We start from the raw sequence: 230,686 nt of genomic DNA on the forward strand, positions 1-230,686 counted from the left end.
GCTTGGGCTAACGCAACTTCGACCTCAATCATGTATTTGATTAAAGATGAATCACTAAAGATGTCAGTGACGTCTTCTTGATAAAACAAGCTGGCATATAACTGGCTCATGATTAGACTCTCTCAATAATTAAAGCAATGCCTTGGCCTACCCCAATACACATTGAACATAAGGCATAACGACCACCTGTTTGTTCAAGCTGGTTTAAGGCTGTAGTGACTAAGCGTGCACCTGATGCCCCAAGCGGATGACCCAAAGCAATTGCACCACCGTTTGGATTTACCTTGGCAGAATCATCTGGCAAGCCTAAATCACGGGTCACTGCCAAAGCCTGTGCAGCAAAGGCTTCATTCAGCTCAATTACATCCATCTGGTCTAAAGTCAGGTTGGCTTGTTTAAGTAATTTTTTAATTGCTGGTGCCGGAGCAAAACCCATAATGCGTGGCTCTACACCCACCGCTGTTGAGGCAATGATCTTGGCACGTGGTTTTAAGTTATAAGCTTGAACTGCCTCATCAGAAGCAATCAGTAGAGCTGCTGCACCATCGTTAATGCCTGAAGCATTCCCCGCAGTGACGGTGCCATCTGCTTTAACCACAGGCTTAAGTTTACTTAAACCTTCAAGTGTAGTTGATGCACGAGGATGTTCATCAGTATCAATCACAACAGCATCACCCTTACGCTGAGGGATTTCAACTGCCACGATTTCTTTAGAAAAAAAGCCTTTGGCTTGCGCGCTTGCGGTGCGTTGTTGGCTCACCAAGGCAAACTGATCCTGATCTGCACGATTGACGTTGAACTGTTCAGCGACGTTTTCGGCAGTCTGGGGCATGGTGTCTACACCATACAATTCTTTAAGTTTAGGGTTAATAAAACGCCAGCCCATAGTGGTGTCTTCAATCTTCTGGCTACGGCCAAAAGCACTGTCTGACTTACCCATCACATACGGTGCACGGCTCATGCTTTCTACACCACCTGCAATCACCAAGTTCGCTTCACCTGCTTTAATAGCACGGGCAGCAATGGCAATGGCATCGAGTGAAGAACCACACAAACGGTTAATGGTGGTTGCCGGCACCTGATAAGGTAACCCTGCAAGTAGTGCTGACATACGGCCGACGTTACGGTTATCTTCACCGGCTTGGTTGGCACAGCCATAGATCACATCATCGACCTGTTCCCAATCTACATTCCGGTTACGCTGCATGAGCGCTTTAATCGGCACAGCGCCAAGGTCATCAGCACGGACAGGTGCAAGGCCACCGGCATAACGGCCAAATGGGGTACGGATGGCATCGATGATATAAGCGTTTTTTAATGTCATTTCCCTACTTCCTTACCCTTGAGTCGCATCAATCAGAGTTGCACCCGTTAAAGCCTGTAACTCATCAAAGCTAAGACCTTCAACTTTCTCAATCACTTTTAAACCATCTTTAGTTACATCAATCACACAAAGATCCGTGTAAATACGGTCAACACATTTTTTACCCGTAACCGGATAGCTCAGCTCAGCCACAATCTTCGGCTCACCTTGCTTGGTCACATGGTCTGTAGTGATAAATACTTTTTTAGCACCCACAGCTAAATCCATCGCGCCACCCACAGCAGGAATCGCATCCGGTGCACCCGTGTGCCAGTTCGCCAAGTCACCATTGGCTGCAATCTGAAAGGCACCAAGTACGGCAATATCAAGGTGTCCACCACGCATCATGGCAAAGGAGTCGCCATGGTGGAAAAAGCTGCCGCCTTCAAGCATGGTCACAAACTCTTTACCCGCATTAATCAGTTCAGGATCTTCTTCACCTGCCGCTGGAGGTGGACCAAAGGCCAACAGGCCATTTTCAGAATGAAGAAAAATATCTTTGTCATTAGGTAAGTAGCTGGCAATCTTAGTTGGTAGGCCAATACCCAAGTTGACATAGGCGCCATCTGGAATATCTTGTGCCACACGCTTTGCAATCTGGTCACGGCTGAGTTTCTGGTAGCTCATGTTATTTCTCCTTATTGCTTACTGTGCTGGCGCTACTTGTACAACATGCTGTACAAAAATACCCGGGGTGATAATGTGCTCAGGGTCTAAACCACCGAGTTCAACCACTTCAGAAACCTGAGCAATGGTGACATCAGCAGCCATCGCCATGATTGGGCCAAAGTTACGTGCTGATTTACGGTAAACAAGATTGCCCCAACGGTCGCCCTTGTAAGCTTTAATCAAGGCAAAGTCAGCCTTGATCGGATACTCAAGTACGTAATCTTTACCATCAATCTGGCGGGTCTCTTTGCCTTCAGCTAAAAGTGTGCCAAAGCCAGTTGGGGTAAACACAGCACCTAGGCCCATACCGGCTGCCTGAATACGACACGCCAGATTACCTTGCGGTACGACTTCAAGCTCGACCTTTCCGGCACGATAAAGTTCATCAAACACATAAGAGTCTGATTGGCGTGGGAAAGAACAAATCACTTTTTTAACCGAACCGGCTTTAAGCAATTTCGCCAGACCATAATCGCCATTACCGGCATTGTTACTGACAATGGTTAAATCTTTAACACCGAGTTCAATAAGACCATCAATGAGTTCAGCGGGTTGTCCTGCGGTACCGAAACCACCAATCAGAATGGTTGCACCATCTTTAATCTGCGATAGAACCTCGCTTAGTGAGGACTTACTTTTGTCAATCATTAGACAACTCCATTGTGCTCATTGAAGAAGAGAGATAAGAGAGTTAGGCACACTGAGGCGAGAAGAATAGATAAATATTTCACTCAATCCCGAGTGTTTCCCTTAGATTTCCCTTTTAAACATTTTTGATAATTTTCGTATTTTGATCTAGTAAGCTAGATACAGTTTTGTTCGCTATAAATATATTTTGTTCGATGATCGAACATTATCTAAATAAATTATTCAACTAATCTTATAGACTTGGGATGTAAAAAAACATTAATTCTTATAAATAGATATGTAGAAAAATTTACTTAGATCCTTTAAACATCTAAGCAAGTTCAAATTGAAGTAATTAAGATTGAGACTGAAGAATTAAACGTGCAAGCTCTAAGTCATCGGGATAGGTAATTTTAATATTATCAGAGCGCCCCATCACAACCTGTACAGTTTCACCCATATACTCGAGTGCACTTGCCTCATCGGTAATAGTGACATTATTTTCTAAAGCATGTTCAATTGCTTTTTTGAGTTTACCGATTTTCGTAATTTGAGGGGTTTGCGCTTGCCATAATGAATCTCGGCTGACTGTTTTATTAATATGATTATTTACTTCAACCTGCTTTAACGTGTCACGAACGGGAATCGCTAAAATAGCACTATGATTTGACTCAACTGCTGTTTGAACAAGAGTATTTAAACAGTCAATTGTTACACAAGGTCGTGCAGCATCATGAACAAGTACCCAATCATTTTCATCGGCAAAAGTTAAAAGATGATTTAAAGCGTTTAATACCGAATGGACTCGTTCCGCCCCACCCGTACAAAAATGCGCCTTATCTATATTTTGAAATGCAAGAGTCTGGGCAAAGGTATCTTGGGAACCGATTGCTAAAATATAACCCTCTAATGGAAGTTGACTTATACGCCGAACAGTATGCTCTAAAACAGTTGTATTCTGAATATATTGATACTGTTTCAATTCGGTTTTAGAAAATCGACTTCCTGATCCTGCAGCTGGAATAACTGCCCATAATTTAGTCTGGGATATCTGGGGATGCAGGTGTCTCATTCGTTTCCAAATCAACTTTAGCGTTCGGGTCAATATAAATAGGCTTGTAATGGGTACTAATTGTACTCATTTGAACAAATGTCTCATGTGGTTTAACCAAACCAAGATCAAGGCGTGCATGTTCTTCAATTGCTTCTGTACCATTTTTCAGGTCAAAAACCTCTGCTGCCAAAATACGGTTTCGTTCTTTAAGCTCTTCATTAACTTCAGCTTGTTGCTGAATTTGTTGCATGAGAGCTTGATGAGGGAGATAACCACCCTCACCTAACCAAAATTGATATTGTAGTATGGCCACTAAAACAATAACCAGTAGCAATATCAGTTTGCTTGAAGTGGATCGAAATACTTCTAACATATCATTAAGAGTTTTAATTAAAAACTTTGATTAAGCTTTTGTATTGTATAACAATTTAAAAAGAGCATGCAAAATTCCTGCAAAATCAGTGCAAAACTATTAATGCGCATGTTACTTTAAATTGACCATTGTGACATGTTTCATTTTGTCAAAAATGAATGGAATTTGAAAGGGAAATCATATTTATAAGTACAACTGCTTATAAATCACTCTATGTATATAAAAGCTATTCTGCGTATCACGAAATTATGTTGAATAAATAGAAAAAAGTCCTCCGAAGAGGACTTATCAATAGAGATTTAAATGAACTCGTAATTAGAAGTTATAACGAACACTTACTGTTGCATTTCGTGGTGTGCCCCAATTCATTGAGTTAGCACCAATACCTTCATAATATTTTTCATCAAAAATATTATCGATATTAAATTGAAGTTTGATATTTTTATCCACTTGATAGCCAAGCATCGCACTTGCTAAAACATACGCATCTTGCTCAATACGAGAGCTTCCACTATCCGTATAGTATTTACTCTTATAATTTAAACCAAGCCCTGCACTCCATTGATCAAGTTTGTACTTAACAAATAGATTCGAGGTTGTTCGAGAGTTTGTCGTATTAACCTTTGTGCCCTGTGCATCTTTTGCTTCAAAATTAGCAATACCAAAGCTAATACCCCAATTGTCATTAATCTCGCCATCAGCTTCAAACTCAAAACCTTTACTTTCAACCCCATCTACAGCGCGATAGGCCTGCTCTGTAGTTTGTGTACCATTGCGAATAATGAACGTATCAGGTATCAATTCAGCAAAATTAGATTGTTCTATACGAAATACGGACAACGCTGTATTTAAACGCCCTCCAAACCATTCGCTTTTTAAACCGGCCTCATAACTCTTACCTGTAATCGGGTCAATATATTGATCATTTATATCTTTACGTTCTTGAGGTTTAAAAATTTCCGTGTAACTCGCATACACAGAATGATCTTGGGCAAAATCATAAATAGCGCCAACATATGGTGCTAATTCATTGTTAAATTCACGGTTACCTTTATCATTTTCAGACTTATATTTCCAGTTAGATAAACGTGCACCAGCAATAACTTTTAAAGGATCAAAAATTTGAAATTTACCAGCAATATATGCGGCAGTTTGTGTGGTTTCATTTAGCGCATTTTTACCGTTTAAAACAACAGGCTGAAGCAACTCTTGAGCCATATCATTATAGTTAAGTGGTCCACCTAAATACTTTTCAATATCTTGGTTGGTGTTAGACCCACCAAAAATATCTTTTGTCTTTTCATTCTTATTCCAAGATCCACCAATAATGATTTCTTGTGGACGATTAAAAAGCGTAAATGGAGCATTGATAAAAACATCAATATTGTTTTCTTCATTGGCAGCTTTTGCGCCATATACAGAAACATAATCAGGTTTATTCTCCTGATTATCATTTTGATTTTCTAATGGACTTGTATTGGTTGCTTTGTCTACTTTTCCAGCTGTATACAACAACATAGAAGCTGTATCTTCTTTACGGAAGGTATAAGCAATATTTAAATTAACGTCATTAAATAAATTCTGTTTTAAATTTGCAAATACTGCCGTTGTATTCACATCCCAATAGGTCCAAGGTGCACTTACTGTTAAGCTTCTGGAAAAATTGGTACGAGTCCCATCAGTATAAAAAGCAGGTGTACCGCCCCAACGAATACCATCACGATGTAACTCTTGATAAGTTGCCCCAAGCGATATGCTTGTTTTATCGCTCAAATCATAATCAACCGCTCCATAAAATACATTGCGTTCTTTCTCATAGAAATCCATAAATGATTTTTCATCAGAATGCTTTACAAACATGCGGCCACGCAATGATCCATCTGCATTAAGTGGCGTGGAAACATCTGCTGAGCTACTCCAAGAGTTCCACGAACCTAATGATGTACTGACATTGCCAGTAAGTTCTTTAGCATTAGCATGCTTACGAATCATATTGAGGGCCATTGCGGGATTTCCCGCACCTGTAGTTAAGCCACTGGCACCCTTAACGACTTCGACACGATCATAAATATCTAGATCAAGATCGCCTATACTTAAGTTGGTGGTACTTGGCATTCCATCCAGTAAGTAATAATCCACTTCAAAGCCCCGCGCATAAGCTTTTTGGCGCTCATCGGTACGTGAAGTTGAAACACCCGTAATATTGTTCATTAAATCTTGAAAAGAATCGATTTTTCGATCATCTAAATATTCACGAGTTAAAACTTTGACCGATTGAGGAGTTTCACGAAGTGATAAATTTAATTTTGTAGAAGTATTTGCGCTTTTAGCTGTATAACTGCCTGAACCTTCGGTAACAGCGGAATTTTCTTGTTCTGCTTGTACTTTTATCGTTTCTAAAGTGGCTGTACCATTTTTCTCATCTGCATAAACAAATGAAGGAACAGTTAAAGCCATAGCGAATGCTAAAGGATGAGCTCTAAATACTTTTCCAAAGGGCAAAGTGTACATAAGAAAATTCCATAATAACTAGTGTGCTGTGCGAGATTCCCTAGTCTTTTGCTGCTTTTTCTGTGTTACATAACAGCAAAAGTTCGGCACAAAAACTAACACGAATGATAATTATTATCAACAATATATTAATAATTATTCCTATTTGTTTAAAACAAATTATCAATAGTTCTAATTATTTATATCCCTTATACCCCACCAATCTTGCTTAATCACCCAAAATTTTAAAGTTATTACTCTATAAATTAATGAATAAAATGTTAAGAAAAGTATTACGACTAACTCAAAAATAACAAACTAAACAGTATTTTCTTTTATATTTTATTATTCTTCTCAAATCTCATAACAGAGAATAAAGGTATAAGTTGTAGTGTATAAAGTATTAGTATTTTCTTTATTAAGCATGGGCTTGAGCGCTTGTAACAACCACACAGAGGATAGTCCATCAAAATTAATTAATGTAGAGGAAATCCCAAAGCAATATAAACCAATTAATACTTATATATATGAATATAATGATATTATTTATAGACTAAACACTGAACAAGACCAAGCCACTACCCATTTAAAATTAAAAATTTTATTAAAAAAGATGCCAGCTAGTGATGACAACTTAAATATTTTAAAAACTAAACGAAAAATACTTGTACATTTAGGTTGTCTAAATGAGGCTTATATCGTTACAGAAAAAATACTAGCTAAAACAGAAAGTTCAAAGCTACAAGAGATGCAATGTATTTTCTTGAGTAAAATGAAAAAAGATGCTCATGAAATAAAAGCATGTTATGAAAAAACCGCTAATAGTTACTTAAATGAGATAAATTTAATCCCCAAAGCTGCTTTGAGATATCAATATGCTTTATGGGGACATTATGCAGCAATGTTCCATGCTGGACATATAGAATATAAAGATAAGCTCAAAGAAATTATCGATTATCACAACATAGAAGATCACAAAAAAACATATCAACAAATGTATGAAAACGTTATGAACTCTTCTATTTTTCAAAAACGTTTAGACGCAATCCCTTATACCTCTGATTGTCATTAACATTAATCTGTCTTCTTATTCTTATGAGCTACCATATTTATAGTCTGCACCGTTATTAAGCTTAATTTATTTAACAATAAGAAAATTCGCCTTGGAATATATTTTCTAATGCTTCCCCCCTCTCTTGTAAATATAATCTCGCACAACTTTACAGCCTCCTTCATAAATCTTTTTTAAACGCAAGATTCATACAAAATCACATATATTTCTAATTTTTAACTAATAACTACTTAAAAAGTATATTTTTTTATTTTTTACTTTGGTAAAAATTTTATAAGGATTTCTTCTAACTATTTTAATAAGGAGAAAAAAATGGATTTTTTTAATATTTTCATCGGCGATACGACTTGGAACTTTGTTTTAGAAATTTTAGTTCGATGTTTTGTGATGTTTATTATTATTATCAGTTTTTTAAGGTTATCGGGTAAGAGAGGAATTCGGCAGCTTTCACTTTTTGAACTAGCCATTATTTTATGTTTAGGTTCAGCCGCTGGTGACCCGATGTTCACTAAGGACTTACCTATTGCCCATGCTTTAGTGGCTTTTACGGCCATTCTTTCTCTTTACCGACTTGTAACCTGGGCCATGGTGAAGAATAAAAAAATTGAGGATTTACTGGAAGGGAAAGCTTTATGTGTAGTTAAAGAAGGACTTTTAGTCTATAAAGATTTCCAGAAACAAACATATTCACATGATGAATTTTTCTCGGAAATGCGTCAGCAAAATGTTGAACATCTTGGACAAGTGAGAACAGCTTTGTTGGAATCCGATGGCATTTTGAGCTTACTTTATTATGAGGATGAAGATGTCAGATGGGGCCTACCATTATTCCCTGATGCCTACTGCAAAGCCGATGTACTTAAACTTAATACTTTTTATTCATGTATGAAATGTGGTGAAACTAAAATTTTAAATAAAATTGATCAAGAATGTACACGCTGCAAACATCATAGTTGGGCTGAATCTTTGAAAACACGCCGATTAGGATAATAAAAAAGGTGCTATTCCCTATTTAAAACAGAAAAAAGCACCTTAAAATGTTAAAAAATTAATTTTAACTTTTTATTTAAAGATTAGTTTAAACCTTTAAACTCAGCTTTACCGCGGTAAGCAGCTTTAGTCAATTCTTCAATACGAAGTAATTGGTTGTACTTAGAAACACGGTCAGAACGGCAAAGTGAACCAGTCTTGATTTGACCAGCTGCTGTACCTACTGCTAAGTCAGCAATAGTAGAATCTTCTGTTTCACCAGAACGGTGAGAAATAACAGTCGAATAACCATTTGCTTTAGCAAGATAGATCGCATCTAAAGTTTCAGTTAAAGTACCGATCTGGTTGTATTTGATTAAGATTGAGTTACCAACTTTCTCATCAATACCACGTTGTAAAATCTTAGGATTAGTTACGAACAAGTCATCACCAACCAATTGGATTTTATCACCAAGGATTGAAGTCAAGTAGCTCCAGCCTTCCCAATCAGATTCATCCAAACCATCTTCGATCGAGATAATTGGATATTGATTTACAAGACCAGCTAAGTAGTCTGCAAACTGATGGCTTGTAAATGCACGATTACCTTCACCTTCTAAAACGTATTGACCGTTTTTGTAAAATTCTGAAGATGCGCAGTCTAATGCAAGCATCATGTCTGAACCAGCTTTATAACCAGTCAACTCAATTGCTTGTAAAATGATTTGAATTGCTTCTTCGTTAGAACGTAAGTTAGGAGCAAAACCACCTTCATCACCTACAGCAGTATTCAAACCTTGTTTCTTTAAAACTGATTTTAAAGAATGGAATACTTCAGCACCCGCACGTAAAGCTTCAGCAAATGAAGTAAAACCTACAGGCTCAATCATGAACTCTTGAATATCAACAGTGTTGTCCGCATGCTCACCACCATTTAAGATGTTCATCATCGGTACAGGCATTGTCAAAATTGTTTGACCACGAAGATCTGCAATGTATTGGAAAAGAGGAAGTTTCTTTTCTTCAGCAGCAGCACGCGCAGCAGCCAATGAAACAGCCAAAGTTGCGTTAGCACCTAATTTTTCTTTGTTTTCAGTACCATCAAGCGCAATCATTGTGTTATCAATGTCTTTTTGCTCAAAAACTGATTTACCCAACAAAGCATCACGAATTAACGTATTTACATTGTTAACTGCTGTACGAACGCCTTTACCTAAGTAACGTGATTTATCACCGTCACGAAGTTCTAAAGCTTCACGAGAACCAGTTGAAGCACCAGATGGTGCACATGCACGACCAACAACCCCAGATTCTAAAATTACGTCTGCTTCGATGGTTGGGTTACCACGAGAGTCCAAAATTTCACGTGCACGAATGTCAACGATTTGGCTCATGAACAATTCCTCTTTGAATGAATATGAGCTGCGGTTAAAGCAGCGTAAGGGTTATAAAACAACTCAATGGGTGTCTAACTTTTTGAATCCTTTAACTAAAGTATCCAATTCTTTTATTTGTGCCAAGAATGGTTCAAGTTGCGACATACGTAATGCACAAGGTCCATCGCATTTTGCATGTTCTGGGTCTGGGTGTCCTTCCAAGAACAATCCAGCCAAACCAGTTGCCATTCCAGCGCGTGCTAAAGTTGTAATTTGAGCACGACGACCACCTGCTGAGTCAGAACGACCACCAGGGGTTTGTAACGCATGTGTCACGTCAAAGAAAACTGGCACATTCATTTCTTTCATTGTGTCAAAGCCAAGCATATCTACAACAAGATTGTTATATCCAAATGCCGAACCACGTTCACAAAGAATAAGTTTGTCGTTTCCTGCTTCTAAACATTTATGCAGGATATGACGCATTTCATGAGGTGCTAAAAACTGGGCTTTCTTAATATTAATAATAGCCTGTGTTTTCGCCATCGCTTCAACAAGATCAGTTTGACGACTTAAAAATGCGGGTAACTGAATAATATCGGCTACTTCTGCAACAGGTGCAGCTTGATATGGCTCATGCACATCAGTAATGATAGGAACATTAAAATGTTTTTTAATATCACCTAACCATTCGATACCTTTTTCAAGTCCAGGACCACGGAATGAATGCAGACTAGAACGATTTGCTTTATCGAAACTCGCTTTAAATACATAAGGAATATCTAAGCGTTTGCAAATATCAACATACGTTTCTGCAATTTCAAAAGCTAAATCTTTTGATTCAAGTACGTTCATTCCGCCAAATAATACAAATGGCAAATGATTTGCCATTTGTATATCGCCTAAACGTACAACTTCTTGTGGTTTTAATTGTGACATTTAAACTTTCCCAGTTTATTTAAAATCGCATTATTTACTTTTTTGATGCTGTGTTTTTGCAGCGTCAATAAAACTAGCAAATAATGGATGTCCATCACGTGGTGAACTTGTAAATTCCGGGTGGAATTGTACAGCAATAAACCAAGGATGTTCAGGAATTTCTACAGTTTCAACTAAATGTTGTGCTGAAGAGTAACCTGAAATCTTCATACCAGCTTGTTCAATCGCCTCGATGAAACGGTTATTCATTTCGTAACGGTGACGATGACGCTCAGTGATTTCAGCTTTACCATAGACTTCGCGTGTTTTTGTACCTTCAACCAATTCAGATTTTTGTGCACCTAAACGCATTGTTCCACCTAAGTCAGACTCAAGGCTACGTTGTTGTAATTCACCGCGCTCATCTAACCATTCAGTAATTAAACCAATGAGTGGATATTTTGTAGAGCGGTTAAATTCTGTTGAAGAAGCTTCTGGCATACCTGCAACATGGCGAGCGTATTCAATAACAGCCAATTGCATGCCTAAACAAATACCCAAGAATGGGATTTTGTTTTCACGTGCGTATTGAATAGCTTTCATTTTGCCTTCAGTACCACGTTCGCCAAAACCGCCTGGAACTAAAATTGCGTCAGCTGTACTTAAAATAGATACGTCTTGGCTTTCAAGTTCTTCAGCGTTGACATAATCAATTTGTACTTTTACGCGATTTTTAATACCTGCATGTAATAACGCTTCATTTACAGACTTATAAGCATCTGGTAATTCAACATATTTACCAACCATAGCTACACGTAAAGTGTATTCTGGATTAAGTAATGCTTCGACTACATTGTCCCAATCTTCTAAATTTGCTTCTGGAAGATCATTAAATCCAAAACGCTCACAGATCAAGTCATCAACGTTTTGTTCATAGAATGTACGCGGAATTTGATAAATCGTTTTCGCATCTTTACATACCACTACAGCACGCGCTTCTACGTTAGTGAACAATGCAATTTTGCGTTTAGTATCAACATCCACATCATATTCAGTACGACAGATAAGAATATCTGGTTGAATACCAATCGAAAGCAACTCTTTTACAGAGTGTTGAGTTGGTTTTGTCTTAAGCTCTGCTGCAGATTTGATATATGGCAACAAAGTTAAATGCATAAGCATGGTTCTTTTATGGCCAAGCTCAACCATTAACTGACGAACTGACTCCATAAACGGTAATGATTCGATATCACCTACCGTACCGCCAATTTCTACGATAGCAACATCGTAGCCTTCACCTGCGCGAAGTACGCGTTCTTTAATGTTGTCAGTAATATGTGGAATAACTTGAACTGTGCCACCAAGATAGTCACCACGACGTTCTTTATTTAAAACGTCCTGATATACACGACCACTGGTAAAGTTATTAAGTTTGGTCATTTTCGCACGACGTAAGAAACGTTCGTAATAACCCAAGTCTAGATCAGTTTCGGCACCATCCTCTGTGACAAAAACTTCACCATGTTGGAAAGGGCTCATTGTCCCTGGATCGACATTAATGTAGGGATCCATTTTAACCATTGTGACTTTTAAGCCACGGGCTTCCAAAAGTGCAGCAACTGAAGCAGCAGAAATACCTTTACCTAGCGATGAAACTACACCACCAGTGACAAAAATAAAATGGGTCATTAAGTTTCTCGTACAATCAAGCCGAAATCGGCCTACAATGTTTGGCAATTTTACTGTACTCTGCCCCTATAAAGCAAAGTCAAACCGCATCAATTCAAAGATCATTAAACAACTGGCTATTCTATCAGCATTTTTAATAAAAATTTAGGTCAATCTCACATGATTTTTTCATTCTCTTTTGCTGTTATAATGCCAGCTCCTCAATTAAATGTTGTTTAGGACAATGGCAAATAAAAAACTTTTAATCTGTGCTGCAATTGCTGCTGGACTATTGTTAACCGCATGTGTCAAAAAAGAAACACCTAAAGAAGAAGAGCAAGAAAAGGTTGAAACTGCTGTTTCAGAACCTAAACCTGCTGAACCTGCAAAATTTGAGTCTTTAGAAAGTGTGCAAACTGAAGAAGCTCAAACTCAGGAACCACCGCAAGTTGAAGTTCACCGCGAAGAAACAGCAAATACGACAACTGAAATTCGCCGTGAAACTCGCCCTGCCCAACCTGATCAAGGTTCACAAACAACAGTTTCTGAGCAACCTAAAGTAGAGCCGAAACCAAAACCAGAACCTAAGCCTGAGCCAAAAACAGAGCCAAAACCTGAAAAGGTTCAGTCAAAACCAGCTAAGCCTGCTGAACCATCTCAAACTGAAGATGATGCTGTTGCCGCTGCAATTGCTGCTGCTACCCCAGCGCTTAAAAACTAAGTTCGTATTCGAATATGCCCAAATTGATCCATCGGTTTGGGCTTTTTTAATTATTATTCAAATTATCAATTCAATAATAAGTTTTAGTTTTTCTTTCTATTTATCTTTAAAGTTTCCCTAGATATCAATTAGGGACAATTTACTTTTTCTGCCTAAAAAAGCATTGACGATATATATAGAGCGATGTAGTTTTTTATCAAGTTCCTTTTTGGAACTCTAATTAAAAGAAGATTGGAGCTTAAAATGAATACTGTATCAAACCGTGTGCCGGCCTCATTTCCAGTCCGTCGTATGGACTATAATTTTGAAAATACACCTCGTTACTGGTGTAATAACGAACCAACTTTCACACATTATTTTACGGGCTTGTCTACGTTGTTTCCTGAAGGTGAATCATATTTCGTTCGCTCAGTTAGAGCTTTACGCGCACAAGCAAAGTCAAATGAACTTCTAGATCGGGAAATCAGTGCTTTTATTGGCCAAGAAGCTATGCATTCTAAAGAACATCATGCTTTTCATGTAAGTGCACAGCAATATGGATTAGATCCTCAGTCTTTAGAAAAAGTAACTGGCATCGTTTTAAAAACGATTGAAAAAGTTTTTAGTAAAAAATGGAATTTGCTTGTAACAGTGGGTCTAGAACACTACACAGCAGTACTTGTGGTTAGCATGATGGAATCTGTTAATGAGTTAATGACAGACTCAACTATTCGTAATTTGTGGCTATGGCACAGTATTGAAGAAACAGAACATAAAGCTGTTGCCTTTGATCTCTATCAACATTTATATGGAAACGGCTTAAGTGCTTACCTTCCGCGCATTACAGTCTTTACTTTAAGTCTATTTTTAATTACGGGCTTTTCAACAATTTATCAATTTATTTTAATGAAGCGTGATCGCCAACTCCTCAATTTCAAATCTTGGGGTAAGTTCTTTAGTTTTGCTAATAAACAATATAGAACATTAATCCCTAAATTTTTTGATTATTATCGCTTTGATTTTCATCCCAACCAAACAGATGAAAAAGACCTCGTTGCCAGCACAAAAATCAAAATTGGACTAAAAGATCCCAATTTGCTTTTATCTTAACCAAATAAAGTCATAAAGCCCATCTATTGAATGGGCTTTATTGAACTTATAAAAACGATCGATATATTTATTGTTTATGTTCGACCATAAAATAATTCGATATTAACTTGGCAGCCCATGAGGTACTTTTCCAACCTTCGTAAAAGCCACAATGACTTCCCTTTTTTGTGGTGATTACCGCAATATTACTCATTTGCTGAATCGTTTCTTTGTATGGTTCCAAATTTTTAATAGAACAGACAGGATCATCCTCAGCATTAAGAATCATTAATGGAATTTTGACATTCTCAAATACATAAATTGGATTAATGGCTTGGCAATAACTTTGATAGTCCTCAAAGCCAGCCATTTCAAAATATTCTTTTTCAAATTCTTCTAGACTTGTGGTCGCTAGAACTTTTTCAATAGAAGAAAGCTGGTTCCATGTATTTTGATAAGGATGAATAAAATATTTAAATAACTTTTTAGTCATCATTTTGCTATAAAACGGATGAACATTTTTAAAGCCAATCTCCGTGTTGTAGCCTGGACACATTGCAAAAGCAGCTTTAAAGGGTGTATCAGCGCCTTGCTCACCCAAATAACGAACCAACAACCCAGTTCCCGCAGAGGAACCTACGGCATATAAATCTGATTTTGGAAACAAGTTTTGAATGTGTGCAAGTTGCTCTTTAAGATCGCTCGTTGACCCAAAAAGAGAAATCTGTGGTACAGGCATAGGTAAGCCAGCATGCCCACGGCGTAAGCATAGAGCTATTCTCCATCCTGTATAGTGATGTATATCTTTCACTAGTTCACGCATACTTTCAGGTGTCCCTGTAATGGTATGCATAATGACAACTGTTGGAGTATCTGGAGGAAGATCATAGCCATACCACGCGATCGCAGTTATGCCACCATCTCTCATAGTGAGCTGATCAATACGATCATATTCAAGTTTGATAGTTTTTTTTCTAATAATATCAAAGTACAAAAGATGAACATGATTATTGCTCAACCACGGTGTGGGCCGATATTTTTGCTTGAGCTGGGGCAATTTCTCCAGAATATCTTTTATTTTCCCATTTGGGTCATAATAGATTTTTGGCTGTTCAGCACCTAATACCGAATCGAACAATTCTGAACCGAAAGCTTTAATTTTATTTAAAGTAGATATGCCCATTTCCAATCACTACCTCTGATTATGAGTTAAATGATTGCCGCACTAATGCTGCAACCTGCTGTCCCCAAATTGCATAAATTTCTTTACTTGGATGAAAGCCATCACTTGCCATAGGCAAATTCATCGCTTGAAAACTTTTAATATCATATTGAATGAACTTAAATTGGTTTTGTGATTCTAACCATTTATCTAGTACCTGATTCATTTGTTCCGCATATTTTCCAAACAACCAAGCCATTGGATTCGGTAACGCTGGAAAATGCTGCATTGGCGGAACACCAGAAACAATAATGAGCTTAGGCTTAAAACGTGCCTGTATATATTGAAATAATTGTTTTTGTTGTTTTATCCATGAACTTGCTGAGGTTAGTTTCGTGACATCATTAACACCAATCGACGTAACCACCACATCGTAATTTTGTTGCTCTAAATGCTGTACTGCTTGAAAAACCTGCTTAGTTGTATCACCTGTTTTTGCATGCAGTTTCCAGCGTATTGAATATTGATCCTGCAACTCAGAAATAATTGCACCAGATAAAGCATCTTTTTGGGTTTCCACCCCAACACCAGCTGCGGCAGAGTCTCCTAAAATAAGTAATGATAGAGGTCTTCCCTTACCAACGATGCCTTGTCTCTCACCACTGGCTTCTAGCAAGCGTAGTGTATTCTTACGAACCTTTGATCCCTGTACAAACAGTACAGGAAGCAATGCTAGAGTTGAAAGCTTTAACCACATTTTATTGACCTCTATCTTACTTAGGCTATTTACTAAAATTATTGAGGTTGAAACTTAGCAATTCTTATACCCATTTGTTCAGCCAATGCCGCTAAACCACTCATTGGACGGATCATTACTTCAAAATCAATAATTTTGCCTTGGTCATTAAAATGGATCATATCAATACCTTTTAATGACTTACCACTGACATTAGCACTGAACTCAAGCACTACATTTTCACCGTCTTCTGTGTAGAACTCACGATGATAAGTAAAGTCTTCGAACACCTGAATGACATTGGTAAGAATGAAGAAAACGACCTGCTTTCCTTCATAAGGTTTGTAAGCAACTGGTGAGCGAAAAACCACGTCATCTGCCAGCAAATCATTTAGATCGGATAAGTTACCAGCCTGAACCATTTCATGCCATTTTTCTAAAGACTGTTTTGTTGTTTCGAGTGTCATTGTTTTTTTATATCCTATAATTTAACCAAAGAAGTAACGGACATTTCTGTTTAAAAGAAATGCCCATAAAAATTTATAGTGTCGCTGCTAATTCAGCGCCTTGGCGTATTGCACGTTTTGCATCCAGTTCACCCGCCTCTTTAGCACCACCAATTAAATGAACATTTTTTCCATCTGTTTTTAATTGATCATACATTGCAGTAAATGACTCTTGGCCTGCGCAAATCACCACATGGTCAACCTCAAGTACATTTGGTTTCCCATCCACAGTAATATGTAAACCTTGATCGTCTACCTTGTCGTATTGCACACCTGCAAACATTTTGACCTGACGATTTTTTAGACCTGTGCGATGGATCCAGCCTGTTGTTTTACCTAAACCAGCGCCTACAGCAGCAGTTTTACGTTGCAGTAAATAAATTTCTCGTTCAGATGCCTCAACTTTTGGCTGTTTTAAACCACCTACATGCTCATATTGAGTATCGATTCCCCATTCTTCATAGAACTTTTCCGGATTTAAACTACCACTTTCCCCTTCGTGAGTAAGATATTCAGCTGTATCGAAACCAATACCACCCGCTCCAATAATGGCAACACGTTGTCCTACTGGCACACGCTCTTTTAGAACTTGTAAATAGCTCAGCACTTTAGGATGATCAATTCCCTCAAATTGTAATTGACGAGGTGTTACACCTGTTGCAACCACAATTTCATCAAAATTTGCTTGGCTTAATTCTTCATAAGTTGCTTGATGGTTTAACACAAGTTCAATATTTGGTCGCAATTCAATTTGACGGCTAAAGTAGCGTAAAGTTTCGTAGAATTCTTCTTTTCCAGGAACTGTTTTTGCGATATTAAATTGGCCACCAATTTGATGACTTGCTTCAAAAATTTTGACTTGATGCCCGCGATCAGCTGCATATACCGCAAAACTTAAGCCTGCTGGACCTGCGCCAATCACAGCGATATTCTTTTTCACCTGGGCTTCTTTAAAAATTAGCTCAGTTTCATAACACGCACGAGGGTTGACTAAACAAGTTGCAACTTTCATTGAGAAAATATGATCTAAACAAGCTTGGTTGCATCCAATACACGTATTAATTTCATCACTACGACCTTCACTTGCCTTCAAGACAAATTCAGCATCAGCTAACATTGGTCGTGCCATAGACACCATATCAGCATGACCCGATGCCAATACATGCTCAGCCATTTCAGGCGTATTGATTCGGTTAGAAGTAATTAAAGGAATAGAAACTTCACCTTTGAGCTTTTCAGTCACCCAAGTAAATGCAGCACGAGGGACTTTAGTTGCAATTGTTGGAATACGCGCCTCATGCCAACCAATACCAGTATTGATAATTGTTGCACCAGCTTTTTCAATTTCTTTTGCCAGCTGAACTACTTCATCAAAACTTGAGCCACCTTCAACTAAATCAAGCATAGATAAGCGATAAATGATGATAAAATTTTCACCAACTAAAGCACGTGTGCGCTTTACAATTTCAATTGGAAAGCGGATACGATTTTCGTAACTACCACCCCATTCATCATCACGATGATTCGTACGAGCTGCAATAAACTCATTAATTAAATAACCTTCGGAGCCCATGATTTCTACGCCATCATAGCCCGCATACTGAGCAAGTTTGGCGCAGTTAGCAAAGTCATCAATGGTTTGTTGTACTTCGGCAGAGCTTAAAGCTTTAGGCTTAATCGGGTTAATCGGTGCTTGAATTGCTGAAGGTGCAACGTTATTTGCCTGATAAGAATAACGACCCGTATGTAAAATCTGCATAGCAATTTTCCCTCCAGCTTCATGGACAGCTTGGGTAATCACTTTATGTTTTTCAGCCTCTTCAACTGTATCTAGTTTGGTCCCGTGGCTAAATACAACACCATCATCATTTGGAGAAACACCGCCAGTTACAATTAACCCCACATCACCTTTCGCACGCTCAGCATAAAACGCAGCCATGCGCTCATATCCTTGCGGTGCTTCTTCTAATCCAATGTGCATCGACCCCATAAGCACACGGTTTTTTAAAGTAGTAAAGCCTAAATCAAGTGGCTTTAATAAATGTGGATAAGCTGACATATTTTCTCCTATGGCTAGCAATAAGCTTGCTAATGCAACTTGTTGCATAAATTTATAATCAAATTTTGACTTTTATGCAACATGTTGCATAATCTCATGAGTCACACTTTACTTTTGCTTACAAACTGGATTGCCATGTCACTTCCTCATGTTTTATTGACCAGCTTGCTTGAACGTCCAAGTACAGGGTTTGAACTTGCCCGTCGCTTTGACCGCTCAATGGGCTTTTTCTGGAATGCCACTCACCAGCAAATTTATCGTGAACTCAACAACATGCTTAAAAAGGGCTGGGTTTCTACTTTAGAAAATGAAATGGATAATGGCCGAAAAAAAACATATCAGGTCGAACAACTAGGTCGTATAGAACTGGCTTCATGGATGACGCAACAAAGTGAACCTGCGCAGCTTCGTGATGATTTAATGGTTAGATTGCGTGCAGAAGCACAATTGAGCAATAATCAGATATTACCTGAACTGTTAAGGCATCTTGGTTTACATCAAGAGAAGCTCAAACTTTATCAAAGTATTTATGATAAAGATTTTAAAGACAGTGATGATCTAAATGACCGTGTGTTATACATCCACAAAATGATCTTAGAACTTGGAATTACGATGGAAAGTGAATGGATCAAATGGTTGGAACAAGTCATCCCTCAATTAAAACGCTTTGCCCAAGATAACTCATCTGGAGAATAGCCATGCCGTATTACACCATGCCCGATCGGGAAAATTTATTTGTACGCCGTGTTGGTCGTGGTGAGCCTGTTTTGGTTTTATCTGGCCTTGGCATGCAAAGTTGGCAGTGGCTCCCGTTTATTTATGCAAACCGCAAAGAATATGAATTTATTATTCCAGACTGGCGCGGATTCGGTGGTTCAAAGAATTGTGCAATTCCCGAACAAGATGCAATTTCTAGCCATTGGCAAGATGTTGCTCATTTAATAGAGCAATTAAAACTCGATAACTTTATCTTGATGGGTTATTCAATGGGCGCGACAACTGCCATGCATGGCATGAAACATGCGCAACTGGCACAGCAGTTAAAAGCCTATTTACATATTGATCAGACACCGAAAATATCAGTAGATTCGACTTGGGAATATGGTTTATTCGGTCCTCTTCATACCCAGTTTAACCAATTATTAAATGATATATATCAATTATTAGCAAAGCATAAAAATGCCAAATACCTTTATGAGCTATCACTTCCAGATCGACAAGAACTGGTCCGTCTATGGGTAGATTTTATTGAGTTACAAAGTAGCAATCCCTTTAGTCCGCTAGTTTTTAAAACAGCTTTAAAACAGCCTTTTCTACAAAAATATTTATTACCTATTCAACGTTTGGATTACTTGTTTTGGTATGTCGAAAACTATCTTTATCATAATGAAGATTATCGAGAAGCAATTCAGCAGTTAGCATGTCCTACCACTTTCTTTATTGGTCGCAATTCGACACTTTATCCAGAAACTGGGCAAACGCTGATTGCACATAGTGTTGAGCACGCAAAAGCTATATATTTTGAACGTTCAGGCCATACACCTTTATTAACCGAGCCTAAAAAGTTTGGACATGAAATCAATACATTCCTATCCGAACTCAAACATGCTTCTTAAAAAATAAAGGGATCTTATAGATCCCTTTTTAAAGCCCATAAATAATTAAGCGGAATGAGCTAATTCTTTTGCTTTTAATTGCTCCGAGACACTTAACAAAAGCTGCTCTGTTTTTTCCCATCCTAAACAACCATCAGTTACTGACTGACCATAAGTCATATCACAAGAAATCTTTTGGTTACCATCAATCAAATGACTTTCAATCATGACACCTCGAACTTGTGTTTTTAAACGTTCAGCAACGATTTGCTGTAAAACTTCTGGCTGACGCAACGGATCTTTCCCACTGTTACCATGACTACAATCAATTACCAGTGCAGGTAGATTTTGTTTGTACTTTTCGCGTATCGCCTGAATTGAAGCTAAATCGTAATTTGGCCCATGATTCGCACCACGCAAGATCAAGTGCGGCAATGGGTTTCCAGCACTCTGAATCACTGAAGGCAAGCCTTGTTGGTTCATACCTAAAAATTGATGTTCATTTTGCGCGGATTGAATCGCATCTAGTGCAATCTGAATAGAACCATCAGTACCATTCTTGAACCCAATACTATATGGCATATGACTTGAGATCTCACGGTGAATCTGAGATTCACTGGTACGAGCACCAATTGCACCCCAAGCCAATAAATCATCAAAATAGCCAGTTGCCATTGGGCTTAAAATTTCACTCGCAATTGGCAAACCCTTTTCAATAATTTGTAGGTACAGTTCACGAGACTTTTCTAAACCAAGTTGTAAATTTGATGAACCATCTAAATTTGGATCATACATGAAGCCCTTCCAGCCCACTGTTGTGCGTGGCTTTTCAATGTATGTGCGCATTACGATAAAAATTTGATCTTTAACTTTTTCTTGTAGTTTTTGCAGTTTTTCAGCGTATTCAAGTACTGCAACTGGATCATGAATTGAACAAGGCCCTGTAATTACCATTAGACGATGATCGTTGCCGTTAAGAATATTTTGAATAATTTGGCGGTGTTCGGCAATTTGACGTGCGAAAGTGTGTGCAAGCGGATATTTCGCTTTTAACTGGATAGGTAAACTAACTGGTGTTTCTTTTGTATTGGTTTGAGTCAGTAAAGTATTTAGGGCATTCATTGGTTTTTTCCTTGGGACTGCAATCTACTCAGTCCGATCATTTATTTGAGCGTTTTGGATCTATTCGTTGGTAAAGGTAAGCAAAAGTAAAACCAATAAAAGTTGCTAAAGTACGAATAAGTCATGTTGTTCATTTTAAGTTCCTCGATTCTAAAAAGATAAAGCATAAAAAAACCTGATCGGGGTTGCCGATCAGGTATTAACTGTGATGGGCAACTTTCTCATGCCCGAATACGCTCAGGCAACTATCTAAATTGCCAAAAGTAATAGTAAGCGTTAGTGTTCACAGATAGATTTAACATCTTTATCTCAAATATTAAAAAATGTTCCTTGAATCTAAAATACGCATTGTTGATGAGTTTGACAAGTCTTTTTTTTGAAAAAACTTCTTATTTTCTCGCTTAAGATTTGATTCAATTACCTATTAGCGAATCAACCCTTGAGGCTGCAAAATAATTAAGCTCGCTCCACAAAGTACAATTAGACCACCTAATAGATCCCATCTGGTTAACCCGACCTGATCAACAAAGCGTAGCCACATAAGCGCAGTAAAAATATAGATACCACCATATGCAGCATAAATACGCCCAGAAGCTGCTGGATGTAGGGTCAGCAGCCATACAAAGATAGCTAGACTTAAGGCGGTAGGTATCCACAACCAAGCTGACTTACCTTCTTTTAAAATCAGATAAGGAAAATAACAACCCAGAATTTCAGCAATTGCCGTGATAATAAATAACCCGAACACACTGAGTATTCGGGTTATAGCAAGACTATCAATTAACATAATTTACGCAGGTTCTGCCGTATGATGATCTTCAAACACTTCAAGTTTCAAGCCGACAGCTTTGCCATCTTCTTTTTTCACTGATACAGCCACATTACCACCATGATCTGCAAGCTCACCAAACAGAATCATTTCAGCGAGTGGTTTCTTCAAGTGTTCTTGAATGAGACGTTGCATTGGACGGGCACCCATCAAACGATCATAACCGTTTGTTGCCAACCAATCTCGTGCACTTTGATCAACATCAAGAACAACTTGTTTTTCATCTAATTGTGCTTGCAATTCTGTTAAGAATTTGTCGACTACAGACTCAATCACAGTAGTTGGTAATGCTTTGAATTGAATAACGCCATCTAGACGGTTACGGAATTCTGGTGAGAAAGCACGTTTCATCGCCTCTTGGTTATCAGAACTATGATCTTGTTCCGTGAAACCAATGCTCGCACGTGAAATACTTTCCGCGCCAATATTCGTAGTCAAAACAATAATCACATTTCTAAAGTCTGACTTGCGTCCATTATTATCCGTCAATGCACCATGATCCATGATTTGTAGCAAGAGATTAAACACATCTGGATGTGCTTTCTCTATTTCATCAAGCAACAAGACGCAATGCGGATTTTTATGAATCGCATCAGTGAGCAAACCACCTTGGTCATAACCCACATACCCTGGAGGTGCACCAATTAAACGTGAAACTGCATGACGTTCCATATATTCGGACATATCGAAACGTACAAGCTCTACACCTAACAATTTCGCCAGCTGCTTAGTGACCTCAGTTTTACCCACCCCAGTTGGGCCTGCAAAAACAAAACTACCCACTGGTTTATCTGGCGATTTCAATCCAGCACGAGATAACTTAATTGCGGAACCTAATGCAGTAATTGCTTCATCTTGACCAAACACTACACGTTTCAAATCACGCTCAAGATTTTCAAGTACTGACTTATCATCTTTAGACACAGTTTTTGGCGGAATACGAGCAATCTTAGAAACGATATCTTCGATATTCTCTACCGTAATCAAGCTATCATCACTTTCAGCTTTCAAACGACGTTGAGCACCTGCCTCATCAATGACATCAATTGCTTTATCTGGCAAGAAGCGATCATTAATAAATTTAGCAGAAAGTTCTACAGCTGATACCAAGGCCTTATCGTCATATTGTACATGGTGGAAATCTTCAAACTTAGTTTTTAATCCACGCAAAATATCAATCGTTTCCGAAATACTTGGCTCATTAACATCAATTTTTTGGAAACGACGTGATAACGCATGGTCTTTTTCAAAAACCTGACGATATTCTTGGAAAGTCGTTGAACCAATACAACGTAAAGTACCATTAGCTAAAGCTGGCTTAATGAGATTTGAAGCATCCATCGTGCTGCCCATACTTGAGCCTGCACCAATGATCATATGAATCTCATCAATGAATAAAATCGCATTTGGATTTTTCTTCAATGCATTAAGCAGTTGTTTTAAACGTTTTTCAAAGTCACCACGATATTTCGTTCCAGCAACCAATGCACCAATGTCCAGACTATAGATTTCAGCCTGACTTAAAGGTTTAGGTGCTTTACCATTCACAATTAACCATGCCAGACCTTCAGCAATCGAGGTTTTACCAACGCCCGGGTCGCCTACAAGTAATGGGTTATTTTTGCGACGGCGGCACAGAATTTGTGCTGTACGCTCAATTTCTTTTTCACGACCAATCAGTGGGTCAGTTTTGCCTTTTTGCGCTTCAACATTTAAGTTCAGCGTATAAAGCTCTAATGGCCCTGCATTGCCTGTGCTAGTTTCACCTTCAATATCTTCAACTTCTTCTTCAACTTGAACTTCGTCTTTACGTGTCCCATGAGACAAGTATTGAGTTAATGTCAAGCGATTGATTTGATGACATTTAAGTAAATACACAGCAAAAGAATCACGCTCTGAGTACATTGCAACCAAAACATCCGCACCTTCAACAGTACGATCGCCGCCACTTGATTGCACGTGGAAAATAGCACGTTGCAAAATGCGGTCAAAACTTTCTGTTGGATGTGGAGCTTGCTCGCTATTTTCGCCAAGCTTAGGAGTATGTTGTTCTACATATTCTTCTAATTCTTTACGCAAAGAAACTATATCAGCCCCACATGCTTTGAGTGCATTCACGGCTGAATCGTTGTCGAGTAGTGCTAATAATAAGTGTTCGACTGTAAGAAACTCATGTCTCTTTTGACGAGCCATGCTAACAGCCAAACGTAATGATACTTCTAATTGACGACTGAGCATGTAACCCCCTTATGCTTTAGGCTCAATCTGGCAAAGTAATGGATGACCTTGCGATCGAGCGTAATTATTAACAAGGTTTGCCTTAGTTTCCGCGATGTCTCTTGGATATACTCCGGCAATACCTTTACCTTCATAGTGTACTGTTAGCATTACTTGAGTTGCTTGGTCAAGATTCATTGCAAAGTATTGTTGTAAAATTTCAATTACAAAGTCCATTGGGGTGTAATCGTCATTCATTAATACGACTGCATATAATGGGGGACGCTTGAGTTCTGGAGGGGCTGTTTGTACAACAACCTCTCCGTCATGATCTTCGTTTTGCGAATCACTTAAGCGTGGATGGAAATGCCAATCGACATAGCCAGACTGCTGAAAAGAAGCCTTGATATCTTTTAAGTTTGTTTGACGCTTATTTGTTCGCATAGGATGTTACTATTGTGAATTTGCTTCAGCTTGAGGAATTTCTGCCACGAAAGCAGAAGATGTTTCGACAGGTTTACCACGCTGCCAACTAAAACGTTTAATAACTGGTGTTTCAGAGCCACCCGTTAAACGCACTTCAATAAATTGAGGCGTAAAACCTTTAGGCATTGTCCAGCGACCTGTTAAACGTTCAAAGTCAGTAAAGTTGAAGTTCTTCGCTTCAAGCGGTACGACTAAAACTTCAGTATCTTTGATCAATCTTATTTCAACCGATCCTAAAGCACGACGCTTACTTGGACTTACTTGTACTAAATCTAGCTGATATTCATAAGCATTTTCAGGTAAAGGCTTAATAGCTAAATTTTGAATCGTTAAGCTTAAACCACCGCGCTGTCTCAAAATCTCACGGTAGATATTACTCATACCTTCTTGCTGAGTCTTATCGGCGTTCGCTTGATTAAGTGCTTCAAACAGATCATTTGCATTGGTCACAGCCACATCACGCTCTTGTACTGCCGCGTTTAAGCTTTTGTTAACTGCATCTAAAGCTGTTTTTTGCTTTTGCACTACTTCAACCAATTGCTCCGCATCTGCATCGTAACCAACAACAGTTAAACCTTGACGGTGCCCAATTGTATAGCCGAGCGCAAAACAACCACTCATTAAAATGGCAGCACCAATAAACAAAGGTTTATTGGTGTTTAAAAAATTTTTCTTTTGCAACGAACTTTCTGCCGAAGTCGTCTGTCCAGAGTTTTGCATCGTCATCTCAGTGTTCAAGATCAGAGTCAAGACACACATTTAAATCGAAATTTAAATGTGTGTGAAGCAAAAAAGAGTTTTTTATGGTAATAAACCAATCCCTTGTAAGCCTTCATCTTCACTAAAGCCAAACATAAGGTTCATATTTTGTACAGCCTGACCAGATGCACCTTTTACAAGGTTATCTTGAGCTGCCAAAATAATCAGTTTATTTGGTTGTGGTTTATACAAAGCAATACGAAGCTCATTTGCACCGCGTACACTACGTGTTTCAGGTGAACTATTCGCAGGCATGACATCTACGAATTTTTCATTAGCGTAGAAGTTTTCATATAAAGCTTGTAAGTCTGTCTGCTTACCCGCTTCCGTTAAAGCTACATAAATTGTACTCAACATACCGCGAATCATCGGTACTAAATGCGGAACAAACAAGAGTCCTTCAAACCCACCTTTTTGTCCTGCAATATTTTCTAGTGCTTCTACAATTTCCGGATGATGGCGATGGCCTGCAACGCCATATGCTTTAAAGTTATCTGCATTTTCACTATAAATCATGCCTAAGCTTGCTTTACGGCCAGCACCAGAAACACCAGATTTCGCATCAATAATAATATTTTTAGTTTCAATCAGTGCTTGTGCTGATTTTAACAGTGGCGCTAAACCTAATTGAACAGTCGTCGGATAGCAACCAGGGTTACCAATAACTTGAGCTTGTTTAATTTTTTCACGGTTTAACTCAGTTAGACCATATACAGAATCTTTTAATACATCTGGGCAAACATGCTCCATACCATACCATTTTTCAAACTGTTCAAGATTTTGTAAGCGAAAGTCTGCTGCTAAATCAATAACTTTAGTTCCAGCTGCAATCAACTCTTTGGCATGCTGCATCGCAACGCCGTGTGGAGTTGCAAAAAATACAACATCACATTCTTTTAATGCATCAATGTTTAAATCTGAAAATTGAAGATCAGTATGTCCACGTAAATTAGGGAACATATCTGCAACTGGTTTGCCCGCTTCTGTACGTGAAGTAAGAACTCGAACCTGCGCTTTAGGATGTCGTAATAAAATACGTAATAGTTCAACGCCTGTATAACCCGTTCCACCAACAATTCCGACAGAAATCACGTGCATTACCTCAATTTTTGAATCTATACTTGGGCAGTAGTATGACAGGATGTCCAAGCTTACAAAACCATTTCATGCTTGGTAATTTTAATTTTTTTAATTTTAGCGACAATCAGATAGCACTTACTCGACTGTCATAACCACATAAATATCAGCAAATAAATACCAGATTAATTTTTGGAGAGCTAGGATGCTTCAACAATCAAAAGAAACAAAATTACGCACGTACCTTGGCTTGAGCACATTCATTTTAAGTGTAGCCCTTACTGGTTGCGGAGGTGGAGGTAGTAGTGGAGGCAATTCACCCACTACCCCAACGCCTGTTGACCCTACACCTGAAGCAACAACTGATGTGACCTTAAAAACCCCTGTAGAGATGCGTAATATCCAACTTAAGGTATATGACAACACCAACAACGCTGTTTTAGTGGATACTTCAATTGCAAGTTTAAATAGTTTTAATGTCAAAATTCCTACTGCAAAATTGAATCGTTTATATCGCGTAGAAATTACAACTCAAAGCTCATCTCAAGTGTTTGACCCAATTACTCCACAATACCAAAATTTGTCAGGTATTTATCATGCATTTATTATACCAAACAGTGTAAGTGGCAGAATCCAATTCATTAGCCCAAGTAGTGAAGCGGTTTACCAACGAGCTGTGATACGCTCAGGACAACTTCCTCAAGAAACGGTTGACCCAACCCGTATTGAGCAATTACATGTGGATTTAGCTTCTCAAGATGTCTACAAATCGTTAATGAATGCGTTTAAAGATGGGGACATTCCAAGTTTAAGTCCAGCTAATTCCCTTCTGAATTTAACTTTGTTGCGATACTCAACTACTAAACCTAGTACATATGTAGATAGTTATCTTAGCTTTGGTTACTTACAATATTGGTCAACGATTCATGGTGGAGCAAACACCTACCAAGAACTTGTTAAAAGTTTAGCAACTGATTTAAAAGATGGCTTTTTGGATGGGAAAAAACTTCATGGGGATCAAACATCCTTCACTCCTATTTTCACCTCAGCCCCTGATAATATTGATCCAGCAAAAAACACACTTTTAGATATCGCAGCTAATCAAAAGGTAACACGTGATTATTTTACCACCAATCTAAGAGCAGCCACCTTTAGACTAGCAGATTTGCAAGATCAATCCCATTTAGACCCAATAGGTTATGATCTACTGGACAAGAAACAATATTCGGGGATTATACCTGCTGGTAATACGTCTGAATTTTTCCGTATAGATGGTGCGGGAGATTACCGACGTGCTGTTGGCTTTAGTGGTATTACAGCGACCTGCAATGGCTCAGCTTATCCGTGTAAACAAGGTTTAACTAGTATCAATATTTCTGACCCAAAACTACCAGCTACAGACTATTTAGTGGGTCACTATGAAGACACCTCAACTGGATGTCAGCTTAATTTCCGTGCGAATGGTCAAATCGACATGAGTAAAGGCTCACAAATTTATCGGGTGGCTCTAAGTGCTGATAGTACCGATAATTTATTGCAAACAGATGCTGCCAGCTCAAGTTATTTACTCAATTCAAGTTCAGCCGAACCAAATAACTCGACGCAACAATACAACTTTATCCAATTATCTATTAAAGCAAATAAAATTATCAGCGCCAAAGCAGGTTTAGATAGTCGAAAAGCACCTGATAGCTTACAAACACCTCAACTAGAATGTAGTTTTAGTTAAGCTGAAACATACCACCATGCAGGCAATGGATTTAATTTAAGTTGTCTGCGGTGTTTTTGAAAATATGGATCGTATTTTTCAACTTCTGCCCAAAATGCAGGGCTATGATCAAAATGTTTAGTATGTGCCAACTCATGAATAACCACATAGCGAGCAATTTCATATGACATGAGTACTAGTCCTGCATGTAGCATAATATTATGCTGACTACTACAACTTCCCCACCGAGTTTTCGGGCGGCGAATTGTACACTCCCTATAAGCCAAATGAGTGTGCTCACTTAATTCTTTTAAAAGCTCTGGTAATTCTTGTTTAGCATAGGCAATAACTGCACTTTGTAATGCCAAATATGGCTGTGTATCTTTAATAAATAAAGAATTGTTTTCCCAGTCGAATTGAAAAACACGATGCTGCTTTTGCACAATCACTTGAAATGGCTGTTCTTTATTAAAGAAATAGATTTCGGAAGGAATATCAATGGATGCCGATTGGACATTTTGTTGTTTATTCCACGTCTCGGTTAACCATTGTTCAGATTGCGCTAAAAAATGCTGAATTTGCTTCTTACTACAAAATAAAGGAACCGTAAGACGGATTGAAGCAGGCTCGACACGTAAGCGCAATTTTCTTGCTCTTACGTGTCGAACGATTTTAATCTCTGGCATTTTTGCAGACATTACTGTGCTGTACGCTCTTCAATACCATTATTTGTTGCAACAATTGCAATCGTTGCTGGATTTAAGGCGAAGATACCATTAGTTACCACACCAGGAATATTATTAATTGTTTTTTCCAGCTCAATAGCATTTAAGATATTAAGATTGAAAACATCCAAAATCACATTACCGTTATCTGTAACTACACCTTCACGATAAACTGGGTCACCACCTAAGCTTACCAATTTACGAGCTACAGCCGAACGCGCCATTGGAATAACTTCTACAGGAAGTGGAAAATCACGTCCAAGTTGATCAACCCATTTTGAATCATCAACAATACACACAAATTTCTTAGCAATTGATGCAACGATTTTTTCACGTGTTAATGCAGCACCACCACCTTTAATCATATGCATATGGCGGTCAATCTCATCTGCACCATCCACATAGGCATCTAGGCTACCTACATGGTTCATATCAACCACTTCAATACCAAGTTTTTTAAGGCGATCAGCAGTTGCTTGAGAACTTGCCACAGCCGCTTCTAATTGTAATTCTGGGAGTAAATCTATTAGAAAGTTTACGGTACTTCCAGTCCCAACACCCAAAATGCCACCTTTGGGTAAGTGTTTTAAAGCAGCTTTCGCAGCAGCTTGTTTCTTTTCATCTTGGGTTGCATATAGGCTCATTACATCACTCAACTATTTTTTGACATTTATGCGCCAATAAACGGCGCAAATGCACAAGGGTTTGCTACAATAATTTCCTATTTTAAACTGTTATAGGGAAGATGAACATGCTGTCTCGTGTGGTACGACAAATTTTACAAGCAACGGTTTATGATGTTGCAATTGAAACACCTCTCGAAGCAGCTCCACGAATTAGTCAAAAATTAAACAATACAATTCGTTTTAAGCGTGAAGATTTACAACCCGTTTTTTCTTTTAAATTACGCGGTGCCTATAACCGTATTAGTCAATTACCTAAAGAACAACTTGAACGCGGAGTAATTTGTGCCTCTGCGGGTAACCATGCTCAAGGCGTCGCATTGTCGGGTCAAAGACTAGGAATTCCCGCTATTATTGTTATGCCAAGCACAACACCTGACATTAAAGTTCAGGCAGTTAAACGCTTAGGCGGCCAAGTCGTATTACATGGCGATAGCTTTGATATCGCAAATAAATATGCTCAACAACGTGCAGAAGTTGAAGGTCTTGTATTTATTCCGCCTTATGACGATGAACTTGTCATTGCAGGTCAAGGCACAATTGCCAATGAAATTTTACGTCAATGGCGTGATGTAGAATACGTGTTTGTTGCCGTAGGCGGTGGTGGTCTTATTTCAGGCGTAGCAGCTTACCTTGGAGAAGTTGCACCGCACGTAAAAGTTATTGGCGTTGAATATGAAGAGTCTGCTTGTTTAAAAGCAGCTTTAGAAGCAAATGAACGTGTAATTTTGCCACACGTGGGCTTATTTGCAGATGGTACAGCTGTTGCCCAAATTGGTGCTTTACCATTTGATATTATTCGTTTGCGCAAATCTGATAACTCAGGCCCGATTGTTGATCCTGATATTGTGACTGTGAATACAGATGAAATCTGTGCAGCAATTAAAGACACATTTGATGAAAACCGCAGCATTGTTGAACCTTCTGGAGCAATGGCTTTAGCGGGTATCAAAAAATATATTCACGAACATAAAATCAGTAATAAAAATATGGTGTCGATTGTTTGCGGCGCCAATATGAATTTTGACCGCCTACGTTATATTGCTGAACGTACTGAGTTAGGTGAGCAACGCGAAGCGATTTATGCGGTTACCCTATCTGAAGAAAAAGGTGCATTCTTAGGCTTCTGCCGTGCTTTACAAGGCCGCAATATTACTGAGTTTAACTACCGAGCAAACAATACAGAGGAAGCACAAGTATTCGTCGGTATTAGTTTGAAAGGTGGAGATGCAGAGCGCCATGAAATTTTGGAACAATTAAAACAGCAAAATTATGTAGTTGATGATCTCTCTGACGATGAGGTTGCCAAATTACATATTCGTTATTTAATTGGTGGTCACGCAAATCTAGATGATGAAAGATTGTTCCGTGTTGAATTCCCTGAACGTCCGGGTGCGCTCTTAACCTTCTTAACTCGTTTAGGTCCAACCCACAACATTACCCTCTTCCATTATCGTAACCATGGTGCAGCAGAAGGACGTGTTTTAGTTGGCTTACAAGCAACCGATGCGAAACAAAACCCTGATGGATTGATTGAAACGCTTGAGCAGATTAATTATCCGTATGCAGAAATTACTGATAACGTCGGCTATAAACGCTTCTTAAAATAATCTTTAATTTTGATGAAGAAGCCGACAAAGTTGTCGGCTTTTTTATACAATCTTTTTATATTTCTACCATCTTTACATTGCATCTCTTTATCTTAAAGAAAATATCCTTAAAAATAATGATCTAACTCGGAAAAAAGGACCAACATGGCACAGTTCGCAGTCATTGGCTTAGGTAGTTTTGGAGCAACGGTAGCTCAAGAACTCACAAAATTAAATCATGATGTTATTGGCATTGATACGGTAAAAAAGAATGTCGAAAATCTTGCTGACGTTTTAACTCATGCCGTCATTGCCGATGCGACTGACGAACACGTACTTGATGAATTAAACATTCAGAACTGTGATGCGGTCGTTGTTGCAATTGGTGAAGATATTGAAGCCAGTATTTTATGTGTGCTGAACTTAAAAAATCTCGGCATTGATAAAATTTGGGTAAAAGCAAAAACCAAAGCTCATCACACCATTTTGTCACACCTTAATATCAATAAGATTATTCATCCTGAAGAAGATATGGGGGTAAGAGTTGCTCAAGCTCTGAATTACCCAATGGTAAGTCGGTATATGTCTTTAGAAGATGACCATTACATTATAAAAATTGAAATCCCAGATAAGCTTAACGGCATCAATTTATATGGCATTATGCAGCAAGCGCCTCAGGTTAAAACATTGCTCGTGAAAAGACAGCAGCAAATTTTGTTTGAGACTGAAGAAAATTTCACTTTGCAAACACATGATATTCTTATTTTAGAAGGTCATTTATCGCAGTTAAAGAAACTTTCTAATTGCTTCTTATAAGAAAACGAAAACTAGAATATGTCTATATATCCCAAGCCTCATAAAACGTTAAATTTAAGCCCTCCTTCACTTTTAGCGCTAGGGTTTTTAGGCTTTATTGCCTTTGGCACTTTATTGCTTAAATTGCCATTTGCAAATACAGGCAATGTCAGTTGGATGGATGCGCTTTTTACAGCCACCTCAGCAGTTACCATTACTGGTCTATCTGTTTTAAATATTCATGAGTCTTTTACCCTCTTTGGGCAAACTATTATTTTATTACTGATCCAATCTGGCGGTTTGGGTTTTATGACTTTTGCGATATTGGCCGCATTAAGTTTGTCACCAAAAGTTGGTCTTAAACAGCAAATGATGGCTCAAGATAGTCTCGGGCAAACAAGCCTATCAAAAGTCACCTTTGTTGCTAAAGGAGTTGTCACTTACACCCTTATTTTTGAACTGATTGGTACAGTTATTCTTACTACCGCTTTTACACCAACCTATGGGTTTGCACACGGTTTATATTATGCAGCTTTTTACAGTATTTCCTCATTTAACAATGCTGGTTTTTCATTATTTTCTAACAGTTTAATGAACTTTCAGAGTAACTATATTATTTGTATAACCATTAGCATCCTTTACACTTTAGGTGGTCTTGGTTTTTTAGTGCTCATGGATATTAAGCAAAACAAAAGATGGAAAAAACTAACGCCAAATAGCAAGCTTATTCTTACCACTATTGCAATTATCAACCTCGTTGCCTTTATTTTAATATGGGCTTTAGAAGCTCAAAATCCCGCGACTTTAGGGATGTTAAACTCAGGTGAACAAGCATTAAACGCTTGGTTTCAGGCAACAGTTCCACGATCTTCAGGCTTTAATACCATTGATACAGGTGCAATGACCAACAGTAGCTCACTACTGATGATGTTACTGATGTTTATTGGTGGTGGTTCACTGAGTACAGCGGGTGGAATCAAGGTTGGAACCTTTGTCATTTTAGTGCTGAGTGTAATTTCATTTTTACGCCGTACAGATGAAATTAGAATATTTAACCACTCCGTATCTCACGAAACCACTTATAAAGCATTAGCGGTAACCGCTATTACGAGCATACTGATTTTCATGGGCTTCTTTATTCTTTTGCTTTTAGAGCCTAAAGCAGATTTTATGAATTTGCTTTTTGAGGTTGTTTCAGCAGCATGTACAGTGGGCCTCTCTCGTGGAATCACACCAGATTTACATAATGGCAGTTTATTCATTTTAAGCCTACTCATGTTTGCTGGACGACTTGGACCTTTAACACTCGCCTATTTAATTGCTACTCCTAAAAAGAGTCGACTCAAACACCCTCAAGCCAACATCCAAATTGGATAATAAAAAAGCCGCTTTAAAAGCGGCTTTTTTATAGAGTCTTAGTACCAATTCAAGAGCGACACACCCAAACCGGCATACGTCGCTCGATGGTTATAATCAATCAAGCTTTCACCATAACCATTAAACAACTGGAAATGTCCACGTAACTTACCACTGATTGGAAAAGCCCAATCAAATTGCACAGCGCCATGAGAGTCATCACCACCTTTCAATGAATGACGCAGCATTAAAGAGAAGTCATTCTGCTTCCACTTATAAAACGCTGTTAAATCACCACGACCAATGTAATCTTCCATATCCGGATTATTATCATCTTTACTATCTTCTTCAAGACGAATCCATGGACGAAGCATTAAAGCAAAGTTACCGCGCTCCAACCCAACATTAAAAATTACACGGTTCCAGCTACGAGATAATGGATCTGAACGACCATTTGACTGATGGTTTAAGGTAACTCCAAGCAAACGCCCATCTAAACCAAGCAACTCGTAGTTCGTTCTAAACATTAAACTTGCTTCTGGCTCATAGTTCGTTTCACGAAATGGGCGAGATTCTTCAGCATTGAACGTCTGCCAGCGTGAAGATTGTGTATACCCTACCCACAAATCGCCATTATTTCCAAAAATATTTTCCCAAGCTTTGGTTTTCAAAGAAATCTGAAATTTACTTTCTGTTGATTTCAGATTCTGAGCATCCGTTACAGTATTATTTGGATTTGGACTACTTGGGAATTCATTCTTATCACTGGTCCAAAATACAGGTAGTAAATAGACTGGCTGATAAGCACGAATATTCCAAACACCTAGTTTACTTTTTTCAGATAACTCCCAACGTTGATCTAATAAAGAAGTACTAGGTTCAAGTGTAGGCGCTTTACCAATCACTTTGATATTACTAACTGTATCTACTACCTTCTCTTTAAAGGTTTCTGGTTGAACAGCAGGCTGATCAATTTTTTTAACAGGTTCAGGTACTACCGCGGCTTGTACAACAGGTAGAGCTGCTGGTTTAAATACAGAGTCGTAACAAGCCAGACGATCGGCATTCGAAGCAAGAGCAACACATGCATCAACTGTGGCAGGGTTTGCTGGAGCTAAGGTATCAGCATATGTTATAGACGCACATAAACAGCTAAGCACGATTCCCATGCTTAGCTGTAAAGATGTGCGTTCAAATTGTTTGAACGCCATGTTCAATCTCCAATTTTTATTTTAATTAACTTGTTGAATGGTGAAACCTAATTGCTGCAATTCATAACGTTTAGCAAATGGCGCAACTACAGCTTTTACAGGAGTTTGCTCAACTAAATATTGACGAGCAACACGTTTTAAATCATCCAATGTTACATGCAACAATCTTTCACGCAAAGTACGGCGGAAAGCTGGTGTTCTCGCATGCAACAATGCATAACATGCTGTAATCGCTTCACCTGCTGGAGAGCCTGGTTTATCCATACTTGCCACTAAACCAAGAATTGCTTCTTCAAGCTGATGAGGTTGTTGCTCTGTATTTAATAACCATTGCACGCTTGCTTCAAAGTCTTTAAACGTCTCTGCTAAACGTGGGTCACGGTAGCTAAAGAAACGGAATGAACAAGCATTTCCATCATAACTAGCACCGCCGCCATAAGCACCACCTTTTTCACGGATAGCACTGTGCAAGAATCCGTTACGTAAATAAGCTGCCAATACCATTAATGGAGCCGCATCTGGATGTGATACTTCTACGGCTTGATATGCAGACGCACAGAATTGAACATTGGCCTGAATTAACCACGCTTCATGATTATTATCATTGGCTTGTTCTACGTGAGTTAACTCAGTTGTAGCTGTATCAACATTCAATTTATCCCAAACATTCTGGATTTCTTCAACCAAACGTTCAGATTGATGTTCTTCACAGACAAGTAAGAACTGTTTAGGTGCTTGCAACAACTTACTATGAATACGTTTTAATTCTGCAATTAACTCATTATAAGCAGCATCATCTTGGGTAATTTTAGTAACAAGCTCACCCAACCAGTTCAAAGCACCTAAACCTGTGTTTTGATAGTCGCGTTGAGCCAAGGCACTCATGTTACGAGAAGCAATCTGCATCGCATAGCTATGACCAGCACCTGACAAACGAGACTGCCAGCGTGTCTTACGTTGTTGTAACAACTCGATAATTCGCTCTTTTTCATCAAATCGAAGCTGTTCAAATGCTAATTTTAATAAATGAATTGCATCAAATTTCTGAGTCAAAGATTTAGTCGTTAACGTTAACCAAGCACTAATTTTATCTTTATCGTCAACTTTACTACGTAATGAAGCGCCCATTCCCAAACCACCACTTACAGCTGTTTGTAAGTTTTGTAGTTCAAGATAGTCATACTCACCAGCACCTACTTCACCCATCAAAATAGAAAGCAAATTGAAGTAAGGTGACTTCACAATATCTTCAGGGATCTGGATAAGTACTTGTTGATAGTAAATGCCGTTAGTACCCGCATGGTACAAGTTCAACGGCGTATCCATACGATTACAAATAATTTCGCGTAACTGACCTTGCACAATATGCAAGTCAGCAGGTACATCTTCCAAACCTACTTTTGGCAATAACTCAAGATTATCAGGCGTATCCTGACGTTCCTCTAAAGCCTTAGTCTTAGCAATGATTTCAGCCTTATCAGCATCTGTTAGCTTTTCACCAATAGCCGCTAAACGAGCTTTTTCCGCTTCCTGCTCTTTTACAGACTTGGTCGGGTCTGGAACTAAAGTCATTTGTACGCGATGAGGGTTGTCGAGCAAATGTGTTTGAATCAGATTTGATAACCACATTGGGTCTTTCAACTCTTCTTTAACCTGTGCAATTGCGCTGTCGACATCCCAAATTTGGATTGGGTCACTATGGTGAATCGCACCACTTAAACCATTTAAAATTAGACTTAAACCATATGGTGTACCATCACCATTAATTTCACGTTGATGCAACTCGATTTGATGCAAAATTGCATCGACTAAATTACTATCAATTGGTTTAGCAGCAACATCACGCAAAATATTTAAAACGCCCTCTCTAAAGCTTTGTGCATGTTCAGGATTTGAACCTTGAACGCCACAGTAGAAAGTCATTTCAAAATTACTATCGTCTACACCCATTAATGGGCCTGTTGATTGAGCATAACCACAAGTTTCTAAATAATGACGGAGTGGTGAAGCTGAATTTTCTAATAAAATTCCTTCAACCAAACGCATTCCCAAACGCAATTTCACATCATTTGCTTCTGGTAATAACCAAGATAAAACATGATAAGTTTTATCTTTTAAATCATCACTATCAACACCATAGTTTTCTGTTACTTCAATTGGTGCAGCTAAACGTTTTTCAGGCTTAGAATATAAAGTTGTTCCTGCCGAAAACTTATGTAGAGCTAGTTTTTCAAATTGCTCTTGTAGTTCATATGCTGTCTGATTACCAAAGGTCATGAATACAGCATTACTTGGATGGTAATGTACTTTATAAAAATCGACTAACTGCTCATACGTTAAATCAGGAATATCTTTCGGGTCACCGCCTGAGTTGTAATGGTAAGTCGTTTCAGGAAATAAATGATGGGCCAACTGATGATAAAGTTGGTCAGACGGCGCACTCATCGCACCTTTCATTTCATTAAAAACAACACCTTTATAAACTGGTTGACCATTTTCCAGTTCAATACGAATACCTTCTTGAGCAAAATCAAGTGGATTCAAATTGGCAGCAAATGCCGCATCAAGATAAACAGAAAGTAAGTTTTGGAAATCTTTTTTGTTTTGAGTAGCAAATGGATATGCAGTCCAATCTGCTGCTGTAAATGCGTTCATAAAAGTATTTAAAGAACGACGAATCATTAAAAAGAACGGATCACGTACCGGAAACTTTTCAGAGCCACACAAAGCCGTATGTTCTAAAATATGTGCCGTGCCTTTAGAGTCCATAGGCTGTGTTCTAAAAGCAACAAGAAATACATTTTCATCATAATCAGTTGCCAAGTGATAATGCACCGCACCTGTGACTTTATGCTTATATTCAGACACTAAAATATCTAATGCTTCTACATGGTGCTGACGTAGCAACTGAAACGCAGGGTGAACAGTTTGAGAAATGGTTTCAGTGACATCTACAGTCATGTGATCTCCTAACATATCGGATAAGTGAATAAGTCTCATTATAGCCTGAGTCAGCTTGAGATTGGCGAACAAAAGCCAAGTAAAATACTATGTTTTTGTTGAGTATTAGTTTTCATCGGCATAGCTTTGATATCAAGCACATAGCCATGAATGTTTTATCCTACCAGAACAAAAGCTTTTAATTCTATGTATATGATAGATATTGAATAAAAAAGCTTATCAATTTTATCTCAATGATCTATCTTCGTATCTAAAGATATTCACACAATAATATTTTTCCACTAATTTTTGATTTAACTGAATTTTATTCAACAAACTACAGCAAATCCAAGCAATGGTGTAAACTTAGCAACCTGATTTTTTATTTTGTGACAACACATATGGCAACTGTAGATCTTTTTGCAATTGGTAATGCATTAATCGACCAAGAATTTAAAGTGTCTGATGATTTTCTTAGTCAGCAAGGCTTGCAAAAAGGCACAATGCAGTTGTCCGATGGCGATACTCAGTCTGCTCTTTATGCAGAGTTAAAACAGCATCAAGATTACAAAGGTCAAGCAAGTGGTGGTTCTGCTGCGAATACTACTGTAGCCTTTAGTGCATTAGGTGGAAGTGCTTTTTATGGTTGCCGCGTTGGTAACGATGATTTGGGTTCAATTTATCTGCAAGGTTTAAATGAAGCTGGCATCCAAACCACTCCAAAATCAATCAGTGAAGGCGTGACAGGTACCTGCATGGTACTCATTAGTCCTGACTCTGAACGTACAATGCATACTTATTTAGGCATCACTGCTGAACTTTCTCAAGATCAAATCGACTTTGAACCGTTAAAAACAGCAAAATGGCTTTATATTGAAGGTTATCTTTCTACAAGTGAAACAGCGCGCAAAGCTGTAAAACAAGCCAGAGAAATTGCAAAAGCAAATGGCGTTAAGATTGCTTTATCTCTTTCAGATCCTGCCATGGTGCAATACGCTCGTGAAGGCTTAGAAGAGCTCATGGATGATGGCGTAGATTTACTATTTTGTAATGAACAAGAAGCCTTAATGTATACAAATACAACAACTGTAGAAGACGCTCTTGCTCAATTACGTTTTAAAAATCATACAGTAGTCATTACACAAAGTGCTAAAGGTGCTTTAGTTTCTAACTCTACTCAACATTTCCATGTTGCAGGTCGCCACGTAGAAGCCGTTGATACAAATGGTGCTGGCGATGCATTTGCAGGCGCATTCCTTTATGCCCTAAACCATCATCAAGATTTGAATGCTGCTGCACAGTTGGCTGTCTTAATTTCTAGTGAAGTTGTTTCTCAATTTGGCCCACGTTTAGCGATTAATGATTATGCTAAACTTCTTGAAAATTTTCAGAAGGAATGTGCTTGAAATGGAAAGGATCTGTATGACGGAAGAAGTTCCTGAGCGTGAAGCTAGAGCTTTTGACACTTTACAAGGAACGACTATTTTCATTACGCAACGTGATGGCGCATTCTATGCTTATCAAAACTTATGCCCTCACTTGCAAACAGAGCTTGAATATTTAGAAAATCAATTTCTTGATCAAGACCAAGAATATATTCAGTGTTCTACCCATGGTGCTTTATTCACTGTGGAAACAGGCGAATGTATCTCAGGACCATGTTTAGGTGATTTTCTAAATAAAGTTGAGATTAAAGTACATTCAGATGGCGGTATCTACATCGTAGACTGAAGCGATCAACATTAGAGTTTCTGCCATGGCTGATTTCTTTTTCAATTATTATCTTATGCCATTTCACTTAAGTGTAGTGGCTTTAATATTACTCAGCGTGGTAGAAACCATTGGTATGTATATTGGACTTCGTCCAAGTCAATTACTCAAAAAAATTGCGCCTGTTTGGCTTTCTAATTCACCACTACTTAACGTTAAATTTTCTAAAGCTTTAATTTTCGTTTTTTTACTTATCAATTTTAGTTTTGCAGGCTATTTTTTACAGCTCTCTTTCTTTGCAATCCAGCATTATTTTATTTCACCATTTTATTTAATCGTCCCAGCTCTTGTCATCGCAATCTTTTTTACTGTGTTCATGATTCACTGCCTTGACCAAGTAATTAAACCAAAGCTTACTCATACAAACTATAATCTTTTAGGACGATTAGCGACGGTTTCCAGTGGTAATGCTAGACCTGGGTTTTCTGCCCAAGCGCGAGTGCGTGATGAATTTGGCCAGCTCCACTACGTTCAAGTCGAACCAGAATACGGCGAACTCGAATTATACTCTCAGGTTATCCTTGTCAGAGTGCATAAAAGCCATTATGTAGCCAAGAAAATTTCTGTATCAAACGATCTTTTCGCCCCCGATTAAATTTTCACTAATATTCTATTTACTTGCTGCTTTTTGCAGGCTTTATTACGTCTATATTTTATTATTTTCTTTTTAATAAATTATTTATTATTCCAACTATTTTAGTTTGGAATATAATTTATAAATATAATATACAATCATTTTAGTCGGTATTAAATTAAAACAAACTATTTTAATCAACTTAATATTTTTATTTACAAGTGTTTTAGTAGGATTTAATAATCAATTCAAACCATTTTAGTATGGTATTTATTTTAAAATATTAAGTATTTGTTTTATAAAAGTTAATTATTTAAATATTCATTTAAAATATATTTAATGTTTATTTTTATTATATTTTGATTAATAATAAAATTAATATCAAATGAGGTTTAATTTATGAGCCTTAATTTTAAAAATCTTAATGGTCGTTTAGTTAAAGAAATCACTATTATTCTAATAATAAAAATAGTGCTTCTCTTAACGATCAAACATATTTGGTTTGATGCTCCCACCATCCCCAAAAATTTTGACAATCAGGTCGCCGAGCATATTGCTGGCGATAACATTTCCCACATTAAGGAGACACGTTGATGATTTCTGAAAGCGTGGTTGATCTTTCGCGGTTTCAATTTGCGATGACCGCAATGTATCACTTTCTTTTCGTCCCTTTAACTCTAGGTTTGGCATTTATCCTTGCCATCATGGAAACCACTTATGTCATTTCCGGTAAAGAAATTTACAAGGATATGACTAAATTTTGGGGAAAATTATTTGGTATTAACTTTGCTTTAGGGGTAACAACTGGCTTAACAATGGAGTTCCAATTTGGAACAAACTGGGCTTATTACTCACACTATGTAGGTGATATTTTTGGTGCTCCATTAGCAATTGAAGGCCTTATGGCATTCTTTCTTGAGTCTACATTTATTGGTTTATTCTTCTTCGGATGGGACCGTTTAAGTAAGGTTCAGCATCTAGGCGTAACATGGTTAGTCGCTCTCGGGTCCAATATGTCAGCGCTTTGGATTTTAGTGGCTAATGGATGGATGCAAAATCCAGTAGGTGCTGCATTTAACTTTGAAACAATGCGTATGGAATTAGTTGATTTCGGCGCGCTTATCTTTAACCCTGTAGCTCAGGTGAAATTCGTACATACCGTTTCTGCAGGTTATGTAACTGGTGCAATTTTTGTACTTGCCATTTCAAGCTATTACTTACTTAAAAAACGTGACCTTCCTTTCGCCCGTCGTTCATTTGCAATTGCTGCCATTTTCGGTCTTGCATCTACACTTTCAGTGATTTTGTTAGGTGATGAATCTGGCTATGAGCTAGGTGATGTGCAAAAAACTAAACTCGCTGCAATCGAAGCCGAATGGGATACTCATCCTGCTCCCGCTCCGTTTACTTTGTTTGGTGTACCAAACCATGAAGAGATGCGGACAGATTATGCAGTTAAAATTCCCTATGCATTAGGTTTAATTGCAACTCGCTCAACAACCAAAGAAGTTACTGGTCTTAAAGATCTCATGCAACAACACGAAGTTCGTATTCGCAACGGTATGCTTGCCTATGCTGAACTTGAAAAATTGCGTGCAGGTGATCGTTCACCAGAGTTATTAGCCTCTTTTGAAAAAAATCAAAAAGATTTAGGTTATGGCCTACTTCTTAAGAAATATGCACCCAATGTAGTTGATGCAAGCGAGCAAAATATTAAAGCTGCTGTAAAAGATACTGTGCCAAATGTTACAGCGCTATTTTTCTCTTTCCGCGCAATGGTGGCCTCTGGTTTCTTAATGCTATTACTCTTCATTTTAGCGACTTGGGCTGTAGCAAAAAGAAATGCTGAAAATAAACCTTGGCTCCTGAAATATGCATTGTTTGCTCTTCCGCTTCCTTGGATTGCTGCACAAACTGGTTGGTATGTAGCTGAAGGCGGTCGTCAACCATGGTCAATTGGTGAAATCTTACCAACCCATCTCTCTACTTCTAGTTTAAGTACTGGTGACGTATGGGGTTCGATTATTGCGCTAGCAGCGTTCTACACTGCTCTTTTGATTATTGAAATGTATTTAATGATTAAATTTGCGCGCTTAGGACCAAGCTCTCTACACACTGGCAAATATCATTTTGAAAAGCAAGAACCAAAAGCAGCTGTTAATGGGGAGGCCTTATCATGATTGAATATGAATTATTGAAAATCATTTGGTGGGTGTTAGTTGGTGTACTACTCATTGGCTTTGCTCTTACTGATGGCTTTGACATGGGGTCTATGGCTCTCATGCCTTTCGTTGGAAAAACCGATAGCGAACGCCGTGCTGCAATCAATACCATTGCCCCTCACTGGGATGGCAATCAGGTCTGGTTTATTACGGCAGGGGGTGCACTATTTGCTGCATGGCCAATGGTCTATTCCGTTGCCTTCTCTGGCATGTACTGGGCACTCTTGTTAGTTCTATTTGCACTCTTCCTACGACCAGTCGGTTTCGATTATCGTTCTAAACTTGAAAATACCAAATGGCGTAACTCTTGGGACTGGGGTTTATGCATTGGGGGCGCCGTTCCAGCGCTTGTGTTTGGTGTGGCCTTCGGTAATTTGTTCTTAGGTATACCTTTTACTTTAGACAGCACATTACGCTCTGAATATACTGGTAGCTTTTTTGCCCTTCTTAACCCCTTTGCTCTAGTTTGCGGTGTGGTAAGTCTGTCTATGCTTTGTGCACATGGCGGTGCATGGCTCATGCTACGTACTGATGAAGCTTTAAAACAGCGCTCTGCCAAAGCCACTCAAATTATGGCAATTATCTTTTTAATTTGTTTCCTTGTAATTGGAGCATGGCTGTATTTCGGGCAAGTTCGAGGTTATAGCTATGCTGTTGCTATAGACCCCAATACTGCGCTTAACCCTTTAGCTAAAGAAGTGGTTACTAATAGCAATCCGGGTTGGATGAACAATTACAGTACCTATCCAGTGACTAAAGTTGCCCCAGTTCTTGCCATATTAGGCGCCATCATTGCAATTTTTGCATCTTTAAAAGCAAAAGCGGGCTTAAGTTTTACTGGTACAAGTTTAATGATTGTAGGAGCAATTTTAACTGCTGGTTTTGCCCTATTCCCATTCCTACTTCCATCTAGTATCAATCCTAACTCTAGCTTGACGATGTGGGATGCTGTATCAAGTCACCTTACTTTAGGCGTTATGACAGTTGCTGCCTGCATTTTTGTTCCTCTTATTTTGATCTATACCAGTTGGTCTTATTACAAAATGTGGGGAGTCATCACTAACAAACATATCGAGTCAAACTCGCATAGCTTGTATTAAGGAGAAAACTATGTGGTATTTCGCATGGATCCTAGGCATTTTGATGGCATGTTTTGCGGGTGTACTCAGTGCACTTTATATCGAACATCATCAAAATTTAGATGAGGAATAAATGATGGCAAAAGCAATGACAGCATCAAATCATCGAAAAGCTCAAGCATTTGCAATGGCCCTTTCTTTTCTGTTGGCATTGCCTCTTGCTGCAATTTTGTTGGTTTATCCTTCACTCATGCTAGATGCTAACGGGCACTACAATCATAGCCAGCTTATGCTGGTGATGATTGGTATTTCTGGTGGCTTTATTTACGGAGTGGGTTTCGTACCTAACTTCTGGTTATGGAAATGGTTATTTAGCCCATGGGTGGCTTGGCCTCTCATGCTTTTAGGCTATTACATCTGGTTCCTAACCTAAATCAAAAAGACCTCATCTGAGGTCTTTTTTCATTTCGATTAAATTAATAGGTACTAATATTAAATTAATTTGATTGTTCAGCTAACCATGCCATAAATTTTTGACGCTCAGCTTTAGAAGCTTTCTGCCAAGTTTCAACTAAACGTTGATCATTCGTTTGAGCTACACCTGTTACTGTCATAGATGTTGGAGCTGGTACAGCCACCTGAGCAGAAGTAGGTTTAGCTGATGCATAAACCGCCTCAGGCTGCGATTTAGATGATTTAGTCGTAAAATCAGTGACTTTACCCAACAAGCCCGTTGCAAACCATGGTTTTGCCTCATTGTTTGCACCAGTTTGTTGTACAATTAATTCATTATTTGCGCTGTATAAAGCCACAGTTGGTTGCTCAGCATATTTCTTTGCTTGTTCAAATTGCTTTGGTGCATCTACCATCGAAAGCTTATAAGTTTGCCCATCTTTGAGTACTGGAGTTTGAATTGTGACTACACCAGATTTAACAATGTCATGCTCTCCGCTTAAATGCTCAAAGTATTCTTGGTAGCGCACACTTAAGCTTGTTTCACCAGCATCGACTTTATAATTATTTTTAGATGAACGAAATAACCCAGAGTTGACTTCCTGACCATTCACCGCAAGGATTACAATTTCCTCTGGCGCTGTAATTGTAACTGCAGAAAATACCGAACCGCTGAGTAATAAACCAATTGCAGCAACACCTAATCTTAAAGTCATCTGTCTCTTTCTCTGTGTTTGATAAGCTATTAAATCATGAGCAATATGCAATATGATTGTGACTATTTTATGACAATGCAGTTATCGACTAATTTCTTAATTTATTATTTTGAAATATACATTGGAATTTCATAAATTTTCGTTTTATGTATTCCTCCTATTCATTCTAAAAACATAAAAAAAGCACCTAAAATAGGTGCTTTTTTTTAATTTCAATTAAATTAATTGAAAGTTTTGAAACGATCAGCATCATTAATAAATGCTTTTTCACCTGCTGGCGCTTCAACCGAACCAAATACTAATTGAGCACGTAATTTCCAAGTTGCAGGAACATCAAATGCTTCAGCTGCGTCTGCATCAACAATTGGGTTATAGTGCTGTAAAGAGGCACCTAAACCAAGCTCTGAAAGCGCAGTCCAAGTTGCAAATTGAGCAATTGCACTTGAGTGTTCAGACCATACTGGGAAATTATCTGCATATAATTCAAATTGCTCTTGTAAGCTTTTAACAACAGCTTGGTCTTCATAAAATAAAACCGTGCCAACGCCAGCTACAAAGCTATCAATTTTTGCATTTGTACCAGCAAAAGCTTCTGCAGGAACAATTTTACGCAATGCTTCACGAACTAAATTCCAGAATTTAGCATGAGATTCACCGTATAGTGTCACTACACGTGAAGATTGTGAGTTAAAAGCTGAAGGACTATGTTTAACTGCTTCACGGATAGTTTCTTCAATTTTAGTGCGATCTAATGCAACGTTTTTACCAATTGCATAAATTGTACGACGGTTTTTAATTTTATCTAAGAAAGTAGACATTTTGTTATTTCCTACCTATTGATTTGACCAAGGGTCGTTGTTTGGGAATGAGTACAGTGTATTAAAGTCATTTTTCATAATCAGCACTAAAAATATGACAGTTCGTTTTATTTTCGCAACAATAATAAAAGATATACATATAAAAAAAAGCTTCACGATTTAGTGAAGCTTTTTAGGATTACCAATCAATTTACTTATCAGTTTCAAACAGTGCAGCAACAAAAGATTTAGCAGAGAATGGTCTTAAATCATCAATTTTTTCACCTACACCAATAAAACGAATTGGCACATGGGTACGGCTTGCAATATTAAAGAGTACACCACCTTTAGCTGTTCCATCCAACTTGGTAATGGTAATACCCGTTAAACCTACAGCTTGATCAAACTCTTGTACTTGGTTAATCGCATTTTGACCTGTTCCTGCATCTACTACCAACATAATCTCATGAGGTGCAGTTGCATCAATTTTTTGCATAACACGCTTAACTTTTTTGAGTTCTTCCATCAAGTTACTCTTATTATGTAAACGACCTGCCGTATCCGCAATTAATACGTCAATTCCTTTAGCACGAGCACTTTCAAAGGCATCAAAAATAACAGAAGCACTATCAGCTCCATGACCTTGCGCTACTACAGAGATATCGTTACGTTCGCCCCAGATCTGTAATTGCTCAGTTGCTGCGGCGCGGAATGTATCACCAGCAGCCAACATCACTTTTTTACCTTCACCTTGTAAACGTTTCGCCAACTTACCAATAGTTGTAGTTTTACCCACTCCATTTACCCCAACCATCAAAATCACATACGGTGATTTATTAGGGTCAATATGCAATGGTTTAACACGTGGAGCCAACAAAGCAACCAACTCTTCTTGTAACGCTTTATATAAAGAGTGAGAATAGATCAAATCACCACGAGCTGTACGCTCTGTTAAATTGGTAATGATGGTTTTAGTTGCTTCAACACCAATGTCTGCAACCAATAATTGCTCTTCGACTTCTTCAAGTAACTCATCGTCAATTTCCTTTCCGCCAATCAAGATATTGACCATACCATCAGCGAAATTACGACGAGTTTTGGTTAAGCCTTCTTTCATCCGGCCAAAAAAACCAGTTTTTGGTTGTTCAGCCGCCGTTTCTGTAGAAGCTACTTCGTCTTTGGCTACTTCAATATTTTCTTGTGATTTAACAGGAGATTCAACGATGGGAACATCGATAGCAGGTAAATTAGGTAATGTGACATCGTCATCACCGATCTCAGCATCTATCAAGAATTTATTTTGCATATTCGATTGTTGCTCCATGCGGATTCCTTGAAAAGCAGCGCGTTTAAAAAGATAAAGTTTAGCATAAATTCAAAATTTTGCCTGCCACAATAGTGCTCAAAAAGCTTTGGAAACCAAGAATTAGCCTGATTAACCTATTTACTGAGTATCTTCCTGAGCAAGTGCTGGATATTGTCTAATATGAGCACCTTCAAATTGATATGCATGCATTAACTTTAAATACTCTGCTCTATGAATTTCTGATTGAGCTATTAGCAGCTCAGCCATATCCTGAGTTTTAGGATAAGTAGCCTGATGAGAGAGTTGTATAATTCGTTGATATTGTTCCGGACTAATAGGCCGAAGTAATGCTAAATATGACAGCACAAAAATACAGCCAATGACAATAACCACAAATAGGTTAAAACATTGATCACTTTTTAACTCAGACTTTAATTTAAGAAAATTTTGTTTGAATATGAGCATGACCTACCTCGAATTAGTGTAGTGTAGGGTTCAATACTCATAAGCACAAGATCAAACATCCAGTAAGGCTAAGAATCGTACCTTACTGGATCATAATACTTAGCTTATTAGTGAACGAATGACAGAAAAGTATAAAATTGCCGCAATAATCACCAAAACTAAAAACATGGCAAAAATACTTAGCCCTTCTTCTGCATCTGCTGGATGCAACTCGTCTTCATCAGCAATTTTTCTTAGTTCGCCATCATACACTTGATAAAACCAGTTTTTTTGTGCTGGCTCCAAATGCCGAGCGAAGTCAAATACCCTTTTGCGCTGAGCAAGACAATAATCCCCTAAGTGGATCTCTTGATGAAAGATCGCTTCATCTAATAGTTTACGATGATAATGGGCTAGTTCTATGATTTGTTCCTCTCTAGGTGGAGTATCAAAAACAAAGCCATCGATAGTATTTGTCATATTTTATTCTCCTTGTCTTTTATTCTCATATTGATTTTACTCAAAATTATTTGTGAATAATGTTTAATCATGTATCCTAATAGTGAATAAAGTGGTTTGCACCAATAGTTGACAAATCCATTAATTTGTAATATTAGTTTAACAATACTAAGTTAAATTAATTTAAAGGCAGTGGCCTTTAGAAAAAGTAATCATAATTACAATAAGGAGTTTTATATGATTCAACGTATCTCTCATCATGATTTAGAACATGTGTACGCAACTGCAGTAAACACAATTCACTCTCAAATGAATTTTCAGGATGCAGTTGCACAGTTAGAAGAAGTTGCTCGCGCTGGGCACGGTAAAGCCGCACTGTTCTTAGCAGAATTGTATTATCAAGGTTTCCGTGTTGAACGTGACTCACTTAAAGCACAATACTGGCAAAAGTTAGCCACAATGCAAGCATAAAGAGACGTCACTTAGGTGGCGTTTTTTTATGCCTGTAAAAAACCAAAGTTATCAATTGATTTAAAAACTTTAGACACTATAAGTAAATGAACAGAATTTCATAGCCGGAATATTTGTTTACGATTTGATACCTGTTTAAACTGAAATGTCATCTGATTTTTTTATAATAAGCAAGACAAGTTAAGAACCATTAAATTTCACAATGAATAGTTTAAGTAATCTACAACCGGTTTCAAGAGACTTGATGATCAAGATTTATATTTTAAGAACCATGATGTATTGCGGGGTTCTTTGGGGTTTATTTCATCAAGGATGGGCAATTAAATCAGATCAGGAAGATTTTATTTTCCCTTTTTGGCTCAACGGCTTGCAGGCACATCGCTATGCAAAAGAGCATTGGCCACATTACAAACCTAGAAGAATTACCCCTAAAGACTTCCATGAGTCTTTGTTACCAACTTTAACTCGACTCAACGTTACTCCTGCTTTGTTTAATTCCTCTCATAGAAAATTAAAGTTATCTACTCAGCAAATGCAACATTTCTTTTTTAAACATCCAAATTGGCAAGGAGCGTAAACTTTTCTTTAGGTTCTTAATCTCTATTAGAATGCTTTTTGAACGCTTGAGTGTAAAACTTGTATTTGAATGACTATCCAGTCTTTGCATTTTTATAAAATCAAGCTAATTTAAAACAAAATGATAAAACACAGGACAGAAGAAATGACAATTGTTGCACAAGTAATCAAGAACAAAGTAGAGCAAGATATTTTTACAATTTCTCCAGAAGCCACTGTCCTTGAAGCAATTAAAATCATGGCAGACAAAGGGATTGGTGCGCTTGTCGTAGCCGAAGGCGAAAAAGTTGTCGGAATTTTATCTGAACGTGACTACACGCGAAAAGTAACGCTTATGGAACGTTCTTCATATAGCACTACCGTTGCTGAAATTATGACATCTAAAGTGATTACAGTAAGCCTAAACAATACGGTTGAAGAGTGCTTACAGCTCATGACAGACCGCCACTTACGTCACTTGCCTGTACTAGACAATGAAAAATTAGTTGGATTTATCTCTATTGGTGACTTAGTAAAAGCTGCAATGGAAGATCAGAAAAATCTTATTGAACAATTAAAACAGTACATTTCAGGTTAAGTATTTCACATAAAAAAATGGGCATTTATATGCCCATTTTTTATTGATATAAAACTTAAAGATAGTCATTAATTAAAGCGACTAAACGCTCTAGTAAGTCATCAGCCTGTTCTTGAGTCATGTTAATTGGGGGCAATAAACGAACGACAGAACCTGCTGTCACATTAATAATCAGCTTATGTTGATCACGAGCAATTACAACGAGCTCAGCACAGTCTTTAGGCAATTGAATACCAATCATCATACCAAAGCCACGTACTTGCACATTTTTATCTGCCAATTGCGCACGTAATTGATCAACAATATAACTACCAACGACCGCCGCATTTTCTACAGCATTCTCATTTTGGATTGTATCAATTACTGTATAAACCACACGAGAACCTAACACTGTGCCACCGTAAGTAGAACCGTGACTACCAGGTCCTAATAGGCCTACAGCTTTACCTTGTGTCATTACAGCACCTACTGGAAAGCCATTACCCAGCCCTTTCGCGGTGGTAAGAACGTCAGGCACAATGTTTGTATGTTGATAAGCAAAATACTTACCGGTACGGCCGTTACCTGTTTGGATTTCATCTAACATCATTAGCCAGTTATGTTGATTACATATAGTGCGGACTTCTTCAAGATAGCTAAAGCCTTGAGGCGCTGTATTAATACCACCCTCACCTTGAATTGGCTCAATCAAAATCGCAACAATATCTGGGTGCTGCAAAGCAGCTTCTTGAATTGCTTCTACATCACCAAATGGCACACGAATAAAATCATTGGTTAAAGGAGCAAAACCATCTTGTACTTTCTTATTACCAGTAGCTGAAAGTGTTGCTAAAGTACGACCATGAAATGATTGCTCTGCCACAATAATCTTTGGTGAACTTATACCTTGTTGAGTACCAAATTTACGAGCAATTTTAATCGCTCCTTCATTTGACTCAGCACCACTGTTTGAAAAGAAGATCTCTTCCATTCCTGAAACTTCAGCAAGCTTCTGAGCAGCAGCAGTTTGCCAAGGAATCTCAAATAAGTTACTCGTATGGACAAGTGTTGCAGCTTGTTCTGCAATCGCTTCTGCAATGACCGGATGCGCATGACCTAAACCACATACAGCAATACCAGTTAAAGCATCTAGATACTCTGTGCCATCTTCGGTATATAGATATGTCCCTCGGCCTCGTACAAAACTGATCGCTTGGCGACCATAAGTAGCCATTAAATGTGATGGTTGATCAGGTTGTATTGGAGCTAGGGTAATATCATTCATAACGAACTCTGTCTGTATGAGGTTTTAAGAAGGGTTTATATAAGCAAAAACTGGCTCTGATGAAAAGTCTCATCATTCATTTATCTAAAATTTCGTCCGCTTTTTGCTATCACTTCGGTTTATACAATAAAATATTGAATATTCAATGCAACTTTAAGTAATCAGGTGGTTTGCAAAGCGATGTAAACACCCCCTATAATGCTGCTAGATTAGTTGAGGATCTCTTTATGACTGAACAAGCACGTGATACTGAAGCGTTAATCCGCGATCAAATTGCGAAGCATCCCGTTTTACTTTACATGAAAGGCACTCCACAGTTTCCACAATGTGGTTTCTCTGCACGTGCTGTAGAGGCGCTCAGTCAAATTGGTCGTCCATTTGCATATGTAAATATTTTGGAAAACCCTGATATTCGTGCAACATTACCAAAAATTGCGAACTGGCCTACATTCCCGCAACTTTGGGTAAATGGCGAACTTATTGGTGGTAGCGATATCATGCTTGAAATGTTCCAAAATGGCGAATTAAAACCATTAGTTGAACAATACAGCGCAGCGCCAGAAGCGTAAATAATAAAAAAGCCAATCAATAGATTGGCTTTTTTATACTCTCAAATTTAACGATCACTTATCCCAACATAGCGAAATAAATTTTCTACACCTAAATCAGATTTCAAAATAATTAGATTTTCATAAGCAGTTGTCGTTAATGCTTCAAATACATTCATATCCGGATCTTCGTGCAACTCATCTACATTCTGGTTCATACCTTCTTCAAATCGATCAGCAACAAATTCGAACCCTAAATCCATAGCAATAAATAAAGTATGTTCACACGGCTGAATATATTGTTCTTGCGCCCAGTCAATTATCGCTTGTTTACAAAATGGACATTCAATATTCGCCGAGGCATCGTTAAGTTCGATCAGTTGATAAGACATGAAATTTGAGAATAGAGAAAAATTGTAGTGTAAAAGAAATTAATTCAAACTTCTATAAAAGGCTAGAATACTGATAAAAACAACACACATTAAAATCACAAAGTAATTACAATATAATTTCAAAATTCTATTTTTATATAAAGGGTTAGTTAATTACAAATAATTTAGTTTAAGAATTATCGTTGCAAAAATAATAATGTAAAATCGTTGGTGTTGCAGAAATAGGATATTTTAATGCTCACTGATCTTGATGATTTTTATTGTTTTGCTCTCGTTATTGAGCATGGTGGCTTTAGTGCTGCTGAACGTGTAACGGATATACCAAAATCAAAACTAAGTCGTCGCGTGTATAGTTTAGAAGAAAACTTAGGGGTTCGCCTCATTCAACGTAGTTCACGTCATTTTGCTGTTACAGATATTGGGATGGATATTTATAGACATGCTCAAGTCATGATGAATGCTGCACAAGCCGCACATGATCTGGTTGATCATCTAAGCATTCAACCTAGAGGTGTTGTTAAAGTTAGTGTTCCAGTTGATGTGGCTCAAAATCAACTTCCTAAAATTTTGCCTGCTTTCTTAAAAAAATATCCAGAAATTCGTTTGCAACTTATGGTTAGCAATCGTCGAGTAGATGTTATTAATGAAGGAATTGATATTGCGCTACGAGTTCGCTCAAAACTAGATGATGACCCGAGTTTAGTTCTTAGACAATTTGCTCTTATAGAACAGAGCCTATTTGCAAGTCAGGCCTATTTAAATGAGTTTGGTGATATAAAAATTCCTGAGCAGCTAAGCGAACATCGTATTTTAAGTCTTTCTGAAGAACACCTTGATCAGCAATTCCTTTTGCATGGGCCAGACAATCAGCAAAAGAAAATCAAAGTCAGCCCTACCATAATGGGTACAAACATACACATGTTGGCGCAGTTGGCGAGTCAAAACTGTGGCATCGCTTTGCTTCCAGAGAGTGCGGCAGAAGATTTTCTAAAATCTGGACAACTTGTGCAAATATTACCAGAATGGAAAGCTCCTCACGGTATATTACATGCCGTATATCCATCACGCCGAGGGTTACTACCTGCTGTACGAGTATTTATCGATTACTTGGTAGAACACCTATCTGAGCATTAAAACAAATGAAAATAAAAAAGTTCGATAATTATCGAACTTTTTTATTTTTAAATTGCAGGATAGTTTCCTACACCTTCAGGCCAAGGTGTTAATAACTCAAAGCCTGTATCAGTTACAGCAACCATATGCTCCCATTGAGCAGATAATGAAAGATCTTGGGTAATAACAGTCCATCCATCATTCAACTCTTTCACTTGCGGTCTGCCTGCATTAATCATCGGTTCAATGGTAAAGACCATTCCCTTCTTTAAAACTAAACCTTGGCCACGTTGCCCATAATGTAGAACATTGGGTTGTTCATGATAAACCTTACCAATCCCATGGCCACAATATTCTCGAACAATGCTATACCCTTCTCGATGAGCAACTGACTGAATAGCGTAACCGATATCACCTAATGTAGCTCCCGGTTTAACAGTATGAATACCAGCAACCATCGCCTCATAAGTTGTTTCAACAAGTTTTTTTGCTTGTGGATTTACATTACCCACAAAATACATGCGGCTCGTGTCACCAAAGTAGCCGTCTTTAATAATTGCGACATCAATATTGATAATATCGCCATCTTTTAAAATTTTATTCGGCGATGGAATTCCATGACAAACCACTTCATTTACTGAGGTACATATTGTTTTAGTAAAACCATGATATCCCACATTCGCAGGAATAACTTTTAGAGTATTTACAATATAGTCATTACACAGGTTATCTAAATATTCAGTAGATACACCCGGTTTAATATATGCCCCTATCATTTCTAAAACTTGTGCAGCCAAGCGTCCAGAAATTCTTAACTTTTCCAGATCTTGTTCAGTTTTTATTGTAACAGTAGAAGCTCTCATTCAGTTTTACCCTCGTAGACACTGCTTTTTACCAGGCCTACAAAAATGTAAGTTAATTTAGAATATTCTAGAATGGATATAGGATAGGCTGGAAGCATTAAATGCCCAAATATTCAACATTCATAATAGAAATTCATACTTTTATTTTTGCATAATTTCTTTAAAAAGTCAGAGACAAAAAATGATTTCCTAATTTCTTTCAATGGTTTTTCAAATACATACCTTAACCAGTTGATATTTTTAATATCTACTAAAGGTTTTTATGCTCTGAAAAAAATCTTTTTCACATAAAATACCGCTTGATCATGATCTCTTTTGCTCTAAAATTCCTTCTTTTTTATTAATTTTAATTTATGCAACATCTTCGTACTGGAGATATTATTGCCCTAGGTTTTATGACCTTTGCTCTTTTTATTGGGGCTGGCAATATTATCTTTCCTCCCATTGTCGCTCAACAAGCCGGTGATCATGTATGGCTAGCTGCTATAGGCTTTTTGATTACTGCAGTTGGTCTACCTGTAATTACCATTATGGCACTCTCTCGTATGCAGGGTTCCATTGAAATTATTAGCTCTCCTCTAGGTCGAGTTGCAAGTCTGATTTTAACTGTAGTTTGTTATTTATCAGTAGGTCCTTTATTTGCAACTCCACGTACAGCTACTGTTTCTTATGAAATTGGTTTTTCATCTTATTTTGGAACATCAAGTAGTAGCCTTTTAATCTATAGCGCAATTTATTTTTCATTTGTAACGCTAGTTTCACTTTATCCAAACAAGTTATTGGATACAGTTGGACATGTACTTGCTCCGCTAAAAATTATTGCACTAGCAATTTTGGGCATTGCAGCAGTCATGATTCCGTCTGGTTATGTTCCTGCTCCAATCAACCATTACGTTGCATCTCCAGTCTCGGAAGGTTTCGTAAATGGTTATCTCACCATGGATACTTTAGGCGCATTAGTATTTGGTATTGTAATTATTCAAGCGATTTACTCTCGTGGTGTTACCGATAAAAAGCTAGTGACTAAATATGCAATTATTGCCAGTCTTATTTCAGGTGCTGGTCTTACATTAGTTTATTTAAGCTTGTTTAAATTAGGTTTAGGTAGCCATGAAGTTGCACCAAATGCAGCAAATGGTGCAGTAATTTTACATGCATATGTTCAACATGCTTTCGGCAATATGGGTTCACTATTCTTAACTGGCCTCATTTTTCTAGCATGTATGGTGACAGCGATTGGCTTAACTTGTGCTTGCGGTGAGTATTTTGCTCAGTTAACTAAATTACCTTACAAACTTTTAGTATTCATTTTAGTTGGTTTCTCTTTCGTTATTTCTAACCTTGGATTAACCAAACTTATTGCTGTATCAGTACCTGTCTTAAGTGCAATCTACCCACCTGCAATTGTGGTAATTATGCTGAGCTTCTTTTGGAAATTCTGGCACAAGCCTTCTTTTATCGTTGGTTCAGTAACAAGTATTGCTTTTATCTTCGGGATTATTGACGGTCTTAAGGTTGCAGGTTTTGGCGATTATTTACCCGACTTTCTTCAACACTTACCTTTAAACGAACAAAACTTAGCTTGGTTGATCCCATCTTTAGTTGTTCTCATCATTACCGTAATGATCGATAAAGTTAAATTTAAAAACATTTAATCTAGTGTCTCTTTTGAAATCGAGTTTTACCCAAACATGATTTTATATATTGAATAAAATGCTGAGTTTACCCAACCAGCATTTTGTTTCCACACTAATTTGAATGACAAAACAATTATAGATATAATCAATTTTTACTGTAAAATTACACTAAAATAATTTTTAGCTTACTAGGAAAGAAGAGCAATAATGAAAAGTAAATATTATCTAACACAAGCAGATGCAGAGTTTTTAATGGAAGAAGCTCAAAAATATGCAATTGAACACAACTTTAAAGTTAGTATCGCTATTGTTGACGAAACAAGTTCTTTACTACTCATGAAACGTTTAGATGGCGCCTCACCTTTAAGTTCCCATTTATGTTTAGAAAAAGCAAAATGCTCTTCAATATCAGGTAGACCTTCAAAATTCTACGAAGAACTTCTGCAAAATGGTCGCTTAGGTTTTTTAAGTATGCCGAGTGCTCAAGGCATGCTAGAAGGTGGTAAACCAATTCTTTATGACGGCCAAATTTTAGGTGCAATTGGAGTTTCTGGTGTTCAATCTTTTGAGGATGCAGAAATTGCTCAACATGCCATTGACCTCTTTTTAAAAAAACAAAATAGTTAATCTGAACTTATTAGAAAAGAGAAATTATTGTACTTTTCACTTAAATATTTCTCTTTTCTAAAAAAGTAAGCATTTTATACAAAAATATTTAATATTTACTTTTTTAATACCTTAACCTTTTATAAACATAGAGTTTTTTATAAAACTGTTCAAAAAATTTTCTATTCACTATTGAATTGAATTAAAAATAGAAGTACAACATTAAACTTATTCTTGACTAAAACATTCAGTTTTAGCACAACCACAAGGAGGGATGGAGATGTTATCATTACATTTCAACAAACAAGTCTTCATTAACACTCTGAACAGCAAAGATTCAGTTGTTTATGGAGTAACGCCGCTTGCTCTTATGCTGACTTTACTGTTTCAAGGTATGATTAAGGGAAATCTGAAACCCGAATACTTTATGTATGCGATGGTCGTTTCTTTCATATTTTGTGTGTGGGCCTTTGTCGATCATAAGATGCGAAAATTAGCTAAAAGACGTCTTAGTCAACAAAATTTGAATTCTTAAAAAATGGATGAGTAATCATCCATTTTATACACCTATAAATAAAAAAATTGTTCCAATAACTAAAATAGCTGTAGCCAATAATTCAGTCATAATTAATCCCACCATCATTAAAGACATTATCCACGAAGGTAAATTAAATCTGCCCAACCGATGTGGCGTTTTGAATTGATTTGTCGTGTCCTGTAAACATCCATGTATGATATAAACCAATATTGAAAAGCTAAAAAAGAAAATATTAGCTAACACACACCACAAAGCAACATTTTCATTTAAAACAGTAAAATAGCTTAATACAGCAAGAATGAGACTAGCAGCCGCATATAGCAAGCTACTGCGATGAGCAATGTCAACATAATAGTGGGCACGATGTAACTCTGAACAGCGTATTTGCCAATACTTCCACACCCCTGTGAACATTCCTACCCATAAAAATATGCCACTAAACACAATTGCTAACTGTACAGCTTTCGGTAAATCCATCTTTTTTCCAATTATTCGTTTTATTAAAATTTAATGAGCTGTATAGCACAAATCTTGACTTTATAGTCACATTTTAATCAAGTATCATTTTGGAACTCATGTAAATTAAAGTCATTAATAAGCTAATCATTACGTAATATTATGGATAACACTTTTGAATCATTTTGGATGACCTGCGAAGATGGTTATCAACTTGCTGCACAATTTTATCCAACTCAATCAAAGAAATCGGTACATCCTGTTTTGATTTGTCCAGCAACAGGTATTACCAAAAACTTTTATCATTCTTTTGCTACATGGTTAAGCCAGCAAGGCTATGATGTATTAAGCTTTGATTTCCGTGGAATTGGAGATTCATTGCATGGACCTCTAAAGCAAAGTACAGCGAGTATTAATGATTGGGGAACCCTTGATATCCCTTGTGCAATTGATACTTTATTAGGAAAAACCCAAGCACAACAAGTTACTCTTCTTGGTCATAGTGCTGGTGGGCAATTGCTAGGAATTGTGCCTAACTTTCATAAAGTAGCAAAAGTTATTGCTGTTGCAGGTTCCACTGGCCATGTAAAGGGTCTCAAAGGTAAAACCAAGTTTTTAGCACCAGTAATGTTCAATGTCATCTTTCCCATTTCTAGTGCGTTTAAAGGTTATGGAGCAACTCAATTTATTGGAATGGGAGAAAACTTACCTAAAAAAGTCGCTCAACAGTGGCGTGAATTTTGTAGTCATCCCGGCTACGTTAAAAATGCTATTGGAAAAACTATTTTCCATGATTTTCATACTGAAATTATCTGCCCTATTACTTCTATTTGGGCAAGTGATGATGAAATTGCAACCGAGCGTAACGTTGAAGCTTTATTAAAGCTGTATCCGAATGCACCTACAAAAATGCTAGAGCTAAACCCTATCGAACTCGGCTATAAATCAATTGGGCACATGTTAATGTTTAAAAAATCACATCAAAAGTTATGGTCACTCTTGGAACAAGAAATTCGACACTAACCTTAATTAATCTGTTACTTTTTGCCTCTATGCCCGTAATCCGGTATAGAGGTTTTTTTAATATACGTATCCAACTTCATTATAAAATTCTTTTATTATCTTTATATCTATCATAAAAGATTAAAATATTATTTAGAGATTATCCTTTGTATTAAAAACAAGCATTTTTTACGTAAATACGTCGATATAGCTTTAAAGTTCTGCTATGGTAATTTATACGAAGCTGTTGTTTAAAAACGGTTAAATTAACCTATTTTTAATACAAACGGCTTCTTTTTTTCTGTTTTAGCTAAACCCAGAGATATTGTTCAAGGATAAATATGCTAGCACTAGAGCCTCGACATATTCATATGAATCAACATGCTGTTGATAAAACACATGCATTACAGTGTCTAGTAGATATATTGGTAAAAGATGGGTTAGTAACACCTGATTACATTACAGGGCTTATCAATCGTGAACAGCAAAGTGCAACCTATTTAGGTCAAGGAATTGCTATTCCGCACGGTACCCCTCAATCTCGTGAATGTATTTTAGAAACAGGTATCCGTTTAGCTCACTTCCCCGAAGGAATAATATGGGATGGTGAAAACAGAGTTTATTTAGCTGTTGTTATTGCAGCAAAATCAGATGAACACTTACAAGTCCTACAAATATTAACCAGAGCTTTAATGCATGATGTAAGTGAACAGGTAAAAAATGCGAACCAACCTGAGCAAATTATTGAAATATTACAAGCTCAGCCGTTATCTTTAAATTTACATGAAAATTTAATTCAAACTGAAATTGAATCTCAAGATATTGAAGATTTGTTTTGGTCAGCATCTCAAATTCTAAAAAAACACAATTTTGTAAAATGTGGTTTTCTAAGTTCACTTGACCCTAATCAAGTTATTCAACTACAAGATCAGATCTGGTCTATTTCAAGTAGTAAGTTTGTTCAACAACCAGCAATCAGTATCGTAAAGCCTCGCCATGCATTAGAGCTAGGTGAAAAAAAGTTAAATACACTCGTATGTATCGCTGCCAATGAGCAATTAGATAGCCAGAGATTTAACCGACTGATTGATATTCTGTTTAATCCAGAGCAAGTTGCACAACTAGATCAAACACAAACACCAAATGAAATTGCCAAAATCATTGGGGCAGATGTTATTCCAGATTGGCCTCATCGTTCTGTTGTACTCGCTAATGCACATGGATTACATGCTCGACCAGCTACTCATCTAGTGAACTTAACAAAAAGTTTTCAAGGTGATATTCAGGTCGCAGTAGATGAAGGAAATTTTGTTTCTGCTAAAAGTTTGACGCGCCTCTTGGCTTTAGGATGTAAACGTGGACAAACTCTACGTTTCATTGCCGAACCAGAAACAGATGCAGTCGAAGGTTTAGATAAAGTTATTCAAGCAGTGCAACAAGGTTTAGGTGAAGAAGTTGAACCTATACGAACTTCTGATATAAAAATAGAGCCATCAAATAAAATTGAAGCTCCATCAAAACTACTTAGTTCAAATACGGGCATTGCCGCTTCAAGTGGTTTAGCTTTTGGGCCTGTTCATGTCATTAAACCTAAGGTTTATCAATATGAACGTATGGGTTTGAGCGTCAAAGTAGAAAAAGAAAATCTTGATATTGCCCTTCACGCTGTTAAAAACAATATTCACCAAGTTATTGCAAAATCCGAAGTGGCTGAAATTAAGCAGATCTTCCAAGCACATTTAGAAATGCTTGATGACCCAGATCTTATTAATGGTGTTATTCAAAAGATTAACTTAAACCTTTCTGCTCCTGCTGCTTGGCATGAACATATTGAAGCAGCGGCCAAAGAACAAGCAGCTTTACCAGACCGATTACTAGCTGAGCGTGCTACAGACTTACGTGATATTGGTGATCGCGTTTTGGCTCAACTCTGCGGTGAGGTCATCATCGAAGAGCCTAAAGAACCTTATATACTGATCATGTATGACGTAGGACCAAGTGATGTAGCCCGCCTTAATAAAGATCGTGTAGCAGGTATTTTGACAGCTGTAGGTGGCGCAAGCGCTCATAGTGCTATTGTTGCTCGTGCTTTAGGTATACCTGCAATTGTTGGCGCTGGTGATCAAGTACTAGACATTGAACAAAAAAGCTCTCTTTTAATTAATGGAGATACTGGAGCTTTTATCTTAAATCCTAATGCTCAACAAATCCAACAAGCAAAACAAGAACGAGAGCTTCAGAAAAAAATTCGTGAAGAAGCTGAACGTCACAGCCAAGAACCTGCGATTACTGTAGATCAACATCAAATTGAAATTGCTGCCAATTTAGGAAAAGTTCAAGCAACAGCCCATGCGGTAGAATGTGGCGCTGAAGCAATTGGCCTACTCAGGACTGAGCTTGTTTTTATGGCGCATAGTAGCGCTCCGAGTGAAGCTACCCAAGAAGCAGATTATCGTATTGTTTTAGATGCTCTTGCAGGCCGACCACTCGTAGTACGTACGCTAGATGTAGGTGGTGACAAACCACTTCCTTACCTTCCAATTGCTGAAGAAGAAAATCCATTTTTAGGATTAAGAGGCATCCGTTTAACTCTGAGACAGCCAGAGTTGTTGCGCCAACAACTTATTGCTTTGCTTAAAGCAGCAGATGACCGTCCTTTACGAATCATGTTTCCAATGATTGGCCGTGTAGAGGAATGGCGTGCTGCCAAAGCGATCCTTGACGAAGTTAAAGCGATATATCCATGCGCCGACTTACAAGTTGGTATCATGATAGAAGTTCCTTCGGCTGCTTTACTTGCACCTATCCTTGCTCAAGAAGTGGACTTCTTTAGCATAGGAACAAATGACTTAACTCAATATACTTTAGCCATTGACCGTGGACACCCTATCCTCTCGGCTGAAGCAGACGGCCTACACCCAAGTATTTTGCAATTGATTGATCAAACTGTAAAAGCTGCTCACAAACATGGCAAATGGGTGGGCATATGCGGTGAACTCGCTGCTGATCCAAAAGCTGTACCGATCCTTATGGGTTTAGGTGTAGATGAGCTTAGTATGTCACCAAATAGTATTCCTTTGGTTAAAGCTCAAATTCGTACACTTAACTACAGCAAAGCTCAGGTGCTTGCTAAGCGTGCACTAGAATGTGATAGCGCCCCTGCTGTACGTCAGTTATCCGAACAAGAAATGTAAAGATTAGGAATAGTAATGGCTAAAGTTTTAACAATTACTTTAAATCCTGCAATTGATGTGACTATACAACTCAATGAGTTACAGATAGGTCAAGTGAATCGTCAAGAATCTGTAGAAATACATGCAGCAGGCAAAGGCTTAAATATTGCACAAGTTTTAAAAGATTTAGGGCATGAGGTTATTGTTTCTGGTTTTTTAGGAACAATGAACAAACAGATTTTTGATGAGCATTTTAAAAAAGCTCAATTCCAACCAGAGTTTATTTATATTGAAGGCGAAACTCGTCAAAATATAAAAATTGCTGAACATTCTGGGCGTATGACCGATTTAAATGGAAAAGGTTTCTTTGTTTCTGAACTAGATAAGAAGAACTTCTTTCAAAAAATCGAAATGATTTTGCCTCTGGTAGATGTGGTTGCTATTGCCGGGAGCCTTCCACAAGGTTTTAGTGTTGATGAATTACAGCAACTTATTAAGCTCATTCAAGCGCAAGGGAAAAAAGTTGCACTAGATACAAGCGGTAAAGCGTTAGTTGCTGCAATTGAATGCCAACCATGGATGATTAAACCAAATACAGATGAGTTAGTAGAAAGCTATCAGCTTCCTGCCTCGACTTATTCTGAACAAAAAAAGCTTTTTGAAAAATTAGCTAAAATTGAGCATGTCGTTATTTCGATGGGAGAAGACGGTGTAAACTGGCTACACGACACTCACCCACTTCATGCCAAAGCTCCTAAAGTGATCGTTAAAAGTACCGTTGGTGCAGGTGACTCTCTTTTAGCAGGCATGATTCATGGCTTAATAAATGGTTTTTCTGCCGAAGAAACATTAAAAACAGCCACAGCAATTGCGAGCCATGCTGTAACACAAATAGGCTTTCACATTCCCAATGCTGAAAAGCTAAACCAATTAAAAGCCCAAACTACAATCAATTCATTGAGTGAATCTGATGCTAACTGCTAAACATTTATTATTTGTCATTAATAGTCCGCAACAGCAAGTCAATGCTTTGATTTTAGCTCGTAAACTTGCACAAGTTGCATCCCAACAAGGTTATCAAAATAGCATTATTTCGCTTGATGAATTCGATCCGAATGAAAGCTTTGAACAAGTCATCGTGATTGGACAACGGCCGAAAGATCTTCATATTTTTGGTACACATCCATTATCTTTCATTAGCATTGAAGAGATAAAAAATGATGCTCACACAGCTTTCCAAACTGCCTTAGATCACTTTAAGCCAGCTCAAGATTGGTTAAGTGATAATAGCTTGACAGTAACTACTACTAAAAAGTTTGTAGCAATCACTGCGTGTCCTACGGGTGTTGCCCATACTTTTATGGCTGCCGAAGCTTTACAACAAGGTGCAGAAAAGCTTGGGTATGAGATTGAAGTAGAAACACAAGGTTCTGTTGGTGCAAAAAACATTTTATCAGCTCAAGCTATTGCTGAAGCAGACATTGTGATTCTTGCGACTGACATCGAAGTTAATACAGATCGTTTTGTAGGTAAGCGCGTTTATCGATGCAGTACAGGCTTTGCTCTAAAGCAAACAGATAAAGCCTTTGCAGAAGCTATCAGCAATGCACAAGTTTTAGAACAAGGTAAGCAACAAGCATCGACAGAAAACAAAGATAAAACCGAAAAAGTTGGCGTATATAAACATCTCTTAACTGGTGTTTCTTTTATGCTACCTATGGTGGTGGCTGGTGGTCTGTTAATTGCTCTCTCCTTATGCTTTGGTCTAAATGCTGCTGAACAAGCAGGTAGCTTACCCGCCATATTAAAACAAATTGGTGCTGCTGCATTTATGCTCATGGTCCCGATGTTATCGGGCTATATTGCCTATTCAATTGCTGATCGTCCTGGCCTCGCACCTGGTTTAATTGGCGGCTTACTTGCTTCTCAGTTACAAGCAGGTTTCTTAGGAGGTATTGTCTCAGGTTTTCTTGCTGGCTATATCGCGCTTTTTATTGCAAAAAAACTCAAACTTCCTACCAGTTTAGAAGCACTTAAACCTATATTAATTATTCCTTTATTAGGCACATTATTTGTTGGCCTTATTATGTTTTACGTGGTGGGTCAGCCAGTAGCACATATTTTTGAGCTAATGAAAGATTTCTTAAATAACATGGGTACAACAAATGCTGTGTTAATGGGAATTATATTAGCAAGCATGATGTGTATTGATTTGGGTGGTCCAATCAATAAAGCGGCCTATGCTTTTACTGTTGGGCTGCTCACAACAAACACGTATATGCCCATGGCAGCTACAATGGCTGGCGGCATGGTTCCTGCTATTGGTATGGCAATTGCAACTTTCATGGCTAAAAATAAATTTAGTACAGGAGAGCGAGATGCTGGAAAAGCTGCTTTCGTATTAGGTTTATGTTTTATTTCTGAAGGTGCTATTCCATTTGCAGCAAAAGACCCAATGCGTGTAATCCCGACGTGTATTTTAGGTGGAGCGGTGACTGGAGCACTTGTTGCCCTTTTCCATTGCGAATTGGTTACCCCTCACGGTGGTGTATTTGTACTTTTAATTCCGAATGCAATTAATCATGCTTGGTTATATCTTGCTGCAATTGCTGCGGGTAGTATCGTTACAGGAATAAGTTATGCCATTGTTAAGAAAAAGTTAGAAGAAAAGCCCATAGCTACTTCATAATAAAAAAGGGAGAATTTTATTCTCCCTTTTTTATAAATTATATATGCCTGATCTCATAAAAATTTAAATTAAAAACTACTTGATAGTTAATTGTCTAAGACTTAACGCATTTAATCTGAATAGCTCTAGCCATAATTTGTACTGGCATTTCCTCTACCAACACTAGAGTTAAAATTGGTTGCTTTTGCGATTTAAGAGAGATATTTCAAGTAAAATTTATAAAAAATATAATTTATAGACAAATTCCACTCTCTATCATAATTTAAGATTTAAAAGTAAATACTTAAATTATAAATAAAAATCAACAACTTATAATAAAATATAATTTTAATTTACTAAATAATAGATGTTTCATGTTAAATGTATGGTAAATTTTATCAATATAAAAATAAAGCAAGAAATTGATATATAAAAATATTTATTATTTAAATATCTTGATTTTTCATAATTATGACTTTAGAGACAAAAACTTTCTCGTTCAATGCCACGGTCAAATCATAATTTTTTTTCTACGATGCGGTTGCAAGCAATATCGTTCATTTAACGATCAAGCAAGCTTAGATGCGATCTTATATATCTATTCAAAGAGCTTTTGAGGCTGCTTTGTTAAGTAGTATTAATTTTCAATACTCTTTGATTATAGAGGAAGAATATTTTTAAGTTCATGCAAAGATATAGTAATGCTCTATAAAGATAAGGACTATTCAACGTCATTATCAAATGAAGCTATATAACTTTTGCTCATCAAGTAAAGTCCTGCTATAACTTGCTTGATGAAACTATATTTTTCAACTATTAAAGATAGTTCACCAGGAATGCGATCCACCAAGGTATGGGGAAAAGTCAATGACAAAGAAGTATGCGCGTTTTTTACCTACAACAGAATCTTTTACTCTTGAAGATTTTCCATATTATTGGATTACTCAAGTACATGCTCAATATGTACAAAACATTGATAATGCTTTAAAAAAATATGGTTTAGATAACTCACGTCGACGCATCATGTTGGCTTTAAGCAGCAAGCCCCATGCGAGTGTTTCTGAACTTTCAGATATGATTATTTCAAAAATGTCGACTACTACAAAAATCGTTTATCGATTAAAAGATGAAGGACTGGTTGAAACATATTCTTGTCAAACTGACGGACGAATTACCCGTGTAGTACTTACAGAAAAAGGTACTGAAATGATCAACAAGATCAATGATCTAACCAGCGTAGTACTTGAGCAGTCTTTTGAAGGTATTACTCCTTTACAACTCGAAAAAATGATGGAAAGCTTAAAATTACTTTTAAAGAACCTGTCTCGTTAAAACCAAATAGAAAACAATCATATAAATAATAATTAAGCTCTCCTTACGAGAGCTTAATTATTTTAATATTTTTCTATGTGACATTGAGATCTAAATCCTACATAAAATAATCAATTAACTTTCCATCTGTTGACTTGAGCTCGTAACTCCAGTAGAAATTCTCTTTCAATAACTGAATAGCAAACTCCGGAAAAATGGCTAAAAGAAAATACAAAAGTGACAAGTTTCAGGTACGTCGTATTAACCGTAAATGGTGGGTACTCGAAAAAGACCTTGAATCAAATTGCTATTTAAAACATGAGCAAGTGGCGACAAAAACATTAGCAAATAACTATGCTGATGATTATATCGAACAATACTATATGAATCTGTACATTCAAGAACAGTTGAAAAAACCGGAAACTGTGTAAAAAGCCATTTTGGCTTTTTTATTTTTAGTAGTTAGAATTTCTAAAAATTATGCATAAAAAAAACCTACATCTTGGGGAAAATGTAGGCTATAAAATGCACAAAAAGGAAATATATATCCTTTTTGACAAAAAGAATTTTACGATAATAAAAGCCTTTATTTTATGTTACTTTTGTAAACTTAATAGTGATTATTGTATTTATTTAAACTGTTTTTAAGATTTTTTTATTTATATAAACTGAATAAAATTTAATTTACTAGCTTTTTTATTTTTTCCCGTTTTCTTCTACTCATCGTTAAGCTTATTTTTATTAAACTAATTATATCAAGCCAGTTATAAGCTTCTGTTTTAATATGTTTTTTACAAAAATCATCATAAATATTTTTTTAAGACAAGATCATTAAAAACCAATAAATAACAAAAACATAAATTAAATATTAAGTATATAATAGTTTTAACAACCCAGCTTTAGTTCAAAAAAAGTACACTTAAAATTTAGTTATTACTATTTTGGACACTACAGAAAGATTACAATACCTACTAATAAATAGATTAATTAACTCTCAATCTTTCTAGGCATGTTATGACTTCAATGTCAAACACTACTCAAAAGCATTTTATTGTTGAGCAAATTCCATTACCAACTTGGGTGAGTGATGAAAATGGCTTGATATTATATTGCAATGTAGAGTGTACAGAATATTGGTTAGATACATTTTCTCCCTTGCCCGAGCAATGGTTAGATTTTATATATCCTACTGATTTAGATGAAGTCAAAAAGAGATGGCTCGAAGCAATTCGCCTTCAAAAAAGAATAGAATTAAAATGTCGACTTTTACAAATTGGAAATCAATATAGATGGTGCAAACTCTCTATTCAAGCCTCTAAGTATCGCGGCCCATCTCAGGTTAACGAATGGTATGTTAGCTTTTTAGATATTGACCATGATATCCAAGAACAACAAAACTTGCAGAAGAATATTGAAATACAAAATCAAATGTTAGACATCAGTGAGGATTGCATTAAAGTACTTAATGTAGATGGCACAGTTTCTCATATGAATAAATCAGGGTGCCTCGCCTTAGGTGTCCCTGTTGACGAAACAGAATTTGGAATGAAATGGCTCGAACTATTACCACCGCACATTCGTAAACGCGGTCGAGTCGCTTTGAAAAAAGCTCTTCAAGGAAAGGTTGCCCGATTTGCAGGGATGAGCTGTTTACCAGATCAAAACCCTGAATATTGGGATAATATGCTTACCCCGATTCATCGGGAAAATGGTGAAATCGGACAAATACTTTGTGTCTCCCGCAATGTTACTCAACAACATTTGGCAGAAAACCAACTCAGGAATATGAGCGAGAGAGATGAGCTGACTGGTTTATGTAATCGGCGCTCATTTAAATTTCAGCTTAAACGTACCCTCGCCTATTCAAAAGACACCCAAACAAGTGTGGGGTTACTTTTAATCGACCTTGACCACTTTAAACATATTAATGATACTTTAGGGCATAGCGCAGGCGATCATCTTTTAAAAGTTTTATCCAAACGCTTTATCCATTGTGTCGATGAGGAACGATGTTTTGTTGCACGATTAGGTGGAGATGAATTTGCGGTTATTATTAATAACCTCAAATCTGAAAATGATGTCCGAGAATTAGCAGCTATTTTACTTAAGCAGTTAAATCAACCGATTACCTATTTAGGTAATGTTCTAAATGGTGGCATGAGTATTGGTTGCGCAATTTACCCACAAGATGCCATAGACCAGTCAGGTTTACTCAGTTGTGCTGATATGGCATTACATGACTTAAAAGCACGTGGTCGTGGTGGAATTCGCATGTATGATCCATGCATGATGCAAATGACCGAAACAGTCGCTTCTCAGCTTAATTTAGCACGCCAGTTGATTCGCCATCATACAATTCAGCCCTACTATCAACCTAAAGTAGATTTAAGAACTCATCATGTAGTTGGTTTTGAAGCTTTATTAAGATGGCATACCACCTCAGCTCAAAGAGGCTACCCTGCACAAATTGCAGAAGCTTTTAAAGATTATAATTTAGCGAGTAAAATTGGTGAAACAATGCAGCATCAAGTTTTACGTGATATCGCAAAATGGATAAATCTTGGCATTACACCTCTTCCTGTTTCCTTAAATGCCGCACCTGTAGAGTTCTTAAGAGATAACTACGCTGAGCGGCTTTTGAAAAAGATTAATCAATTTCAAATACCGACACATTATATTGAAATTGAAGTCACCGAACACATGTTGGGTGATCGAGGTTCAGAGTATGTAATCCGAGCACTGAATAAATTAAAACAGCATGGGGTCCGTATTGCACTGGATGACTTTGGTACTGGTTTTTCATCGCTCACGCATATTCGCGATTACCCGATTGACAGTTTAAAAGTAGATTGTAGTTTTATACAAAAGATGCAGCATGACCCATCCATTTATGCAATTGTTCAAGCAATTGGGTTACTCGCTCCGAATTTATCACTTGGGCTTATCGCTGAGGGAATTGAGACGCCTGAACAAGAAGAACTACTTCGACAATTTGGTTATAGCATAGGTCAAGGATTCTTATTTGAATCTGCTATAGATGCCAATCAAGTTATTTCAATACTTAAACAAAAACAACCTTACTTAGAAAGTCATTACAATACTTTAAGCTAAATATAGCTAATAAGCTTTTTTGGTTCTACTTATACTAAAAATAAACAATAACTTTTAAAAAATTGTTCATAATATAGACACAAAGATAATAATTTGGTGTTTTGCCACCCCACATTGTCACAGGACAATAAGGAGCAATATATGAGTTATCACCATATCTTGGTTCCAGTCGATGGTTCTCCTACTTCACTTATTGCTGTCAATCATGCAGCGGCAGTTGCTAAGGCCTTTGGTAGTAAAGTGACTCTAGTATATGCGCTGACCATAGATCCTTTCATTTCTGTAGAATTTATTGATAGTACAGAATTAGCACAGGATTACTTTAATAAAGCTAGAGCATCTATTCAGACTATTTTAGACCAAGCGAAAGAACAATTTAGCCAGCATGGGATTTCTGTTGAAACAAAAATTGTTGAAGGTCACACAATTCACACAGAAATTATTAAAGCAGCTACCGAGCTACAAGCAGACTTATTAGTGATTGGTTCTCATGGTCGAAAAGGGTTTAAAAAGTTCTTCTTAGGAAGTGTGACTCAAGCTCTTCTAGGAGAAATTCATTTACCGGTACTCGTCGTAACTGAATAGTTTTTCTAAAGCAAAAAACCGATCTATAAAGATCGGTTTTTTAATGAGCAGTGTTACTGAGCCTTATATGTAAACTTAATGAGAGATCCTGGATTTTCTAATGTATTGGTTACAGAGCCATCATCTTTTTGAACATTTCCAGCTGTATCAGTTAACACATATAAAACATTCCCATCTGGGCTTGCAATTACATCACGATAACGGTTGTTGCTTTTAAACATTGGTACAGCATCATCATAAGTCGTACTGTAGGTTGGATCTAGCTTGATACGGAAAATAACACCACGTTTTAAAGAAGGAACCAATAATGTATTTTCCCAACCAGTAATTGCTTTTTTACCACCCTTATAGACATAAGCAGATGACGGCGCAACGGTTGGCCAACAAATATAAGTCATCTCTCCACAAGTTGGATCGTTATAGTTGTAGGTATCTTGAACGGTATATAAAGTTTTTAATGGTGGGACAAAGTTTTTACCATTCCATTCAGATTCTTTCGTTACAGGAACTCCTGCAGCTACTTTTACTCCGTTCTGAGCTAAATCCTTAATTGACTTATTGGCTGCTGCTGAATAATTAGCATAAGCATAGCCACTATCATCTTTATAACCTGCGACATTTGGCCAACCATAGTTACCACCTTTGACAATGAGGTTAATTTCATCGTCAGAGTTTGGACCTTGTTCAGACTGCAACAATTTACCATTTGGAGTAAATGCTAAGCCCTGCGGATTACGATGTCCGAGCGTATAAATATGGCTAACCACCCCATTAAAACTTGGATTATCCTTTGGAATACTTCCATCAAGATTTAAGCGTAGTACTTTACCCATATAGGTATGATAGTCTTTGCCATTCAGTTCTTGTTGAGTTGGCGTATGTTGTGCTTGATTTGGCAAGAACAAATAAGCAAGCTGGTTACGCCCTTGGTCACCAATCGTATAATAAATCTTTTGATCTGGGCCAATCACAAGACGACCTGACTGATGGTCTTTCGATGATGGTAATCCTGTTAATAAATCGATTGGCTTCTCGAGCGTATCTGTTGACTTATTATAGGTATAACGACGAATAATCGTTTGGTTCGGTAATTCTTTATCTATAGATTTCGGGTTTTTAAATGTGCCTGAAATATAGATATAAGGATTATTTTTAAAGTCAGGATGGAAAGCAAAGCCTAGTAAACCATTCTGCCCATCAGCATCATTGACAATCTCTGGTACCTGAAAAATTGTTTTTACACTACCAGACTCTGGATTAACTCTTAGAATCTTGCCTGTTGCTCGCTCAGTTAACCAAATTTGATTATCTGGTCCCCATAACAAAGCATGCGGCTTATTTAAATTAGATAGAATAACTTTCTTGTCAAAGTTATCTGTTTTTGCTTTAGCAAATTGAGAAGGAGTAAGAGGAACATCAGCTAATGCTGCATTGATAGTAACTAACTGAGCAGCGCCCAGTAAGGCAATTTTAGCTAATAAATGTTTATTCATATGTCCACCTTATAAATTGTCAAAATTTTCCGAGAATTTTTAAACCTTTAATCATTGGTTTGTATGAGTTCTCTATATGATTTGTATTATGATGAATAACTAATCTATTAAAATCTAAATTTCTGAAAGGCTCTGTTGCATAAAAGTAGCTATTAAAAATAAATAAACTCTCTTTAAGATGAGCAACTTAACTTTACGATTTTTCTATTCATTCACTGCTCTACTGATTTTATATCTAGCTTGTCTTTAAAGCGGCTTAAATTAAATAAACACTTATTAACGAAGTAATTGATTGTTAAAAATTAATACTCAAAGAGACAATTCTAATGAGAAAAATATACATGATAAAAAGATAAAAGTTAGAAGCTGTAATTAAAGAAGAGTTTTATAAGCAAGGCGGTCTTATGTGTGCGAACTTTAAACCTATTAAGAGAAAACATGCCGATCAATTAAATTTATTCGAGCCAACTTTTGAATATAAGATGGATATTTTCCCAAGTGATGATTGTCCACTCATTTTATCTCATCAAAATGAGCTTGAGTGGAGAAAAGCTAAATTTGGAATGCTTCCCCCTTATGCTAAAGAAGTCTCATTCAAATATGCAACCTATAATGCCAGAACAGAGACACTAGAACAAAAGCGCTCTTTTAAACATGCTTGGTTAAATGATCAGTTTGCACTTATTCCTGTTGAAGCCATCTATGAACCTAAATACATTAATGGAAAAGCTCATTGGTATGGAATTTTCCGTCAAGATGGACAACCTTTCACCCTTGCTGCCATCTATGAAGAAACACTTATAGATGAACAGAAAGTTAGATCAATGTCGCTATTAACAATTAATGCTGATCATCACCCTTTCATGAAACAATTTCACAAACCTACTGATGAAAAACGATCCATCATTGTAATACCTGAGGATCTTAGAAATGATTGGCTCAACTGCACGCATTCTGAAGCAAAAGACTTATTTTTAGACATGCCATCGAATGAATTTACTTCAATGCCGAAATCTGAAATGAAAAATTATGGTTAATTCGTTTTAGCAAGCGTAGGTTAGTCAACCTTAAAAACTTATGCTATTCTTCAGGCACTTTTAAATGTCTCAAATCTTTATACCTATGACACTTACGCCACCTTAAGTTTATTTACCCCTATCCCTTGTAAATAACTCATCACTGTTTAGTGATGTGGTGTAGTCGCTTGTGTTGGTATATCACATCACTAGCCTTTTAAATTTAGAACTTAGGCTATTTCTCATGTTATCGAATGTCCGAGAACAATGGTTCTCTAATGTCCGCGCAGATATTCTTTCTGGTCTTGTTGTGGGTCTTGCTTTAATTCCAGAAGCAATTGCATTTTCAATTATTGCGGGTGTAGATCCCAAAGTCGGTTTATATGCATCCTTTTGTATTGCCGTTATTATTTCTTTCGTAGGCGGTCGTCCCGCTATGATTTCGGCGGCTACAGGCGCAATGGCTTTGGTTATGACAACGCTCGTAAAGGACCATGGTCTTCAATACTTATTTGCAGCAACAGTATTAACTGGCGTCATACAGATTTTGGCCGGATATTTCAAACTCGCTAAACTCATGCGTTTTGTTTCTAAATCGGTGGTTATTGGATTCGTTAATGCCCTCGCTATTCTCATCTTTATGGCTCAATTACCAGAATTGGTAAATGTTACATGGCATGTCTACTTACTAGTAGCCATTGGTTTAGGAATTATTTATCTATTCCCCTATATTCCCAAAATTGGAAAATTCTTTCCTTCTCCCCTTATCTGTATTGTAGTAGTCACATTACTGGCTATTTTTTTAGGTTTTAATGTTCGAACGGTTGGTGATATGGGTTCACTACCAGACACTTTGCCGATATTTCTAATTCCCGATATTCCTTTTAATTTAGAAACACTCCTGATTATTCTTCCATATTCTTTAGCTCTTGCTGCCGTTGGTCTACTTGAGTCAATGATGACGGCAACAATCGTTGATGAAATGACAGATACATCTAGTGATAAGTTTCAAGAATGTAAAGGTCAAGGCATTGCTAATATCGCTTCAGGTTTTATGGGAGGTATGGCGGGTTGTGCCATGATTGGTCAATCAATGATTAATGTAAAATCGGGTGGTCGCACACGCTTATCCACTTTTTGTGCAGGTATATTCTTACTTATTCTCGTTGTATTTTTAAGTGACTGGTTAAAGGTTATTCCCATGGCCGCTCTGGTTGCCGTCATGATTATGGTATCAATTAGTACTTTTGAGTGGAGTTCACTGACTCAATTTAAAAATAATCCTAAAAGTAGTAATGTCGTTATGATCTCAACCGTTATTGTAGTAGTTGCTACCCATAACTTAGCGTTAGGTGTATTAACTGGGGTATTACTTTCAGCACTGTTCTTAGCAAATAAACTTGAAAATGATATTCGTATAGAAACTTCATTCGAAAATCAAGCTCGTTTATATGAATTAAGAGGCCAAATATTTTTCAGTTCATCTGAAAAATTTATGCAAAGTTTTAACTTTAAAGAAGCAGTTAAAGAAGTCATTATTGATCTCACTCATTCTCATATTTGGGATGTGACTTCAGTTGCCATGCTAGATTCAGTAGTAAAAAAATTTCAGAAGAACGGTATTAAGGTAACGGTTCGTGGTTTAAATGAAGCCAGCTCAATCATGATTGATAAATATGGCACCCATGCAAAAATTTAAGAAAGGTCCTTCGGGACCTTTTCCAATTTCAAGCCTTACTTCTTATTACGGAGATTTATATAGCAACCGATTTGGGCTACCAGAAGGATTTTTTACCACATTACTACTTGCTTGATTTACAAGATTGGTCGAGATTGTCTGAGGTGTTGCGTTAGGTGTACTTTGCAACATTTCAGCAACTACCCCAGCAACATGTGGCGTAGCCATTGAGGTTCCATTTAAAATTTTAGTTGCTGTATTGTTCCCAATCCAAGAAGAGTTAATCTGACTTCCAGGTGCAAAAATATCAACACAGCTTCCATAATTAGAATAGCTGGCTCGAGTATCTGTATTATCTGTAGCAGCAACAGTAATCGCCTTACTTACTCTGGCAGGAGAAGAACTACATGCATCTGTATTAGAATTTCCTGCAGCCACAACCATTACATAACCATTATTAAATAAGTTTTCTACCGCACTGTCTAAAGATGTGCTCGCTCCACCGCCTAATGACATATTCACGACAGCAGGCTTTTTACCATTTTTTAATATCCAATCTAAACCCGCAATCACGTTACTCGAAGCACCAGATCCATCACATCCTAAAATCCGAATAGGCACTAAGCTTACATTCTTGGCAACCCCATAGGTACTGCCTCCCACTGTTCCTGCAACATGAGTACCATGACCATTACAATCCGTTGTGCCATTTCCATCAGATATCGCGGTATAACCACTTAATACCCGTCCAGAGAACTGTTGATGTGTAGATAATATTCCTGTATCAACAATATAAGCCGTTGTCCCAGAGCCTGTCTGTAAGTAGGAGTAAGCAGAATTTAAAGGTAAGGCTTTTTGGTCAATACGATCTAACCCCCAATCTGGATTGCTTTGAGTAGTCGCATCAATTTTCATGATTGTGTCATTTTCCAGAGAAACGACATTTGGATTTTTTTTCATGGCTTCAACAAAAGCAGTACCAGCAGCCTCAGGCAGATAAACAGCAAACCCCTTAAGTACAGTGTCATAGGTCTGTAATACCTTCCCACCATGTTGTTTGGCAATATTTTTTGCAAAATCGTTAGAAGGACCAGCATCTTTATTGAGAATAACAATATATTGGTTTTTAATGATTCCTTTTGCTTGAGAAGAACCTAATACGGGATTGGTTGTAGCTGGTGCAGCATAAATTAAATGACTCACAGCTATTGTTAAAAGAAAACTCGAAACTTGGCAAAACTTCATAAAAAATCTCCATATCTTTTACTTCAGATATCATTGTTATGATTAATACAGTTTTTATATTGAGAAGTTAATTTTTTTAGAAAGGAATTTTTATTATATTCTCCATGTATTATGACCAAGTCATATTTTCATAAAACTTGGGCACATGCAATGCTCTTATCTTTTTTCAATCAAAAGTGAGAACTAATTCAAATAAATTAATAAAGCAAAAATTTTAGAATAGTTAATTATTTTACTATTTAGATTAGGTTGGATGTATAATGTAAAAATATATAATCATTAATAACAATATAAATGTAGAAATAATGAGATATGTTCCAGTTGTATTAAAGCTTTTTAAAAATTTCCAGATATCCATACATAAAATATAAAATAGTAACTTATAAAAATTATTGCAAATTTAAATACAGCCTTCAAACAAAAGAGATTTACATTTTTTTAAAATATAGCTGTTCAATATCAAATACGTAAAGATATATTGCATAAATACCGCTTACTTAAAGAGTATACATTCTTTAAAAGATTACAGTTAAAATAAATACCCAAATTATTATAATCTATAATTATTTAATTCTAGTTCTGGTAAATCAACCGTACATCCAGCTAAAGGATGTCTACAATTAACAGTATACTCAATAAAGCCATCTTTAATAAAGTAATTACAGTATTCATTTATAGTTATGATGGGATCAAATGTCGGTTTTTCCAAGTTACCATTAAAAAACCATTGGTTGCCGTTAGAGAAAGGATAATGTACAGGAATATAATGAAGATATCCGCAAGCAGGACACATATGTTTATACATGCCTCCTTCGAAATACTGTACTTTCATTAACACTCCTTTTAAAAATAAAAAAACCAACTCATAAGAGCCGACTAAATCTCTTTTTATATTTAATTTACCGATACTATATGACAAATTCATGAAGATTAGACAGCGCATATTTTACTTAAATTATTAAATAATAATTCAAGTTTAATGATAAAAATCTAATACAAATTTATTTATTATTTATGCCAGTTCTATCTTATTAATTTATATAAATTATTAAATAGAAATCAATTCATATCCATATACAAAACTTCCTCTACCTTATTGTTTTTAAAAGTCAATAAAAAAGTCCGCATCTTGGGAAGCTACGGACTTGAAACTCAACTAAACAACAGCTAAACATTTTGTCGTTTAGCGAGAAAGCACTATCTTTTTAATCTAATTAAATTCTTTATTCCGGTCAATAAGAACACACTCTTTGTATAAAAAATATAGCAAGCTGTGAACTAAATCACATTTAGATTCTGCCCCATAAGTTAATCATTTCATAAAATAATATCTTATATATTATTTTCAAATATCTAGCTTAGTATATATCTAAAATAATGCTCTAAAATCGTATAATGATTAATATGAGGTATAAGCTTAAAAGATACTAAATTCTGATCTTGCCCTTTTTTACTTTCAAAATAAGTTTGGCTTTGCCATTTCAACTCATCAAGTTCCAGCTCACCACATAAAATTGAATATGAAATAGTAACTCGATCACTGTAATGAATAGGGCTATATTTTAAGATATCTTCCCTTGAAAGATTGAGCGCATGATTTAAATGAGTGCTTTGTATAGGCTCTAAATCATAAATTCCACTTAACAACACCATCTCAGATATAAATGGATGACCTAAAGACAAAGCAGCTAGATGTGCCCCTGCCGAATGCCCCACCAGAACCACCTCATCTGTTCTCCAGTCTTGCTCTCGAATAAAATCGAAAGCTTGATTAACTTGAGAAGTAATATCTGAGATTTTACTTTGTGGTGCCAGATCATATTCTAAAAGCACACACTGTGCGCCCTTGCCTAGAACATCCGGTGCGATAAATGCAAAATCTGACTTATCACACCATTGCCAATAACCACCATGAATAAAAATAACAGTCTTCTTGGCTTGCTCTAAAGGAAATAAATCTAAAGTTGATCTTGGGTTCGGACCATATTGGATATCTGCCATATGGGTGAATTTTTGGTAGCTAAGCAAACTTGTCCGTTGAAATTCTGCCAATATTTCATGTTCATTCGCCACAGTTCTAGCATTGTCATATAGTCTCATAAATCTCTCACTTCAATGATTCTTCATGAGCATTTAAAGCATGTTTGGCTGATGAACGTTTTAAATAATAAAAAAACGTAAGCACAACAACTAATGGAACTCCGAATTGTAAAGTTGACTTGAATTCATTGGTAAACCATGTCGTGACGGTGATACTTAAAATTGCGATTAATCCCAACAGTGAAATTAACTGGCTCGCTGGAACCTTAAATTTTAACTGTTCTCCTTTTCGTGCCATATTCCTTCTAAAAAACATATGGGTAATGAAAATACTGCCCCAAGTGAACAACGCACCAAACATAGATAAAGCAATCATGATCGGGAAAGCAGAGCTCGGATTAATGGTATAAACAATACTCGCGATACCAATACCAACAGCTGACAATAACAATGCGTTAATTGGTACCCCATTGTGACTAATACGGCCGAATAGTTTTGGTGCATCACCAGCTCGTGACAAACTAAATAGCATACGTGTCGAGATATACAACATACTATTCATGGCGGATAAGGCCGCGACAATTACAATAAAATTTAAAATACTGTCTGCATATGGAATGCCTACAATTTTCATCACCATCACAAAAGGACTGGTCGCGTCGGCTCCAATTAAAGTTGTCCAAGGAACAAGTGCCACTATGAGAAATAAAGACAATAAATAAAATAGGATTAAGCGAATTGCCGTACTTTTAAAAGCTTTCTTAACTGCTCTTTCTGGATCTTTAGCCTCACCTGCTGCAACAGCGATCATTTCAATACTTAAATAACTAAATATTGAAATGATTACCCCAATCCAGACTCCACTAAAACCATGAGGGAAAAATCCTCCATGTTCAGTTAGATTAGAGACAACCTGAGCTGTTCCTCCATGACCTTGAGTCAAAATACCAATTGCTAAAAGAATAAATACAATAATTGCAAAGACTTTTATAGTCGAAAACCAATATTCAACCAATCCAAAAGCTTTAACACTATATGCATTAACCACAAGTAACGTCAGCGAGAAAAACGCAATCCAGACCCAAGAACCTACATGTGGAAACCATAATTTCATATAGTCAGCCACCGCTGTAATTTCTGTACCGACCGCTAATACAATACACGCCCAATAACAATAACGGACTAAAAACCCAGCAAGCGGACTTACATAATGCTCAGCATATGCTCCAAACGAGCCTGACGTAGGATGCTGAACAGTCATCTCAGCTAAACAAGCCATAATAGCAAATGCAATTAAGCCGCCAATGGCATAGCTCACAATCACAGCAGGGCCAGCAAAGCTAATTGCAAACTTGCTGCCCATGAACAGCCCTGTACCAATCGCTCCACCAATTGCAATCATTCCCATCTGTTTTGCGGATAATTTTTTATGTAACCCCGCTTCTCGATTTTGTATCTTATCAAAACTGCTCATAGGCCCTCCTAGCCATTCTTCTGATATTAACCTTTAACGATCAGGTCACTTCACTGCGCACCAGATAACGCTCATTTTTCCATTCACTATTCAACATAATCTGCTTAAGTTGCTGTACGGCATTCCAAATATCTTCGAAACCTAAATATAGAGGTGTAATTCCGAAACGTAATACTTCTGGCTCTCGATAATCCCCAATCACACCACGAGCAATAAGCGCCTGAATAATTTCATAACCAAACTCATGTCTATAACTGACATGACTACCGCGATATTTATGGTTTAAAGGTGTAATCAATTCAAAACCAAACTGAGAACATTCTTGTTGAACAAGTTGAATAAACAAATCAGTTAGTTTGAGGGATTTCTCGCGTATTTGTTGTATATCAGCTTGTAAGAAAATATCGATACCACATTCAATTAGGCTCATAGAAATGATGGGTTGAGTTCCACACAAATATCGACGAATGCTATTGGCTGGTTCATAGTGCTGAGCCATATCAAATGGTTTTTTGTGCCCCCACCAACCTGATAAAGGTTGCCAGAACTCGTCACGATGCTTTCGATTAACCCACAACAACGCAGGTGAACCCGGACCACCATTTAAATATTTATAAGTACAACCAATCGCAAAATCACTATTACTCTGATTAAGATCCATAGGTACCGCACCAACTGAGTGACACAAATCCCAAATAATCAAAGCATCTTTAGCGTGAATTTGTTGATTGATAGTCTCCATATCATAGAAATATCCAGTCCGATAATTCACATGAGAAAGAACAACTACGGCTATATCTTTTGCCAAAACACGAGATAGATCATCTGCACCATCAATCAATTCAACTTGATAACCTTGATGAATCAAATCAATAAAGCCTTCAATAATATAAATATCGGTTGGGAAGGCATCTTTTTCTGCAACAATAATTTTACGTTCTGGAAATTTTTCAGCTTGAATTTTTACCGCTGCTGATAATACTTTGAATAAATTTAAAGTCGTTGAGTCTGAAATAACCACTTCACCTTTTTCAGCACCGATAAGCTGCGCGACTTTATCTCCAAGTCTAGTCGGTAGTCCCCACCAATCTGCTTTATTCCAACTATTAATAAGGTCCTCACCCCACTCTTTGCCAATAATATGCTGAGCAACCTCTAATGATTTTTTTGGTCTTGCACCCAAAGAATTCCCATCTAAATAAATGACGTTTTTTGGCAGTGCAAATTCATCTTTAAACTTTTTAAGTTCATCTTCCTGGTCCCAATAGAGGCATTGTTCGTGAGTAATCATTTGTTATTTCACCTATTTTCAACATTTCCTTTGTTTTTGAATTTTATCACGCCAATTCTTACGATTTATTCGATAATATTTGATTAAAATTTGCTATTTTCGTATAAAATTCGAATTAAAATTAAAAAACATGGATGAAATTCGAAATGAATGTAGATGCGATTGATCTTAAAATTTTAAAATATTTGCAAGATAACGCTCGGTTAAGTAATCAAGAGCTAGCCGATCTGGTTAACCTTTCGGCTTCGGCATGTCATCGACGAGTTAAAATTTTAGAAAGCAATGGTGTAATTGAAAAATATCAAGCCAAAGTTAACTATGAAAAATTAGGAATAAAAATTGAGGCAATTGTCGAAATAAAACTTGCACAGCTAACTGAAAATGATCACAACTTCTTTTTAAGTCAGATCAAAAATTTTGATGAAGTCATTAATGCATATATTATTACGGGCGAATCTAATTATGTTTTACACGTTGCGACCAAAGATTTGAGCTCTTTTTCTCATTTCGTCATTAATACCTTAAATAAAATAAAAGGTGTAGTGAGCATCAATTCCAAGATCATTTTACAGAAGATTGTACAAAAGCCACTTTGACCCATCATTTTTAATTAGAGAGCCATCTCATGATCGAAACTCAGCGTTTAATTTTAAGACAGTGGAAAGAAAGTGATGTTGAGCCTTTTATAACAATGGGCTTAGATCAACATATTATGCAATTTTTCCCAAATCTATTAACACCCCAAGAAAGCCATAATTTAATCCAAAAAATTTCATCTCTCATTGATAAAAATGGTTGGGGCTTCTGGGCAGTAGAATTAAAAGAAACTCATCAATTTATCGGGTTTATTGGTTTACATAGTCAACCTGAACAATTTGATTTTTCTCCATGTGTGGAAATTGGGTGGCGACTTGCAAAAGAATTCTGGAAACAAGGTTATGCAACTGAAGGAGCAAAAGCGGCTTTAGACTATGGTTTTAATGTACTGAATTTAGATAAGATCGTTTCATTTACCGCTAACATAAATACACCCTCTCAAGCTGTCATGGAAAGACTTGGAATGCATAAAGTTAAAAACTTTGATCATCCCAAGGTTCCTCTCCATCACCAATTAAAAGCACATGTGTTATATGAAATTACGAACTCTTCATTTAATCTTTGATTAAAGTCAAAATTTTAAATTATTAATAAATATTTTTTTAATCATCGAAATCATAGCCAACAGATGTAGAGCACTCCCAATACTCATGGATTTTACTCGCGATATCATCTTTTTCCATTGTAGTGAGTACATAAAAGAGTTTAGCCTCTTTATTTTTTCTTAGTATTAATAGGTTGTAGTAATCATACTCAGGCCCATTAAGACCTAATGTTGGCTGTGTTTCACAGTGCTTTTCTGCTTTGTAATGCCATTCAAGCTTATAAGTATCAAGGCCATCAGCAGCATTGATTACAATACCGTCATTGGCTCCGCCAATAAATCCAATTTTCATTGCTTTCTCTAAATTCTTATTAGGGGTAAATTTAAATATAACTTTAAACAAGTATCCTTCAATTTATAAAATGTATGTCAATACGTATCCTATGTAAGCAAAATTAACCATAAATATAGATGACTTTTAAGATTTCTTAATTGCAAAACTTTGGCACCCTATTTTTACTTTAAACACAGGAAAAGTTTACTACTAAAAAGCATTTATTATTGTTTCCTGTTTTGCAAAATTACACGCTATAATTTTCAAATCATTTATCCTCCCTACCCATCACATTAATTTAAACAACTTTTGAAAAAAATTAGTGCGCGGAGTTTTAAATTAATTTTTTATATCCCCAGCTTCTTTAATTTATGATTTTAAAAAGGATATATGGTAGATGTGTCTTAAAAAATTTGCTTTGAATGATTTTGGAGATATTTAGATATGTCTAAAATCATAATGTTTGACATGGATGGAACTTTATTAGATCTCGCTTTTGATGATTTCATCTGGAATGAATGTCTTCCTAAGCGACATGCAGAGATACATCAACTTCCACTCGACCAGAGCCAAAAAACACTATATCAGTTTTATCAATCACATAAGCATACACTTGTTTGGTATTCATCAGCTTATTGGACTAAAACTGTAGGCGTTGATGTACTCAAATTACAGCAAGAGTTTCAGACAAAAATTCAAGCTCGCTCAGGTTGTATTGAGCTTCTGCAGGAACTGAAAGAACAAGGATATAGTTGTTGGTTAGTTACAAATGCTGACCGTGCAAGTTTACGATTAAAGCTCGATAATATTGCAATTGAACACTTCTTTAACGTAATCGTATCGAGTGAGCAAATTGGTTATGCAAAAGAAGATATTCATTTTTGGCAAGAGCTCCAAAAATTACATCCTTTCGACCCAGACGCAACCATTTTTATTGATGATACAGCTCCTGTACTAAAAACAGCTGAAAAATTTGGTATCAGGCACTTGTTTACTATCTTACAGCCCTCAAGTCTAAAGGATGTAAGAAAGCATGAGGATTTAGAGTATAAAGCGCTAGATCGACTTACAGAATTGCTGTCTATATTGAATCAAATTGATAGAAAGGATAATGATGTCAAAATTGCTTGAAAACGATGCTGTAGAGACCATGCGTGTCGACAAATGGTTATGGGCTGCTCGTTTTTTTAAAACTCGTTCAATTGCTAAAGCAGCGATCGAAGGAGGTAAAGTACATCACAATAATGAGCGTGTAAAAGTTTCAAAAGAAATTCGTGTCGGAATGGAACTTATTATTCAACAAGGTTTTGATAAAAAAACCGTTGTCGTAAAAGCGCTTTCGAATACACGTGGTCCAGCGCCAGTTGCCCAGCAACTTTATGAAGAAACAGAAGTAAGTATTGCTAGACGGGAGTTGATTGCATCCCAACGAAAATTGCATAATCTTGCTCGACCTGAAAATAGACCGAGTAAAAAGGATCGTCGTCAGATTACTCGCTTTAAACAGGACAATGATCAACACTGGTCATATAGTGATGAATAAAAACGTCGAGTTGTGTCGCACACACACAGACAACACATAGAAGCTATAGAAAAAATCTGTCACTATTAGCCCTGTGAAACAAGTTGAGATTCAATGCATCCACTTGGGTTAAACGTGATGAACTTAGAGTATTGAGGTTTTTGAGATGGATGAGAATAAAAGCAAAGCATTACAAGCCGCGCTAAGTCAAATTGAGAAGCAATTTGGCAAAAATACGGTGATGCGTCTCGGTGATAACACTGTTCAAGCAGTTGAAGCTGTATCTACAGGTTCTTTGACTTTAGATATTGCATTGGGGATTGGCGGTTTACCGAAAGGTCGTATCGTTGAGATTTATGGTCCAGAATCTTCTGGTAAAACCACAATGACTCTCCAAGCAATTGCACAATGTCAAAAAGCTGGTGGTACTTGTGCATTTATCGATGCAGAACACGCATTAGATCCACAATATGCACGTAAGCTGGGCGTGGACATTGATAATCTACTTGTATCGCAACCAGATAACGGTGAACAAGCACTCGAGATTGCAGACATGCTAGTTCGCTCTGGTGCAATTGATTTAATCGTTGTCGACTCAGTTGCTGCTCTTACTCCTAAAGCAGAAATTGAAGGCGAAATGGGTGACTCTCACATGGGCTTACAAGCTCGCTTAATGAGTCAGGCATTACGTAAAATTACGGGTAACGCTAAACGCTCGAACTGTATGGTTATTTTCATTAACCAGATCCGTATGAAAATTGGTGTAATGTTTGGTAGCCCTGAGACTACGACTGGTGGTAACGCATTGAAGTTCTATGCTTCTGTACGTTTAGATATCCGCCGTATTGGTCAGGTCAAAGAAGGTGATGAAATCATCGGCTCTGAAACTCGAGTTAAAGTTGTTAAAAACAAAATGGCTCCTCCTTTTAAAGAAGCTATTTTCCAAATCCTATACGGTAAAGGTACAAACCAGCTTGGCGAACTTGTGGATTTAGCTGTACAACAAGATATCGTGCAAAAAGCAGGCGCTTGGTATTCATATCAAGGCAATAAAATTGGCCAAGGTAAAAACAATGTTATCCGCCACTTTGAAGAAAATCCTCAAATGGCTGAAGAGATTGAAAAAGTTATCCGTGAACAACTATTAACTACGGGTACTAATGGCGCTGTACAGGTCGAAGAGGAAGAAGAAGATCTTCTATTAGAATCTTAATCATTATCGCTCATTAGTCTTAAAAACGCCCTTCGGGGCGTTTTTTATAAGGAAACCTTAATATGTTCAAAAGATCAGAAGAACACTCTCAACAACGTGCATTGCTTACAGGTCAGCGTTTGCGCTCCTATGCTTTCGCGCTATTGACTCGTCGAGATTATTCAAAAGCAGAACTTACTGAAAAATTAAATCGTTATGCACAAAACCCAGAAGAGGTTAAGCAACTAGTTGAAGAATTATCTGAACAAAACTATCAAAGTGACCAACGCGTTGCAGAACTAACATTGGCTAGCCAAATTCGAAAAGGTAAAGGCCCAAAACGTATTAAACAAGCTTTAAAAACAAAACAAATCGAAAATGATTTAATTGCAGATGAAATTCATAACATTGATTGGGTAGAACAGGCTTATCAGCTTAAAGTGAAGAAGTTTGGTGAAGAAGTAGAAAAAGATCCTAAACTTAAAGCAAAACAAATGAGATTTTTACAGTATAGAGGATTTGATTTAGATGTAATTATGAAAGCAATCCAACGGAAAGTGGATTAAAGAATGGTGGCAGCCCCACTAGCAAAACTTCGGCACATCATAGATCTGCTACCGTTGCTACCTTCCGGTCCTGGCGGGGTTCACAGAGTACAATTGCGAAGCCACCAGCGGGGCTACCATTGCAAAACAGAGTATAGAGATTTTTAAAAGAGTTGCAAGTCTTCTTCTCATTTTTAAGCAAGTTTATGTTTCAATTGATTAATTCATCAGCAAAAATACATAAATTTCTAGAATCTCTAATCTTATATTCTTTCTTGATACTTATTTTGAATAAAATATGCTTGAAGATTGTAAACTATTCTTGCATTTATATTGTTAGCTGTTTTAATTGCAATGATTAATTAAAACCTTAGATAGCTAGCGTGAATAGTTTATATATTCCCTTCTCAAGTTGGCTTTTACATAAAATTATGGACCTATACTCATGCGATTGATGAAGCATTCTTTATTATTTATTGCCTTAATGAACACTACTTCTCTCTATGCCAATATTCCAATTGAATCGCGCGGTTTAAGCCAAAGTGGCGGCAGCTCAACCTCTACTGCATCTAGTAATTCTTCAGTTCCTAGTAATTTAAATTGGGAATTGATGCAAAAAAATCAACAATTAGAAAGTGATATACGCACACTCCGTGGACAACTAGAAGAACAATCCAACGATATTGAACAATTGAAAAAAGATTTAGCTAATCGCTATACTGATTTAGATCAACGTTTGGAGTTACTTAATCAAAAAGTAGATCCGGAAAGTGCAACGCCAGACAATACAGCAAATAGTGATGCTACAGCTATTGGAAGCTCAGAAGCGCCATCTACTGATAATAAAGCAGCAAGTACTCCAGCTTCTACAAGTCAAGTTACTCCCCCCTCACAAACGCAACTAACACAACCAGCTTCACCGCCTGCTACGCAAAATCAATCAAACCCTGTAGAACTTGAAAAAGCAGCTTACACTGTTGCTTTAGATGCCTATAAGCAAGGTGGAGCAAAAAAAGCGATTGCTCCAATGCAAAACTTTATCAAAAATCATCCTAATAGCATCTATACAGGGAATGCCTACTTTTGGTTAGCCGAGTTTAATTTAGCTACTGATCCAGTGAATTATAATGAAGCTAAAAAGAACTATAACGTAGTGGCTACACAATACCCAAACTCTAGTAAAGCTCCTCGCGCCCTTTACCAACTCTACAGTATTGCCAAAGATGTCGATAAAAATACTGTTTCAGCAAATCAATATAAAGCTAAAATCTTAAGTCAGTATCCAAAATCTGAAGAAGCCAAATTTTTTAATAAATAAAAGTTCTTAAGAAAAAAAGACACCGCAGATTGCGGTGTCTTTTTTTGAATATCTCGGCTTAACGCACAATACCACGTTCTGACCGTTCAACAGAGTCAATTAACAATTGAGCTTCTGGAACATTCGGAAGGATATCATTTTTAATCTGCTCAACCGCTTGAACAGAAGTCAGGCCTGATTTAAAAATCAATTTATAAGCTTCTCTAAGACCTTGAATTGTATTTTTAGACCAACCCTTTCGGCGCATACCTTCTATATTAATACCAAACGCATGTGCTGGATTACCAGATGCCATAACATAGGCCGGCACATCTTTTAAGATTAAAGATGCTCCACCAACCATACTGTAAGAATCAATTTTACAGAATTGATGAATCCCAGAATTACCACCAATAATGACATGATCACCAATATGTACGTGTCCAGCAACGCCGACATTATTTGCGAAAATATTATGATCACCAACAACACAATCATGTGCAATATGCGTATTAACCATCAATAAGTTATGACTACCTATTTTAGTTAAAGCATTATCTTGTACAGTTCCTCTATGTAAACTGCAATGCTCACGAATTAAATTATGATCTCCAATCTCTAACCAAGTTTCTTCCCCTTGGTATTTCAAGTCTTGGCAAACTTCACCAACACTTGCAAATTGGAAAATCTCATTATTTTGACCAATTTTGGTAAAACCACCAACTACAACATGTGAGTGTAATTTAGTACCAGCGCCAATCGTCACATTTGGACCAATAATACAATAAGGTCCTATCTGGACATCTGGGGCAATCACTGCAGATGGATCAATAATGGCCGTAGAATGAATTAAATCGTGATTGCTCATGCCTGCTCTGTTTTTTGGTGTGAAATCATAATTTCAGCGGTTGTTGCTACAATACCGTCAACGGTAGCCGTACAGTTATATTTGTAGATACCGCGTTTTTGCATTACTAATTCAGATTTTAATACAAGTTGGTCGCCCGCAACTACTTGTTTTTTAAATCTAACCTTTTCTGCACCAGCAAAGAGGAATAAAGAACCTGGTTTTGGTGTCTCATTGTTCATAATGAAACCTAAAACGCCTGAAACTTGAGCTAATGCTTCTACAATTAAGACACCCGGCATAATTGGATATTCTGGGAAATGTCCTTGCAAGAACTCTTCATTAATAGAAACATTTTTATAACCAACAATACTGTTGTCAGTTACTTCAGTCACACGATCAACCAATAAGAATGGGTAACGATGCGGCAAATATTGACGAATCGTTTGAATCTGCATTGGTAATTCAGGGATGGCAAATTTAGGTGTAGTTGACTCGGTCATAATATTCTATTTACGCAAATTAAAAGTTGATTCAAGAGACTCTATTTGAGCTTGTATATGATCAAGTCGTTTAGTGATTTGGGTCAATGGCACATCTGCTAATTGTCGCAAGCGTACAATCGTCTTTTTCCAATGACTATTTTCAAATAATCCAATTCCTGAAGAATAGGTACCCGCTTCAGAAATATTTTTTGTGACCATTGACATTCCTGTTAAAGTCACATTATCAGTGATTGAAAGGTGACCAGACACACCACAGGCGCCTGCAAGAATACAGTTTTTGCCAATTTTAGTGCTTCCCGCAATTCCACATTTAGCAGCAATAGCAGTATTTGAACCAATATGAACGTTATGTGCAATTTGCACAAGGTTATCAATAATTACCCCATCTTCCAAAATTGTATTATCTAAAGCACCCCGATCAATACTACAATTTGAACCAATGCGGACATCATTACCAATGATAACTGAACCTAATTGAGCAATACGATGCCATTTACCCTGATATGGAGCAAATCCAAAGCCTTCACTACCAATTACGGTACTTGCATGGACTCGAACGCGGTCAAGTAATTTAGCTCCACCCGTAATGGTGACATGTGAATCAATGAAACAATCCTTTCCAATTTCCACATTATCATCCAGACGAGTATGAGACTGGATAATCGTATTATCTCCTACTACACAATTTTCACCAATTACAACATAATGGCCAATATATGCATTTTCAGAAATAATTGCAGATGGATGAATTTGAGCAGTACTTTCAATACCTATTGATGTGATCTTTTTATCAAAAACATGGGTAAGGATGGCAAAAGCTAAATAAGGATTATTAACAATAATAAAATTTTGTTTATCAGTAAGCTGTTCTTTAATTGAGTTTGTAACAATGTACGCACCCGCACGGCTAGCTTTTGCTTGATCAATATACTTTTCGCCATTCACGAAAGTAATATGAGAAGGTTCAGCATTTTCTAAACTTGCTAAGTTTATAAATTGAAGATTACCCGTACCGACTAACTCACCATTCACTAGGTGAGCTAGTTCATCTAAACGATAATGTTGCACTTTCATTAATTTATTTCATTGAATTAACCTTTTGTATCATTTTATCAGTTAAATCATATTTAGCGTCATAGGCAACGGTCGAATTTTTATTCAAAATGAAGTCAAGATTATTTTCTTTTCGTAATTGTTCAGCAGCTTGCTTCACACGACTCTCAAAAGTTGAGTTCATTCCTTGCAAACTAGTTTGAACTTTAGACTGCAACCCTTGTTGAGTTGAATTAAATTCATTTAATTTTGACTGATATTGAGCCTGAAGCTTTTTAATATCATCTTCTTTCATTTTTTGCCCTTGTGTTTGGGCTTGACGCTGAAGACCTTCTAACTCTTTACCCAACTGCTCAAGGCGAGTAGTTGTTGGTTTAACAGATTGATTTAAACTTGCATTTTGTTGTTTTAAATAAGTACTACTTTCAACAACTTTAGCAAGATCAATCACCCCATAACCAGCGGCATTCGTCATAGCAGAAATTGTAAGGCCTAACCCTAACATTAATATATTTAATTTTTTCATCTTAATTTGTGTCCTTCTTTGATCGTTTAGTCAAGTCGTACTTAGAAAGTACGACCGATTTCAAACTGAATCTCTTTAGTTTCGTCACCAGGCTTATCATTTAACGGGAATGCATAGCTAAGAGATAATGGTCCAATCATAGTGATCCATGTAAATCCTACACCTACGCTATAACGCATATTGCCTAAATCAAAACCATAGTTATCTTCACAATATTTTCTAACATCATCAATTTGCTGACCATTAATCTTCATGCCTTTAGTTCCGTAGGCAGTATTATTAATATCACATTTAGTATCAAAAACTTGACCACCTTCAGCAAATAAAACCGGACGCACTTGACGAGTCCAATCACCTTTGAATGGTAATGGTAAAGCAAGCTCTGTACCAAATTGTACTAAAGCATTACCACCCACTTCTTCTGGTGAACTATCATTTTGCCTGGTTTCTTGTAAATTTACGCTTGCGTATTTTGGTCCAAGTGTACTGTTATCATATCCTCGAACTGAGCCATAACCACCGGCATAGAAGTTTTTATAGAATGGTAAATCATTACCATAACCCAGCTTACCATAACCACGAAGTACGAATCCTGATTTACCAATTGGTAAGAATGCCTGAGTATCATAAGTCAACTTTTGATAGTCCACATCACTACCAGGTAAACCAATTTCTAGACCAACACGATGTGACATACCTGAAGTTGGGAAAATTGGCCTATTTAAGGTGTTATATGACCAACCTAAGTTTAAGTTATAGGTAAAAAATTCACTTTCGAAAGCACTATTATAGTCTTCAAACCCACCTTCACATGTATCCGGTATTGGTTTCTGTGTGCTAGGATCAGTCTCATTCTTACCACTTGGACACCAAGTCGACTTACCAGTTGGTTTGCCACCATTCGCTAATAAATAATCACGAACATAGGTAGACACGTAAGGACCCGTCGTTACTTTAGTATTATCAATACCTAAAGAAGCACTTAAACTTTGATTTTCATCAATTGGATAACCAAAACTCAAACTACCACCAAAACTATCGGTAACATAGTTATTAACGTTATAGTCATCATTTAGCTTTGTTTTACGATAGTAAACGTTATAACCGCGGCTTACCCCATCAATAGTGAAGTAAGGGTCAGTAACACTTAAGTTATAGTAGTCTTGAGTTTCAGAGCGAGATAAATCGATCGAAACACGATTACCCGTTCCCATAAAGTTAGTTTGACTCAAACCTGCCTGGAATGTGATACCACCACTTTGTGAGTAACCTACAGCTAAGGTTGTAGTTCCCGAGTGTTGTTCTTCAACATTTACGTTTAAGTCCACCTGATCCGGTGAATTCGGGATACGAGCTGGTTTAATATCAACTGTTTTGAAGAATCCTGTACGCTCTAAACGTACTTTAGATAAATCAATTTTTTCATTACTCGCTAAAGCGCCTTCCATTTGACGCATTTCACGACGCAATACTTCATCGGCAGTTTTACTGTTACCTGTAAAATTAATACGACGTACAGTAACTTGCTGACCTGGGTTTACATAGTAATTTAAGTCAACAACACCCGTTTCATTATTAATTTGCGGAACAACGTTCACATCAGCAAAGTAATAACCAGCATTACCATATTTACGCAATAACAATTGCTTAACAGCATTTACTTTTTCTTGAGAATAGGTATCGCCGTCTTTATAGATTTTTAAAGCTTGCAGTTCTTCAGGTTTATAAAGTGCGTCACCTAAAAACTTGGTTTGACCAAATTTGAACTGATTACCTTCCTCTACAGCAACTTCAATAAAGATATTCTTTTTATCTTCACTAATATTAAGCTGTGAGTTATTGATATGAAAATTGATATAACCTTTATTCAGATACATGGCACGCAAAGCTTCAAGGCTCGCTGCCATTTTCTCTCTAGCATAACGGTCGTTACGGGTTACAACAGAAGCCCAGCCACTTTCTTTAACTGCGAAAGCTTGTTTAATTTCGCTGTCTTTAAAAACAGTGTTACCAATAATATTGATATTAAAAACTTTAGCAGCCGTACCTTCATTAAAATTTAATTTAAGTTCAACACGGTTATTTGGACGAGCTATCGTATCAACAGTTACGTCAGCATCATAACGGCCTTGCTGAGTATATTGCTGCTCTAATTCAGTTTCAATTGTTTGTAAAGCTGACTTCTTAAAAACTTCGCCTTCAGCAATGCCCATTTTTTTGAGGCCTTGCTCTAAAGCCTCTTTAGGAATAAGTTTATTACCCTTAAATTCAAGCTTTGAAATAATTGGGCGCTCTACGACATTAAAAACTAAAGTATCGTTGTCTCTTGATGCTTTAATATCGTCAAAAAGTCCAGTGGCATACAATGTTCGAATTGCTTCTGCGATCATCGGTTCATTAACGCGATCGCCACTGTTGATTGGCAACATGGTAGAAACATTTGCAGGAGTTAGACGGACCAATCCATCTATACGAATATCTCGAACAACGAAATCATCAGCTGCATATGCTTGTTGTACCGCTGCCATAGCGCTAACAAGTGCCAAAGGCATTAAAAAATGTGTGTGCCGCATGCCAGTTTTTCCAGTAAGTTATAAATCCATATACGTTTACAAACGCATAAAATCGTTAAATAAAGCTAAAAGCATCATACTACCGAGCAGTACCATACCAATTTTTAGACCAAACATTTGTATTTGTTCAGAAACAGGCTTACCACGAATTGCCTCAATAATGTAATAAACGAGATGTCCACCATCTAGCATTGGAATTGGTAATAAATTTAAAATTCCAAGACTTACACTCATTAAAGCCATAAATGAGATAAAAGTCTGCCATCCCATTTCTGCACTTTGTCCTGCCACTTTCGCGATTGTAATTGGTCCAGAAAGATTCTCTAAGCCAATTAAACCCTTAACCATTTTTACTATCGAACTCAATATCATGCTAGAGATTTGACCAGTCTTATCTAACGACATCTCGAAAGCTTGTATTGGAGTATATTGAATTGTTTGCTTATATTCGTCAGGAATTGTAATTTTTCCTGCATCGCTTTTTACGCCTAAAACCCCGCTCACTTGCCCCATGTTGTCACGCTTTCCTTGAGGCATGACTTGCAAATGAACGAGTTGACCATTACGCAACACATCAATACTGAGCAATTTTTCTGGTGAGTGTTGTACAACTTCTACCACATCAAACCAGTCTTTCATCGCTTGACCATTAATAGATACAATACGATCACCGACTTTCATTCCTTGTCGAATTGCTGCTCCATCTGCAGTCAACTCAGTTACAACAGCTGGAATGACAGGACGATATGGTAAAAAGCCTAATACATCTAAAGCTGATTCATTCTGATTTTTTAAAAAGTCTTTAATCGGCAAAACAATATTTTTTTCAGCGCCTGCACGATCTACATCAAGATTTAGGCTACCAGTTTCACCCACACGGTCAATCAAAGCAAAGTTAAGTTTTTCCCAAGTTTGCGTTTCCTTTCCGTCTACAGCAATAATCTTGTCACCTACTTGCAGTTGGGCAGTTGCTGCTGGCGAGTTTGGTATAACTTTACCTACTCTCGTATTTAGTTGTTCTTGTGCTGGTAAAAATAGAATCCAGAAAAGTAAAACAGCAAAAATCAAATTAATTAAAGGTCCGGCCGCAACAATTGCTATACGTTTCCATGGTTTTTGACGGTTAAACGCATAAGGTAAATCTTGCTCTGCAACATTACCTTCTCGCTCATCGAGCATTTTTACGTAACCGCCTAAAGGTAAAGCTGAAAGTTGATATTTAATTCCAGATTTTTTTGATGTCCATTTGAGTAATGTCGGACCAAAACCAATAGAATAAACTAGAACCTTAACACCAAGTTTTCGTGCCACCCAATAATGACCGAACTCATGAATTGCAATTAGTGGACCGAGCAAGAGAGCTGCTGCTGCAATCATAAATAATGCGCTCATTTCAGCCTCCTATACTTGATATATACTGCTGTGCTACATGTCTTGCTACTTCATCTTTATTTAAAATAGACTCGATATTATTAGCAACTGAGTTTTCCAATTTTTGCAAAGTATGCTCTACCACTTGTGGGATATTTGTAAATCCAATCTGTTCCTTTAAAAATGCAGCAACAGCAATCTCATTTGCAGCATTTAAAATAGTTGGTGCCAACCCTCCTGCACGCATTGCCTGACGCGCCAAGTCAAGTGCAGGAAATTTCTGGATATCCGGTGCTTGAAAATTAAGCTGAGAATACTCAAATAAATCTAAAGCAGGAACACTAGTCTGTAAACGTTCTGGCCATGCTAAGGCATGGGCAATCGGTGTACACATGTCTGGATTACCCATTTGCGCCAATGTTGAACCATCAACATATTGCACCATAGAATGAATAATACTTTGTGGATGAACAACAACTGTAACAAAATGTTCAGATATTGAAAACAAATGACATGCCTCGATCAACTCTAACCCTTTATTCATAAGAGTAGCTGAGTCAACTGAGATTTTCTGCCCCATAGACCAGTTGGGATGCTTACAAGCCTGTGCAGGAGTAACTTTTTCTAATTGTTCTAACGAATGGTTTAAAAATGGTCCACCTGAAGCGGTCAATAAGATTCTTGATACACCCTGTTGCGGTTGTCCATTTCTTTCAGCCTCTAAATAATTATGAGGTAATGATTGAAAAATAGCGTTGTGTTCTGAATCTACCGGTAATAATAATGCCTGATGATCACGTGCTGCTTGCATCATGATTTCACCAGACATGACCAAAGCTTCTTTATTAGCAAGCAATACGCGTTTACCAGCTTTTACAGCCGCTAATGTTGGTAATAAACCAGCTGCTCCAACAATTGCAGCCATAACTACATCAACATCTGGATGAGATGCGATACTTACTAGCCCTTCCTGATCAGTCAAAATTTCAATATCTTGTAATTCATTCTTTACAAATAAAACTGCTAATTCGTCAACTTTTTGCTTTGGAACAACTACAACTTTTGGTTGAAATTGTTTACATATATCAACCAATTCAGAAATCCGACTATGAGCCGAAACTGCAAATACTGAATACTTATCAGGATGTTGATTTAAAATTTTTAAGGTACTTTGCCCAATGGAACCGGTTACGCCCAATATGCAAACAGATTGTGTCATTTATAAATCTACACCAATAAGTTTTAATATATACATTCCCGTTGCAAAAATCGGGGCTGCAGCAAGTAAAGAATCAATACGATCCAAGACACCACCATGACCAGGTAGCACACGTCCAGAATCTTTAATACCAGCACGTCGTTTAATCATTGACTCAAATAAATCACCCAAAACTGAACCAAATACTGTAATGAGTGACAATATAAGAAATAGAATTTGCTGGATTAGAGTTAAATTTAAATAATTATATTGCACAACCAACATAACCAATATAGTAGTGATAATACCACCATATAATCCTTCTACTGATTTGTTCGGACTTACGGTTGGCGCTAACTTTCTTTTACCAAATTTACGTCCAACAAAATAAGCACCACTATCTGCACCCCACACGAGCAAGAACAGATACATTAACCACCATGGTGAACTTTGCCACACGACAAAAATTGAAGTTACTGCAGCACAGACTAAAATTATGCCAATTACATACAAAGTCGCGTTATACCAACCATCAAATTCAGGAAAAGATTTGACCCAATAAACGCTTACAAGCCAAGTCAAAATTGAAGCAGACCACAACAATAATGCAATATCATGGAAAAATAAGGCAACACCTGAAACGAATGCAACAAGCAGACCGTAGCACCAAGCTTTAGGCTTTACAGCATTTACAGTTTCACGAGGCATTAATTTATACCATTCATACCCCGCAACCCCTGCTGCTACAATCATAAGAACCAACATTGGATAATGTGATTGCGTAGCAAACATACAGCCTAAAACAACTGCAACAAGTACCAATGCGGTAACAATCCGCTCTAACATTATAAGTTCTCTATTTTCTCTTGCTGAATTTGTTCAGATGTTTTGCCAAAACGACGCTCACGCCCTGAAAAAACATTCAATGCATGATCGAATTCTTGTACTGTAAATTCTGGCCATAAAGTATCAGTAAAATACAGCTCCGCATACGCTGCTTGCCATAACAAAAAGTTAGATATGCGATAATCTCCGCCTGTACGGATCAATAAGTCCACAGCTGGCAGATCGTTTAGACTGACATATTTTTCGAACAAATCAACATTTATTTGATCAGCACCAAATTCACCACGAGAAACTGCTTCAGCAACTTGTTTTGCTGCATTTGCAATATCCCACATCCCACCATAGCTCACGGCAATAGTTAAGGTCATAGTGTCATGATGTGCTGTCTGTTGCTCTGCATCTTCCATTAAGGCAACTAAGTGTGGAGGTAATCGAGAACGATCACCGATAAAACGCAAAGCAATATTGAATTTCTTCATGCGAGGTATTTGCTCATGAATAGTTTCTTCAAGAAGCTTCATAAGCAGATCGACTTCAAATTGTGGTCGATTCCAATTTTCGCTTGAAAATGCAAAAACCGTTAAAGCACGAATACCCGTTTTTTTACAATGTTCAACGATAGGATCAAGAACATTTTTACCTTCTCGATGTCCATCGCCTTTTTGCATTTGATTTTTTTTTGCAAAGCGGTTGTTGCCATCCATGATGATGGCAACATGCTTAGGAAGATGATACTCTTCTGAATCGGTCATAAAATTTAGACCTTCATCAATTCTGCTTCTTTCGCTGCAAGACGTTTGTCTACTTCTGCAACATATTTGTCTGTAATTTTCTGAATATCCTCACCTGCACGACGCTCATCATCTTCAGAAATTTCTTTTTCTTTCAATAGCGCTTTAATATCACCTAACACATCACGGCGAATATTACGAATCGCAACTTTTGCATTTTCAGCTTCACTACGTGCAACTTTTTGCATATCACGACGTGTTTCTTCAGTTAATGCAGGTAAAGGGACACGAATTGAATCTGCCGTAATCGGGTTTAAACCAAGATCGCTTTCACGGATTGCCTTATCAATAGCAGATACCATAGTACGTTCAAATGGTTGAACAACAAGGGTACGAGAATCTTCAATACCTACGTTTGCTACTTGATTTAAAGGCACATCAGAACCGTAGTAAGGAACCATCACACCATTTAAAATTGATGGGTGTGCACGGCCGGTACGAACTTTAGCAAACCCTTGTTCCAAAGAATCAAGAGTTTTTAACATACGCTGTTCGCTGTCTTTTTTCAGATCGTTAATCATATGATCTACCTTACTTATTTATTCAAGAATGTATTTAACAAATTTAATTTAGCGCTAGTATAAAGAGCTTTCAACAACACGTACATTATTTAGTAACGCGTGTACCTTCTTTTTCGCCCATTACCACTGACAATAGCGCACCTGATTTATTCATATCAAAAACTTGTAGCGGCACATTATGGTCACGACACAAACAAATAGCTGTCAAATCCATAACACCAAGCTTTTCGTCTAATACCTGATCAAAAGTTAAATGATCGTATTTAACTGCATCTTCGTATTTACTTGGATCTTTATTATATACGCCATCTACTTTAGTTGCTTTTAGAATTAAATTCGCTTCAATTTCAATTCCGCGTAAGCATGCTGCTGTATCAGTTGTAAAGAATGGATTTCCTGTACCAGCAACAAAAACACAAACTTCACCCTGACTCAAATGACGAATCGCATCACGACTTGAATAAGATTCTACCACCGTACCAATTGGCAATGCAGACATAAGACGAGTTCTGATATTACGGCGAACCAATGCATCACGCATAGCCAAACCGTTCATTACAGTTGCAAGCATCCCCATTTGATCGCCAGTAACACGGCCAACCAAGCCATCTTTTTGCAACTGGCTACCACGATACAAGTTACCGCCACCAACAACGATACCCACTTGCACGCCCAAACCAACTAAGTGAGCAATTGAAAGGGACATTTGATCAAGAACTTGGGCATCAATACCCATATCTTTGTTACCTGACAATGCCTCACCAGATAGTTTTAATAAAATGCGTGAATAACGGGGGCTAATTGTTTCCGCCATGAGTTTGCTCCAAAACCTCTTAAACTGAATGCTTTTTTGAATCGTTATCGATTAAACCGACTTAATTTTAATTAACTTTGCAAATAAGTCGTATTCATCCGCATCGGTGATTTCGACTTCCAACATATCGCCTGGTTGAATAGTGCTCTTATCGATATCTTCTACAAAGACATTACCGTCAATTTCCGGAGCATCGGCATAAGAACGTGCAACAGCAACAGGATATTCATCTTCCAAACTATCGACTAATACAGTCATCGTTTGACCAATACGTTTTTGCAACTTAGCAGCAGAAATTTGTTGCTGCACTTGCATAAAGCGCTCGTAACGCTCTTGCTTAATTTCTTCAGGCACATGATCGGGTAAATCATTTGCCGTAGCGCCTTCTACTGGTGAGTAGGTAAAGCAGCCAACACGATCAAGTTCAGCTTCAACTAACCAATCGAGCAATATTTGAAAATCTTCTTCAGTTTCGCCTGGGAAACCCACTACAAATGTAGAGCGAATCACAAGCTCTGGGCATTTTTCACGCCACAATTTAATTTTTTCGAGTGTATTTTCACTGTGAGCCGGACGCTTCATTAACTTAAGAATACGCGGGCTTGCATGTTGGAATGGAATATCAAGATATGGCAGAATTTTACCTTGTGCCATTAAGTCAATAACCGCATCAACATGTGGGTATGGATAAACATAATGTAAGCGCACCCAGATACCAAGTTGGCCTAGTGCTTCACACATATCAAAGAATTTTGTTTTAACAGGCTGGCCATTCCAGAAATCAAGTTTGTACTTGGTATCTACACCATAAGCTGATGTATCTTGGGAAATAACCAAGATTTCTTTAACACCTGCTCTTTTAAGCGCAGCGGCTTCTTCCAGTATACTTCCAACTGGACGCGATACTAGATCGCCACGCATACTTGGGATAATACAGAAGGTACAACGATGGTTACATCCTTCAGATATTTTTAAATAGGCATAATGCTTTGGTGTTAAGCGAATTCCTTGTTCAGGAACCAAATCAACAAACGGATTGTGTTTAGGTGGTGCCGGTACATATTCATGCACAGCTTCCATCACATCTTGATAAGCTGCTGCACCAGTAACCTTTAAAACGTTTGGATGCATTTGACGAATTTTATCTTCGTCTTTACCTAAGCATCCGGTAACGATCACTCGACCATTTTCACTCATGGCCTCGCCAATTGCATCTAGCGACTCTTGTACCGCAGATTCAATAAAACCACAGGTATTAACAACTACTAAATCAGCACCATCATAATCTGATGCAACTTGATAACCTTCAGTCTTTAACTGAGTTAAAATTCGTTCAGAATCTACCAATGCCTTAGGACAACCTAAAGAAACAAAACCGACTTTGGGGGTCTTCATGAATCTGCGCTCCACTTGAATGCGCGTATTGTATGTCTTTTCTTGCCTCAAGCATAGGTGGAAAGCCTACTCTTTGTGTAATGCACCAAAATACGACCAACATTTGCACCAAAACTCACCTTTGCACCAAGTTGGTTCATGTTATTATCTATTTTTAAGCCATCAGTTTTGATCAATAGATATAAAGACCGATTTCAGCGCATTTTTAAAAACCTTAAAACTTTAAAATAACCCATAAACAAAGTTGGCGTATATTTTGCATCGTTCATGTTCTATAACGGTGAAAATCCGATAACCAAGAAGATGCCATTGCGCTATTTTAAGACAGGAACGATTCGCTAATGGATCAACACAACCCTATCGACTATCGCCTATTGGTAGACAACCTAACTACTGCGATTTTATTGATCGATAGTAACTTAAATATTTTTTATTTAAATTCTGCCTGCGAAGCACTATTTGATATTAGTTTGCTTCGAGCTTCAGGACAGCCCGTTCTAAACCTACTTCATGCGCCTGATGATACTTTTAATACACATGAAGCTTTATTAAACACTATTAAAACGGGCCAACCTTATACTCGTCGAGAAGCGGTTATTAATGTCAACTTTAAAGACCTTCATGTTGATTATACAGTTTCTCAATTAAATGCAGGTAAAAGTTATCACCCATTACTCTTGATTGAGCTCAACCCGATTGATCGTATGTTAAAGATTTCTAAAGAAGAAAATCTGGTACAACAACATCAGGTCGCTAGGCAGCTTGTACGTGGCGTTGCGCACGAAATTAAAAACCCTCTTGCAGGTATTCGTGGTGCAACTCAATTACTCGCTCGCAGTTTAAACGATAAGAGTTATGCTGAATTTACAGATGTCATTATTAATGAAGTAGATCGTTTAACTAACTTGGCAGATACCATGTTGGGTTCTAGACAACTCCCAAGTTATGAAAATGTTAACGTACACGAGCCTTTGGAGCGAGTGCGTTCACTTATCGCCAACCAGACAAAGAAGAAAATTAAAATTATACGGGATTATGATTTGTCTTTACCCGATGTTAATGCCGATCGTGATCAGTTAATACAAGTCATGCTCAACATTAGTGTAAACGCAATTCAAGCCATAACAGAAAACAAAGCATTTTTTATAGATCACGAACCGGAGTTAATTCTACGTACACGTATACAACGTCTTGTCACAATTAACGGTGTACTAAATCGATCTACAGTGCGAGTCGACATAGAGGACAATGGACCAGGCATTCCTGAAAGTATTTTGGAGTCAGTATTCTATCCATTGGTTACTGGACGAGCAAAAGGTACTGGGCTTGGCCTGAGTATTGCACAGAATATTATGCATCAACATAACGGAATGATTGAATGCCAATCTGTTCCTGGAAAAACAATTTTTAGCTTATATTTACCTTGGGAGTCAGACCGTGTCGCGAAATAAAATATGGGTTATTGATGATGATCGCGCCATGCGATGGGTATTGGAAAAGACCTTTAAAGAGGAAGGTTTTGATGTTACCAATTTTGAAGAAGCTCAAACTGCGCTTGAACGTTTGCACCATGATGCTCCCGATGTCATCTTAACTGACATCCGCATGCCTGGAATTGATGGTTTAACTTTTTTATCTAAAGTCAAAAACACTCATCCAGATTTACCTGTCATTATTATGACAGCACATTCTGACTTAGAGTCTGCTGTATCAAGCTATCAAACAGGCGCGTTTGAATATTTACCAAAGCCTTTTGATATTGATGAAGCTTTAGCTTTAGTCAATCGTGCGATCCTGCATATTAATAAACTACAACAGCAAGAAGCTACAAAAACAGCCTCACCTCTTCAATCAACAGAAATTATTGGTGAATCTCCGGCAATGCAGGAGGTTTTCCGTGCTATCGGCCGTTTGTCTCAATCTCATATTACTGTTTTAATTAATGGTGAATCGGGTACAGGTAAAGAATTAGTTGCTCATGCTTTACACAAGCATTCCCCACGCCGTGCCAAACCTTTTATTGCTTTAAATATGGCTGCGATACCAAAAGACTTGATTGAAACTGAGTTATTTGGTCATGAAAAAGGTGCTTTCACGGGTGCAAACACCCAACATCAAGGCCGCTTTGAACAAGCAAATGGTGGAACACTGTTCCTTGATGAAATTGGTGACATGCCATTTGAAACACAAACTCGACTACTGCGTGTACTTGCTGATGGTGAGTTCTATCGTGTAGGTGGACACATTCCAGTTAAAGTTGATGTTCGAATCGTGGCGGCAACACATCAAGATTTAGAAAAACTGGTAAATGAAGGTCGCTTCCGTGAAGACTTATATCATCGCTTAAATGTGATTCGTATTCACATTCCTAAGCTTGCCCACCGTAGTGAAGATATTCCAATGCTTGCGCAGCATTTCCTTGCGCGTGCAGGTAAAGAGCTTGGCGTAAGTCCAAAAATCTTGCGTACCGAAACAACGGATTATATGCAACAGTTACCATGGCCCGGCAACGTTCGACAACTTGAGAATACATGCCGTTGGTTAACTGTGATGATCACTGGTCGTGAAGTTTATCCGGAAGATCTACCATCAGAACTCAAACAGGTTCCACTGCAAAAGAATAGTGAAACTGGACAACCTGCACCTTCATTTGAACGTATTTCTCTACACCATTGGGATGAACTACTGAATCAATGGGCTATTCAAAAGCTTAAGAATGGTGAAATGAAAATTTTGGATATTGCTACACCAATGTTTGAACGCACGTTAATTAATGCTGCCTTACAACAAACACGCGGACGCAAACGTCACGCAGCAGAACTATTAGGTTGGGGACGTAATACCTTAACTCGCAAGTTAAAAGAACTTGGAATGGACTCTGCAGACGATGATGAAGAAGATGAGCACAAGGTTACTCAAACTGAAGCCTAGACAGCTTATGAGTTAAGTTCAGAGCGGTTAAGTCATTCTTAGCCGCTTTGTTTTTATTAGTAATTTTTAATTAAATTCTAAATAAATATAAGGTTACATCATTATACCTATCTAAAACCTAATCTAAGCTTATATTTTCCATTAGTTTATTTCATTAATTAACCACTTACTGCTCAGCAGATAACCTAAAAAAAAGCTAATGGCCATCCTTAAAGCTAGTTTTGCTATACTAGATAGGCAAAGTTAACCGTTGTTATGAAATTATATGCATGATCCAGTCCTTGAGTCACATCACTCAGTATGTGATAAACCACAAACACGTCGCGGTATTGAACGTCGTTTAGCACTATTGTTAAGCGCAACCGAGCTGTTTCTGGATAAAGGATATGATGCTGTTTCACTCGATGACATTGTGAATCATGCGGGTGGCTCAAAGGCTTCAATATATAAGTATTTTGGCAATAAAGATGGTTTATTCACAGCAATTTGCGACTATCGTCGAGAAATGTTCTTTAAAGATATTTGCATCCCGTTTCAGCCCTCACAAACCTCTCTACGCGATTATTTAGTTCAAACTCTTATTCGTTTTTATACTCATATTATTCAACCTGAACATATCGCTTTTTTACGTCTAGTTATTGAGCAAACACAATGCAATGCAACTTTGAGCCAATACTTATATGAAAAGTGCGCTCAAGATGTACAAAACACAATTGCTCAGGCACTTTTACTCTCTCACCAAGCTGAAGAAATTTTTTGCACATCTCCAGATTATTCTTCATTAATGTATTTTGGAATTTTACGTGATATTGAATGGCGTATGATTATGGGAATGCCACTCCCTCCTGATGAGAAAGAAGTCATTGATTATATTAATTATTGTGTAGATATTTTCTTAAAGGGCCATCATAAAGTCTAATTCTTTTGCATTTTAAACTGCTTATAGTATAGTAGACTTCTTTTTTTCCCACATCCACCCAGCCAACAACAGATAATTGTTGTATTTCAAAACAATTATTATGGAGTAGCTACATGGCTCTAAGACATTTCCTGACTTTACGTGATCTATCCACTCTAGAACTTAATCGCATTTTAGAACGCGCGAGCGAACTTAAAAAAATGCAACATGACAATAAGGTCTACCAACCTTTTGTCGGTAAAGTATTGGGAATGATTTTTGAGAAATCTAGTACGCGTACACGTATCTCTTTTGAAGCAGGTATTAACCAATTTGGCGGCAGTGCGATTTTCTTATCGCCTCGTGACACACAATTAGGTCGCGGTGAACCGATCGAAGACTCAGCACGTGTAATTTCAAGTATGCTTGATATTGTGATGATTCGTACCTTTGGTCATGACATTGTTGAACGTTTTGCATCTTACTCAAAAGTTCCTGTGATTAACGGCTTAACGGATGACCATCATCCGTGCCAGTTACTTGCTGACTTACAAACATATATTGAACATCGCGGTAGTATTGAAGGCAAAACGGTTGCTTGGATCGGTGATGGCAATAATATGTGTAACTCATATATTGAAGCTGCACATATGATGGGTTTCAAACTTAAGGTTGCTTCACCAAAAGGATATGAACCTAAACCTGAATTTTTAGCAGAGTTTGGTCATTGTGTTGAGCTTTTTGATAATGCAGAAGATGCAGCAGTAAATGCTGATCTCATTGTGACAGATGTATGGGCAAGCATGGGACAAGAAGAAGAACAAAAACTTCGTGAAAAAGCCTTTGCTGATTTTCAGGTTAACGAAAAATTAATGAGTCTTGCTCACCCTGACTGTTTATTCATGCATTGCTTACCTGCTCATCGTGGTGAGGAAATTTCTGAAACCATGCTCGATCATAAAAATGCAGTCGTATGGGATGAGGCAGAAAATCGTCTTCATGCTCAAAAAGCTTTAGTCGAATTTTTATTGAATGAAAATCTAAAAGCTTAAGTATTTACATAGGAAACAGCATCTTTATGATGCTGTTTTTTTATTTTATAAGACTTGTACTTTTTTCAGTTAATTATTTTTAAAATTTTGATAACGTTGTCGAATATATAAGCAGGCTGTATTTCAACTATTCTCTAGAATCGTGTATAACATTCTACACAATAAGCTAAGCCTACTCTTGTAGAGTGCGATCATGACAACCCTTGAACAATCATTATCTCAAATTCCCGCATTTTCGATTATTCATGAACATTTATTTAGTTCGGCACAACCTTCCGTTGAACAACTAAAATTAATTAAAGAGTATGGCTGTAGCACAGTCATTAATCTTGCTTTAACTAATGCTCCAAATCACATTGAGAATGAAGATCGTATTTGTTTAGACCTTGGTTTGAATTACATTCATATTCCAATTGATTGGGAGATGCCTTCTGCTGAGCAGTGCTTATTAGTTTTAGATTTGATTGATCATTTAGTGCAAAATGAAATTGTTTGGATACATTGCGCCAAAAATAAACGCGTAAGTTGCCTTATGTATGTTTATAGACAGTTTTATATGAATATGGATATGCCTGCGTCTCAGGATTTATTACACGAAATTTGGGAACCTAATGAGACTTGGACTGGTCTCATTCATAGTATTACCTTACAGCTACAAGGCCGTAAGGCAACTCTCGAACTTCAGCAGTCTTTGCAACAGGCCGATCACTTAGTGTGATGAGAGACTAAAACAGTCGCCGTAGCCAAAATACCCTCTTGACGACCGGTAAAACCTAGTTTTTCGGTTGTCGTTGCTTTAATACTAATTTGATTAATATCGACATTTAAAACATCAGCAATGCTTTGACGCATTTCCAAATTATACCTAGCTAATTTTGGACGCTCACAAGCCACCGTAATATCAGCATTATTTAGCTGATAACCACGGTCTAAGATTAATTGATAAACATGCTTTAACAATACTCGGCTATCTGCGCCTTTGTATTCTGGGTCAGTATCAGGAAAATGTTGTCCAATATCACCAAGCGCTAAAGCACCTAATAAAGCATCACATAGCGCATGAAGTACCACGTCACCATCAGAATGCGCTTTCAAACCATGTGTATGTGGAATTTGAATACCCGCCAATGTAACGAAGTTCCCCTCTTCAAAGGCGTGTACATCCATTCCTTGTCCAATACGAATCTGAGCAACCATATAAATTATTACCTTCCATAAAAACTTAAGAAATCTTGTATTCAGCCGTTCTGTTTCGCTATAGTACACCTAGCAAAGTAGACTGAAAGTATAAGCGATCATGCTGTCTAATACTGATATGAATCAATTGAAAAGATTAAGTTTTGTCGTGACACTGAGTTGTTTATGTTCACCTTTTGTCTTTGCAGAATCAATAGACTGCTCCAATATTAGAGCTGAGCTTAAAATCTGCTCAAAAACATTTAGTGAATCGAGAAAGCAACTCAATAATAAATATCTTTCTGCATATTTAGTTACTGATGCCCCCTTACAGCTTTTACAGGATACACAAAAGTTATGGTCTAAACATACTCAGCAATGCAAGAGTAATACATGCATTCAACAGCAGTTTGATTTACGTACTGATGACTTAAATTTTTATGCATCGCTTAAGCAAACGCTTACCCAGCATTATCTTAAGTTTGAGAATGGACATCTAGCAGCACAGCCTGTACACATTCAGGTCCATCAGCTCGCGAAAGATAAAATCAAGATTGAAGGTATAGCATACCGTAATCCAAATAACCGTAAAGAAACTCAAACGATTTCTTTGATGGCTTATAGTTCACCTGAACAAAAAAATGAAATTTTAGACAATGAGCATAACTGTAAATATCAGTTTAATTTCCAAAAAGCCTTACTGAATGTGAAAACCCAGCAAAAAGGCTGTGAGCGTTTTAGCGGAATCTACCGCTTATATGACTAACTCTTTAGATAAAAGCCAGTGTTTGAACACTGGCTTTTTACTTTCTACGCTGGATATTTTTGAGCAATATCCTGACCGACTAAAACTGCGGTTGCCGCAGACAAAGTCCAACCTAAATGCCCATGCCCTGTATTATAAAAAACACGAGGTTGTTTAGATTGTTTCACTACTGGCAACATATTCGGCATCATAGGTCTTAACCCTGCCCAAGGCACCACATGCTCTGTTGAAATATCAAAATTACGGTTTACCCAATTCACTAATGGTTGAATACGATCAGCCCGTATGTCACGGTTATAGCCATTAAACTCAGCAGTCCCCGCTACACGTAGTCGATCTTTACCTAAGCGAGAGGTCACAATTTTTGCACTTTCATCTAGTAAGCTCACCCATGGAGCATTCTTTACACTGTGCTCATCTTTTAATTGCACAGTAATTGAATAACCTTTTACTGGGTACACATTTACTCGCTCACCAATCATATCGGCAAGTTGATAACTCCCTACACCACCACAAACCACAAGTACATCACCTTCTAGCTGAATGGTATCAGATTCAACCAGATAAGGATGCTCCGCACTTGGCTGACAAGTCACGACTACTTTGTCTGCGCTGCACTTAATATCCATAACTTCTAGGCCGAACTTATATTGAACGCCATATTCTTTAGTCTTTTCAGCCAAAGAGGTCGAATACTTATGAATATCTCCCGTTGCATCACTTGGCGTGTAGTAACCACCGAAATAGTCACCCGTCAAAGATGGTTCTATTGTTTTCATTTCATCAGCTGAAACCGAATAGCGCTCCAATGTACCTTTGTTCAATACGTTATTCACTTGTTTAGCAATCTCATAGTCAGCCTTACTATGATACATATGGAGGATTCCACGTTTCTCCAAATCAAATTCAAGCTGCTCTTTTTCCGCAACTTCAAACAAACGCTTACGAGCGAGTAAGGCCAAACGAACCGTCTCAATCGTATTCGCTTCATAGTTTTTAATATGTGATAGAAACTCAACCAGCCAACTATACTTATGCAAACTAAATGAAGGGTTTAACAATAGAGGAGCATCTTTTTGTCTCATCCATTTAAAGCCTTTAATCACGGTGGCTTTTTGGTTCCACACTTCGGCGTTACAAGCCGATAATTGCCCTCCATTGGCAAATGATGTTTCCATTGCAGGATATAAATGTCGATCAATCACTGTGACTTGATAACCCAGTTGCGATAATTCATAAGCAGAGGTAACCCCTGTGATTCCCGCACCTATCACAATAACATGTGGCATAACAGACTCCTCAGAAATGCAAAAACATTTCATCAGTACAGCCCATCTGTCATTGGTACCTGAGAGTTTCGACCCGAACGTTACCTTTTAACGTTTAGATCTTCCCCTTCGGTGAGTTTATAATTTATAAGTTATTGTTTTCCATTCTTATAAATCTAAGCTTCTCTCCAGATTTTTTAATTATTACAGTCCTTTTGCCTGAGAGTTTCCGGGCTTGTTGCTCCTTCGGCGGGTTCTCAATGAACCTCTCTCCCGCAATAATTTTGTATTTATATAAGCAATGTATCTGCCACATTGAAAAAAACGCATTCTTTTCTTGTAAACTTTTGTATAAGCAATCTTAAAATTATAAAATATTGATTTAATTAAAAATAAAAAAGGTGAATTTTTATAAATCCACCTTTTGTACTTAAATTAGAGTTTTCCGTTGAGCACTTGGTCTGAAACCGTACCCTTCCATTGCTCACGCAAGGTTGGTAAGTAGAATTTTTCACCAATAGTGACCAGTTCAGCATCAATCAATGCATGAACTTCGTGCATAAAAATATAATCTAGAGCAACTAAAGAAAGCTGATGATTTTTTTGCGCTGTTTTTTTACGTTTTACCTGCGCTTGTTTCACTAGCTCATTTGCAAAGTTTTTATCTTTATAAGCAGTAATTGCATTTAAACGAAGCTCAATAACACCCCATCCCGCTAATAGCTTTTTAAAAACTTCAAAATCTTTTGAGGTTGATTCCCAAGTTACATTTTCTAGGTCATTATCTTCAGGTAAAACTGGTAATAATAAATCCGCCGTACTTGGGAAAATCTTTTTAAGATTTAACAGAAACTTAACCGGCTGATCACTAGGATAATCATTAAATTGCACGTGTTGTTGGGTATCTGTTAAATAAATAGAGAGCATTCAAAAATCCTTAACTAAGCAGCTGTTTTTAATAATTTTATCTCTAACTTTGCGAAATACATGCAAAACAAAAAACAATATAAAAACAGGACAAGGTGGGCATTTTAACAATTATGACGGCTTATTCAACGTCAATTCGCCATTAATTAGTGAAACTTTAAACCTTTGTGATAAAAAGCTCTCCGAAGAGAGCTTAAATTTAAATAGAGCATCAAAAAACCGTTGTAATTCTTGGTTTCGATTAACCTTGATATTGATCAACTTTATAATTTGGTTGATCTACAAGCAATTCAATAAAAGACGGAATAGATGTAGTGTTAAGCAAATAAGGATTAAACTCATCAACATGATGATGATGAAAGAACTCTTTTATTTTCGTGTTAATGGGAGCAAATTTCATACTCCAATGTTTAAATAGCCGTTGTTCGGATGGTTCTGAAAAGATGATTTCACAGTTCTGGTGTCTCGAATCTTTTAAAATTAATTTATAAAATAGCGATTCGACCTGTTCTTTCTCACCTTCTAAATACTGCAAGAAGTATCCATTACCATAGTAAAGTACTCCTGTAATATCATTATGAGAATTGAATTTGACTGCTTCTGTGAGAATATCAATTAAATCTTGTTTTATTTGACTATGTTCACTATTGGTTTTACTTGCATACATAAAGCCTATTAAACTCATAGCGATACTCGAAGATAAATTTCAATGTCCATTCTGACATCTACCTCCTCTTCTTACAATGTAAGCTATTTAAAACCTTGTATTTCAAAAGTAAAGATTATTTTCATTTTGAAAATGACAAACTTTAACAACTCGAAATCTTTTGTAAATGAATGCCAACCTAACAAGTTAATCAAATAGTATTAATTTGAGTAAAATTAAACATTGTATTTAATGGATGGATGTCTAATGGAGAACCATGAAATTATTCTTCAAGACGAACATCATAAACAGTTTAAGATTGTCAAAGTACAAGATGTCCGTTTTGATAAAAGTACGCTTAATAATAGCTACCAATGGTTATGGATATTTGATCATAGTTCAGAGTTTTTCCCATTTGAGTTATGGGAGCAGCTTGATCATGCAACCATTAATCAAAAAATTAAACTCGGTAATCAAGTTTACAAAATTATTAAGATTTTAACGAAGAAAACAAAAGTTAGGCCTTCATAAATGATAAGTACTTAACCAAGTTGAAATCACTGAAACCAATGTCTTCGGCTGCTCAATCGGAATCATATGGCCCGTATTTTTAATTATCTCAAGCTTTGCATGTGGCAACTGATCTAATAATTCTATCGCCTCTTCCTTAGAACGCAGCTGGTCCTCTGCACCAGAAATAATTAAAGTTGGGCATGTGATCTTACTCATATCATAAGAATTTCTATCTAACATAGATTGTTTAACGAACTCTTCGTAACCTAGAGTCTTGCCCATCTCTTGGATTCTTTTTACGAGAGCACGATTCTGAACATTCGATGGATGAAGTGTTTTTTCAATCGATATTGAACTTAGTCCATGGAAATTTTTCCCCGAGTTAAGCTTAATCGCCGTTAACTTTTGACTTTTCTGCTCTTCTGTATCTGAACGTAATGAAGATGCTATTAAAACAAGTGCCTTAACTTTTTCAGGAAATTGCTCCACTATAGATCTCGCAATGTATCCTCCAAGTGAGAATCCAATTAGTACAAAGCTCTCAGGCACATTTTTAGCAATATTCTGAGCAATCTCTTTTATTGTTTGCCCTTCTTTTAAAGTAGCTCGAGATATATTCCACTCTTTAGGCACCTCATTTATGACTTCATTCCACAGAGATTCGTCAAGCATATAACCAGGAATTAAAACAACTGAAAGTGGCTTTTGATTCATAAGTTTTTTAATACCTTACTTGTAAATTATAGCTAACAGTATTTTATGCTAATAAAAAATCTATAATTAGAATATTGAAGTAAAAAATAAAATCACTATATAAATTAAACAGTATTAACTCTACAAGCACGCCAGACTAAAACATTCCCTTTCTACGCTTGAAGGAGGTACACATGAAAGTTAGAGCATCACGTACGTATTCCGCTTCAGCAAATAATTATTTTATTTCCAAAGAATATGACTGTACTGTTATTCCTGTAAAAGGAATATGTTTTATAGACTCTGGTCTAACTGAGAGTGGAGTGATCCAACCAGTAGAAATTATTGAAGTGACTATAGAACCAGAAACTAACTCGTATCATGTTCTTTTAGCAGGCGATCCTCATAACTACGAAAAAGAAGAGCTAAAAAAGAAGTTTGAGACTATGAAATCTCATGGTTGGGAATATATAGAAGGCTTACTTTGATATTTTCCTATCTCAAACTATAAATTAGTCTCTACCTATAAAAGCCCTCAGATGAGGGCTTTTATATAAACATTAACGCTTACATTGTTTTTAGTGATTACTTACTATTTGGTGAAACCATCTTTTCAGGTTTAACTACTTCGTCAAATTGTTCCGCTGTTACCAAACCAAGCTCAACAGCGACCTGCTTCAAAGTTTTATTTTCTTTATAAGCAGTCTTTGCAACTTTTGCAGAATTTTCATAGCCAATTACTGGATTTAACGCTGTAACTAACATCAGAGAATTATGTAAGAAGTGGTCAATCTTATCGCGATTAGGCTCAATTCCTACTGCACAATGGTCGTTAAAGCTATTACAAGCATCCCCAAGCAATTGAATAGATTGCAATAAGTTATAAGCAATTACAGGCATAAATACGTTTAACTCAAAGTTACCTGAAGCACCAGCCACATTAATGGTTGTGTCATTGCCAAGCACTTGCGCAACAACCATGGTCATTGCTTCACTTTGTGTTGGGTTTACTTTCCCAGGCATAATGCTTGAACCAGGTTCATTTTCTGGAATACGGATTTCACCGAAACCACAACGTGGACCACTTGCCAACCAACGAATATCATTCGCGATTTTGTTTAAGCTTACAGCCAAAGTTTTTAATGCACCTGATGCAAAAACAGCGGCGTCCCGTCCTGCTAGTGCTTCAAATTTATTAGGTGCAGTTACAAATGGCAAACCTGTAAGTAGAGCAAGCTGTGCGGCTGCTTTTACTGCATAGTCAGGATGTGCATTTAACCCAGTCCCTACAGCAGTTCCACCTAATGGCAATTCATATAAACCAGTTAAAGCCTGTTGTAATCGAACCAATCCAAGCTCAAGCTGAGAAACATAGCCACTAAACTCTTGGCCTAAAGTTAATGGCGTGGCATCTTGCAAATGAGTACGGCCAATTTTGACAATATCTTGGAACTCATCAGATTTTTTTTGCAAAGTCGCTTTAAGTTGCTCGACCGCAGGGATCAGTAATTCATTAATTTGCAAACTTGCCGCTACATGAATAGCCGTTGGAAATGAGTCATTGGTTGATTGAGCACGATTGACATGATCATTTGGATGTACTGGTTTTTGTGCACCTAACGCTTGCCCTAATTTCTGGTTCGCAATATTGGCAATCACTTCATTACAGTTCATGTTACTTTGCGTACCAGAACCTGTTTGCCAGACAACTAAAGGAAACTGTGAATCCCACTTACCATCAATGACCTCTTCAGCTGCGCCTACAATATATTGGCTCAAGTCTTGCGGTAATTGTTCAAGTTCAGCATTGGTTATTGCTGCAGCCTTTTTGACCAAACCCATTGCTCGAATCATGGCACGAGGTAATCGTTCTTGCCCAATTTTAAAGTTCTGTAAGCTGCGTTGAGTCTGTGCTCCCCACAATGCTTCATTTGGAACTTCAATCTCACCCATCGTGTCATGTTCAATTCGTGTTTGCATAGAAACCTCGGTTATCTCAATAAAGAACTCACGGGCTGAAGCAAGTGTTTGCTCTGGCTAGTTAATTTTGAATATCGTACTCAAGCATTTCATTATTGTAAATAAGAATCATTATCTTATCTTCCATTTAATGTATTTTGATAAAAGCGCCATTCATCTTCGATCATTTGTTTTAATGGGCGTTTTGGTGCCCATTGCAGTAATGTTTTGGCTTTTTCAATATTAGCTCCAACTTGATCCAACTCAACATGCTTATAAATCGCTGTTTGTGTTGGAATCTCAGCTTGAGTGACTTGTGAAATTTCATCGAGTAATTGACGAATTGAATGAACTTGATCATGGGCAATATTAAATGCTTCGCAACAATGTGTTTGATCGCGCAGCCAATGTAAACTCGCACTCACCGCCTCGCACAAATCTAAAACATGTAGAAAACTGCGTTCAGTCGTATGATCTGATGTTTCAGCTTGATCTTGTAATTCAATCAAATCACGCTGCATTGCTGCAACTTGCATCGCGAGCGGTACAATATTTTTAGGAAGCTGAGCGACATACTCACCTAACACGCCATGTTCAAATGCACCTACAATATTCGATAAGCGCAAGATTGCAATTTTCCACTCATGATCAATTTTATAAGTATCACGGATAATTTCTTCAATCATCTGTTGAGACTTAATATAAGGATTAGGATAAGCGTAATTAAATTCTTCTGTTTCACTTAATTGCAGTCCAGATTTACCATAAGCTGCAAGGCTAGACAGGTGAATAAAATGACGAACACCTGTACGTTGCATTGCGCGTAGTAAACTCATGATGCAACTAACATTATCATTATAATATTCAAGAGGTTTAAGGTTAGATTCTTCAATTGATTTAAACCCGGCAGTATGAATAACCGCATCAATTGAATATTGCTCGAAAACCTTATTCAATGCGGGTGTATTACGTACATCAAGTTTGACAAATGGAACGTACATACCAGAAATAAACTCTAGCCGTTCAAGCGTTTGCAAGGTCGAATTAGCCAAATTATCGACGATTACCACTTCTTGCCCTTGAGCCATGAGACTCAACGCAATGTGTGAACCGATAAAGCCTAAACCACCTGTCACTAAAATCATTGTATACTTACCTTTCTCTTAATGTATCTACGCCCATTTAGACGTATGACCATAGTGAATTCTCAATGAGTACATTACTACTAATTACCTCTGCTCCTACTTCCATTCATGCTTGGCATGCGTTAGGACTTGCTCAGGCACTCAAAAGTAAAAATGAAGACTTCCGTGTATTCTTTTACCAAGATGGCGTGCAGGTTGCTAATGATTTTCAATGGGTTCCTGACGACCAGCGTAATTTAACGCATGAATGGCAAAAGCTTGCGATTCGTCTTCCTGTTTGTGTGAGTGCTGCCCTCGCTCGTGGTATTACAGATGCAGAAAATGCCAGTCGCCATCACCTTACTCATCACAACCTTGCCAAAGACTTTGAACTTGTCGGGTTAGGTGAACTTGCTGATGCAGTACAGTCAGCATCTCGTCTTATTCAATTTTAAGTTACTTTGTTTGCTTAGATTGTTGCTTTTAAAAGGTATATTGTGTGAAATCTGTACTCGTCATTTTAAGCCAAGCCAATTTAACCAGTCTTCAAATCAATGAAAGCCTTTCCGCTACTATGGTTTTAGCAACCTTTGGCTCACCAGTCAAAGTATTATTGAAAGATGCGGCTCTTAGTCTTTTGCAAAATGATTTGAGCTTTGATCAGTTGCGTCAGGCTTTCAAAGTGGCCTCAAATATGGTCGAAAGTTTTGAGTTCTATGACTTGAGTCCTATTCTGGTTGAAAGTAAAAATCAGCAGCATCTTCTTGTACAAAAAACCGAACAAGAAATTGAATTCGTTCAGTTGAATGCTGAGTTTATTCAATCTTTTGATCATGTTCTATATTGGTAGATAAAGGTGTAAGTTTAATGAATCCGTCAACACTTTATCTTGTGCAATCTTCTTACCACGCTACGCCTAAGATTATTGATGAGTTAAGTCATCTTTTTCAGGCAGGTGACCAGATTGTTTTTATGGGTGATTCTGTTGCACAGCTTTCTGCTGAAATGATTCGATCATTTGAATCTGTTTCATGTTTAAGCATCGAAAAAGACTTACTTGATACAGATACTTTAGCTCAGATTAATGTATTAGATTATGATCAATTTACGGATCTGATTTTGACGTTTAATCGCTGTATTTCTCTTAAATAATATATTTAGGCTGGTTTCATGAATTTAGAATTAGACCAAGATGGTCATTTGGTTGATTACACAATCTGGAATCCCGAAGTTGCACAAGAACTTGCCAAATCGCTTGATCTTGAACTCACTGATTGGCATTTTGAAGTTTTAGCAGCTGTACGTCAGTTTTATCAACAGTTTGGACATTCTCCAGCAACTCGCCCGCTGATTAAATTTTTAATGAAAGCGGTTAGTCCAGAGATTAATAATGCGGTTTTACAGCAACAATTTAATACTGGTTTAGTGGCTCGTCACTTAAGTCGTTTAGCAGGAATCCCTAAACCAGCAAATTGCTTATAAAATTAGGTAAACTTTTTGGCGGCAGCGACGCATAAAATCGTTGCTGCTGTAACCACCAACATTGACCAACTTACTTCTTCGTGTAACAAGACCGCAGCAATACCTAATCCCATTAAAGGTTGTAAGAGTTGTAGTTGGCTAATCGCAGCAATTCCTCCTTGTGCAAGCCCTTTGTACCAAAAGAAAAAACCTATCAGCATACTAAATAAAGATACATAAATAAGACCGACTAGAGCTGATGGAGACACACTTTGGAATGAAACCGGCATATAAAAAATAGTCAGAAACAGCATAAAAGGTAGTGACAAAATTAGCGCCCAACAAATGACCTGCCACCCTCCTATTTTTCTTGAAAGTACACCGCCTTCTGCATAGCCAAAACCACATAAAATAATCGCCATTAACATATAAAAGTCTCCTATCCCAAGTGAGGTATCACCAGAGATGAAGAACATATAAGCAAATACAACCGCGCTCCCCAAGATTGCAAATATCCAGAAAAATTGATTAGGTTTTTCTCCGCCTCTCAACACAGCAAATATTGCAGTTGCAAGCGGCAAAAGACTAACAAAAACGATTGAATGAGCCGCATTCATGTATTGGAGAGCAAGCGCTGTAAATAGTGGAAAACCTATCACCACGCCTAAAGCAACGATGGCAAGAGGCCACCAATCTTGCTTGGCTGGTTTTTTTTGTTTTAAAACCAAAATAAGAATAAGACCTAAAATACCTGCAATTGCCGCACGTGCCGCAGTTAGAAAACCTGGTTCGAACCCCATTACGGCTACGCGTGTTGCTGGTAGTGATCCCGCAAAAATAGCCACGCCAATAAAACCATTCACCCAGCCATTCATAAACCTATTCATAATTTTCTCCATTACTATACGAAGAATTTAAGCTGTGCTAAGGTGAATAAACCAGATACAAAGCAGTACAATTTAAAAGAACTGTAATGTATTAATAACCAGTACAGTTCGGATTGTAAGTCAGTGAACCAGAACAAAACCAAAATTGAAATTGTCATTTCAGAGATTGAGCAACAAATAAAAAATCGGTCTTTAATGCCTGGAGCACGCTTGCCTTCTGTTCGCAAATTGGCGAATGAGCTTGGCTTTTCTGTCTCAACCATCGTAGAAGCATATGAAAGATTAATTGCTTTAGGCAAAATCGAGTCAAGAACTGGATCTGGTTTTTATATTGTTGGTCCGCTCGCACCTTTAGCTTTAAGTGAATTAGGTCCTAAATTAGATCGCTCAGTCGATCCATTATGGATTTCACGTCAATCTTTGGAAGCAAAAGCAGATGTATTTAAACCCGGCTGCGGTTGGCTACCTGATGATTGGATGCCATTAGATAGTATTCGTAAAGCATTAAGGTCGGCCGCAAGAAGCCCAGATGATTGTTTGATGGGTTATTCAACGCCATTAGGATTACCCGCTCTACGTGGTTTACTGGCAAGACGCGCTCAAGCAAAAGGTATCAATGCAAATCTTAATCAAGTACTTTTAACAGACTCAGGAACTCAAGCGATTGATTTAGTATGCCGATTTTTACTAAAGCCCGATGATGTCGTTCTCATTGATGATCCTTGTTATTTTAACTTTCATGCATTACTTAAAGTTCATCAAGTCAAGGTTATTGGTATTCCCTACACACCAACTGGCCCAGACTTAGAAGCATTTAAAGAAGCAGTTGAAACTTATAATCCACGTCTTTATATCACCAACTCAGGAATTCATAATCCAACTGGCGCAGTACTTTCTCTTTCTACGGCGCATCAATTATTAAAACTTATTGAACAATCAAATTTGATTGTTGTTGAGGATGATATTTTCTCTGATTTTGAATATAGCCCTGCTCCTCGGCTTGCTGCTTTGGATAATCTTTCACGTGTAATCTTTATTGGAAGTTTTTCTAAAACGTTATCGGCATCTATTCGTTGTGGCTATATTATTGCTAAACCAGAATGGATTGATCAGCTCACCGACCTGAAAATTGCCACCAACTTTTCTCACAATGGTGTATCAGCTGAAGTTTTATTAAGTGCTTTAACAGATGGTTCTTATCGTAAACATATAGAATTATTAAAGGTCCGTTTAGCAAAAGCAATGCACGATACCATTACTCAGTTAGAACCTTTGGGTATAAAACCATGGATTAAGCCTCAAGCTGGAATTTTTGTTTGGTGTCATTTGCCAGAGGGAGTTGAAGCTTCAGAAATTGCAAAATACTGTATTAACCATCAAGTTATTCTTGCGCCAGGAAACGCATTTAGCCAAGCTACCAATGCTGGTCAATTCATACGCTTTAATGTAACACAGTCAAATCATAACCACGTTTATGAGACTCTAGCTGATGCGATTCAACAAGAGTCTTCGTAATTTATAGAGAGGAAAATTAAGCTTGTTTCTGTTTTTGCTGAATATATGCAAAGTAGCCCGGCCCAGCTGAAACCTGAACTTGTTTTGCATGTAAAGGTTCACGGCAAACCGAACATACCATGACTGGTTCAAATTTATGGCCACAAGTTTTATGACGATATTCTAAAGGTTTACCTAAACCTTGATCCATCCATTTATCTGCCCAATTTGCCATAGATAAGATAATTGGATAAAGCTCAAAACCTTTATCAGTCAATTTATATTCAAAGCGTTCCTGACGATCAAAATAAGGAGCTTTGACTAAAATTTCATATTCAACCAAACGCTTTAAACGATCTGAAAGGACATGACGAGTGATACCTAATGACTTTTGAAAATCGTCAAAACGGCGTATTCCCATAAAAGCATTACGTAATATTAGCATCGTCCATCGATCGCCAATCACTGATAGCATACGAGCAACCGAACAAGGTTGATCACCGATGTCGTCCCATTTCATCTTTATGCGTTCCTCGATATTTCCTAGCCTAACGGCCCTATTGTTTATACCCTAAACCACTTACCACGAGTTATGCAAGATTCATTATAAAAATAACTTCTTATCAACTTTATAAAAGAATTTTTATTCTAAAAAATAGAAAGCTATTATATAAATTCGCTTAACAAATATAACTCACTCAATTGTATAGTGAGTTATATCTACTATTACTCATCATTAATTTGAGATGAATACACCCTTCAAAATATGACCTGCTTCTAGTTTCACACTTGCTGGAATTCGCACCAGACAATTGGCCTGCATTAAATTACTAAGCATGTGTGATTGCTGTTTTGCCAGACTTTTAACTTTAAGTTGTCCATTGTTAAAGTAAGCATGCATTCTTAGAAAACGTTCACGCGCATCTTCTTTTAAATTATGATCTAAAATTGCACTAAACCACTCTGGCTCTGCTGAGTTTCCCTGTAAAGTGTCAAGCAATGCTTTACCGTAAATCTGCATAGACACATAGACCGCAGCCGGATTACCCGGTAACCCAAGCAAATAACAACGCTGATCTTTTCCCGTGTGAGAATATTCAGCAAAAAAGAGTGGCTTACCCGGCTTTTGTTTTACTTTCCAAAAGATCTGTTCAAAGCCCGTCTCAAAAGCGCATGGTCGAACAAAGTCATAATCACCTACTGACACTCCGCCTGTGGTTATGATGACATCATAGCTATTTTTTAACTGATTAAAGTAATGCGTGACTTGCGCCGCCTCATCTGCCACATGAATGAGTTCAATCTCTAGGCCGTAATCTTCAAACCAAGCTTTTAGTAATGGACCATTTGCATCAAAGATTTTGCCTTCTGCAAGATCTTCTGCTGTTTCGGCAACTTCATCACCTGTGACTAAAACAGCGACTTTCGGTGCACGATAAACATCAACTGTTTGTACACCCGCCATACTTAAGGCAGCCAAGCTTCCAATATTTAAGAACTGTCCAACTTGTGCAAGCAACTGTCCGTTCTGGATTTCTTCGCCAGTAAAACGAATGTCAGCTTGAGATCGAATATGTTCAGTTAAACAAATTTCTTGAGGTGAAACAACCGATACGATTTCTTGCCTCGCAACATGTGTTGTGCCTTCGGGAATTTTGCCACCTGTAAATATACGAATCGCTTGACCTTCGCTTAGGATGTCATGACTTTCGCTTCCAGCACGAATTTCACCTGTAACCTGAAACTTTTGATTATTTAAATCTTCTGCATGACTACAAAGCGCATAACCATCTACAGCACTTTGAGAAAAGCTTGGTAAATTAATTTCTGAATAAATTTCTTTAGCAAGATAACGACTTAGGCTATTTTGAAGAACTTGCTGAATTGAACCTAATTTTTTAGGTCGGTTACTAATCAGTTCAATTGCTTCATCTACGCTAATCAATCCACGCTCTGCACCACAACCTGACATTATTCATAACCTCCCGGATGTGGTAAATCACGGCAAACATCAAAAATATGGACTAAGGCAGGTAAAATAGCAGCCATTGATTCGCTTGCTCCACCACGGCTTCCCGGTAAAGTCACCACTAAAGAGCGATCAATAAAACCAGCTACTCCACGCGACATTGCAGCATATGGCGTGCGTTTTTGTCCAAATGAACGCGCAGCTTCCATTAAGCCATCTAGCTTACGCTCAAGAAGAGGTTCTAGCGTATCAACCGTAATGTCACGCTTACCAATTCCAGTACCACCAACCGTCATAATGCAAGCATATGATTTGCTCAACTCAAGCACTAAGTTTTTTAAAGTATCCGCTTCATCTGGCAAAATTTGGTAATGAATTGGGTCGAATCCTGCTTCGGTTAAAGTTTCAACCACAGATTTTCCGGCAGTATCGGGCTTTCTACCCGCGGCTACGGTGTCCGACAACACAATAACAGCAGCCGAAACAGGCTGACGAAGAACTCGCTTAAAGTGTGATTTGCCACCTTTTTTCTTAAGCAGTTTACATTGATCCATCCAGAGTTCTTCTGGTTCACAATGCGGTTTTAACATGTCGTAAATGGTTAATCCCGCAAGGCTTGCAGCCGTTAGAGCTTCCATTTCTACGCCAGTTGGACCAATGGTTTCCACCACAGCAATAATCTTTACAAAATCATGTTCTAATTCATATTCAACATCTGCACGATAAATCGGCAATGGATGACACAAAGGAATCAGCTCATCAGTTCGTTTTGCTGCCAAGATTCCTGCAACACGTGCAGTTTTTAATGCATCCCCTTTTTCAGTATTTCCCTGTCTTAATAATTCAATACAGTGCGGTGGTGCATATAAAATTGCTTGTGCTTCAGCAACACGATAACTTTCCGGCTTCATTCCTACGTTTTTCATTATTTATCCTAGTCTTGCTTATTTCAGTGTGAGTGTTCATGGCCGGTATGATGGTGATGTTTGTGGTCGTGCGGTGCATCCTTACGAATACAACAGCCCTCTACATAATGACTCGTGCCATCTGTAAAGAATTCTTCTTTAAACACAGGCACTTCATGTTTTACCCGCTCAACCGCTTCTTCGCATGCTTGAAAAGCTTCACGGCGATGGGCTGCATAAGCAATTGCAATAATGGCTGTTTCGCCAACATCTAAATATCCAATCCGATGAACCACTCGCACATAAGATACCTGATACTTTTTCTCAATTTCCAGTTCAATTTCACGTATCATTTTTTCAGAAAGCGGTTTATACGAGGTATATTTCAATGCTTTAACAGCTTTACCTTCATGATGGTTACGAACCGTACCCATAAAAATATCAATTCCACCGCATTCAGGAAATGATTCAATCGAATCAAAGATATCAAGGCTTAAAGCCTGCTCTTGTATACGTGCAAAATCTCGCATGGCTCATCCTCCTGCAACTGGTGATAATAAAACCAAAGTACACGGCTGATTTAAGGCAGATTGTCTCGTTATGACATTATCGCCAATAGCGCATGCACATTTTTCCATGGCTTGTGTACATTCTGGATGTAAAGTCACAATTTCATCTAAGACATCTTTCACTAAAATATTGGTAGGGCAAACGATCGAAAGATTTTGGGGAAGCAATTTTTCAATTGCACCGAATGATTCGATTTTAATTTGGATAGATTGCTGCATTTATCCCCCAAGCATATGCATACTGATTTTACGGGTTTGTTGATGTTGTAAGGCATGAAAGCCTTTGGCTTTATGCCAAATATAAGGATGGACCAAATTCTTTAAATTTTGGATATACATGTCGTATTCTGGTGTACTTTGTTTACTTACCAGCGTTTGAAGCTGTGGCTTAATATTTAAACCCTGCGGTGCAAAGAGACAGTTATATAGCTCCCCTTGTGCCGTTAATCGTATGCGGTCACATTGGTGGCAAAATGAATGAGTAATGGTCGAAATGATGCCTAGAGTGTAGCTATTATTAAGTAGATATTGACGCGCTGGCTCATGTTGTTGCTCGATGAGTTGTACCGAATAATGCGGTTGTAATGTCTGTAAAATTTCTGCTTCACTCACCACATCTTTATTTGACCAGAGTGCATCACCATCAAGTGGCATGAATTCAATAAAACGTAGCGCAATATGATTGGCGATAGACCATTTCACCATCGGTAGGATTTGATCGTCATTTTTATCTTTCATTAACACGCAGTTAATTTTAAAAGGTAGCCCTGCATCTTTTGCAGCTTGAATACCCTCAAGAACTGGTTCTAACTTTTTCTTAGTGAGCTCTTTAAATTGAATCGGATCTAGGCTATCTAGACTAATATTTAAATCATCTAGACCAGCATCTTTTAATTGCTGAGCGTATTTTGCAAGATAATGTCCATTGGTGGTCATTGAAATACGTTTTAAGCCTAAAACTTTTAAAGCTTGTAAATCGCGAACGAAATGAACAATACCTTGACGCATTAATGGTTCACCACCCGTAATACGGATGCTTTCAATACCTTGTTGCACCATAAAACTGCAAAACTGAAAGAGCGCCTCAAAACTAAGCAAATCTTGTTTATTTAGCCATTCAGGATGTTCAGGCATGCAATACACACACTTAAAATTACAGCGATCAGTTACTGAAATACGTAACTTTCGCTTGATACGCCCATATTGATCTTGCAAAAGCATTGGCGCAGTTTCAGAGTGATATTGTTTCATTATTTGCACTCATATCGAGAACAGTTCAAATATTGCAAGCACTCATTAAGAGCAATTAAACTTTTAAAATTGCGCCTTAGTAGTGCTTTGATCTTTATTGCAAAATTTGTTCCAATTCTATTTATCATCCATAACTTTTTGGGTTGTATTTGAAATTTCGGCCGTATCGTTTTAGTTCAAACTTTAAAGCTTTACAAAATCAGTGCGGCGTCAACCTTTTATATGCCCTACTTTATTTCTAGCACTTTTCTAAACGGATGGGTACATATTTATGGTACGGTGTTTTAGATAAAGGGTCACAATGCTCACCAGAAATGAGCATGTTTAATTGTGGTCCAATAGGTTCCCCACCTTGAAAGCGCATGCCATAACCATGTGGAAGCGAAACAACTCCTTTTCGCATTCCCTCATCAAAATCTACAGTAACCTGAATTTCTCCATGTTGTGAGATACATTTGATTTGATCACCCACAGCTACACTTAAGGCTTCTGCATCTTCAGGATGAATTCGTAAAGCCCCTTCAGCATCTACTTTTCTCCAAGCTGGATCACGGTAAATTTGATTGGCGTTATAGCTACGTCGCTCACCTGATAAAAGTATGAATGGAAATTCTTCAACATTAACGTTATGGCTTTTCAATCTTGCGAGCTCATTTAACATCTCTGGAATAGCTAGACGTATTTTCTTATCTTTATAAGCCACTAGTTTCCAGACTTCGTCATATTCATGTTGTGACAGCACAACACCGGAACGTTGCTTTAATATTTGCTCAAATAGTTTGACACCTTGTGTTAACGGATTACCCTTGTACCCTGCACGACTTACCGCTTTGGTGTGTAACACAGCATATTGAATAGAAAGTGGCAATAAAAAAGCTACTGAATCTGCAGAATTGCCAAGTCGTTTGCCAAGAGTTCGATAAATGATAGAGGCAGCAAAAGGGATATATTTTTTATGTCGTGCAAAAGTAAGTCCTAATGCAGACAAATACGGTAAATAAGCTGTTTTTTTAGAATCAACTGAAGCTATTTTTTCTAAAATTGAGAAATTCTTGGGAATAGCATTCATAGCTTCCAATAATCGAGTATAAATTTCTGCCTCTGGCAAAGTATCCGCTTGAGCGGTCAATACAGGGTGTCTTAGGTGAAAACCATTTTTAGGAAATTCCAAATTAAAACCAGTAAATTCCCATTTTTCAAACTGGGTATGCGCTGGCAAAATGTAGTCAGCAAGCCTAGCGGTTTCCGTCATGGCAACATCGACCACAACCAACAAATCTAATGCTTTAAATGCTTCCTCATAAGCTGGTGTATCAGGATAAGTTAATAACGGATTACAGCTATCTACAAAAACTGCGCGAATTCGCTTTTCCCCTGCTTTTAAGATTTCATCGGGTAAAATATTAGGCGGGAAAAACCCGGAAATCGGGAACATTTTATGATAAACGCTACGTCGATATTTTGGTTTTCTTTCATCCGTATCGGTCAAAATTGGAATAAACATGGTATGCAAATTATTGGTACCTTGCTTTCCAAAGTTTCCAGTCACTAAATACAGTAATTTTTCCAAATATCCATTTAATGTCGTATTTAAAGTATGTTGAATACCTAAATCAATACGCACACAGCCTCTTTTAGCTTTGGCAAAATCTCGAACCACTTGGTAAATCAAATCGACTGGAACATCTGCTTTGGCAATATAGTCTTCAATCGGCACACGACTAAATGCTGTTTTTACGTCTTCAAAACCGTGCGTATGCTGCTCAATAAACGCTGCATCATAAAGCTTTTCTTTAATAATGATCGCAATCATGGCCGACATTAAAAAAGCATCTGTTCCCGGTTTTAGCTGCACGTGAATGTCTGCTTGTTTTGCCGTTTCGGTAACACGCGGGTCAAACACCACCATAGTTCGATTCGGATCTTTCTTAATATGTTTTAGCGTGTCTCGTGCGTTAGGAATGCCATGGGCCTGAAACGGATTTGTCCCAATAAAAAGTACATAGTCGGCATATTCAACATCTTCTGTGGTATGGCAAGCCTGACTACCGAACAGGCGGCCATTAAGCCAAAAATCACCCGTTTTTTCTTGGGCAAGTGAGTTGTAGGCATAATAACTTTTCATGGCCAACAAAAGTTGTCGGCCATAAGCTGCGCCGAGGTGGTTACCCTGACCACCGCCCCCAACAGAAGCAAAAGCAGTTCCGCCAAAATCATCTCTAATCTGCACTAATCGATCAGCAATTTCTTGTATGGCAACATCCCAACTCACTTCTTGAAATGAACCATCTGGCTGACGTTTTAAAGGTGTGGTCAAACGGTCTGCGTGTTGTTGGTAGTGTTGTAATCTGGCAGCTTTTTGGCAAATGTAGCCTTGAGAAAAAGGATGTTCGGGATTGCCTTTAATTTTGACAAACTGGTTATCTTTAATTTCGACACTTAAACCGCAGTTTCTTGAACATAAGATACATGCGGTCACATCTGTTTTACTTTGCTGAGCTGCGTCCATCACTTTTCTGGCTCCGTTTATTTTTATACATCTGGCTAGAATGAAAATAACAAGTTCCAAAATAGAACTTAAATAATAAATAGTCAACAGCTCAAAATTTAAAAGCTTGCTTCACCCGACCAATGTAAGTTTTAAAGCACTCATATACGAAGTTAATTTGCTGTAAAAATTTCTTTAAATACTTTGATTTGTTTGTATTGCTGAAGCTCATCCAATGAATTGATGCTATGAAAAAATAGGTTTTGTTTTTGAAATATAACGACTTGAGCATGCAAAAGTTTAAAACACTCTTTCAGACTTAACCGTTGCTTTTCAATTTGCTCCGTTATGGTGATTAGGCTTTCACGTTTTAATAAGCAAAATGGATACAAAGCATCTCCATTAATTGAAACATAGGCTGCCTGAGCCTGTTTATTTTTGCGAAGTGCGCTATGTAATTTCGCAACGACTTGTGTAGGTATATATGTCACATCACAAGGTGTAAACAAAACATAATCTGCTTTTACATGTGACCAGGCACTTTTCATTCCCATGAGTGGGCCGAAAAAACCAGAAGAATCATCTTGAAAACACTTAATATCAGGCACAATACTTTGATAGATTGAATAGTCGCGATGACTATTCACCCAAATTTCAGATACAGAAGACTTTAGTTTTTGATGAATTTTGAGTAGTTGCGTATCGCCATCAAATTGCTGCAACAGCTTATTTAAACCATTCATACGGCGGGCTTGTCCACCCGCCAAAATGACCAGATCAGTTACGGGATACCCCTTATTCACACTTCCACCTCCTGCTGGCAAGCTTTAATCAAGCCACGAATCTCAGGTAAACATGAACCACAGTTCCCACCTGCTTTTAAACATGCAGTAACCTGTTTTTCATGGGTAATGTTTTGTGTTTTTATCACGTCGATAATTTTATTCTTACCTACTTTAAAACAACTACACACTAAAGGCCCATCATTATTAGTAGCCGACATTGGCATACCCGCTAGTAAAGCTTTTCGGTGCAAGGCGCTCAAACGTTCTCGTTTAAACAGACTCGCTACCCAATCACGGTCTGGCAATAAATCTGGCGGTGCAATATATAGACTTGCAATTACAATACCATCTTTCAAAATAACGCTATGGCTCAGTTGTGAAGAGATATCTTCTATGCTTAACCATTCAAAGGTTTCATCGGCAAATGGCAAAAAGCTTTTCAGATTCTTTTGAGTATCATGAAAAGTTTGGCGGTCTGCAAGTTCATAACGATTGGTTTTCACCATTTTGACTTTAGTCCACCATGCACAGTGTTGTAGCGATTCTTGAATATGAGAATCGTATCCTTCACGAATATAGAGTACACCTTGCCAAGTGGTATAGAACGGCTGAATAGTTACAGGTGTATGTTTGAACTCAGGTTCGCCTGAAATTGCATCAACTTCGGGGTTAACGACTTTACCAATGCGAGCATCGGACGCAACTTGTTCAGTCCAGTGAATCGGCGCAAAAATTTGCCCACGACGTACTCCCGACGAGAATGTTACACGTAGTACACAACTACCCCATTTTGAACGGACTTCAACCAAGCCTTGATCACGCACACCAAACTTTAAGGCATCACTCGGATGAATTTCGCAAAATGGTTCGGCACGGTGACTGGTTAAATTTGGCGACAAACCTGTACGCGTCATGGTGTGCCATTGGTCTCGAATACGTCCAGTGTTTAAAATGAGCGGATAGTCTTCCGAAATTGCATGAACTGGATCAATTGCAACAGTTGGAATCAATTTCGCCTTGGCATTTTTATGACTAAACTGCCCTTTGCCAAACAGTTGTTGAACGGCTTTAGCGTCTTGGTTTCTATCCCATACTGGCCATTGCACTGGTTGTAGAGCATCGTACTCAGCACCACTTAGATTCATTAACCCTTTCAGATTGAAATAACGAAAATTATTACTTTGTTCACGAGTATCTATGTCTGCATTGTCTTGTGCCGATAACGCTGCATGCTCATTGAAAATATCAACAGCACTATTAAAGTCAAAACCTTTAAAGCCTATTTTTTTCGCAACTTGGCTAACAGACCACCAATCCGCTTTTGCTTCATCTGGCGCAGGTAAAAAAGCACGTTGACGTGAAATACGACGCTCAGAGTTAGTCACAGTTCCATCTTTTTCTCCCCACCCTAAAGCTGGAAGCAAAACATCGGCATAGGCAGTAGTATCCGTATCTGCACAGATATCTGATACAACGACCAATTCACATTTCTCTAAAGCACGTTTCACCTGATCGGCATCTGGTAAACTTACCACCGGATTGGTTGCCATAATCCAGATGGCTTTAATTTTTCCAGCTTCAACAGCACGGAACAAATCAACAGCTTTTAAGCCAGCTTGAGTTGCAATAAATGGGCTGTCCCAAAAGGTTTGCACTACTTCTTGGTGCAAGGGGTTATCTAAATCCATATGGGCAGCCAGCATATTAGCTAAGCCACCCACTTCTCGACCACCCATGGCATTGGGCTGGCCTGTCATTGAAAATGGTGCAGCGCCGAGCTTTCCAATTTTGCCTGTTAGTAAGTGACAGTTAATAATGCTGTTGGCTTTATTCACGCCCTGACTTGATTGATTCACACCCATTGAAAATAGCGTGATTACCTTTTCAGTCTGCGCAAATTTCTCAAAGAACTGTTGCAACTTATCGAGTGCAATTCCCGTACGCTTTGCGACATATTCAATATCGGCTTCTGGGTGGCTGCTTGCCAAAACATCTTGCAGACCTTCGGTATAAGCATCTACAAAGGCCTGATCGGCATGACTATTTTGATATAGATATTGGAATAGACCGTTGAACAATGCGACATCTTGGCCCGGTAAAATCGGTAAATGTAAATCCGCTTGTTCACAGGTACTGGTAAAACGTGGGTCAATTACCACCACAAACATATCTGGATTTTGGCTTTTAGCCTGCATAATCCGCTGATACAGCACAGGATGGCACCATGCGGTATTGGAACCGACCAATACCACCATGTCGGCATGTTCAAAATCTTCATAACTTGCAGGGACAAGATCTTCACCAAAGCTACGTTTGTGACCTGCCACCGCAGATGACATACAAAGACGCGAGTTGGTGTCGATATTTGCAGTACCCAAATAGCCTTTTACAAACTTGTTCACCACATAATAATCTTCAGTCAAAAGCTGACCAGAAACATAAAATGCAATGCTGTCATGACCATATTTTTCAATACAAGATTGGAATTTATCAGCAATTTTATTGATAGCGGCATCCCATGTCGTTACCACCCGATCAGCTTTTCGTCCCATCATTGGTTGTAAAACACGTGTTTCTAACCCCAAAGTATCCGCAAGTCGGCTACCTTTAATACATAAGCGTCCAAAGTTGGAAGGATGCTCAGCATCCCCCTCAACTTGTACCAGAGGTCCTTGAGGTTTTTGTTGGACGTTTACGCTAACACCACAGCCCACCCCACAATATGGACATGTTGTTTTGATTGTTTTTGCAACATGATCGGAGCTATCGACTTCAACGCTTGGAATACTATTCATAACTGCTCCTTTCCCTATTTAGCCTGCATTTTTTAATGCAAAATCTCGACCAAATAGCAGTTTATTTCTGAATGAAGAAACAGGTGTTTGGTCTGCAATCAACTCTGCATACCACATGCCATCTTCAGTATCACCAAACAATACTGCACCGATTACTCGATCGCTTTGAATGATAATACGTTTATAAATCTGGCGTTTTTCATCATTCAGGATAATATCTTCATAATCATCTTTCGGCTCAAAATTGCCTGCCGAGAATACATCGACACCACTGACTTTTAACTGAGTCGGTACGGTCGGAGCTTTAAAAGTTAAGCTGCCGTGCTCTGCTAAATGGGTCGCGCAAATAAAAGCTTGGCCCCACAGTGGTTCAACCAAACCGAAAGTTTGACCACGATGTTCAATACACTCACCCACCGCGTAAATACTTGGATCAAACGTTTGCATGGTGTCATTCACCAATACACCACGGTTACAACGTAATCCTGCACTTTGCGCCAAAGCAATATTCGGACGAATACCTACAGCGAACACCACAAGGTCAGCATCTAACACTGTGCCATCTTTCAAACGGATTTGTTTGATATGACCATTTTCATCACCAATTAACGCCTCTGTATTTGCTTCGGTAATAATATGAATGCCTTTCTGCTCAATACTATGACGAAGTAATTGACTCGCACGGCTGTCGAGTTGGCGTTCCATAATACGGTCCATTAAATGTAGAACTGTGACATTCATACCACGTTGCTTTAATCCATAGGCAGCTTCTAAACCCAGCAAACCGCCACCAATCACGACTGCATTAGTTTTTGAACCACAGTATTCAATCATGGTGTTAACGTCATAAATATCGCGGAAAGTTAACACGCCTTTTAAGTCAATACCTTGAACTGGTGGAATAAATGGGGCCGAGCCTGTTGCCAGAATCAAACGGTCATAATCAACAGTTTGCCCTTTTTCGGTGTAAACCACTTTACGTGGACGATCAATTTTTACAGCCTTGTCACCCGCAATAAATTTGATGCCTTTATCGCTATACCACTTTGGTGGGTGCAGCATAATATCTTCAATGGTTTTTTCGCCTGATAAAACCGGAGATAACATAATACGGTTATAGTTACCCCATGGTTCTTCACCAATTACTGTAACGTCATAACGGTCTGGTGCCATATCCAGCAAATCTTCTAGACAACGCATCCCTGCTAAACCATTACCAATCAGTACCAGTTTAAGTTTGTCTTGAGACACACCTGTATTGGTAATATAAGTTTTTTGCGGCACAGGGTTGACCAAAACACGACCATCAACAATTTTGCTCGGATAAACTGAGAGTTTTTGGTCTTTATCTTCTAAACAACGGCCTGTTGCCAAACTAAAGTGTTGTTTATAGATTGGCGATGCGATGACCCGTTCACCTTGCAAATCGCCAATAATGCCGCGGCTCATGACGTTGGCTTGGCTAAACGGATCTTTATTGCTTAACACGTAAACACGTTTTTCATGACCTACACGAAAGATTGCCACCGCTTGACCACCCACTAGTGCACCCGCGCCAGTGTTTGGGGTTAAATCATCGAGTGCGCACACATCAATCCATTGATCATCAGGAAGCATATTTTTGTCTTGTACAATATTCATAGAGATTCTCCTTGTTATGCTTCAACCATTGGAATGCGGTCTTCTGAACGCTCAGCTTCAGTTAATGGACGAATTTGACCACGTTCAGTTGTAAATTGAATGTGTGGATCAGCCTGTTCATTTGCATCTGCATTGATATAAGTTTGGAAGCGTTTACGAACTTCAGGATTTTCTACCGCAGTACGCCATTCATCTTGATATGTGCCAATAATGTGTTCCATACGGCGCTCAAGCTCAGCCGCCAAACCAAGTGAATCATCCACAACTACAGATTTAAGGTAATCTAGGCCACCTTCCATGTTGTCACGCCATACACTGGTACGTTGTAAACGGTCTGCAGTTTGGATGTAGAACATATAGAAACGGTCGATATAACGGATGAGCGTTGCTTTATCGAGGTCAGAGGCAAGTAATTCTGCATGACGGGGTTTCATACCACCGTTACCACAGACATAAAGGTTCCAACCTTTTTCAGTCGCGATAATACCGACGTCTTTACCTTGTGCTTCTGCGCACTCACGGGTACAACCAGACACAGCCATTTTTAATTTATGTGGTGAACGTAAACCTTTGTAGCGGTTTTCAAGCTCGATCGCTAAACCAACCGAGTTGTCTACACCGTAACGGCACCAAGTACTTCCCACACATGATTTCACGGTACGCAATGATTTACCGTAAGCATGACCAGACTCAAAACCAGCAGCATTTAGCTCTTCCCAAATGAATGGAAGCTCGTGAACTTGCGCACCGAACATGTCAACACGTTGACCGCCAGTAATTTTGGTGTACAGGTTATATTTTTTCGCGATTTGTCCAATGGCAATTAAACCATCCGGAGTCACTTCACCGCCTGCCATACGCGGCACAACCGAGTAAGAACCATCTTTTTGGATGTTGCCCAAGTAGTAGTCATTACTGTCTTGTAGACCAGCATGGCTTGGCTCAAGGACGAAATCGTTCCAGCAAGATGCCAAGATATTTGCCGCAGCAGGTTTACAGATGTCACAACCCAACCCATGACCATGTTGATGAATCAAATCATCAAAGGTTTTGATTTCATTGACACGAACCAAGTGATACAACTCTTGACGTGAGTACGGGAAATGTTCGCAAATATGGTTGTTAACCGTCACACCTTGACGTTGCAACTCTGACTTCAACACTTGAGTCACTAATGGTGCACAACCACCACATGCGGTTGCTGCTTTGGTGCATTTCTTTAATGCACCTAAAGAGGTCGAACCATCGCTAATTGCTTGGCAGATGTCCGCTTTTGATACGTTGTTACATGAACAGATTGTTGCGCTGTCAGGCAATAAATCGACACCGCTACCACCAGATTTTCCTGCCGACTGCTCAAATCCCGGCATAATTAAGCTTTCAGGAATTTCCGGTAAAGCCAGACCGTTTAACATCATTTGTAAAAGGTCGTTGTATTCTTTGGCATCGCCCACCAAAACTGCACCAAGCAATTTGGTTTTATCTGCATTTACAACGATCTTTTTATAAACCAGTGCATGCTCATCTGCATAGAAATAGCTTAATGCACCCGGCGTCATGGCATGCGCATCACCGACAGAGGCAACGTCCACCCCCATCAACTTCAACTTAGTGCTCATGTCTGCGCCAGCGAAGCAATGGCACTCTTCATCTAAAATGTGTTTTGCTGCAATACGCGCCATGTCATAGCCCGGAGCAACCAAACCATAAATTTTGTTTTGCCAAAGTGCACATTCACCAATGGCATAAATATTGTTATCTGAAGTTTGGCAGTAATCATTAATGACGATACCGCCACGCTCACCAATCGCGAGTCCACTGTTGCGTGCAAGCTCATCACGTGGACGGATCCCCGCAGAGAATAAAATGACATCGGCTTCAAGCTCACTACCATCTGCAAATTTCATTACATGCGTAGTGCTGTCGCCCGATTCAATAGATTGAGTCGCTTTTTGTGTATGAACTTTTACACCAAGGTCTTCAATTTTACGGCGTAAAACTTTACCGCCCAAGTCATCAATTTGAACTGCCATTAAACGTGGCGCAAACTCAACAACATGGGTTTCTAAATCTAAATCACGCAACGCTTTGGCTGCCTCAAGACCAAGTAAACCACCACCAATCACTACACCCGTTTTTGCATTAAGACTTGCTGCACGAATCGCGTCTAAGTCTTCAATCGTACGGTAAACAAAACAGTTTTCACGATCATTACCCGGAATTGGTGGAACAAATGCATAAGAACCCGTTGCCAACACCAATTTGTCATAGCTGATGACATCACCATGATTGGTTGTGACTGTTTGTGCTGCTGTATCAATTGCAGTTGCTTTAGTGTTTAAACGTAAGTCAATGCCATGCGCATCGGCAAAGTCAAAACGAGCTAAAGATAAATCTTTTGCCGATTTCCCCGAAAAATATTCTGTCAAATGTACGCGGTCATACGCGATACGAGGCTCTTCCGCGAGAATCGTGATTTCCAGTTCATCATCTGCTTTTTCTAAAATGGCTTCGATGAATTTGTGGCCCACCATACCATGACCAATCATTACCAATTTCATAGTGTTTCTCCTCAAATCACGTTGCTTTTAAGCTGCGTTATTGCGATCTAAAATAGCTTGCTCAAATAGACGTTGTTCTTTTGCCTTGTGCTCTACCGAGAAGCGAATCAACATCACGAAGCATCCAGCGACAATGACAAATCCACCTAATGCCATCAGGCAAGATTGAATATCTGTCATACCTTTTAATAAAAAACCTGCAACGACCGCGCCTGCATTGCCTCCGGCACCGATAATGCCAGACACACCGCCCAGTGCTTCGCGGTCGATAAATGGAACCATGGCATAGGTCGCACCGCATGCCATGTTGATGAAGAGTGCAAAGACCACCATGCTCATGATGGCCAAGTGAGCGACATTCATTTGTGAAAATAAAATCAGGAATAGCCCTTCGCCTAAAATCATGACAAAGAGTAGTTTTGTACGGCCATCCAAGCCTTTTTTGATTGCTACTTTGTCAGAAAGAAAACCTCCTAAAGAGCGAGCAAATATGGCAAGTAGTCCTAAAATTCCGGCAGTTAAGCCTGCCTCTTTTAAGCCAAAGTGAAATTTTTCGACGTAGTACATGGCCAAAATGTTGTGCATAAAAATCTCAACACCAAAACATGCGCCGTATGTACCAAATAAAATCCAGACACGGTAATTACCAGCTGCTTGTTTCATTACAGCCCAGCCGCCTTTTTTACCGCTATCGGTTGCAATGCCTTGAGCGCGCAGCTCATCAAAGTTGCCTTGTGGGCAGTCTTGGGTAAATTTCCAGTACATGAATGCCACCACAAGCATCATTACGCCTGGCATTAAAAGTGCAATACGCCAGCCCATAGATTGCTCAACGCCAAACATCACAATTGCAGAGAGAATCAAAGGCATGACTGCTTGTGTTGTCCCACCGCCGGCATTACCCCAACCTACGGCGGTTGCATTGGCTGTGCCCACTACATTTGGCGCAAACATGACGCTGGTGTGATATTGAGTGATGACAAAGCTTGCGCCAATAGCACCAATCAAAAAGCGGAAAAAGAGAAAGGATTCGTAACTTCTAACCGCAGTGATTCCAATGACCGGGATACTGCCGACAAGTAAAAGCGTGATGTATGCTTTACGTGGACCATATTTGTCACACAAAGGTCCGACAACCAAACGTACGACAATCGTGACAGCAACGGCCGCAATACTAATGTTAGCAATTTGATCTTTTGTTAAATGGAACTCACCTGCAATGACAGGCATGAGAGGCGCACAAGCAAACCACGCAAAAAAGCAAGCAAAAAAAGCGAGCCAACTCATGTGGAAGGCCCGCATCGCTGGAACTGTAAAATTAAACAGCTTAATAGATGTTGCTTTTGTGGCTGACAAATTCAAAGACATTGCCTTCACTCCGACTGAACGTAACTTCTTTGTGCACACCAAGGTATTCACAAACTCGATCAGAACGGACATCATTGGCCGTCTTTAAAACTCATGGTCGTCTTCGACCTGTTATTGAATAAGCATTTTGTATGCCAGCTTTCTAAAAAATTAAATTAATATTTTTTTATTATTATTTTTCATATAGATAAAATTTTTAAAAAAATAAAAATGATCACTCTCACATCTTGAACTACTCTAGCCTTGCACACTTATAGGGTTCAGGTAAAAATACGCTCTGCTACAAAATGAATCGCATTTTTGCACCAAGATTGATCAGTAGCGTCATTAAGCATGCTAATTTAGCGATAAAGCTCGATTTTTTCTTTAGTTTGCTATGGCATTAATCTTGCTTAAATAATTGATAACAAAAACGCGTCGAATTGGCGCATTTTCTTAGCCTGATTTTCTGAACTTATGCCAAAACTCAAAATAGCCCTTATTGATGATGATCATGCGCGAGCCGACTATATAAGAAAAAGTTTGCTTGAAAATGATTTTGAAGTAGTTGCATGCCTTACTTTGGATCATTTGAATATTTTCCGTCTGGAACATTTGCAAGCTGATGTCATCTTGCTTGATATGGATCATCCCCATCGTGACATTATTGAAAGCTGTGTCAGTAGCTATGACCTGCCTACAGTTCTATTTACCAAAAATTCCGATAAAGACACCATTAAACAAGCCATCGATGCGGGAGTAACTGCGTATATTGTCGATGGCATCGACCCTTCTCGCTTACATACCATTTTAGAAATCTCAATTGAGCAATATAAAAAGCACAAAAAACTCGAAGGTGATTTAAAAGAAGCTCAAACCAAACTTGCTGACCGTAAGGATGTTGAAAAGGCCAAAGTGCTACTTATGCAACTGCATGGCTTACCTGAAGAAACTGCATTTCAACTTCTTAGAAAGAATGCGATGAGCCACCGCATTACAATTGGAGAAATGGCACGGCGTTTACTTGACGCTCAAAAATTACTTGGCAATCAATTAAAGGATGAATAAATGAGCAGATTAGAAAAGACTCAATTACAACTCGGCTATATTCCTTTGCTTGATTGTCTTGCGTTGCTTTGGGCAAAACAAAGAGGTTTCTTTGAAGAAGAAGGTTTAGAAGTTACTTTAGTTAAAGAAGCATCGTGGGCGAGTCTGCGCGACCGTCTTGCTTTTGGATTATTAGATGCAGCCCATTGTTTATCTGCAATGTTACCTGCGGCGGCTGTAGGCGCAGATCAAATTGGTACACCTTTACAAACATCGCTGGTTTTAAGTGAAAATCGTGCTTTTATTAGCTTAAGTCAAAAACTTACTCATCAACTTGCAATTCAAGAAAATGACACCGCTCAAGTAACGGCACGAAAAGTGGCAAGTTATCTTGGACAAGGCTACTCCATTTCGTTGGCGCATGTGTTTAAGCATTCTATTCACCATTACTGTTTAAGAGAGTGGCTGGCTTTAGCAAACCCTGAACTTGCTCAATCAATTCAGCTCAAAACATTACCGCCACCTTATATGGTCGAAGCACTGGATAAACATGTGATTGATGGTTTTTGTGTAGGCGAACCTTGGAATACCCAAGGTGAGCTTCTTGGTTTAAGTAAAATAATTTGCTCAAGCCAAAACGTTATTCCGTCTATCGCTGACAAGGTTTTAGCCGTAACGCAAGAATGGGCGGAGCAGCATCCACAAACGCTCGTCGCGCTCACCGCCGCAATCATGAAAGCCCAACAAGAGTTGAGCGAGTTACAAGACTTTGCTCCAATTCTAAAATTATTGGTTGAATCTGGAATTGTTCGTTTTCATTGCTCAGAAGAAGTGCATGTTGATAAATATTTTATGATTCAAGATATTGTCCGTCATTTAGTAAAAGAAAGTGCACTTCCAAAAGTAGAAGACTTTTACTGGCTGCTCGAACAAATGCAAAAATGGGATGAACTTCAAATCGAGCAAGCCCAAATCACCAGTTTGGGAGCTCAATGTATTCATCTTGAGGCTTATAAACAAGCCAAACAGCGATATACTTCATAAACTATCTGGGTCAAATCAGCATAAAAAAAGCTGTCTTTTATGACAAAGACAGCTTGAAAGACCCATAAGACAAAATGCGAAACACGCATTACTATACTTTCTGGACTCAACTGATCCATTGAAAATATAGCGCTTATGAAAATGATCATATCTATCTAAACATATCATTTTCAGACATTTTCATATCAATAACTGCCACTTGATCAATTTCAGTTCATTATTCAAAGCATCTTAAGTCAGTCTTTAAATACTTATCTCTTCTTTAAGCCTTAAATCTACCCATGCTTACTACAGAATAGTGATGCATCAATTACGCGGGTGAGTTCATAAATTTCATTTTATTTCTTCAAAAGAATTTCTCGCATCTGTCTTAATTAAATTAATTTTTTTAGCTCCAAAGTAATTTATTGCCTATGTCATTATATTTAAAAAGATTTATTTATTAATCTTTTTGTAAAACTTAAATATTACGATTCAAATAATTAGATAAAAAAAATTAGTGAAAATTCCTCTAAGTCCCTCCTTTTTTGAGTTACAAACCGCAACAATCATGGCACAAATGGTAATAATAATTTAATTAATAATAATTATCATTCACACCACATAAAAACCTGAGAAGATCTACCATGATCCATGAAAATATTCTCGACTGCATAGGTAAAACGCCACTATTACAACTATCAAGGCTATTCACGCATCAATCGATCTCAGTGATTGCGAAAATGGAATTGTTAAACCCAGGAGGAAGTATTAAAGACCGTCCGGCATTATTCATGCTACAGGAAGGCCTGAAATCTGGAGTGATTAATAAAGATAGTCATATTGTTGAAAGTTCGTCAGGGAACTTAGCTATTGCTCTTGCAATGGCATGCAAAATCTATGGATTAAAATTTACTGCGGTTATTGACCCGAAAATTGCCTCAGCAAACTTACAAATGTTGAAGCTCTACAAGGCCAATATCGAGATGGTCTCTGAAAAAGACCAAAACGGCGGTTACTTAAAAACCAGAATTGACACTGTAAAACGACTCTGCCAACAACTGCCGAATGCTGTCTGGATTAATCAGTATGCAAATCCAAACAACTGGAAAAGCCACTATTTTGGTGAAGCGGAAGAAATCCTCAATCAAATTGACCGCAAAATTGATTACCTCGTGATTGGGGCGAGCACCTCAGGCACGATTATGGGCGTATCTCGTCGCCTTAAAGAAAGATTTCCAGAATTAAAAGTGATCGCAGTCGATATCGTCGGCTCTGTGTTGTTCGGTGGCACATCTGGTCCACGCGAAATTCCTGGTATTGGTGCAAGTACTGTCCCACCACTACTCTCCCCCGATGAAATTGATGATGTCATTTATGTAGATGACTATGAGTCGGCACTGGGTTGCCGAGAACTTCTTGAGCATGAAGGAATCTTTGCTGGCGGTTCAAGTGGCTCATCAATTTCAGCCATCAAAAAACTGATTCCAACCATTCCTGAAGGATCGTGCGTCTTAACATTGTTGCCCGATCGCGGCGATCGTTATCTCGATCTGGTTTATGAAGATGAATGGTTCGAAATGATCAAGAAGCGTCACTTCAATCGAAACGTACGACGCCAAGAAAACCTTACTTTACAAAATGTTGTTTAACCTTCTCCTTAGGAAATATTCATGAGCAATTTGGCTACCCTTCGCTACTTAAGTCAATCAGATTTATTAAATCTGGGCGCAAATCATAGTAATTCATTTATTGAAGCGATTACTGAAGGTTTAACCCTGCATGCAAATAAACAGTTTGTACAACCCTTAAAACCTTATCTTCGCTGGCAAGGTGCAGACCATATTGCTGACCGTATTATTGCCATGCCTTGCTATTTAGGTGGCAATGACCCGATTGCCGGAATTAAATGGATTGGTTCAAGACAACATAACCCTAAAAAATTCAATATTCCGCGTGCTAGCGCACTGATTGTTTTAAATGACTCAGAAACAAATTATCCAGTTGCAGTGATGGAAGGCAGCCTCATTAGTGCAATGCGAACTGCTGCAATTACTGGTGTTTCGATTAAATATCTAGCAAAAAAAGACTTTTCAGACATTACCGTAATTGGCTGCGGACCAATTGCTCAAATGCAGATTAAGACTGTACTTGAACAATATGCTCAAGTGAAAAAAATCCATTTATTTGATGTGAACCCCGAAGCGGCTGAAAAACTCAAAGCGTTGTTTTTATCGGAATATCCACATCTAGAAATTGAAATTCATGACAGTGCTAAGTCTGCAATTGAGCAAGCAGATGTCCTCATTACCTGTACCGTTTCAGATAAGCCTTACATTCCATTTGAATGGCTTAAAAAAGGCTGCTTTGTTTCAAACATTTCAATTATGGACATTGAGCCTGAAGCCTTCTTAAAAGTAGACAAAGTGATTGTAGATGACTGGGATCAATCAAACCGAGAAAAGAAAGTCATCAACGTACTCGTTGAAGATGGTTTATTCAGCCGTGAAAAACTGCATGCCGAACTTGGCGACATCATTATTGGTCATAAAAACGGCCGCGAACACGAAGATGAAATCATTTTGCTCAATCCAATGGGCATGGCGATTGATGACATTGTCTGCGCTAAATGGTTCTTCAATGCAGCACAAGAACAAAACGTTGGCACGGTTCTACCGCTTTTATAAGAATAGGAATAACTAAAATGTTAGATCGGATTTACACAGCACAACTACAAAAAACGATAGATGCACTCTACATGGAGAATTATGGAGATTTTAAAGATCATATTTCCTATAAAAAGCCTTATCTGGCAATTACTCTCAATGATGAGTTGGAGCTCTATTTCAACTGTTTAAAAGTAGATGGTGTAAATCCTTTCTATGTTACCCAACCCGAAGTTTTGCTTCATAACCTCTTAAACAATACGACGTCTAAAATTTCTATTTCTGAAGTTTTTAACTATTTAACCCAAGCATCTTGGTGGCCGTCACCACACCGTCAGAAAGCAATTAATTATTGGCTCGACAACTTAGTAACGGCTGAAAAAATCCCTCAAATTTTACAGTCAGCCCTTTCATTTTCTTCGCCTTTGATTACTAGTGAATTGTTATCACTGGTAGCTGATCGCCCATTTCATCCGTTCGCTCACTCAAAAGGCGAACTTGCATTACTCACAACTCAAAAAGAAATTGAGGTGTATTGGTGGGCCTTTAAGAAAGATGACGTGATCAACAATATGGAATCAATTCCTCACAAAGAGCTTCTGTTATCAGAAGTTGAGGAACGTCTGATTGCTGACAAGATGGCTCAGCTTTCAGATGACTACTTAGCGCTGCCTTTACTAGAGACTCAACATCGCTATTTAAAGTTTGAAGAAAATAAGTACAGCGGTATTGACCTAAACCATGTCACCACAATTGGTTTACCGACTTCTTCTTTAAGAACGCTTATTCACAACGCAAACCCTACTCTGCATTTAAAACTCTCAACCAATGCCAAAACATTAGGTGCAATCCGCTCTATGCCAGGTCGTTATTTAATGAATGGACATACGGCTTATGATTTTTTAAATGACGTTATTAATGAAACTGGTTTATTAAAAAATCGTCTCTTTTTAAGTAATGAAACGCATTGGTGGGTACTCGGTAAACAAGAGCCGATTGTAAAAAATTTAGGGGTGATTGGTTGCCAAGTCCGACATTTACCGGATATTTGTCGAGACCAAAACATCACCCCAATCACTATGTCAGCTTTAAGCTGTACCTATGTCGACCCTTGGGAAACGTTAGGCGTTGAAGGTGACAAATGGTCATTACTAAAAGACTTAAGTGTTCATTTTATTCAAACATTCTTAACGCTTTGGGCAAAAGGCATCATGCCTGAATGCCACGGGCAAAACACCATGGTGTGTTATGAAAATAATAAGTTGAAATGCTTTATTTTACGTGACCACGACACCTTAAGAATATGTACCACAGCCATTGAAGAAAATGGTTTTACACCTCCAGTTTATACCATTGATACCAGCACGCCGAACAATCTTATCTTTACTAAAAATGAAGACTTATTTAATTACTTCATTACTTTAGGGATTCAAATTAACCTCTACCCGATTGCTTTAGCTACCTTGAAGTATACGGATCGTACAGAAAGCGATTTTTGGGAGATGGTTCAAGACATTATTCAAGATTTTGTAGAAATCCAACCCATTTCAGAACAAACAAAATCACAAATTCAAACCTATCTTTTTGACAATAAGACTTGGCCATTCAAACAGCTACTTACGCCTTTACTTTCGCAAGAAAGCGACTCAACAGGCATGCCAAGTAAAATCGGAACTACACCGAACCCTTATCACAGCTTATCTGTTTCTAGCTATGAGACCATGGATATCTAAATCATGCGCTCATCTCGCCTAGATCATTTCATTATTTTGCTCTGTCAGTTTTTTTCCACTTTTGGGCTCATGGTGCTTATTCCGATCATGCCACTTTATATGGAAAAACTGACGGCGCATATGAGTGCTCCCACTATCTGGGCAGGTTTAGCACTCGCGGCTCCCGCCATTGGCAGTTTATTTACAGCACCGATTGTGGGTCACCTATCCGACACATTCGGCCATAAAAAAGCCTTGTTACTTTCTTTGGCTGGCTTCTGTATTTCAATACTGCTCATGGCGAGCGCCCAGCATTTATACCTATTTATTTTCGCGCGAATTTTACTCGGTTTTTGCGGTCTCTCAGTCATTTTAAATGCTTATATTTCATATCTTTCTAATGAACAACAACGAGGTGCAGCTTTTGGAAAACTGCAAAGTAGTGTCGCGCTAGCTTGCCTATGTGGTCCCGTACTCGGCGGAATATTTATGGATCAATGGCGGGTTGAAGTATTACTCAACGCGACAGCATTTGTTGTGATGACACTCATTGTGATTGCGTCATTTGTATTAACCAATCCCGTTAAAACCGAGGCTTCAAAAACCAAAGAGAAATCTAAGCTTCCAGCTTTCTTTGATAGAACGATTTTTTCATGGTTAAGCGCCGGCATTTTGGTTCAAGCGGGCGGCTTTGGTCTAGTGTCTTGCTTCGTTTTATACATTAGTGAAATAAGCCAAAGCACTCACTCATCGTTATCTGCTGCGAGTTTAACGGGAACCATTCATGCGCTTTCATGGGGAGCAGCCTTTATTGCTGCAACCTATTGGGGGAAAAGAAATGATGATAAAGGAGACTCTTTTAATAACTTCATTTACGCATCCTTAATTTGCGGCATCACGATTTTCGCATTGATCTGGGTTTCTAATCTCTGGCTGATTCTTGTATTACGACTCATACAAGGCTTCTGCTTTGCAGCCCTTATTCCTTCGATCTTACACACAATTTCTCTAAAAGCCGGCGCTCAAAGCCAAGGAAAAGTGATTGGTATTTCTAATAGTGCCTTTGTCTTAGGACAGCTTATTGGCCCAATCACCATCACGCTCACCTACTCATTTTTCAATATTACCGCTGCATTAATCTGCACCTCACTATTTTTTATCGGTGCGGGGTTAGTGGTGATTTTGAACAGATTCTTAATGGATACAATTTTAGAAGAGGCACAAGAATGAACTCAATTATTACAACAGATGCATGGTCTTATAAACTTTTCGAACAGTACCTGAATACTTTCTTTCGTGAACTCAAAGTAAATCTTGAAGAACGCATTATCCCTGCTCAAGATTCTCCTTTATTCACCCTATATGCGGAGCAAACAGACATACTGTATTTTGCTTATACGTTTAGTGCATCTAACACGATTGTTTATGGTGCAGTTCAGCACTTATCGACCACTGGCTATCACAGATATCAACGTGGTTTTAGCCTACAAAACTTAAGCGAAAATACTTTTGATTCACTCACCGACCCTAAAAAATTAGTGAAGTTCATTACAGATGAGCTGAATAGTCTATTTAAAGATAAAAACCAAAATAAAAATCTATACTCCGATATTGCCAATAGTATCGAGAACACAAAATTCTTTTTAGAAAATAAGCCATCTCAAACAGCATCTAAAGTAGTTAGTGGTTTTCAGGCTACTGAACAAGGCATGTTATATGGGCACCCTTTTCATGTGACCTCTAAAGCCAATTTAGGTTTTTCTAAAGAAGATATGAAAAAATATAGCCCTGAGTTAGGCGCCAGTTTCCAACTTCACTACTTTGCAATTCATTCTTCTTTAATTCAAAAGCTGGTAAGTGAAGAACAGCCTTCTCACTGTATTGAAGATGAAGTTTTAGAAACTGCAAAAGAGCGTTTGCAAGAAAACTTAGCAAATTATGAATTGATGCCAACGCATCCGTGGCAAGCCAATTTCTTACTTCAACATCCATCGCTAAAGAAATATTTAGATAGCCAAGACATGATCTATCTGGGAGCTTTAGGTCAAACCGTATGGCCAACCTCATCTGTTCGCACCGTGTGGTTACCTCAATCGAACCTATTTTTAAAGCTCTCCATTGATGTACGAATTACCAGTTTCATTCGTAATAACCCAATGGATGAAATGGAACGCGCGATTGATGCGAGCAAAATTATTATTAACCACAAGATTAATGAACAATATCCAGACCTTGTGATTCTGCCGGAGTTAGAAGCAAAAACAGTCAAAATTCCAGAGCTTGAAAGTTCATTTGGCATTATTTATCGAGCAGGACTCACGCCAGATGTATTAGAAAATACCAGAATGCTCGGCGGCTTGGTTGAAGAAAACGAACACCATGAAATCCCACTTTTAAGCTTCATTCAGCAAGCTGCACCCAACCAAAACTTGCAATCGAAAGATGCCAAAGACTTCATTACTTTTTGGTGGAAACAGTACATTAAAGTTTCGCTTATTCCATTAGTTGAGTTGTTTGCAAACAAAGGCATTAGCGTAGAAGCGCACATGCAAAACAGCTTAATGGAATTTAAAAACGGCTATCCGCATCGCCTTATTCTTCGAGATATGGAAGGCATTAGCATTGTTCCAGAAATGATAGAAGACGACTCATCTATTTCTGAAGATAGTACCGTTTGGTTCTCTCAAAAAGATGCATGGACCTTTTTAAAATATTACCTCGTGATCAATCACATTGCTCATCTCATCAGTGCAATTGCACGAGTTACGGCCATTGAAGAATCTGAACTTTGGCAAGCCACCCGCCTTACGCTCACACAAGAAAACTTTAGCGCCAAAGGCCAGCAATACCGCGATTTATTAATTAATTCACTCACATTACCAATTAAGGCAAATATGTTAAATACGCTCTACCACAGTGGTGGCAATCCTATCTGGATTGAAGTTGAAAACCCTATTTATAAATATCGCGGTGCAGAAGCGCTTTGCCCTCTTCAACCAACACAACAAACCAATTATAAAACCCTCGCGGAAAATCGCGTGATGGGCCAATTATTAGAAGCACTCATTTTTGAAAATACTTTTAAATACGAGTTTTCTAAAGGTCAGATCAAGTTTTATGTTTCCGATACCGTTTTTTATACTTGCGTGGCTAAACGACATTTCAGTTTTAAACGAATTAAGTTAAATCCTTCGAGCTTAGTCCGTTCTGATATTAGTTTAGATGCTGAAACTCGTCCTAGCTTAAAAACGCTACTTGCCGATTTAAAAAATATTATTGAAGCTGACCCAGTTAAATGGCAAAACTTTAATGATGAACTCAATTTAACTTACGTTAAGCATGCGCAAACTTTAAGCCAAGCCCCTGCTCAACCTTTAAGAACCTTGCCTTATTTAGAACAAGAAGCACGGATTACCAATGCACATTTATATCACCCAAGTTTTAAGTCTCGTATCGGTTTCGATTTAAAAGAAAACCAAAAATATGCACCAGAGCTTTCTGAAGGTTTTACGGTTCAATGGGTTGCAACTCATAATAGTCTATGCACACTGGTTTTAAGTGAAACCATTAACTTAGAGCAGCTTTATAAACAGCATTTTTCAGAAAAAGATCTACAAGCCATTAACAATCAATTGAAAGAGCAAAATGTAGATTTTAAAGATTATATCCTCACCCCAATTCACCCGTGGCAGTGGGATAAAATTATTGAATTATATTATCAAGATGCAATCAGCAACCAACTGATCATTCCGTTAGATATTGAAGGCCCAACGTATTTACCACAGCAGTCAATTCGAACCTTATCAAATATTAGTGATATCTCGGCGCTTTCTCTCAAATTGGCAATGAACTTGGTTAATACCTCTACATCTCGTGTATTGGCACCACATACCGTTCAAAATGCGGCAAAAATGAGTGACTGGCTTTATAACATTGTTGAGCAAGATCATATTTTAGAAAAACAGCGCAAGCCTGTTATTTTAAGAGAGATTGGCGGTCTTTCAGTTAACCAGCCGATTGCCCTTCCTGTTCAATACGGCGCACTAGCTTGCATTTGGCGCGAAAGTATTTACAGCTACTTAAAAGAAGGTGAATCAGCAACGCCAGTAACCGGTCTAATGCAAGTTGATACGGACCAAAAACCTCTCATTGATGAATGGATCCAAGAGTACGGTATTGAGTTCTGGTTAGAAAAATTACTTACCAATGCTTATCTACCAATCATGCATATTTTATGGTGCCACGGCCTTGCTTTAGAGTCACATGCGCAAAACATGGTACTAATTCATAAAAATGGTTTACCCATTAAAGCGGCCTTGAAAGATTTCCATGATGGAATTCGTTTTAGCCGTCATCTTTTACGTGAGCCGGACCTTTTACCTAACTTACAAGATGCGCCAAAAGAACATGCCAAGATTAACCCGAACTCGTTCTTGGAAACCCACTCTCCAAATGAGTTAAGAGACTTTACTCAAGATGCGCTGTGGTTTGTAAATTTGGCCGAGTTAGCGATTTTCTTAAATGAACATTATGACTTCGATGAAATCAAATTCTGGACCATGTTAAGAACCATCATCAATCAGCATAAAGAAGCTCACCCAGAGTTTGCCGAACGATATGAGTTGTTTAACTTTACAGATGACACTATTGATATTGAACAGCTCGCAAGCCGCCGTTTCCTTCCGGAAATTCGCTTAAGAGTACAAACCACGCCGAACCCGCTCAGCCTTATTAAGGAAATTGAATATGAATAAGCATTCGATTTCTTTTAAGAAACGAATAGCAAATGGCGAGACGCTCTACGGAATCTTTTGTTCCGTAGCTTCTCCAATTAATATCGAGCAAATGGCACTTGCGGGCTACAACTTTATTATTATCGACTTGGAACATACTTTATTTAGTACGTCTCAAGTCGAGACCATGATTTTAGCCGCTAGAGCCATGAGTCTTGATGTCTTTGTGAGGGTACCGTTAAACGCCAACCATTTAGTTCTACCTCTGCTCGATGCAGGGGTAACAGGTATTGTTTTTCCGCGTATAGAAAGTGCTCAGCAGGCACAAGAAGCCGTGAACTATTGTCATTATATGCCGCTTGGTCAAAGAGGACTCAACTCGACAAGGTTAAATCGATACGGCATGGACGATTTAGCTAGTTTTGTTCAACACGCAGCAAACGAAACGGTTGTCGTTGCCATGATTGAAAGCTTGGAAGGATTAGAAAAGCTAGATGAAATATTAAAAGTTGAAGGCATTGATATTATTCTGGAAGGTGCTGCCGACCTTTCTCAATCTATGGGAATGCCGTGGCAATCTAGCCATCCAAAAGTGAAAGAAAAAGTTCAAGAGATGTATGCTAAGACTAAAAATAGTCAAAAGCATTTCTGTGCTATTCCACGACAACCTGAAGATATTGCAGCGTGGAAACAACAATCCGTTCAGCTTTTTGTACTGGGCGATGACCGAAGTATTATTCGCCGCGCCCATCAAAATCATTTGAGTTCTTATAAAGAAATTTCATAAATTTTCAGTTGTGTAGAGCGATGGATGCCCCCTCCTCTACACAACAATTAATAAAAATGAATTTTATTATTTTTTGTCCAACAACGATATTGTGAATTACAATCATTCTCACTTATAATTCGACAAATTTAAAATCACTCTCAGGGCGAGACAATGGGAAATAAGATAAAAAGTCACAAACTTTTTACGAGGAAGTCTGAAGTAAAAAATATTATTCCGCTCCTTTCACTTGGTGGGGCCATTATTCTTTCCAATTCAGCTTTTGCTGCTTCACCTGCTGAAACTACAGAAACAGAAAAGAAACCCGAAGCTCTCCCGACAATCACAATTACCGCTTCACGTGCAGATGAACTTTCTACTTCTGCCAAGCAAGTGACCAAGCTAGATGAAAAACAAATTGAACTTTTAAGAAATGGTTCATCTGGCAGTATTGCAACCGTTTTAGCGAAAGCCGTACCGGGCCTATCAGATTCAAGCCGAACCATTACCGATTATGGTCAAACTTTACGTGGCCGTAATGCCCTCATCTTGGTCGATGGCGTACCAATGAACCTTACACGTGACACATCACGCGGACTTTCAGCAATTGATCCTGAAAGTATTGCAAATATTGAAGTCATTCGAGGCAGTAACGCAATTTATGGTGGCGGTGCTTCTGGTGGTATTATTTCAATTACTACGAAAGCTGCGGGCGGTGAACCTACAGCTAAAACCGTGGTTGGGCTTCAAACACCTTTAACAAATTTCCGTTCTAATGCTTTAAGTGGCGATATTCATCAATATTTCACAGGCAGCTTTAACGCTTTTGACTATGCACTCGACTTTGGTTATCAGCGTATTGGTAGCCCGTACGATGCAAGTGGTGACCGTGTTGCACCGGAACCAAGTCAAGGCGATTTATATGATGCCGATGCTTACAGCGTAGGTGGTAAACTTGGTTATCATATTGATGACAACCAATACTTACAATTCGCTGCAAACTACTATAATGCCGAGCAAGACTCAGATTATGCATCTGACCCAAGTGTGAAGAATGCCCCTGCCGGAACCGTACCAGCCAAAGCCATTAAAGGCTTAAAGCTCAAAGACCAGAATAAAAATGAAAATCAGATCTACAATTTGACTTATAACCATAAAGACTTTTTTGGCAATAAGGTTGATGCTCAAATTTATTACCGCGACTTCTTTACCCGTTTTTCACCATTTGATGCTCGTGGTAATGCAAACCGTGGAAAACAAGTTGATCAGATTTATCAAGAAAATAATGTACTCGGTAGCCGCTTAACTGTTACTACACCGCTTGAGTTTTTAGGCGATACCTCATTGGTTTGGGGTGGTGACTTTAGCCGCGAAAAAAGTGAAATGCCTTTAGATATTTTCGATCCTGATATTTATGATCAATCTGGTGGTTTAGAATTTGTAAAAACTGGCAAGCTTACTTATTTACCTGAACTCACAACACAAAGTGTGGGTGGTTTTATACAGTTAAAACACCGTTTTAATGACCAATGGTCAGCTGAAGCGGGTACGCGTTATGAAGACAGTTATGCCCAAATTGATAGCTTTATTCCATTATCACAATTAGGTAAGTCTGAGCCTTATGTATATCAAGGTGGAAAAGTGAAAGCTGATGCATGGTTGTACAATGCTAACGTGACTTTCTCACCGAATGACCAGCACTCGATTTATGCGTCGTTTAATCAGGGTTTTCAATTACCTGATGTGGGTGTGATTATTCGTAATGCGAATGAGACAAGAAAATCTGAATTATCGTCTTCATTTTTTGAGCCGGTAAAAGTTGATAACTATGAGTTGGGCTGGAAAGGAAACTTCAACAATTTCTCTTCAAGCTTAGCAGTGTTCCACTCTACTTCTGACTTAGGCGGCGTGCAATCCTTTGGTAACGGATTAATTCTTACTAGAACCAAAGAAAAAGTTACTGGTGTGGAAGCAACTTTTGACTATCTTGACGATGCTAACGTTTGGGGAACTGGTGGTAGTGTTACGTGGATGAAAGGTCGCGAAAAACCGCAAGATGGTGCTGAACAAGATATGACAGGCTTCCGTATTCCACCATTAAAACTGACGGGTTATATTTCTTATAGCCCAACGGAAACTTGGACCAACCGTCTACAAGCTACTTATTTCGGTTCAAAAGATTACCGTTTAAATGATGCTACTATCTCTGGTCGTGCTGATGTAAAAACCTATACAACAGCAGATTTAATCAGTAGCTTTGCGCTTAACAAAAAAGACACTGTGACGATTGGTTTAGAGAACATGTTTAACCGCAAGTACTACCCTCTCTATAGCCAATTATTAAGATCTGGTAATAACACTAGCCATTTAGTGGCAAATGGCGCAACGCTGAAAGTTTCTTATAGCCATAAATGGTAATCAAAAACTGACATTGAATGTGTCACAAAAAGGAGATCAATGCGATCTCCTTTTTTTATTAAAAATATTAATTCCTTATCTATTTTTTCCATTATTAACCTGAGGCAAACCCACAGAACCACCCTAGTATTCTGCTAAAAATTTTGTTAACTTGATTTTGTTACATATTCAAGATACAACTTTTTCATCCAACACTTCCTCCCACTGTGTTTATGAAAACTATATCAATATGTAGTTTTACCAATATTCTTAATGGGGCAAATCATAATGGAAATCTCACACCGCGAAATTTACGCGCTCGTAGACATTAATAATTGTTATGTGAGTTGTGAGCGACTATTTAATCCCAAACTTATTGGTCTACCAGTCGTAGTACTTTCTAACAACGATGGATGTGTTGTATCACGTAGTGAAGAAGCAAAAAATATGGGTATCAAAATGGGTATTCCATGGTATCAAATCGAGCAAGACGCTCTTCAAGCAGGTGTACACGTCTATTCAAGCAACTACACTTTATATGCCGAGATGTCGCGTCGCTTTTTTTCAGTTCTTGGTGAGTTTTTCTCGCCCGATGATTTAGAAGCTTATTCTATAGATGAATGTTTTATTCGCCTTACCCCTTACCTTCAATCTCTAGATATCCAATCTTACTGTGCCAAAGTCGTAGAAACTCTAGAAAGTTGGTTAAGCTTACCTTGCTGTATTGGCATCGGATATTCAAAAACTCAAGCAAAATTAGCCAATCACTATGCTAAAAAGATTCCAAGCTTTAATAAAATTTGTAATTTCATCACTTTAGATCCTTTGCTTCTTGAAGATCTCATGCAAAATACTTCGGTCAAAGAAGTGTGGGGAATTGGCTATCAATTAGTCAAACAATTACGGAGTTATGAGATTTATTCATGCTTAGACTTAACTTTTGCCAATGAGCATCATCTAGCAAAAGCTTTTTCTGTGGTTATGGCCCGTACCATTCGTGAGCTAAAAGGCCAATCCTGTATTCAACTTGACGATCCTGCCATCGTCACAAAACGAATTTTAGCTTCACGTAGTTTTGCTCAAGCTTTGTCCAGCATTGAGATTATTAAACAAGCGCTTATTTTTCATCTTAACCGAGCTCATCGCCGTTTAATGAAACAAGAACAGCTGTGCGCCTGCGTTCAGGTCATGCTTTATGAAAAAATAGATAAACCACCTTATAAAAAAGCGTCTTCTCAAGCGATAGGCTTAAATTATGCAACAGATGATTTATGCATATTAACAAAAGCAGCTATGCAGCAAATAGATGTTTTATATAAAGAAAATAAAAAATACATTAAGATTGGAGTTTTATTTTGTGGTTTGCATCCCCGTCAACATCACATTGATGATTTATGGCAACCTCTTGAGTTGATTCAGCAAAGACAACAATTAATGCAAACACTCAGCACAGTTCGTAACCGATTCGGTAGTCACTATTTACAAGTCGGTTATCATTCCCGTAATCCATCTTGGCACATGAAGCAATGTCACCGTTCAAAAAATTATCTAACTCGATGGAATGAGCTATTAGTGATTGGAGAGAACTCTATAGCCGTTACACAAAATACATGAACTGTTTTTGTCAATTCAGTTTAAAATAAGCTCCATTAAATTACTTGAAATTTTGTCATTTTTTAACATTGCTAAATCATCGCAAAATTTACAATATATAAGCCGAATTTGGTATACCCTTTCTGCGACGATGAAAACAAATTATAAAAAAATTGTAGAAACATATGCCATAATAAGCAAACTTTGCAGACATCTTGCAAAGAATATTTGCAACTTTAGAGCTGGAGCAATCTGAATGAGTTCGACCATTTTGGTGATTCATGGACCGAATTTGAATTTGCTGGGAAAACGCGAACCAGAAGTATATGGTCATCTTACCTTAGATGATATTAACCAACAACTTATTAGCCAAGCTCAACAAGCTTCAATCACATTAGATACTTTTCAAAGCAACTGGGAAGGTGCCATTGTTGATCGTATTCATCAGGCACAAACTGAAGGCGTAAAACTTATTATTATTAATCCTGCTGCCCTTACCCACACTTCAGTTGCTCTACGTGATGCCCTACTTGGCGTTGCGATTCCATTCATTGAAGTTCATTTGTCTAATGTCCATGCAAGAGAGGCATTCAGACATCATTCTTATTTATCTGATAAAGCAATTGGCGTGATTTGTGGTCTAGGTGCAAAAGGCTATCGTTTTGCACTCGATTACGCTATTGAAAAAATTCAACCATCTAACCCAAACTAGTTTAGGAATAGTCGCCCATGGATATCCGCAAAATTAAGAAACTCATCGATTTAATGATTGAGTCTGACTTGCAAGCGATCGAAGTTAAAGAAGGTGATCAATCAATCGCTTTAACTCGTCGCAATCCTGTCGTTGCTGCGGCTGGTGTAGCACTTCCGGCTGCTCCTGTTGCAGAAGCACCAGTTGCAAAAACACCGCGTGGAGCAGTTGAAACTTCTCCAATGGTTGGCGTGTTCTACGCTGCTCCAAGTCCAGGTGAAGCACCATTTGTTAAAGTAGGCCAAACAGTATCTGCTGGTGAAACTTTGGGTATTATTGAAGCAATGAAAATCATGAACCCAATTGAAGCAACTCAAAGTGGCGTGATCGAAGAAATTTTAGTGAAAAATGGTGAAGTTATCCAATTCGGTCAACCTTTATTCCGTTATCGCGCGTAATTACCCCGGGGACGTCTATGTTGCAAAAAGTTTTAATTGCAAACCGTGGTGAAATCGCTTTACGTATTACCCGGGCTTGTAAAACATTAGGAATCAAGACTGTTGGTATCTATTCAGATGCCGACAAGGATTTGATGCATTTACGTTTTGTTGATGAAGCAGTATGTATTGGTCCGGGCGCAAGTAGTGATAGCTATTTAAATATCCCGGCAATTATTACTGCTGCAGAAATTACCGGTGCTGATGCTATTCACCCAGGTTATGGTTTCCTTTCAGAAAATGCTGAGTTTGCTGAAATTGTAGAAAGTTCAGGCTTTACTTTTATTGGTCCACGTCCAGAACATATCCGCCTTATGGGGAATAAAGTTTCTGCGATTGTTGCCATGAAAAAAGCTGGCGTACCTACTGTACCAGGTTGCGACCATGCAGTAACCATCCACAATGCCTTAGCAGAAGCGAAAGAAATCGGCTTCCCGCTTATTGTTAAAGCGGCCTCTGGTGGTGGTGGTCGTGGTATGCGTATTGTTGAGCGTGTAGATACACTACTTGAATCAGTTCAAGCAGCGCAGCGCGATGCAGAAATGTGGTTCGGTGATGATACCGTTTACATGGAACGCTTCTTACAAAAACCTCGCCATGTCGAAGTTCAAGTTCTTGGTGATGGTAATGGTCATGCAATTCATTTATATGACCGTGACTGTTCATTACAACGTCGCCATCAAAAAGTACTAGAAGAAGCACCTGCACCAAACCTACCAGAGCAAGCTCGAGCTGATATTTTAGAAGCTTGTGTTCATGCTTGTCAGTTAATGCAATATCGTGGTGCTGGTACGTTTGAATTCTTATTTGAAGACGGTGAATTCTTCTTCATTGAAATGAATACTCGTGTTCAGGTAGAGCACCCTGTAACTGAAATGGTTACTGGTGTCGATATTATTGAACAACAGTTACGTATTGCTGGTGGCTTAGGACTAGAGCTTCAACAAGAAGATATCAAAGTTCAAGGACATGCAATTGAATGCCGTATCAATGCAGAAGATCCAACAACATTCTTACCTTCACCAGGTAAAATTGAAAGTTTCTATGCACCAGGCGGCGCTGGTATTCGTTTAGATTCTCATATCTACCCAGAATACAGCATTCCACCTTACTATGACTCTATGATTGCTAAATTGATTTCTCATGGTAAAGACCGTGAAACTTCAATTGCACGTATGCGTCAAGCATTAGATGAAATGATCCTTACGGGAATTAAAACAAATATTCCTTTACATAAAGATCTTATTTTGCAAGATAAGAGCTTCTGCTCTCAAGCAATGGATATCCATTACCTTGAAAAACACTTGTTAAAGCAAGTGGAAGAAAAGAAAGCTGAAACTGCATAATAAAAAAAGCCTCTTATTTTTAAGAGGCTTTTTTATATCTACCATTTTATGGTAATACACGACGTAAAGTGGCAAAGCACTGCTCACCTTTAGCTGTTGAACAGAAATTGATGGTATGGTCGTTTTTCCATTGTACAAAATATTGTGAGACATCACCTGTTTGGTCTTGCTTCTGACCAGAACAATCTACTTTATTATTATCAAATTTAATTTGCATCACTAAAGCGGCTAGCTGTTCTTTAGGATCATCAGATGGTTGATATTCATAAATACCATAAGACCATTCCTGACCACTTTTAATCACTACATCGTTACTACTACGAAAGTTATAATATTCCACGCATTTCTTATTATTTGGAATCTCCATTCCCCATAATCCCATAATTTCAGGACGCGTAACAATACGTATAGCGTTAGGATTACTTGCAGTCCGAACAGGTTGTTCGGCTGGCTGTTGAGTAGCTGTTTCTGCCACAGCTAAACCAGAACAAGCCCACAATAATCCAATAATATAAATATTTTTCATAGATTTATTAATCATTAAACGCATGAACTTAAGTTAGCATATTTTTTTAGAAAATCATTGCTCCATAACCATATAAAAACAATATTTTTCAACTGTAACGTGCGACTATAGCTCATCAAACAATTTTTATATTTATTTGCTTTTTTCAATACAAAGTTATTAAAGTTTTATCTCACCTCAAACTTATGTGGAAGAGTCGATTTGTTTCGGAAGCCACATCACAAAACCTAGGCCTAATAGCACTACCGCACTTGCACACATAAAAATGACTTCACCAGAAAGAATTTTCCAGAAGTGCCCAGCTAAAACACTACCAAAGGCTACCCCTAATCCCCACATCGTGCTGTAAAGTGCTTGTCCACGTCCCTGTTGCCCTGCTGAGAAGTTTTGAAAAATTACTCGCATCGCAATTAAGTGAAATAAACCAAAACTAAAAGCGTGCAAACACTGCGCAAAAATTTGAACAACAAAATAATGTGAAAATATTGCAACCATCATCCAACGTATGCTCGTCAATATTAAGCAAACAATTACCAAAATACGCCATGAGAAATGTTGAAAAACTTTTGCAGCAATTGAAAACATAAAAATTTCAGCAAAAACACCCATAGCCCATAAGAAACCAATTTGCGTGGTACTAAAACTTAAAGATTTCAAAAAATTACTATAGAAACTATAAAAAGGTGCATGTGAAAAAAGCAGAATAAATTCAATTGCAAAAAATGCAGCCACAGTTGGACGTTTAAGAACAGGAAGTAAAGGTTCTAAATGTTTTTGTGAGGTAGGTGCACTATCAGGTTCGCGGATTGTGAAAGACCAGACGAATGCCAGTGAAGCAATAATTAATAATAAAATAGGGAGCATTGAAATAGGTACTATTTCTAAAATTGCTCCAATAGTGAATACCCCAACAATAAACCCAACAGACCCCCACTTACGAATTTTGCCGTAAAGTTTAGCTTTTTGATCACCCAACCAAAATAAAGTAACTCCCTCAAATTGAGCTAAAATCGCATTTTGAAAGAAACTAAAAATAAGCATAAGCAAAGCAACTGATTGAAAAGTATTTGGCACTATAAAAATAGCCAACCATATACACGACTCCATCCAAGTTGCTACCCGAACAAGCAACATTCGTTTACCAGATTTGTCAGCAATCCACCCCCAAACTAAAGGTGCAAAAAAACGCGTTACAATCGCAATTGAGGATAAAACACCAATTTCTTGATAATTAAATCCCTGATCTTGAAGATATAAATTCCAATAAGGCATGAATGTACCCACAATGGAATAGTAGAAAAAGTAGAATCCGCCGAGTCGAGTTTGGATGGTAAGTGGTTGGAACAAGTTATAAACCTTGGCATTTTCAATAGGTTAAAATTAGAGATAGTCATATATCAAAACATCCCAACTCTTTAATTTTAACACTTTGTTTTGCAATACAAATAACTAAATTACTGATAGTTCAATTGTCTCTAAAAGCTTTTTTTATGAATAAGAAAGAAAAAATAAGGAAAAGAGAACTGTAATTTAATTTGTACAATCTGTTAACTTGTGTAAAAATACATTTAATATTCATAAGGTATTTAATCATCAGATGTTTTTTCTTATTTTTTTAATTTGTCTTTTTCTGTTTTTACTCATCCTAAAACAACATTATCGATAAGATCCTCTTATAAATTCCGGTATATTCAAAATTTCGCTTTAAATCTAAATTAAGTCATCCTCTTTCCCCCAATCCAATTCGCTGTGTAAAATTAAAAATATACTAGATTTTTTAAATTAATTAAGAGATCTAGAAAAGACAATAAAAAGCAAAAAATTTAATTCTCAGCTCCTAGTAATTTCACATTTTAAAAATAGAATTTATCCAAAATAAATATTTCTCCTTAATTCTTATTATTTGTTTTGATTTTATATCTTCTACTTTATTTTAGGTGTGAGCTAACAATTCCATACTTGTAGTTTGACTTGCTTCTTGGCAAGGTATGTGCCAGTAAAACATTAGGAATTTGTTCCAATATGGCGAGTCCAGCACAAATCATTCGACATAAATTTCTCAATACATTTTTCTCACGCCATTCTATCTGGTTTTTATGTATTTTTACTGCGCTCAGTATTACGTGGTTTCGTACTGTATATACCCCTCATAGTATCTACTATTTTGTTTCTGACACTCTCCTTAACGGTTTATGGGTAGTTACAGGCGCCTTAAGCTTATTAGGTCTTTATGATGTTTTGCAGAATAAACATTCAATTTTAAGAAATTACCCAATTATGGGGCATTTTCGTTTTTTGTTTGAAGATATACGTCCTGAAATTCGCCAATACTTTATTGAAGCGGATCAAGATGCTCTACCTTTTTCACGGATGCAAAGAAGCTTAGTTTATCAACGTGCTAAAAACGAAAATGCAGATAAACCTTTTGGTTCAATCATCGATGTTTATCAAGAAAATTATCGCTTCATTGTTCACTCAATAAGCCCTTGCCCACCTGCAGATCCCAAAAGTTTCCGTATTCAGGTGGGTAATGCACAATGTCTTCAACCGTATAGCGCCTCTATTATGAATATTTCTGCCATGAGCTTTGGTAGTTTAAGTGCGAATGCAATTCGTGCACTAAATAAAGGAGCACAATTAGGCGGTTTTTATCATGATACTGGCGAAGGAAGTTTAAGCCCTTATCACCTAGAAAATGGCGGTGATATTGTTTGGCAAATTGCCAGTGGTTATTTTGGTTGTCGTACGCTTGATGGAAAATTTGACGAACAAAAATTTGCCAAGCAATCTCAATTACCACAGATCAAAATGATCGAGCTGAAGCTTTCACAAGGCGCAAAACCTGGTCATGGTGGTATTTTACCTAAACATAAAATTACCGAAGAGATTGCTCAAATACGTGGTGTTTCACGCGATCACGATTGTATTTCTCCTGCTAAGCATTCTAGTTTTTCTACCCCAATTGAAATGATGCATTTCTTACAAAAGTTACGCACATTATCTGGTGGTAAGCCAGTGGGTTTTAAATTGTGTATTGGTCAACCTTGGCAGTTTATGAGTATTGTTAAAGCAATGCTTGAAACAAAAATTGTTCCTGATTTTATTGTTGTTGATGGTTCTGAAGGTGGTACAGGAGCAGCACCAATTGAGTTTAGCGACAATATCGGTACTCCATTACGTGAAGGCTTACGCTTTGTCCATAACACACTTGTTGGTGCAGGACTAAGAGATCAAGTTAAAATTGGCGCGAGTGGTAAAATTATAAGTGCATTTGATATTGCGAGTACTTTTGCGCTTGGTGCTGACTGGGTTAACTCAGCACGCGGTTTCATGTTTGCCGTTGGATGTATTCAGGCACAAAGCTGCCACACCAACCAATGCCCTGTAGGTGTAGCGACTCAAGACAAAGATCGTCAAAAAGCAATTGATGTACCGACTAAATCAGAACGAGTATTTAATTTTCATAAAAATACCTTGCATGCATTATCAGAAATGATCGCTGCAGCAGGTTTACGCCATCCTTCTGATATTAAAGCCCATCATTTGGCTCAGCGAGTAAATGACCGTGAAATTAAGAACTATGCTCAGTTGCATTTTTTCTTGAAAGAAGGTGAACTTTTACAATCTGAACTTAATAATGACGATGATAATTTCTACTATCGAATGTGGAATATGGCTGATGCCAATCATTTTTAATTGATATTAACTTTATAAGTTAAGCATTTATAGTGGGACATCTTTTCCCTCTATAAATGCTTCATACAGCTTTATCAAAAATTAAAAAAAAGCCCCCAGATTCAGTCATGCATCTAACTAAAATTTTTGGATAGATGCATTATTTTTTAATAATAAAAATGTTTTGGCTTCGCATGTAAAAAAGCCGGAATCAACCCTGTTAAAGCCGCACGTATATCCGCACGCTCATTAATTAATTGATGAGATCCTTCTTCAAGCATTAATAACGTTTGCAGCCTAAATTTACGACGAATAAATTCAATGTTGTAACGCCAATCAACCGTCTGATCGAGAGCACCTTGTGCAAGCCAGACCGGGATACGGCAAGCAGGTCGCTCTTCCATTTCTTGCATCCATTTTGACATTGCCAAAATCCAATCCATGCCCATCATTCGAGGTTGCAAAGGATCCTTTAAACGAATAAAACGCAAAAATTCAGGATTATGATTATTACGTCTAAAATGCCTTGGTACCTGACGCTTAATACGGCGAATAATGCCTAATCCAACGGGGTTATGCCACCATGCGGTTTTTGCAGGGCGAATTAACGGAGAAAGTAAAAGTACTCGATCTACAATCGGATCTTGGCGTTTTTCAGCATATTCTAATAAGTGATGCATCCAAATTGCTCCACCCGTACTTTGACCAATACCGACCCATGGTTTAGGTAACTGATCTGCATGTTTCACATATTGATAAACAGCCATCAAAACTTGCTGGTAATGATCAAAGTTTTTAATGCTGGCTGGTGAACCATCACTTAATCCATGCCCCGGCAAATCATAAGTAATAATACTAAAGCCCTGCTCAAGAATTTCACGAATAATTGGCTGGTAAATACCGCTATGCTCAAGATAGCCATGTAATAAGCAAACAGTACCTTGTATTTTTTCTACTTTAGGTTTGAAAACTTGCACATGCAAACGGAATAACGGCATTTGAACATAGCCTTGCCAATGGTCACATTCAAGTAAATGTAAACCATACAATTTGCGGTAGGCCAGCAAATCACGGGAAGGTTCTTCTAATGTATTTAAATTAAGTGGACTCAAAACCTGCGGCGTAAGATCACGATTAGGAACCGGTAAATCTAATTGTTTTAATACGGCAGGATTGAGAAATGGAATATCTGACATTAAGGAACCTCTCGACAATCACTTGAGCCAAACAACATGTCGCGAATTGTCGCAAGTAATTCATAATTTGCACGGCGGCTATGATCGTAATTTTGCACACTTGGTTGCCAGCGCGTCAGTGGAGTTGGCATTGGAGCTACAACAGGAATAGTTTCAATACCATTTAAGGCAAAGAGTCGGCGTGTACGCGGCATATGATATTCATCTGTAACCAGCATCACTGTCGGTGCCCCACCTTTTTTCTGAAGCAATAAAGAGCTAAAACGTGTATTTTCACAGGTATTCATACTGCGCTTTTCTAATAGCTTGGCATCAACACCGCGCTCTTTTAACCAAGCTTGCATATAAGGCGCTTCTACACCGCTCAGCACAATAGGTAAATGATTTTGTTTTTCAACTTCTAAAGTTTTTTCTAATCGCAAACGCGTATAGCCATTAACAACAATATCTTTACCATTTTTATCTAAAGTTAATCCTCCACCCAACACAACAATTGCATAAGGCTCTGATAACTTTTTAGGTTGTACAGGTATTGGATTTTTACGTACATATTCGATTTTCTGTTCAGGTTCACTGACAGCTTCTTGATGCTCTGGTACTACAGGTTTTCTTGCTAAAAACTCTGTATATTGCTCGGTAAGTGCCTTATTTTCAGAACTATTAATAAAAAGTGTTTCATCAACAGGGCTACTCGCCTCATCTGCAGCATCAATTTCTGAATTTTTAGCGACTAGAGGAACGGTTACCGTGGTTTCCTGTTCTTCTGTATCCTGTTCCTTTTCTTCTAAAAGAATAATTTGCTGTAAAGCTTTATAATTTTCTTGAATATAGGTCAGGTCAGATGTTCTTTTTTCACGTAATGCTTGCTCTGTCAGTTTTAAATAAGCCTGACGAGCGATCCATAAATTCGAACCTGGCTCTAAATTATCATGTTCACTTAACGAAGCCTGTCTTTGGCTCTCAGCGGCAACCTGATTAACGTCAACAGGAACAAAATAATTAAGCCCAGCTACAATAAGTTTTGAATAAAACGGCGAATATAAAAAAACCACGAAACAGCCTAATAGCACAAATAGTACGGTGACTACTTGGACTAAACGTACCATTAAGTGTACTTTTGGCATAAAACTATTCCGTATGATTTTCAATTAAACCTAAACTGTTATAAAGAACAGGCTCTGGTTCTAACATAATATGGAAACGCTGATCAACATCATGTTGTACAGCCTGATAAGTTTTCTTTACATCAGTAAGAGATGCATTGGCATAATTCACCAAAACTAATGCCTGCTTATGGAACATCCCCACCATATCGAGTTGTTTCCCTTTCCAACCCGCCTGATCAATTAACCATCCTGCAGCAATTTTAACGTTTCCATTCGCTTGAGGATAATGAGGAATTGTTGAGAATTGTGCGACTAAGCGCTCAAACTCTTGAGGGCTAACAATCGGATTTTTAAAGAAACTACCTACATTTGGATATTCTTTTGGATCAGGAAGTTTACTTTGACGAATATGGATGACCTGATTTTGTAAATTTTCAGCAGTCTGATTATCTCCAACTGCTTGTTTCAAATCGCCATAGTTAAGTTTTAAATGTGGCTGTTTAAGTAATTTAAAAGTGACATGCGTAATAATGTAGCGGTTTGGATCATCTTTAAAAATACTATGGCGGTAGGCGAAATGGCAGTCAGCCGCTAAAATTGTTTGAGTTTGCTTTAATTTACGGTCATACACTTGTACTGACTCAATAAATTCGCCCACCTCTACCCCATAAGCCCCAATATTTTGTACGGGTGAAGCGCCGACTAAGCCCGGAATAAGTGCAAGATTTTGTAAACCAAACCAGTTTTGTTCAGTGCTGTATAAAACAAAATCATGCCAGACTTGGCCTGCACCAACTTTAACCCGAACAAAATCATGCTCGTTTGATAAAACTTCAATTCCCTGAATATCAAGATGAATTACTAAAGCATTGATCTGTTGCGGCAGCAACATATTACTACCGCCCGATAATACAAGTACATTTAACTGATGCTGCTCTGCGAAATCTAAAGCTTCTTCAATATCGTGAATATTGGCAACTTTAGTATAGTGAGAAACAGTTGCATCTAAACTTAAGGTATTGAATGGCTTAAGCTGTACTTGATTCTGAATTTGCATTGTATTGAAAAACCTATTCTTAAACATTCAATTGTTTTTTTAAAATATTAACCCACGCCAAACTACTAGACTCACATTGATTGAGTACACGCTCAAAGCCATCCGCACCGCCATAATAAGGATCAGGCAACGCTTGTTGTGGGTATTCAGGATCATGCTCACTCATTAAAGCTACTTTTTTTGCACGAATTTGATGAGCGCCAAATTGTGAGACTGCTCTTTGCAGTACTACATGAATATCTTCAAAATTTTGATGATCCATTGCTAAAATCAAATCAAACTCTAAAAAGTCTTGAGTTGAAAGCTGTCTTGCTCGTAAAGACGATAAGTCATAGCCTCTTTTTTTAGCATGCAACTGACTGCGCTGATCAGGCGCTTTATTTGGATGATAATTACTGGTTCCAGCTGAATCGACAACCACATTGAGTTGATGCGCGTCACAATAATGTCTGAAAACCACCTCAGCCGTGGGAGAACGGCAAATATTTCCTAAACAGACACATAACACCTTATATTGTGTTTCCATTAGAAATTACTTCCAAACATTTGAATTACATAAAAATAAACGGGATCATGCACAATCTTAACAGACTATATGTTTATAAGAACCAAATTGACCATTGTGACTTGTTGCATTTTGTCAAAACTCACTTGGGTTGAAAAGGAAAATAATGTTTATCAATAGATTAAAAGTTGATAAATCAGACGATAAACTATTTGATCTTTGTTCTTTCTTATGACTCAGCCATTTCAAAGAACACGAGACACGATATAAAAAAAGCCTACTCTTTCAAGTAGGCTTTCCCCTTATGACTTTTGCGCTGATCATTCAGGTTTATTGTTGTTTAAAGCAACTCGGGGATCTTACAGAAATACTTAAGAATAAAAAAGCTTATTTACTTAACTGAATGTAAGTACTCATATGCGCCTTTTTCGTTACTCTCCAGTTTAATGACTGCATCTGTTTCATCATTTAGTGTCAGGTTAAATACTTTTTCACCATCATACGAAATTTGATGACCCATACGAAACTCTGAGTCAAGTGACTCAAGAATAATAAAATTGCCTTCGTTGTTCGAAGCGATATAGTAAGTATTGTTCCGATGAACATATCTAATTGTGTACATCACTATTTAAATTCCACCTCAAAAAATTATGTTTTTTCTTAATAATAAAAAGACCTTGCTTTTTCCCTTCTCAATTAGAAATGGTCCTAACGAAAAAGACATCTAACCTTTAAAAACAGGAAATACGTATTTGGTTATATTTCCAACTTTACAACTGGATAACTCTACACACCCCACTATCAATAAAATAAATTAATTCAAAAACCTACATCCAAAAACTTTGACAAATATAAGTTTATAAAGTCAGCCCCTCTTTTTGATTATTAATACTGATTATTTGACATTTTTCCCTGCTTATACTATCAAATTGATATTACAGAAATACTTAATAATAAAAAACCCCGCCATTAGTCGATAGTTAGCGGAGTTTTTTTGCAATCTAAATTTGCTTTTACTGGTTTAAATGCTGAGCTATAAAATCACCTTATGAGAATGCTTTATTTTAAAGTGTCTTATGCTAACTTATTTGGAGATTGAGTCTTATAGAACCATTCAACAATAATGTTCAAAAATAAGGAAATAATGTATATGAGCCATTTTCAATTTCAAACTGTTCCAAATATCATCTCTGGCTTGGGCTCTATACAAGAATTACAGAATATTTTGTCGTCAAAAACTTACCGTAAGTTATTGCTGGTCACCGATGCGGGTATGGTTAAAAGTCAATTACACCGTCCCATCCTTCAAATTTTAGATACCCTCAATATTGAATATGTCATTTATGCGGATGTGCAGGCTGACCCCCCTGAACAAGTGGTTTTAGATGCAGCCAATTATGCAAAACAGCAAAATGTCGATGTCATTATCGGTTTTGGTGGTGGTAGCTCTTTGGACGTTGCAAAAGTAATTGCTTTACTCGCACACCCCAACCAAACTCAACATTTGCAAGAGATGTATGGCGTAAACCAAGTAACCACTGCTCGCCTTCCGCTTATTTTAATTCCTACTACGGCGGGTACTGGCTCAGAAGTAACGCCAATCTCAATTGTGACTACTGGTGAAACGACAAAAATGGGGATTGTCTCTCCAGTACTGTATGCCGACACAGCAATTCTTGATGCAACCTTTACTCAAAACCTTCCAGCCCATATTACTGCTGCGACAGGTATTGATGCGATGGTGCATGCCATTGAGGCATACACCTCTAAACATAAGAAAAATATTTATACCGATATTTTAGCGAAGCACGCTTTGAAGCTGCTGAACCATAACTTACCGAAAGTTCTTAAAAACGGTAATGATTTAGAGGCACGTCAGAACATGCTGTTCGGCTCAATGCTTGCAGGTCAGGCATTTGCAAACTCGCCCGTTGCTGCCGTGCATGCTTTAGCTTATCCACTGGGCGGACATTTTCATCTTTCGCATGGTCACACCAATGCCTTAGTATTGGTTGAAGTATTAAAATTTAATGCACCACATGCTAAACAATATTATGCAGAGCTTATACAATGGTTAGATCCATATAGTAATGGCAGTACCGATGGTCTTTGTGATCTGTTTATTGACCATATGCAGAACCATTTAGACCGTAGTGGTTTGACTTTAAAACTTAGTGATTTGGGTATTGAAGAGTCTAGCTTACCTCGGCTTGCTCAAGATGCCATGTTGCAAACCCGCTTACTACAAAATAACCCACGTGACATGACAGAAGCCGCTGCTTTGGCAATTTATCAGGCGATTCATTGATGACTAAACCCGTTTTAAAAACCCGTGATCAATTTAAATTCTTTTTAGATATTCAAACTCGCTGGGCAGATAACGATATTTACGGTCATGTAAATAATGTGACCTACTATAGCTATTTTGATACAGCAGCCAATGCTTTACTGATTCAAAAAACAGGTTTTGATATTCATGAAGCAAAATCAATCGGGTTAGTCGTCGATTCAGCATGTAGCTTTAATCAGGAATTGTCATTTCCAGAAATTATTCAAGTGGGTGTTGCGATTGGTAAAATCGGCACGACATCTTTACGCTATGAATTGGCGATCTTTAAACCAGGTCAAGATCAAGCTTCAGCTCAAGGACATTTTGTGCATGTGTTTGTTGATCGTGAAACGCGTAAGACTGTACCCATTTCTGAGTCAGTTCGTGAAGCTTTAAAAACTTATTTATTATAAAAAATGGGGCAAAAAGAAAATTAATTTGTTCTTTTGCCCCACCTAAACTTACATCATTGCAGGATCACTAAAAGAGTCTTCACCCGTTTCGACTCGGCCCGCAAAACGTCGGTAATAATACGGATCACTCTGGCTCGTAACTTCAAAATCATACCAATGTCCCACGTCAGCCAAAGCCCAATGTTGCTTAACGACTTGACCCGCTTTTACAGTAAGTTGTAACGGTACATCTTGTCGATATGCACACGGTTTTACCGTCAATATTGCATCCTTGGTACCTTCATTCATGAGTTCTACGTATACATCACCATTGGCAATGTCATAGCACACTCGAATTTCAGGTTTAACGCCACTATCAACAATACGTTGAGTATCGCCTTTAAAATGACGATGGTAGCCATTTGGACCGAGTACCCATAAGTCGTAACGACCCAAGTTATCTTTTAAAGCATCCCATTCATCATCTAAAGTTTTATTCGGCTCGACAATATAACGCTTTGGAATAAGGTCTAAATTAAGTTTGTCATATACATGGAAAACTGCTGCCTGTTTACCCGTATTAGAGAATATCAATTGTACCTTCCCATTCGCTTTACAGCGCGCGCTAGTGTGCAATTCGTAAGGTAGCGCACGCGACAGACGTATGCCACTTTGCTGAATCGGTAACTTAATATCCGTTGGTACAGGCACAGCTGGTAGAGCTTCCTGATTTTCTCTTAACTCATCTGCCTGCAAACGTGTCTGTTTACCACTCAGCTGCGGTAAAACATCTGCATTTGGTGTTTTAAAGTTAAATGCACTGGTTAAATCGCCACACACTGCACGGCGGTATGGACTAATATTCGGCTCTTTTACTCCAAAACGTTTTTCTAAAAACATGAGCACGGAAGTATGGTCAAAAACTTGTGAGTTGACCCAACCACCACGGCTCCATGGAGAAATTACATATAACGGGACACGAGGACCTGGACCATAAACTCGTCCATCAGGTGTAGGCTGAGAATGGCTTCCTTCAGGTGCAGCGTGGTCAAAATATTCATCTTGCATATCGGCACTACTTAATGTCGATTTACCTGCGTACTGGCCATTTTTGAGACGAGATGGCGCTGATGGCGATGGCATATGGTCAAAGTAACCATCATTTTCATCAAAGTTAATAAGTAGTGCTGTTTTACTCCAGACCTCTGGTACAGCAGTTAATGCATCAATAATTTCTTGGATAAACCATGCCCCTTGAACTGGGCTTGAAGGGTCTGGATGTTCGCAATAAATCGATGGCGCATTAATCCAAGAGACTTGAGGTAATTTACCTTCCCGAATGTCGCGTTTAAAAGCGTCAAGATATTCTTCTGGTTTATTGCCCGGTAGCGTATTTGCAATGCCCTTATAAAGTGGATTTTTGGCATTATCGGTCGCAGCATCATAGGCTTTATAAGGTAGTTTTTGACCCGTATCAGCATATGGCTTATTCGGTTCGCCGCCACTTGAAACAGGATAGCCAGATGCAATGTTGGCCTTTCTAAACGAACGAAATGCACCCAACATATTATCGCCCCATTCATCTGGCATATTTTGATAACAAATCCAACTTACCCCTGCTTCTTCTAAGCGTTCGGCATAAGTTTTCCATGTATAACCACGGTCTGCCGTCGCTGGGTTACCATCAATCCAGTCCCACTCATTGTTTACAAATGAACGTTTGGTCGGTGTTGCACCATTTGTACCCGTTAAATGATAAGAACGGTTTGCATCTGTTCCAGTGTGCATAGAGCAATGGTAGGCATCACAAATCGTAAAAGCATTCGCAAGCGCAAACTGATATGGAATTTCTTTTTCTTTAAAATAACCCATTGAGATATCAGTTTTATGAGTTGGCCAGTTCGCCATGCGCCCATTGTCCCAAGCCAGCTGACTGTCGTTCCAAGTATGTGGCGTACCATCTGCACGCTGTGCATTATTGGCTGTACCATCTAAGTGAAAAGGCGTTAAAACTTGCCCATTACTTCTAAGCTGCTCCCAAACACGGCGGCCACTTGGCAAAGGAATCGTAAAACGATCAGCAAACCCTCGGACGCCTTTTAATGTTCCGAAGTAATGGTCAAAAGATCGGTTTTCCTGCATTAAAATAATAACGTGCTCGACATCCTGAATGGTTCCAGTTGTATTATTTGCAGGAATTGCTAAAGCTTTTTGAATACTAGATGGGAAAGTTGCCAATGCCGCAGCACCAACACCCATATTTATAGAGTAATTTAAAAATTTACGACGTGTAATCATGATCAGGTTCTTTTTATTATTTAAGTTTATGGAGCACAGCGCATTACAGGCTTTTTACCTGTATCTGGTGTATTTGAATTATCATTTGCCGAGTCGTTACAACCACTCAGCAGAATCGCGCAGATTAATAAAAAATATGAATATTTAAAACTATTTATTCCAGTGCATTGCCTTTTCATGACGATATATAGTCCATTTAAAATCTAAAATGGCTAACATAGAAAAGTACAATGACAGTGACATGACCCAAATATTTCAATCCAGTGAAAAATATGAAAGTCTATTATTTTCATATTCTGCACCAGATCAAAAATCAGATGAATTTAAGGCTTTAATTGAATATTTTGTAGTTCGCCATCAAAAGTTTCTATGAGACTCTTAATAACTGGCTGTTGCTGTAATAGCTCAGCTGCTCTATGAAAGGCTTTTTCTTTACGTGCACTTTGAATGGTATAGGGAGTAGATGTATTCAAAGCACCATATTCAACTGTAAACTGAGTATTCGGCCATTGCTCATTTAATGCATCAATAAGGCCTTGTTGTAATTGGGTCAGCATATTTTCATATTCTTGAGGAATATGGAAAATAGTATTGCCACCAATTTCACCAGTCATCACACCATGTTGCGCAAGTTCTTGAACGGCTGGAGAAAGCTGACTATTTCTAAACCAATATTCCCACTTTTCGAGTGTCCACTCACCTTCCAAAACTTGAGGAGAAAGCTTCAAGATATCTTGAGGCATCAACTGACCGTTATCAGTTTCGCTAGGCTCTTTCACAACTGCAACTGTTTCTGTTTCAACCATTACTTGGGCTTGCACAAATGACTGTTGTTCAATAACAGGTTCAGAAACAAAATCAGCCGTATCTTGGGACAACGAAAATTCAGCGTTAGGCGTTTCAAATAAACCCATAGGTTCAGCAGTGAAAGCTGGTTCTGGTTCAATTTGTTTTGCTTGGTTTTCTACCTGAGCTTGTACTAACTTTTGTTCTGGTACCGGAATGAAATCTTCTTCCAGAACACTAACAGTCTCTTGAACAACTGCTGAATCAAGCCCAATCAGCTCATGATGATTTGGGTCAAATACCATTAAATCCTGATTAGACTGAGGTTCAGGTTCAGGTTCAGGTTCAGGTTCAGGTTCAGGTTCAGGTTCAGGTTCAGGTTCAGGTTCAGGTTCAGGTTCAACCATAGCGGGCTGGTTAATAACTTCAACAGGTTGAACTGTATTTACTGGAGTAATCTCTTGAACTTGTTGCTGGACTTGGTGATTCACCACTGCTTGTTCATTTTGTTGAACAGGCTCTGATACTAAAATTTCATTTGGTGCTAAAGGACGGAATGCCAATAAGCGTAAAACACACATTTCAAAACCTTGCTCTTGCGTTACGGCAAGTTGCAAGTCTGAACGACCTTTACATGCAATTTGATAATATAACTGTAAATCTTGAGCAGAAATCAGCTTAGACAGCTGCATGATTTTGCGATTGATTTCATCGCTATATTTCAAACTCAAATCAGGCAGATATTGCAAAATTGCCAATTCATGCAATGTCGAAATCAACTGATCCAGCACCAGTGAAACATCTAGCGCTTGATGTCTAAATTGCAATAAAAGCTGACTGACTTTTTCACGTTGGTTCTGATGAATCGCTAAAATCAAATCATAAATAATGGTGCGGTCAATCAAGCCAAGCATTTCTTTAACATCTTGGTGATGTACCGCACCCTGTCCATAAGCAATGGCTTGGTCAGTTAAAGATAATGCATCACGTAATGAACCTTGAGCTGATTCAGCAATTTGCCAAATTGCATCTTGATCAGCAGTAATTTGCTCTTTTTCAAGAATAGCGCCAAGATGCTTGGTAATTTCATCAACGGCTAAAGGTCGTAGAGTAAATTGCAAACAACGTGAAATGACCGTAATTGGCAGCTTTTGCGGATCCGTCGTTGCAAACAGAAATTTAACGTGTTCTGGTGGTTCTTCTAGTGTTTTTAGTAACGCATTAAAAGAATGCGTTGATAGCATATGTACTTCGTCAATCAGGTAAACTTTAAAACGACCTTGCGTTGGCGCATAAGGAACGTTGTCTAAAAGTTCACGCGTATCTTCTACTTTTGTTCTTGAAGCAGCATCGATTTCGATCAGGTCAATAAAACGGCCTTCGTTTACCGCTTTACACGTTGCGCAGACTTCACATGGCGTAGAAGTCACACCCGTTTCACAGTTCAAACACTTGGCTAAAATACGTGCAATTGTAGTTTTACCTACACCACGCGTTCCTGTAAATAAATAAGCATGGTGAAGACGACCGCGTTCCAATGCACTGCTTAATGCACGAGAAACGTGGTTTTGCCCCACTAACTCATTGAAATTACGTGGACGGTATTTTCTAGCAAGTACTTGATACATGTATGCTCCTTGTTACAGGCATAAGCATACTTTGTTTTTAAAAGAGTGTGAACGCATAAAGCTCATATCCGTACAGATAAACTGCGAACTGCCCTATTTGTCTGCACTATCAGTTATTTTAAAGCTTCGGATAAAGAACATTTTGACCGAAGCTTTAAATACCGTAAAACGTTTTAATACGCTTTCTTCGGAAAACTAAACCAGACAAATACAGTTAAAAGGAAAAAACAAATAGCTGAGATTGTAAGCACCCAACTATGGGCATAGCTAAAAGCTTGCTGAGCAACTGCAACCAACTGTCCTCCTAAAGGATTTTCAAGACTAGATGCTAATTGCATGGTTTCACCAATCGAGATACTCGCTTTTTCAATTAAGTTAGTCGGAAGTCCTTCGGGCAAAATAATTGAACGACTATAAAACCAAGACAACATTAACCCGAAAATAGCCACACCTAAACCAGCACCCAGTTCATAGGCCATACCTTCAATTGCACCCGCTGCACTCGCCTTTTGAGGCGGTACAGATGACATAATGGCAGCAGTTGAGGCCAGCAACGCAATCTCAATGCTAAAGCCTAAAAAGACCATACACGTCCATGCTAAAAAGTGATCGGTCGAGAAGTTGAGCTGAGCAAGCCCCCATAGACTAAATCCACTGATCAAAATACCAACAGTAGATACAAGTCTAAGTCCCCACTTATTCAAGCAAATTCCGGCTAATGGACCACCTAAACTAATCGCAATCATGAATGGAATAATAAACATCGCTGCCTGTAATGGAGAAAAACCATGTACAAACTGCAACTCTTGAGACAAGAGTAATTCGAACCCAACCAAAGCAATCATAGAAACTACCGCCATGACAATGCTGGTAGAAATCACTGGATGTTTAAATAATTCCAGATCAATCATTGGCGTCGTACTTCTTTTTTGGCTTCGAATAAAGTGAATTAAAGTACTTATACCAATCACAAACATTACAACCGTAAGCACTGAAAAGTTATACATCGCCGATTTGATTGAATAGATGAGGCTTAAAATTGCCACGACTAAAATTAAAGCTTGGCCTAAGTTAATTGGCTGCTCAGTCTTCTCTTGTTGTTTAGGAATGATCATCACGATCATGACCAGAACGGCTAAAATAATCGGGATATTAATGAGGAATACAGCTCCCCAATGAAAATGCTCTAGTACAAAACCACCAACTAATGGACCAAAAGCTGCTCCACCACCACCCACTGTAGACCAAAGACCGAGTGCAAAATTTCTCTGCTTTTCTTCGGTAAAGGCGTTGCGGATGCCTGATAAAGTGGCTGGAATAAGCATCGCTGCTCCTAGCCCTAAAACTGCACGAGAAGCAATTAAAGCGTAAGCTGTTGGAGAAAAAGCCGCAGCTAAAGAACCAACACCAAAAACTGCGGTTCCAATAAATAATAATTTTTTAAAGCCAATACGATCACCGAGTGCACCCATCGGTAAAATCAAACCCGCCATAATCAGTGAATAAATATCAATGACCCATAAAAGCTGATTGGCAGTTAAATTCAATGCTGCACTTAAAGATGGTGTTGCAACATGCATCACCGTTGCATCAATCGTAACAGGTAAATAAATGAGGACGATAATTGTGAGGATTAACCATTTTTTTTGCATAACGCTCTTCGATATCCAAAACTTGGACATGTGTTCAAATTGCGGTTATTATATACACAATTGGACACTTGTCCAACTTTAAATTTTAATGTAGTTTGTGTCGAATTCAGTCAGGTGTAAGAAACATGGCCTATCTTAATCGCGATCAACGCAGAGAAATGATTCTGCAAGCTGCCATGCAAGTTGCTTTGGCTGAAGGTTTTACAGCCATGACGGTACGTCGAATCGCAACAGAAGCACAAACATCAACCGGACAAGTCCATCACCACTTTTCTTCGGCATCTCATTTAAAAGCTGAAGCTTTTTTAAAGCTGATGGAACAGCTCGATGAAATTGAACAAACCCTAGAAACAACTAGCGAATTTCAGAGGATCTTCATTTTATTAGGTGCAGAAAACATAGACAAACTTCAGCCCTACTTACGTTTATGGAATGAAGCTGAACTCTTGATTGAGCAAGATATTGAAATACAAAAGGCTTATAACCTTGCCATGCAAAGTTGGCATGAAACAATTGTGCAAGCGATTGAGTGGGGCCAAAAAGAAGGCGAATTTAAAAACAGATCAAATTCCACAGACATTGCATGGCGACTCATTGCCTTTGTATGCGGATTAGAAGGGATTTATAAACTTGGTTTACAAGGTTTAGCTGAGCAAGACTTCAAGCGCCATACCGAAGCAATTATTCACCTAGAATTATTATAAATGTTGAGCTGGCATTGCTTAAAAATACCAGCTTTAAAATACTAAAATTAGAACCAGCCTTTACGGCCTTTTAAAATTTGGTCTGTACAACGTAAAGTCTCTTGAGTCAGCCCCCATAAACGGTAATCACCCGTGATTGAACCAATTTGAAAGTTATGAGTATAGGCAAAACTCAGGTCGCGCTCAGGATCGCACCACGCTCCTGAACCATTGTAACCAATATGCCCAAAGCCATTTTTAGCGCGTTTACCCATGGTAATAATACGGTGATAGCCTAAACGCCAATTCATCGGAATTGGCATGACACGATCACGTGCATAACTTTGAATGCTACTAAGCTCTTTAAATACTTCTGGGCGAATCAATTGCTGCCCATCCCATTCACCTTGATTTGCCAGCATCGCATAAATTTTAGCAAGACTATTTGCAGTAAACGTGCCGTTCGCCGCTGGAATAACAGCTTGTAATCCTTCGTCACTAAAGAAACTAAAATGTTTCATTCCTTTTGGAATCATAGCATCTTGGAAATCTTGCGGGTTTTGACCCGTCCAAGTAATCATTTTTTCAGAGAGTGAGCTCTTGCGCGTCTGCGGCTTTTTAGGTTTTTCAACTTGAGTAGACGCTGGTTTTTCTGGTTTTGGTTGAATAATTAAACGTGCTACACGATCTAACTCATTTGCAGGCGTCCCAAAATAAGCGCCGTCTAACTGCAACGGTTCAACAAGATATTTTTGCATGAGCTGATCTAAAGATTGACCAGTTGCTTTTTCAAGTACACCACCGACAAGCCAACCAAATGTTAAAGCTTGATAAGCATTGCCCTCTCCTGCAAGGAACCTTGGCTTAGTCGCTGCAACCACATCTAACATATGTGACCAGTCGAGCATTTCTCTCGCACTTTCGATGATATTACGAACATCAAACATGCCACTTTGATGACTTAGCACATGACGCAATGTCATTTGCTCTTTTCCATTTTGTACAAAATCAGGCCAATAGGTCGCAATCGGTTTGTCGTATTCTAAAAAACCTTCACTTACTAAAATATGCGCTAAAGTTGCAAGTACACCTTTACCCGTAGAGTAGCAAACAGCCAAGGTATCAGGTTGCCAAGCTTCATTTTGTGATTGAAGACCGGTGTAGATATCTACAACTTTTTGGCCTCTAAAATAAACCGCTAAAGCAGCTCCACCTTGTCCTGTTCTAGCATCTTGAAGACGGCTGAACTGGTGAGCTAAATCAATAAAACGTTCATCTAAAATACCGTGATAGTTATGGGTATCGGCCAGTAAAATTTCTTTAATCACATGAAGTTCCTTGCATTTTTTGTTATTTTGCTCAAAAGCAGCCCAAACATCTGTTCAGGCTGCTGATATTTTTATAATGCTTTTACAGTTCCTGCAACATGCGGTTTTTGTGATTTCGCATTACGAATCAAGAAATCAGTCTTTTTATCTGCATTTGCAGTTAAAAACTCAACTTTTGACGGTAAGAACATTGGCAGCTTAAACCACACATCTGCTTCATAAGCATCTGGTAATTCAAGGTTTGCTAATGCTTTAGCTTTGCTCCACATACCATGCGCAATGGCTTGCTTAAAGCCAAATGCTTTTGCAGTAATGGCATGAATGTGAATTAAGTTAAAATCACCAGACACTTTCGCATAACGGCGACCTGTGTTTTCTAAAATATTCCACTCTGACTTTGGAACATAAGCTGGTGCTTGTTCTTCTTTGGCTTTCTCACCTACTCTTTTCTCGACTTTTTGGCGAGATAAATAAGTCGTTAAGCCTTCCATCACCACTTCATTGCCAACTTTTGCCGTGGTAATAAAATCAAACTGAACACCTTTATCATGCGGTTTTAGTTCCCCAAATTTACATGACAAAGTTAATTTTTCAGACACAGCAATTGGTCTGGTCTGTTTAATCTGGTTACGAATATGGACTAAACCTAAAATTGGAAATGGAAAGGCTTCTGCCGTCATCATGTGCATTTGCAAACTTTGAGAAAGCACCGCCAAATAAATTGCTGGTACAAAGCCATTATTTTGAAAACCACATACTTCGTTATAAGCTTTGAGGTGATTCTGATCAATTTCTAAAGTATCTACCACATATTCAACTTGCGGTAATATTTTTGGACCTTTCGGCTTTTTAAAAATTAAACCTTGCACAACTTTTGGATAAGCCAATGCCGCTTTTGGTAGCTGGCTAAAATGACGAGTATTCATACCTAACCTTTTATAATTTATAGATTCTTGAATAAAAAAGGGATGCACAAGCACCCCTATTTAGCTAAAAGTGCTTAAGCGCCCAACAAGCTTTGACCACACACTCGTACAACGTTGCCGTTTACGCCTGTAGAAGCAGTTGATGCAAACCATGCAATTGTTTCTGCTACATCAACAGGTAAACCACCTTGTTGCATTGAGTTCATACGGCGGCCAGCTTCACGAATCGCAAATGGAATTGCCGCAGTCATTTGAGTTTCAATAAAACCAGGTGCTACCGCGTTGATGGTAATACCATTTTTTAGAATAGGCGCAGTAAATTTCACTAGGCCAATTACACCTGCTTTCGATGCAGCATAGTTTGTTTGACCAAGGTTACCAGCAATACCACTAATTGATGATACACAAACAATGCGGCCATTTGCATTTAGACCATCATTTTCTAACAAGTAGTCATTTACGCGTTCAGCAGCAGATAAGTTAATGTTAATTACCAAGTCCCAAAGCTCAGGCTTCATATTTGCCAAAGTTTTGTCACGTGTAATACCCGCGTTATGAACGATAATATCTAAACCGCCTTGTTTTGCCGCAGCAGCTTTAATTTTTTCGCCCGCATCAGCAGCAGTAATGTCAATTGCTAATGTAGAACCGCCAATATCAGCCGCTACACGGTCAAGGTCAGCTTGTTGTTGAGGTACATCTAAACAAATAACATGCGCGCCGTCACGTGCCAACACATGTGCAATTGCCTCACCAATACCACGGCTCGCACCTGTTACCAACGCAGTTTTACCAGCAAGCGGTTTTGCCCAATCAACATCAACTACATCTGCTTTAGATACACGAATCACTTGACCAGATACATAAGCCGAACGCGGAGAAAGCAAGAAACGTAAAGTTGATTCAAGGTTTGCAGCAGCACCTTCATCAACATAAACAACTTGAGCAGTAATACCCTTTTTAAATTCTTTACCTACAGATTTGATAAAGCCTTCAAGTGCACGCTGAGCAATTGCCTGTTTTACAGTTTTTGCAGTTTCAGGTGTTGTACCAATAACAATCACCCGACCAGAAGTCGCAACTTGACGTGCAATCGGATTAAAGAATTTATAAAGTTCGTTTAACTGTTCTGAGTTTTGAATACCAGAGGCATCAAATACAACTGCTTTGAATTTTGATTCTTTATCGCCCGCATTGAATGGACGTAAATTTAAACCAACTTTTGCAGCTTCTTGTTGTAAAGCAACATTATTGCCTACATAGCTATCTGCATGAATATTGCTAAGTACTTGTGCAATCGCACCAGACAATACACTTGACGGCGCTGCGCCAACCAATACTGCACCATTCACTACTGGCTGAGCACTTTCAAAACGCTCTAATACAACTGGCGATGGTAAACCCAGATTTTTAACAACGAATTTACCAATAGGAGATTGTGTAAATGCTTGGTATTGATCAGTCATGATTATTATCTCTCAAAGAAATGAATTTTCTACGACAGGCTTCATTATGTTATGAGATGGATAGAAACAATATGAAAGCAGTCGTTCATTAGAGTTACTCCAAATCATACTTGACTTCATCTTTGGATGTCTTGACCTGAATGCTATCTACAATGTCATTCTAGTCAATACAGGTCTATTTGAATTGTGTTAAGGTAGCTTATAAGAATATCGTTAATATGCTTGGAAAAGCCTTATGAGCAAACCAACTCAAGAAAATCCAGCAGTCGAAAATTCTGCTCAGGAAAAAGTGTCAAATACATCAAAGCCGGCTTCTAACACGGCTAAGCGTAACAGCACTACCCCTAAAGCAGCAACTAATACTCCAAAAACGACACGTACTCGTTCAACGACTGCACCTGCACGTAGCCCCCGTACTAAGAGCGCCGCTACAGCAACTACTTCTACATCTTCAAATGTAGCTGCAGAACCAAAAGCAACAAAAACCAAAACTTCTGTTCAACAGGATAAAACCATGAGCCAAAACACTGTTCGCCGCGTTGCAATTATTGGTGGTAACCGTATTCCATTTGCACGTTCAAATACTGCTTATTTTAAAGCGTCTAATTCTGACATGCTGACAGCAGCATTAAACGGTTTGGTTGAGCGCTTTAATTTACAAGGTAAGCGTATTGGTGAAGTTGTTGCGGGCGCTGTTTTAAAACATAGCCGTGACTTCAACATGACTCGTGAAGTTGTATTGAGCACAGATCTTGCTCCTGAAACTCCTGCTTATGACATCCAAATTGCATGTGGTACAGGTTTACAAGCAGCATTTGTTGTTGCTAACAAAATTGCGCTTGGTCAAATCGACGTAGGTATTGCAGGTGGCGTAGATACAACTTCTGATGCTCCGATCGCTGTAGGCGATGGTTTACGTAAAGTTTTACTTGAGCTCAATGTAGCTAAAACTGGTAAAGACCGCCTGAAAGCTTTAACAAAAATTGATTTTAAAAAGCTTCTTGATGCACCAAGTAACGGTGAACCACGTACTGGCCTTTCAATGGGTGAGCACCAAGCAATCACTGCTTTAGAATGGGGTATCACTCGCGAAGCACAAGACGAATTAGCTGCAAGCAGCCATCAAAAACTTGCTGCTGCTTATGAGCGTGGTTTCTTTGATGACTTAATGACTCCTTTCTTAGGTCTTAACCGTGACAACAACTTACGTGCAGACAGCACAGTTGAAAAACTTGCTAAATTGAAGCCAGTTTTCGGTAAAGGCGAAACTGCAACAATGACAGCAGGTAACTCAACTCCGTTAACTGATGGCGCTTCTGTTGTATTGCTTGCTTCTGAAGAATGGGCAAAAGAAAACGGTCATGAAGTTTTAGCTTACCTTTCTTTCTCTGAAACAGCAGCTGTTGACTTCATTGGTAAGAGCGGTCCTAAAGAAGGTTTGTTAATGGCTCCTGCTTATGCAGTACCTCGTATGCTTAAGCGTGCAAACCTTAAACTTCAAGACTTCGATTTCTACGAAATCCATGAAGCATTCGCATCTCAAGTACTGTCTACTTTGAAAGCTTGGGAAGATGAAAAATTCTGTAAAGAACGTCTTGGTTTAGATGCACCTTTGGGTTCAATTGACCGTTCTAAACTGAACGTAAATGGTTCATCTTTAGGTGCAGGCCACCCATTTGCTGCAACTGGTGGTCGTATCTTAGCAACTGCTGCTAAATTGATTAATCAAAAAGGTTCAGGCCGCGCATTAATCTCGATCTGTACAGCAGGCGGTGAAGGTGTGGTTGCGATTGTAGAAAAATAATTTCTATAATGAACTAACAAAATAAGCACCCATTTGGGTGCTTATTTCATTTCAATCTATGTGAATTAATGAAGTGATGCCGCTTTAGCATTTGGGAAAAACTTATCTTCAATATGGTCATAGCACCACTGGAAAATAAAGGTATAAACCAAAATACATAAGGTCAAACCTATATCTAAAATAAATGCATCAATAACACTCATCTGCATCATATAGGCGATCATTGGTACAGTCGCAATCAGCAAACCACCCTCAAAACCAATCGCATGTAAAATCCGTACAGGGATCGTTCTTTCCCAATTATATTTATGCTCTACTTTTTCGAAATAGTGGTTAAAAATCATATTCCAGAAAACTGAAACCACTGCCATAAACACGCCGAGTGTTCCGGTCACTTCCATCGGCATGTTAAAAATAAAACTTAATGCAATCGCAATGATGACCAATAAAATTCCTTCATAACTGATTGCATGAATGAGTCTTCTCTTGGAAATCAACATTTTTAAATACTCAATAATAACTTGGATAATGTGCATTTTATTTTTATAATATTGATTAATCCAATCAGGTTCTTTCAATTTTTTTGACAGATGAATATTAATCAAGAACAACTACTCATGTTTCAAGCCGTGATTGAGACCGGCTCTTTTTCTGCAGCAGCCCGTAAACTTGGCAAAGTTCCTTCGGCTGTAAGCATGTCTATTGCCAACTTAGAGATTGATCTGGACTTAACTTTATTTGACCGTAAAGGCCGCGAACCCGTCCCTACTGACGAAGCACGGGTGTTATATGAAAAGACTTCTCAGCTTTTAATTGAGATGAATCAATGGAAACAGCATGCTCACGCGTTAAGTACAGGTTTGGAAGCTAATTTAACTATTGTGATTGTGTCTGAACTTTTACACACCAATTGGACAGACTATATTTGTCTTCTAGAGAGCCGTTTTCCAGACCTACAAATTAATATTGTCTCTGCCCCTCAAGAAGATGCACTCCAAATGTTATTAGATGGTTCTGCCCAACTAGCACTGATGTTTGAACGTGAGCACCTAGATAACAGAGAACAATTTGTAGAGCTTAAACGTGAGGCTCTAATTCCGGTTATTTCAAATAACCATCCCCTCGCAGGTCAAAATCAAGTTACTTATGAACAGATTCTCACTACACGACAAATTGTAGTTGCAAGCCGAGATGAGACTTTAAAGCCTGAATTACTCTTTTCAAAACATTACTGGCGTACAGACAACCACCACTCTGCTTGTTTAATGATTTTACGTAATCTAGGTTGGGGCGTTCTTCCTCAAGAAATGTTTAAAGAAAACCCAGAATTAAAAAATAAACTTAAAGTATTGGATTTATTAGATTTCACTCCACGCTTTGAATATTATGTTGATTTGGTGTGGAGCCGGGAAAGTGAATTTGGTGCCGCTGCTAGATATCTCATTGAGTATATCCGTACGCAAAGAATGCAACAGGTGCCTTAAAATTATTTCAATTTAGATGCAGAACCTAAACGTTTTTCTTTGAAATATAACAATTGATATATCGACAGCATGAATAGACTTTGTGCTATAAAGAAAACATAAGATTTATTACTGAAGATGTTGAATATCAATGACTCATATAGCACTTGACCAATTAAAAACATTAACGACCGTTGTTGCCGACAGTAGTGACCTTGATGCAATTCGTAAATTCCGTCCATTAGACGCGACGACTAATCCTTCATTGATTACGGCAGCAGCAGAACAACCAGAAAGTAAAGAGCTCATTGAAGATGCTTATTATCAAGCCAAAGAAGAAGGCTATAGCAACGATGAGTTAATCGAAAGAACCATTGATATTTTAACCGTAAAATTTGGTGTAGAAATTTTAAAACTGATTGAAGGCCGAGTTTCAACAGAAGTTGATGCTGCTCTTTCATATGACACTGAAGCAACCATTCAAAAAGCACATGAATTATGTGAACTTTACAAAGGTTATGGGATTGATCAGTCACGTATTCTGATTAAAATTGCTTCGACTTGGGAAGGGATTCAAGCTGCTAAAGTGTTAGAAGCTGAAGGTATTGCTTGTAACCTCACCCTCCTTTTCGGTTTACATCAAGCTCAAGCATGTGCAGATGCAAAAGTAACTTTAATTTCGCCGTTTGTAGGCCGTATCTTAGATTGGTACAAAAAAGCTGAAGGTGTAGACGCTTACCCTATCGAAAAAGATCCAGGTGTGGTTTCAGTTAAGAAAATCTATACCTATTACAAACAACAAAACATTCCAACTCAAGTGATGGGTGCAAGCTTCCGTAGCATCGACCAAGTACTTGGTCTAGCTGGATGTGATTTGCTAACCATCTCGCCAAGCTTACTAACGCAGCTTGAGCAAGATACTCGTACAGTCGATGCAGCACTTGATGCCTCTCAAGCAAAACAAGCAGAAGCGATTGTTCGACCAGCTCAAGATGAACAAAGTTTTAAAGATGAACTTAACCATGACTTAATGGCATTCCAGCTTTTACAAGGCGGTGTTGATGGCTTTATCAAAGCACGTGACCAATTAAGCCTTTTGTTACGTCAGTCTTTTGGAATTGATGCGGAAATAAAATCTTAAAAAACTGCACTTTTCATACAAAATCACCGATTTTTGTTATCATGACAAAAATCGGTTTTTTATTGGGTTTCTCGTGTTCGGCATAACAGATTTAACAACATATATTATTGGTACATTCCTAATTGTGTTATTGCCCGGACCCAATTCTCTTTATGTGATGTCAATTGCTTCACGTTACGGCATTAAAACCGGATATATGGGTGCATTCGGTATTTTTACCGGTGACCTTATTTTAATGCTGTGTACAGTGCTTGGTGCTGCGTCTTTACTTAAAGCATTTCCATGGGTATTTGTCATTCTTAAATTAACAGGTGCACTTTATTTATCTTATTTAGGCTTTAAACTGTTACAAAGCAGTATTCAACGCTGGAAACAACGTAATCAAACTCAGCCAGAAATGGCCGATTTACCCGCTTTAGATAAAGTTCATCCTTATAAAACAGCACTCAGTATTAGTTTACTCAATCCTAAAGCGATTTTATTTTTCCTCTCTTTCTTTGTTCAATTTGTTGAACCAGATTATACTTATCCTGCTCTGAGCTTTTTAATTTTAGCAATTATTTTACAGATCATTAGCTTTAGTTATTTAACTGCATTAATCTTCTCTGGGATTAAACTCTCGGCATTTTTTAAAGAGAACCATAAAATTGCAGCAAGCGGAATCTTTTTAGTAGGAATTCTATTTTTCGGATTTGGTTTAAAACTAGCCACCTCTACGATTTAATTATTTTAATCTAATAACTTTTGCATTAGAAAGTTAAAACATCATGAACTGCTAAAAGTCCAGCATGCCATCTGTTTTAACTTCATTAAGTACAAAAAAAGTTCTGACTTGTCTTACTCCAGGTAAGGCAATAATCTTTTCACTATGAAATCGGTTAAACGCTGCTAAATCTTTAACACGAATTTTTAGAAAATAATCGACTTCTCCCGCCACGAGATAACACTCTAAAACATTTTCCAAATCACCCGAAGCTTGTTCAAATGCTTGAAAGCTATCAGGAGTTGAACGATCCAAAACTACACCGACTAACACCACCGTATCACGCTGCACCATGCTTGGATTGATCCGAGCACGAACATCCAAGATGGCCCCAATCTTAAAAAGGCGCTGAGTATGATTCCAACAAGATGATGTACTAATGCCCACAAGTTTTGCCAACTCAGCATTACTTAAACGTCCATTTTCTTGTAAAGCACGCATAATTTTCAGTTCAAGTGGCGTCAAATTTTCAGCTTGCTCTTCCATAAAATAATATCCCAAATTAATTATTAGTTATGAAATAAATAATAGCATTATTCAATATTTTAAAAATATTATTTCTTTTTTAGACTCAAAATAGAAAGCACCTTCTTAAAAAAAATTGTTAAATTCACCCCAACTGGAAGCCATGGCAGAAGCCTATAAACTTTTCTTGGATTTAGAACACGTATTATGCAAAAGATTCTTCAAGATTTTTCAATTCCGGCAGTATTTGCTGGCTTTATTACCTTTTTAATCGGTATTAGTGTTTCGGCCGTTTTAGTTATTCAAGCAGCTCAAATTTTAGGTGCTTCACCTGAACAAATTACCTCTTGGTTTTGGGCCTTAGGTCTAGGAATTGGCTTATCGGGACTCATTCTTTCTTGGAAATTTAAATATCCCGTAGCGACTTCTTGGTCAACCGCTGGTCTTGCTTTAATTATGGCAACAGGCAGTGGATATAGTTTAAATGAAGCGATTGGTGCTTTTTTAGTGGGTGGTTTACTCACTGCTATTTTAGGCTTTTCAGGTATTTTTCAAAAAGCTTTGTCATATATTCCTCAAAGTTTAACAAGTGCCATGCTTGCAGGGGTCTTACTCAAATTTGGTATATCACTTTTCGCAAGTTTACAAAATGATTGGGCATTTATTTTGTCCTTACTTAGCATTTATGTCATTACAAAAAGATTGTGGCCGCGTTACAGCATTGTATTTACCGCAATTGCAGGGATTGCCCTCTGCCCCGTTTTTTTAAAATTTCATATACCTACACTTCAGTGGTCTTTAGCAAAACCTGTTTGGATTAGTCCGGACTTTAGTTGGTCAGCACTGTTGGGCTTAGCTTTACCACTGTTTGTGATTAATATGGCCTCCCAATATTTACCGGGAATTGCCATGATCAAAAGTTATGGCTATAAACCACACGTTAACCAACTCATTGGCTGGACAGGTTTAACTCAAGCTTTGCTTGCCCCTTTTGGTTGTTACACCGTAAATATTGCTGCGATTAGTGCTGCGGTAAGCTTAGATGACCAAGTTCATCCTGACCCAAGCAAACGCTATATTGCGGGCATGAGCTGTGGTTTTTTCTACATCTTAATGGGCTTGTTTGCTGCCACACTCACAAGTTTATTGATGTCATTTCCTCACATTTTTATTGTAGCTTTGGCAGGCATCGCTTTACTGGGTACGATTAGCCACAACGTAGCAATTGCCTTTGCCCAAGTTGAAGAACGTGAAGCTGCATTATTTACGTTTTTATGTAGTGCTTCGGGTATCCAATTTTTCGGTATTGGTTCAGCATTTTGGGGATTAATTGTCGGTATCATTGTATTTGTAATACTTAAATTTAAAACCAAAAGAAACTAATAAAAAGCGTTCATAGCTCCCTATTTTCAATGCTATGAACGCTTTTGCTATAATTCTTATAGCTCTCTGACTACGACTGTTTTTGCCATTTTGTCATGCCAACCTTGTTTTTTAGCATCAAATGCAACCCAGAAAAGGCCAATGCCAAACACTAAAATTGATGGAATGTAGCCAATATAGCGAATAATGCTTTGCATGACTGTGAGCTTATTGCCTGTTTTTTCATCTAAAACTTTTAATCGCATTAAACGTTTGCCAGGTGTACCCGCAAAATACAACCAACATAAAACTGAATACAAGAAAGGAAATGCATAGTTCATAATAAGATCGAACAAATAATTTTGTGGCTGACTACTTAAGCCAGTAGCAAATACTAAGTCATAATCTCCCCGATAAAAAATCCATGCGGCTGGAATAATTGCTAAAAAAAGAATCAGACTATCAATAATCATTGCACCAAATCTTAACCAGAACCCTGCATACTCATACTTATAAGACATGCTCACCTCACTTTGTTATTGTTTAATAGATTAAAACGTTCTTACAATTTTACTTTTATCCTAAAGGAAACTTTTTTATTTTTAAATATTTAAATAAATTTAATCTTTTCTACTTTTACATTTTATTGTAATTATTTTGATCAAAATAAAACTTAATTTAATATTTTAAAACTGACACTTTTTATGTCAGTTATATTGAAATACTTTTTCTAGTTTAAGAAAATTAAATTAAAAATAAATATAATATTTATTTCCAAAATAAAATATCTAATTTAAATTCTTTTTTTAATAATAATGCTGAAAATAATAGACCCAATCCAATAACAATTAAAAAGATACTTAAATTGATTATTCCATAAATAACAGCTATAGCACCTAATATAGATAAAATATAGAATATAATTACACTGAATGTTGGCATTTCAATTTATTCCACTACTTAAAATAAAAGCAATTTATTCTATCGAGTTTATAAACGATTGCTGTTTTCAAATGTTGGTTACACTATTAATTTGTATCATCATACAATAATCATGTTATTAAACTTATTTAGTGTTACTTTACTTTAATAACTAGTGATGTAGATCACATAATTTTTAGCTAATTTCAAAATAATGTTTTTCAGTTACAAGTTTAATTTTTAGATTTTTATATAAACGTTCTTTTGAATTTTCAAGTGAAGGAACAACTTTTTCTGCAAATTTATCTTCAGTCATAAGTCTGGCATAAGTTTTGTAGCCAATGATTAATTTTTGGGGTTCTTTACCTGTTTGACGAAACTCTTCAATGAGCTTATTTACTTTCTTTGCTGTTAAATCTGCCATCTTCCTTTCTCTCCCCCTAAATTTACTATTTTGTTATACGGGTTCTATGTGACAGAAATATGAATAGTAATTTTTTGTAATTTTCATGTAATTATTAAAGATTTACTTCTTTAGTGTGTCCACCCGTTTACAGAAAACTAAAAAATTAAATCAAAATAATGATTTATATCATTTTTATTTAATTTCAATTACTTTCAATTGAATAGATGTCTCCAAAGAATGAAATATGTTAATCTTTAATTAATAAAAGCTTCATACATATAACAACTGTAAATAAGAGGAATAACATCATGAATTATCAACATATTATTGTACCAGTAGATGGTTCTGAAATTTCTTTAGCAGCAGCTAGACAGGCTGCTCACATTGCAAAGGCATTTGGTAGTAAATTGACTGCCATTAGTTTAGTTGCGGTAGACCCTTTTAGTGGCGTAGATTTTTATTACATCTCACCTGTTGTAAAAGATTATTTTGTTGAAGCTCGTGCCAATGCAGAAAAGACCCTCGCTAAAGTAAAAGCTTTATGTGCAGAAGAAGGTATTGATGCTGAGACTCAAATCATCCAGGGTGAAATTTCTTCGGATGGTATTTTGAAAGCTGTAGAAGACTTAGGTTCTGATTTGATTGTGATTGGTTCACATGGTCGTAAAGGCTTCCAAAAACTAATTTTAGGCAGTTTTGCTCAAGATGTTTTAAATAGCACTAAAATTCAAGTTTTAGTCGTAAAAGAGTAAATCTCTAGAAAGTCAAAAGCCCAATCTAATGATTGGGTTTTTTAACAGAATAACTTCTAGAAATTTTACACTGACCTAAAATCGCTATAGAATAGTTCATTATTCCCTCAAATTTCGTGAGTCACGCCAATGAAGTAAGTCTTTTTTCTCATCAATTTTTTCTTTTTTGATGTGCAAAATAGACTATTTTTGTGATTTACCGTCTCTATTAAAAAATTATCATTATCCTATTTTGTACATCCTGTATTTATGAGGTTTTTTATGACTCAGCAGGCATGTGTAATATCGCAAATTACCTTAGAGTTCCCTTCAAAGGTAATGTTTAAGCATCTAAATTTTAGTCTTGAATCGAATCAGCTATCTGCTCTAATTGGTCGTAATGGCCAAGGTAAATCTTTGCTTATGCAAATGTTAAATGAGACACTTGCAGCAGATTCAATTTTTATTTCTGGGCAAATATCTTGGCATGTAAAGCATTCGTATTTACCTCAATTACATCGTTTGGCAGCGCTGACCATTGCCGAAGCCTTAGATATCTTAGATATTTATCAGGCTTTTAAAAGAGTTGAACAAGGTGATGCTAGCTTTGAAGATTATGATTTATTGGAAGGTAAATGGGACCTACCCACTTTATGGAACAACCTCTTAGAGTCAGCTGGTCTACCAACAGATTTATATTTCCCAGTTAAAAATTTAAGTGAAGGCCAAAAAACCAAGTTGGCTTTAAGCTGTTTATTTTTAAAATTAGACCACTATCTATTACTTGATGAGCCTAGCAATCATCTAGATCAGGAATCTAGGCAATGGTTAATTAATCATTTGAAAAAACACCCAGCAGGTGGACTGATTATTAGCCATGATCGGACTTTATTAAATGAAGTAGACCATATTTATCATTTAAATGAACATGGACTACAGCACACCACAGGAAACTATGAAAAATTTTATGAACAATATCAAACCAATATTGCTGCTCTAGAGCAATCTATTCAACAAAACCAACGTGAAGTTAAACACATGAAGCAAAAGCAGCATGATGTATTAATGAAAGCTCAAAAACGTGAGCGTGCTGGTAATAAATTAAGAGAATCAAATTCTCAAGCCAAAATTTTGCTCGACTTTAAAAAGGAGCAAGCAGGCCAAAGTATTGCCGCTATACAGACTCAACATCAACGACAGATTTCGAACAGTCAAAATGAATTAAAAGACAAGAAAATACTTCTTGAAACTGTCAAACCTCAACAGTTTGTGTTCCCAACTTTTCAGAAGAAATCAGGTGAAATTCTTCGTATTAAAAAACTTAAACTGACTCATGGAACTCAAAAACCCATTAATCTAGCAGTACAAGCTGCTCAAAAAATTCACATAACTGGACAAAATGGAATTGGAAAGTCAACTTTGCTTAAAGCAATTTATGAACAGAACAAGCAGCCATGTGAAAGCATTCACTTATTTATAGAGTGCTTTTATCTGGACCAAAACTTTAGCTTTTTATGTGATGAAATGACGGTGATTGAAAATCTAATCCACATGAATAGTGAGCTTTCAGAAGTCGAGTGGCGGAATTTATTAGGTCAACTCCGAATCCGCGGTGATAAAGGTACACAACTACTGTCTCAGCTAAGTGGTGGGGAAAAACTAAAAGTAGCTTTATTGGCCCTTAGTCAGATAAAACCTACACCTGAACTTCTGTTATTAGATGAACCCGAAAATCACTTAGATATTGAATCTAGGGAGTTACTCGCTCATGCAATTCAGAGTTATGAGGGTGCTGTATTACTCATTTCACACGATCCCCTATTTGTAGAAAATTGCGGTATAAGTGAGTCATTTATATTAACCCAATAGCTTTTCAGACTATTGCAAATTTACTAGTTCTCATTTGAGAGCTAGTAAATTTTATCAATTCTTATTTTTTTACTTTATTTGAAAGTTCAAGGTCTAAATTATATTTCACAGTTTTATTTTTACGGGCACTATTACGCATTTGATAAACCTGAATAATATAATCACCATCGGCTGGTAAAATTAGCTCTCCTTTAAAACCTACTGTTGAGCCAATCAATAATGCTTTATCTTTACCGGGCTTTGTTCCGGGTGCAAAAATATTAACGTAAGCTAAATTACCAAGACTATTAATATCAAATTTTAAAATTTGTCCTTTTTTTGCATAAATTCTATATCGTACATCATCGTAACCCTGAAATTTTCCAGTTAAATTAGTATGCGGTGAACCTTGTAAAAAATTAACTTTTTGTTCAATGTTTTTTGCATAAATAGTAAATGAAGTCGTTGAGATTAATGTTGTTAAGAATAAAGTTTTAATGATTTTTTTCAATTTCCATCTCTCATCTCAAAATATTTTTAAATTATTATATTAAAAATAGTCTTATAGAATTTTACTTTATGTATGAGTTTAATAAGTAATAGTTGTTTTTTATAAATAGTAACAAGTAAGGTATCTCAAAAACTTAATATTATTAATTCTGAGATACCTTTTTTAAAACTTAGAATCGATATCCTACCCCTAAATAGGTAATCAACGGATCAATATCAACTTTGGTGGTTGCATGTATTAATCGAGTTCCCGTATTTTGATTGACTACATCAATTTGAGCTTTGTTGTTTAGTTTCGCATAAGATACAGAAGCAACTGTGTACCATGAGTCATTAAAATCATAGGTAAAACCAGCAGTAAAGATAGGTGCTATTGCATCATCTGTATCGACATTAACTACCATTTTTCCGCTCGACTCTTTTCGGTCTAAAGCCGCGCCTGCTTTGCCATCTAAGACATTTTGAATCATATGACCTGCCGAGACTAAATCAGAGTGAATTCCATCATTAAGTTTAATATCATTAAAATGGGCATACATTATGCCCGCTCCAATGTATGGTCTAAACTTATTTACCCCGCTTTTGCCAAACTGATATTGTGCTTCTATCGTGGGCGTCCACGCTCGAATAGATGCCGCTTTAGATTTATTTCCTAAGTTGGTAATAGGGATTGCTTGACCTAAGGCAAAGCCATCAGGGAAAAGATACTGAACTAGACCATGAGGAGACACTGCGTTTCCGCTTAGCGGTGCTAAGATTTCTCCTTTGCCTTTAACATCAACTTTAGGTGGAATACCGCCAATAAATTGTAAAGACACATTATCATTCAAATAATAGTTAAAGGTTAATCCCAATGTATCTACATCATCAACTTCTAGTCCCGCATCTTGCTGCTGCCAGCTTTCCAATCCCTCAATTCGGGCTGTACCAGCAACATCAGCTAGAATATTCCCATTACCGTCTGTAAGTTGTTCTTGGATTTCGGGTTGAGCTAAAAACTCTGTAAGGGATTCTTTTAAATTCCAAACCCCTCCTCCCATATCAGTCATAGTAGCATTGGGATCAATTGAGTTTAAAAAGCTTGTTGTTGAAATAGTACCGACTTTAGCTGTGGTTCCATTTTTAATAGCGGTATTAATATTAAACGGATTAGCTTTACCTTGTGGCATTACATGTAACCAACCAGCAGACACAGAGAATCTTTTAAATTCCTGCGCATAACTCATGCTTGTGATTACAGATAATGAGCTCAATATTGCTATTTTTATTACTCTTTTTTTCATTTTTATTCCATCCTAGAAATATATATTGCTGCTTTTGCAATATATGTATGGAATATAGCCAAGTTGCCTTTTTTATCAATCAGTATATTTTTTAAACGATATTAATTTAGATAAATCTATCAATATATCCAATTAATTATATGAAATAGTTATCTAATTTTTCTGACGAATGACATAAGTAAAATTAAAAATAATTTAACGAATGGTAAAATAAATAAAAATAAGTAGGCTATATAGGCTAGCTATCGTGACTGAATTATTTAAATTAGAATCTAGCTAGATATTTAATTTTCCTTCATAGATATTTCAACAAAAACCAATGAAGCGAACTGATCTAACTGTTAAACCCTATAGCTAATCAACAAATCTGGAAGAATTTTTAATGAATATTATTATTTGTGATGAGCAAGACAAAGATATTGAAGCAATAGAAAAACTAACCAAAGCAGCTTTTCAAAATGCTGAGCATACGAGTCATACCGAACATTTTATTGTTAATAGTCTAAGAACTCACGGACAACTTACAGTCTCCCTAGTTGCAACTGAAGATAGCGCTATTGTTGGACATGTGGCTATTTCTCCAGTTCAAATAAGTTCAGGAGAAACGGGGTGGTACGGTTTAGGCCCTATTTCCGTTCATCCAAATAAACAGGGGCTGGGTATTGGTACTCTTCTGATGAATAAATCACTAGAAAAATTAAAAAACTTAGGTGCAAAAGGATGTGTTTTATTAGGAGATCCCAACTATTACAGCCGATTTGGTTTTAAAAATTATCCTGAGCTGATCTTGCCTGATGTACCGAGTGAGTATTTTCTAGCTCTAACTTTCTCCGGCAATATTCCAAAAGCGCATGTCACATACCATGAGGCGTTTAATGCGACAAAATAATAGAAAGTTATTGTCTTTAAAAAAAACTCCTAAAAGTAGGAGTTTTCTTTTTAATTAATCTGAACACAATTTAGGCAAATTAAATTGTTTTATTTAACTCGCTCAATCTGAAAAACTTCAATATCGGTAGGTTTAACTCTATGCTTATCTACCTCTCCAACCACACGGACTTTATCCCCTGCTTTTAACTGTAGAGGCTTCCATAAGTCATCGTCGATATCAATTATGATTGAACCGGTTGCATCTTTGAGCTCAAAATGATCACCAGCAATATGCTTTACAATGGTCCCTGTTAAAGTTACCCCAGCTTCATCAGCCAAAGTTTTGATTTTAGATACTGTGACTACATTTTTTGTCGCTTCTTTTAATAAAGCAGCATCTGGTTTAGCCATCACAGCATTACTACCTAATAAAGCACATCCAGCCAATGCTGTTAAAAGTATTTTTTTCATTACAATTACCTGTTTTTTAATAGTCTTAGATATATAAACAAATTCTTTTAAAGTTATAGATCTAGCTTTTGTGGTTTTTTGTATCTTACTAGAGGTGTTGTTTAAAAAAAATATTAATTAAAACATGGAATAATTTTATGAGTTCTCGGGTTAAAACTATTTTCACTTAAGCTTTTGTGTCCAATTTACTCAAGAAAAAGTTTCCATAAGTAAATTGAACGCATAAAAAAATCAATTAATTTTTAAACAACAAGCTGTTCTAATTCCATTAAAACATTCATGGCTTCTTTCTCGTCTTCTGTTTGCATAACAATTACTCTGTCATAGGAAATGCCACCAATCTCAATATAAATTTTCGGGTGTGGAAGCTGAGGAATATAGACTTTTAGCGGCTGATAAAGAGCAAGAAGATAACCAAATGAATCATAAGGATAATAGTTATCTTTTACTGACTTTTTTATCACGACATAATGGTTCAATATATTTAAAATAAAACCATAATCATTTTCAGAGTGAAATTTAGCATCCATACCCACCTCCTTGATTCATTTATATTTTTATAATCAAATTTAAAGGTTAAATTTCTGAACTGATGATATTTAAACAAGTTATTTTAAATATAGAGTTCTATTTAAAATAATGAGTTTCGAATTTAAATATATTTAAAACCAAGTGTACTAGTCAACATATTTTGAACAGTGCCATTAAAAATAATTTTTTTGAGTTATAAATCACACTTTAGGATAAGAATAAAAGATATAAAAAAACCCATCTTACGATGGGCTTTAGAGTTTTAACGAGGTTATGAATCCTTATCCATTGAATGAGGAGTCGTGGTTTTATCTTGCTGATTTGTATCGTTTTCACCTTGGCAAGCGCTCACACTTAAAGCAATAAAAGCAGCTAAACCTAAGGATGCTATAATTTTTGTCATGTTTCACCTCATGAATTGTTTAGATTAATGAGTTAATAAATACTTTTTATTAGTTTTACGATCAGCATAGGTTTCTAGGCTTTTTTGTAGATTTAACGCAAAAATGTAAAGCTATTTAGTCCTAACTTAAATTTAAAAACAAAATGTCCAAACAAATATAAGTAGTTCCCCAAAATGTTAAAATCAAACATTAACCGAATGCCGGAGTGTTTTGATGAGTAAGTCATATAAGTGATCTACAGCTTTTGACTCTAAAGATGCCCTACTGCGATAGACAGCGGCTTCCATCGGTTCTAAAGGTCCAAGGCCATGATCGGCCCCCAATATCGTTAAATGCTCAGGTGCACTACACTGTGTGAACACGGCAATTGCTAAACCACTTTCAACTGCTGCAATTTGGCCTGCTAAGCTTGAACTGTTATATACCACACGATAACGGCGTCCTTGTAATGCTAAGGAATTAATCGCACTCTTTTTGGCTTGGCTGGTACTTTCATAAACTGCAATTGGAAGCGGGTCTTCTCGCCAAAGCTCAAACTGTGGAGAGCCTACCCACACCATCGGTTCATGAAATAAAAGTGTGCCTTGACGAGCGTTATCTCTTGAAATTAATGCCAAGTCTATATCCCCACTTTCTACCCGCGGTATTAACGAAGTAGATTGCTCACAGATTAACTCGATTTCAACTCCTCCGTAACGTGGCGCAAAACGCTTCAGTACGGGTGTTAAATATTTCGCTGCATAATCATCGGGCACCCCAAGACGTATACGCCCTTTCAGTTCGTCTCCGTGAAATGCCATTTGAGCTTCAGCATGCAAGTCAAGAATACGACGTGCATAACCTAAAAGTAGCTGCCCTTGCGACGTTAATTCAATTTGTCGATGTGTTCGTATTAAAAGTTGGCAATGTAGCGCTTCTTCAAGTTTTTTTAGTTGCATGCTAACAGCAGACTGTGAACGGTATAACTCAGGTGCTGCATTCGATAGCGAGCCTGTATCTACGACGGTGACAAAACACTTTAACCAATCGATCTGTAGGTTTTTTAAATTCATGAGGATTTATCTATTCGATTTTCAAATAGTATATAAAAGAATTATGCGCTTTTCTTTATTTGTTGTCTCTCTCATACTGAAATTAGAAGAAGTTATCCATGAATTGCTTAATGACTAAATAAACCTTTAATCACTGTACCTGCAAATAATTTTATCACTTCGTATTTCTTAGATATTACGCACTAGGAGGAGGTTTTATGCGCCTAAATAAACAGTTACTCGCATCACAAAGTGCGACATTTATTTTTGTTTTACTTTGGGGAAGTGCCGCGATTTTTACTCGATGGGGACTCGATAATGCCTCACCCATAGCTTTATTAATTCTAAGATTTTCTATCGCTTTGATTGTTCTGTTGTTACTTGCGGTTTTCAGAAAAAGGTTCTTACCCAAGCACGGAACTCGAAAGCAAGTTTTATTAACTGGTCTCCTCATGATTGCAGGTTATTCAATCTGTTATTTTAAAGCGATGGCTCACGGGGTTACTCCTGGTTTAATGGCAACAATCATGGGAATACAGCCAATCTTGACACTTTGTCTTCTAGAAAAGAATTTACAAAAAGAAAGATTATTAGGGCTATTAATTGCTTTAGCCGGACTCATCCTTTTAGTGTGGAAAAGCCTGACTATGTTTTTTATCGCTCCAACCGGCATATTCTTTGCCTTGGCTGCACTGATCTGTATAACGTTTGGCGCCATCATGCAAAAGAATATTCAACAAGCTCCAACTGATATCTTACCGCTCCAATATGTAGTCAGTCTTGTCGTTTGCTTATTTATAGTTCCGTTTGAACATTTTGAAATAACGTGGAATTCACAACTCATTATTTCGGTATTATTTCTAGGAATTTTAATTTCTGTAGTTGCTCAACTTTTACTTTACCGACTTCTAAGTCAGGGCAATATTGTAAATGTTACAAGCCTGTTTTATTTAGTCCCTGTCGTTACTGCAATTTTAGATTTTCTAATTTTGAAAAATAAGTTGCCACTGGCAGGTTTAATCGGAATGATGGCAATTTTAGTAGGCTTAATGCTTGTATTTAAAAAGAAATAATTCATTTAAAATTTAGTCTAAAACCCTCGTGTGAGGGCTTTAGAAGAATTAAAAACTAGTCTAAATTTTTCCAATCTTTGCCGATTTGAGCGAGTGCGGGAAGTTCATCACTGTTAAACACATTAGAATTGCGATCAATAGCAAATCGATAGATGGGTACAGAATCAGCTTCTATTTTTTTATAGAAGCTAAAATTTTCAGTAATATGATAATTGCCGGCTTCCGTAGATTTTACGCCCGCTCCTGATGGAATATGGATATAACTTTCACATTCCACTTCAACATTATTTCCATCAAGATCTTGGTAGGAAAATTTCATATTCTCATCCTTTTTAAATTTTTATGATTGAGAAAAACTTAACATGCTATCTGACAAGATTATGGAAACTTTTTTCAACTAATTGTTTAAGTGTGTATATTTAGTTAAAACCAAAAAAATTATTTAAGATAAAAAACCGATTTCAAATACTGCTGCTCTATCTCACAATCCCAATATTTTAAAGGCCCGCTCATCCAGTTCTTTAAGTTCCTCAAGTGTATATAACCGCCCTTCTGGATCAAAAAACTTATCAAAGTCGAATTCCCCTTCTTTATATAGTTGATACCTTTTAGGTCCTAGCCACTCTTTTTGAAAGAAATCGTCTGTTAGTTTAAAAAATTCTTTAAAAGATGTATTTGCATCTAATTGACCAGTTAATTGTTCACGTTCAATCTTAGGAATATCCTTAAATTTTCTTTCATCCATAATGAAAGCTCGGCTGCCAACGAGCTGACCATCTCCATGTGTTGGAATTAAAATACTACGGCAATGAGGATGTAGAGGGGGAACTTTCTTTGTAGGATCATTGATGGTCCAGACACTGCTATCAAGTGCAGCACATACTTTGGATGTTCTTCCATCAAGGACACTTACAAATCTGACATATTCAAACTTTAACTGTTTATAGCTATTTAAATAGGCCTGATTGGATATATGGCTTCGAATTGTACGTACAGTTCGTTCAATATCCGCCTTTGTGCTATTTAATAGTCCATCTTCATATTTAAGGCGTTTGGTGCCGTGAATCCTTTGAATAATTTGTTGATTTGTGGCTCCAGTATTAAGGCCATCCCGAATTGCATACTCGACACGTTGACGCGCCACCTCAACAATTTTCAAGAGCAACTCATCTACCAATGCGCCACCTGCTAAAGGAACACGTTTCGCAGCTTTATAAAGCTGTTCACCTTTTACCTCTTTATGTTTACCACCAAAAATTTTTGACATATATCTGGCTTCATAGACAGCCAATGCCACAGCAGAGACGGTAAACGTATCAATGAGTGCATCATTCGTTACATTAAACCATTGAGAAATTAGTGCACGTATCTCTTTTAATGGAACTGTTGAGTAAAGCCCGCCTGCTAGCGCTGTTTTTTCCTTCTCATTTAGTCCATCTAACAAATTACTTAACTTGGTAAGCATGCTAACCGTTTCGGAGTTAAATAAATTAAGAAGCTCATTGACCGATCTTGAGGATGCTCGATATAGATAAGCCTGATGTTGTGTTAGAACATCAAAAAGTGATTTCTGGTGAAGATTAACCATAAAAATTACCTCTACAGAAGTGCCTTTTTTGTTATTTTCTATTTGCCCGTCTTACCTTACTTATTCGTTATTTATTAATATTTTCAGTATCTCTAGAAGAAGTTATGACTAACAAGTGTAGCTACGTAAAGTTATTTAGCTAACAGCTCATCCTTGTAATTTATGTCTTTATAAAATTGTCTAATGTCTAGACTAAATAGAGTCTTTCATACTGAGTAATACAGCATTACTCGGAATATTTTTAAGTATTTTCTTTTGTTGTTTTCGCCATTCTTTATGAAATTTTTTATCAGATTGTTCGGAGAAACTTTCTCTATGCTTCTGACAATCAGTATCTTCTAAATTTGTTGATTGTATACATGGCCAATTGTTTAATTGAGGTGTCAAAACCGCATTACTCATCAATGAGAGTTCTTCTAATCTAATCAAATTCATATTTACTTCCTTGCTTACATCCGCCCTGATTCTTCAAAATGTTCATTCCAAATGTTATTTGAACCATTTAAAGACCACTATTTTTCCTTCTCAAAGCCAATCTAATCGGGGCCTACACACAAATACCACACCCTCAAAAATGCAAAGTGCAATTTTTGTGTCTTGGTTTACTATTGATGTAACTTGCTATATGCCTCAATAAATTAAGTACAAATAGAATAAGAAAACCATTTAAAGGTTTTCTTCTCTGCTCCCTTAAATTCAGTTATACTGTTCTTAGTATGAGATGAGCCTTATATAGTTCATTGGTAGATCAATGAATGACTAAGCCCTTCGCTTTCGAGCAAGGGCTTTTTTAATGCTTATAATTTGGAAAAATTACTTTTATCTGACTCAGCAATTCAAGCCTCGGTTTGCCTTTACTGAACAGGTCTGTTAGATTGGTCTTGTTCATCAACTCCTATTGTCGATGAATACTGAAGCCTGATTCGTAGCATCAGGCTTTTTTTATGCCTAATTTTATATAAAGACTGGAATAGCTTTTTTGATATAAACCCTATAAAAAATTTATGAAGCGAGAAATAATTTCTTTTCCATGGCACGCCGTCTCACCAATCCCGGTAAACGCTTACCTGCTGCATTTACCCATACATCAAACTGATTTGCAGCCTCTTTGTAATTACCTGAATTTAATTTTTTTAGTAAGGTCGAGTTTTTAAAAGCACCCGTCCCAATGTTGTAGGTTAGAGAGACTAATGCATCGAATTGATTTTGCTTTAAAGGAACTTTTACAGCACCATTGACTGCACGTTCAAAAATTTTTAAATCATGCTGCATATATGCTTTGGCCTGCTCAAGAGTACATGTGTCACCTTTTTGAACGCTCGAACCATTTGGGTATCTGGTTGTGCCATAACCGATACTCCACACGCCTACTCCGTCGTCATAAGCGTTGAATCTTAGTCCTTCAAAATTACAAATATGGTTTACCCCTTCCCGACTAAGAGACATCTCATCAACGGCGAAACCAACTTCTTGAGTGCCATTATCAGTTGCTGTAGCAATGAGACTATTATTAGCATCACTTGACCGAGACATAGCAGTAAAAAACTTGCGAAGATAATCCAATATTTTTTGCATTTAATTCCCAATCATCTTACGTTTTCTAAAAAGATATAGCCGCACAACTCTAGTCTCAATGCTTAACTCTCAATTTTTAAGTCATTAATGGTAGAACAATTCTAGTATTAATATTTCTTTAAAATACTCTGAAAATTAAAATGCCCAATATGAATTGGGCTATAGGTTATTCTTCAACTTCTATCGGATCACCATCTTCAGGTCGAATATGCCGTTCACCATCATCGGCTGGATCGACACTAGAGCCATCTTTAGTAATGGTGTTATATAACTCATCCTCTTTTTTATCATCGATAAATTCTTCATCTGCAAAATCAAGAGGTTCTTCATCATCGTCAAAATTTAAGGGTTTTTCTTCATCAATCATGAAATTTATCCTTTACTTAACTTGTGTTATTCCATGCTTAAATAATTGAAAGATACATTCAACCCTAAACATTCATCATTTGTGTAACAGACACTTTAAGATACATTTGCTTAAAAAAACCGCCATAATAGGCGGTTTGTAAATTTTACATATTTTTAAGAGGGTAATTTATTATTTTTAAGGTAATCATCTGATTTAAAATAATTAACAATCATTTCTGCATTTTCTTCTTTTTCAGGCAAAGTAGTAACTGGAATACTTTCACTTCCCAGACTAAAACCTTGAGGCACTAACTGTGAAATTGGTGGAAATTTGGGTTTTCCACCCTCAGTAATCCTTTCAATAAATCCCGCTAACCATAAAATAAATTCCCCTTCATTTTCAAATTTAGGTATAAGACTAAAATCAATTTTTACTGAGCATTGCTCAGAAGGCTTGGTTAAACAGTCTTCAAAATTAATAAAGTTATACTTTAATTTAAATTCAGTCCCTTTTATGGTATTACGAATAAGACCGACCAAACAATTTAAGTTCTCTATCATGTCATCAGAAAACAAGTTGTCATTTTTAATTTTTTTATAAATCTTATCCGCTATAGCTAGATATTTTGGCATCATAACCTCCTATCTTCTTATGAGTATATTCATATACTTTTTTAATCTATTATTTTTTTATGTAATATAGGGTAAAACTCATAAACCGAATGTAAAAAGTATAGGTGCTTTGCAAGTTAACAATAGAACCAATCACACAATCAATAATAAAATGCAAAATAAATCACATTAATTCTTATATAAAAAGTCTTTTTTGAAAAATTTACTTTCAATCTTTGCTATAAATTATTAATAATTTAAATTAAAGCTTACCTTACCTATTTAAAATATAAAGGGAATCTTATAATAAAGTTTATTCAATAAAATTTATTAATTTTTATTATTTTCCAGATGATTCAAAATACTACTAATTTTTAGAATAGATAACCAAACAACAGTCCATTAAATATAATAAAAAGACCTATAGTGACCATTTCTATGGACCATATTTGAATAATATCTAAATTATCATTTCTTGTTTCGACTTGCCCATATGACAAAATAAAGGCTATTCCTAAAACAATTCCAAATAAAATTATGCACCACGCTACAACTCTGGTGGCTTTACTCTCATTATGAGATTTCATTACTTCACTCATATTTTTCTAGATACTTTTATGGATTTACTTATTTTTATAATGATTTTTTCTCTTTTAAAGTTTTGTTTATGTTACCTTTTGATAGCAATGTAATTAATTTTTATATTTTTTTAATTTATAGATAAAATGTCTTATTTTATAACTACACTGAAATGTTAGATTTCTACTTTTGAATTTAGCTCTCAAAGGTCACTTCAACGCTGCTAAACTCTCATATATCAATACTATAAAGAACCCAAGAGCAGATATAATTTCTCTCAAAAATTATAATATGCTCTTAGTGTTTGAGCATAACCCATTTATTTTGCTTGAAATTTCATATTGAATTTTCTTGCTTGCTTTCTTGCATCAGGATGAGAAGGTAAAACAAATGGACTTGCACGCCATATCGCTTTCTCAATACTTGTTTTAAATTTTTGCTCCTCTTTATCTAAAAAGATAATTTGCTCAATTTCGCCACTATCTGTTAAAAAGACTTTTACACTTGCACTCATGCCTGTAGAAGACTTTGGAATATCCCATATTTTATAAATTTTCTTTTGATATTGTTTTTTATATTTCTCAGCTTCTGAAGTAATCTTAGTATCAGTCACTTGAACTGGAGCAGCCTGTTTATGGCCAGTAGTACACCCAACTAATAAAAATAAAGAAGCAATAATAGTAAAATTTTTCATATAAAGTACCTTTTTTCAATAACTAAAATTTAACAGTTTAAAATTTAAAAAACTACCTAAAGATGATGTCTATTATTCATTATCTTGAATCAGCAAAGGTGTTAAGCCACCTTTGCTCCGCCCTTTTTTTAGTTAATATTTTATTATTCTTTAAAAAGGAACTTCATAACGGAAATTTAGATTCGAATTTTCTGATATATTTATATTATAGACATCTTGATCAGTAAAAATCCCGTGTTCAGGTGTTTTAAAACTATTAAAAGCTTTATTCTCTGGAACTATTGGAGGTTTATTCAAATAATTTTCTTGAGAGTTATATGTCGATGAGGCACAACCAACTAGCCCAAAACCTAATAAAGAAATAATTAAAAATGTCTTCATAAATTCCGCCCACTTTTATAAAAACCAAAAAATCTAACAAATTAGATAATGATTGTCACACCAGAATAGTTTAGATTTACTTAACAATTAAGCACTTACAATTCTTTTAAAAAAATAAATTATTGATATATAAATATTAAATTAGATAATAGAGAAGCACTTTGATTTAAAAGTTTTTTTGATTTTAATCTTAATATCTATCTGAAGTCATCAATAACGCTTTATATACAGCACTATATATCCCTTGGTTATTTACCAATTGATCATTTGGTCTAAAAAACGGCCCCAAAATTTCAAATTTTAGTGTTATAATACAGAGATTTACTCAATTTCAATTGGACTCCAAAAGAAATGAATAGATTTTTATTAACTTTTTTATTTTTAAATATTGGGCTTTTTTCTTCTTCCGTATTTGCTGAAACAAACACCTTTCAAACGAAACAAGAATATAACCGCCATAAATTTAATCAGCATAAAAGCATGCTTGAAGTGAATACAAACTCTCAAGAGAGTAAGGTGAATGAACAACAAAATGTAGATTTTTTTGAAATCGCTAAACAATATCAAGAAAAAGAAACCGAGCCTACTTCGTTTACTGATAACACAGTGAATATGAGTGCTCATGAACGCAGTCTTTACTACCTTAGAAATCATGATAATGTGGGTATTCAAAGAGAAATTCGTGACCAACAATTTAGATCGCTCAAACAACAGCGAGATAAAGGGGTAATTTCTAATGATGCCTATAAAGAAAAAGTCTATAAAATTTTAGACAAACCTAATTTTAGATAGATTCAAAGCCCTCTTTGGAGGGCTTTTTAAATATTACTTTGCAGCTTGTGGGGTATTTCTAAAACTAATCGCCATACGGTTATATGCATTCATCAAACTAATGGCTATCGTCAAATCAACCAGTTCTTTTTCTTCAAATACAGAATGAGCAAGTTGATAAACATCATCAGGTACTCCTGTCGTAGACACTTTAGTCACTGACTCTGCCCAAGCTAGAGCTGCTCTTTCTCTTTCATCAAAGAGATGACCACCCTCTTGCCAAGCCTGAACTAAAGCGAGTTTCTCAATTGCTACGCCTTTCTTGATTAAGTCTCTGGTATGCATATCCAAACAATATGCACAGTTATTAATCTGCGATATTCGTAGATAAACCAATTCAACTAATTCTGTTGGTAAACCGCTTTGCATCACATAGCTATACACACCACCTAGAGCTTTAACACCTGCTGGAGCGACCTGATTATAATCAATACGTTGAACCATAATAGACACCTATTCACTTTCAATTATTTTACTGGGGTAACTAATTCTTTATCGTCAGTATCAACAACAAATACTGCTAATAGCTTTGCTGGTTTAGTCTTACTTACATTACGACTAATAGAATGAACCGCTCCCGGCTCTTCAAACCAACTCTGACCTGCCTGATAAATTTTTGGCTTCTCATTATTCACTTTAGACTCAATACTGCCCTCCACTACATAGGCATATATAAAAGATGACTTCGCATGAGTATGAGGAATTGAGGCCCCGCCTGGTGGGTAATCGACTTCTAAAGCAATAAGAGACTTGCCCGGTATATTAGGAATTTTGTGTTCAAAATTAGGTGTAACTTTTTCAACTAATTCATGTGCCATAGAGGGAGTAATACTCGCAAGCATTAGAGCTAAACTTAAAAAGAATCTGTTTTTGATCATTTCCATTTCAAATTAAACCTACACATAGTTAGGGAGTTGTTTTTATTTTATAGATCCGTAGTATAAATTCATGAACCAAAAATGTACTAAAAGGCTGTACCACGAATGTACCCACAGCTAAAAATTAATTTAGATCGCCAATTAAAGACACCTTTAGCAGAACAAATACGCCTTGGGATTGAACAAGCCATTATTTCTGAAACTCTACAACAAGGCGATCGTTTGCCGTCATGGATAGATTTGGCTAGTCAACTTGGTGTCTCTAGAGGTACTGTAAAAGTTGCATATGAAAGACTTGCTGATGGTCAATTTATTGTTGCATCTAGATCACAAGGTACACGGGTTGCCTACCAAGCAGTTAAGCCAATCGCTACTCAAGAAGGTCATAAAAACAGTTCGTTTACACAGATGTATTTAGATATGACATCTGTGCAGGGAATTTTTCAATTAGGCATTCCCGCAAAGGAAATTTTTCCTGCAAAGTTATTTGCAAAAATCAGATCTAAATCTGTGCGTAATGAATCGAGTGGATGGCCCAATTATCCTGACCCGCGAGGTGAATATGGCCTTCGCCGAGAAATTGCTGCTTATTTGGCTTTATCAAGAGGAATTCAATGTACTCCTGATCAAGTATTTATTACTTCAGGTTTTTCGGGTGGGCTTGGTCTTACATTACATGTTTTAGGATTAACAGGAAAAAAAGCATGGGTTGAAGATCCCGGTTTTCCTTTTTCTAAACATGCCCTTGAAGTGGGAAGAATGGAGATATGCCCAATTCCCGTCGATCAAGATGGGATCGACGTAGAGTTAGCAATGAAAAATGCGCCTCATGCTTCTCTTGCATTAGTTACGCCTGGACAGCAAGCACCTTTAGGCATGTCCCTTTCTTTAACTAGACGATTAAAATTACTGGATTGGGCTAACCAAAATAAAAGCTGGATTATTGAAGATGATTATTTAGGAGAATTACAATTAGATGGCCGAGCAGCACCCGCTTTATTTTCATTAGATACGACAGGAAGAGTTATTCACTTAGGAAGCTTTAGCAAAACAATCAGCCCCAAATTAAGGATTGGATTTGCAGTTGTGCCTTTTCATATGATTAATCACTTTGCAGAAACGACAGCCACTTTAGTGCCCGCTCCATCTCCATCTCTACAACTTTCGATTCAAGAGTTTATGCATGAAGGTCATTTTTTAAGACATTTAAGACGGACAAAAAGAACTTATAGTGCTCAGCGAGATGAATTAATAAAGTGTTTAAAACAATTTAATCTACAAACCTCTACCGCAGGTTTATCAGTTCTTATTAACTTACCTTGTACTTTATCTGATCAAAAAATTGCTCATGAAGCATTGGCTTTTAATCTGGCTCCTGTTCCATTATCACTCTGGTATCAAGACCCTAAAAGTGCTGTTTCAGGTTTAATGTTAGGTGTTGCCACCACACCTATATCAAAAGTAAATCAGTCATGTGAAAAGTTAATAGAGATCATCGAACAAAATAAAGCTCTGCCATAAGCGTCTTTAAATTTGTTTTGAAAAATAAATAACTTTTTTCAAACTACTTTTATTCATATTAATTCATACGCTAAATTATCTATTTTCAAAGTTTTATTGACAAAGAATTGTCCTCTAACTTTTTTGATTACTTTCAGGTATTTTTACTTTTTATCTTAATACTTTTTATACCAAATGGTTTACAATTAAGACTAATATCATTGGTTTTCAAATAGATTTTTTTACCTGCGTCTAAAAAAGCCTTAGTAATCAATTTAAATGTAAAGAAGCCATTAGCAGAGGAACTAAATGGATTATCATCAAGCGTTAATGGAAACGGGTTTATCAGCTACACCTTCGCGAGTTGCTATTTTTCGTTTTTTACATGAGAACGATAAGGGAATAACTGCAGAAGAAATATACCTACTATCTCAAAAGAAAAATTTAAAAATTAGTCTAGCCACGACATATCGTACTTTAGCGGAACTCGAACATAGAAAATTAATTAAAAGAGTTGTTTTGGGTAAAAGTAATAGAGGGATTTATAGACCAGCCTCTAATAAAATTAGTTTAAATCTTATTAATACCAAAACTGGAAAATCTCATCCTTTTGAATATGATGAAAAAGTAGAAGAACTACTAGAATGCTTGTTGAAAAAAATTGATGAAAAAGCGTTAAATATTGAAGTAAATATTTATAAGTAGCCTATAAATAATCTACGCTACTTAATTACTCGCCTTGTTATTTAAACCTCAGCCCACTTACGAATTAAGTTGTGATAAGTATTGGTTAAGTTCAAAACTTCTTTATGATCATCACCTAATTGCATACGTAAGTTTTGAATAGTTTGGTCTAGATTAAATAACATATGTCGCTCTGCATCATCACGAATCATGCTCTGAACCCAGAAAAAAGACGCTATACGACAGCCTGAAGTAATAGCGGTGACTTCGTGTAGACTGGTAGATGGATACAAAATCATATCACCAGCAGGTAATTTAATCTCATGATATCCATACGTATCTTCAATTACGAGTTCCCCACCTTCATACTCTTCTGGCTCACTTAAAAAAACCGTACACGATAAATCTGTTCTTAAACGCTGATTACTACCACGTATTAGGCGTATTGAATTATCTACATGAAAACCAAAAGACTCATGATTTTCATAGCGATTAAATAAAGGCGGTATGATATCTAATGGAAGTGCAGCAGATAGAAATAATGGATGTTTTCCTAAAGCATCAAGAATGATATTGCTCAGTTGATGAGTTAGAGGATCTTCTTCAGGCAATTGCTGATTATGTTTTACTGTAGCTGAAAGTGTACCAGCAGTGACTTTTCCATTAACCCATTCTGCTTTGTCCATTTCTTGACGGAAAAACTGGACTTGGTCTTTAGTAAGTACATTAGGAATATGGTGAATCACGGCGATACCTTTAAAAATAGCTTTAATTAATAAAATAGCCTCATATTGAGGCTATTTTAGATTACTTATTTAAACTAATAAATTTTTAAACTTATTAGTATTTAAAGTTAACTGATAATACTGCACTACGGCCTTCTGCTTCAGTTGCATAGTGTGAAGCATATGCTTTAGTAAAGTAACGCTTATCAGAAAGGTTATTTAAGTTAAGTTGCAAGTTAACATTCTTGTTAACATCATAACGAGCCATCGCGTCATATCGAACATATGAAGGAACCCATTTTGTATTAGCTGCATCACCATATACTTTGTCAGCATAGAAAGCGCCAGCACCCACAGTAACTTGAGGCAATACTTTATATGTAGTCCATAAAGTTGCAGAGTTTTTAGGTACGTTTGGAAGTTGCTTACCTTTAGCTGCATTTTCTGGATTACATACTCCAGCACGACTACAACTTGGCCCTGGATCAGTATTTTCACTATCTAAGTAGGTGTAACCTGCGCTCACAGCCCATTTATCAGTGATATTTCCGTTTGCTGAAAGTTCAATACCGTCAACTTTACTATCGCCGCCATTCGTATAATGGCTTGAGTCAACTTGAATACGTGTATTTTGTTTCTCTGTACGGAAAATGGCAGCAGTTAAATTAAGTTTTTCGTTTAGAACGTTCCACTTTGTACCCAATTCAATGGTTTGGCTTTCTTCTGGTTTAAGGTCCATATAAGCTTGACCGATTGACTCAGAACCATCACCGCCATCAACACCTACAGGGTTAGCAGAAGTTGCATAACTTGCATAAATACTACCATTTTCAGTAGGTTTGAAAGTTACGCCTGCATTATAAGTAACAAAATCTTTATTACTCTCGATTTTAGCGCCAGTGGCATTTGTAACCTGTTCGGTATCAAACTTATCCCAACGAACACCTAAATCAAGTAACCATTGAGGATTAAACTCAATATTATCTAATAAATAGACAGAAGTATTTTTTGTAGTCGTTGTCGTAGTTGCTTTATTGGCGATACGACCACCTAACCACGCATCTTTAGAATTAGGATTAGTTAATGAAGTACACCACGCATCATTAATAGCACAGTCACTATTAAAACCGCCCGTTGTAGAACCTACATACCCCGGATATGTTGTCGTGTAGCTACCTTTATCTGACTCTTGATCACTGTATTCTGCACCGACATTAAAGCTATGCTTGATAGCTCCAGTATTAAACTTACCTCTTAAAGATAATTGATCGGTGAAAATATTAGTGTCAGTAATTCGAGAGTTAATACGGCGCCAAACTTTACCGTTTGCTACATTACCTTTTGAATCATCTGGCTGAGTCCAAAGGTAATCATTTTTTGATTTGCTGTAGAGTACGGTGTTAGCAAGAGTAAGATTTTCATTTAAATCATGCTCTACTTTAAAAGTACCAATATGATTTTCTTGTTTTTGGAAATCACGGCCTTTTAAACCATAGTAAATACCTTGTTTAACATCAACAGGTTTACCAATAGTTGCCTTCTTAGTCGTATCGTAATTATATGGAACACCTGAATCTGGAGTGTCATCAGATCTTAAGTAGTAATAACTTAAAGTTGCACGTGTTGGTGTATCCAATCCAAATGTAATGCTAGGTGCGATACCTACTCGCTTGTATTCAGCGCCATCGCTTTGACCCGCTTTTTCATTTTTATGCCCCATAAGAACAACGCGAGCAGCAGTACCATTACCGAAGTCTTTATTACCATCTAATGTGATACGTTGATAATTATCGGTACCTGCTTGTACAGAGCCTTCTAAAAAGTCACCTTTTTCAGCAACTTTAGAAATCATATTGATGCTACCGCCAACAGAACCTGCACCACCCATAGAAGAAGCAGACCCCTTAGTCACTTCAACTTGCTCGATAGCAAACATTTCACGGTTTTGTGAAGATGAGTTACGAATACCATCAACGTACATCGAACTTTCTGAATTGTAACCACGAATAAATGGTCGATCTCCATTCGGGTTACCGCCTTCTCCTGCACCTAAGGTAATGCCTGGTACAGTACGAAGTGCGTCGCTTAATGTATTTACTTTGGTATCTTCAATAAGTTGTTTTGAAATTACTGAAACTGATTTTGGTGTATTTAATAGAGGTGCTACAAATTTAGAGTTAGCCGATTTATCAACTTTAAGGCTCTGTGCAACTTCTGCATCTGCTTGAACATGAATTAATGGAAGCGCTACAGAATTTTCCTGAGCAGCCATTGCAGTTGTAGCTACAATTGATAATGATGAAGCTATTGCTGATTTAGCAATCTTCTTGCGAGACTTAATAAATTCCATATATATTTTGTGTGTTCATGTAAATATTAGCGCGAATAATAATGATTATTGATTATTAAAACAATAATTTAATATAAAAATCCTATAACAAATGTTCAATAAAAATTAATAATTCTTTGATTTTAATTAAAAATATTTATGAAATTATTTTAAATTTCACACAAATAGCCTTTAAACTCAACTTATTACCTGTTTATCTACATTAAGTTTGTAATAGTGTACTTTTGAGCCCACCACTACTTTTATACTTACTGTGTCTTTAAATAGAAATTATACGTGACTGTACATAAGAGAGCTTCGATCTTTTAACAGTCAATGTCTAGCTAGAATCTTATTGTTTATATCTAAATCATAGTCAGCTCTTTGAAATTATTATCAAAAGTAACCTTTTAGAAAAAGTTTAAAATTCTTAAAAAAAACATAAACCATTTTATAAAATTTTGTTACTTTTTCGCTATAATGATTATAATTATCGTTTAGGATTTCGATACGTCAACATGGACCGCTCATCTGCTCTTTCACTCCCAAATTTTAAGTTCAAAGTTTCTACACTTAGCTATGCAATCGGAATTGCGTGTACTTATCTCGCACTTCCAGCACATGCTGAAGATACATCTACCAGTGCATTACCGACCATTACCATTAAGGCGCAAGGTAACTGGCTAGAAGAAGCAAATGCAGAAACTGTTCACAAACATGCTGGCGCTCGAACTATTGTTGACCGCAAACGTTTGGATGAAACAGCTGCAACTTCAATTCGAGAAGCATTAAAACAAATTCCTGGAGTTCAAGCTCAAGATAGCAGCGGAACAGGTGGTAGTGATGTTTCACTCAATATTGGTGTCCGTGGTCTAGCATCTCGTCTATCACCTCGTTCAACAGTTTTAGTTGACGGCGTTCCGCTTTCATTTGCACCTTATGGTCAGCCACAGTTATCTTTAGCACCTGTTTCAATTGGTAATATTGAATCAGTTGACGTTGTGCGTGGTGCGGGATCGGTACGTTTTGGACCTCAAAACGTAGGCGGAATTATTAACTTTGCGACTCGCTCAATTCCTCAAGATTTTAGTGGAACTGTTAGCCTAACTTCAGAATATGCTTCTGGTACTGACCAAGTAAAACTGAGCCCTAATCTATTTGTGGGTGGAACTTTAGATAATGGTTTAGGCCTTGCCCTGTTATATTCAGGGACTAAAGGAAACGGTTATCGAGAAGCAAATAACAAGATTGATATCGATGACGTAATGCTAAAGTCTGCTTATCAATTTAATGATAAAGACTCGGTTGCTTTAAATCTGCATCATTATGAAGGTCGCGGCGAAATGCCAGAGGGTTTAACTCAGGCTCAGTATGCTGAAAATCCTTATCAGTCTTCTGGGGAAAAAAACTATTTTGCAGGTCGTCGTACAGATGTCTCTTTACGTTATAACCATAAAGATGAAAAAAATAACTTCGAAGTTCTGAGTTACTACATCGACTCTTTCCGTACAAGTAATCTTGAAAGTACAATAGAGGGTGGACAAAAACGCCTCGACTCTTCTCCACGTGATTACAAGGTCTATGCGATTGAACCGCGTTACTCTCGCATTTATGAACTTGGTAATACTCAAAATGAAGTAACGGTTGGCTATCGCTACTTAAAAGAAGAAAGTTCTGAATTTGCTGGACGTACTGCTTCTTATGCAGCAGGTTCATCAGTGCCAGATTTCGCTCCACGTAGTAGCAGCGAAGGCGGTACTAAAGCACATGCGGTATATATCGACAACCGTATGGAACTCGGCCGTTGGACCATCACACCAGGCATACGTTTCGAATCAATTGAAACCCATAATAACTTCACAGGTTATAACAAAGGACAACCTAATACTGTTTATCCAAAAATTGATTCAGACGAATTTTTACCAAGTTTATCTGTGATGTACTCGGCAAATGAAAACTGGAATATATTTGCAAATGCAGGTGTATCTTTCGGTCCACAGCAATACAGTCAATTAGCTCGTCTTGAAGGAACAACCGCAACGGCTACAACCGAAGGCTTACATCCTGAAAAGTCGAATAACTATGAAATTGGAACCAAATATTTGGGCAATGGTTTAAATGCCGAATTTACCGTGTTCTATTTAGACTTTGATAAAGAGCTTTCATTGGTTCGTGATGCTAGTAATAACGGGATCTGGACAGACTTAGGGGCAACCAGCCATAAAGGTGTCGAAACGGGTATTAGCTATGATTTCGGCCAATTGTCTGATGCACTGGAAGGCTTAAAAGTATATGGAAATTATACTTTCACCAAAGCAGTGGCTGAAGCGGGTCAATTTAAAGATAAAGACCTACCGTTTTACTCACGTCATGTCGGTAATGTTGGGTTAGGTTACACAGTAGATAAATGGTCGTTAAATGCTGACATGTTTGCGCAGTCTAAGCAGCATTCACCAGATCTTCCAGATAGTAATGTCTATCAAACAGAAGAAACTGCTGATGGTAAATATGGAGATATTCCGGGTTACACTACTTTTGCGCTACGTACCTCTTATGACTTAAGTTCACAAGTTAAAGGTTTAAAAATCGCTGGTGGAATCAAAAATGTCTTTGATAAGCAATATTTTACTCGCTCAACAGACTCTACTGGCGGTAAGTATGTAGGACTTCCACGTACGTTCTATCTACAAACATCTTTTGATTTTTAAAGCTAAACCAAATTGAATAAAAAGCCCTCTTCGGAGGGCTTTTTCATAAGTTAAACACTAGAATATGGATCAATTTAAGCGAGCGTTGACATAAAATATTCTAATAATTTATCCCTTTCATCAGTACTATTCGCACTTAAAAGCTGGACCATTGCCCCATCAATCACAAACAAAAACATGTAGGCATCTTCAACTGTAGCGTTAACTTTTACAGTTAAAAGGAATTTATGAATTTCTTTAATGAACCAGTTCCGGTAGTCAATCACGATTTTATAGGCCGCTGGATAAAGCTTTTCAATTTCAAAAATGGCTTTAAATGGCAAACGATAAAAACCCTCTAAATTTGCATGTAAAAAGTAGATTTTCTTGAGTTTATCGAAGGCCATGAGTTCACGATACGAATGAATGATAGAAAACACCTCATGTTTTAATGCATCTGTTTGAAAAGTTAAGCTCATCTGAATAAGCCTTTCTTTGGAGTGAAAATAGTTATAAAAAGTGGCTTTGGGAATTTTGGCTTCTTCAATAATTCGATCGATCCCAATGTAAAACCCATGTTGAGTAAATAAATCTTTTGCCGCGTGGAGCACGCGTAATGCTCTAAATGATGCTTCTAAATTTGGCATTTTTATACCGTTTAAAATAATTTTTTGTTGTAAGTGAAAGAGATAGAAATTGCCGTCACTCTTAAAATGAGCGCTAAAAACAGGCATGCAAAAGTGGCACAAAAAAGGTGTGCTCGCCTATCTCAGGTTTATTGTTGCTATGATTTTTTAGTCGTAACGATTCTTAAGGTGCAAAAAACCTAGAGTCGATTAAACCGTTTTAAAGACTGTTTAAATGGAATGAATAAAAAGATTTTGGCAGAGGCCAATAAAGAAAAAATAGTACGCATAACGGCGGACTCCTAGATGAAATAGAAGTTCTACCAAATCACTGCTAAATGATTATGGTGGCAGAACGAAGAAGGGTTAGCAGACCAGTCATCTAGGAACCGGCACGCCCAAAGGCGTCCCTCCTCCGTCCTACCGCTACGAAGGGAGACGAACGAGTTCGACACCAAAAAATTGCTCTTTTGATGATCTAGATGAAAACGGTCTGCTAAAACCGACTGGCAATGTGGCCAGCAGGCAAAGGATAATCGGAGAGATTTTGGGTGTCAATGTGATATTGACTAGAAAACAGTTAAATAATTATTGTTTTTCATTCTCTTAACTTGATTTTATTTAATGCCACACATAAAGCTTTTTTGTCGGCTTCTTTAAGTTGTGGATGCTGAACAGGCCACATATAGCTACAGCCATGAGGCGCTTTGTTGTTATTTCTCTTAAGTTCAACGGCAATATTTTTTAAAAGTTCAGTATTTAAAGAACTAATTTTTAATCGTACTTCTGCTAAATCTTGTGGCTTCCAATTGCTTTCAGGACTCGATAACCAATCAGCCCGATAACGGTATTGAATGGCCTTGGCAACATTCATTTGGGTCACAATAAATGGCTTTACTGTTTCGCCATTTAAACCAAAAGATTCGGCTTCAGAAAGCGATTGATCCAGAACTTTCTTTTCTTGAGTTAAATCTTCAATAGGTAAATGCTGCTCTGCTTTATAACCTGCGACATCCTTCATATAAGATAAGCGTTCGTTAACTAAACGAGCAGTTTGAGTGTATTGTGAAGCTTGTGCGAGTGGAGGAAAACACATAAAAGCTGCCAAGGTCGACACTACTTGAACAGCTCGCTGAAAACCCTTTATATTCACCATTTAAAACCTACCGAAATTATTGTTATATCATCATTCCAGATCAGTACTGTATTTTAACAACATGTAAAAGTAAAACTTCAAGATAGGCTGAGTTCTTGGCTCCATGCCGAATCAGGTTGCTGATAGATGTGTTGGCATACTTGTTTGAGAGATGAGGTAAAGTGCTGATTTTGCCCCTCCCATTTTTCAACCATGCAATAAGCAACATGAATTCCTTTAGGCTGAAACTCTCTGGCTAATGACTGCGATAAAGCTCGAATGCTAGCAAACATGCTTTGGCTTAACACATCGTAATGGGTCGAGTGATTAGAGGGTGCGCCAAGAAAAATAAGGGTGCCCCGCTGTTGTTTAAGCATCGGCTTAATCACAGCTTGAGCAACACTTACTGCACTTAAACCTGTGGTCTGCCAACTGTGTTTAATCTCTTCTAAAGATAAAGCTTCGATATTGGGCGAAGATGAAAAACTCGGCTGAAATACACAGAGTTCAATGGTATGCCCATGTTTTGAAATATAACGCAATAAGCATTTTAAGTGATCTGCATTCACTAAATTTAAATGTACTGCTGTCACGCCATCATTTATAGAATGAATTTTTATCTTTTGCGCAGCTGAATCATGCACAACTTGATAAAGATGTAATGGAAAATGTGCGTTTTTATCTAGAATTACAAAATCACGCTCAATCAGTTGTAGGTCATGACCAGCCACTACAACACAGCCCTGCTTTTTTTGAAATTTTTGGAATATTTTTTTTAGCATTTTAATCTCTCAAAATTTTTCTTGATAAGGGCGTAAATCCAACTCATGTGTCCAGAGCTTCGGTGTTTGTTGGTAAAGCATCCAATAATTTTCTGCAATTGCATCAATATTAAGTCCGCCAGTGCCACGCGTAAGACGAGCTAACCGCCCCAGACCAAATAATGCTTTATTCACTCTATCGCCATCGACCATGCCATCAATAATCACATGAGCAATATGGATGCCTTGTGACTTATAGATTTGGGCTAGATTTAAGGCATAAGCTCTTAAGGCAGATTTTCCCATCGTAAAAGCTGCGAAAAAAGGTTTGCCGCGTAGAGATGCACTCGCACCTGTAAAAATAAGCGTACCGTGATTTTGATCTTTAAAAATTTTTAGACAGCTTTGAGAAACTAAATAGGCCGATAAAAAAGTGGATTGCCACATTTGAGTAAAAAACGACAATGGACTGCGTAAAAAGATCGAAGGAATATTCCCTCCCACATTATGAATTACAGCAGTAATGCGCTCATTTTGACTTGTAATGGTGTCAAATAGGGCTTGTACTTGGTGTATATCTTCTGCATCTAAACGAAACGCTACAGCATCTCCACCATTGGAATGGATTTGGGCAGCCACTGCTTCAATTTTCTGAAAAGTACGCCCAGCAACATAAACTTTTAAGCCTTCTTTGGCGAACAGACGACACACCGCTGCACCAATTCCTTGTGATGCCCCGACGCCAATAACAACCGCACAATCTTGTGTTTTATCTAGTGTTGCTGATGTCATAGACGTTTCATCCTGTTTGTTTTTTATACCATAATGCAATAAAAGGTCGATTCAAAATTTCTTTGCCAAACTTTTTACTGGTACGGATCACTTCACCGAGTTGAGCAACCACGGCAATATCTGCAATGGTTTGGCTGTTTCCAACTAACCATTCACTTTGTGATAAAACCTGCTCAATACGGTCGAGATGTCGTATAAATTCTTCTTCAACATTTTCAGCTTTCATACGTCCTAAGCCTTGAAAGAAAAGCTGCGTTTTTAACTCAGCTAAAATAAAACCTTTTACCATTGGCTTTTCATAGGCCGGACGACCAATACTGCTGATACTGATGGCTTCTTTTAGAGCTTCAGGGTCATTGACGCGTAAATAGACTTCATAAAAATAAAGAGATTCATCCGCCCAATCTTCCCAAAGTTCGGCAAGCGCTTTTTGATGTGGATCTTCGGGGTAAAGCCGAGGTGTGTCTGGAAAGGCTTCATCTAGATACCGAGCAATTCGAGTGCTGTCTTGAATCCTCTGACCGTTATGGTCAATGACAGGTACTTTACCTACCTTACTTAGCAGAGGAACTTTTGCTCCAAGAATACCGTTGTAGTTAACTGTGTCAAATGGAATTCCCTTGAATCTTAAAGCCCTTGAAATTTTTTGACAGAATGGAGAAATTTACCATTGATGCAAAATAATATTCGACATTTATTCACCTTTATTTTTAATTGCCTTTTATCTAGTTCTTTTTTAGAACTAATCAATAAATATACAGAATACTTTTTTAAGTCAAACTGTTTTTGATGACGAATAAGTTCCGAAAGCTAAGAATTATTTGATTTTTATTATTTATATCTTAACAATTTTTAAGCAATATACTTTGAATTATAGGGAGCTCTGCTATAAAAAGAGCTCCTCATATAAATTTGAAAGATTAATAAGTCACGGTAACAATAACGCTATCAGAATAGACTCCAGGTCTACTTGCGATGGCAGTGCCTTGCGGAATCTTTCCATACACTGTAGTCGTTTGAGCGCTTCCTGTTCCTGTTTTCGAGACTCCTCCTGCTCCCCCAACACTGGTTACACCACCTGTAGCGTCCCATACCGTACTATAGTTAGAATCTTTATATAGCTGATAGGGAATAAATTCATTATTACTATTAGTCATACGCCTAAAGCCCCCAGCTATACGGTTATTGCCATCGCCTAAATAAATGCTATATGGCGTTCCAAAATTACAGGTCGAATTTACGGCTCCTTGCGCTGTGTAATCACGCTTAGTCGTACTAATATCATTAATGTTTCCAAAATCTACAGTTGAGGTTGAGTTTAATTGGCACAGGCTTGGGACTACAAAGTTTGCTGTTAGTAATGTATCACCTGAATCCCAACCACCAAGTAAATCACCACATGACAAACCCAAAAGATCCATATCCCAATACAACCGAACCGAAGCCGTATATGTTCCTTTCGGATAAGCAAGAAGCGATCCCGTCCGGGCTGGAACTTTTATATTTACCGAGTAGCTCACAATATTATTTGATGCGACTGTTGCTACTGGGCCATACCACACATTGGAGGTTTGGTTGGTAGTGGAAGAGCCAGCCCCGCCTACAGTTGCAGTTACCGTATATGGTAAAGTCACACTATTATTCGCAGTGGTTGCCCCTGTAAATACGGTCTTCATACACATGAAATTAGAAATCTGGGGAAGTCCTAAATTTGTGCAAGTAATTGTGCCTGAAAGGTTTACGGTTGCATCATTATTAATATTTGCTGCTGTATAGGTAAAAGTACTATTTGTGGTACCACTTACCGTGCAAGCAGCTTGAGCTGGACTAAAAAATGCATAAACGAGATAAAATAAGCAAATGCCTATAAAGTATTTTAAAGACGAAGGGAAAAATTTATAGCTCTCTATTTGAGCCTTATTCATAATATTTAATGACATATATAAGGTCCCAATTTTTTAGTTGAGTACTGATTACTGTTATAAGTGAAGTCAACTTGGCAGGTGCCATGATCCATAAGATCGACTTCAAGTTTGTTTTGCTTTAATAAGTTTTGAATAAACACTTCACCGTCATAGCCAACAACCCCATCCTGCTGCCCATTAATTCGCACTGTATAACCTGGTAATAATGGTGAATTGTTTTGATCAACAAGTTTTACTAATCCTGAAATAACCTGATGAGCACCAAAGTCAACTAGGGTTCCTTGGCGATAGCCGACCACTGTTTTTTGATCTGTCGCTTTAACGCTCCAATTTAAAGGAAGATAAGACGGATCTAAATAAATATGGTTCTCTTGATACGGCATTAAGCTCGGAATTAGAAATCTTCCAGATTTATCCGTAAAACCTAAATTAACCCCACCATTTAAAATCTGGCTTTGCGGTCCGGCATTGGTGACAACTGCATAACCCTCTCCAATTTCATTGGCCGCAAATATACGTCCCGCTGCGGCAACCAGTGAACCTGTGGCTGAAAGTGCAACCTGATCGTTATCTCCAAATCGGTTATAGCGTCCTGTCAGATAAGCAGCACGGGCACGGTAAGAGGCATAGACCGATGCATTGTTTTCATGTGCATCCTGATCTCGCTCAACATAACCACCCCATCCAAATGAACCGATTTTGGGTTCCGATAAACCAAATATTTCTTGACGGTAGCTCAGTCTGCCACTCTCATTAGATACACTTGTGATCGCATTGAGTTTGTTAGACGGTGTATAGCGCAGCGCAAAGTAAACGCCATAGTCTTTGTTATTTTCATAATCTTTATAGGCAGAAGTATAAAAACCCCAGTTTTTATTAAGACTTCCGCTTAAGTTGGCAGAGAGTAATTTATAAGAGTTATCGCTATATTTGATCTGGTTATATCCCAGATAAGCCCCATAGCCTGCGTAAAAGTTGTAGTTAATCCCTGCCCTAAAAATCTCATCGGCCAGTGCACTGTAGCTCAGATAGTTTTGTGACTCGGCATTAATCTGGTTATCTTTTAAATATCTGACTTGAGACACACGGGCAAGATCAAAATAGTTATCAAATACTTTGCGGTAACTGGTGTTAAATGAAATATTTTTACTGATGCGCCCTTCTAAACCCAACAAGGCAGAATAGCCGTTTTCATCTTTATACTGACTCGCTGCAATGTCAGCATTAATCACTCCAAAACCAAACAGATTCTTGGCAAATCCTGTACCGAGATTCGACAGACCATCTGTTGAAGCTTCCACGCCCCCGCTTAAAGTCAGTGAATTGCTATAACCGTATCGGATCGCACCTGATGCAAAGGTGGCATCATCGTAATCATTTGAATAAAGCCCATAGTTATAACGAGGAACACCAACATCTACTGAAAACTCATTAATACCTTTTGCCAGAATCTTGGATGAAAAATAGTAAGGCTTTTTGGTAATGCTCTGCTGTCCCGTTGCATCGGTAGTCACTAACGTGACTTCGTTGCCTGAAATAAACGGGAGCTGTTTAATATCAAATGGACCAGATGGGACTAATCCTGAATAAATCTTTTGCTGGTTGACGTATAAATCCAAAGTTGAAGGAAGCGCAGCCGAACCGGAGAATTGCGGGAGTGCCGAGGTGACAATATCACCGCGCTGGGTGTAGGCACTCGACCACTGGAAACCGGCCATACGGACACTGCTCCCCCAATCCGGACTATTTGAAATAAAGTCGCCTAGGGTATATATCCTGATCTTTTCAGGGTCGACATATTGCCACTTACTCTCTAGGCGTACCCATTTTTCATGGCTATAACTATTTTCATTACTGCCGTTATATAAAACGCCTGAAGAGAAGTTACCAATCGCACTGTTAAAATTCCCCTCAGCCGAACCGGAAAAGGTATTTTCGTCATTGGTTATGCTGTTATACAAGCTATAGTTGAGAATAGCCGCGTTTAAGGGTTTCATCTTAAGCAAATGTGGGCTGGTAATCTGCTGGCCATTTAAGTCCACTGCATAGCCCGTCAACATGTTTGACGGAACTTGCAAATTTAGGGACTGCTCATTCTCTAGATATTTAAACTGAATTCCCTTTAGATCATTAATACACACCCATTGACTGTCAGGAGTCTGCTCATTCATTTTTATTCTTAAAGCTTTTAAGTCACGAGCACGGATATATAACTTGCCATCCTCAGACTGCCCTACTGCTACCAAGTCTTCAGCAGCATTTGTATTAATAGAAATATTTAAAAAAAGTTGAGTAAAGTTAAGATCTTGTTCCTGTCTATCACCCTTCGCTTGCGCATACTTATTATTGCTATTTATAGCATCTGGAACACGAGGAGTTATTGTGTTCGTATGATCTTGAAGTTGCTCAGCAAAAGAATATGCAGGAAGATATGCAACACATAAGACACCTATAATGTATTTCATATAAGCCTCTTAAAGTGTTGTTTTCTTACCATTAACTGTCAGAGATACACTGTATTTATGATTTGGCTGATATGTAAAATTCTGAATAGAATAATTTCGTGTCTGCTGTCCAAGAATATACCCATTCACGGTGTTTACTTGAATCGGATAACTTTTATTTGCGGTGGTATCAACAAGCGTTAAATTATTTAAAAGCGCATGTCGATTTCCAATATTGCTAATATTTAAAGAAGGAGATTTCTGATTAAGATCAATTTTCCAATTCAGTTTAGTAATCGCGTCTTTATCTACTACAAATACAGGCAATGACGAACGTAGTAATACATTTATTCCTTGAGCCGCTTTACGGCTATCCGCGGGTTTTGGTAACTCATCAATAATAATACGATAGGTTTTTTCACCAGTAATCGCTGCCGGATTAATTCTGACGACACGCAAATTATAAGAATCATTCGGTTTTAATTTTAAAAACGGCGGGCTAATCGCGATCTCTTCTGTCGGGATGAGTTGATCTTGCCCATCCTTTTGAGTCCATTCAAACACACGGATCTGTAAATCAGTACTTTCATTCGACTGGTTAAATAAACTAATCGAAGAAGCATTTTGATTACTTAAAATTTCAACATTCACAGGTGAAATTCGGATTGTAGCCGCACTCAAAGTGCTAGATAAAGATAAGAATAAACTCGTAAAAATAAAGATATTTTTTTTCATGACTGGCCCAAATAAATCTTTTAATGCATTAGCCCTTTTAAAGGGCTAACAATATTTCTTATTTATTAAAATTAATAAGTTACAGTTACTGTCACGGTATCTAAATAACTGCCAGCACTTGGTAAAGTCGTCCCAGCAGGAATACGACCATACACATTTACAGTTTGAACATTACCAGTCCCTGTCCCAGTGTAGGCAGTTGTTGCAATGCCGATTGCTGTTGCACGGCCTGTGTCAGAGAAAAGGTTGTAAGGAATGTATTCTGTAGTGGTTGCTCCGCCAATCATACGGCGCTGTGTTGATAAAACATTCTGACCACCATCAAATGATAAAGTCCATGGCACAGTGTTGTTACAAAGTACTCTGATGGGAGTACCACCTGTAGTTGTGGTATCTGCGTCTACATTGCTCGCAAGTGAACTTAATGTTCCAAAGTCTAAGACTGCATTTGAAGTTGTGCCTGTGGCTGAGGTATTTAGAACACAGCTATTTGTCACTGTCGCTCTAACAGTCAATGTTCCGGTTGCTGTAGCAGCATTTGCTGTATTGAGAGAAAATAATCCTGCAGCAATTGCTGATAAATAATAAAAGTCTTTTTCATGGTCTAAACCTTTTTACATTAAATTGTTGGAATTAATAGATGTAAAAAAATTAACCCTTACTATTACAATCTTTTTTAATTTGACTGCTCTTTTAAAGCTTATATTTTTTACCCTATTTTGGTCATAATACATAAAAAAAGTTAAACTGCATGACAGCATTTTTATTTAGAATTTCAATTAATAAAATACAATTACCCAAATTAACACCAAGTAACAATACAATAACATTCAAAAAATTAACCACCTGATTTTATTTAACTTAATAAAATCACCATAAAATTTGTTGGAAAATATTTAAATAAATATGTCAGTTTATTTAGCTTAATTTCCTATTACCCAAGACTATTTTTACAATCAATTATTCTATTTTTTAATTTATTATTCTAATAATTTGTTATTTTATCTCTTTACTTAAAGATATATTTTAAATAAATCATTAAATATTATAATTTACCTAGAAAAAAACTAAAAAACTCTAAAGCTAAGAAACACCAATAAAGCTAATTTTTGACTGCTATATTTCTATGTAGAAATATAAAAATAAAGGCCTCTTTAGAGACCTTTATTTAGTAAGTTTAAATAATTAAACGCTCAGCATGCTATTTAAAGTTTCAGAAACGTTTTTCGATTTCACTTTAGGTTGCAAGGCTTGTAAAGCTTGTTGAACTTGAGTTCGCTGTGGCTCTGCAAGCGTATACCAACGTGACAATACCTGTAATAGACGCGAACCTAAAATTGGGTTCTTTTCATCTAGATATTGTGCAAGGTTAATAAAATGAGCTACACCAAAGCCCCAAGTATTTTCTGGATTATTTGACAAGCCACCACTTACCGCACGAATACGATTTGGAGTTGTTAAATCATAGTCTGGATGTTGAGTAAGATACTCAATTGTTTCTGTAGTGGCATTTGGGTTTGCAGCTTGAATCATAAACCACTGATCTAAAGACAAGGCTTCATCTTTAAAGCGATCATAGAAATCAGCAAGTGCCTCTTGAGCTTGAGGTGCGTTTTGCCAAACCAATACACGTAGCGCACCTAAACGCTCCGACATATTGCCTGTGTTTTGGTACTGCACATGTGCCAATTCAAATGCAGTTTGATCGCCCTGACGCGCCATCATCATGAGCATGATATTCTTTAATGCACGTACACCCATCGCTAAAGAAAATTCTTTTTGCAAGTCTGGGTCAAGCGTGAGGTAAGTATCTTTCCAGAATGAACCTAACTCTTGAGCTAATCGATTAAGTAAGGCTTCACGTTTGACGTGAATATCGGCTGGTGCGTAGTCCTGATCGATACGGCTACCTAAATAACCTTCGCTTGGTACATCAAATAAACGCGAAGCTAAAAGCGGGTCACGACTCACTAACTCAGGTAACGTACTTTGAATAGCTTGAATGTACGCATCTGCAGAATGGTCTTCTAACAAAATACGTTCAAGCAAGGTTTGTGTTGCTTGCCACTGGTTAAAACCATTTGTTTCGTGCTGAATTAAGAATGCTAATTCTTCATCAGTATAATCAAACACAAGATTTACAGGAGCCGAGAAATTACGCAGTAGCGACACAACGGGTTGCTCAGTCACCCCTGTAAATTCAATAGTTGCCTCATCTTGGTCAAACAAATACACGCCATCTTTAACATCATTTACGAATAAGCTGTCACTGTGCAATGTATATTGTTCACCTGTTTTAGCGTTAAAAAGCGCTAAAGCAACAGGAATTGGAACAGCTTTTAAATTTGGATATTTAGGATGTGCTTTTAGGCTTTGTTTAAAGCTTAAACGGTAAGTTTGTGTCGCTGCATCGTACTCACCTTTTGCTTCAAGCTTTGGTGTACCCGGTTGGTTGTACCAAGTTAAGAATGCAGATAAATCGACACCGGAACCCGCTGATAATGCAGCAACCCAATCTTCTACAGTCACGGCTTGGCCATCATGACGGCGGAAATATTCATCCGTACCCTTACGGTATTTTTCTTTACCCAACAAAGTCGACATCATGCGGTTAATTTCCGCACCTTTTTCATAGACTGTCGCTGTATAGAAGTTATTAATTTCGACAAAATGGTCTGGACGCGGTGGATGCGACAATGGACCCGCATCTTCAGGGAATTGATGCGATTTAAGTACAGCGACGTCATCAATACGTTGAACCGCAGCAGATTGTAAATCTTCAGAGAAAGACTGGTCACGGAATACCGTTAAGCCTTCTTTTAAGCACAACTGGAACCAGTCACGGCAAGTAATACGGTTCCCTGTCCAGTTATGGAAATATTCATGGGCAATCACAGACTGCACACGCATAATCGCTGCGTCAGTTGTGTATTCTTCATCGGCAAGTACGCATGAAGTATTAAAGATGTTTAAACCTTTATTTTCCATAGCACCCATGTTGAACTGGCTCACTGCAACAATCATATAGTTGTCGAGGTCATACGCACGGCCGTAGTGTTCTTCATCCCAACGCATAGAATGCTTTAATGCTTCCATCGCGATATGGCATTTTGGAATGTCTTTCTCAATAGCATAGATTTCTAAAGCAACATCACGCCCTTCCGAAGTCGTATAACGATCTTTAAGAACAGCTAAATCACCAATGACACAAGCAAACAAATAGCTTGGTTTTTTAGTCGGGTCTTGCCAGATCGCAAAGTGGCGGTTTTCACCAACTTCACCAGTTTCAAGCAAATTACCATTGGCAAGTAATACTGGATATTTTTTGTCTGCTTCTACACGGGTAGTAAAAACTGAAAGTACATCTGGACGGTCTGGATAGAATGTGATTTTACGGAAACCTTCAGGCTCATTTTGCGTAACAAATAACTCATCTGCTTTATATAAACCTTCAAGCTGAGTATTGGTTTCAGGGTGAATAATGACTTGAGTCTGTAAAATGACTTCATCTGGTGCATCAGTGATCACCAGTTGCTCACTATCGAGTGAATATTGTGCAGGAGTGAGAACTTGACCATTGAGCTGGATAGATTGCAACTCAAGATCACGGCCCAATAATACCAAGTCTCCAGCAGTTTGGCGCTTCATCACCAATGTTGAATCAACAATTGTTTTATCGTCATAAACTTGAATATCAAGATTAATGGATTCAACCAAGAACGAAGGTTTTTGATAATCTTTTAAATAAACTGTTTGATCTGCCTGAACCGGAGGCTGCGCCGCAATATTCATCTTTATTCCTTATATACTTTTCGGAAACCGTAGTACGAATTGTTATGAGTTGACCATATTCAATCATACATACTGTGTTTACTTACCTTTATAAAATTAATGGGACTTCATTTATACATTTCAAATTAGAATCGTCTTTTATTAGCACAGATTAGACCAAATTTACGATAATCGTTGCTTATATAATCAATCTATACAATAAAAATAAAACCACTTCAGCTTTTAACATTTTTTAGAGTCAGCTTACATTTTGGGCATGGTTCTTGCCTTCACTAATACACCAATATGAATATTTCAATGAGACAAGAGGTGTCAGTATGGAATTAAAAGCACATTTTCATCGCTTAGAAAATATTAAAGCGATTCATGATCTAGACGCGGCAGGAATTGATCACCATGTGATTGCAGTTTTTCTATCTGCCGAGGGCGTTTCAATGACTGTTCAAGAGGTAACCACAATCATCAATACTTACGATGCTTTAGGTAAAGTCAAATTACCAAGTAAAAAAGTACAGGCACTTATCAATGCCAAAAAACTTGGACAACATGATGAGAGCTTGCCGTGCCCTGTTTAATTAAACTTCGAATTATAAGAAAGACCTAAAATCTAAACGTAGATTTTAGGTCTTTCTATTTTTGCAGCAATCAAAAAGACAATCTCAGCTATCAGCAATGCGGCTGTGTATAATAGCTCTACCCTGACTAATTTATGCATTCGGAGCGAAATGGCCTTACAAATTCTACAGAAACAGCTAGATGAAAGTAGCCATTGTCCTCTCTGCCAAGCTTCGATGTACTGGGTAGATGCCGAGCAATTTGAACAAGACATTCAATTTCATGAATGCAGTCATTGTCAGCACCGTATATTTAAAGATGAAAAAATGACGTGCCACTGTGAAACCTGTACTAAACAACGTAAAAAGCTATTACAGCAAACACGCTTACAAGAACAACGCCAATTTAAGTCAAAAGATCAGCCACAGCGAAGTCTGGAACAACTGAGTTTTTTACATAAATTATTTTTACTTAGTGTACTTGATGACTATGCCCGTGATGATGTTGCTCATGATGAATACATTCACTGGGACCAAATTAAATATCACTCTATTACCCCGAACTGGATTTTTCAAAACTATCTGATTAAGCAACTCCATAAAGATGGAATTTTAAACGCCCAAGATCAAGCTGATGAACCTCAGTGCTTTTATTTAAACATTCGCTTGGACGGTTATAGTGACCCAAGTTTATTTAGTGTAGCTCAGCAACTACGCCACTGGTTTTATGAAAATTTAAGTCTTGGTATTCCGTTTCGTAGTGCCGATGAAGTAAAAGACGTACTTTTTCAGGTGCTCTATCAAGAGATTATTCAGTTTATGCAGTTCTATTGCCGAACTTGGGGCATTCAAATTGCAGGAAGCTCTAATTTCCAAACTTTTTGCTATCGCTTAATGGATTCATTAGCAATTGGGCAGATTTATTATTTAATTCAAACCGCACTCGAGTATCTTTATAAACAGAAAGCCCTACAGCCGCGTAATGAAAAATTTATTAACACCAATTTGTTGAAGAAAACCTTAGAGCAATATCGCGAGAGAGCCTTAGCTGAAAAGTGGGAAACCTCAATGTTGTCTCGTCCTCACAATATTCCCTACAGTAAAATGAGTTATATTTTACTTAACCGCTTCTTAGGTTACGACGAACAAATCTTTGTACAACCTGTCTGGAAAGCATGGCGAAAAATTGAACCTCGATTAAACTTTTATTCAGTTAAACGTTGTATGCATTGTGGTTCAAACGATTTAAGTGTTGATTATGATGCGGCAGATTATGTTTCTTTAATTTGCCAAAGATGTAAGCATCAAGATCATTATTTTACTCACTAAATCTACAATTACTTTGGCTTAATAAGGATAATAACATGACATCAGCATCGACTTTGATTGAGCAGGTAATTGACGCTTGGCAAAACATGCAGGCAAAGACGCCTCTTGTGCAATGCATTACCAATAGTGTTGCGGCCAACTATACAGCCAATGTCTTACTTGCTTCTGGTGCTTCACCTGCCATGATTGATAATCCTTATGAAGCCGAAAGTTTTACCAAGATTTCATCGGCTTTAAGTATCAATTTAGGCACCCCGACTTCAGAGCAAATGCAGGCCATGCAAATCTCTGCAAAAACAGCACAGCTTAATAACATTCCATGGGTGCTTGATCCAGTCGGCTATGGACCAATTTTAGCTTGGCGTAGTCAAATGACAGACGAGCTTTTACAGTTCAAGCCAAGCGTTATTCGTGGTAATGCCTCAGAAATTAGTACGCTTGCAGGTAACCAAGTTCAATCTAAAGGTGTGGATAGTACTTTAAGCAGTGATCAGGCCTATCAACAAGCCTATGCACTATTAGCACATGCGGACTGTATCGCTATTTCAGGTGAGTCAGATTATATTTTATCTAAAGAATTAGACACCGTTATTCAAGTAAACGGCGGAAGCCCTTTACAGCCCAAAATCACAGCAACAGGCTGCGCTTTAGGTGCGTTAATCGCAGCATATAGCGCTGTGACGACGCCAACAATTGCTGCTCTTTCAGCTCATGTTCATTTTGCGATTGCGGGTAAACTTGCTGCAAATCAAGCGCAAACTATGGGAAGTTTTAGCACCATCTTTATGGATTACATCCACATGCTAGATGACAACTTGATTGAGCAATATGCAGATATTAAGCTTTTAGAGATACTGGCATAATCTAGGTTATGCCTGTATCACGCTAGACTAACTTTAAAAGTAAGTAGATGTCTGTTCATTCGATAGCACTACTTTTACATAGTGCTAATCGCTATTCTTGATCGAAATTGCGCTTTTTAGTGTTATACAACTTGTTTGAAATAATCTTCTCTTGGCATATCGACAAGCTCAACGCACAACTGAATTTCTTTATTAAACTCTGGGTGTAGATATTTTTTGTTGCTGAGTGCCGCTAATAACTGCTCACCCATAAGCTGTTTTTGTTCGGCCGTTCTTCCTGACAAAATGTAGGCTTTTACATGAATATAGGCTTGATCAGCCCCTAAGCCAATGAGGAAAACGTCATCTTTACGCGCACGGCTTTTAATGTCTTCTGGACTAAATAGCTCTGTCTCAATCAGTGTGGTATTAATTTCTTCAAGTAATTGTTTTGCGTTCAATCCAGTTAAGTTTTCTGAATAATCAACTACAACGTGCGGCATAGCCACCTCAATTTATGTAATAAGTCATTAAGCTAATTAAACTTTACTCAATAAATAATAAAGCTAATCGCACCTGATCATATCCCATTCGAGGACTGGTTGCTTCAACAATTGGTCTTAGTTTGATCGAACCATCATCAGAAAAATGATCTGGATTTTGGCGCTTTTTCAGCTTCTTATAAATTTTACGAATTTCTTCGACCACCTCTTCACCCGGATGGGCAACCGAAATATCTAACTTTTGCTCTTTATGCAGTCGAGCCAAGTGATTAATAATTGTCGCTGGGGTTAAACCACGTTCATGCGCGATGTCTTCAATTTCATAACCTTCTTCAAATAAGACACGCGTCTCGTCTAAAGTTGCCGTAGCATAATTTTGCTTGCCACCTTTTGCGAGTTTCTTCTCATTACGAGAGATCTCGGTTTCATTTAAGGTACCGCCACAATGACGAATAAATGCTTTATGCTGAGCCGTTAAATCTACATCTGCAAAGTTATCTTCGGCTTCTTTTGAAAGCTCTTTGAAACGACGATCGGCTTTGACAGCTAAACTGTCTAACTCTAAAGCTTGCTCGTTGATACCTAATAATTTTAGACCAGTTAAAGATTTTAAGCGCGACAATGCAACATAACCCTGACCTTTCTCGAAGGTATTCATTAGGTTAATTTCAGCGGCTTCTAAAGTCATCCCTTGGCTTTTATGAATAGTAATCGCCCACGCTAAACGAAGTGGAATTTGCTGAAAACTTGCAATCACTTTGCCTGCTTCATTTTCAACGGACCAAGTTTCAGGGGCAACCAGCAAAGTCGTGCCATCGGTTAGTTTGACCTTTGGTAGTAAGCCATTTTCGTCATCTTCCTCAAAGCCGATGACTTCACCCAAGCTTCCATTGATATAGCCCATATCAAAGTTATTTTTTACAAACATCACTTTGGCATGCTTTTTAAGCGTTAACTCTTCTGGCGCACGAACCGAAGATTTTAAAGTTTCTAATAATTTTTCATTACCATCTAAAACCGCATTGAATTGATGCCCTTCATTATCAATTTCATTTAGGTGCTGATAATTGATATTGTCGACATCCATATTGTGCGTATAAAGACGAGTAAAGGTCTCACCAATATCATGTGCTCGTGATTGACGCAGTGCTTGCAAATGATCGGGTTGAATATTTTGCGCGCGAATAGCGTTTAAAATCTGATTCAGAATTTCATCATCTTGACGGTGTTGCTCTGTTAAATAACATACACGGAATTTGGCTTCGACCCATGCATCTGACATAAAGCAGAACTTGTCACGATTGGCTTCACCATTACGTCCTACAGGCGGCAACTGGAAGAAATCTCCAGCTACAATGACTTGAATACCACCGAATGCTTCGTCGCTTTCTTTAAAATATTTTAGGACTTGATTGACCAGATTGAGCTGCTTCGCATGTAGCATCGAGATTTCATCAATTACAAGAACTTGCGCATTTTCAAGGTGTTCCTTGAGATATTTACGCTCTTTCATTCGTTTTAGATCGTCGTCAGTTAACAGATCTTTAATGCCAATGCCAGCCCATGTATGAATGGTCATACCGTTCATATGTGTTGCTGCAATACCTGTAGATGCCGTAATTGCCACAGGCACTTTACGTGCTTTTAGATATTGGATGTACTGATTAAGTGTATAGGTTTTCCCTGCACCAGCCGAACCGGTTAAAAAGACATTTTCACCTGCTTTAAGCAGTTTAAGCGCAGTTTCCTGTTTCATAATCTCATATGTACATCTTCAACAGCCCATAGCTTAACGATTTTCCCGAAAAAATTAAATGAATGTGCCAAACTTTCTAAAAATTAGATATAAATCAATAGTTAAAAACAAAATAATATTTGGTAGGTTTTTGGTAGGTAGGAAAATAAACTTCACATCACAATACTAAGGCCATGGTGAGGCTCACCTGTAATAACAAACAATGGATTTATGGAAGAAGGAATCACTCCATGGCTTTTAAAAATATTGCAGATCAAACAAACGGTTTTTATATTCCTTGTGTATCACTCTTTGGACCAGGATGCGCCAAAGAAATTGGTACAAAGGCACAAAATTTAGGTGCAAAAAAAGCATTAATTGTGACTGATGAAGGCTTATTTAAATTTGGTGTCGCAGATCTTATCGCAAACTATTTAACTGAAGCAGGCGTTGCGAGCCATATTTTCCCGGGTGCTGAACCTAACCCAACCGATATTAATGTTCATAATGGCGTAAATGCCTATAACGAAAATGGCTGTGACTTTATTGTCTCTCTAGGTGGCGGTTCATCTCATGACTGTGCAAAAGGGATTGGCTTAGTTACTGCAGGTGGCGGTCATATTCGTGACTACGAAGGCATCGATAAAAGTAAAGTCCCAATGACACCACTCATTGCAGTGAATACAACGGCTGGTACTGCATCGGAAATGACTCGTTTCTGTATTATTACCAATACCGATACTCACGTAAAAATGGCGATTGTTGACTGGCGTTGTACCCCACTTATTGCCATTGATGACCCGAAACTTATGATTGCAAAACCGGCAGGTTTAACGGCTGCAACAGGTATGGATGCTCTAACTCATGCAGTTGAAGCATATGTTTCTACGGCGGCAAACCCAATTACTGATGCGTGTGCAGAAAAAGCGATTACGATGATTAGCCAGTGGTTACAACCTGCTGTAGCAAATGGTGAAAACATCGAAGCACGTGATGCGATGAGCTATGCACAATATTTGGCTGGGATGGCATTTAACAACGCATCTTTAGGGTATGTTCACGCAATGGCGCACCAGTTAGGCGGTTTCTACAACCTACCTCACGGTGTATGTAACGCAATCTTGTTACCACACGTTTGTGAATTTAACTTAATTGCTTGCCCAGATCGTTACGCAAAAATCGCAGAGTTAATGGGTGTAAATACTCAAGGGCTGACTCTAACAGAAGCTGCGTATGCTGCAATTGATGCCATTCGCAAACTGTCTTCATCGATTGGTATCCCATCTGGTTTAACGGAGCTTGGGGTGAAAACTGAAGACCTTGCGGTGATGGCCGATAACGCTCAAAAAGATGCATGTATGCTCACCAATCCTCGTAAAGCAAACCATGCACAAGTTGTGGAGATTTTTAAAGCAGCACTTTAATACTGATGTAATGGCATATCCCTCTAGTAAGTCAAATCCCTCCGACCGTTGACTTACTTTTTTGGGGAATACTTAGCTCCAGCGGTATTCCCTTTTTTTAGAACCTATATTCCAACCTTCTCTAAACCTGATTGACAATTCGCCCATTTCATTGAAGGATACTCTGCATGTCTTAATTACAATAGCTCGATAAAAATGAATACATCTTCAGCTAATCAAACTTATGTTCCAGATATTTTAGGTACTGGCTACGAACAGCTCACACTCAACTTTCCTGATGATTATGAAGGTAAAGTGGTAGCCACCTTAGTGCGTAAAAAAGCTGCTCAATCTACTCAAAAAGCTGTGCTTTATATTCATGGCTTTTTAGATTATTTTTTTCAAACTGAAATGGCTGAACAATTCAACGCGCATGGTTATGACTTCTATGCCTTGGATTTAAGAAAATATGGCCGCTCAAAACTACCTCATCAAATTTTCTATAATGTGCTCGATTTAAATGAATATGATGCCGAAATTACTCAAGCATTAGAGATTATTGGCGAAGAACAACATACACAAGTTTTACTCGCAGGACATTCAACTGGTGGTTTGACAGCAACGCTTTATGCTGCCCATCATCCAGATCATCCCCTCATTAAAGGGCTATGGGCAAATAGTCCGTTTTACGACTTTAATTTAAGTCTAGTCGAAAAGAAGTTTGGTATTCCTATGCTCAGTCGAGTAGGAAAATATCTACCAAAAGTTAAATTTCCAAGCCAATTAAATAAATGGTACACCACTAGCCTTCATAAGCAGCTCAAAGGTGAATGGGACTTTAATCTTGACTGGAAACCGACCTCTGCCCCTACAGTTCAACTCAGCTTTGTACATGCAATTCATACTGCGCAAAAAGAAATTCACCGCGGTGTTAAATTGAATATTCCAGCCCTGATTATGCATTCGCACCAAACTAAAAACCCACGCAAATGGGGACCAGATGCAACTCAAAGTGATGTGATTTTAGATGTTAAAGACATTGAAAAACATGGTAAAAAAATTAAAGGCGATGTCTCGGTTGTCTCTATTCACAATGGCTTGCATGATTTAGTCCTTTCGGCCCAGCCAGTACGGAAACAAGTCTATCAACAATTGTTCCAGTGGCTGGATCAAAAAATTACTTAACTGAGCTTAGGTGAGTCAAGGTATTTCACCAGCAATTGATGCGCAGGATGTTCACTTGGTAAGAGCTCCATAAGGCGTTCTACCGCATCAATTGCTTCAGGGAAATGAGCTAGATGCTTTAACAGTAAATCTGTTTCTTGGGTTTTAAAAATTGCATCGCTCAAGCGTGACTCAAGGCAGTCGCGCCATGCACATAAAAACGGACTTTCAGTTTTTGCCAGAAATACACCTGTGTAAAGCTGCAAAGCCGAGGCTGCATATCCCGCATCGAGTGCTTGTTCAGCTTGTAAAAAATCAGCTTCAACATGCACAAGCAGACGATATGGACGAGAACCAAGTAAGCCTCCCAAAATATCGCGTAGTTGAGACATTTCAGCTTTCAGTGTACCCATGCTGACTTTACGTTCGCCGTAGAGCGCCTGATAAAGATGCTCTAAAGTTAAACCATGCGGACATAGAGCCAATATCGTCAAAATTTCAATTTGACGGGGCGTTAATAACAAGCTTTTGCCGTTAAATTTAACTTGCGGTGTCGAAAATGCACGAATATGTAACTGTTGACGCTGCTGCTCTAGCAAAGCGGATTGAATAATGGATGCACAACGTTCAGCAGCCAATATTCCTAAACTATTATGATTCTTCCAAGTCGTCGACAAATCAACGACACCAAGAGTTTGTTTCGAGTATGGATCGATAATCGGTGCGGCATAGCAAACCCAATCATGAATCGATTCCATATAATGTTCATTTGAAAAAACACAGCTTGATTGTTGAGTTTTTAAAGATAAAGCCAAGGCATTAGTGCCTACAAATTCTTCACGCCACTGACCACCCTGCACAAAATGTACACGCTCCGCAGCACTTTGCATTTGAGCACTTGGCGCAGTCCAAATAATGGTACTGCCGATATCACCGACAGCAATCACCATTGAAGATTGCTCTGCAATATGACGCAAGTCATCGGCACATTGGCTTAAAGCCAGATCTAAAGCATTCTGTGAGGCAGTTTTTTTCTCGACTAATGGAGCAGCAAAACGCTCTTTAGGAATCGCAGCAGAAGCTGATCGTTCCCAAGAACTTGCAATACTTTGGCCGAGTTTGGCAGCGTTTTGAGGAGAGAGACTATTTTGCGTGCGCAGTTGATCAATCAACGTCCGTTGCTGCAATAAATCCTTTTTTGTGAACATTTGTAAATTCCTTATATATCCACATTTCTATTCCAACCTTTCTCCAACCTTCTTCTTTATATCCTAATTATACAAAGTACGAAAGTACCTACTGACAGGGTTCTTGTTAGTCTTTAGTCCTAAAAAGCAAAGGAATATTTATATGCGCTATATCGATCCAAATCAACCAGGCTCAAAAGTTCAATTCAAATCACAATACGAAAATTTTATTGGCGGTGAATGGGTAGCACCTGTAAAAGGTGCTTATTTTGACAATGTATCTCCTGTTGACGGAAAGGCTTTTACACGTATTCCACGCTCTAGTGCCGAAGATATTGAGCTCGCTCTAGATGCAGCACACAAAGCGAAAGCAACATGGAATAAAGCCTCACCAACGGTACGCTCAAATATACTTTTAAAAATTGCTGATTGTTTAGAAGCAAATCTTGAAATGCTTGCTGTTGCAGAAACTTGGGATAACGGTAAAGCAGTCCGTGAAACTTTAGCAGCTGACCTTCCGCTTGCGATTGACCATTTCCGTTATTTCGCAGGGTGTATTCGTGCTCAAGAAGGTGGCATCTCTGAAATTGATGAACATACCATCGCTTACCATTTCCATGAACCGTTAGGTGTTGTTGGCCAAATTATTCCATGGAACTTCCCAATTTTAATGGCAGCATGGAAGCTTGCACCAGCTTTAGCGGCAGGTAACTGTGTGGTGATTAAACCAGCTGAGCAAACTCCGGTAGGTATTTTGTTAGTAGCTGAACTCATCCAAGACATTTTACCGCCGGGTGTCCTGAATATCGTTAATGGTTTCGGTGCAGAAGTCGGCCGTCCATTAGCGACAAACCCACGTATTGCAAAAATCGCATTCACAGGTTCAACTCAAACTGGACAAATGGTGATGCAATATGCAACTGAAAATATTATTCCAGTTACATTAGAACTTGGCGGTAAGTCACCGAACCTTTTCTTTGAAGACATCATGGATAAAGAAGATGACTTCTTAGAAAAAACGCTTGAAGGTTTTGCCATGTTTGCCTTAAACCAAGGTGAAGTATGTACTTGCCCTTCTCGTGCTTTAGTACAAGAAAGTATTGCTGATCAGTTCTTGGAAATGGCCGTCGAACGTGTAAAACGTATTAAAACTGGTCACCCTCTCGATACTGAAACCATGATTGGTGCTCAAGCATCTTTGCAACAACAAGAGAAAATCTTACGTTGTATTAATACAGGCCGCGAAGAAGGTGCAGAACTCTTACTGGGTGGTAGTGGCCGTAAAGAAGTAGGTGATGGTTACTATGTCGATCCGACTATTTTTAAAGGTCACAACAGCATGCAAGTTTTCCAAGAAGAAATTTTTGGACCTGTACTGGCTGTGACAACGTTCAAAGACTTTGACGATGCAATTAAAATTGCCAACGACACTATGTATGGTTTAGGTGCAGGTGTATGGTCACGTTCAGCCCATATTTCTTACCGTGCTGGTCGTGCTATAGAGGCGGGCCGTGTCTGGACAAACTGCTATAACATTTACCCTGCACATGCTGCATTTGGTGGTTACAAGAAGTCTGGTATTGGTCGTGAAAACCATAAGATGATGCTAGATCATTATCAACAAACCAAAAACCTGTTGGTGAGTTATTCAACTAAACCTATGGGCTTCTTCTAAGTTTCGCACCAAGTTGATACCAAACTATCAACACTAGAAAGAAGTAAGATCATTAATTATATAAGAAGCCAGTAATTTAGATTGCTGGCTTCTTTATTTATGATTGTTAAGCTTGAATTTTTATCATTTAGAATAAAAAAGTGCCATCTACTCTCTGAAGTGCTTCATTTAGGCATTGCTTTTGCATTGATTCATATAAACCCACTCACAGGAGTATTGTATGAATCAACCAGAAACAGCTTCCGTCATTTCTTCAAGCACAGAAGTCTCATCAGCAGAATATTTTGCTCAGCGTCAACTCAAACAAGGTACGGTTGGTTGGTTACTCCTGATTGGTTTAGGCGTAGCTTATGTGATCTCAGGTGATTTTGCCGGTTGGAACTTTGGTATTGCTCAAGGTGGTTGGGGGGGGATGTTTATTGCCACTGCACTCGCCGCCTTGATGTACCTGTGCCTATGTCTTTCTATGTCAGAAATGTCCACCATGATGCCAACAGCAGGTGGCGGTTATAGTTTTGCACGTGCTGCCTTTGGGCCTTTTGGAGGCTATTTAACAGGAACTGCCATTTTAATTGAATACGCAATTGCACCAGCGGCGATTGCCGTATTTATTGGCGGTTATTGTGAATCTTTATTTGGCATAAATGGTTGGATGATTTACCTCGCCTGCTATACCATTTTTATGGGTATACATCTCAAAGGTGCCGGCGAAGCCTTAAAAATCATGTTCGCGATTACACTTGTCGCTGCTGTTGCCCTTGTCGTATTTATTGGGGCAATGATTCCACACTTTAATGCACAAAATTTGTTCGATATTCCCGTTGGCACAGCAGCTGGCGCAAGTCGTTTTCTACCTCATGGCTATTTAGGTATCTGGGCCTCTGTTCCTTTTGCAATCTGGTTTTTCCTTGCAGTTGAAGGTGTGCCATTAGCCGCCGAAGAAGCAAAAGATCCCGCCAAATCTCTCCCACGTGGATTAATCGGTGCAATGCTTATATTAACGGCGTTTGCCATGCTTATTTTATTCTTGGGTGCGGGCGCAGCAGGTGCAAGTACTTTACAAAACTCAGGTGCTCCCCTCGTCGATGCTCTGATTAAAGTTTATGGCACCAATACTTGGCTTGCGACTTTTGTTAACTTTGTTGGTTTAGCAGGTTTAATCGCGAGTTTCTTCTCAATTATCTATGCCTATTCACGTCAAATTTTTGCACTCTCTCGTGCTGGTTACTTACCTACTTCACTCTCATTAACCAATAAAAATAAAGCCCCTTATCTCGCAATTATTATTCCGGGCATTATTGGGTTCTTGCTTTCACTTACCAAAGAAGGTGATTCACTGATTTTAATCGCTGTTTTTGGTGCCACCATTTCCTATGTGTTGATTCTTTTATCCCACATCAAGCTACGCCTATCTAAACCCGAAATGCCTCGTCCCTATAAAACTCCTGGAGGAATCGTTACTTCAAGTATTGCCTTAGTTCTAGCAGTCGCTGCTGTGGTCGCAGGCTTTGTTGTTAATCCGAAAGTTTGGTTTATTGCTGCCGCTATGTATGTCGTATTTATTGCTTACTTTTTATTCTATAGCCGTTATCATTTAGTTAAAGGTACACCAGAAGAAGAGTTTGCAAATATTAAAGCCGCAGAACAAGAAATATAAAAAGGATACAACTATGAGTTATCGCAATATTGTCGCCAATCAACAGTATCACTTTGCTGATTTGAAGACCTTGATGGCAAAAGCTACGCCGTTACGTTCAGGCGATGAATTAGCAGGTGTAGCTGCCAGAGATTCAACCGAACATGTTGCGGCACAAATGACTTTGGCCGATGTGCCATTAAAAACCTTTTTAAATGAAGTTGTAGTCAATTATGAAACCGATGAAATTACACGACTAATTATTGATGAACATGATCTGGCAGCCTTTGCCCCTATTTCACACTTTACGGTAGGCGATTTTCGAAATTGGTTACTTGGAGAAGAAGCCACTGCTCAAAGCTTAAAAGCCTTAGCGTCAGGTTTAACTCCAGAAATGGTGGCTGCTGTCAGCAAAATTATGCGCAATCAAGATTTAATTTATGTCGCCAGCAAATGTGAAGTAGTGACCCAGTTTCGCAACACGATTGGTTTAAAGGGACATCTTTCTACCCGTTTACAACCCAATCACCCGACCGATGATGTGCTCGGTATTTCTGCCAGTATTTTAGATGGTTTAATGTATGGCAATGGCGATGCCGTAATTGGCATTAACCCTGCCACAGATAATCTACATAATTTGTCAGAGCTACTAAAATTACTTGATCATGTCATTCAGGAATATCAGATTCCAACACAATCTTGTGTACTTACCCATATCAGCTCAGGGATTCAACTTGCTGAAAAAAATGTGCCAATAGATTTAATGTTTCAATCGATTGCCGGCACTCAACTTGCTAACGAAGGTTTTGGTATCTCGCTCGATTTATTACAAGAAGGTTATGAAGCCACGCTCGCACTTAAACGCGGGACCATTGGACAAAACGTCATGTACTTTGAAACGGGTCAAGGGAGTGCCCTATCAAGCAATGCACATCATGGCGTTGACCAGCAAACTTTAGAAACGCGTGCTTATGCAGTGGCCCGTAAATACAGTCCGCTTTTAGTGAATACAGTCGTCGGCTTTATTGGGCCCGAATATCTTTTTAATGGCAAACAAATTATACGTGCAGGCTTAGAAGATCATTTCTGCGGTAAGTTGCTTGGCGTGCCAATGGGCTGCGATATTTGTTATACCAACCATGCGGATGCTGACCAAAATGATATGGATGTTCTACTTACTCTATTTGGCGCCGCGGGCATTAACTTTATTATGGGCATTCCCGGTTCTGACGATGTCATGCTCAACTATCAAACGACTTCATTCCATGATGCCCTTTATTTAAGGCAACTTTTAGGCTTAAAACCCGCTCCTGAGTTCTCCGCTTGGCTTGAACAGCAAGGTATTTTCAAACAGCAAAACTCTCAGATCTGTTGGGCAGACCACATGCCTGACCAATTCTCTCGTCTGCTCATGAACTAGGGAGAACGCCATGAAACTGAATCGTGATATTCAATATCCATCTTCTACCCACCAAGACCAGTGGGAAAAACTTAAACAGTTTACTGATGCCCGTATTGCTCTGGGTCGTGCAGGTTGCAGTATCCCAACACGAGCCTTACTTGAGTTCCAGTTATCGCATGCGCAAGCAAAAGATGCGGTTTATCAGGACATGGATGTTTCCTATTTATCTGAGCAATTAGCGCAAAGACAGCTGCAAAGTCTTCATGTCCAAAGCAACGCCCCTAATAAGGAAATTTATCTTAAACGTCCTGATTTAGGACGCCAGCTTTCAACCCCATCAAAAAATGCGTTAATGAAGGAATATACAGAAAATCCGAAGCCATACGATGTTTGTATTGTGGTTGGTGATGGACTTTCAGCAAGAGCGATTGAAGCGAATGCTATTCCATTCATTACCGCGCTAAGTGAACACATTCAGCAAGAAAACTGGAGCCTTGCCCCAATTGTACTCGCTACAGGTAGCCGAGTTGCTTTGGGTGATGAAGTCGCAGAAATCTTTAAAGCATCCATGCTTGTGATGCTGATTGGTGAGCGCCCTGGTTTAAGCTCCCCTGACAGTATGGGGATTTACTACACATGGAATGCATATTCGGGTTGCATCGATGCCAAACGTAATTGTATTTCGAATGTTCGCTCAGCAGGTTTAAGTATTCCAGTTGCAGTACAACGTTTAATGGCATTAATGAAAAAATCAAAACAGCTTGGCTTTTCAGGAGTTAATTTGAAAGATGAACATCAACTTCCAGATATAGGTATGGAACAAACTCAAAAGCTATTATTTTAATCCGAGGAATATGCAAAGAGATTTATTGAAAAATAGATAAACCTTTGCATAACAATATTATCTTAACGAAAAATATCAATTTTCAGGTATTGACGATTTATACAGATATTTTCTTCTTTATATTTATCGCTATACTCCACCTATTGATCTTCTATGAATCATTTGTATGAGCACAACAAACGCCTTCCCTAAAACTATTTATGCCATTCAGCATCTTGCTTTCGAAGACTTAGGTTCATTA

The 230,686-nt window shown here is 37.7% G+C and carries 218 protein-coding genes, 1 other RNA gene, 3 pseudogenes and 1 riboswitch (2 of these 223 cut by a window edge); of the genes and pseudogenes, 97 read left to right on the top strand and 125 right to left on the bottom strand.

Annotated features, from left to right (window positions below; translation table 11 throughout):
* The 7 genes from KTI79_RS01045 to KTI79_RS01075 all read right to left on the bottom strand — a co-directional run.
* A protein-coding gene (locus KTI79_RS01045; protein ID WP_032053881.1) for a 3-carboxy-cis,cis-muconate cycloisomerase crosses the window boundary here: on the bottom strand, window positions 1–110 show its start. Its footprint begins 1,246 nt before the window's first position; 110 of the gene's 1,356 nt are visible here — the first part of the coding sequence; the start codon lies at window positions 108–110; its stop codon lies off the left edge, out of view.
* Between the two features lie 2 nt (window positions 111–112).
* Window positions 113–1,324: a 3-oxoadipyl-CoA thiolase gene (gene pcaF, locus KTI79_RS01050; protein WP_032053882.1), complete on the bottom strand. Its 1,212-nt coding sequence runs from the start codon at window positions 1,322–1,324 to the stop codon at window positions 113–115.
* Between the two features lie 12 nt (window positions 1,325–1,336).
* The gene (locus KTI79_RS01055) at window positions 1,337–1,990 is read right to left on the bottom strand and encodes a 3-oxoacid CoA-transferase subunit B (RefSeq protein ID WP_032053883.1); all 654 of its coding nucleotides are present in this window, start codon (window positions 1,988–1,990) and stop codon (window positions 1,337–1,339) included.
* Window positions 1,991–2,008: 18 nt separating this feature from the next.
* Entirely contained in the window at window positions 2,009–2,680 is a 672-nt protein-coding gene (locus tag KTI79_RS01060) for a 3-oxoacid CoA-transferase subunit A (protein WP_032053885.1), read from the bottom strand.
* A 334-nt stretch (window positions 2,681–3,014) separates the two neighbouring features.
* On the bottom strand, window positions 3,015–3,731 hold the full coding sequence (gene ispD, locus KTI79_RS01065) for a 2-C-methyl-D-erythritol 4-phosphate cytidylyltransferase (protein WP_032053886.1): 717 nt from the start codon (window positions 3,729–3,731) through the stop codon (window positions 3,015–3,017).
* Window positions 3,697–4,086: a cell division protein FtsB gene (ftsB, locus tag KTI79_RS01070; protein ID WP_005069056.1), complete on the bottom strand. Its 390-nt coding sequence runs from the start codon at window positions 4,084–4,086 to the stop codon at window positions 3,697–3,699. Before ftsB ends, ispD begins: the two co-directional genes overlap by 35 nt.
* Before the next feature lie 315 nt (window positions 4,087–4,401).
* Window positions 4,402–6,597 (bottom strand): TonB-dependent siderophore receptor, encoded by a 2,196-nt coding sequence (locus KTI79_RS01075; protein ID WP_032053887.1) that lies wholly within the window; start codon window positions 6,595–6,597, stop codon window positions 4,402–4,404.
* Window positions 6,598–6,967: 370 nt separating this feature from the next.
* Here KTI79_RS01075 and KTI79_RS01080 point away from each other — a divergent pair, with 370 nt between their 5' ends.
* A complete protein-coding gene (locus KTI79_RS01080; RefSeq protein ID WP_032053888.1) occupies window positions 6,968–7,648 on the top strand; it encodes a hypothetical protein in 681 nt (226 codons plus the stop codon).
* 312 nt (window positions 7,649–7,960) lie between these two features.
* On the top strand, window positions 7,961–8,638 hold the full coding sequence (locus KTI79_RS01085; protein WP_032053889.1) for a DUF421 domain-containing protein: 678 nt from the start codon (window positions 7,961–7,963) through the stop codon (window positions 8,636–8,638).
* Window positions 8,639–8,721: 83 nt separating this feature from the next.
* Here the strand turns inward: KTI79_RS01085 and eno are convergent, their stop codons facing one another.
* From eno to KTI79_RS01100, 3 genes are all read right to left on the bottom strand, one after another.
* The gene (eno, locus tag KTI79_RS01090) at window positions 8,722–10,011 is read right to left on the bottom strand and encodes a phosphopyruvate hydratase (protein ID WP_002121066.1); all 1,290 of its coding nucleotides are present in this window, start codon (window positions 10,009–10,011) and stop codon (window positions 8,722–8,724) included.
* A gap of 63 nt (window positions 10,012–10,074) precedes the next feature.
* Complete coding sequence (gene kdsA / locus KTI79_RS01095; protein WP_002121042.1) at window positions 10,075–10,932, bottom strand: 3-deoxy-8-phosphooctulonate synthase; 858 nt, start codon at window positions 10,930–10,932, stop codon at window positions 10,075–10,077.
* A 30-nt stretch (window positions 10,933–10,962) separates the two neighbouring features.
* On the bottom strand, window positions 10,963–12,600 hold the full coding sequence (locus KTI79_RS01100; protein WP_032053890.1) for a CTP synthase: 1,638 nt from the start codon (window positions 12,598–12,600) through the stop codon (window positions 10,963–10,965).
* Between the two features lie 223 nt (window positions 12,601–12,823).
* On the opposite strand from KTI79_RS01100, the gene KTI79_RS01105 reads away from it, so the two are divergent.
* Both KTI79_RS01105 and KTI79_RS01110 read left to right on the top strand, forming a co-directional pair.
* Complete coding sequence (locus KTI79_RS01105; RefSeq protein WP_032053892.1) at window positions 12,824–13,300, top strand: internalin; 477 nt, start codon at window positions 12,824–12,826, stop codon at window positions 13,298–13,300.
* A gap of 243 nt (window positions 13,301–13,543) precedes the next feature.
* A complete protein-coding gene (locus KTI79_RS01110) occupies window positions 13,544–14,389 on the top strand; it encodes a metal-dependent hydrolase (RefSeq protein ID WP_032053894.1) in 846 nt (281 codons plus the stop codon).
* A gap of 67 nt (window positions 14,390–14,456) precedes the next feature.
* Here KTI79_RS01110 and KTI79_RS01115 read toward each other — a convergent pair whose 3' ends face one another.
* The 4 genes from KTI79_RS01115 to KTI79_RS01130 form a co-directional block, all read right to left on the bottom strand.
* Window positions 14,457–15,551 (bottom strand): YheT family hydrolase, encoded by a 1,095-nt coding sequence (locus KTI79_RS01115; RefSeq protein WP_032053895.1) that lies wholly within the window; start codon window positions 15,549–15,551, stop codon window positions 14,457–14,459.
* Between the two features lie 19 nt (window positions 15,552–15,570).
* Entirely contained in the window at window positions 15,571–16,287 is a 717-nt protein-coding gene (locus tag KTI79_RS01120; protein ID WP_032053896.1) for an SGNH/GDSL hydrolase family protein, read from the bottom strand.
* Between the two features lie 38 nt (window positions 16,288–16,325).
* Entirely contained in the window at window positions 16,326–16,733 is a 408-nt protein-coding gene (locus tag KTI79_RS01125) for a nuclear transport factor 2 family protein (RefSeq protein ID WP_032053897.1), read from the bottom strand.
* A gap of 73 nt (window positions 16,734–16,806) precedes the next feature.
* Complete coding sequence (locus tag KTI79_RS01130) at window positions 16,807–18,831, bottom strand: NADPH-dependent 2,4-dienoyl-CoA reductase (RefSeq protein WP_032053899.1); 2,025 nt, start codon at window positions 18,829–18,831, stop codon at window positions 16,807–16,809.
* Window positions 18,832–18,966: 135 nt separating this feature from the next.
* Here KTI79_RS01130 and KTI79_RS01135 point away from each other — a divergent pair, with 135 nt between their 5' ends.
* A complete protein-coding gene (locus KTI79_RS01135) occupies window positions 18,967–19,527 on the top strand; it encodes a PadR family transcriptional regulator (RefSeq protein WP_032053900.1) in 561 nt (186 codons plus the stop codon).
* Between the two features lie 2 nt (window positions 19,528–19,529).
* The gene (locus KTI79_RS01140) at window positions 19,530–20,447 is read left to right on the top strand and encodes an alpha/beta fold hydrolase (RefSeq protein ID WP_032053901.1); all 918 of its coding nucleotides are present in this window, start codon (window positions 19,530–19,532) and stop codon (window positions 20,445–20,447) included.
* 45 nt (window positions 20,448–20,492) lie between these two features.
* Here KTI79_RS01140 and KTI79_RS01145 read toward each other — a convergent pair whose 3' ends face one another.
* The 6 genes from KTI79_RS01145 to argC all read right to left on the bottom strand — a co-directional run bounded on the left by KTI79_RS01145 (window position 20,493) and on the right by argC (window position 26,937).
* Entirely contained in the window at window positions 20,493–21,548 is a 1,056-nt protein-coding gene (locus KTI79_RS01145) for a 3-deoxy-7-phosphoheptulonate synthase (RefSeq protein ID WP_032053902.1), read from the bottom strand.
* A gap of 424 nt (window positions 21,549–21,972) precedes the next feature.
* The gene (locus KTI79_RS01150; protein WP_016140792.1) at window positions 21,973–22,335 is read right to left on the bottom strand and encodes a YnfA family protein; all 363 of its coding nucleotides are present in this window, start codon (window positions 22,333–22,335) and stop codon (window positions 21,973–21,975) included.
* Between the two features lie 3 nt (window positions 22,336–22,338).
* Window positions 22,339–24,615: an ATP-dependent Clp protease ATP-binding subunit ClpA gene (gene clpA, locus KTI79_RS01155; RefSeq protein ID WP_032053904.1), complete on the bottom strand. Its 2,277-nt coding sequence runs from the start codon at window positions 24,613–24,615 to the stop codon at window positions 22,339–22,341.
* Window positions 24,616–24,624: 9 nt separating this feature from the next.
* Window positions 24,625–25,038, bottom strand: coding sequence for an ATP-dependent Clp protease adapter ClpS (clpS, locus tag KTI79_RS01160; protein ID WP_002121129.1), 414 nt, complete (start codon window positions 25,036–25,038; stop codon window positions 24,625–24,627).
* Between the two features lie 9 nt (window positions 25,039–25,047).
* The gene (locus KTI79_RS01165; protein WP_079284188.1) at window positions 25,048–25,806 is read right to left on the bottom strand and encodes a DUF6776 family protein; all 759 of its coding nucleotides are present in this window, start codon (window positions 25,804–25,806) and stop codon (window positions 25,048–25,050) included.
* Between the two features lie 75 nt (window positions 25,807–25,881).
* Window positions 25,882–26,937, bottom strand: a complete 1,056-nt coding sequence (argC, locus tag KTI79_RS01170; RefSeq protein ID WP_079284189.1) for an N-acetyl-gamma-glutamyl-phosphate reductase — start codon at window positions 26,935–26,937, stop codon at window positions 25,882–25,884.
* A gap of 184 nt (window positions 26,938–27,121) precedes the next feature.
* Between argC and KTI79_RS01175 the strand changes: the two genes are divergently transcribed.
* Window positions 27,122–28,645 (top strand): hypothetical protein, encoded by a 1,524-nt coding sequence (locus tag KTI79_RS01175; RefSeq protein ID WP_032053906.1) that lies wholly within the window; start codon window positions 27,122–27,124, stop codon window positions 28,643–28,645.
* On the opposite strand, the gene KTI79_RS01180 is transcribed toward KTI79_RS01175, so the two are convergent.
* Entirely contained in the window at window positions 28,642–29,322 is a 681-nt protein-coding gene (locus tag KTI79_RS01180; RefSeq protein ID WP_032053907.1) for a SprT family zinc-dependent metalloprotease, read from the bottom strand. The two genes, KTI79_RS01175 and KTI79_RS01180, sit on opposite strands and share 4 nt — an antisense overlap.
* A complete protein-coding gene (gene rpiA / locus KTI79_RS01185; RefSeq protein ID WP_002046900.1) occupies window positions 29,322–29,993 on the bottom strand; it encodes a ribose-5-phosphate isomerase RpiA in 672 nt (223 codons plus the stop codon). Before rpiA ends, KTI79_RS01180 begins: the two co-directional genes overlap by 1 nt.
* Window positions 29,994–30,094: 101 nt before the next feature.
* Between rpiA and ilvA the strand changes: the two genes are divergently transcribed.
* From ilvA to KTI79_RS01200, 3 genes are all read left to right on the top strand, one after another.
* A complete protein-coding gene (ilvA, locus tag KTI79_RS01190; protein ID WP_171073826.1) occupies window positions 30,095–31,642 on the top strand; it encodes a threonine ammonia-lyase, biosynthetic in 1,548 nt (515 codons plus the stop codon).
* Between the two features lie 144 nt (window positions 31,643–31,786).
* Complete coding sequence (locus KTI79_RS01195; RefSeq protein WP_005069007.1) at window positions 31,787–32,437, top strand: potassium channel family protein; 651 nt, start codon at window positions 31,787–31,789, stop codon at window positions 32,435–32,437.
* Between the two features lie 18 nt (window positions 32,438–32,455).
* Entirely contained in the window at window positions 32,456–33,793 is a 1,338-nt protein-coding gene (locus tag KTI79_RS01200) for a TrkH family potassium uptake protein (protein ID WP_086376169.1), read from the top strand.
* 38 nt (window positions 33,794–33,831) lie between these two features.
* Here KTI79_RS01200 and KTI79_RS01205 read toward each other — a convergent pair whose 3' ends face one another.
* The gene (locus KTI79_RS01205; RefSeq protein WP_032053911.1) at window positions 33,832–34,983 is read right to left on the bottom strand and encodes a phospholipase A; all 1,152 of its coding nucleotides are present in this window, start codon (window positions 34,981–34,983) and stop codon (window positions 33,832–33,834) included.
* Window positions 34,984–35,004: 21 nt separating this feature from the next.
* Complete coding sequence (locus KTI79_RS01210; RefSeq protein WP_032053912.1) at window positions 35,005–37,944, bottom strand: insulinase family protein; 2,940 nt, start codon at window positions 37,942–37,944, stop codon at window positions 35,005–35,007.
* A 380-nt stretch (window positions 37,945–38,324) separates the two neighbouring features.
* On the opposite strand from KTI79_RS01210, the gene KTI79_RS01215 reads away from it, so the two are divergent.
* The 8 genes from KTI79_RS01215 (at window position 38,325) to KTI79_RS01250 (ending at window position 44,001) form a co-directional block, all read left to right on the top strand.
* Window positions 38,325–39,329, top strand: a complete 1,005-nt coding sequence (locus KTI79_RS01215; protein WP_017480985.1) for an adenosine kinase — start codon at window positions 38,325–38,327, stop codon at window positions 39,327–39,329.
* Between the two features lie 16 nt (window positions 39,330–39,345).
* Window positions 39,346–39,654, top strand: a complete 309-nt coding sequence (locus KTI79_RS01220; RefSeq protein WP_002121079.1) for a Rieske (2Fe-2S) protein — start codon at window positions 39,346–39,348, stop codon at window positions 39,652–39,654.
* A gap of 25 nt (window positions 39,655–39,679) precedes the next feature.
* Window positions 39,680–40,288: an OB-fold-containig protein gene (locus KTI79_RS01225; protein ID WP_002121106.1), complete on the top strand. Its 609-nt coding sequence runs from the start codon at window positions 39,680–39,682 to the stop codon at window positions 40,286–40,288.
* A 378-nt stretch (window positions 40,289–40,666) separates the two neighbouring features.
* Window positions 40,667–40,861 carry a cytochrome oxidase putative small subunit CydP gene (cydP, locus tag KTI79_RS01230; RefSeq protein ID WP_005073962.1) on the top strand — a complete coding sequence of 65 codons (195 nt, stop codon included), beginning with the start codon at window positions 40,667–40,669 and terminating at the stop codon, window positions 40,859–40,861.
* Complete coding sequence (locus KTI79_RS01235; RefSeq protein WP_005068987.1) at window positions 40,861–42,447, top strand: cytochrome ubiquinol oxidase subunit I; 1,587 nt, start codon at window positions 40,861–40,863, stop codon at window positions 42,445–42,447. The genes cydP and KTI79_RS01235 overlap by 1 nt, the downstream gene beginning before the upstream one ends.
* Complete coding sequence (cydB, locus tag KTI79_RS01240) at window positions 42,444–43,589, top strand: cytochrome d ubiquinol oxidase subunit II (protein WP_032053914.1); 1,146 nt, start codon at window positions 42,444–42,446, stop codon at window positions 43,587–43,589. Before KTI79_RS01235 ends, cydB begins: the two co-directional genes overlap by 4 nt.
* Before the next feature lie 10 nt (window positions 43,590–43,599).
* Window positions 43,600–43,701: a cytochrome bd-I oxidase subunit CydX gene (cydX, locus tag KTI79_RS01245; protein ID WP_000270276.1), complete on the top strand. Its 102-nt coding sequence runs from the start codon at window positions 43,600–43,602 to the stop codon at window positions 43,699–43,701.
* Complete coding sequence (locus tag KTI79_RS01250) at window positions 43,702–44,001, top strand: cyd operon YbgE family protein (protein WP_004791954.1); 300 nt, start codon at window positions 43,702–43,704, stop codon at window positions 43,999–44,001. It abuts the gene before it with no gap.
* A gap of 64 nt (window positions 44,002–44,065) precedes the next feature.
* Here the strand turns inward: KTI79_RS01250 and KTI79_RS01255 are convergent, their stop codons facing one another.
* The 5 genes from KTI79_RS01255 to KTI79_RS01275 form a co-directional block, all read right to left on the bottom strand.
* Complete coding sequence (locus KTI79_RS01255) at window positions 44,066–44,737, bottom strand: DUF2057 domain-containing protein (protein WP_032053915.1); 672 nt, start codon at window positions 44,735–44,737, stop codon at window positions 44,066–44,068.
* Window positions 44,738–44,958: 221 nt separating this feature from the next.
* Window positions 44,959–45,555, bottom strand: coding sequence for a nitroreductase family protein (locus tag KTI79_RS01260; RefSeq protein ID WP_002121011.1), 597 nt, complete (start codon window positions 45,553–45,555; stop codon window positions 44,959–44,961).
* Between the two features lie 190 nt (window positions 45,556–45,745).
* Window positions 45,746–46,858: a signal recognition particle-docking protein FtsY gene (ftsY, locus tag KTI79_RS01265; RefSeq protein WP_032053916.1), complete on the bottom strand. Its 1,113-nt coding sequence runs from the start codon at window positions 46,856–46,858 to the stop codon at window positions 45,746–45,748.
* A gap of 120 nt (window positions 46,859–46,978) precedes the next feature.
* The gene (locus KTI79_RS01270) at window positions 46,979–47,305 is read right to left on the bottom strand and encodes a hypothetical protein (RefSeq protein ID WP_032053917.1); all 327 of its coding nucleotides are present in this window, start codon (window positions 47,303–47,305) and stop codon (window positions 46,979–46,981) included.
* A 99-nt stretch (window positions 47,306–47,404) separates the two neighbouring features.
* Entirely contained in the window at window positions 47,405–47,764 is a 360-nt protein-coding gene (locus KTI79_RS01275; RefSeq protein WP_002120892.1) for a hypothetical protein, read from the bottom strand.
* 216 nt (window positions 47,765–47,980) lie between these two features.
* Here KTI79_RS01275 and KTI79_RS01280 point away from each other — a divergent pair, with 216 nt between their 5' ends.
* From KTI79_RS01280 to KTI79_RS01290, 3 genes are all read left to right on the top strand, one after another.
* Entirely contained in the window at window positions 47,981–48,214 is a 234-nt protein-coding gene (locus tag KTI79_RS01280) for a hypothetical protein (protein ID WP_002121063.1), read from the top strand.
* Between the two features lie 202 nt (window positions 48,215–48,416).
* Entirely contained in the window at window positions 48,417–48,791 is a 375-nt protein-coding gene (locus KTI79_RS01285; RefSeq protein WP_032053918.1) for a DUF2750 domain-containing protein, read from the top strand.
* Between the two features lie 144 nt (window positions 48,792–48,935).
* A complete protein-coding gene (locus KTI79_RS01290; RefSeq protein ID WP_032053919.1) occupies window positions 48,936–49,367 on the top strand; it encodes a CBS domain-containing protein in 432 nt (143 codons plus the stop codon).
* Between the two features lie 55 nt (window positions 49,368–49,422).
* On the opposite strand, the gene KTI79_RS01295 is transcribed toward KTI79_RS01290, so the two are convergent.
* The gene (locus KTI79_RS01295) at window positions 49,423–50,631 is read right to left on the bottom strand and encodes an aspartate aminotransferase family protein (protein WP_032053920.1); all 1,209 of its coding nucleotides are present in this window, start codon (window positions 50,629–50,631) and stop codon (window positions 49,423–49,425) included.
* 227 nt (window positions 50,632–50,858) lie between these two features.
* Here KTI79_RS01295 and grxD point away from each other — a divergent pair, with 227 nt between their 5' ends.
* Window positions 50,859–51,200: a Grx4 family monothiol glutaredoxin gene (gene grxD / locus KTI79_RS01300; RefSeq protein ID WP_002120913.1), complete on the top strand. Its 342-nt coding sequence runs from the start codon at window positions 50,859–50,861 to the stop codon at window positions 51,198–51,200.
* A gap of 47 nt (window positions 51,201–51,247) precedes the next feature.
* Here the strand turns inward: grxD and KTI79_RS01305 are convergent, their stop codons facing one another.
* Window positions 51,248–51,571 carry a hypothetical protein gene (locus KTI79_RS01305; protein WP_032053921.1) on the bottom strand — a complete coding sequence of 108 codons (324 nt, stop codon included), beginning with the start codon at window positions 51,569–51,571 and terminating at the stop codon, window positions 51,248–51,250.
* A gap of 234 nt (window positions 51,572–51,805) precedes the next feature.
* Between KTI79_RS01305 and KTI79_RS01310 the strand changes: the two genes are divergently transcribed.
* Window positions 51,806–52,705, top strand: a complete 900-nt coding sequence (locus KTI79_RS01310; protein WP_032053924.1) for a LysR family transcriptional regulator — start codon at window positions 51,806–51,808, stop codon at window positions 52,703–52,705.
* A 47-nt stretch (window positions 52,706–52,752) separates the two neighbouring features.
* Here KTI79_RS01310 and map read toward each other — a convergent pair whose 3' ends face one another.
* Window positions 52,753–53,547, bottom strand: a complete 795-nt coding sequence (map, locus tag KTI79_RS01315) for a type I methionyl aminopeptidase (RefSeq protein ID WP_032053925.1) — start codon at window positions 53,545–53,547, stop codon at window positions 52,753–52,755.
* A 353-nt stretch (window positions 53,548–53,900) separates the two neighbouring features.
* Here map and brnQ point away from each other — a divergent pair, with 353 nt between their 5' ends.
* The 3 genes from brnQ to KTI79_RS01330 all read left to right on the top strand — a co-directional run bounded on the left by brnQ (window position 53,901) and on the right by KTI79_RS01330 (window position 56,325).
* Window positions 53,901–55,202 (top strand): branched-chain amino acid transport system II carrier protein, encoded by a 1,302-nt coding sequence (brnQ, locus tag KTI79_RS01320; RefSeq protein ID WP_032053926.1) that lies wholly within the window; start codon window positions 53,901–53,903, stop codon window positions 55,200–55,202.
* A gap of 189 nt (window positions 55,203–55,391) precedes the next feature.
* Window positions 55,392–55,811, top strand: coding sequence for a GlcG/HbpS family heme-binding protein (locus KTI79_RS01325; protein WP_032053927.1), 420 nt, complete (start codon window positions 55,392–55,394; stop codon window positions 55,809–55,811).
* Window positions 55,812–56,070: 259 nt separating this feature from the next.
* Window positions 56,071–56,325 (top strand): hypothetical protein, encoded by a 255-nt coding sequence (locus KTI79_RS01330; RefSeq protein WP_004791919.1) that lies wholly within the window; start codon window positions 56,071–56,073, stop codon window positions 56,323–56,325.
* Between the two features lie 24 nt (window positions 56,326–56,349).
* Here KTI79_RS01330 and KTI79_RS01335 read toward each other — a convergent pair whose 3' ends face one another.
* On the bottom strand, window positions 56,350–56,805 hold the full coding sequence (locus KTI79_RS01335; RefSeq protein WP_032053928.1) for a hypothetical protein: 456 nt from the start codon (window positions 56,803–56,805) through the stop codon (window positions 56,350–56,352).
* Between the two features lie 141 nt (window positions 56,806–56,946).
* Here KTI79_RS01335 and KTI79_RS01340 point away from each other — a divergent pair, with 141 nt between their 5' ends.
* The 8 genes from KTI79_RS01340 to KTI79_RS01375 all read left to right on the top strand — a co-directional run bounded on the left by KTI79_RS01340 (window position 56,947) and on the right by KTI79_RS01375 (window position 68,634).
* Window positions 56,947–57,807: an alpha/beta fold hydrolase gene (locus tag KTI79_RS01340; RefSeq protein ID WP_032053930.1), complete on the top strand. Its 861-nt coding sequence runs from the start codon at window positions 56,947–56,949 to the stop codon at window positions 57,805–57,807.
* A 320-nt stretch (window positions 57,808–58,127) separates the two neighbouring features.
* Window positions 58,128–60,980 (top strand): phosphoenolpyruvate--protein phosphotransferase, encoded by a 2,853-nt coding sequence (gene ptsP / locus KTI79_RS01345; protein ID WP_032053931.1) that lies wholly within the window; start codon window positions 58,128–58,130, stop codon window positions 60,978–60,980.
* Between the two features lie 15 nt (window positions 60,981–60,995).
* A complete protein-coding gene (gene pfkB, locus KTI79_RS01350) occupies window positions 60,996–61,943 on the top strand; it encodes a 1-phosphofructokinase (protein WP_032053932.1) in 948 nt (315 codons plus the stop codon).
* A complete protein-coding gene (locus KTI79_RS01355) occupies window positions 61,930–63,648 on the top strand; it encodes a fructose-specific PTS transporter subunit EIIC (RefSeq protein WP_032053933.1) in 1,719 nt (572 codons plus the stop codon). The genes pfkB and KTI79_RS01355 overlap by 14 nt, the downstream gene beginning before the upstream one ends.
* 846 nt (window positions 63,649–64,494) lie before the next feature.
* The gene (locus tag KTI79_RS01360) at window positions 64,495–64,959 is read left to right on the top strand and encodes a MarR family winged helix-turn-helix transcriptional regulator (RefSeq protein WP_002121027.1); all 465 of its coding nucleotides are present in this window, start codon (window positions 64,495–64,497) and stop codon (window positions 64,957–64,959) included.
* A 194-nt stretch (window positions 64,960–65,153) separates the two neighbouring features.
* A complete protein-coding gene (locus tag KTI79_RS01365; RefSeq protein ID WP_016145543.1) occupies window positions 65,154–65,369 on the top strand; it encodes a hypothetical protein in 216 nt (71 codons plus the stop codon).
* A gap of 583 nt (window positions 65,370–65,952) precedes the next feature.
* Complete coding sequence (locus tag KTI79_RS01370; protein ID WP_032053936.1) at window positions 65,953–68,049, top strand: EAL domain-containing protein; 2,097 nt, start codon at window positions 65,953–65,955, stop codon at window positions 68,047–68,049.
* A gap of 141 nt (window positions 68,050–68,190) precedes the next feature.
* Window positions 68,191–68,634 (top strand): universal stress protein, encoded by a 444-nt coding sequence (locus KTI79_RS01375; protein WP_032053937.1) that lies wholly within the window; start codon window positions 68,191–68,193, stop codon window positions 68,632–68,634.
* Window positions 68,635–68,687: 53 nt separating this feature from the next.
* On the opposite strand, the gene KTI79_RS01380 is transcribed toward KTI79_RS01375, so the two are convergent.
* Window positions 68,688–70,127 carry a glucose/sorbosone family PQQ-dependent dehydrogenase gene (locus tag KTI79_RS01380; protein ID WP_032053938.1) on the bottom strand — a complete coding sequence of 480 codons (1,440 nt, stop codon included), beginning with the start codon at window positions 70,125–70,127 and terminating at the stop codon, window positions 68,688–68,690.
* Between the two features lie 404 nt (window positions 70,128–70,531).
* On the opposite strand from KTI79_RS01380, the gene KTI79_RS01385 reads away from it, so the two are divergent.
* Together KTI79_RS01385 and KTI79_RS01390 are read left to right on the top strand one after the other, a co-directional pair.
* Entirely contained in the window at window positions 70,532–71,164 is a 633-nt protein-coding gene (locus KTI79_RS01385) for an SOS response-associated peptidase family protein (RefSeq protein ID WP_032053939.1), read from the top strand.
* Between the two features lie 223 nt (window positions 71,165–71,387).
* On the top strand, window positions 71,388–72,842 hold the full coding sequence (locus tag KTI79_RS01390) for a SulP family inorganic anion transporter (RefSeq protein ID WP_032053940.1): 1,455 nt from the start codon (window positions 71,388–71,390) through the stop codon (window positions 72,840–72,842).
* A 45-nt stretch (window positions 72,843–72,887) separates the two neighbouring features.
* On the opposite strand, the gene KTI79_RS01395 is transcribed toward KTI79_RS01390, so the two are convergent.
* The 5 genes from KTI79_RS01395 to kynU all read right to left on the bottom strand — a co-directional run bounded on the left by KTI79_RS01395 (window position 72,888) and on the right by kynU (window position 78,871).
* Window positions 72,888–74,066 carry a S8 family peptidase gene (locus KTI79_RS01395; protein ID WP_032053942.1) on the bottom strand — a complete coding sequence of 393 codons (1,179 nt, stop codon included), beginning with the start codon at window positions 74,064–74,066 and terminating at the stop codon, window positions 72,888–72,890.
* Between the two features lie 550 nt (window positions 74,067–74,616).
* Window positions 74,617–74,898, bottom strand: a complete 282-nt coding sequence (locus tag KTI79_RS01400) for a DUF6527 family protein (protein WP_032053943.1) — start codon at window positions 74,896–74,898, stop codon at window positions 74,617–74,619.
* Between the two features lie 521 nt (window positions 74,899–75,419).
* Window positions 75,420–76,166, bottom strand: coding sequence for an alpha/beta hydrolase (locus KTI79_RS01405; RefSeq protein WP_086376167.1), 747 nt, complete (start codon window positions 76,164–76,166; stop codon window positions 75,420–75,422).
* A 7-nt stretch (window positions 76,167–76,173) separates the two neighbouring features.
* Window positions 76,174–77,580 carry an amino acid permease gene (locus KTI79_RS01410; protein WP_086376166.1) on the bottom strand — a complete coding sequence of 469 codons (1,407 nt, stop codon included), beginning with the start codon at window positions 77,578–77,580 and terminating at the stop codon, window positions 76,174–76,176.
* A gap of 40 nt (window positions 77,581–77,620) precedes the next feature.
* On the bottom strand, window positions 77,621–78,871 hold the full coding sequence (gene kynU, locus KTI79_RS01415; RefSeq protein ID WP_032053946.1) for a kynureninase: 1,251 nt from the start codon (window positions 78,869–78,871) through the stop codon (window positions 77,621–77,623).
* 146 nt (window positions 78,872–79,017) lie between these two features.
* Between kynU and gigD the strand changes: the two genes are divergently transcribed.
* The gene (gene gigD / locus KTI79_RS01420) at window positions 79,018–79,467 is read left to right on the top strand and encodes an Lrp/AsnC family transcriptional regulator GigD (protein WP_004791887.1); all 450 of its coding nucleotides are present in this window, start codon (window positions 79,018–79,020) and stop codon (window positions 79,465–79,467) included.
* A gap of 29 nt (window positions 79,468–79,496) precedes the next feature.
* A complete protein-coding gene (locus KTI79_RS01425; RefSeq protein WP_032053947.1) occupies window positions 79,497–80,033 on the top strand; it encodes a GNAT family N-acetyltransferase in 537 nt (178 codons plus the stop codon).
* 37 nt (window positions 80,034–80,070) lie between these two features.
* Here the strand turns inward: KTI79_RS01425 and KTI79_RS01430 are convergent, their stop codons facing one another.
* Window positions 80,071–80,364, bottom strand: a complete 294-nt coding sequence (locus KTI79_RS01430; RefSeq protein ID WP_032053949.1) for a hypothetical protein — start codon at window positions 80,362–80,364, stop codon at window positions 80,071–80,073.
* A gap of 426 nt (window positions 80,365–80,790) precedes the next feature.
* Between KTI79_RS01430 and KTI79_RS01435 the strand changes: the two genes are divergently transcribed.
* The 4 genes from KTI79_RS01435 (at window position 80,791) to KTI79_RS01450 (ending at window position 83,626) form a co-directional block, all read left to right on the top strand.
* Window positions 80,791–81,477 (top strand): HAD-IA family hydrolase, encoded by a 687-nt coding sequence (locus KTI79_RS01435; protein WP_032053950.1) that lies wholly within the window; start codon window positions 80,791–80,793, stop codon window positions 81,475–81,477.
* The gene (locus KTI79_RS01440; protein ID WP_032053951.1) at window positions 81,461–81,889 is read left to right on the top strand and encodes an RNA-binding S4 domain-containing protein; all 429 of its coding nucleotides are present in this window, start codon (window positions 81,461–81,463) and stop codon (window positions 81,887–81,889) included. Before KTI79_RS01435 ends, KTI79_RS01440 begins: the two co-directional genes overlap by 17 nt.
* A gap of 145 nt (window positions 81,890–82,034) precedes the next feature.
* Complete coding sequence (gene recA, locus KTI79_RS01445; RefSeq protein ID WP_032053952.1) at window positions 82,035–83,081, top strand: recombinase RecA; 1,047 nt, start codon at window positions 82,035–82,037, stop codon at window positions 83,079–83,081.
* 62 nt (window positions 83,082–83,143) lie between these two features.
* Window positions 83,144–83,626, top strand: a complete 483-nt coding sequence (locus tag KTI79_RS01450; RefSeq protein WP_032053953.1) for a regulatory protein RecX — start codon at window positions 83,144–83,146, stop codon at window positions 83,624–83,626.
* 13 nt (window positions 83,627–83,639) lie between these two features.
* Here the strand turns inward: KTI79_RS01450 and ffs are convergent.
* An RNA gene (gene ffs / locus KTI79_RS01455) (signal recognition particle sRNA small type) lies at window positions 83,640–83,736 on the bottom strand.
* 314 nt (window positions 83,737–84,050) lie between these two features.
* Between ffs and KTI79_RS01460 the strand changes: the two genes are divergently transcribed.
* Complete coding sequence (locus KTI79_RS01460) at window positions 84,051–84,923, top strand: YbgF trimerization domain-containing protein (RefSeq protein WP_032053954.1); 873 nt, start codon at window positions 84,051–84,053, stop codon at window positions 84,921–84,923.
* 58 nt (window positions 84,924–84,981) lie between these two features.
* Here the strand turns inward: KTI79_RS01460 and lpxA are convergent, their stop codons facing one another.
* The 12 genes from lpxA to rimO all read right to left on the bottom strand — a co-directional run bounded on the left by lpxA (window position 84,982) and on the right by rimO (window position 97,343).
* Entirely contained in the window at window positions 84,982–85,770 is a 789-nt protein-coding gene (lpxA, locus tag KTI79_RS01465) for an acyl-ACP--UDP-N-acetylglucosamine O-acyltransferase (protein WP_032053955.1), read from the bottom strand.
* On the bottom strand, window positions 85,767–86,252 hold the full coding sequence (gene fabZ, locus KTI79_RS01470; RefSeq protein WP_002115603.1) for a 3-hydroxyacyl-ACP dehydratase FabZ: 486 nt from the start codon (window positions 86,250–86,252) through the stop codon (window positions 85,767–85,769). Before fabZ ends, lpxA begins: the two co-directional genes overlap by 4 nt.
* 6 nt (window positions 86,253–86,258) lie before the next feature.
* Window positions 86,259–87,329: a UDP-3-O-(3-hydroxymyristoyl)glucosamine N-acyltransferase gene (gene lpxD / locus KTI79_RS01475; RefSeq protein WP_032053957.1), complete on the bottom strand. Its 1,071-nt coding sequence runs from the start codon at window positions 87,327–87,329 to the stop codon at window positions 86,259–86,261.
* Window positions 87,330–87,333: 4 nt separating this feature from the next.
* Window positions 87,334–87,834, bottom strand: coding sequence for an OmpH family outer membrane protein (locus KTI79_RS01480; protein WP_032053959.1), 501 nt, complete (start codon window positions 87,832–87,834; stop codon window positions 87,334–87,336).
* 41 nt (window positions 87,835–87,875) lie between these two features.
* Window positions 87,876–90,407, bottom strand: a complete 2,532-nt coding sequence (gene bamA / locus KTI79_RS01485) for an outer membrane protein assembly factor BamA (RefSeq protein WP_032053960.1) — start codon at window positions 90,405–90,407, stop codon at window positions 87,876–87,878.
* A gap of 36 nt (window positions 90,408–90,443) precedes the next feature.
* Complete coding sequence (rseP, locus tag KTI79_RS01490; RefSeq protein ID WP_032053961.1) at window positions 90,444–91,799, bottom strand: RIP metalloprotease RseP; 1,356 nt, start codon at window positions 91,797–91,799, stop codon at window positions 90,444–90,446.
* 1 nt (window position 91,800) lies between these two features.
* A complete protein-coding gene (gene ispC / locus KTI79_RS01495; protein ID WP_032053962.1) occupies window positions 91,801–92,997 on the bottom strand; it encodes a 1-deoxy-D-xylulose-5-phosphate reductoisomerase in 1,197 nt (398 codons plus the stop codon).
* Window positions 92,998–93,822, bottom strand: a complete 825-nt coding sequence (locus KTI79_RS01500) for a phosphatidate cytidylyltransferase (protein ID WP_016140731.1) — start codon at window positions 93,820–93,822, stop codon at window positions 92,998–93,000.
* Entirely contained in the window at window positions 93,822–94,574 is a 753-nt protein-coding gene (gene uppS / locus KTI79_RS01505; RefSeq protein ID WP_032053964.1) for a polyprenyl diphosphate synthase, read from the bottom strand. Before uppS ends, KTI79_RS01500 begins: the two co-directional genes overlap by 1 nt.
* A gap of 5 nt (window positions 94,575–94,579) precedes the next feature.
* A complete protein-coding gene (frr, locus tag KTI79_RS01510; protein WP_016140729.1) occupies window positions 94,580–95,134 on the bottom strand; it encodes a ribosome recycling factor in 555 nt (184 codons plus the stop codon).
* Window positions 95,135–95,219: 85 nt separating this feature from the next.
* A complete protein-coding gene (gene pyrH / locus KTI79_RS01515) occupies window positions 95,220–95,948 on the bottom strand; it encodes a UMP kinase (RefSeq protein ID WP_000852257.1) in 729 nt (242 codons plus the stop codon).
* Between the two features lie 51 nt (window positions 95,949–95,999).
* Window positions 96,000–97,343 carry a 30S ribosomal protein S12 methylthiotransferase RimO gene (gene rimO, locus KTI79_RS01520; protein ID WP_032053965.1) on the bottom strand — a complete coding sequence of 448 codons (1,344 nt, stop codon included), beginning with the start codon at window positions 97,341–97,343 and terminating at the stop codon, window positions 96,000–96,002.
* 341 nt (window positions 97,344–97,684) lie between these two features.
* Between rimO and glnL the strand changes: the two genes are divergently transcribed.
* From glnL to KTI79_RS01550, 5 genes are all read left to right on the top strand, one after another.
* Window positions 97,685–98,794: a nitrogen regulation protein NR(II) gene (glnL, locus tag KTI79_RS01530; RefSeq protein ID WP_002115631.1), complete on the top strand. Its 1,110-nt coding sequence runs from the start codon at window positions 97,685–97,687 to the stop codon at window positions 98,792–98,794.
* Window positions 98,781–100,274, top strand: coding sequence for a nitrogen regulation protein NR(I) (gene glnG / locus KTI79_RS01535; protein WP_032053966.1), 1,494 nt, complete (start codon window positions 98,781–98,783; stop codon window positions 100,272–100,274). The genes glnL and glnG overlap by 14 nt, the downstream gene beginning before the upstream one ends.
* 265 nt (window positions 100,275–100,539) lie before the next feature.
* On the top strand, window positions 100,540–101,193 hold the full coding sequence (gene adeN, locus KTI79_RS01540) for a multidrug efflux transcriptional repressor AdeN (protein ID WP_086376165.1): 654 nt from the start codon (window positions 100,540–100,542) through the stop codon (window positions 101,191–101,193).
* A gap of 113 nt (window positions 101,194–101,306) precedes the next feature.
* Window positions 101,307–102,224, top strand: a complete 918-nt coding sequence (gene argF / locus KTI79_RS01545; RefSeq protein ID WP_032053969.1) for an ornithine carbamoyltransferase — start codon at window positions 101,307–101,309, stop codon at window positions 102,222–102,224.
* A 193-nt stretch (window positions 102,225–102,417) separates the two neighbouring features.
* On the top strand, window positions 102,418–102,942 hold the full coding sequence (locus KTI79_RS01550) for a protein tyrosine phosphatase family protein (RefSeq protein WP_032053971.1): 525 nt from the start codon (window positions 102,418–102,420) through the stop codon (window positions 102,940–102,942).
* On the opposite strand, the gene ispF is transcribed toward KTI79_RS01550, so the two are convergent.
* Entirely contained in the window at window positions 102,930–103,421 is a 492-nt protein-coding gene (ispF, locus tag KTI79_RS01555) for a 2-C-methyl-D-erythritol 2,4-cyclodiphosphate synthase (RefSeq protein WP_032053972.1), read from the bottom strand. The two genes, KTI79_RS01550 and ispF, sit on opposite strands and share 13 nt — an antisense overlap.
* Window positions 103,422–103,521: 100 nt before the next feature.
* On the opposite strand from ispF, the gene KTI79_RS01560 reads away from it, so the two are divergent.
* A complete protein-coding gene (locus KTI79_RS01560) occupies window positions 103,522–104,166 on the top strand; it encodes a hypothetical protein (RefSeq protein ID WP_032053973.1) in 645 nt (214 codons plus the stop codon).
* 44 nt (window positions 104,167–104,210) lie between these two features.
* On the opposite strand, the gene KTI79_RS01565 is transcribed toward KTI79_RS01560, so the two are convergent.
* From KTI79_RS01565 to KTI79_RS01575, 3 genes are all read right to left on the bottom strand, one after another.
* Complete coding sequence (locus tag KTI79_RS01565) at window positions 104,211–105,455, bottom strand: D-amino acid dehydrogenase (protein WP_086376164.1); 1,245 nt, start codon at window positions 105,453–105,455, stop codon at window positions 104,211–104,213.
* A gap of 176 nt (window positions 105,456–105,631) precedes the next feature.
* A riboswitch (glycine riboswitch) is annotated at window positions 105,632–105,720 on the bottom strand.
* A gap of 149 nt (window positions 105,721–105,869) precedes the next feature.
* Complete coding sequence (locus KTI79_RS01570; protein WP_002115670.1) at window positions 105,870–106,361, bottom strand: hypothetical protein; 492 nt, start codon at window positions 106,359–106,361, stop codon at window positions 105,870–105,872.
* Window positions 106,362–106,602: 241 nt separating this feature from the next.
* A complete protein-coding gene (locus KTI79_RS01575; RefSeq protein WP_032036535.1) occupies window positions 106,603–107,046 on the bottom strand; it encodes a BLUF domain-containing protein in 444 nt (147 codons plus the stop codon).
* Between the two features lie 228 nt (window positions 107,047–107,274).
* Between KTI79_RS01575 and KTI79_RS01580 the strand changes: the two genes are divergently transcribed.
* Window positions 107,275–107,538 carry a hypothetical protein gene (locus KTI79_RS01580; RefSeq protein ID WP_032053975.1) on the top strand — a complete coding sequence of 88 codons (264 nt, stop codon included), beginning with the start codon at window positions 107,275–107,277 and terminating at the stop codon, window positions 107,536–107,538.
* On the opposite strand, the gene KTI79_RS01585 is transcribed toward KTI79_RS01580, so the two are convergent.
* Window positions 107,533–108,234 (bottom strand): alpha/beta fold hydrolase, encoded by a 702-nt coding sequence (locus tag KTI79_RS01585; RefSeq protein WP_032053976.1) that lies wholly within the window; start codon window positions 108,232–108,234, stop codon window positions 107,533–107,535. The two genes, KTI79_RS01580 and KTI79_RS01585, sit on opposite strands and share 6 nt — an antisense overlap.
* 173 nt (window positions 108,235–108,407) lie before the next feature.
* On the opposite strand from KTI79_RS01585, the gene KTI79_RS01590 reads away from it, so the two are divergent.
* Window positions 108,408–108,701 carry a hypothetical protein gene (locus tag KTI79_RS01590; protein WP_032006888.1) on the top strand — a complete coding sequence of 98 codons (294 nt, stop codon included), beginning with the start codon at window positions 108,408–108,410 and terminating at the stop codon, window positions 108,699–108,701.
* 97 nt (window positions 108,702–108,798) lie between these two features.
* Here KTI79_RS01590 and fumC read toward each other — a convergent pair whose 3' ends face one another.
* Complete coding sequence (fumC, locus tag KTI79_RS01595; RefSeq protein WP_032053979.1) at window positions 108,799–110,193, bottom strand: class II fumarate hydratase; 1,395 nt, start codon at window positions 110,191–110,193, stop codon at window positions 108,799–108,801.
* A gap of 116 nt (window positions 110,194–110,309) precedes the next feature.
* A complete protein-coding gene (gene galE, locus KTI79_RS01600) occupies window positions 110,310–111,317 on the bottom strand; it encodes a UDP-glucose 4-epimerase GalE (protein WP_032053980.1) in 1,008 nt (335 codons plus the stop codon).
* Between the two features lie 65 nt (window positions 111,318–111,382).
* Here galE and tusD point away from each other — a divergent pair, with 65 nt between their 5' ends.
* Genes tusD through KTI79_RS01620 form a run of 4 tightly spaced genes read left to right on the top strand, consistent with a single transcriptional unit; the run spans window position 111,383 to window position 112,778 of the window.
* On the top strand, window positions 111,383–111,751 hold the full coding sequence (gene tusD, locus KTI79_RS01605; RefSeq protein WP_002115623.1) for a sulfurtransferase complex subunit TusD: 369 nt from the start codon (window positions 111,383–111,385) through the stop codon (window positions 111,749–111,751).
* A gap of 44 nt (window positions 111,752–111,795) precedes the next feature.
* Window positions 111,796–112,146, top strand: a complete 351-nt coding sequence (locus KTI79_RS01610; protein ID WP_032053981.1) for a hypothetical protein — start codon at window positions 111,796–111,798, stop codon at window positions 112,144–112,146.
* A 17-nt stretch (window positions 112,147–112,163) separates the two neighbouring features.
* Entirely contained in the window at window positions 112,164–112,448 is a 285-nt protein-coding gene (locus KTI79_RS01615; RefSeq protein ID WP_016140712.1) for a hypothetical protein, read from the top strand.
* An 18-nt stretch (window positions 112,449–112,466) separates the two neighbouring features.
* Window positions 112,467–112,778: a TusE/DsrC/DsvC family sulfur relay protein gene (locus tag KTI79_RS01620; protein WP_032053982.1), complete on the top strand. Its 312-nt coding sequence runs from the start codon at window positions 112,467–112,469 to the stop codon at window positions 112,776–112,778.
* Window positions 112,779–112,780: 2 nt separating this feature from the next.
* Here the strand turns inward: KTI79_RS01620 and KTI79_RS01625 are convergent, their stop codons facing one another.
* Window positions 112,781–113,644, bottom strand: a complete 864-nt coding sequence (locus KTI79_RS01625; protein ID WP_032053984.1) for a DMT family transporter — start codon at window positions 113,642–113,644, stop codon at window positions 112,781–112,783.
* A 123-nt stretch (window positions 113,645–113,767) separates the two neighbouring features.
* On the opposite strand from KTI79_RS01625, the gene KTI79_RS01630 reads away from it, so the two are divergent.
* Entirely contained in the window at window positions 113,768–115,159 is a 1,392-nt protein-coding gene (locus KTI79_RS01630; RefSeq protein ID WP_032053985.1) for a PLP-dependent aminotransferase family protein, read from the top strand.
* Between the two features lie 16 nt (window positions 115,160–115,175).
* On the opposite strand, the gene KTI79_RS01635 is transcribed toward KTI79_RS01630, so the two are convergent.
* The 12 genes from KTI79_RS01635 to KTI79_RS01690 form a co-directional block, all read right to left on the bottom strand.
* Window positions 115,176–115,658 (bottom strand): winged helix-turn-helix transcriptional regulator, encoded by a 483-nt coding sequence (locus KTI79_RS01635; protein ID WP_262468241.1) that lies wholly within the window; start codon window positions 115,656–115,658, stop codon window positions 115,176–115,178.
* A gap of 216 nt (window positions 115,659–115,874) precedes the next feature.
* A complete protein-coding gene (locus tag KTI79_RS01640; RefSeq protein ID WP_032053988.1) occupies window positions 115,875–117,110 on the bottom strand; it encodes a molybdopterin molybdotransferase MoeA in 1,236 nt (411 codons plus the stop codon).
* The gene (gene moaCB / locus KTI79_RS01645) at window positions 117,110–118,033 is read right to left on the bottom strand and encodes a bifunctional molybdenum cofactor biosynthesis protein MoaC/MoaB (RefSeq protein WP_014207007.1); all 924 of its coding nucleotides are present in this window, start codon (window positions 118,031–118,033) and stop codon (window positions 117,110–117,112) included. Before moaCB ends, KTI79_RS01640 begins: the two co-directional genes overlap by 1 nt.
* A 23-nt stretch (window positions 118,034–118,056) precedes the next feature.
* Entirely contained in the window at window positions 118,057–118,542 is a 486-nt protein-coding gene (locus KTI79_RS01650; protein ID WP_032053989.1) for a molybdenum cofactor biosynthesis protein MoaE, read from the bottom strand.
* A gap of 3 nt (window positions 118,543–118,545) precedes the next feature.
* Window positions 118,546–118,800 carry a MoaD/ThiS family protein gene (locus KTI79_RS01655; protein WP_032053990.1) on the bottom strand — a complete coding sequence of 85 codons (255 nt, stop codon included), beginning with the start codon at window positions 118,798–118,800 and terminating at the stop codon, window positions 118,546–118,548.
* Window positions 118,801–119,841 carry a GTP 3',8-cyclase MoaA gene (moaA, locus tag KTI79_RS01660; protein ID WP_079284193.1) on the bottom strand — a complete coding sequence of 347 codons (1,041 nt, stop codon included), beginning with the start codon at window positions 119,839–119,841 and terminating at the stop codon, window positions 118,801–118,803.
* A 229-nt stretch (window positions 119,842–120,070) separates the two neighbouring features.
* On the bottom strand, window positions 120,071–122,344 hold the full coding sequence (locus KTI79_RS01665; protein WP_032053992.1) for a molybdopterin-dependent oxidoreductase: 2,274 nt from the start codon (window positions 122,342–122,344) through the stop codon (window positions 120,071–120,073).
* Between the two features lie 149 nt (window positions 122,345–122,493).
* On the bottom strand, window positions 122,494–123,123 hold the full coding sequence (locus KTI79_RS01670; RefSeq protein ID WP_032053993.1) for a molybdenum cofactor guanylyltransferase: 630 nt from the start codon (window positions 123,121–123,123) through the stop codon (window positions 122,494–122,496).
* Window positions 123,120–125,900, bottom strand: a complete 2,781-nt coding sequence (locus tag KTI79_RS01675) for a nitrate reductase (RefSeq protein ID WP_086376163.1) — start codon at window positions 125,898–125,900, stop codon at window positions 123,120–123,122. The genes KTI79_RS01670 and KTI79_RS01675 overlap by 4 nt, the downstream gene beginning before the upstream one ends.
* An 18-nt stretch (window positions 125,901–125,918) precedes the next feature.
* Entirely contained in the window at window positions 125,919–127,541 is a 1,623-nt protein-coding gene (gene nirD / locus KTI79_RS01680) for a nitrite reductase small subunit NirD (RefSeq protein ID WP_032053996.1), read from the bottom strand.
* A gap of 14 nt (window positions 127,542–127,555) precedes the next feature.
* The gene (gene nirB, locus KTI79_RS01685) at window positions 127,556–130,102 is read right to left on the bottom strand and encodes a nitrite reductase large subunit NirB (RefSeq protein WP_032053997.1); all 2,547 of its coding nucleotides are present in this window, start codon (window positions 130,100–130,102) and stop codon (window positions 127,556–127,558) included.
* A 27-nt stretch (window positions 130,103–130,129) separates the two neighbouring features.
* Entirely contained in the window at window positions 130,130–131,434 is a 1,305-nt protein-coding gene (locus KTI79_RS01690) for an MFS transporter (RefSeq protein WP_228132445.1), read from the bottom strand.
* On the opposite strand from KTI79_RS01690, the gene KTI79_RS01695 reads away from it, so the two are divergent.
* The 3 genes from KTI79_RS01695 to KTI79_RS01705 all read left to right on the top strand — a co-directional run bounded on the left by KTI79_RS01695 (window position 131,322) and on the right by KTI79_RS01705 (window position 133,540).
* Window positions 131,322–131,558, top strand: coding sequence for a hypothetical protein (locus tag KTI79_RS01695; protein WP_228132447.1), 237 nt, complete (start codon window positions 131,322–131,324; stop codon window positions 131,556–131,558). The genes KTI79_RS01690 and KTI79_RS01695 overlap by 113 nt on opposite strands.
* A gap of 368 nt (window positions 131,559–131,926) precedes the next feature.
* Window positions 131,927–132,517 carry an ANTAR domain-containing response regulator gene (locus tag KTI79_RS01700; protein ID WP_016140698.1) on the top strand — a complete coding sequence of 197 codons (591 nt, stop codon included), beginning with the start codon at window positions 131,927–131,929 and terminating at the stop codon, window positions 132,515–132,517.
* Window positions 132,518–133,540, top strand: coding sequence for an ABC transporter substrate-binding protein (locus KTI79_RS01705; protein ID WP_032054000.1), 1,023 nt, complete (start codon window positions 132,518–132,520; stop codon window positions 133,538–133,540).
* A 23-nt stretch (window positions 133,541–133,563) separates the two neighbouring features.
* On the opposite strand, the pseudogene KTI79_RS01710 reads toward KTI79_RS01705, so the two are convergent.
* Window positions 133,564–133,659 (bottom strand): annotated as a pseudogene (locus KTI79_RS01710) (hypothetical protein); the annotation flags it as partial.
* A 507-nt stretch (window positions 133,660–134,166) separates the two neighbouring features.
* Between KTI79_RS01710 and sbnA the strand changes: the two are divergent.
* From sbnA to accC, 11 genes are all read left to right on the top strand, one after another.
* Window positions 134,167–135,171 (top strand): 2,3-diaminopropionate biosynthesis protein SbnA, encoded by a 1,005-nt coding sequence (gene sbnA, locus KTI79_RS01715; RefSeq protein ID WP_032054001.1) that lies wholly within the window; start codon window positions 134,167–134,169, stop codon window positions 135,169–135,171.
* Between the two features lie 21 nt (window positions 135,172–135,192).
* Window positions 135,193–136,206: a 2,3-diaminopropionate biosynthesis protein SbnB gene (sbnB, locus tag KTI79_RS01720; RefSeq protein ID WP_032054002.1), complete on the top strand. Its 1,014-nt coding sequence runs from the start codon at window positions 135,193–135,195 to the stop codon at window positions 136,204–136,206.
* A gap of 71 nt (window positions 136,207–136,277) precedes the next feature.
* Window positions 136,278–137,918 carry an IucA/IucC family protein gene (locus tag KTI79_RS01725; RefSeq protein ID WP_079284218.1) on the top strand — a complete coding sequence of 547 codons (1,641 nt, stop codon included), beginning with the start codon at window positions 136,278–136,280 and terminating at the stop codon, window positions 137,916–137,918.
* A 3-nt stretch (window positions 137,919–137,921) separates the two neighbouring features.
* Window positions 137,922–139,127, top strand: coding sequence for an MFS transporter (locus KTI79_RS01730; protein WP_032054005.1), 1,206 nt, complete (start codon window positions 137,922–137,924; stop codon window positions 139,125–139,127).
* Window positions 139,124–142,651: an IucA/IucC family protein gene (locus KTI79_RS01735; RefSeq protein WP_032054006.1), complete on the top strand. Its 3,528-nt coding sequence runs from the start codon at window positions 139,124–139,126 to the stop codon at window positions 142,649–142,651. The genes KTI79_RS01730 and KTI79_RS01735 overlap by 4 nt, the downstream gene beginning before the upstream one ends.
* Window positions 142,644–143,417 carry an HpcH/HpaI aldolase family protein gene (locus KTI79_RS01740; protein WP_032054007.1) on the top strand — a complete coding sequence of 258 codons (774 nt, stop codon included), beginning with the start codon at window positions 142,644–142,646 and terminating at the stop codon, window positions 143,415–143,417. Before KTI79_RS01735 ends, KTI79_RS01740 begins: the two co-directional genes overlap by 8 nt.
* A gap of 153 nt (window positions 143,418–143,570) precedes the next feature.
* Complete coding sequence (locus tag KTI79_RS01745) at window positions 143,571–145,814, top strand: TonB-dependent receptor (protein ID WP_032054009.1); 2,244 nt, start codon at window positions 143,571–143,573, stop codon at window positions 145,812–145,814.
* 267 nt (window positions 145,815–146,081) lie between these two features.
* On the top strand, window positions 146,082–147,407 hold the full coding sequence (locus tag KTI79_RS01750) for a Y-family DNA polymerase (RefSeq protein ID WP_032054010.1): 1,326 nt from the start codon (window positions 146,082–146,084) through the stop codon (window positions 147,405–147,407).
* Between the two features lie 235 nt (window positions 147,408–147,642).
* Window positions 147,643–148,098 carry a type II 3-dehydroquinate dehydratase gene (gene aroQ / locus KTI79_RS01755; protein WP_002115614.1) on the top strand — a complete coding sequence of 152 codons (456 nt, stop codon included), beginning with the start codon at window positions 147,643–147,645 and terminating at the stop codon, window positions 148,096–148,098.
* A 17-nt stretch (window positions 148,099–148,115) separates the two neighbouring features.
* Window positions 148,116–148,535 carry an acetyl-CoA carboxylase biotin carboxyl carrier protein gene (gene accB / locus KTI79_RS01760; RefSeq protein ID WP_000354611.1) on the top strand — a complete coding sequence of 140 codons (420 nt, stop codon included), beginning with the start codon at window positions 148,116–148,118 and terminating at the stop codon, window positions 148,533–148,535.
* 17 nt (window positions 148,536–148,552) lie between these two features.
* Entirely contained in the window at window positions 148,553–149,920 is a 1,368-nt protein-coding gene (gene accC / locus KTI79_RS01765) for an acetyl-CoA carboxylase biotin carboxylase subunit (protein WP_002115704.1), read from the top strand.
* 46 nt (window positions 149,921–149,966) lie between these two features.
* Here the strand turns inward: accC and KTI79_RS01770 are convergent, their stop codons facing one another.
* Window positions 149,967–150,470, bottom strand: a complete 504-nt coding sequence (locus KTI79_RS01770; RefSeq protein ID WP_002115710.1) for a hypothetical protein — start codon at window positions 150,468–150,470, stop codon at window positions 149,967–149,969.
* Between the two features lie 159 nt (window positions 150,471–150,629).
* Entirely contained in the window at window positions 150,630–151,793 is a 1,164-nt protein-coding gene (locus KTI79_RS01775; protein WP_199964039.1) for an MFS transporter, read from the bottom strand.
* Window positions 151,794–152,468: 675 nt separating this feature from the next.
* On the opposite strand from KTI79_RS01775, the gene KTI79_RS01780 reads away from it, so the two are divergent.
* Complete coding sequence (locus tag KTI79_RS01780; protein ID WP_032054012.1) at window positions 152,469–154,142, top strand: FMN-binding glutamate synthase family protein; 1,674 nt, start codon at window positions 152,469–152,471, stop codon at window positions 154,140–154,142.
* A 146-nt stretch (window positions 154,143–154,288) separates the two neighbouring features.
* On the opposite strand, the gene KTI79_RS01785 is transcribed toward KTI79_RS01780, so the two are convergent.
* The 5 genes from KTI79_RS01785 to KTI79_RS01805 form a co-directional block, all read right to left on the bottom strand.
* The gene (locus tag KTI79_RS01785; protein WP_002115207.1) at window positions 154,289–155,317 is read right to left on the bottom strand and encodes an alpha/beta hydrolase; all 1,029 of its coding nucleotides are present in this window, start codon (window positions 155,315–155,317) and stop codon (window positions 154,289–154,291) included.
* On the bottom strand, window positions 155,317–156,441 hold the full coding sequence (locus KTI79_RS01790; RefSeq protein ID WP_032054014.1) for a YdcF family protein: 1,125 nt from the start codon (window positions 156,439–156,441) through the stop codon (window positions 155,317–155,319). Before KTI79_RS01790 ends, KTI79_RS01785 begins: the two co-directional genes overlap by 1 nt.
* Before the next feature lie 4 nt (window positions 156,442–156,445).
* A complete protein-coding gene (murB, locus tag KTI79_RS01795; protein ID WP_032054015.1) occupies window positions 156,446–157,480 on the bottom strand; it encodes a UDP-N-acetylmuramate dehydrogenase in 1,035 nt (344 codons plus the stop codon).
* 19 nt (window positions 157,481–157,499) lie between these two features.
* The gene (locus KTI79_RS01800; protein ID WP_143225030.1) at window positions 157,500–158,006 is read right to left on the bottom strand and encodes a low molecular weight protein-tyrosine-phosphatase; all 507 of its coding nucleotides are present in this window, start codon (window positions 158,004–158,006) and stop codon (window positions 157,500–157,502) included.
* Between the two features lie 370 nt (window positions 158,007–158,376).
* Window positions 158,377–158,607: a hypothetical protein gene (locus KTI79_RS01805; RefSeq protein WP_005068773.1), complete on the bottom strand. Its 231-nt coding sequence runs from the start codon at window positions 158,605–158,607 to the stop codon at window positions 158,377–158,379.
* A 528-nt stretch (window positions 158,608–159,135) separates the two neighbouring features.
* Between KTI79_RS01805 and KTI79_RS01810 the strand changes: the two genes are divergently transcribed.
* Entirely contained in the window at window positions 159,136–160,293 is a 1,158-nt protein-coding gene (locus KTI79_RS01810; RefSeq protein WP_032054019.1) for an iron-containing alcohol dehydrogenase, read from the top strand.
* The gene (locus KTI79_RS01815; RefSeq protein ID WP_032054020.1) at window positions 160,293–160,727 is read left to right on the top strand and encodes an acyl-CoA thioesterase; all 435 of its coding nucleotides are present in this window, start codon (window positions 160,293–160,295) and stop codon (window positions 160,725–160,727) included. The genes KTI79_RS01810 and KTI79_RS01815 overlap by 1 nt, the downstream gene beginning before the upstream one ends.
* A gap of 48 nt (window positions 160,728–160,775) precedes the next feature.
* Here the strand turns inward: KTI79_RS01815 and KTI79_RS01820 are convergent, their stop codons facing one another.
* The 3 genes from KTI79_RS01820 to amvA all read right to left on the bottom strand — a co-directional run bounded on the left by KTI79_RS01820 (window position 160,776) and on the right by amvA (window position 167,070).
* The gene (locus tag KTI79_RS01820) at window positions 160,776–163,004 is read right to left on the bottom strand and encodes a phosphocholine-specific phospholipase C (RefSeq protein WP_032054021.1); all 2,229 of its coding nucleotides are present in this window, start codon (window positions 163,002–163,004) and stop codon (window positions 160,776–160,778) included.
* A gap of 323 nt (window positions 163,005–163,327) precedes the next feature.
* Complete coding sequence (locus KTI79_RS01825) at window positions 163,328–165,418, bottom strand: DNA polymerase III subunit gamma/tau (RefSeq protein ID WP_262468247.1); 2,091 nt, start codon at window positions 165,416–165,418, stop codon at window positions 163,328–163,330.
* 173 nt (window positions 165,419–165,591) lie between these two features.
* A complete protein-coding gene (gene amvA, locus KTI79_RS01830; protein WP_032054023.1) occupies window positions 165,592–167,070 on the bottom strand; it encodes a multidrug efflux MFS transporter AmvA in 1,479 nt (492 codons plus the stop codon).
* Window positions 167,071–167,195: 125 nt separating this feature from the next.
* On the opposite strand from amvA, the gene KTI79_RS01835 reads away from it, so the two are divergent.
* On the top strand, window positions 167,196–167,774 hold the full coding sequence (locus KTI79_RS01835; protein ID WP_032054024.1) for a TetR family transcriptional regulator: 579 nt from the start codon (window positions 167,196–167,198) through the stop codon (window positions 167,772–167,774).
* Between the two features lie 47 nt (window positions 167,775–167,821).
* Here the strand turns inward: KTI79_RS01835 and KTI79_RS01840 are convergent, their stop codons facing one another.
* The 3 genes from KTI79_RS01840 to KTI79_RS01850 all read right to left on the bottom strand — a co-directional run bounded on the left by KTI79_RS01840 (window position 167,822) and on the right by KTI79_RS01850 (window position 171,473).
* Window positions 167,822–169,081, bottom strand: coding sequence for a serine hydrolase domain-containing protein (locus tag KTI79_RS01840; protein WP_032054025.1), 1,260 nt, complete (start codon window positions 169,079–169,081; stop codon window positions 167,822–167,824).
* A 71-nt stretch (window positions 169,082–169,152) separates the two neighbouring features.
* Window positions 169,153–170,007 carry a MaoC/PaaZ C-terminal domain-containing protein gene (locus KTI79_RS01845; protein WP_032054026.1) on the bottom strand — a complete coding sequence of 285 codons (855 nt, stop codon included), beginning with the start codon at window positions 170,005–170,007 and terminating at the stop codon, window positions 169,153–169,155.
* Window positions 170,008–170,081: 74 nt separating this feature from the next.
* Entirely contained in the window at window positions 170,082–171,473 is a 1,392-nt protein-coding gene (locus KTI79_RS01850) for a 3-oxoacyl-ACP reductase (RefSeq protein WP_017725281.1), read from the bottom strand.
* Between the two features lie 235 nt (window positions 171,474–171,708).
* Here KTI79_RS01850 and KTI79_RS01855 point away from each other — a divergent pair, with 235 nt between their 5' ends.
* Window positions 171,709–173,277, top strand: a complete 1,569-nt coding sequence (locus KTI79_RS01855; RefSeq protein WP_032054027.1) for an acetyl-CoA C-acetyltransferase — start codon at window positions 171,709–171,711, stop codon at window positions 173,275–173,277.
* Between the two features lie 65 nt (window positions 173,278–173,342).
* Here KTI79_RS01855 and aceI read toward each other — a convergent pair whose 3' ends face one another.
* A complete protein-coding gene (aceI, locus tag KTI79_RS01860) occupies window positions 173,343–173,777 on the bottom strand; it encodes a chlorhexidine efflux PACE transporter AceI (RefSeq protein WP_050679108.1) in 435 nt (144 codons plus the stop codon).
* 90 nt (window positions 173,778–173,867) lie between these two features.
* Between aceI and KTI79_RS01865 the strand changes: the two genes are divergently transcribed.
* The 3 genes from KTI79_RS01865 to leuE all read left to right on the top strand — a co-directional run bounded on the left by KTI79_RS01865 (window position 173,868) and on the right by leuE (window position 176,605).
* On the top strand, window positions 173,868–174,761 hold the full coding sequence (locus KTI79_RS01865; RefSeq protein WP_086376107.1) for a LysR family transcriptional regulator: 894 nt from the start codon (window positions 173,868–173,870) through the stop codon (window positions 174,759–174,761).
* A gap of 130 nt (window positions 174,762–174,891) precedes the next feature.
* Window positions 174,892–175,881, top strand: coding sequence for a transaldolase (gene tal / locus KTI79_RS01870; protein WP_086376108.1), 990 nt, complete (start codon window positions 174,892–174,894; stop codon window positions 175,879–175,881).
* 73 nt (window positions 175,882–175,954) lie between these two features.
* Window positions 175,955–176,605 (top strand): leucine efflux protein LeuE, encoded by a 651-nt coding sequence (gene leuE / locus KTI79_RS01875; protein ID WP_032054030.1) that lies wholly within the window; start codon window positions 175,955–175,957, stop codon window positions 176,603–176,605.
* 51 nt (window positions 176,606–176,656) lie between these two features.
* On the opposite strand, the gene KTI79_RS01880 is transcribed toward leuE, so the two are convergent.
* A complete protein-coding gene (locus tag KTI79_RS01880) occupies window positions 176,657–177,130 on the bottom strand; it encodes an Lrp/AsnC family transcriptional regulator (protein WP_032054031.1) in 474 nt (157 codons plus the stop codon).
* A gap of 186 nt (window positions 177,131–177,316) precedes the next feature.
* On the opposite strand from KTI79_RS01880, the gene KTI79_RS01885 reads away from it, so the two are divergent.
* Entirely contained in the window at window positions 177,317–178,492 is a 1,176-nt protein-coding gene (locus KTI79_RS01885) for a benzoate/H(+) symporter BenE family transporter (RefSeq protein ID WP_032054032.1), read from the top strand.
* 56 nt (window positions 178,493–178,548) lie between these two features.
* On the opposite strand, the gene KTI79_RS01890 is transcribed toward KTI79_RS01885, so the two are convergent.
* The 3 genes from KTI79_RS01890 to KTI79_RS01900 form a co-directional block, all read right to left on the bottom strand.
* A complete protein-coding gene (locus KTI79_RS01890; RefSeq protein ID WP_032054033.1) occupies window positions 178,549–178,992 on the bottom strand; it encodes an RDD family protein in 444 nt (147 codons plus the stop codon).
* A 247-nt stretch (window positions 178,993–179,239) separates the two neighbouring features.
* Window positions 179,240–179,413 (bottom strand): hypothetical protein, encoded by a 174-nt coding sequence (locus KTI79_RS01895; protein ID WP_032054034.1) that lies wholly within the window; start codon window positions 179,411–179,413, stop codon window positions 179,240–179,242.
* Window positions 179,414–179,588: 175 nt separating this feature from the next.
* The gene (locus KTI79_RS01900) at window positions 179,589–179,816 is read right to left on the bottom strand and encodes a hypothetical protein (protein ID WP_032054035.1); all 228 of its coding nucleotides are present in this window, start codon (window positions 179,814–179,816) and stop codon (window positions 179,589–179,591) included.
* 290 nt (window positions 179,817–180,106) lie between these two features.
* Here KTI79_RS01900 and KTI79_RS01905 point away from each other — a divergent pair, with 290 nt between their 5' ends.
* Together KTI79_RS01905 and KTI79_RS01910 are read left to right on the top strand one after the other, a co-directional pair.
* Window positions 180,107–180,550, top strand: a complete 444-nt coding sequence (locus KTI79_RS01905; RefSeq protein WP_002115225.1) for a universal stress protein — start codon at window positions 180,107–180,109, stop codon at window positions 180,548–180,550.
* Between the two features lie 261 nt (window positions 180,551–180,811).
* Window positions 180,812–182,398, top strand: a complete 1,587-nt coding sequence (locus KTI79_RS01910; RefSeq protein WP_032054036.1) for an ATP-binding cassette domain-containing protein — start codon at window positions 180,812–180,814, stop codon at window positions 182,396–182,398.
* A 61-nt stretch (window positions 182,399–182,459) separates the two neighbouring features.
* Here the strand turns inward: KTI79_RS01910 and KTI79_RS01915 are convergent, their stop codons facing one another.
* The 3 genes and pseudogenes from KTI79_RS01915 to KTI79_RS01925 all read right to left on the bottom strand — a co-directional run bounded on the left by KTI79_RS01915 (window position 182,460) and on the right by KTI79_RS01925 (window position 184,170).
* A complete protein-coding gene (locus tag KTI79_RS01915) occupies window positions 182,460–182,888 on the bottom strand; it encodes a hypothetical protein (protein ID WP_032054037.1) in 429 nt (142 codons plus the stop codon).
* A gap of 26 nt (window positions 182,889–182,914) precedes the next feature.
* Window positions 182,915–183,013 (bottom strand): annotated as a pseudogene (locus tag KTI79_RS01920) (hypothetical protein); the annotation flags it as partial.
* A 44-nt stretch (window positions 183,014–183,057) separates the two neighbouring features.
* On the bottom strand, window positions 183,058–184,170 hold the full coding sequence (locus KTI79_RS01925; RefSeq protein WP_086376109.1) for an OmpW/AlkL family protein: 1,113 nt from the start codon (window positions 184,168–184,170) through the stop codon (window positions 183,058–183,060).
* A 382-nt stretch (window positions 184,171–184,552) separates the two neighbouring features.
* Here KTI79_RS01925 and KTI79_RS01930 point away from each other — a divergent pair, with 382 nt between their 5' ends.
* Window positions 184,553–185,059, top strand: a complete 507-nt coding sequence (locus KTI79_RS01930; RefSeq protein ID WP_032054039.1) for a GNAT family N-acetyltransferase — start codon at window positions 184,553–184,555, stop codon at window positions 185,057–185,059.
* An 89-nt stretch (window positions 185,060–185,148) separates the two neighbouring features.
* Here the strand turns inward: KTI79_RS01930 and KTI79_RS01935 are convergent, their stop codons facing one another.
* From KTI79_RS01935 to KTI79_RS01950, 4 genes are all read right to left on the bottom strand, one after another.
* On the bottom strand, window positions 185,149–185,511 hold the full coding sequence (locus KTI79_RS01935) for a NirD/YgiW/YdeI family stress tolerance protein (RefSeq protein ID WP_032054040.1): 363 nt from the start codon (window positions 185,509–185,511) through the stop codon (window positions 185,149–185,151).
* 242 nt (window positions 185,512–185,753) lie between these two features.
* A complete protein-coding gene (locus KTI79_RS01940) occupies window positions 185,754–186,041 on the bottom strand; it encodes a hypothetical protein (protein ID WP_032054041.1) in 288 nt (95 codons plus the stop codon).
* A 272-nt stretch (window positions 186,042–186,313) separates the two neighbouring features.
* Window positions 186,314–186,445: a hypothetical protein gene (locus tag KTI79_RS01945; RefSeq protein WP_032054042.1), complete on the bottom strand. Its 132-nt coding sequence runs from the start codon at window positions 186,443–186,445 to the stop codon at window positions 186,314–186,316.
* A 183-nt stretch (window positions 186,446–186,628) separates the two neighbouring features.
* Entirely contained in the window at window positions 186,629–187,498 is an 870-nt protein-coding gene (locus KTI79_RS01950; protein ID WP_016140648.1) for a LysR family transcriptional regulator, read from the bottom strand.
* A 197-nt stretch (window positions 187,499–187,695) separates the two neighbouring features.
* Here KTI79_RS01950 and KTI79_RS01955 point away from each other — a divergent pair, with 197 nt between their 5' ends.
* A complete protein-coding gene (locus KTI79_RS01955) occupies window positions 187,696–188,550 on the top strand; it encodes a DMT family transporter (RefSeq protein ID WP_032054043.1) in 855 nt (284 codons plus the stop codon).
* A gap of 55 nt (window positions 188,551–188,605) precedes the next feature.
* On the opposite strand, the gene KTI79_RS01960 is transcribed toward KTI79_RS01955, so the two are convergent.
* The 9 genes and pseudogenes from KTI79_RS01960 to KTI79_RS02000 all read right to left on the bottom strand — a co-directional run bounded on the left by KTI79_RS01960 (window position 188,606) and on the right by KTI79_RS02000 (window position 194,327).
* Complete coding sequence (locus KTI79_RS01960; protein ID WP_032054044.1) at window positions 188,606–188,869, bottom strand: hypothetical protein; 264 nt, start codon at window positions 188,867–188,869, stop codon at window positions 188,606–188,608.
* A gap of 162 nt (window positions 188,870–189,031) precedes the next feature.
* Window positions 189,032–190,138, bottom strand: coding sequence for a minor capsid protein (locus tag KTI79_RS01965; RefSeq protein ID WP_086376110.1), 1,107 nt, complete (start codon window positions 190,136–190,138; stop codon window positions 189,032–189,034).
* A 192-nt stretch (window positions 190,139–190,330) separates the two neighbouring features.
* Window positions 190,331–190,573, bottom strand: a complete 243-nt coding sequence (locus KTI79_RS01970) for a hypothetical protein (protein WP_032054046.1) — start codon at window positions 190,571–190,573, stop codon at window positions 190,331–190,333.
* Window positions 190,574–191,140: 567 nt separating this feature from the next.
* Window positions 191,141–191,713 carry a lysozyme gene (locus KTI79_RS01975; RefSeq protein WP_032054047.1) on the bottom strand — a complete coding sequence of 191 codons (573 nt, stop codon included), beginning with the start codon at window positions 191,711–191,713 and terminating at the stop codon, window positions 191,141–191,143.
* Between the two features lie 166 nt (window positions 191,714–191,879).
* Window positions 191,880–192,080 (bottom strand): hypothetical protein, encoded by a 201-nt coding sequence (locus tag KTI79_RS01980; protein ID WP_005073749.1) that lies wholly within the window; start codon window positions 192,078–192,080, stop codon window positions 191,880–191,882.
* Window positions 192,081–192,235: 155 nt separating this feature from the next.
* Window positions 192,236–192,694: a hypothetical protein gene (locus KTI79_RS01985; RefSeq protein WP_032054048.1), complete on the bottom strand. Its 459-nt coding sequence runs from the start codon at window positions 192,692–192,694 to the stop codon at window positions 192,236–192,238.
* 309 nt (window positions 192,695–193,003) lie between these two features.
* A pseudogene (locus KTI79_RS01990) lies at window positions 193,004–193,272 on the bottom strand (hypothetical protein).
* A gap of 299 nt (window positions 193,273–193,571) precedes the next feature.
* The gene (locus KTI79_RS01995; RefSeq protein ID WP_032054049.1) at window positions 193,572–193,946 is read right to left on the bottom strand and encodes a TonB C-terminal domain-containing protein; all 375 of its coding nucleotides are present in this window, start codon (window positions 193,944–193,946) and stop codon (window positions 193,572–193,574) included.
* Between the two features lie 150 nt (window positions 193,947–194,096).
* Entirely contained in the window at window positions 194,097–194,327 is a 231-nt protein-coding gene (locus tag KTI79_RS02000; protein WP_032054050.1) for a hypothetical protein, read from the bottom strand.
* Window positions 194,328–194,678: 351 nt separating this feature from the next.
* On the opposite strand from KTI79_RS02000, the gene KTI79_RS02005 reads away from it, so the two are divergent.
* On the top strand, window positions 194,679–195,119 hold the full coding sequence (locus KTI79_RS02005) for a hypothetical protein (protein WP_032054051.1): 441 nt from the start codon (window positions 194,679–194,681) through the stop codon (window positions 195,117–195,119).
* Between the two features lie 33 nt (window positions 195,120–195,152).
* Here the strand turns inward: KTI79_RS02005 and KTI79_RS02010 are convergent, their stop codons facing one another.
* Window positions 195,153–195,602: a carboxymuconolactone decarboxylase family protein gene (locus KTI79_RS02010; protein ID WP_032054052.1), complete on the bottom strand. Its 450-nt coding sequence runs from the start codon at window positions 195,600–195,602 to the stop codon at window positions 195,153–195,155.
* A 23-nt stretch (window positions 195,603–195,625) separates the two neighbouring features.
* Window positions 195,626–196,036: a cupin domain-containing protein gene (locus KTI79_RS02015; RefSeq protein WP_228132443.1), complete on the bottom strand. Its 411-nt coding sequence runs from the start codon at window positions 196,034–196,036 to the stop codon at window positions 195,626–195,628.
* 105 nt (window positions 196,037–196,141) lie between these two features.
* Between KTI79_RS02015 and KTI79_RS02020 the strand changes: the two genes are divergently transcribed.
* The gene (locus KTI79_RS02020; protein ID WP_032054054.1) at window positions 196,142–197,557 is read left to right on the top strand and encodes a PLP-dependent aminotransferase family protein; all 1,416 of its coding nucleotides are present in this window, start codon (window positions 196,142–196,144) and stop codon (window positions 197,555–197,557) included.
* A 288-nt stretch (window positions 197,558–197,845) separates the two neighbouring features.
* On the top strand, window positions 197,846–198,241 hold the full coding sequence (locus KTI79_RS02025; RefSeq protein ID WP_005073733.1) for a Fur family transcriptional regulator: 396 nt from the start codon (window positions 197,846–197,848) through the stop codon (window positions 198,239–198,241).
* 41 nt (window positions 198,242–198,282) lie between these two features.
* Here the strand turns inward: KTI79_RS02025 and KTI79_RS02030 are convergent, their stop codons facing one another.
* Together KTI79_RS02030 and KTI79_RS02035 are read right to left on the bottom strand one after the other, a co-directional pair.
* Window positions 198,283–198,966, bottom strand: coding sequence for a Fe2+-dependent dioxygenase (locus tag KTI79_RS02030; RefSeq protein WP_032054055.1), 684 nt, complete (start codon window positions 198,964–198,966; stop codon window positions 198,283–198,285).
* Between the two features lie 94 nt (window positions 198,967–199,060).
* Window positions 199,061–201,295 (bottom strand): TonB-dependent receptor, encoded by a 2,235-nt coding sequence (locus KTI79_RS02035; RefSeq protein ID WP_032054056.1) that lies wholly within the window; start codon window positions 201,293–201,295, stop codon window positions 199,061–199,063.
* A 497-nt stretch (window positions 201,296–201,792) separates the two neighbouring features.
* Between KTI79_RS02035 and KTI79_RS02040 the strand changes: the two genes are divergently transcribed.
* Complete coding sequence (locus tag KTI79_RS02040; protein WP_032054057.1) at window positions 201,793–203,982, top strand: TonB-dependent receptor family protein; 2,190 nt, start codon at window positions 201,793–201,795, stop codon at window positions 203,980–203,982.
* 74 nt (window positions 203,983–204,056) lie between these two features.
* On the opposite strand, the gene KTI79_RS02045 is transcribed toward KTI79_RS02040, so the two are convergent.
* The 10 genes from KTI79_RS02045 to pepN form a co-directional block, all read right to left on the bottom strand.
* Window positions 204,057–204,608 carry a TetR/AcrR family transcriptional regulator gene (locus tag KTI79_RS02045; RefSeq protein WP_032054058.1) on the bottom strand — a complete coding sequence of 184 codons (552 nt, stop codon included), beginning with the start codon at window positions 204,606–204,608 and terminating at the stop codon, window positions 204,057–204,059.
* A gap of 577 nt (window positions 204,609–205,185) precedes the next feature.
* Window positions 205,186–205,743 carry a chorismate mutase gene (locus KTI79_RS02050; protein ID WP_032054059.1) on the bottom strand — a complete coding sequence of 186 codons (558 nt, stop codon included), beginning with the start codon at window positions 205,741–205,743 and terminating at the stop codon, window positions 205,186–205,188.
* Between the two features lie 77 nt (window positions 205,744–205,820).
* The gene (locus KTI79_RS02055; protein WP_032054060.1) at window positions 205,821–206,504 is read right to left on the bottom strand and encodes an SDR family NAD(P)-dependent oxidoreductase; all 684 of its coding nucleotides are present in this window, start codon (window positions 206,502–206,504) and stop codon (window positions 205,821–205,823) included.
* Window positions 206,505–206,513: 9 nt separating this feature from the next.
* Window positions 206,514–207,275 carry an SDR family NAD(P)-dependent oxidoreductase gene (locus KTI79_RS02060; protein WP_032054061.1) on the bottom strand — a complete coding sequence of 254 codons (762 nt, stop codon included), beginning with the start codon at window positions 207,273–207,275 and terminating at the stop codon, window positions 206,514–206,516.
* Window positions 207,276–207,282: 7 nt separating this feature from the next.
* Window positions 207,283–207,939: a glutathione S-transferase family protein gene (locus KTI79_RS02065; protein WP_228132446.1), complete on the bottom strand. Its 657-nt coding sequence runs from the start codon at window positions 207,937–207,939 to the stop codon at window positions 207,283–207,285.
* A 256-nt stretch (window positions 207,940–208,195) separates the two neighbouring features.
* Window positions 208,196–209,215: a spore coat U domain-containing protein gene (locus KTI79_RS02070; protein ID WP_032054062.1), complete on the bottom strand. Its 1,020-nt coding sequence runs from the start codon at window positions 209,213–209,215 to the stop codon at window positions 208,196–208,198.
* Complete coding sequence (locus KTI79_RS02075; RefSeq protein WP_032054063.1) at window positions 209,206–211,665, bottom strand: fimbria/pilus outer membrane usher protein; 2,460 nt, start codon at window positions 211,663–211,665, stop codon at window positions 209,206–209,208. Before KTI79_RS02075 ends, KTI79_RS02070 begins: the two co-directional genes overlap by 10 nt.
* Window positions 211,666–211,674: 9 nt before the next feature.
* Window positions 211,675–212,379 (bottom strand): molecular chaperone, encoded by a 705-nt coding sequence (locus tag KTI79_RS02080; protein WP_032054064.1) that lies wholly within the window; start codon window positions 212,377–212,379, stop codon window positions 211,675–211,677.
* Window positions 212,380–212,450: 71 nt separating this feature from the next.
* The gene (locus KTI79_RS02085; protein WP_032054065.1) at window positions 212,451–212,951 is read right to left on the bottom strand and encodes a spore coat U domain-containing protein; all 501 of its coding nucleotides are present in this window, start codon (window positions 212,949–212,951) and stop codon (window positions 212,451–212,453) included.
* A gap of 613 nt (window positions 212,952–213,564) precedes the next feature.
* Window positions 213,565–216,171 carry an aminopeptidase N gene (gene pepN, locus KTI79_RS02090; RefSeq protein WP_032054066.1) on the bottom strand — a complete coding sequence of 869 codons (2,607 nt, stop codon included), beginning with the start codon at window positions 216,169–216,171 and terminating at the stop codon, window positions 213,565–213,567.
* Window positions 216,172–216,488: 317 nt separating this feature from the next.
* On the opposite strand from pepN, the gene KTI79_RS02095 reads away from it, so the two are divergent.
* From KTI79_RS02095 to thiM, 3 genes are all read left to right on the top strand, one after another.
* A complete protein-coding gene (locus tag KTI79_RS02095; protein ID WP_032054067.1) occupies window positions 216,489–216,746 on the top strand; it encodes a hypothetical protein in 258 nt (85 codons plus the stop codon).
* A 150-nt stretch (window positions 216,747–216,896) separates the two neighbouring features.
* Window positions 216,897–218,054, top strand: a complete 1,158-nt coding sequence (locus KTI79_RS02100) for a hypothetical protein (RefSeq protein WP_032054068.1) — start codon at window positions 216,897–216,899, stop codon at window positions 218,052–218,054.
* Between the two features lie 35 nt (window positions 218,055–218,089).
* Window positions 218,090–218,917 carry a hydroxyethylthiazole kinase gene (thiM, locus tag KTI79_RS02105; RefSeq protein WP_086376113.1) on the top strand — a complete coding sequence of 276 codons (828 nt, stop codon included), beginning with the start codon at window positions 218,090–218,092 and terminating at the stop codon, window positions 218,915–218,917.
* 122 nt (window positions 218,918–219,039) lie between these two features.
* On the opposite strand, the gene KTI79_RS02110 is transcribed toward thiM, so the two are convergent.
* Both KTI79_RS02110 and KTI79_RS02115 read right to left on the bottom strand, forming a co-directional pair.
* Window positions 219,040–219,399, bottom strand: a complete 360-nt coding sequence (locus KTI79_RS02110; RefSeq protein WP_032054070.1) for a 5-carboxymethyl-2-hydroxymuconate Delta-isomerase — start codon at window positions 219,397–219,399, stop codon at window positions 219,040–219,042.
* Between the two features lie 43 nt (window positions 219,400–219,442).
* A complete protein-coding gene (locus KTI79_RS02115; RefSeq protein WP_032054071.1) occupies window positions 219,443–221,155 on the bottom strand; it encodes an AAA family ATPase in 1,713 nt (570 codons plus the stop codon).
* Between the two features lie 230 nt (window positions 221,156–221,385).
* Between KTI79_RS02115 and KTI79_RS02120 the strand changes: the two genes are divergently transcribed.
* Together KTI79_RS02120 and KTI79_RS02125 are read left to right on the top strand one after the other, a co-directional pair.
* On the top strand, window positions 221,386–222,558 hold the full coding sequence (locus tag KTI79_RS02120) for an iron-containing alcohol dehydrogenase (RefSeq protein WP_032054072.1): 1,173 nt from the start codon (window positions 221,386–221,388) through the stop codon (window positions 222,556–222,558).
* Window positions 222,559–222,753: 195 nt separating this feature from the next.
* Complete coding sequence (locus KTI79_RS02125; protein ID WP_032054073.1) at window positions 222,754–223,722, top strand: alpha/beta hydrolase; 969 nt, start codon at window positions 222,754–222,756, stop codon at window positions 223,720–223,722.
* Here the strand turns inward: KTI79_RS02125 and KTI79_RS02130 are convergent.
* The gene (locus tag KTI79_RS02130) at window positions 223,719–224,909 is read right to left on the bottom strand and encodes a helix-turn-helix domain-containing protein (protein ID WP_016140618.1); all 1,191 of its coding nucleotides are present in this window, start codon (window positions 224,907–224,909) and stop codon (window positions 223,719–223,721) included. The genes KTI79_RS02125 and KTI79_RS02130 overlap by 4 nt on opposite strands.
* A gap of 142 nt (window positions 224,910–225,051) precedes the next feature.
* Here KTI79_RS02130 and KTI79_RS02135 point away from each other — a divergent pair, with 142 nt between their 5' ends.
* The 5 genes from KTI79_RS02135 to KTI79_RS02155 form a co-directional block, all read left to right on the top strand.
* Window positions 225,052–226,563 carry an aldehyde dehydrogenase family protein gene (locus KTI79_RS02135; RefSeq protein WP_086376114.1) on the top strand — a complete coding sequence of 504 codons (1,512 nt, stop codon included), beginning with the start codon at window positions 225,052–225,054 and terminating at the stop codon, window positions 226,561–226,563.
* 220 nt (window positions 226,564–226,783) lie between these two features.
* Window positions 226,784–228,220: an ethanolamine permease gene (gene eat, locus KTI79_RS02140; RefSeq protein WP_086376115.1), complete on the top strand. Its 1,437-nt coding sequence runs from the start codon at window positions 226,784–226,786 to the stop codon at window positions 228,218–228,220.
* A 13-nt stretch (window positions 228,221–228,233) separates the two neighbouring features.
* Window positions 228,234–229,619 carry an ethanolamine ammonia-lyase subunit EutB gene (locus KTI79_RS02145; protein WP_032054076.1) on the top strand — a complete coding sequence of 462 codons (1,386 nt, stop codon included), beginning with the start codon at window positions 228,234–228,236 and terminating at the stop codon, window positions 229,617–229,619.
* A gap of 10 nt (window positions 229,620–229,629) precedes the next feature.
* The gene (gene eutC / locus KTI79_RS02150; RefSeq protein WP_032054077.1) at window positions 229,630–230,445 is read left to right on the top strand and encodes an ethanolamine ammonia-lyase subunit EutC; all 816 of its coding nucleotides are present in this window, start codon (window positions 229,630–229,632) and stop codon (window positions 230,443–230,445) included.
* A gap of 166 nt (window positions 230,446–230,611) precedes the next feature.
* Window positions 230,612–230,686 carry the 5' end (the start) of a glutamine amidotransferase gene (locus KTI79_RS02155; protein ID WP_032054078.1) on the top strand. The gene runs 648 nt beyond the window's last position, so the window shows 75 of its 723 coding nt (coding positions 1–75); the start codon lies at window positions 230,612–230,614; its stop codon lies off the right edge, out of view.

The organism is Acinetobacter sp. WU_MDCI_Abxd143 (assembly GCF_025514195.1).
In the GTDB taxonomy this organism is placed as follows: domain Bacteria; phylum Pseudomonadota; class Gammaproteobacteria; order Pseudomonadales; family Moraxellaceae; genus Acinetobacter; species Acinetobacter pittii_H.

What these genes read in the sequence shown, in the direction of transcription:
- pcaF (WP_032053882.1), bottom strand. Translation starts at nt 1,324, where the DNA reads ATGACATTAAAAAACGCTTATATCATCGATGCCATCCGTACCCCATTT.
- KTI79_RS01055 (WP_032053883.1), bottom strand. Translation starts at nt 1,990, where the DNA reads ATGAGCTACCAGAAACTCAGCCGTGACCAGATTGCAAAGCGTGTGGCA.
- KTI79_RS01060 (WP_032053885.1), bottom strand. Translation starts at nt 2,680, where the DNA reads ATGATTGACAAAAGTAAGTCCTCACTAAGCGAGGTTCTATCGCAGATT.
- ispD (WP_032053886.1), bottom strand. Translation starts at nt 3,731, where the DNA reads ATGAGACACCTGCATCCCCAGATATCCCAGACTAAATTATGGGCAGTT.
- ftsB (WP_005069056.1), bottom strand. Translation starts at nt 4,086, where the DNA reads ATGTTAGAAGTATTTCGATCCACTTCAAGCAAACTGATATTGCTACTG.
- KTI79_RS01075 (WP_032053887.1), bottom strand. Translation starts at nt 6,597, where the DNA reads ATGTACACTTTGCCCTTTGGAAAAGTATTTAGAGCTCATCCTTTAGCA.
- KTI79_RS01085 (WP_032053889.1), top strand. Translation starts at nt 7,961, where the DNA reads ATGGATTTTTTTAATATTTTCATCGGCGATACGACTTGGAACTTTGTT.
- eno (WP_002121066.1), bottom strand. Translation starts at nt 10,011, where the DNA reads ATGAGCCAAATCGTTGACATTCGTGCACGTGAAATTTTGGACTCTCGT.
- kdsA (WP_002121042.1), bottom strand. Translation starts at nt 10,932, where the DNA reads ATGTCACAATTAAAACCACAAGAAGTTGTACGTTTAGGCGATATACAA.
- KTI79_RS01100 (WP_032053890.1), bottom strand. Translation starts at nt 12,600, where the DNA reads ATGACCCATTTTATTTTTGTCACTGGTGGTGTAGTTTCATCGCTAGGT.
- KTI79_RS01105 (WP_032053892.1), top strand. Translation starts at nt 12,824, where the DNA reads ATGGCAAATAAAAAACTTTTAATCTGTGCTGCAATTGCTGCTGGACTA.
- KTI79_RS01110 (WP_032053894.1), top strand. Translation starts at nt 13,544, where the DNA reads ATGAATACTGTATCAAACCGTGTGCCGGCCTCATTTCCAGTCCGTCGT.
- KTI79_RS01115 (WP_032053895.1), bottom strand. Translation starts at nt 15,551, where the DNA reads ATGGGCATATCTACTTTAAATAAAATTAAAGCTTTCGGTTCAGAATTG.
- KTI79_RS01120 (WP_032053896.1), bottom strand. Translation starts at nt 16,287, where the DNA reads ATGTGGTTAAAGCTTTCAACTCTAGCATTGCTTCCTGTACTGTTTGTA.
- KTI79_RS01125 (WP_032053897.1), bottom strand. Translation starts at nt 16,733, where the DNA reads ATGACACTCGAAACAACAAAACAGTCTTTAGAAAAATGGCATGAAATG.
- KTI79_RS01130 (WP_032053899.1), bottom strand. Translation starts at nt 18,831, where the DNA reads ATGTCAGCTTATCCACATTTATTAAAGCCACTTGATTTAGGCTTTACT.
- KTI79_RS01135 (WP_032053900.1), top strand. Translation starts at nt 18,967, where the DNA reads ATGTCACTTCCTCATGTTTTATTGACCAGCTTGCTTGAACGTCCAAGT.
- KTI79_RS01140 (WP_032053901.1), top strand. Translation starts at nt 19,530, where the DNA reads ATGCCGTATTACACCATGCCCGATCGGGAAAATTTATTTGTACGCCGT.
- KTI79_RS01145 (WP_032053902.1), bottom strand. Translation starts at nt 21,548, where the DNA reads ATGAATGCCCTAAATACTTTACTGACTCAAACCAATACAAAAGAAACA.
- KTI79_RS01150 (WP_016140792.1), bottom strand. Translation starts at nt 22,335, where the DNA reads ATGTTAATTGATAGTCTTGCTATAACCCGAATACTCAGTGTGTTCGGG.
- clpA (WP_032053904.1), bottom strand. Translation starts at nt 24,615, where the DNA reads ATGCTCAGTCGTCAATTAGAAGTATCATTACGTTTGGCTGTTAGCATG.
- clpS (WP_002121129.1), bottom strand. Translation starts at nt 25,038, where the DNA reads ATGCGAACAAATAAGCGTCAAACAAACTTAAAAGATATCAAGGCTTCT.
- KTI79_RS01165 (WP_079284188.1), bottom strand. Translation starts at nt 25,806, where the DNA reads ATGACGATGCAAAACTCTGGACAGACGACTTCGGCAGAAAGTTCGTTG.
- argC (WP_079284189.1), bottom strand. Translation starts at nt 26,937, where the DNA reads ATGCACGTGATTTCTGTCGGAATTGTTGGTGGAACGGGTTATACAGGC.
- KTI79_RS01175 (WP_032053906.1), top strand. Translation starts at nt 27,122, where the DNA reads ATGCTTCAACAATCAAAAGAAACAAAATTACGCACGTACCTTGGCTTG.
- KTI79_RS01180 (WP_032053907.1), bottom strand. Translation starts at nt 29,322, where the DNA reads ATGTCTGCAAAAATGCCAGAGATTAAAATCGTTCGACACGTAAGAGCA.
- rpiA (WP_002046900.1), bottom strand. Translation starts at nt 29,993, where the DNA reads ATGAGCCTATATGCAACCCAAGATGAAAAGAAACAAGCTGCTGCGAAA.
- ilvA (WP_171073826.1), top strand. Translation starts at nt 30,095, where the DNA reads ATGAACATGCTGTCTCGTGTGGTACGACAAATTTTACAAGCAACGGTT.
- KTI79_RS01195 (WP_005069007.1), top strand. Translation starts at nt 31,787, where the DNA reads ATGGCACAGTTCGCAGTCATTGGCTTAGGTAGTTTTGGAGCAACGGTA.
- KTI79_RS01200 (WP_086376169.1), top strand. Translation starts at nt 32,456, where the DNA reads ATGTCTATATATCCCAAGCCTCATAAAACGTTAAATTTAAGCCCTCCT.
- KTI79_RS01205 (WP_032053911.1), bottom strand. Translation starts at nt 34,983, where the DNA reads ATGGCGTTCAAACAATTTGAACGCACATCTTTACAGCTAAGCATGGGA.
- KTI79_RS01210 (WP_032053912.1), bottom strand. Translation starts at nt 37,944, where the DNA reads ATGACTGTAGATGTCACTGAAACCATTTCTCAAACTGTTCACCCTGCG.
- KTI79_RS01215 (WP_017480985.1), top strand. Translation starts at nt 38,325, where the DNA reads ATGGCAACTGTAGATCTTTTTGCAATTGGTAATGCATTAATCGACCAA.
- KTI79_RS01220 (WP_002121079.1), top strand. Translation starts at nt 39,346, where the DNA reads ATGACGGAAGAAGTTCCTGAGCGTGAAGCTAGAGCTTTTGACACTTTA.
- KTI79_RS01225 (WP_002121106.1), top strand. Translation starts at nt 39,680, where the DNA reads ATGGCTGATTTCTTTTTCAATTATTATCTTATGCCATTTCACTTAAGT.
- cydP (WP_005073962.1), top strand. Translation starts at nt 40,667, where the DNA reads ATGAGCCTTAATTTTAAAAATCTTAATGGTCGTTTAGTTAAAGAAATC.
- KTI79_RS01235 (WP_005068987.1), top strand. Translation starts at nt 40,861, where the DNA reads ATGATTTCTGAAAGCGTGGTTGATCTTTCGCGGTTTCAATTTGCGATG.
- cydB (WP_032053914.1), top strand. Translation starts at nt 42,444, where the DNA reads ATGATTGAATATGAATTATTGAAAATCATTTGGTGGGTGTTAGTTGGT.
- cydX (WP_000270276.1), top strand. Translation starts at nt 43,600, where the DNA reads ATGTGGTATTTCGCATGGATCCTAGGCATTTTGATGGCATGTTTTGCG.
- KTI79_RS01250 (WP_004791954.1), top strand. Translation starts at nt 43,702, where the DNA reads ATGATGGCAAAAGCAATGACAGCATCAAATCATCGAAAAGCTCAAGCA.
- KTI79_RS01255 (WP_032053915.1), bottom strand. Translation starts at nt 44,737, where the DNA reads ATGACTTTAAGATTAGGTGTTGCTGCAATTGGTTTATTACTCAGCGGT.
- KTI79_RS01260 (WP_002121011.1), bottom strand. Translation starts at nt 45,555, where the DNA reads ATGTCTACTTTCTTAGATAAAATTAAAAACCGTCGTACAATTTATGCA.
- ftsY (WP_032053916.1), bottom strand. Translation starts at nt 46,858, where the DNA reads ATGGAGCAACAATCGAATATGCAAAATAAATTCTTGATAGATGCTGAG.
- KTI79_RS01270 (WP_032053917.1), bottom strand. Translation starts at nt 47,305, where the DNA reads ATGCTCATATTCAAACAAAATTTTCTTAAATTAAAGTCTGAGTTAAAA.
- KTI79_RS01275 (WP_002120892.1), bottom strand. Translation starts at nt 47,764, where the DNA reads ATGACAAATACTATCGATGGCTTTGTTTTTGATACTCCACCTAGAGAG.
- KTI79_RS01280 (WP_002121063.1), top strand. Translation starts at nt 47,981, where the DNA reads ATGATTCAACGTATCTCTCATCATGATTTAGAACATGTGTACGCAACT.
- KTI79_RS01285 (WP_032053918.1), top strand. Translation starts at nt 48,417, where the DNA reads ATGAATAGTTTAAGTAATCTACAACCGGTTTCAAGAGACTTGATGATC.
- KTI79_RS01290 (WP_032053919.1), top strand. Translation starts at nt 48,936, where the DNA reads ATGACAATTGTTGCACAAGTAATCAAGAACAAAGTAGAGCAAGATATT.
- KTI79_RS01295 (WP_032053920.1), bottom strand. Translation starts at nt 50,631, where the DNA reads ATGAATGATATTACCCTAGCTCCAATACAACCTGATCAACCATCACAT.
- grxD (WP_002120913.1), top strand. Translation starts at nt 50,859, where the DNA reads ATGACTGAACAAGCACGTGATACTGAAGCGTTAATCCGCGATCAAATT.
- KTI79_RS01305 (WP_032053921.1), bottom strand. Translation starts at nt 51,571, where the DNA reads ATGTCTTATCAACTGATCGAACTTAACGATGCCTCGGCGAATATTGAA.
- KTI79_RS01310 (WP_032053924.1), top strand. Translation starts at nt 51,806, where the DNA reads ATGCTCACTGATCTTGATGATTTTTATTGTTTTGCTCTCGTTATTGAG.
- map (WP_032053925.1), bottom strand. Translation starts at nt 53,547, where the DNA reads ATGAGAGCTTCTACTGTTACAATAAAAACTGAACAAGATCTGGAAAAG.
- brnQ (WP_032053926.1), top strand. Translation starts at nt 53,901, where the DNA reads ATGCAACATCTTCGTACTGGAGATATTATTGCCCTAGGTTTTATGACC.
- KTI79_RS01325 (WP_032053927.1), top strand. Translation starts at nt 55,392, where the DNA reads ATGAAAAGTAAATATTATCTAACACAAGCAGATGCAGAGTTTTTAATG.
- KTI79_RS01330 (WP_004791919.1), top strand. Translation starts at nt 56,071, where the DNA reads ATGTTATCATTACATTTCAACAAACAAGTCTTCATTAACACTCTGAAC.
- KTI79_RS01335 (WP_032053928.1), bottom strand. Translation starts at nt 56,805, where the DNA reads ATGGATTTACCGAAAGCTGTACAGTTAGCAATTGTGTTTAGTGGCATA.
- KTI79_RS01340 (WP_032053930.1), top strand. Translation starts at nt 56,947, where the DNA reads ATGGATAACACTTTTGAATCATTTTGGATGACCTGCGAAGATGGTTAT.
- ptsP (WP_032053931.1), top strand. Translation starts at nt 58,128, where the DNA reads ATGCTAGCACTAGAGCCTCGACATATTCATATGAATCAACATGCTGTT.
- pfkB (WP_032053932.1), top strand. Translation starts at nt 60,996, where the DNA reads ATGGCTAAAGTTTTAACAATTACTTTAAATCCTGCAATTGATGTGACT.
- KTI79_RS01355 (WP_032053933.1), top strand. Translation starts at nt 61,930, where the DNA reads ATGCTAACTGCTAAACATTTATTATTTGTCATTAATAGTCCGCAACAG.
- KTI79_RS01360 (WP_002121027.1), top strand. Translation starts at nt 64,495, where the DNA reads ATGACAAAGAAGTATGCGCGTTTTTTACCTACAACAGAATCTTTTACT.
- KTI79_RS01365 (WP_016145543.1), top strand. Translation starts at nt 65,154, where the DNA reads ATGGCTAAAAGAAAATACAAAAGTGACAAGTTTCAGGTACGTCGTATT.
- KTI79_RS01370 (WP_032053936.1), top strand. Translation starts at nt 65,953, where the DNA reads ATGACTTCAATGTCAAACACTACTCAAAAGCATTTTATTGTTGAGCAA.
- KTI79_RS01375 (WP_032053937.1), top strand. Translation starts at nt 68,191, where the DNA reads ATGAGTTATCACCATATCTTGGTTCCAGTCGATGGTTCTCCTACTTCA.
- KTI79_RS01380 (WP_032053938.1), bottom strand. Translation starts at nt 70,127, where the DNA reads ATGAATAAACATTTATTAGCTAAAATTGCCTTACTGGGCGCTGCTCAG.
- KTI79_RS01385 (WP_032053939.1), top strand. Translation starts at nt 70,532, where the DNA reads ATGTGTGCGAACTTTAAACCTATTAAGAGAAAACATGCCGATCAATTA.
- KTI79_RS01390 (WP_032053940.1), top strand. Translation starts at nt 71,388, where the DNA reads ATGTTATCGAATGTCCGAGAACAATGGTTCTCTAATGTCCGCGCAGAT.
- KTI79_RS01395 (WP_032053942.1), bottom strand. Translation starts at nt 74,066, where the DNA reads ATGAAGTTTTGCCAAGTTTCGAGTTTTCTTTTAACAATAGCTGTGAGT.
- KTI79_RS01400 (WP_032053943.1), bottom strand. Translation starts at nt 74,898, where the DNA reads ATGAAAGTACAGTATTTCGAAGGAGGCATGTATAAACATATGTGTCCT.
- KTI79_RS01405 (WP_086376167.1), bottom strand. Translation starts at nt 76,166, where the DNA reads ATGAGACTATATGACAATGCTAGAACTGTGGCGAATGAACATGAAATA.
- KTI79_RS01410 (WP_086376166.1), bottom strand. Translation starts at nt 77,580, where the DNA reads ATGAGCAGTTTTGATAAGATACAAAATCGAGAAGCGGGGTTACATAAA.
- kynU (WP_032053946.1), bottom strand. Translation starts at nt 78,871, where the DNA reads ATGATTACTCACGAACAATGCCTCTATTGGGACCAGGAAGATGAACTT.
- gigD (WP_004791887.1), top strand. Translation starts at nt 79,018, where the DNA reads ATGAATGTAGATGCGATTGATCTTAAAATTTTAAAATATTTGCAAGAT.
- KTI79_RS01425 (WP_032053947.1), top strand. Translation starts at nt 79,497, where the DNA reads ATGATCGAAACTCAGCGTTTAATTTTAAGACAGTGGAAAGAAAGTGAT.
- KTI79_RS01430 (WP_032053949.1), bottom strand. Translation starts at nt 80,364, where the DNA reads ATGAAAATTGGATTTATTGGCGGAGCCAATGACGGTATTGTAATCAAT.
- KTI79_RS01435 (WP_032053950.1), top strand. Translation starts at nt 80,791, where the DNA reads ATGTCTAAAATCATAATGTTTGACATGGATGGAACTTTATTAGATCTC.
- KTI79_RS01440 (WP_032053951.1), top strand. Translation starts at nt 81,461, where the DNA reads ATGTCAAAATTGCTTGAAAACGATGCTGTAGAGACCATGCGTGTCGAC.
- recA (WP_032053952.1), top strand. Translation starts at nt 82,035, where the DNA reads ATGGATGAGAATAAAAGCAAAGCATTACAAGCCGCGCTAAGTCAAATT.
- KTI79_RS01450 (WP_032053953.1), top strand. Translation starts at nt 83,144, where the DNA reads ATGTTCAAAAGATCAGAAGAACACTCTCAACAACGTGCATTGCTTACA.
- KTI79_RS01460 (WP_032053954.1), top strand. Translation starts at nt 84,051, where the DNA reads ATGCGATTGATGAAGCATTCTTTATTATTTATTGCCTTAATGAACACT.
- lpxA (WP_032053955.1), bottom strand. Translation starts at nt 85,770, where the DNA reads ATGAGCAATCACGATTTAATTCATTCTACGGCCATTATTGATCCATCT.
- fabZ (WP_002115603.1), bottom strand. Translation starts at nt 86,252, where the DNA reads ATGACCGAGTCAACTACACCTAAATTTGCCATCCCTGAATTACCAATG.
- lpxD (WP_032053957.1), bottom strand. Translation starts at nt 87,329, where the DNA reads ATGAAAGTGCAACATTATCGTTTAGATGAACTAGCTCACCTAGTGAAT.
- KTI79_RS01480 (WP_032053959.1), bottom strand. Translation starts at nt 87,834, where the DNA reads ATGAAAAAATTAAATATATTAATGTTAGGGTTAGGCCTTACAATTTCT.
- bamA (WP_032053960.1), bottom strand. Translation starts at nt 90,407, where the DNA reads ATGCGGCACACACATTTTTTAATGCCTTTGGCACTTGTTAGCGCTATG.
- rseP (WP_032053961.1), bottom strand. Translation starts at nt 91,799, where the DNA reads ATGAGCGCATTATTTATGATTGCAGCAGCAGCTCTCTTGCTCGGTCCA.
- ispC (WP_032053962.1), bottom strand. Translation starts at nt 92,997, where the DNA reads ATGACACAATCTGTTTGCATATTGGGCGTAACCGGTTCCATTGGGCAA.
- KTI79_RS01500 (WP_016140731.1), bottom strand. Translation starts at nt 93,822, where the DNA reads ATGTTAGAGCGGATTGTTACCGCATTGGTACTTGTTGCAGTTGTTTTA.
- uppS (WP_032053964.1), bottom strand. Translation starts at nt 94,574, where the DNA reads ATGACCGATTCAGAAGAGTATCATCTTCCTAAGCATGTTGCCATCATC.
- frr (WP_016140729.1), bottom strand. Translation starts at nt 95,134, where the DNA reads ATGATTAACGATCTGAAAAAAGACAGCGAACAGCGTATGTTAAAAACT.
- pyrH (WP_000852257.1), bottom strand. Translation starts at nt 95,948, where the DNA reads ATGGCGGAAACAATTAGCCCCCGTTATTCACGCATTTTATTAAAACTA.
- rimO (WP_032053965.1), bottom strand. Translation starts at nt 97,343, where the DNA reads ATGAAGACCCCCAAAGTCGGTTTTGTTTCTTTAGGTTGTCCTAAGGCA.
- glnL (WP_002115631.1), top strand. Translation starts at nt 97,685, where the DNA reads ATGGATCAACACAACCCTATCGACTATCGCCTATTGGTAGACAACCTA.
- adeN (WP_086376165.1), top strand. Translation starts at nt 100,540, where the DNA reads ATGCATGATCCAGTCCTTGAGTCACATCACTCAGTATGTGATAAACCA.
- argF (WP_032053969.1), top strand. Translation starts at nt 101,307, where the DNA reads ATGGCTCTAAGACATTTCCTGACTTTACGTGATCTATCCACTCTAGAA.
- KTI79_RS01550 (WP_032053971.1), top strand. Translation starts at nt 102,418, where the DNA reads ATGACAACCCTTGAACAATCATTATCTCAAATTCCCGCATTTTCGATT.
- ispF (WP_032053972.1), bottom strand. Translation starts at nt 103,421, where the DNA reads ATGGTTGCTCAGATTCGTATTGGACAAGGAATGGATGTACACGCCTTT.
- KTI79_RS01560 (WP_032053973.1), top strand. Translation starts at nt 103,522, where the DNA reads ATGCTGTCTAATACTGATATGAATCAATTGAAAAGATTAAGTTTTGTC.
- KTI79_RS01565 (WP_086376164.1), bottom strand. Translation starts at nt 105,455, where the DNA reads ATGCCACATGTTATTGTGATAGGTGCGGGAATCACAGGGGTTACCTCT.
- KTI79_RS01570 (WP_002115670.1), bottom strand. Translation starts at nt 106,361, where the DNA reads ATGCTCTCTATTTATTTAACAGATACCCAACAACACGTGCAATTTAAT.
- KTI79_RS01575 (WP_032036535.1), bottom strand. Translation starts at nt 107,046, where the DNA reads ATGAGTTTAATAGGCTTTATGTATGCAAGTAAAACCAATAGTGAACAT.
- KTI79_RS01580 (WP_032053975.1), top strand. Translation starts at nt 107,275, where the DNA reads ATGGAGAACCATGAAATTATTCTTCAAGACGAACATCATAAACAGTTT.
- KTI79_RS01585 (WP_032053976.1), bottom strand. Translation starts at nt 108,234, where the DNA reads ATGAATCAAAAGCCACTTTCAGTTGTTTTAATTCCTGGTTATATGCTT.
- KTI79_RS01590 (WP_032006888.1), top strand. Translation starts at nt 108,408, where the DNA reads ATGAAAGTTAGAGCATCACGTACGTATTCCGCTTCAGCAAATAATTAT.
- fumC (WP_032053979.1), bottom strand. Translation starts at nt 110,193, where the DNA reads ATGCAAACACGAATTGAACATGACACGATGGGTGAGATTGAAGTTCCA.
- galE (WP_032053980.1), bottom strand. Translation starts at nt 111,317, where the DNA reads ATGATTTTAGTGACAGGTGGTTTAGGCTTTATCGGTTCACACATTGCG.
- tusD (WP_002115623.1), top strand. Translation starts at nt 111,383, where the DNA reads ATGAGTACATTACTACTAATTACCTCTGCTCCTACTTCCATTCATGCT.
- KTI79_RS01615 (WP_016140712.1), top strand. Translation starts at nt 112,164, where the DNA reads ATGAATCCGTCAACACTTTATCTTGTGCAATCTTCTTACCACGCTACG.
- KTI79_RS01620 (WP_032053982.1), top strand. Translation starts at nt 112,467, where the DNA reads ATGAATTTAGAATTAGACCAAGATGGTCATTTGGTTGATTACACAATC.
- KTI79_RS01625 (WP_032053984.1), bottom strand. Translation starts at nt 113,644, where the DNA reads ATGAATAGGTTTATGAATGGCTGGGTGAATGGTTTTATTGGCGTGGCT.
- KTI79_RS01635 (WP_262468241.1), bottom strand. Translation starts at nt 115,658, where the DNA reads ATGAAATGGGACGACATCGGTGATCAACCTTGTTCGGTTGCTCGTATG.
- KTI79_RS01640 (WP_032053988.1), bottom strand. Translation starts at nt 117,110, where the DNA reads ATGTCAGGTTGTGGTGCAGAGCGTGGATTGATTAGCGTAGATGAAGCA.
- moaCB (WP_014207007.1), bottom strand. Translation starts at nt 118,033, where the DNA reads ATGAAAAACGTAGGAATGAAGCCGGAAAGTTATCGTGTTGCTGAAGCA.
- KTI79_RS01650 (WP_032053989.1), bottom strand. Translation starts at nt 118,542, where the DNA reads ATGCGAGATTTTGCACGTATACAAGAGCAGGCTTTAAGCCTTGATATC.
- KTI79_RS01655 (WP_032053990.1), bottom strand. Translation starts at nt 118,800, where the DNA reads ATGCAGCAATCTATCCAAATTAAAATCGAATCATTCGGTGCAATTGAA.
- KTI79_RS01675 (WP_086376163.1), bottom strand. Translation starts at nt 125,900, where the DNA reads ATGAATAGTATTCCAAGCGTTGAAGTCGATAGCTCCGATCATGTTGCA.
- nirD (WP_032053996.1), bottom strand. Translation starts at nt 127,541, where the DNA reads ATGAATATTGTACAAGACAAAAATATGCTTCCTGATGATCAATGGATT.
- nirB (WP_032053997.1), bottom strand. Translation starts at nt 130,102, where the DNA reads ATGAAATTGGTAATGATTGGTCATGGTATGGTGGGCCACAAATTCATC.
- KTI79_RS01695 (WP_228132447.1), top strand. Translation starts at nt 131,322, where the DNA reads ATGACAGGCATGAGAGGCGCACAAGCAAACCACGCAAAAAAGCAAGCA.
- KTI79_RS01700 (WP_016140698.1), top strand. Translation starts at nt 131,927, where the DNA reads ATGCCAAAACTCAAAATAGCCCTTATTGATGATGATCATGCGCGAGCC.
- KTI79_RS01705 (WP_032054000.1), top strand. Translation starts at nt 132,518, where the DNA reads ATGAGCAGATTAGAAAAGACTCAATTACAACTCGGCTATATTCCTTTG.
- sbnA (WP_032054001.1), top strand. Translation starts at nt 134,167, where the DNA reads ATGATCCATGAAAATATTCTCGACTGCATAGGTAAAACGCCACTATTA.
- sbnB (WP_032054002.1), top strand. Translation starts at nt 135,193, where the DNA reads ATGAGCAATTTGGCTACCCTTCGCTACTTAAGTCAATCAGATTTATTA.
- KTI79_RS01725 (WP_079284218.1), top strand. Translation starts at nt 136,278, where the DNA reads ATGGAGAATTATGGAGATTTTAAAGATCATATTTCCTATAAAAAGCCT.
- KTI79_RS01730 (WP_032054005.1), top strand. Translation starts at nt 137,922, where the DNA reads ATGCGCTCATCTCGCCTAGATCATTTCATTATTTTGCTCTGTCAGTTT.
- KTI79_RS01735 (WP_032054006.1), top strand. Translation starts at nt 139,124, where the DNA reads ATGAACTCAATTATTACAACAGATGCATGGTCTTATAAACTTTTCGAA.
- KTI79_RS01740 (WP_032054007.1), top strand. Translation starts at nt 142,644, where the DNA reads ATGAATAAGCATTCGATTTCTTTTAAGAAACGAATAGCAAATGGCGAG.
- KTI79_RS01745 (WP_032054009.1), top strand. Translation starts at nt 143,571, where the DNA reads ATGGGAAATAAGATAAAAAGTCACAAACTTTTTACGAGGAAGTCTGAA.
- KTI79_RS01750 (WP_032054010.1), top strand. Translation starts at nt 146,082, where the DNA reads ATGGAAATCTCACACCGCGAAATTTACGCGCTCGTAGACATTAATAAT.
- aroQ (WP_002115614.1), top strand. Translation starts at nt 147,643, where the DNA reads ATGAGTTCGACCATTTTGGTGATTCATGGACCGAATTTGAATTTGCTG.
- accB (WP_000354611.1), top strand. Translation starts at nt 148,116, where the DNA reads ATGGATATCCGCAAAATTAAGAAACTCATCGATTTAATGATTGAGTCT.
- accC (WP_002115704.1), top strand. Translation starts at nt 148,553, where the DNA reads ATGTTGCAAAAAGTTTTAATTGCAAACCGTGGTGAAATCGCTTTACGT.
- KTI79_RS01770 (WP_002115710.1), bottom strand. Translation starts at nt 150,470, where the DNA reads ATGCGTTTAATGATTAATAAATCTATGAAAAATATTTATATTATTGGA.
- KTI79_RS01780 (WP_032054012.1), top strand. Translation starts at nt 152,469, where the DNA reads ATGGCGAGTCCAGCACAAATCATTCGACATAAATTTCTCAATACATTT.
- KTI79_RS01785 (WP_002115207.1), bottom strand. Translation starts at nt 155,317, where the DNA reads ATGTCAGATATTCCATTTCTCAATCCTGCCGTATTAAAACAATTAGAT.
- KTI79_RS01790 (WP_032054014.1), bottom strand. Translation starts at nt 156,441, where the DNA reads ATGCCAAAAGTACACTTAATGGTACGTTTAGTCCAAGTAGTCACCGTA.
- murB (WP_032054015.1), bottom strand. Translation starts at nt 157,480, where the DNA reads ATGCAAATTCAGAATCAAGTACAGCTTAAGCCATTCAATACCTTAAGT.
- KTI79_RS01800 (WP_143225030.1), bottom strand. Translation starts at nt 158,006, where the DNA reads ATGGAAACACAATATAAGGTGTTATGTGTCTGTTTAGGAAATATTTGC.
- KTI79_RS01805 (WP_005068773.1), bottom strand. Translation starts at nt 158,607, where the DNA reads ATGTACACAATTAGATATGTTCATCGGAACAATACTTACTATATCGCT.
- KTI79_RS01810 (WP_032054019.1), top strand. Translation starts at nt 159,136, where the DNA reads ATGAGCCATTTTCAATTTCAAACTGTTCCAAATATCATCTCTGGCTTG.
- KTI79_RS01815 (WP_032054020.1), top strand. Translation starts at nt 160,293, where the DNA reads ATGACTAAACCCGTTTTAAAAACCCGTGATCAATTTAAATTCTTTTTA.
- KTI79_RS01820 (WP_032054021.1), bottom strand. Translation starts at nt 163,004, where the DNA reads ATGATTACACGTCGTAAATTTTTAAATTACTCTATAAATATGGGTGTT.
- KTI79_RS01825 (WP_262468247.1), bottom strand. Translation starts at nt 165,418, where the DNA reads ATGTATCAAGTACTTGCTAGAAAATACCGTCCACGTAATTTCAATGAG.
- amvA (WP_032054023.1), bottom strand. Translation starts at nt 167,070, where the DNA reads ATGCAAAAAAAATGGTTAATCCTCACAATTATCGTCCTCATTTATTTA.
- KTI79_RS01835 (WP_032054024.1), top strand. Translation starts at nt 167,196, where the DNA reads ATGGCCTATCTTAATCGCGATCAACGCAGAGAAATGATTCTGCAAGCT.
- KTI79_RS01845 (WP_032054026.1), bottom strand. Translation starts at nt 170,007, where the DNA reads ATGAATACTCGTCATTTTAGCCAGCTACCAAAAGCGGCATTGGCTTAT.
- KTI79_RS01850 (WP_017725281.1), bottom strand. Translation starts at nt 171,473, where the DNA reads ATGACTGATCAATACCAAGCATTTACACAATCTCCTATTGGTAAATTC.
- KTI79_RS01855 (WP_032054027.1), top strand. Translation starts at nt 171,709, where the DNA reads ATGAGCAAACCAACTCAAGAAAATCCAGCAGTCGAAAATTCTGCTCAG.
- aceI (WP_050679108.1), bottom strand. Translation starts at nt 173,777, where the DNA reads ATGTTGATTTCCAAGAGAAGACTCATTCATGCAATCAGTTATGAAGGA.
- KTI79_RS01865 (WP_086376107.1), top strand. Translation starts at nt 173,868, where the DNA reads ATGAATATTAATCAAGAACAACTACTCATGTTTCAAGCCGTGATTGAG.
- tal (WP_086376108.1), top strand. Translation starts at nt 174,892, where the DNA reads ATGACTCATATAGCACTTGACCAATTAAAAACATTAACGACCGTTGTT.
- KTI79_RS01880 (WP_032054031.1), bottom strand. Translation starts at nt 177,130, where the DNA reads ATGGAAGAGCAAGCTGAAAATTTGACGCCACTTGAACTGAAAATTATG.
- KTI79_RS01885 (WP_032054032.1), top strand. Translation starts at nt 177,317, where the DNA reads ATGCAAAAGATTCTTCAAGATTTTTCAATTCCGGCAGTATTTGCTGGC.
- KTI79_RS01890 (WP_032054033.1), bottom strand. Translation starts at nt 178,992, where the DNA reads ATGTCTTATAAGTATGAGTATGCAGGGTTCTGGTTAAGATTTGGTGCA.
- KTI79_RS01895 (WP_032054034.1), bottom strand. Translation starts at nt 179,413, where the DNA reads ATGCCAACATTCAGTGTAATTATATTCTATATTTTATCTATATTAGGT.
- KTI79_RS01900 (WP_032054035.1), bottom strand. Translation starts at nt 179,816, where the DNA reads ATGGCAGATTTAACAGCAAAGAAAGTAAATAAGCTCATTGAAGAGTTT.
- KTI79_RS01905 (WP_002115225.1), top strand. Translation starts at nt 180,107, where the DNA reads ATGAATTATCAACATATTATTGTACCAGTAGATGGTTCTGAAATTTCT.
- KTI79_RS01910 (WP_032054036.1), top strand. Translation starts at nt 180,812, where the DNA reads ATGACTCAGCAGGCATGTGTAATATCGCAAATTACCTTAGAGTTCCCT.
- KTI79_RS01925 (WP_086376109.1), bottom strand. Translation starts at nt 184,170, where the DNA reads ATGAAAAAAAGAGTAATAAAAATAGCAATATTGAGCTCATTATCTGTA.
- KTI79_RS01930 (WP_032054039.1), top strand. Translation starts at nt 184,553, where the DNA reads ATGAATATTATTATTTGTGATGAGCAAGACAAAGATATTGAAGCAATA.
- KTI79_RS01935 (WP_032054040.1), bottom strand. Translation starts at nt 185,511, where the DNA reads ATGAAAAAAATACTTTTAACAGCATTGGCTGGATGTGCTTTATTAGGT.
- KTI79_RS01940 (WP_032054041.1), bottom strand. Translation starts at nt 186,041, where the DNA reads ATGGATGCTAAATTTCACTCTGAAAATGATTATGGTTTTATTTTAAAT.
- KTI79_RS01945 (WP_032054042.1), bottom strand. Translation starts at nt 186,445, where the DNA reads ATGACAAAAATTATAGCATCCTTAGGTTTAGCTGCTTTTATTGCTTTA.
- KTI79_RS01950 (WP_016140648.1), bottom strand. Translation starts at nt 187,498, where the DNA reads ATGAATTTAAAAAACCTACAGATCGATTGGTTAAAGTGTTTTGTCACC.
- KTI79_RS01955 (WP_032054043.1), top strand. Translation starts at nt 187,696, where the DNA reads ATGCGCCTAAATAAACAGTTACTCGCATCACAAAGTGCGACATTTATT.
- KTI79_RS01960 (WP_032054044.1), bottom strand. Translation starts at nt 188,869, where the DNA reads ATGAAATTTTCCTACCAAGATCTTGATGGAAATAATGTTGAAGTGGAA.
- KTI79_RS01965 (WP_086376110.1), bottom strand. Translation starts at nt 190,138, where the DNA reads ATGGTTAATCTTCACCAGAAATCACTTTTTGATGTTCTAACACAACAT.
- KTI79_RS01970 (WP_032054046.1), bottom strand. Translation starts at nt 190,573, where the DNA reads ATGAATTTGATTAGATTAGAAGAACTCTCATTGATGAGTAATGCGGTT.
- KTI79_RS01975 (WP_032054047.1), bottom strand. Translation starts at nt 191,713, where the DNA reads ATGCAAAAAATATTGGATTATCTTCGCAAGTTTTTTACTGCTATGTCT.
- KTI79_RS01980 (WP_005073749.1), bottom strand. Translation starts at nt 192,080, where the DNA reads ATGATTGATGAAGAAAAACCCTTAAATTTTGACGATGATGAAGAACCT.
- KTI79_RS01985 (WP_032054048.1), bottom strand. Translation starts at nt 192,694, where the DNA reads ATGCCAAAATATCTAGCTATAGCGGATAAGATTTATAAAAAAATTAAA.
- KTI79_RS01995 (WP_032054049.1), bottom strand. Translation starts at nt 193,946, where the DNA reads ATGAAAAATTTTACTATTATTGCTTCTTTATTTTTATTAGTTGGGTGT.
- KTI79_RS02000 (WP_032054050.1), bottom strand. Translation starts at nt 194,327, where the DNA reads ATGAAGACATTTTTAATTATTTCTTTATTAGGTTTTGGGCTAGTTGGT.
- KTI79_RS02005 (WP_032054051.1), top strand. Translation starts at nt 194,679, where the DNA reads ATGAATAGATTTTTATTAACTTTTTTATTTTTAAATATTGGGCTTTTT.
- KTI79_RS02010 (WP_032054052.1), bottom strand. Translation starts at nt 195,602, where the DNA reads ATGGTTCAACGTATTGATTATAATCAGGTCGCTCCAGCAGGTGTTAAA.
- KTI79_RS02015 (WP_228132443.1), bottom strand. Translation starts at nt 196,036, where the DNA reads ATGATCAAAAACAGATTCTTTTTAAGTTTAGCTCTAATGCTTGCGAGT.
- KTI79_RS02020 (WP_032054054.1), top strand. Translation starts at nt 196,142, where the DNA reads ATGTACCCACAGCTAAAAATTAATTTAGATCGCCAATTAAAGACACCT.
- KTI79_RS02025 (WP_005073733.1), top strand. Translation starts at nt 197,846, where the DNA reads ATGGATTATCATCAAGCGTTAATGGAAACGGGTTTATCAGCTACACCT.
- KTI79_RS02035 (WP_032054056.1), bottom strand. Translation starts at nt 201,295, where the DNA reads ATGGAATTTATTAAGTCTCGCAAGAAGATTGCTAAATCAGCAATAGCT.
- KTI79_RS02040 (WP_032054057.1), top strand. Translation starts at nt 201,793, where the DNA reads ATGGACCGCTCATCTGCTCTTTCACTCCCAAATTTTAAGTTCAAAGTT.
- KTI79_RS02045 (WP_032054058.1), bottom strand. Translation starts at nt 204,608, where the DNA reads ATGCCAAATTTAGAAGCATCATTTAGAGCATTACGCGTGCTCCACGCG.
- KTI79_RS02050 (WP_032054059.1), bottom strand. Translation starts at nt 205,743, where the DNA reads ATGGTGAATATAAAGGGTTTTCAGCGAGCTGTTCAAGTAGTGTCGACC.
- KTI79_RS02055 (WP_032054060.1), bottom strand. Translation starts at nt 206,504, where the DNA reads ATGCTAAAAAAAATATTCCAAAAATTTCAAAAAAAGCAGGGCTGTGTT.
- KTI79_RS02060 (WP_032054061.1), bottom strand. Translation starts at nt 207,275, where the DNA reads ATGACATCAGCAACACTAGATAAAACACAAGATTGTGCGGTTGTTATT.
- KTI79_RS02070 (WP_032054062.1), bottom strand. Translation starts at nt 209,215, where the DNA reads ATGTCATTAAATATTATGAATAAGGCTCAAATAGAGAGCTATAAATTT.
- KTI79_RS02075 (WP_032054063.1), bottom strand. Translation starts at nt 211,665, where the DNA reads ATGAAATACATTATAGGTGTCTTATGTGTTGCATATCTTCCTGCATAT.
- KTI79_RS02080 (WP_032054064.1), bottom strand. Translation starts at nt 212,379, where the DNA reads ATGAAAAAAAATATCTTTATTTTTACGAGTTTATTCTTATCTTTATCT.
- pepN (WP_032054066.1), bottom strand. Translation starts at nt 216,171, where the DNA reads ATGAATATTGCGGCGCAGCCTCCGGTTCAGGCAGATCAAACAGTTTAT.
- KTI79_RS02095 (WP_032054067.1), top strand. Translation starts at nt 216,489, where the DNA reads ATGGAATTAAAAGCACATTTTCATCGCTTAGAAAATATTAAAGCGATT.
- KTI79_RS02100 (WP_032054068.1), top strand. Translation starts at nt 216,897, where the DNA reads ATGGCCTTACAAATTCTACAGAAACAGCTAGATGAAAGTAGCCATTGT.
- thiM (WP_086376113.1), top strand. Translation starts at nt 218,090, where the DNA reads ATGACATCAGCATCGACTTTGATTGAGCAGGTAATTGACGCTTGGCAA.
- KTI79_RS02110 (WP_032054070.1), bottom strand. Translation starts at nt 219,399, where the DNA reads ATGCCGCACGTTGTAGTTGATTATTCAGAAAACTTAACTGGATTGAAC.
- KTI79_RS02115 (WP_032054071.1), bottom strand. Translation starts at nt 221,155, where the DNA reads ATGAAACAGGAAACTGCGCTTAAACTGCTTAAAGCAGGTGAAAATGTC.
- KTI79_RS02120 (WP_032054072.1), top strand. Translation starts at nt 221,386, where the DNA reads ATGGCTTTTAAAAATATTGCAGATCAAACAAACGGTTTTTATATTCCT.
- KTI79_RS02125 (WP_032054073.1), top strand. Translation starts at nt 222,754, where the DNA reads ATGAATACATCTTCAGCTAATCAAACTTATGTTCCAGATATTTTAGGT.
- KTI79_RS02130 (WP_016140618.1), bottom strand. Translation starts at nt 224,909, where the DNA reads ATGTTCACAAAAAAGGATTTATTGCAGCAACGGACGTTGATTGATCAA.
- KTI79_RS02135 (WP_086376114.1), top strand. Translation starts at nt 225,052, where the DNA reads ATGCGCTATATCGATCCAAATCAACCAGGCTCAAAAGTTCAATTCAAA.
- eat (WP_086376115.1), top strand. Translation starts at nt 226,784, where the DNA reads ATGAATCAACCAGAAACAGCTTCCGTCATTTCTTCAAGCACAGAAGTC.
- KTI79_RS02145 (WP_032054076.1), top strand. Translation starts at nt 228,234, where the DNA reads ATGAGTTATCGCAATATTGTCGCCAATCAACAGTATCACTTTGCTGAT.
- eutC (WP_032054077.1), top strand. Translation starts at nt 229,630, where the DNA reads ATGAAACTGAATCGTGATATTCAATATCCATCTTCTACCCACCAAGAC.